Genomic DNA, 230686 nt, shown 5'->3' on the forward strand with positions numbered 1-230686 from the left:
CGCCGTCGCCACGATTCACCGCGTCTTTGACGGGCCCTTCACTTTCATCGATACCTCAAATGAGTACGGCGGGGGTGCCAGCGAAGAGCGGATTGGCCGGGCGATCGCCGAGCGGGGCGGCATCCCCGAGGGATACGTAGTCGCCACGAAGGTCGACCCCGTTCCCGGCAGCACTGACTTCTCCGGTGACCGCGTCCGCCGGTCCGTCGAGGAAAGCCTTGAGCGCCTGGGCCTCGATAAGCTCCAGCTCGTCTACCTGCACGACCCCGAAAAGATCTCGTTCGAGGAGGGTGTGGCCAAGGGAGGTCCCCTTGAAGCTCTAATAGATCTCCGGGATCAGGGCGTTATCCAGTGCCTGGGCGTCGCCGGAGGCCCGATTGACCTGGAGCTGCAGTACCTTGCGACGGATGCGTTCGACGCCGTCATCAGCCACAACCGCTACACCCTCGTCGAACAGACCGCCGAGCCGCTCCTGGAGGACGCAGCCCGCCGCGGAGTCGCCTTCGTCAATGCCGCCCCCTTCGGCGGCGGCATGCTCGTCAAGGGCCCGCGGGCCGTCCCGCGATACTGCTACGCCCCTGTCGACCAGGCGACGATCGACAGGGTCCTGCGCATGGAGGCGCTGTGCGGGCAGTACGGTGTCCCACTCGCAGCGGCTGCCCTGCAATTCTCCGTGCGCGACGAGCGCGTGGCATCCACCATCGTTGGAATGTCCCGCCCGAACCGCGTCGAGGAGACCCTCCACCTGCTTAACCACGACATCCCCCAGGAACTCTGGGACAAGCTCCTGCCTCTTGCAAGCGTGGGCCGCAACGGCATTGAAGCCGTGACGGTCTGAGCGCCAGTGCGCGAAGCAGGACTTTACGAAAGGAAACCAAAATAATGACCAGGAAGAAGCAGCCCGAGCCTGTCGACGTCGTCATCGTCGGCGCAGGCGCCGGCGGGGCCACAGCGGCAAAGGTGCTGTCCGAGGCTGGCCTGAAGGTGGTGGGCCTGGAGCGGGGGCCATGGCTGAAGCCTGAGCACGCTTCGGGAGACGAGCTGAAGTTCCTCAACCGGAATTTCATCTGGCAGGACCCGAAGGTGAAGCCGCGGACCTACCGCCCGAACGACAAGGTCGAGGCGGAAATCACCAACTTCTCGGCGACGCCGCAGGTTGTCGGCGGAGGTACCACCCACTGGGGTGGCATGGTGCCGCGCATGGCCGAGAGCGATTTCAAGCTGCGCAGCCTGCACGGCGACGTGCCGGGTGCGAGCCTGGTCGACTGGCCCATCTCGTATGACGAACTGGAGCCGTACTACACGCGCGTTGAGTGGGAGTTCGGCACGTCGGGCCTGGCGGGGGCGAACAAGTGGGAAGCGTGGCGCAGCCGGGGCTACCCGACCAAGCCATCACCGCTGAGCCAGATCGGGCGGACCTTCGCCACCGCGATGTCCAAGCTCGGCCACGGCACTTTCCCGATGCCGCAGGGCATGGTCACCGAACCTTACCGGGGGCGCCAACCCTTCAGCGAGAACGGCTTCTGGCAGCAATACCCCGATCCGGGCACCGGCAAGTCATCGACCCTGATCAGCTTTATCCCGGACGCGATAGCGACCGGCCGCTACGACCTCCGCCCAGACTCCTACGTCAGCGAGATACTCGTTGGCAAGGACGGTCGCGCCACCGGTGTCCGCTACCAGGACGAGGACGGCGACGAATTCGTCCAACACGCCAAAGCCGTCATCGTCTGTGGTGGCGGCATCGAAACCCCGCGGCTGCTGCTCATGTCCAAGTCGGGGCTCTTCCCGGACGGACTCGGCAACGGCAGCGGCATGGTTGGCAAGAACGCGACCTTCCACCAATACTCCTTCTCGGTTGGCTTGTTTGACCGTGAGGTGAGTGATCCGCTGTACGGGTGGGCGGGCCACTACATGAGCCTGTGTTCGTTCGACTTCTACGAAACGGACGAGAGCCGGGGCCATATTCTCGGGTCTCTGATCTTCCCCTCGATGATCGGGCACCCTGTGAACTGGAGCTTCCCCGGCAGGCCGACCTGGGGCCAGGCGGCGAAGGACGCGGACCGCGACTTTTTCAACCACAGCATGAAAATCGGGGTCCTGTTGCATGATTTGCCGGTTGAGGACAACCGCGTCGACCTTGACCCGAACGTCAAAGACGCCTGGGGGCTGCCGGTGGCGCGCATTACCCACACGCCCCACTCCAACGACTTCGCCCAGGAACGCTGGCAGGTCGCCAAGAACGGGGAAATCCTCGAGGCCGCAGGGGCGAAGAAGGTCATCCCGGTCAACATGGAGCGCATCACGGGCAATACCTCGCACGAACTGGGCACCGCCCGCATGGGCAACGACCCGGCGACGTCGGTCGTCGACCGCTGGTGCCGCTCGCACGAGGTACCAAACCTCTACGTTTTCGACGCGAGCTTCTTCCCGACCGCGACCGGCATCAACCCGGCCCCTGACGATCATGGCGAACGCTTGGCGGTGCTCGGACCGAATCCTCCAGGTCGACCGCCACGGCTGGTCCGAAAACTGATTTGCACCCCACACAGGATACGAAAGGACAGATCTCACATGGGACAGGCGGAATGGGCTACGGTACCGATCTCAACACGCGACGTCGAAGGGCCGGTCTTCTTCACCGAGCACGAGTGGAATACGATCGAGGCCGCAACGGCCCGGATCATCCCCACTGACCATCATCCGGGCGCGCGTGAGGCCAAGGTTGTGCGCTTCATTGACCGGATGCTGGCGGGAACGCAGTTCATCTTCCCGGCTGCTGACGGGAACGGGTTCCTCCGGATGGAGGGCCGCGACGAGGCCGCGTGGCAGGAGCGCATCAAGCAGCGCCGGGAGTTTTACCGCGAAGGCGTTGTGGAGCTGGACCGGCTGGCGAAGGAGCGTGCCGACGTCGGGTTCCTCGAACTTCCGGCGGAGGACCAGGACGCGGTGTTGGAGACGTTATCGGGCGCGGAGAAGCCGAACGCTTTCTCACTGGAGCACTCCGAGGCCGGTCTTGGGGGCGCGCCGGCAGGCAACCAACCGGTCAACGAGGACTTTCTGGAGTTCTTCCCTCTGCTGGTGCTCAACACCCGTCAGGGGTTTTACGGCGACCCGGTTTACGGAGGCAACGAGAATCGGGTCGGTTGGGGTGTCATCGGCTTCGACGGACCCCCGTCGCTGGCCTCAACCATGGACGGCAGCTACACAACCCGCAAGTACATGGTGGAGGGGGCCGAGTGGCCGTACGACCAGCATCCCGAAGTCCTGCGGTACAGGCGCCCGTGACAGCCGGCGCAACGCCCGGCGTCGCGTTCAGGGGTTCGTCGAGGGTGACCGGGGATAATGGAGTGGTGTCCACGACCCCTGCACCTTCAGAAGCCCGGAACTCCAACGGGCGCGGGGAGCGGCTGGCCTCCAGGTCAAAGGCCCCTCGCATGTCCGATGTTGCCCGGCTCGCCGGGGTCTCGCAGCAGACGGTGTCACGGGTTGTCAGGGGAGCGACCAACGTGGACCCGGACATCCGTCAACGCGTTGAGCATGCCATCGCACAGCTGCGGTACCGCCGCAATCCAGCGGCAGCGGCTCTCGCCAGCAACCGGACCATGACAATCGGCGTTGTCAGCTTCGAACTGTCGGTCCTCGGACCAACGGTGGCCTTGTACGGTATTTCCGAGGAAGCCCGGCAACATGGCTATGCGACGCGTTTAGTCACGTTGGCCAGCCTTCGCCGGGAAGATATTAGGGCTGCCTTCGAATCCATCAATTCGGACACAGTTGACGGCGTGATCGTGCTCGCGCCCCTGTTGGATGCGATCACGGTGCTTGAGGGCCTCGACGTCGGTGTTCCCGTAGTGACCTTCCAGCAAGGATCGCAGCCGAGCCCGACAAGCGTTTCTGTTGACGAAGTGCGTGGTGCGCGGATGGTGGTGCGCCACCTGCTGGACCTCGGACACGAAACCGTATGGCACGTCCAAGGCCCGCCGGGCTGGATGGCAACATCTGCCCGGGTCCAGGGATGGGCAGCGGAGCTCGGGGCTGCTGGACGAGTCGTTCCGACGCCGCTGCCAACTTCCGACTGGTCGGCCGCCGAGGGATACCGTGTCGGCCGTGAACTCGCCGCAAAGAAGGACGTCACGGCGGTCTTTGCCGCCAACGACCCCTTCGCGCTGGGAGTAATCAAGGCCATGGACGAGGCCGGGCGCGACGTTCCGGTCGATGTCAGCGTGGTGGGATTCGACGACGTCAAAGAAGCGCCGTTCTTCCGCCCGGCACTAACGACTGTAAAGCTGGATTTCGAAGCAATCGGTCATATCGCTGTAAGCCGTATCCTCGCCATGATCAAAGAGGAAGCCGAGGGAGACATCCCCCTGCTGGAGCCACGCCTCATACTCCGCGACACCACAGCACCGCCGCGAAGCAAGCGCTAACACAAAGCGCCGCCTGCCCCGCCATACCCGGGGTTCAACTCCCGACCAGGGCCATCAATGGTCTCTGGTCCACCCCTAAGAACCGGAGCACTCCCAGTTCTTGCAATCCCTAACTAAACCGGAATACCGTGAGTTAGCGCTAACTCAGGTACTCAAAGAAGAGAAAAGAGAAAGAAACAATGGTCGATCCATTTGTCGTCGTCGCAGTGTCGCCGCGGACCATCAACGTGAAAAATCCCGGCGACGGCGTAGCGAACGTCAAACGCATCAACGAATTCATCGACACGGCAGTCATGGTTGGGTCCTGGGAAGGCTCTCCGGTCAAGCTGGTCGTCCTGCCCGAAATGGCAATCCAGGGCATGATCGCCAACACGCCAGGGAACCGCGAAAAGGAACGCCACTTTGCCGTGACAATCCCCGGTCCGGAGACGGACGAACTCGCGAAAAAGGCCGTGGAACTCAACACCTACATCGCTGCTGAGTTGTACATGGTCAAGGACGAGGACTTCCCGGAGCGCCACTTCAATGTCGCCTTCATCATCGATCCGCAGGGCGACATCATCTACAAGCGCTACAAAGCCACCAGTGACGCCTACGAGGGCGGCATGCTTGGCAACATGAACCCGCACGACGTCTGGGACGAATGGATTGAAAAGAAGGGCGATGGCAATGCAATGGACGCCATTTTCCCTGTGGCCAGGACCGAGATCGGCAACATCGGGTACGCCATCTGCCACGAGGGTGTGTACCCCGAGGTGCCGCGTGGGCTCGCGATGAACGGTGCCGAGATCATTATCCGGGGCACCCTGATCGAGCCGGCCGTGCAGAACGGCATGTGGGAACTGCAGAACCGGGCCCACGCCATGTTCAACTCGGCGTACGTCGTCGCTCCGAACCTGGGGCCCGAAGTCCGTGACGACGGGTCAATGCAGGACCTGTTCGGCGGCCAGTCCATGATCGTCGGTCCACGCGGCCAGATCCTGACCAAGCAGCAGGGCTGGACCTCGGGCGACTCGTTCGTCTGCACCACGATCGACATCGAGGCGCTGCGGCGTGCCCGTCTCTCGAACGGCCTGTACAACCAGTTCAAGGACCTGCGCACGGAGCAGTACCGGGTCATTTACGACACCCCGATCTATCCGAAGAACCAGTACCTCGACGCGCCCCCGGCCGAGGGCTGGCTTGCCCGGGAAGACTCAACACGGGCCGCCAATATCGAGAAGCTCATCGAGCGCGGCGTTCTCACTCCGCCGACGGGTTACAAAGCCTAGACCGATGGTGTTGGCCGCGGGCGTGCTTCGCGCCCGCGGCCAACGCGCTTTGTTCCATCGGGCCTGACTTAGCCGAAGTCATGCCTCTTGGTAGCCACCTGCCTTCAGCAAGTGGTCGGGCAGCCGGTTTCCGGGGGCCCTGCCGCGGATCTCCAGCAATTCCCTGGCGTGCGCGTGCAGTTTCTTGTCTTCTTCGGACACCGGCACCCACGGCGGAATGGGTACGGCTGTTCCGGTTTCGTCACGGGCCACCATGACCGTCAGGCAATACGTGGTGAGGTTCATTTCGCGGGTTTTCGGATCGCCGGAGCGGACGTGCACGGCGATGTGCATTCCCTTTGCCCCGGTGTACACGAGCCGCGCTTCCACCTCCACTACGTGGCCGATCAGCAACGGCCGGTAGAAGCGCACGCCGCCCGAGAACACCGCCACAGTATCCCGGCCGCAGTACCTGGAGGCGCAAACGTAGGCGGCCTCATCGATCCATTTCATGACGATGCCACCGTGGACTTTGCCACCCCAGTTCACATCAGTGGGGGACGCCATGAAGCGCAACGTCACGCGTTCGGCGGTGCCGGCGTCGGTATATTCCTGGGCGTTCATCGCATTGACGATCTGCTCGCGGACTTCAATGCGGGCAAGCGCGTGATCACGTTGCTCAATCTCGTCCGGAGTGGAGGGCTCGAACTGTGGCACGGGAATCGGCTTGCCGTCAGGTCCGACGGCCACGAAAATCACCATGCACTGGCTGTGCATCGTCTCCGGTCCACCCTTGGGGTCGCGCGAGCTGACCACCGTGTGGATGTGCATGGAAGAACGGCCGGTGTAGACGATGGTGGACGTCACCTCCACCATGTCGCCGCTGTTCACCGGATCCGTGAAGTGGATGTTGCCCACGTATGCGGTGACGCAATATGACTTCGCCCAACCAACGGCCGCCGCGTACGCAGCCTTGTCCACCCACTCAAGGACGGTGCCGGCGTCGACGGATCCACTGTGGCCCACATCCATGGGGGCGGCGAGGAAGCGGAGGGTTACGGAGTTGCTGGGGGACTCGCTCATGCTCGAAGTTTACTGTTGGCGGGTTTCTGTTACGTGTCCACGTCGTGCGCTCGCCGTCCGGCTGGCCAGACCTTCTGCCCGGCCGATTCGATGGTTAGCTGCGCACAATGCCGGGCGAACCATCGAATGCGCAGCTAGCCAGCGAAACGGACGACCCAGGCGATTTGATACACAAATGAGAATCAATATCATTTAACCCATGACTCATCACCCGGCCCTTACTTCGCCACGCCCAACCACCCGAACAAGGCGCCGCAGAAGCGCCCGGCCGCTTGCCGCCGTCGGGCTTTCTGCGCTTCTCCTCACCGCATGCGCTGCCCCCGGGGCCAGCCCGGCTGAAGCGCCAACCGAATCCCATGCAGCAGCATCGAAGGAAAAGGAAGCGGGCGCTCCCTCGCCTCGTACGACGGCGGCATCGCCGTGGTAGACGCAAAGACGCTCGAACCCGTGGGCGGCGAAGCGGAGCTCGATGGATTCAACCGCCTCAACCCTGCAGGTGACGGCCGGCATGTCCTGGTGTCCACGGGCGACGCGTTCCGCGTTTTCGACGCCGGCGCCTGGACCGAGCCGCACGGCGACCACAGCCATCACTACGTTGCCGAACCCAAGCTGACCGATCTGTCGTTCGAGGCGAGCAAGGCAGGTCACGTCGTGCGGCACGCGGACAAGACTGTGCTGTTCAGTGACGGCTCCGGCAAGGTGGAAACCTTCGAATCCAGCGCCCTGGGCGACGCTGTCGAGGCTGGCAAGCTGCCCGCCACGGAGGTTTACACCACGGCCGAGGCTCATCACGGCGTCGCAGTGGAGTTGGAGGACGGCAAGCTGCTGGTCACCCTGGGCAACGACGAGGGCCCGCACCGGCATCGCTGTCCTGGCAGCCGGCAAGGGGCAGGACCGTAAAGAACTTGTGCGCAACGAAGACTGCCCTGGTGTGCACGGCGAGGCAGTTGCTGCAGAAGAAGCAGTGGTGGTGGGCTGCGAAAACGGCATGCTGATCTACAAAGACGGTGCCATTACCAAGGTTGCAAGCCCGGACGCATATGGGCGCATGGGCAACCAGGCGGGCTCGGAGAAGTCGCCGGTGATCCTGGGCGATTACAAGGTGGACAAGGCCGCTGAGCTGGAACGGCCCACGCGCATTTCCCTGGTCAACACTGAAACCGCAACCCTCCGGCTTGTGGATATTGGTACGAGCTACTCGTTCCGCTCGCTGGGCCGCGGACCTTCAGGTGAAGCTCTGGTCCTCGGAACTGACGGTTCCCTGCGCGTTATAGACCCGCTCTCGGGAGAAGTGACCTCGACGATCCCTGTAGTCGCCGCGTGGGAAGAATCCACCACGTGGCAGGACCCGCGCCCCACGCTTTTCGTCCAAGGTTCGACGGCGTTTGTCACCGAACCTGCGACGCAAACTATTCACGCGGTGGACTTGAAAACAGGCAAGGTGAAGAAGTCCGTGCAGCTTGAGCACGTCCCGAACGAGCTGACCGGCGTCGAAGGCTAGACGTTCTCTCACATCCTGACCCTTAAGCGCCGACGTTCTCTCACATCCTGACCCTTAAACGCCGACGTTCTCTCACATCGTGACCCCTTAACGCCGATGCTCGCTCACTTTCTTGACGAAAGTGAGCGAGCGTTCCGCAATTCAGGCTCGGATGTGAGAGAACATCGGGGGGTTGGGGGCAAATTACGCGAGGACGCGGAGCTTGCTGGCGGAGCGGCCGAAGAGGGCGTTGTCGGCGGAGATCTTGCCTGCTCCAGCCAGGGCGAGGGCCAAGGCTGCGCCGGCGAAGAGGAGGACCAGCTCGTATCCGCCGTTGGCGACGAAGACGCCGGCCGGAGCGTGAACCAGGAACAGTGCTCCCAGCATGTCGATGGCCAGGAGGGCCGCGAACACCCGGGTCAGGAGCCCGAGGATCAAGGCGATGCCGCCCACAAGCTCGAGGGTTGCAACAACCGGAGCTACCGCGGAAGCGCCCGGTACGCCCATCTGTGCAAAGGAGGCCTGGGTGCCGGCGATGGTGAATTCGTTGAACTTCTGCCAACCGTGCGCGGCGAAGAGAAAACCTGCAATAACGCGCAGGACGGTCAGGGCTGTAGTGCTCAAGGTGGACTTGTTCATGCCTTCAACCTTCCCGGAGATAAGTTGAAGAGTCAACTAATTAAGAAGTTCCGTGACTCATCCCACGTGGTTTTGCCTGCAGCCAAGGCTGGAGGAGGCGCGTCGTGATGGGCAGGAAGATGTACGTCATCAGCGGTGTCAGGATGACGATGTTGAGCAGCACCTGGAACACCAGCGGCCAGCCCAGCGTCAAGGGGTGCAGCAGGAAATTGGCCAACAGACTAAGAGGGAAGAAGGGTAGGAAGATGCTGATCGCCTGCTTCCAACGCGGTGGCACCACAGTTTCCGGAACAACCACGGAGGCATCGCCGGGCTGCGAAAACCAGCCCTCGATGCCTGTACGCCGCTCAACCCGCGTGGTCTCCATCATTTCCCGCGCGCTGTCGATCCACCAACGCCGCTCCTCGGACTGCTCCCATCCATGCAGCGTTTCAGCATCGGCGAACCGGTACAGCATGTGCCATTCGTTCGAGCCGGCCCCCACTCCGGACCCATCCCGAGCCCAGATATCCGGGCCACTCGCGCGCCAGTTCCTGGCCGGCGTGTGCCCAGGCATTTGCTTGCCGGGTGTACCCCGGGAGGATGGTGCGGGCGACGGAAACTGTAACGGGATGCTTGTGTGACACGGCCCCAAATTTACCCGTGCCCAAGCGGACTAGGCTTGTTTAGTGCCTCAAACCACAACCATCACCACTCGTTCCAATGCCCGCGAGATCCTGCGCCTGGCAGTACCCGCGTTCGGCGCGCTCATAGCCGAGCCGCTGTTCCTCCTCGCTGACTCCGCCATTGTGGGCCACCTGGGCGTGGATCAGCTCGCCGGCGTTGGGCTGGCATCCACGCTGATGCACACTGCTGTTGGACTTATGGTCTTCCTGGCATATTCGACGACGCCGGCAGTCGCCCGGGCGATTGGCGACGGCAAGCTCGGCAAGGCTTTGGCGGCAGGGCGCGACGGCGTGTGGCTGGCTCTGATCCTCGGTGCGGTTCTCGCCGTCGCCGGCTTTGTCGCTGCCGAACCGCTCGTGGGCCTGATGGGCGCCACGGGCGAGGTGCGCGCGTTCGCAGTGGATTACCTGCGCTGGTCGATGCCCGGGCTGGCCGCGATGTTGCTCATCTTCGCAGGCACGGGCGTGCTCCGCGGCCTTCAGGACACACGGACACCCTTGGTGGTTGCCACGGCAGGATTTGCGCTGAACATCGCGCTGAACTGGTTCCTCGTCTACGGATTGGATCTGTCCGTTACTGGTTCGGCCATCGGTACGAGCATTGCGCAATGGGCCATGGCGGCCGTGTATCTGGTGATGGTTGGCCGGAACGCACGGCAGCACGGCGTCTCCCTCAAACCCCACTGGCATGGCATTCGGGCCATGACAAAGGTTGGTTCGTGGCTGATGCTGCGTACCCTAAGCCTCCGCCTAGCCATCCTCTCCACAGTCCTGGTAGTCACTGCCCAAGGCGCCGTGAACCTCGCAGCCCATCAGCTGGCCATGACCATTTTCTCGTTCCTCGCCTTTGCCTTGGATGCGCTCGCCATCGCGGCGCAGGCCCTGATCGGCAAGGAACTGGGCGCCAGAAATGCTGTCCGCGTCCGGGAACTGACGCGAACCATGATCCGCTGGGGCCTGGGGTTCGGGGTGATAACCGGCGTGCTGCTCGCCGTGGCCGCGCCATGGGGCCGGCTATCTCTTCACGTCCGACGCCGGTGTGCGTGAGGCGCTGACCGTCGCCCTGTGGGTCCTTGCAGTAGGACAGCCTTTGGCCGGCTACGTCTTCGTCCTGGACGGCGTCCTCATCGGTGCCGGTGACGCGCGCTATCTGGCGGTTGCCGGCGTCGTAAATCTTGCGGTCTACTTGCCGCTCCTGGCGGCCGTCCACCTGACCAGGCCCGACGGCGCGGCGGGGCTGGTGTGGCTGTGGGTCGTCTTTGCGCTGGGCTACATGCTGGCGCGCGGGGTCACTTTGGGACTGCGCGCGCGCACGGACAAATGGGTAGTGCTTGGTTCGCACTAAACTGGATGCGTGACTCTCCCCACGACTCCTTCCCAGACACCTCCTGCGTCCGTGCCCGGGCTCTGGAAACCAGTGCTGACCCGGGCAGTGGTTGCGCTGGTGTTCGGCCTGGTCACCATCTTCTGGGGATCGCCTTCGGTGCAGGTGCTGGCTTGGGCCGTTGGCTTGTACCTGCTCGCAACAGCGGGTTCGTTGTGGGTCTCGCGCGTTCTGCCTGCGGCAGTCCCGGTGGTTGTCGCGATCGGCGGTGTGGGGGCGTTGGTCACTCAGTCAGATGCCGGCGTCGCGCTTTCTACCGCCGCCGCGTTGCTGGTACTTGGCGTTCTTGAACTGGTCCACGCACTGCGGAATCGCGACTCGTTGACCCGTGATTGGCTGGTATCCGGTGTTATCGCTGTGGGTACTGCTGTGGCGTTGCCGTTCTTCATATCGCTCGGCGCGCACGCACTTCTGGGTGTTGCCGGTGGCGGAGCGATCCTTTCCGGTGTGCTGTGGATTCTCTCCGGGCTGACGCTCCGGCACGATGCTCACACGGGCAACCAGGCCACTGCGCCGGGTGCTTCCCCGGAGGCCGTAAACTAGTAGCTGGACGTTCTACTCGTTGTAGAACTTTTGCAGACCGGCGGGGAGCCGAACAGGCCCGCCATCATTGGAGGAATGATCGTGGCAGACCAGACACCAGGAGAGCCGCGCAAGATGCGGACCTCGGTCAAGGGACCCCTCATGTTCTCCGCGTTCTTCGCAGTACTGGCATTCGTTGCCGTGCTCATTTTCGCGTCTGGCGGCAGCGCACGCGCTCCGCGGTTCGACCTCGCCTTCACCGGCGCTGGTATCGCGTTTATCGTGAGCCTCGTGGTGGCTGCGATGCTCTCCATGAGCCACAAGGAAAACGCCGAGCACCTGGGTAAGGGCTCGGGTGTCAACCTCAGTTCGAAGCGGCCCGGGCATGGTGGTCCCGCCGCTCCCGGCTCCGTTGCAGACGAGACTGAAACGCCCGACGGCGGCCACTAACCTTCCGGCGCTTCCTCACCACAGTGGGGGAGCGCTTTTTCGTGGGGTGGGGGCCGCAGTGGCGCCCTGCATTTCTGCGGGGAGGAGATCTACTCGCCCACGGCCGCTTTCCGCGCCCGATAGGCTGCTACGTGTGCGCGGTTGGCACAGTTGCCTGTGTCGCAATAGAGCTTGGAGCGGTTACGGCTGAGGTCCAGGACCACCGCATCGCAATCGTCTGCGGCGCAAATACGCATGCGATCCATTTCCTGGCTGCGGATGACGTCGATGATTGCCATGGCAGCTTCTGTGCCCATGCGGTCGGCCAAGGGTGCCTCGGGTGTAGTGGCGTGGAGATGCCAGTCCCAGTGATCGTGCTTGACGAGTTGCGGGAGTGCCTGCGCGTCTATGAGCAGTTTGTTCACGGTCTTTGCGGCGGTGTCCTCATCGGCGGCCCAGAGTGATGCCAGCTCGCTACGCAGCCGCTTGACGCTGCGCAATTCTGCTTCGTCATGGGTCCTCGAACCCGAGAATTCTTCGGCCTCCAAAAAGGCGTCGAGGTCCTCTACTGATGCCAGCGAATCCTCGCCGTTGGCTGCTGTGTTGACGAGATTAACGACGGTGCGTAGTGCAATCTCGGTGTCAGGCGCAAAATGCACTTTGACTCCTTACATGTTTCGGGAGTACTGTCATGACCATAAGCCCACTTTACTCCTGACAGGAGGCTGCTGTGTCAGCTACAAAGACGAAGGCTGATGCAAAAGGTTTCGTGGCCTCAGGACTCGGCATCGCTTTATTCTCCTCCGCGGTTTTCGGTACCTCCGGCTCGTTCGCCAAGTCCATGCTTGAAACCGGCTGGTCACCTGGCGCTGCTGTTGCCGTGCGACTCACCGGTGCAGCGCTGATCTTGGCGATTCCCGGCGTCGTGGTTCTTCGCGGCCGCTGGCACCAGCTCAAGGACAACTGGCTGACTATCCTGCTGTTTGGGCTCATCGGAGTCGCAGGTTGCCAGCTGTTCTACTTCAACGCAGTAGCCCGGTTGTCCGTGGGGGTTGCCCTGCTGCTCGAATACCTTGCTCCGGTCATGATCGTGCTGTGGCTGTGGATCGCCAGCCGTCGCCGCCCACGGGCCCTTACCGCCGCTGGCGCATTGCTTTCGTTGGGTGGACTAGTCCTTGTGCTCGACCTTACCGGCGCTGTGAAGGTGGACTTCATCGGCGTCCTCTGGGGCATGGCTGCCGCCGTGTGCCTGGTGATCTACTTCTTCATCACAGCCAAGGAAAACGACACCCTTCCTCCACTAGTGCTTGCCTCGGGCGGTCTCCTGGTGGGCGCGCTGGTCATGTGGCTGGTGGGTGCCGTGGGGTTGATCCCCATGACTTTCAGTACCGCTGATACGGCCCTCGGTCCCTGGACCATACCCTGGTGGGTGTCAGCTGTGGGGCTTGTTATTCTCGCGACCGTCCTCGCCTACGTCTCCGGCATCATGGCCGCACGCAGCCTGGGGTCCAAAGTGGCGTCTTTCGTGTCCCTGACGGAAGTGCTGTTCGCCGTGATCTGGGCTTGGCTGCTGTTGGGTGAATTGCCGAGCACCATCCAGTTGCTGGGTGGGCTTCTGATTGTGGGCGGTGTGGTCTTGGTCCGCGTGGACGAATTGCGAGGTGACCGTAAGGCCGCCCGGACCGCCGAGGAGGCTGCCCGGGCACGCGTCCTTGATCACGCGAACGACGTCGAACCCGTCCCGTCGGGGCGCGTCGCCAAGGTCCCGCGGGACTAAGGGCATCTTCGAGTTTGGATCTTAAGAAGCGAAAACCCCGGACGCCGTAGCGTCCGGGGTTTCCCAACGGTCCTAGTTGGAAGCCTGCTGCTGCTGCTCAGCGTTCTTCTGAGCGCGGTCGCCGGCTTCGCGAAGGGCGTCGGCAACCTTCTTCAGGTTGGAAGCGTGCTGGCTGTCCCACTCGCCGCGGAACTTGTCGGCGTCCGGGCCCTTCCAGTCGGTGCCGTCAAGGGCACCCTTCAGCTGTGAGCGCTGCTGCTCGATGTTCTCGGCACCAGCCTTCAGCTTGTTACCGAGCTGACGAAGCTGATCAACATCTGCACCCCAAATAGCCATGAGATTCTCCTTCATTTGTTCGGACCCGAGCTCTTCGGCATCCCCAGCGGCCTCCGGCTCATCCGGAAGATCCAATAGCTAAAACCTATCGTGGGAATCGAAAAGGCGTCGATGGGCACCCCTCCCCATGGAGCGCTGCCCATAGTTAGCATGGGGTTATGTGTCGGAATATCAGGACTCTTCATAACTTCGAACCACACGCTACGTCGGCAGAAGTGGAGGCCGCCGCGCTGCAATACGTACGCAAGATCAGCGGTTCCACCAAACCGTCCAAAGCCAACGAGGAAGCTTTCGCTGAGGCCGTCCACGAGATCGCCCACATCACGCAGCATTTGCTGGATTCGCTGGTGAGCCATGGCCCGGCGAAGAACCGTGACGAGGAAGCCGCCAAGGCAAAGGCCCGGGCTGCTGTCCGCTTCGGGACAGCCTAGCCCGGGCACAAGTCCTCAAACTGCACAGCAGCGCATGACGTTCTGAGAGCTCGGAGCGCCATGTGCTGCTACGCGGATGGGTTACTTCCCGAACGAGCGGAGCCGCAGGGAGTTCGCGACAACAAGCACGGAGCTCGCCGCCATTGCTGCGCCTGCGATCATCGGATTGAGCAGTCCGATGGCTGCCACTGGGATGCCGATCGCATTGTAGAAGAAGGCCCAGAACAGGTTGGTCTTGATGGTGGAGAGCGTCTTGCGGGAGAGCTCGATAGCCTGAACGAGCTGGCCCAGGTCGCTGCCCATCACAGTGAGGTCAGACGCTTCGATCGCAACGTCCGTGCCGGATCCCATCGCGATTCCCAGGTCCGACTGGGCCAAGGCAGCGGCGTCATTCACGCCATCGCCTGCCATTGCCACCGTTGCGCCGGAGGCCTGAAGCTTCCGGACTGCGTCGACTTTGCCTTCCGGCAGGACCCCAGCGAAGACGTCGTCAGCGGAAATCCCGACGGCGGCAGCTACTTGGGCGGCCACGGCGGCGTTATCACCTGTCAGGAGCATCGGACGGATACCGAGATCCTTCAGTCGCTGGATCGCAGCTGCGGAGCCGGGCTTGATGGTATCGCTCAGGCTGACGATTCCGGCAGCTTGACCGTCCACAGCCACCCAAATTGCAGTTGCGCCGCTATTCTCCTGAGCTGCGAGCTCGTCCCGCTGGCTGGCATCGAGGGCGATGCCGTTCTTCTCAAGCCAGCCCGAGCGCCCAACCACAACCGTTTTTTTAGTGCCGTCCAACGCCACGGTTCCGCGGACTCCGCCGCCAGGAGCGGAACTGAAGCCATCCACACCGGGGAGAGCGCCGGCGTCGGGCATTGCTTCCTTGGCTGCTGCCGCAATCGCATGGGCAATGGGGTGCTCCGAGGCTGACTCGACCGCACCGGCAAGCGTCAGGACTGCTGCCCGGGAGTGGCCATTGAGGGCGACCGTATGGTCCACGGCAAGCCTTCCGCTGGTCACGGTGCCGGTCTTGTCCAGCAGGATGGTGTCCACATGCCGGGTGTCCTCCAGCACCTGCGGACCCTTGATGAGAATGCCCAGCTGAGCGCCGCGGCCCGTTCCGGTCAACAGCCCGACGGGAGTTGCGAGGCCAAGGGCGCAGGGGCAAGCGATCACCAGGACGGCAACTGCAGCGGTGAACGCCGCGTTGAGGTCGCCCGAGAAGAACAGCCACAGAACGAACGTCACCAACGCAAGCACCAGCACGATCGGCACGAACACCGCGCTGATCCTGTCCGCGAGCCGCGCGATTGGCGCCTTTCCGGTCTGCGCCTGACTGACCAAACGGCCCATCTGGGCGAGGGTCGTGTCAGAACCTACCCTCGTGGCCCGGACCAAAAGGCGGCCTGAGGTGTTGATGGTAGCGCCGGTGACAGGGCTCCCCGGACCGACCTCGACCGGAACAGATTCGCCAGTCACGAGAGAGGCATCGACGGCGGACGCGCCGTCAATCACCACACCATCGGTCGCGATCTTCTCACCAGGGCGGACCACGATGACGTCATCTACCAGGAGTTCTTCAGCAGGTATTTTCTGTTCCCGGCCGTCCACCAAAATCGTGGCATCCTTGGCGCCCAGATTCAGCAGGGCTTTCAAAGCGTCGCCGGCCTTGGCCTTCGCATTTGCTTCCAGGTACCGTCCCAAAAGCAGAAATGTGGTGACAACGGCGGCGACTTCGAAATACAACCCACCACCGGACATGCTTTCCATGCCCGGGTGCTCCGTCATCCTGGGATCCGCGAACAACTGCCACGCGGAGTAGAGGTAGGCCGCGATCACCCCGATGGAAACGAGCGTGTCCATGGTGGATGCGAGATGCCGGGCATTGATAGCGGCGGCCCTATGGAACGGCCACGCAGCCCAGCTGACCACAGGCAGCGCCAATGCACCCACAATCCAGCCCCAGTTGGTGAACTGCAGGGCAGGAACCATGGAAATCGCGAAGACGGGCACGGTCAATACCGCCGCCGTGATCAGGCGTGGGCGGAGTGTTGACGCTGCCGGGCCGTGAGACATGTGATCCGTGTGCTCGGCATGATCGGCGTGGTTGCCTTGCGTGACGCCCCCGGCGCCATGCTCTGCATGCTCGGTCGTTCCTCCCTTGGACGCATGCTGCCGCATAGCGCCGGACGCATCACTGTGGTCGTGTCCGGTTCCGGTTTCCGTGGCTTGGGGCGGTTCGGCCTGCGCCGCGTGTCCATTGTTGGTGGACGTTTTTGCGTGGTCCTTGTGATCTGGGAGGTCACTCGTGACCTCGGTGACGGAGCTTGGTTGGTGACCCTGAACGCCACGATTGTGGTGTTCCCGCGTGTGGGGGGCTGGGGGTTGGCGGACTTTGGCTTTGTAGCCGGTTGCGTTGACTGTGTCCACGATTTGTTGGTCTGAGACAGTGGAGGGGACTGTGACGTGGGCTGATTCGAGGGGGAGATTGACGCTGGCTTCAACGCCTTCAAGCTTGCCGAGCTTCCGCTCAACTCGATTGACGCACGAGGCGCAGGTCATGCCCTCTATGTCCAGTTCGATGACCCGGGTTTCGGGCTGATTGAAGGTCTCCTGGTTAGTCAAGAGGACTCCTAGGCTTCGTTGGCTACCACCAAGTAGCCGGCTTCTGCCACGGCCTCGCCTATTTCGGACGGCGAGAGCTGGCTAGTGGATGTGATGGTTACGGTGGATAGCCCGCCGGGGTTGAGGTCCACGGAGACGTCCTCCACGCCGTTAAGTGCTTCGAGTTCCTCGCTCACGCTTGAAACACAGTGGCCGCAGGTCATGCCGGAAACGTTGACGTTTGTCTGGATGGTCTGGCTCATGATGCGCTCCTTGGTGGTGAGTTGAATGGTGTGATGTGTGTTGGCGGAATTACCGCAGCAGGCGCCCGATGGCATCGGTGGCCTCCTTTACTTTGGCATCGATCTGTTCGGCGCGGGCTTCAGGATTGGGCTCGGAGGCGGCGCCAACCACGCAGTGGCCAATGTGCTCTTCAACGAGTCCCAGGCTGACGGCGTGCAGGGCTTTGGTTGCAGCAGCCACCTGCGTGAGGATGTCGATGCAGTATTTGTCCTCTTCCACCATGCGCGCGATACCGCGGACCTGCCCCTCGATGCGTTTCAGGCGGCGCAGGTAGGCGTCCTTGTTGCTGGTGTACCCGTGTGGCGCGGCGTGCTCCAGGTCGGCTTCGATGGTGGGGAAGTCGCCGCCCGGTTGACTGATACTCAGGTCTGCATGGCTCATGCATTAAATGTATACCCCTTGGGGGTATCAAATCAAGTACCCCCTGGGGGTATCTTCTCGATGGAAGCTAAACCCACGAACTGGATGTTGCAGCCATTCTGTCTACAAAGTCCAGAACGGCGGGATGTGCTGGATTGATCAGATGGCCTCCCGATACCAGCACTGATTCTGTATAGGGGAGTGCACCGGACAACCGCGAGGTGATAAGTCGGAGCACATGCGGAGAGCCTTCGGCGGAGAGGATGAGACTTGGCCGTCGGATGTCCGCAAGATCGTCCTCATTCATCTCCAAAGGGGAATCACTGAGATCGAGTCCCCGGCCACGAATCTCGGCCAGGACTGCCGGGCTGGTGTGGGTGAGCATTTCATGGATGTCGCCAGGCAACGCATCCCAAGACTGAACGCCCAAGGCTTCGCGCATCACAACCTCCGCCACTCCGAACGGACGGTCGCGCGAGGCCCCCAGCACCCGCTGCCGCAGCCCGCGAGCCCAAGTGTCGGCGTCGGGATCTATTGTGAACAAAGCTGGCTCCAGCAGGACGAGCGCTTTCACCTTGTCCGGGAAATGCCGCGCCAACCCCAGGGCTATGAGCCCGCCAGTGCCCGGGCCGATGACCACGGCGGGCCCTGCGTGGAGTGCGGCGAGGAGGGCCGCGGCGTCGTCGACGTGCTGGATAAGGTCCAAGGTGGACGGAGGCGGGACGAGTGCGCTGCGGTGGAAACCGCGGCGGTCGAAAATGATGCACCGCCCGTGATTACTCAGCGCCACAGCGGCTCCGGCCCACAGAGCTGCCGAACCAGGCGTGCCATGTAAACCAAGAATAGGCACGCCCTCGCCGTGTTCCTCGTAGTAAAGCGCGACGCCGTTAACACTCACCTTCGGCATGTTTCCAGCCTAGGGCTGCCGGTGTCCGCCGTGAAGAACGCTGGCCTGTCGCGTCAAAGGATGGCGGTCATACTGTTCCAGCCCTGCCCAATTCGTACAGTGGGCAGCCACGCTCCGCCGCTCGCACTGGGATACAGGAAGAGTGTGCCGCTGCTGTCGCGGGCCATAATGTCCGGACGCCCGTCGCCGTTGAAGTCTCCCGGGGCGACGATCGCGGTCATCGGGTTCCATCCCTGTCCCACCTGCTTGCGGTTCCCCCACCAGCCTCCCATCCCATCGCCGCTATAGAGCCACAGGAGCCCGGAGCCGTCGCGGGCGAGGACATCGGACGTACCGTTGCTATCGAAATCACCAGGGCCAACGATCGCGGTCAGGGCGTTCCATCCCGCCCCCAGATTGGTTCGGGGAAGCCAATCCCCGCGGCCGTCACCCGGGTACAACCAGAGGATTCCCGACGTGTCCCGGGCCAAAATATCCGACGTGCCGTCCCCGTTGAAGTCGCCCGGTGTCACGATGGCGGATATGGCGTTCCAGCCTGAGCCGACGTGTACACGGGGCAACCAGCCGCCCGACCCGTTTCCGGGATACATCCACAAATGGCCAGCGCCGTCGCGGGCCAGGACGTCCGGTTTCGTGTCGCCGCTGAAATCGCCAGGACTTACGACGGCGGTCATGGAGTTCCAAGCCGACCCCACCTGTGTGCGGGGTTGCCATCCAGCCGCGCCGTTTCCGGGGTAGAGACATAGCAAACCTGACATGTCACGGGCAAGGAGGTCCGTTTTCCGATCTCCACTAAAGTCGTTCTTCAGCTGGGACGGAATGCTCCCGTCAATAACAGCCACGGTTCCGGCCCATTTGGCGACGTAGATTCTGTTGGTGGCATCGTTAACCGCAATAGCGGTTCCGGACTTCACAAATAGCGTCGACAAAGCAAAAGTTGTGCCATCGATGACTTTGACACCGAGGTAGTTTCCACCGAGGTACACCTTGTTGGTCTTTCCATTGACCGCGATTTTCTCTGGCGTTTCCCCTGTCCTGATATCGATGGGACCGCCACCCTCACCACCGAAAACGGACAGGACCCCAGTCAGCGATGACAGCGTTCCGTCCCCGAGCAAGATGCGGCCCAGGTAGACCCTGTTGTTCGTTTCATCGACAGTGAGTCCAGCCGGGCTTGAGTTCAGATCCGAGTAGATCGGCTGCACTTGGTTGGAAGTCCCGTCCAAGACTTCGAGTTCCATGTAATTGCGGACACGCGAAGCAATGTAGACCCTGTTGGTGACCTGGTTGACAGCCAAGTTGGTGGGCCAAGCAACGCTGGAGCCCATGTCGATCTGAGTCACGCTGTTAGTGGCACCATTAATCACTTTCACGCCGTTGGCCAAGACATAAACGCGGTTCGTAGCCTGGTTGATCGCTACTTGTGTTACCCAGTCAGTGTTGATGGTTGTGCTGGCGTTCGTTTTTCCATCGATCACAGACAGGCCCGCCCGGCCACCGACGTAGATTTTGTTCGTGGTTTGGTTGACGGCGATGGCATATGGATCGGGACCAACGGAGACTTGGGTCACGGCATGCGTACTGCCATCAATAACTGCAACCGTTCCGCTCGCTTCGCCGCCTTTGTTACTCACATAGATCTTGTTCGTGGCGATATTAAGGGCCAGATCCGCCGGGACCCCACCTGTTTTCACCTTGGCAGTGGCTTGCGTCCTCCCATTGATGATGGTTAGCCCGTCGTTCGTCGTGACGTACACGGTGTTGGTGACAGGGTTGACGACAATGTTGCTGGCTCCCTCGCCCACGCTAATGTTGTTCACCACGACGTCGGCCCGCGCCGGATTACCCGGCATCGCGCTAAGTACCAGGGACAGCAAGGCGGCGGCCGAAAGCACAGCGGCCAACCGCCGTCGTGGTTTCTCTGAAGTGCGATGAAAAAGCAGAGCTGAATTACCGGCAACAGTTCCCACTGAAATCCCCCAAAATGCCACAGACTTGCCCGCGTCGTGGGCTGGAGTCTACCCCGGCGGCATCGGGAGGGGGAGGCTCAGCGTAATGTTTGCTTTGGCGGAACGAGGATCTCCGCTGAATCCGCTCTTCATAAAGGAGGACACGTGAAAACCTCACCGGCCACCAAAGAACTCGATCCTGCTGCCTATTTTCGCGCCAAGTTGCAGTGTGAGATCGACGTCATGGAAGTGGCGGATTCGGAGCAGGGCTCCCTCGTTGTGGTGGACACGCGGCGGCAGTCCTCATGGGACCACGGGCATATTCCCGGTGCGGTACATATTCCGACCGCGCAGATTCCGGCGTTGGCTTCAAACCTGATCCCGGCGGCCTCAAAAGTGGTGGTCTATTCGTGGGGTCCGGGTTGCAACGGCAGCACCTTCGCGGCGCTCGCATTCGCCGAGCTGGGATATTCCGTGAAGGAAATGATAGGCGGAATCGAGTACTGGATCCGGAACGGCCTACCACTTGAGACTGCTTCCGGCGTCAGCTCGCAGAAGCCCGATCCGCTGGTAACAGCTCACGCGTGATGTCCCTGGAAAGCGGGGTGGGAATGTGGCCGTTTTCGTACTGATCCACGGTGGCGGTTCCTCGGCATGGGACTGGCATCTGGTCAGGCCACTGCTTGAGGCATCGGGGCACGGCGTCGTCGCGGTTGACTTGCCCATCGAGGACGAGACTGCAGGGCTTGGGGATTACAGCCAAGCAGTGACTGCAGCGGTGGGCGATGCTCAGAACACCATCGTGGTGGGCCACTCGCTGGGAGGCTTTACGGCACCCTTGGTTTGCGAGCAGCTCCACTCGGAAGGCCCTTGTGTATTTAGCAGGAATGATCCCACTGCCAGGCGAGACATTCGGCGACTGGTGGATCAACACCCGACACAACCGGGAGACCATTGACCCGGACCCTCAGGAAGCCTTCTTCAACGAGGTCCCTGAAGACCTCGCGGATCAGGCCCGCGACAGGGAGCGCGATCAGCGAGGTGCTTGGATGGCAGGGCCCTGGCCTGGTCGGCATCCAGCCGTCCCCACCATGGCAATACTGTGCCGTGACGACCGGTTCTTTCCGGCTTCATTCATGAGACGCCAAGTACATCAGCGGCTTGGAATCGAGCCGGTGGAAATCCCAGGGGGTCACTACGCAGCCTTAAGCCATCCGGAAGCTGTGGCTGCAGTATTGAACGATTTTGCCCAGAAAATCGCCCGAGAGTCGGGCCACTAATGCTCGGCTGTCAGGCCTTCTTCAATTCCTCGGCGAGCATGACGAGAATTCCGCTGGGGCCGCGAAGGTATGTGAGCTTGTAAACGTCGCCATAGGTCGCCACGCCGCGAAGGGGGTGGAATCCGTGCTTTGCAGCTACTTCAAGGGCCCTATCGATATCGTCAACCGAAAAGGCCACGCGGTGCATGCCAATGTCGTTGGGGCGAGTGGGGTCCGACTCGATCGCTTCCGGGTGGATGTATTCGAAGAGTTCAAGGCGACCCTGCCCGTCCGGAGTTTGTAGCATCGCGATCTTGGCATGGTTTCCATCAAGTCCTACGGCAATGTCCGCCCACTCGCCGCTGATCGTGTCACGGCCGATGACGGCAAGACCAAGATCGGTGAAAAAGGCGATTGCTTCTTCGATGTCGCGAACAGCGATACCCACATTCTCAAATTTGATGGCCATGCGTTGAAAGCTACCAAGGCGGAGCGTTGGGCTCCAGTTACTTTGACCACGGATATAGTCGTCCACATGTTCAAACTCGTTGCACCGGATGCTTCCTATTACCACTCGTTTGCCGAGTCGCACCGCGAGTGGGATGGGCCCATCAGGACGGTGCGGGGTTGTTGGCGGACGACGACATCGCAAGCCTGGAAGGCTTCGCGGCCTGGGCTCTGCAGGAAGTTTGCGCCCGTTTGGCTGCGGCGGGAGAGCCCGACCGCGTTCTTTTGACTTGTGATGATGCCAATGCGGCGTCCGCCAAGACCATTGAACGTTGTGGCGGCCAGCTTGAGGATCTGCGGGAGGCTGAGAGCGGGCGGTATTTTCGGCGTTACTGGATTGACGTTTCGGCCAAGCCACGTCTAATAAACCAGCCATAAACCCCCGACGCCGGCACTCAGGTTCCGATTGCAACCGTCATGGGTTTTGAAATCTGCGAACCGGCGCTTGCAGCGCCGTAGGAACTGTGAATAGAATCACTGGCACAGGGTAAGAATTGAGACTTCCTGTTGGAGGTCTCAATCTGCCCATTTTTTGTTTTACAGGCGACGACCTCTGACGAAACGGTTTCACGACAGAGAGGTCGAACGAATGTCTAGCTTGGTCCTTCGCGGTGTGCACGATGTCGTGTCCTACATCGACGCCCGCCCCAGAATTTCCGGTCGAGCAGGCCCTTATCTGGTGGCTGGCTTTGGGTGGCCTGTTCCTGGATGCCTTTTCCAACTCGGCATTGAGTGCCGGGCTCGGTCCGATGACCAGAGACCTGCACCTCAGCCCAACACAGATAGCGATCCTGACGTCCTTGGCCTCCTGGGTAGCCATTGCGTTCAATCCAATCGGCGGCTGGATGGCGGACAGGTGGGGGAGGATCCCACCGCTCATCTTTGCCAAGTTTCTTGCTTTCGCCGGCGCTGGCTTCGCGGCCTTCGCACCGACTTTTGAGCTTGTTCTGGTGGGCAGGTTCTTCGTAGGTGCTGCGTACGGCATTGATTTTGCGATTGCGATGGCCGTTTTGGCGGAATTCACGCCCGCACGCTTGAAGAGCCGCCTGAATACGTGGCAGGGAATCTGGTACACGGCTGTCAGCAGCAATCTGATTCTGGCGATTGCTTTCTACAATTTGGGAGTCGGCGACTCGATTTGGCGGTTTGCGGTTGGCTCTGCCGGGGTGGTGGCACTGGCGCTGTTCCTGGCACAGATCATCTTCATGGTTGAAAGCCCCACCTGGGCGGCCCGAAAAGGGCTCTTGGACCGCGCCGCTGCTTCCATGAGCAAAATCTACGGGCAGGACTTCACTCCCGCTCCGCTGGCGGACCGCACCCCGATCCTGAACATGGCTAACAGGGGCGCTGCCAATATCGCCCTCATCTTCCGGGGTACCTATCTGCCACGAACGATCCTGGCGGCCACCGTGCAGATTGGCCAGTCCATCCAGTACTTCGCGGTCGGCTGGTACTTACCCATCATCAGCCTCACCCTTTTCGGGTCAGACTTCGTAGTGGCAACCTTAGGTGCCTTGGTCTTCAACGTATTTGGCATTATCGGCGGCTTTATGTCGCCAAGGATCGGCAAGGTACTTGGCCTTCGTCGGGCCTCAGCAATCGGATTTGGGGCCGTGTTCGTGATGCTCCTGATCCTGGGCTTCTTCTACGAGACCCTGCCGATGTTCCTTGCCTTCCTGGTGCCCTCCTTGTTCATCCTGTTCCACTCCGGTGGTCCAGGCGCTAACGGCAAGAGCATCTCCACGCTCTCCTTCCGGAGCGAGCTCCGGGCGGGCGCCAACGGTGTGATCGGAGCATTGGGCAGTACCGGCGCGGCATTGGGATTGTTGATCTTCCCGCTTTTGAAAGCGGAACTGGGACTGGGGCCAACGTTCCTTATCCTGTCCGCGGTTCCCCTGGCTGCCTGCATCATTTGCTCAATCATCAAGTGGGATCCAACCCGCGCACCCGTCAGCCCCGACGAGGAGACCGACGCGCCTCAATTCAGGAACGACGCCGCCCAAGTCGCCGTCCCCACCCGCTGACACGGAAAAGAGGAAGCTTTATGGGAAATCCGGCCGTTCTGGCAATAGACGAAGGCACCACAGGGACACGTGCGGCGTGGGTTACCTCCGACGGCGGAGTCCATGGCTTGGAGTATCGACGTTTGTCTGTCTCAAGCCCCCGCCCTGGTGTGGTGGAGCAGGACGCCAACGAAATTCTGGACAAGACGCTGGACGCGTGCCGTGCAGTCCTCAACCGCGCCGCTGATGAAGGTGTCGACATTCAAGGGATCGCGCTTGCCACGCAACGCTCGACTGCCGTCCTCTGGGACACCGTTACAGGGCAGGCACTGGTGCCGGCCATGGTTTGGCAGGACAGCCGATACGCTACTGAACTTGCCATCTTGGGAGAGGAATGGAACGAACGGCTTGTCGCATCAGTTGGGCGCCCTGCGGGAGTACGTTCCCCCTATCTCTGGGCCGCCCATCATCTGAGGGAAACCCGCGAAGTGGAAGTCGCGTTTCGGGAACGCCGCTTAGGCTTTGGCACCGTTGAGACCTGGCTGTTGTGGAGCCTCACCGCCGAGCGCTCATACGTTGCTACAACCACGAATGCGACGTCGGCCGGCGGTTACATTCTGAGCGACCATGCTTATGAGCGGGACTGGATCGAGGCCATGGGTTTTCCCTCGGACTTACTGCCCGAGCTGCGTCAGGATGCCGATCACCTTGGTCACAGCGACAGTTCCAAATTGGGCATTTCAGTGCCAGTGCTGTCCGCCATGGGTGATCAGCATGCCGGTACGGTGGGTTTGGGATGCTTGCGTCCCGGACAAGCAATGTGCGTTCATGGCACGGGCAGCTTTGTCGATCTTGTGACGGGCAGCAACATGCCGGCGCGGGCCGGGGCTGTACGAAGGGACGTTAAGCCTGGCTGCATGGCGCCGGCACCACGAAACCACCTATGCGGTGGAAACATTTACCGCAACAACGGGTTCGGCGCTGGACTGGGTATGCAGCACTCTTGGCTGGTTCGACTCTCCGCAGAGAATCAGTGAACTGGCTGCCACGGTGGACGGCTCCAACGGCGTTATGTTCATTCCCGCTCTGACCGGTCTCCGCATGCCGGTTGTAGAGCCGAACGCCCGTGCATCGCTGACTGGATTCTCGATGTCCAGTACTTTGCCGGAAATCGCCTACGCAATCCTGGAAGGCATTGCCCATTCTGTGGCCAGCAGTGTGGAGGCCAACGAGGCAGTGTCCGGCATTTCCGTAACCGAGATCGCAGTGGGCGGCGGAATGTCGGCCAGTGATCCCCTGATCCAGATGCAGGCTGACCTGACAGGCATCCCCATGCGTCGCTTGAATTCCTGTGACACGGCAAGCCTGCGTGGCGCCGCATTCATGGGTGCCGCGGACGGTTTGCTCTGGAGTTCCCTTACCGAAGCCGTCGAATGCCTGGGTCCAGGAGACCTCTTCGAACCACGACTAACCGCCGCTGAACAACTCGGCCGCCGCGATGCATGGAATTCGCGTATCGCCAGTGAGTTGGCGCTTGTCCGTGACTCCTGACACCGACTACCAGCCACGACCCAAGACAATTGAGAGAGACATACCTTCATGATTTCCATGCCCTCACGCAAACCGAAAGCCGGGCGTGCCCGGATGGTTACGGACAGCCCCCTGAAATTGGACAGGGCTGAGCAGATCAACCGCCTGGATGGCGGAGAATTCGACATCATTATTGTCGGTGGCGGTGTCACAGGAGCCTATGCGGCCATGGACGCGGCACTACGCGGCTACCAGGTGGCATTGCTGGAAAAGGATGACTTCGCCTCGGGCACCTCCTCCAAATCGTCCAAGATGATCCATGGCGGGCTTCGGTATATCGAACAGGGCAACCTACCGCTGGTGCGACACTCGCTCCTGGAACGCCAGCGACTGCGTAAAAACGCTCAACACCTGGTCCAACGGTTGCCGTTCCTGTTTCCGGTGCTCTCGCATGCGGGTGTCTTTGACCGCCGCCTTGCAGCAGGATTTGAAAGTCTTCTCTGGACCTACGATCTGGCGGGCGGGTGGCGCGAGGGCATACTCCATCAGAAGTTGACCAAAAATGAAGTCCTTTCCCACTGCCCTACGTTCAAAGCTGAAAACCTTGAGAGCGGCTTCCTGTATTACGACGCACGCGCCGACGACGCGAGGCTGACGCTGACCTTGGCCCGCACCGCAGCATTCCACGGAGCAACCGTGCTTAACGGTGCAAAAGTCACTGAGGTGACCCGCCAGGGCGGCCAAGTAAACGGAGTAGTTATCGAAACCGGAACCCGGGAGCTTCGCGCCAGCGCCAGCGCTGTCATCATCGCCACTGGTGTTTGGCTTCGGGACTGGACCGGTGCCGGCAAAGAAGTTGACGCGCCCAATATCCGGCCAGCCAAGGGCGTTCACATTGCAGTCCCATGGACCAAAATCCGCAACGACTGCACGGTAACCATCCCGGTTCCAGGACGCAACCGGCGCGCCACTATCACCCGCTGGGGCAATACGTCCTACCTGGGCACCACTGACGAGGACTACAACGGCAACCTCGACGATGTGAACTGTACTCGCGAGGAGATGGACTTCCTCCTGGAAGGCGCCCGGTCCGCACTCAACATCGATGTAGAGCCGGAGGACGTGCTTGGCAGCATAGGCGGTTGCCGGCCCCTGGTTGCACCTCCGGGAGGGAAAACCCTGGAAGTTAAACGCAACCACGAGATCCGTACCGACCCGGATGGGCTGGTGACCGTCGTCGGAGGCAAGCTCACCACTTCCAGGCACATGGCCGAACAGACCATTGACGCAGCGCAGAAAGTGTTGGGAGAAAACCGCCGCTGCCGAACCAAGAACGCCTACCTGCTAGGTGCTGCTGGTTACGACGCTGAGGCGATTGTTGCCTCAGGTGGCCTTGCTTCGCATTTGGGGGAGCGGTACGGGACAGAAGCCCGATTCGTCACGGACATTCTGGCGGAGGACCCAGGGCTGAACAAGCCGATCATTGACGGCTTGCCCTACTTGGAAGCGGAGGTCATTTATTCCGCACGCCATGAGATGGCCCGCAATGTCGATGACATCATGTCCCGCCGGACCCGGGCCCGGCTTGTCGCCCGGGACGCCTCTGCGGAAGCTGCAGAGCGGGTGGGCCAGCTGCTCATGAAAGAACTAGACCTGCCCGCAACGGAAATTGATGCCCAGGTTGCCAGCTACAAGAACCAAACCGCGCATGAACGCGCCATCCTGATGGGAGAGAACTAGACAATGATCAGCAAGGAAGCAGTAAAACGCGGCTACAACCGAGGCAATTACACTGTAGGTGCGCCGACTCAGCCACACTTCGCCCAGACCTTGGGGTCCCTTGACGGTAAGGCTGCCTACTCCGCAAACCCAGCCGCGATCAACACGGACATTCTGGAGAAGTTGGCTTCAGTCGCGGACAGGATTGTCACTGAACCCCAAGAAGTGCTGGACGGTACCCGCGACTGGTGGGCCGGAACAATGATTGCAGAAACGGGCGGGCAGCCAGCGACTTCGGACGCCGTGATTGTCCACGTCTCCAGCGTTGAGCAGGTGCAGGACATCATGAGGATAGCCTCGGAATCGGGCATACCGGTAACGGTCTCGGCAGGACGCAGCAACGTCACCGGTGCGGCGCTGCCCATTGCCGGCGGCCTCGTGTTGGACGTCTGTGGCTTGGACAAAATCATCAGCTTCGATGAGGAGAGCCAGATCGTTGAAGTGGAGGCCGGCGTCTTTGGGGACATTTTCGAGCAGACAATCCAGGCCAACTACGGCATGACCATGGGCCATTGGCCCTCCTCTTATGCCATCAGCACAGTGGGTGGGTGGGTCGCCTGCCGCGGCGCCGGCCAACTTTCCACGCGTTACGGCAAGATCGAGGACATGGTCCACGGACTCGATGTGGTTCTGGCTAACGGGGAACTGATCAGTGTAGGCAATGGTGCCCGGGCCGCCGTCGGTCCCGATCTGCTCCAGCTCTTCATCGGGTCGGAAGGAACTTTGGGCATTATCACCAAAGTCCGTCTCAAACTGCATCGGCTGCCCGATTACGGCCGTGCGGTTGCCTATGGGTTCGCGACCTTCGCCGAAGGGCTGGAAGCATGTCGGCAAATAATGCAGCAGGGGGCAACGCCGGCCCGCGCTCCGCCTATACGACAACCTTGAAAGTGGCGTGCAATTCGACCTGCCGGATACCAACGTCCTGTTGGTGGCAGATGAGGGTACCCAGGAACTAGTGGATGCAGGGATGGTAATCAGTGAACGCGTCTGCGCCGCAACGGGTAGCAAGCTCAACGGAGAAATGATCTTCGAGCGATGGCTCGATACCAGGTACCTCACGGGCAAGAGTGCCGAGGGTTTCAAACGAGGACCCGGTTTTGTGGCCGACACCTTGGAGATGATCGGCAACTGGAAGGAATTGCCCGCCATCTATACCGAAGTCGTCGACGCACTCACCGCCATACCCGGTACTCTCGCAGGCTCCGCGCATCAATCGCACGCGTACATTGATGGAGCATGTTTGTACTTCTCCTTGCGCGGCGACGTTGAAGTGGATGAACGTGCCAAGTGGTACAGGTCCGCGTGGGACGCCGCCAACAAAGTCATCATCCGGCATGGGGCGACGCTAAGCCATCATCACGGCGTTGGCTTGTTGCGCGCACCCTACATGGAGGCGTCCTTGGGCGGAGGGCTCGAAGTACTCCGGGCGGTTAAAGGTGCGCTGGATCCCAAGAACCTTCTGAACCCGGGCAAACTGGGTCTTTAGCGTGCGCCTGTGCAGGTGACCCGCCTACAACGACGAGGATCCAAAGATGATTGAATTTCCACAGGAACTGGACCTTCGGCTCAGCCGCAATCCTGTGATCGGCTCCGTATTCGGCGTCGACGCGGTGCCAGGCTTTCTCAGCTCAGGATGTCAGGTGTGCATCCTTGCCCATGTGGCATTGCATGAGCTTGAAGGACTGCTTCACTCTCTGACGGCTGCCGGCAAGTTCACTTTTGTGAACATCGATGCCTGCTCCGGGCTGGGGCAGGACCGGGGCGCCGTGGAATATCTAAAGAAGATCGGCACTGAGGGATTGGTCAGCACCAAGACGGCTTTGATCCAGCGCGCCAACACCATGGAAATGGTGACAATGCAGAAGGTCTTCGTGACGGACCGGTCCAACCTGCCGCGCAGCACCGGGGCTGTTGAACAGAGCAAACCCCACTTGGTCCAGGTGATGCCGTGGCCCGTTATCGCCCACCTTTCACCGGCAGAACTCAGCAGCCTCACCCCCTTCGTTGCTGCCGGCTTCATCCGTACGGGCGGCGATGTGGCGAGGGCCCTGAGGGAAGGTGCCAAAGCGGTTTCCACCAGCGCTGCCGAGCTATGGGATCTGGCCGGACGAGACAGCGTCGAAACGTCAACAAACTGATACTCAACCCATAAGACAAGGAACGGAATGTCAGAGACGCACTTCCAAGTAATTGCCCATTATCACGCCATCACCCAAGAAGTAGAGGAAGTCGCCGGGTTGCTCGGCAAGCTGGCGGAAGCCAGCCGTCAGGAGGAGGCGAATCTGGCCTACGACTATTTTCAATCCGTGAACGATCCAGGGCACTTCGTGATCCTGGAGAAGTACACCGATGCAGCTGGTTTCGCCGCCCACCGAACGTACGAACACTTCAAGACCTTGGCCATTGGCGAGATCCTTCCGCGCCTGAATAGCCGAACCATTGAAACGTATGAAGGCCGTGGCGATGCGTAGCGCCGTGCTCCGCCGCGCTGGCGCCCCGTACCCATACGCGGACAGCAGTCCCCTCAAACTCGAAGAGCTTGAACGTCCAAAACCGCGCGCGGGGGAGGTACAGGTGAGAATCGAGCGTGCGAGCTTGTGCCACTCGGACCTTTCCGTTGTCAACGGAAGCCGACCCCGACCCCTTCCAATGGTTCTGGGCCATGAAGCTGCGGGTACGGTTACCGAAGTCGGCTCTGGCGTGATCGATCTTAAGCGCGGAGACCACGTCGTTATCGTTTTCGTGCCCAGCTGCGGTACCTGTTCGGTGTGCAGCGCTGGGCGCCCGGCGTTATGTCCACGGGGTGGCGACGCAAATACCAGAGGCGACCTGCTCCACGGTGATGCCCTGCTCATTGGCAGCTCAGGTGAACGCATTAACCATCACCTGGGTGTTTCTGCTTTCGCCGAGTATGCCGTCGTAGCCCGCGAATCCCTTGTGGTGATCGATGAGGACGTGCCCATGGATGTGGCCGCCATGTTTGGTTGCGCCGCGCTCACTGGTGTCGGCGCGGTAATTAACACCGCCCAAGTAAGGGAAGGCCAGTCAGTCATTGTGTTCGGTCTAGGGGCGGTCGGGCTAATGGCCGTGATGGCAGCAGCGCAAATACCCGGAACAACAGTCATTGCCATTGACCCCCTGACAGAAAAACAGCAACTCGCATTGCGCTGCGGCGCCGACTACGCGGCAGGGCCCGATGAGGCCGCCGACTTGGTCGCCGCCCACACGGACGAGGGCGTTGACGTATCAATCGAGGCAGTGGGGCACGCCAAAGTTATGGAAACCTGTCTCTCACTGCTGGCGCGCGGCGGAGCTCTCGTATCGGTGGGCCTACCTGACCCAAACCAAACCCTGACCGTCCAGGCCCTCCAGTTCGCCGGCATGGGCAAACGTCTGCTGGGGTCCTACATGGGAGATTCGGTGCCCACCAGGGACATTCCGCTTTACATCCAGATGTGGCGGGAAGGGCGACTGCCCGTGGAACTGCTGCATACCGACACCAAACCGTTGTCCGAGATCAATGAAGCCTTGGATGCGCTGGCAAATGGAAGCATCGTCCGGCGCCTGTTCACCACTGCCGAGCCGTAGCGCTGGCGAGGCGGCAGGAAACCTAACCCCGACGTCGGCACTTACGCGGGTGCCGACGTCGGGGTTCTATTCGGTCTCGGCTTCCTTCAGAACCAGCGCGGTCCCCTGGAACGCCCGCAGCTCAAGGAAGAAGCTGCCAAGGTCATCCACTTGCCCCACGTTTTCGCCGCTGAAGAGATCGTGGACGCTTGCGCCAGGGACAAGGTGCGAGGACTGGATGCTGCCTGCGATGTCCTGGTCGGAGAAGTTCAGAACCGTGACTTCAAGCTCGCCGCTGCCGAGTTGGTTGACCAGGACCAGCAGCCCGCGGTTGGAAACGTCGGGCACGTCCAGCAAGGTACTCGTTGCGATCCCTGATTCTTCCCTTACTTTTAGGATCTGCTGGAGGCGCCGGGCGTAGGAGGCTGGATCCTTGAGCTGTTCAGGCAGCGGACCGTAGAGGCTCCGGGCCCGCGCCATGCCGGCGAGGGAGGTCTTGGCGTCGGGGCTGGTGCCCATGAGGTCGTGGGCGCCGCGGTTAATCCAGCGGGTGTCGCCTTGCGAGGTGAGCTCCCGGACTGTTTCCCGATCCAAGGCGGTGATGCCGGTGAGGTCCCATCCGGAAAGCGCGAAGACCCCAGGCTGCAGCGCGTTGTACATGGACAGGAGTACGTGGGCATCCAGGACCTGGGCCTCTTGCTCCTGTGTTATCGAGTCCGGGTCTTTGATTCCCAGCGCAGCCATGAGGAAGCTGACCGTGGTGCAGGCGATGCCGTTGGTCGTGAAGACCGCGTTGTAGGGCCCGTTCTCACCGGTGAGGCGTTCCCGCAGGGTGCTCTGGACCTTCTCGGCAACCTCGGCGCCGGTCAGTTCTTCGCCCCCAAGCTCGAAGATGTCTTCCCTGTGTCCAGCGGCAAAGTGAAGCAGTTCGTAGGTCAGTTCGTCGTGGTTCTGCAGCGCATGCACCAGGGAGGGCCTGGTCCACACCGATCTCCATGGCCAATCGAAGGGTCAGCCGGAGAAACTCGGTGTCACCGGTGACCAGCGCATAGTGGTAGGCGGGCCTGGTGATGAAGTCGTAGGAAAGATCCGGGCCCGACTCGGACTGAGCCTTGATGTCATCAATGGTGAGGTTGAGTTCCTGGAAGGAGAACCCGCCCACTTTGCGGATCATGGAGCCAATGAGCTGGTTCGCTGCCTCGGACAGGGGGTGGCCTTCCGACCAGCCCGGCTGTTCCTCCGCGCTCTTCTCCACGCCGAGGAAGCCGTTGGCATCCAGCCGCAGGGCACCGGTGCCCAGGTCCAGGAGGGAGTGCAACGCATCGCCCACCACCAACCGCATCCCGGCGAAGGTAGGGTCCAGCCAGTTAATGGATGGCTGCCCGGCCTTGAAGTAATGGAGATACACCCAGCGACGGGTTTTGCCTGTGGTATCCACGATCGGCCTGGTGGCGCTCCAGTTGGTCTCCTTGACCCCGGGTTCGTAGAAGATCACGCGTTGGAGCCTGCCGATGATGTATCCCGCTTTTTGCAGGGCCTGCTCGGCGTCTGGACTGATATTCACTGAATCTTCGCCCTCGGGAACGTCGGGCAGCAGGTGCCAGTCTTCCTCGGGGATATCTACCATGTGATAGATGCCCGGGTAGTCCCGGAAGTTCATCTCGGCGAGACGGAAGTCGGCGCCTTTGCCTGTATGGCCGGGCACGATGTCGTCGATGACCGTCCCGTCATGATCTGCGGCGACTTCGCACATCCGGCGGAATTCTTCCTCCGTGCCGAACGCCGGATCGATCGCCATGCTGATGCGGTCAAAATGGCCATCCACGCTGGGCGTCTGGGACCACCCGCTGATGCCTCCGGCGAGCTTTACGGGGCCAGTGTGGAGTCCGCGGATGCCGATCTCCCGGAACGCCTTCCAGAGGCCCGGCTCTCCTAACGCGGACAGAAATGACTGACCCTCGCGGGTAATGAAGGAGAGAGGGTAGGCCGTGAACCACACAGGCGCACGCTCCACGGCCGCCCGCGGGTTTGGTCGGGCGTAGGCGTTCTGCCACATGCTGGCCTGGCCAGAGAGTTGCCGGGCCATGGTGTTGGCATCGCCGAGCATCGACTGGTTGCGAAGCCAGTCCACATACGTCGGATTGCGCCCATCGAATTCCAAGGAGGGCCTGGCTGCGAAGAATTGCCGGCGTCGGGCGATCGGCCGGAGGGCTTTCGGGCGGGCGGGATAGAACTGTTCGTCAAACGTGATCTCGGGTGACTCTGTGGCGGTTTCCTCGGGTTGCGTTTCCTGCGGATCCTCCGTTGTTTCCTCTGGATTCCCGTTGGTTTCTGACAGGCTCTCGCTGACTACAGGCTCCCGCACAGCTTTCTCCTTTACGTGGTCGCCGCGTCAACGCCGACCGTCCGAGGGGGTCGTTCAAGAGGTCACGTACCCGGGCTTGCCCGGAGTATTCATGCTAGTCACGAGGGCATGGGGTTTGTCGAGCTTGGGAGAAGTGAGTCGTCAGGTTGCTGGCCAATCGTGGTGTGATGTCTCCGCAGTCCCCGCTTAAGTGAGGCCGCCCACGCCGCGCCTGCACAGAGGAACTACTCTGGAACTCCAACCCAAGCACGCCCAAAAAGCGAAGGTTACCCATGAAAATAGTTGTCATCGGCGGCAGTGGCCACATTGGTTCGTTCCTCGTGCCCAGGCTCGTCAACGCCGGCCATGAAGTGACCAACATCAGCCGCGGAATCCGGCAGGCCCTACACCGATACACCCGAGTGGCAGCAGGTCCGCCAGGTCACAGCGGACCGGGAGCAGGAGGACCGGGACGGCATCTTTGGTGACCGGATCGTGGAACTGGGTGCCGACGTCGTGATTGACCTGGTCTGCTTTACGCTCGACTCCGCCACCGCGCTGGTGAACCGACTCCGCGGCGAGGTAGGCCACCTCCTGCATTGCGGTTCTATCTGGCGGTATGGCGCCAGCATGAAGCTGCCCATCGCGGAGGGCTCGGATTCTGCCGCTGCCCCAACCGATGAGTACGGCATCCAGAAGCTCGCTATAGCCCGCATGTTGAAGGAAGAGACGGCTTCCGGCGGACTGGCTACTACGTCGTTGCACCCCGGCCACATCGTCGGACCTGGTTGGCTGCCGATCGGACCGCTTGGAAACCTCGACGCATCCGTGTGGGAGACGATCGCCGCAGGCCGGCCGCTAAAGGTTCCCGGAAGTGGCACGGAGCTGATGCATCACGTGCACGCCGACGACGTCGCGCAAGCCTTCGAGAAGGCCATCCAGCGACGTGAAGCGGCCGCCGGGGAGGACTTCAACATTGTTGCTCCCACCGCACTGACAGTTCGCGGATACGTTGGGATCGCTGCGTCGTGGTTCGGGAAGGAACCTCGCTTCGAGCCAGTCAGTTGGGAGGAGTTCCGCAGGACCACCGCACTTGGGCACGCGGATACGAGCTGGAACCATCTCTCACGCAACCATTGCTTCAGCATTGAAAAAGCCAAGTCCCTGCTGGGTTACGCACCCCGGTATGAGCCGGAACAAGCGGTCCGCGAGTCCCTGGAGTGGCTCATCGACCACAAACAACTCAGCGTCGGCAACCTCGCCACAAGTTAAACCGCGACGTCGGCACTCACCTGAGTGCCGACGTCGAGCCCGAGCGGTTGCCTAAGTCAGCCCTGGTGCAGTGCTTCCTGCCGGCGCTGCTCCAACGCATTCCGGACACGCTCCACGTCCCGCGGGTAGCAGAAGTAGAGGGCGGTGAGGACTGCGGCGTTGACCAGCATGAGGATCACCAGGGTCCAGAGGAACACGGCCTGGATTCCGAGGCTTGAGGCCAGGGCGCCCGCTCCAAGGGAGAATACGGCCCACCCGATGGTCTCGAAAACGGTCAGGAAGATAGCGAAGGCCTGGCCACGAAGTTCCGGGAGGACGACGGCCGCGACGATCGGACGGTTGGCGGGCGGATTGGCTCCTTGGGCGAAGCCGATCAGGGCCCAGAACGCGCTGTAGATGCCGATGTTGTCGTAGTCGAATTGGGTTGCGAAGAATGCGACGGCGGCGAAGAGAACCTGGGCGCCCTGCAGGTAGGCAACCCGGCCCCTGTCGGGAAGGATCCGGTCCAGGAGCGCGACGAGCCAGCCGCCACCAGCGGTCCCGGCGAAGTAGCCGAGCCCAAAGGGCACCAGCACGATGGCCGCCACCGCGTTGGTGAAGCCCCGCTCCACCACGAGGAACTGGATACCGAAGATCGCGATGAGGAGATGCCCGGAGAGCAGGCGCGAGAGCATCATGATGGAGAAGCTGGGAATCCGGAACAGGGAGGCCACCGAGCGGACAGTGACTTTCGGGGTGAGGCGCTCGCGGCCGCTGAGGTCTGCGAGCTGCTTCTCGGACGCTCCCACTCCGGGGTCTTTCAGGAGCAGTGCCACCAGCAGGCCGGCAAGGATGCAAATGCCACCGATGGTCCACATGCCGAAGCGCCAGCCGTCAGTAATACCGGTGAACAATGCGATGAGCGGGGCAATGAAGGAACTGATGAGGCTCATGAACCCGTAGAAGTAGCCCGCAGCCTTGCCGCGCTGGCTGTCATCGAAGGAGTCCGCGATGATGGCGTTGGCGATCGGGCTTCCACCGATGATCGACGCCGACATCAGCGTGTTGAGTATCAACAGTTGAACGAAGTCCTGGGAGAAACCTGCCGCTATACCGAAGACGCCACCGGCCAGGGTGGTGGCGATCAGCGCTTTCCGTCGGCCGATCTTTCCGGCAAGCCAGGCCCACGCCGGACCGGCAGGGACAGCAATGATTTTGCCGAGTGCCGCCAGCAGGCCGAGGTGGCTGCTCTGCAGTTTCAGGGCCGCCGCAATGGTCGGGAACAGGGTGGCGCTGAGGCCGGCTTCCGTATTGTCCACGACCGTAACGCCGGTGAGGACAGCGAGGTTTCGCCAGCGGTGGGGAACTTTGCTGGCTTGGGCTGCTCCTTCTGCTGGAGCTTCCGTGGCGAGGGCAGGGCTGGGTTGGGTGGTCATGGGCTGTAGGTCCTGTCTACATTGTCAGGCTGGGTTGGGGATGTGTCACTGGCTTGGAGTTACGCCGTGGGGACGGCAGCCAGTTCCTCGGCAATGGACCCGAGGGCGCTCGAGGAAACCGGGATGACGGCTGCGAGCTGATAGAGGCTGAGCTGGGCGGGGATGTTAACCAGTTCAGTGCTGATGAGGTCGGGGAGGTGCTTCTCCACGGCTTCGCGGCCGCGGACGTCCTGGAGCAGTTCCAGAAGGGGCGGTGTCAGGGCAGCTCCGCCGTCGGCGAAGCTGTCGATCGGAGGCAGGGGTTCCAAAGCGAGCCGCGCCCTGTCCGCTTGCCGGGCGGCGAGCAGGTGCTGGGCTGTGGGCTCGGAATCGAAAGGAATTCCGAGCCGCTGGAACTGGCTTTCCGGTGCATCGTTGGCGTGCATAAGTTTGGCCAGTGTTTTCAGTAGGCGCAGTTCCAGCTCGTCGTCGATGATGGGGTTCGTTTGGTGCGGGTCTTTTTCCAGGTCAAACAGGAGGGTTCCGTGGACCCATGAGTTCATCATGGAGGTGGTCTGGAGTTGCATTGTCCGCAGTCCCTTGGTGAAGCTGAACGCTTCCGCAGGTTCCCATTGCGCGAGTTCGGCTGTGGAGAACCGCGACCGCATGTGGGTGGGCATCAGCGTGTAATCCTCCAGTGGTGCGTTGGAAGGATCGATGGCGGCACGCATGTAGACGTAGCGGCCGTCAGTGACGTTGACGTGGCCACCATGGATACCGAACAGGGCCGCTTCACGTACTTCGCTGTCGTCCTGCAGCACGGCGGCCAGGTCCTGGCCCTGCATATCCTTCGTAGGTTCGACGCCGAAGAAGCGCAGCATGGTGGGTGCGATGTCGATGGTCTGGGCGAGGGCTCCACGCCGGGTGTCCTTGCCGCCGGTGCGCGGGTCCCACAGGAACATGGGCAGGTGCACGAGTTCGTTGAACCATGGTTGCACGGATTTTGCCCACCAGCCGTGTTCGCCCAGCAGGAAGCCGTGGTCCGTGTTCACCAGGAGGAGAGTGTCTTCCCACATGTTGTACTGGTCCATGGCATCCAGGACCCGTCCGAGCGACTTGTCGCACATCGAGACCAAAGCGGCATATTCGTAGCGGGCGTGCTCCACCTGATCCTGAGGTTCGGTGACCTTCTGGTATCCCGGCCAGTCGAATTCGGGGCCGTCGTAATCATGCTCGTACAAAGCCTTGTATTTGCTGTGGGTGAAGAAGGGCTCGTGCGGATCGAAAAGCTCGATCTGGAGCATCCACTTGTCTGCTTCATGGTTCGTATCGATGAAGTGCAGGCCGGCGTCCACGGTCTTGGTCTGCGAGTGGTCTGCTTCGGTGGGCATATAGCTGCGGTTGATGAGGTCCTGTCGCTTCATCCCGGCACGCCAGTCCTGGCTTCCGCCGGAAGGATTTACTACACCCTTCCAGGGATCACCTTCCTGGCCACGGAAGAACTCCCAGGTGGTGTAGCGCGGGTGATAGGTGGCGCCTCCGTCCTCCCAATAGTGTGGGTGGTCTGATACGAGATGCGTGTGCACTCCTGCTTTTCCCAGCATCTCCGGCATGGAATCGTCGAAAGGTTCCAGCGGGCCCCAACTGCGGTGCAGGAAATTGTGGCGGCCGGTGTGCATCTCGCGGCGTGCCGGCATGCAGGGCATCGAACCGGCATAGAAGTTGTCGAACGTCGCCGTCTTTGCTGCCAGGCGGGCAAAGTTGGGGGCATCTACGAACGTGTCCGCCGCGTAAGGGGAGAGCATATGCCTGTTGAGGCTGTCGAACATGAGGATGATGGCCTTCATGGTTGCAGCTCCGCCGGTACTGCGGTGAGCGAACGGGACGAGAGCTGTCCATCCAGAAGCTCCTTGCGCAGGCTGATCAGTCCGGCAACGTGGGCGTCGATGGCGCTCGCACCCATGACGTGTAGGCGCTCTCCCACCGATTCGGCGAGCTCGGTGTCGAAGGCGATGGTGGGGGCCCACTGTTCCCTGCGGTCACGGTTGCGGTACCTGGCGATTTCGTCCTGGCGGGTGTGGATTTCGACGTCGAGAATCCGGAGGAGTTGCTCGGCGCTCATGAAGCCGGCAAAGGACAATCGGGCAGCGAGTTCGGGGTCCTGGAAACGGCTGGCCGGGTGGTACGGGCCGGTGAGCCAATCGAGGAACACGGTGGCTCCTTCGTCAGTGACGCGGTAGGTCTTTGCGTCCTGCGCGCCGGGACGGGGGTCCACGCTGTGGGTCACCCAACCTTGGCTCTCCATGCTCCCGAGCGAGCGGTAAACCTGGCTCATCTGCGTATTGGAACGCAGGAAGCGGCCATGGGTGTCCAGGTACTTCTTGATGTCGTAGCCCGTGCTCGGATGCTCCAGCAGGACTCCAAGAAGGATGTGTTCGAGCTTCATTGTTCTCTCCATTGGCAGGTCATTGCGTGATGCCGGTCACGCTTTCTAAGAAAAGAATGACACAAGTGGAATGGTGAGTCAATGACACAAGTGGAATGCTTTTAAGTTCGACGACGGCACCTGGCCAAGTTTCGGCGTCGAACCTTAATGCCCGGGACTGTGTACACGCTGAGGCCAGGAGGCGAAGCTTAAGGAGCACGTGCACCCAGGGGGAGTTCCGAATGTACAAAGCGCCGAACAAAGGAGTCACGGACAGCCGGCTCGACCACGCGTTCTTCGTCCTGGGTGGAGCAGCTGCGGTGTGGCTGGCATTCCTTTTGGTGGGGGAGAGCTTTCATCTGGGGTGGGGCCAGGTGTGGTTCTCCTTTGTGTTCTGGGCCTTCCTGGCCTACCTGCTGCTGCCTCGCCTCCACCGCATCCTGACCACCATTTACGTTCCCGGCTACTTCATCGGCAGGGCCCGGACCAGCGACGGACTGCTCGGTGACCCGGTGAACGTGGCACTCATGGGCACCGAGCCGCAGATCCACGCGATCATGCGTGCCGCAGGGTGGACCATCGCGGACGACGTTACCTTTGCCAGCAGCCGGCGCATCGTGAGCTCTACGCTTTTGAGGCAGAGTTACACCCAGGCCCCCGTGAGCCCCCTCTACCTCTTTGACCGCCAGCAGGACTTCGCCTACCAGCAGGAAGTGGACAGCAACCCCGGCAAGCGCCACCATGTCCGCTTTTGGCGCTGCCCCGAGGGCTGGATGCTGCCCGGCGGGCACAAGGTGGATTGGCTCGCCGCCGGCACCTACGACCGCAGCGTTGGCTTCTCCCTGTTCACCCTGCAGATCACGCACAAGATCGAGCAGAATACGGACGTGGAGCGGGACCACATCGTACGAACGGTGTCCGCTGCTGAACCTGCCGTGACAGTGCGCGTCATCAAGGACTTTTCCACCGGATACCACTCGCGCAATGGAGGAGGGGACTCCATCTCCACAGACGGCGACCTGCCCATCATCGACGCCCGCCGCGTGCCCGTCCCCGCCGACCAGCCAGCCAGTCGGACGGACAGCCGCGACCGCCGCCCCGCACCCACCATGACGGGCGCATTCCTCGTGGTCATCCGGGCCCTTGCTGCACTTGCTTTGGCCGTCACTTTGCTGGGCTCGGGTGGCAACATCACCGTCGAGGACGCCAACCTTGACCCACAGGCCACGACGGCGGCAATCGTCACCATAGCTATGATCGTCCTGGTTTTCGGGCTCGGCGAAGTGTTCCTTGCCTGGCGGATATTCCTGGGCAGCAACGGCGCGCGCGTGATTGCGATGGGACTCAGCTCCATCTCAATCGTGGTCCAGGCCATCGACGCCTCCACGGGGACCACCAATCTCACGCTTGAGGCAGGCCTGTCCGGCTTGGCCACGGACATCCTGGTGCTCCTGGCTCTATCCAGCCAACGAGCCAGGATCTATGCCAAGCGCCAGCGGGTTCCGGCCGTCCCGCCGTCGGTGAAGCAACGCATCCGATAGCCACCACCCAGGCTGACGACGCGCAAAATCACTGGGGACACAGAAACGGGCTGGCGACACCCGCATATAGGTGTCGCCAGCCCGAAACTGTGGCTCTAACGAAAGTGAGTGGCGCAGCCAGGCTTAGGCAGTGACAGCCAGGGCGTCGATCTCCACCAGCATGACCTCGTGGGGGAGGTCAACAAAGACAGTAGTGCGGCTCGGCAGCAGACCGCTGGGGACGTTCTCGCGGATGAACTCGCCGTAAACCTCGTTCATGGCGGCGAAGTCATCGCGGGTTGTGAGGTAGACGCGGAACATGAGGACGTCTTCAACGGAGGACCCGCCGGCTTCGAGGATGGCCTTGACGTTCTCCAGCGTGCGACGGGTCTGGACGCGGACGTCGCCCTCACCGATGTACTGGTTGGTGGCGGGATCCATGGGGCCCTGGCCGGAGACCTGGAACATGCCGCCCTTCTTGATGCCCTGGGAGAATACGTGCGCCGGGGCGGGGGCGTTTTCGGTCAGTACTACGGTCTTTTCACTCATGCTGAGTTCCTTTCGTGGCTGATCCAGCCGAGGTCATTCGAGATGGCCTCGGTGCTGGCTTTAAGGTCGGGCAGCAGCTCAAGCAAGCCTTCATAGCTGAGCATTACTACCGGTACCGAACAAGAGGCTGCGGCAACAACGGCGCCGCTGGCATCGCGGATGGGGGCCGCGATGCAGTGCACGAATGCTTCGTGCTCGGCGTTGTCGTGGGCCCAGCCCTGTTCCCTGACCTGCTCGAGTTCGGCCAGCAGGGCCTCCGGCGAGGTCAGGGTGTTCTCGGTAACTTTTACGTAGTCCAGCCCCGCGGCAATCTTTTCCTGCCGGCTGCGCGGCATATCGGCGAGGAGGACTTTGGACACAGCGGCCGAGTGCAGCGATGCAGTCAGGCCGATGCGTGAGTACATGCGGACGGGGTGGTGTGACTCGAACTTGTCGATGTACACCACCTCATTGCCTTCAAACGCGGCCAAGTGAACGGTGTGCCCGGTTCGCCCGTTCAGTTCGGCCAGGTGCGGGTGCGCTACCTTTCGGATGTCCCGCTGCTCCAGGGCCAGCGATGACAGTTCGAACAGTTTGGAACCCAGCATGAACCGCTGCTCTTCGTCCCGCACCACGAACCGTTTCTCCTCCATGGCGTGCAGGAGCCGCATCACGGTGGTCTTGTGCACGGATGCTTTGGACGAGAGCTCGTCAAGGGTGGCGGGCTTCGCTGCGAGTTCTGCGAGCAGGTCGATGGCCCGCATGAGGCTCTGGCTCAAGATGTCACGCTCCGGTTCTGGTGTTGAAATGTCCCTCTTCAACATGGATAGCAGCCCAGTCCTCATCCGAAGAATCGAGGATGGCCGCGAGCTCCCCGGCGTCGGGTAGGGGACCGCGGTCGCCATGAACAGTCAAGGTGCAGGCTGCTGCGACGTGCCCCCTGCGCAGGCTCGTTTTCTGGCCGAGCCCAAACAGCATGCCGCTGAGGTAACCGGCGGCGAACGAGTCGCCGGCGCCAACAGGCTCGACGACGGCGACGGACAGTGCGGGAACCTCTTCCCGCGTGCCACTCCGGTCGAGGGAGATTGCGCTGATCGCCTCATTCTTGATGACCAGCACTTGAGGGTCCGGCATCAAACGGCGGAGTTCGGCTTCATCTGTGGTGCCGAAGGCGTGCTCGGCTTCGTCTTTTCCAACAAGCACGACGTCGGCCCGGTTCGCCAGGCGCTGCAGGACGGACCGGTCTTGGCCTGCCCAAAGGGCGGCTCGCCAGTTCACGTCGAAGCTGACGATGCGCCCGTTCCGCGGTTCGGCCAGCAAGGCTTCCAAGAGAGACAGGCACTCCGCGGACAGGGCAGCGGTGATGCCACTCAGATGGATCAGCGCTGCGTTCTCCAGCAGTGAGGAAACGGCGGGATTGGAAAGTGTGCCGGGTCCCATGGCCGACGCCGCGGAACCTTGCCGGTAGTACAAAACTGAACTGCCGCCGTCGGGATCTGATTCCTGGGCGGGGACCTTCACGTAGAGGCCGGTTGGCCGGGATTCGTCCACCTCGACGCCGGTGACTCCCACCCCGTGCGCCCGGAGGTCGTCCAGAATGCGAGTGCCGAAGCCATCGTGGCCCACCCGGCTGACCCAGTGCGTGTCCAGGCCCATGGCTGCCAATCCCATGGCAACGTTCGACTCTGCACCGCCGATCCCGCAGTGGAGCTCCGTGGCTTGGTGCAGGGGAACGGCTTGGACTGGGGTAAGCATGGCCATCGTCTCGCCAACGCATACAGCTGACAGCATCGTTCTCCCACTAGTTGTGCGCTTCTCAGCGGTCTTGACTCTCCGTCCGCCACCATGTTAGACATATCACCAACAGGTTTGCAACCAGCGTTGCAAAATACGCAACGCAACTGAGAATCGCATACTGAACAGCCCCACACCGCAGCTTCAAAAACGCAGCCCCGCGAAGGGAATGAACCCGTGAACACTTCCGAAGCCATCTCGGCACACGCCGTGGCCGGCCTTGCAAACCGTCAGCTTGATTGGCGGCACAAGGCCGTTCCGGCAACCGCCAACGGGATTACGCACGCCGAATTCCTCGCCGCCAAGCACACCCTGGGCGATCTGCAGACGCCGCTGCTGACACTTGATAACACGGCGCTCCAGGCCAACGCCGATCGCCTGGCTGACTGGTGCAAGGAACACGGGGTGCTGCTTGCCCCGCACGGCAAGACCACCATGGCTCCGCAGCTCTGGACTGAACAGCTCAACCGCGGCGCCTGGGGCATCACCCTGGCCAACTTCGCGCAGCTTCGCGTAGCCCGCGAGTTCGGCGTCGCAAACCTTCAGCTCGCCAACAGCCTCACGGATCCGCACGCCATCGAGTGGGTCGCAGCCAACGCCACTGCCGAAGCGCCCATCCTGTCCTGGGTGGATTCCGTGGAAACGGTGGAAGGTCTTAACCGCGTGCTCACCGGGAGCGACGCCGTGCTGGATGTCCTCGTGGAGCTCGGGGCCCACGGCGGCAGGACAGGCGCCCGGGGCGTTGACGCTGCGATGCAGGTTGCCCGCGCGATCTCCGCCTCACCGAACCTGCGTTTGGTAGGCGTCAGTGGCTACGAAGGCTCGCTCGCGCACACCGCGGACGACGCCGGCCTGGGCGCCGTCCGCGGCTACCTCGCCCAGATGCGGCTGCTTCACGAGGAACTGCTCGCCGAAGGCCTCTATGGTTCCGGCTCGGTGATCATTACAGCCGGTGGCAGCGCCTACTTCGACGACGTCGTCACAGTCCTGTCTCCCTGCATCAGCACCGGCGCCGAAACTGGTGGCCCCAGTGTGGACCTCATGGTCCGCAGCGGCGCCTACATCATCCACGACGACGGCTTCTACCGCGGAATCTCGCCGTTTTCCCGGGAAGGCGATCAACCATTCCATGCCGCAATGCATGTCTGGGCACGCGTGGTTTCGCAGACAGAGCCGGGCCTTGCCATCCTCGACGCCGGCAAGCGGGACCTCCCGTTCGACGAAGGCCTGCCCGAGCCGCAGTTCATCGGACCGCTTCTCGGCGGAGCCATGGAGCCTTTGGTTGGGGCCGAAATCACCTCGGTCAACGATCAACACAGCTTCATGACCTTCGATGCCAAAACCACCACCGTTCGTCCGGGCGACGTCGTCCGGCTGGGCCTGTCCCACCCCTGCACAGCCTTCGACAAATGGACCGTCATTCCGGTACTCGCAGACACCAACGGTGACCAGACCGTCGTCGACCTCATCCATACCTTCTTCTAGGACGAACGCCATGAAGACCCTCATCAGCAACGCCACCTTGGTGGACGGAACCGGAGCGGACCGCCGCCCGGCGGACGTCCTGCTGGACGGCGCGGTGATTGCCGCCGTCGTCGACGCCGGAACCCTCACCGCAGGCGAAACCGGGGCCGATCGCACCATCGACGCCACGGGCCTGGTCCTGAGCCCTGGTTTCATCGACATGCACGCGCATTCTGATCTGCAACTGCTTGTTAATAGGCAGCATTACGCCAAGCTCAGCCAAGGCGTCACCACGGAACTGCTGGGTCAGGACGGCCTGTCCTACGCACCAGTGGACGATGCCACGCTTGCAGGTGTGCGGGAGAAGATCGCTGGTTGGAACGACAACCCGGCGGACTTCGACTGGAATTGGCGGACCGTGCGTGAGTACCTGGATCGGTTGGATGCCGAGGCCACCGACGACGATGGCACTACAGGACGGATCGCAACCAACGCCGCTTACCTCGTCCCGCAGGGAACCGTCCGGGCCATGGTGATGGGCTTCGCAGAAGGTGATCCCACCCCGCAGCAACAGCAGCAGATGCAAGACGTGATCCGCACGTCGATGCAGGAAGGCGCCGTGGGAATGTCCTCCGGCCTGACCTACACGCCGGGCATGTACGCGCAGACCGAAGAACTCGCCGGCCTCTGCAGGACTGTCGGCGAGCTGGGCGGCTTCTATGCACCGCACCACCGTTCCTACGGCAAGGGCGCACTGGATGCCTACGCCGAGATGATCGGCCTGAGCCGGGACACAGGCTGCGCCCTGCACCTCTCCCACGCAACCATGAATTTCGCGGAGAACAAGGGCCGGGCAGGCGAACTCCTGGAGCTGATCGATAGCGCGCTTGATGAGGGAGTGGACATCACCCTGGACACCTACCCCTACCTCCCCGGAGCCACGACGCTCTCCGCGCTCCTCCCCAGCTGGGCATCGTCCGGAGGTACGGAAGCGACGCTTGCCCGTCTCAACGACCCCGAAACCCACGCACGCATCCGGGAAGCCGTGGAGATCTACGGCTCGGACGGATGCCATGGCGTAGTTGCCGAGTGGGACACCCTGGAAATCAGCGGCGTCCAGAACCCGGCGCTCGCCGGCTATGTCGGGAAGACCATCAAGGAGATCGCCGCCGGGACCAACGAGGAACCGTTCGATGTCTTCGTGCGGATCCTCACCGAAGACCGCCTCGGCACCGGAATCCTGCAACACGTGGGTCACGAAGAAAACGTCCAGGCAATCATGAAGCACCGCACCCACACCGGCGGCAGCGACGGCCTCCTGGTCGGTGCCAAGCCACACCCCCGGGCATGGGGAACCTTCCCTCGCTACCTCGGCCACTACTCCCGCGATCTCGGATTGCTCAGCCTCGAGGAAACGGTCCACCACCTGACGGGCCGTCCCGCCGCACGACTCAAGCTCCACAACAGGGGCCTGGTCCGCGAAGGCTACGCGGCCGACGTCGTGCTCTTCGACCCGGAAACCATCCGCGACGAAGCCACTTTTGAGAATCCCCGCCAAGCCGCCAGCGGCATCCATTACGTCTTCGTCAACGGCGCAGCAGCGATCGACGGCGGCCGGCCCACCGGTGCCCGCGCCGGCCGTGCCCTGCGTCGAAGCAGTGACGGACTCACCCGAGAAGGAAGCAGTACCACCCAATGACTCCTGAAGAATTCATCCAGCAGCTCGAAGCCGACCGCACCCTCGCCGTGGTCCGCGCTCCGTCCATCACGGACGCCGCGGATCTCTGCCGGGCACTGGCCGACGGCGGCATCCGCAGCGTGGAACTGACGTTCACCACCCCGGATGCGCTCAAGCACGTCAAGCGCGCGGCAGAGACCGCGGCGGACCACGGTGCCGCCGTCGGAATCGGTACGGTCCTGACCGCAGACCAAGCCCGCGCAGCGATCGACGCTGGAGCCAGGTTCCTGGTAACACCAGGCATCCGGCCCGAGGTTGCAGCAGTCGCAGTGGCCGCCGGCATCCCGTTCAGCCTCGGAGCCATGACGCCCACCGAAGTGGCACAGGCACTTGACCTTGGGTCCGGCGTCGTCAAGATTTTCCCTGCCCGCCAGCTTGGGCCGGTGTACCTGAAGGACCTGCAGGGCCCCTACCCGGGCATCCGCTTCTTGCCTTCAGGAGGCATCGACGCTTCCAACGCCAAGAGCTACCTCGACGCCGGTGCTGCCGCAGTATGCTGCGGCACAAGCGTGGTCCCGCCCGCAGCAGTAGCTGCAGGCAACTGGGCAGACATCGCGGCCCGTGCCGCCGCGTTTACCGGCACCCTCAAGTAGGACTCACCCAGAAAGAAACCCCCATGAATGAATTCCTCGAATGGCTGCGGCACGACACCGCCGGCCTGCTCCTCCTGGCAGGCGCGGGCATTGCCCTCCTGCTGTTCCTGATCATCAAGGTCAAGCTCGAACCGTTCATCGCCTTGGTGGGAACCGGCGTGATCGTGGCGTTGGTGGGTGGGGTCTCAGTGGAAGCCTTGGTCGGCTCGGCCACCAAGAGCAGTGACGCCCTGATTGAGAAGGGCTTCGCTGGCATCCTCGGCCACATCACAGTGATCATCGGCCTCGGCACAGTGCTCGGCGCCATCCTAGAACGGTCTGGTGGCGCGGAAGTGCTGCTCGGCAGGCTCGTGAAGATCTTCGGCGAAAAGGGCACCCCGCTCGCGATGGGTATCACCGGCTTTGTGCTGGGTATCCCGGTGTTCTTCGATATTGGTATCTTCGTCCTGGCGCCGTTGGTTTACGTCGCTGCAATCCGCGGTGGCAAGTCGCTGGCACTGTACGCACTTCCTTTGCTGGCCGGCCTCTCCGTGACGCACGCCTTCCTGCCACCGCACCCCGGACCCGTCGCTGCCGCCGGCCTTTTCCATGTTGACCTTGGCTGGATCATCCTCATGGGCCTCATCTGCGGTATCCCGGCCTGGTTCGCTTCCGGTATTTTGTGGGGCACGTGGATCGGCAAGCGCGTCATGGTCAATGTTCCCGAGGACCGGATTGTCCCCGAGGCCGAGGAAGCCAAGGGCCACGAGCCGTCCATTGGACTGGTGCTGCTGGCCATCGGCCTGCCTATGATCCTCATCCTCGGCGGCACGTTCGGCAACATCTTCGCTCCTCCCGGTGTATTCCGGGACGTCCTGCAGTTCTTCGGCAACCCGGCCATCGCGCTGACCGTCGCAGTGCTGCTGGCCATGTGGCTCCTGGGCATCCGACGCGGCATGAGCTCCGCCGAACTCAGCGAAATCACCGGTTCATCGCTGCGTCCAGTGGGCATGATCCTGCTGGTTGTTGGCGCCGGTGCCTTCTTCGGCGCAGTTCTCTCGGCTACCGGTGTAGGAAAGGCTGTGGCCGACTCGCTCGCCCAGGCTGGCCTGCCCATCATCCTCTCCGCCTTCGTGATCAGCGCGGGCATGCGCATTGCGCAGGGCTCGGCAACCGTGGCGATCGTAACCACCGGTGGCATCCTGGCCCCAAGCCTTGCCTCCGGTTACTCCCAGCCGCAGCTCGCCCTGATCGTGGTGGCCATCTCCTCGGGCTCCATCATTGCCAGCCACGTCAATGACGGCGGCTTCTGGATCATCTCCAAGTACTTCAACATGTCCGTCAAGGACACCCTGAAGACCTGGACGGTTCTCGAAACGGTGTTGTCCATCGTGGGCTTCGCTATGGCGGCGCTGCTGTACACGTTCGTGAGGTAGCTGCTTCATGAGGTAGCTGCGGCCACCTCTGGGTGTTAAACAAAGAGCTCCGGAGTGCGTTATTGGGGGATACGCACTCCGGAGCGGTCTTTGAGCAGGTGCTTTCGCCGTCCTGCAGTAATCACTCTACGTTGGGCGCGACGGCATTGCCACCACCTCGAATAAGTACTTTCGCTTTAGTTTTTACGGCCAGCTTCCTGGGGCTTTCTCTGCGGCACAATCAGCACGGGCCGGCGTTGGTGGTGGCTCAGCCAGGCCGCCACCGAGCCGTTCAAAGCCTCGGAAATGCGGTGGCCCAGGCCAGGTTCCGGCGTTCCAACAATGATCATCGAGGCATGGATGTCCTCGGCGAGCCGGCCCAACGCGCGTGCGGGGTCTCCGGCGAGCAACCGCAAAGTCCAATCCGCTGAGCCGCCATCCATGGCCTCGCCGATGAGCTTGCCCAGGTCACTGCGAACAGCTGCGACGTCCTCGTCATCCTTCTCCGGATGAAGCGACATCCGGTGTGTCTCCCGCGCAGGGTCCCATTCCACGAGGTAGCTGGCCTCGTCCACGTACGCACAAACCAGCGGCACGCCGAGTTGTTCTGCCAGCGTCCGGGCCGTTTGCAGCACCTCCACATGCTGGTCGGGCAAGACGCCCACAACCAAAGGAATCCGTCCGCTGAAATTCTCCGCAGCCATACCTTATTGTTGCGCCGCGAGCAGTCCTTGAACAGGCTGTCTGCTCACCGGCCTAGTTGGTTTGGGGCGGTTTGTTCCACGTCAGCCGAACCTTGAAGTTAGAAGCAGTGCTGGCCGATGCAATGAACGCCCCGGCCTCGGCGTGGAGGTCTATGCCGAACTCCACGCTGACCTCGTCAGGCCGGTTCTCCAGGCTCAGAAGCTCATCAATCACGCCCTGTACGGCGGGTCGGACATGCTCCAGGGCCCGCTGGAACGTCTGCTGCGCCCTCGCGAATACGCCGGAATGATCCCCCGCATGATCGCCACCCCTGGTCACGATGCTCCCGGCTGTGCTCGCGACCTCCACAACTACCGTGCCGCCGTCGTCGGTGGTGAACTCAACCAGCCGGCTCACGGCGAAGTTCCCGTCTTGGCAGCTGGCCCCGCTTCAGGTCCCGCTGCGGGTCCTGCTGCAGGGACAGTGCGCAGCCGCCGTGCCATCACGACGAACACCACGCCCACCGCGCAAAGAAGCATCAGATGCAGCAGCAAGGGCAGCGCCTGCGACATGTACCAGCTCTCCATGAACACGCCTTTCCCTTGGATCCAGATGATCGGTTGCAACACAGTGGGCAGCAGGAGGAGCCACGCAAACGTCCGCCCGACCGGGTCCTTTAGGGCCAGGATGCCCGCCCAAAGTCCGAAGGCGGCAAGGATAAAACTGGCCACGACCGCGGTCACTTCCACCGTGTAGTTCAAGCCGGCGAGCCCAAAGATCGCGGCGGAAAGCACGACGCCGGTCATCGCAAGACGCGCTGGTACGGTCCGTCCAGGCAGCCCGGCGACCATGAGCAGCAGATAACCGAGTGGTGCCAGCAGGCCGTACAGGATCCGGAGCACGATGTCGCCGCCGTTGTCCTGCCAGTAAGCCTCGTCGAACCACATGAAGAACACCACGATGCACGTCCCCAAGCCACCAGCCACCGCCAAGGCGGCACCGGCCCACGCGAGCGGTGTCCAGGCGAGTGCTGGTTGCGGCGGTTTCGCGGATGGAATGCCCGACGCCGGGACCTGGGCGGGTGCCGGGACCCGTGCTGCGGGGGTCGCCGTTGGCCGCTGAGGTTCTGGCCGCCGGGGCTCTGGCCGCCGGGGTTCTGGAGGCAGGTCCGCGGCCGTATATGAACCTCGTTCCGGGGAAGGCTGCTTTGCAGGCTCCGGTTCTGGTGGCTTCGCCTTCTCGATCTCGGCCCTTGCAGCGCTCGCAAGTCCGTCGGGGTCGGCCGCGGCCGGATCGAGCGTCGCAAGTTCAGCTGATACATCCACCACGGCTCCCCACGAGCCCAAAGACGAGTGGTAGCGGAGTTCGCCCTGGAGGTCGGAGATACGCTGACGGCGCTCGCAGTCCTGACGGCGCCTTGCTGCTTCGGGGAATTCCGGATCGTCCTGCACCAGGGCAAAGCCGTCCGCCGCGGCCAGCCAATCGCCAGCCTCTTCAGCGGCGAGTGCCTCACGGTATGTGCGGGACATGTCCAGCCGGTGCTGTGCGCTCTCCCTTAGCGCCGTGGCGTCACGGTAGCCGGGTTCCAAGGTCAGAAGGTCATCGAACAATTCAACGGCTTGCTCGAAACGCCGTGCCCTTAACTCCGCGGAGGCCTGGACATAAAGGGCACGTAATTGGGCTCGCTTCATCGCCTGGTCGGCGTTGATTTGTGCCGCCTTCGCGGCAGCTCCGTCTCCCGCGCCCGGGCTTCCCGGGCCCTGCAGCGGGACTGACGCTTGCCCGCCCGAGGTGGGTGCCGGCGTCGGGACCCCAGCTTGGCCGGCCTGCCCGCCCAAGGCGGGTGCCGGCGTCGAACGTGCTTCCGAAACCGCTGAGCGTGGTGTGCCCCGCAGCGTAAAGAGTTGGGTGGAACCGCCCCGGACGTAGAGGGCAGGGGTGACCCATTCGAGTGTGCCGTCCGGGCTGGCCATGACCGAGATCCTGCCGACCCGTGCCGCCTCGTCCACCGTCCGGCCGTTGGCGATCGCAGCGTAGAAGCCATGGGCGAAGGCGATGGCCGCGGAGTCACTGATGGCGAATTGCATTGCCGCCACGGCGCCTATCCCGCTCCTGACCAACGAGGAAGCGGTGCCGGAAAAGAGGTCCGATTGGCCCATCTCGCCTGAGGAACAAGAGTTCAACACAACCAGCCGCGGACGTGGTGCCGCAACACTGAGCAAGGCCATGAGCCGCACGGCCCGGACCATCGCGGCCCTCCCATCCGGCCCCACCAAGGCGATCCTGCCTTCATCGGTCCGGGAATCGTAATCGCCGTGGCCCACAAAATGCACCACATGCCACGGGCCGGCAAGCAGCATGGACTGGACGTCGTCCCAGGTTCCGCTCCTGGACCACACCAGCTCCACCCGTCCCTCGGCTACAGGACCGGCCAACGCCCTGCTCAGGTGATCCTTCTCGGCATCGACATCGAGGGTAGGAAGGTCCCGGGGCGAAGCGACGATGCCAAGGATCCGCAGCGGGGGAGCCACGTCCAAGGGATTCTGGTTGTAGTCAGGGGCAGGGATGTGCCGCAACAGAGGTTCTGTTTGGCACAAGTACGTCTCGGTTTCGGGGTCGAAGAGGGTCTCCCACGGCATGGTAGCCAATTCCGGGGCGGCAAGCCGCAGGACCACTCTGAGTTGCTGGCCCGCATGTTGGGCCGCGCCCAGGCTGGCCCGGTACGTGCCGTAGACCTCGCGGGTGAACAACGCCTGGAACAACTGCTGGCCAACTTCGCGGACTGCCATCTCGGCCACGGGCATGGTGCGGCGCGCAGCCACCGCAGAGGCAAGAACGGTCGCTTCAAGTTGGGGCAGCCGGTCCAGGATTCCCTCAACGTCCAAGGTGAACATCCCCGAAGCGTGGCCTCCCGCCGGAGCACGGACCACGTGCACCGTGTATTCGCCGCGTGCAGAGCCGGTATCGATCTCCAGCTCGATGTCACAGTCCATCGCGGATCCCTTGTGCGAGCGGGCGTCGGCACGGATTCTTGAAACCTGTGCGCCAGCGTCCTAGGTACAGATTGGCCCTTCGCCGGGTTCCCCACAAGACCCTGAAAGCCCTGCACTTATGCAGCGACACCTGCAGACGGGCAGCCCTTGTAGACAACCCGGCCCCGGCCTACGGTTAATCCGAAGGAAGGTGGTCTGCGATGGAAATCTTCATGTGGTGGCTGGACCTGCACTTGGACAGCAAGGAGTGGCTACGCGAAAACCTGCGTGCCGAGGAACTTCCGTTGCAGGTCCTGCAGCATATTGCCGAGGCCGGCGGCCCTCATCCGGACAAAGTCAGTGGGGTGCTGACGGTGCAGGATTGGGACTTCATTGAGACGCAGTCGGAGTTCGTGGACTAAGGCCGGGCCAGCGTCGCCGAAAGCCGGTTTACGCCTGCCCCGCTTACTTCTGCTGTAGGGGCTCTTCGTGGAGGGCATTCTGGAATTGACTGACCATTTCCTGGCGGAAGGCATCGAAGTCTCCGGCCAGCGCCAGTTCAGCCAATTTCTCATGCTCAACAGCGATTTCGTGGAGGTCGCTGTACGTACGGTGATCGACCGCCAGGTACAGGCGCAGCTTGTTCTCCCACCCGTTCCACATGTTTTGCAGGGCGGTATTCCCCGAAAATTCGTAGAAGAGCCTGTGGAAACGAAGGTGGGCGTCAATGCTGCCGGGGATGTCATTGGTGTCGGTGGCCCGGTACAGTTCCTCGATGGTCTGCTTGAGCCGGAGCCGCTCGGGACCCCGCAGGGTGGGGGCTGATAGCTCGGCAGCATAGGGCTCTACGAGTACCCGGATCGACGCGATTTCTGCGACGTCACGAGCGCTGACTTCTACGACGAAGGACCCCCGGAAGGGGACCTTGACCACCAGCCCTTCTTCCTCGAGCTTTGTCAGCGCCTCACGGAGCGGGGATCGACTGATACCGAGGTCTGCGGCGATATGCGTCTCGCGCAGTTGTTCCCCGGGAGGCACAGTTCCGTTCAGGATGGCGGTGCGGAGAACGCGGTAGACACCGTCCGGCGTCGTCATCCGCTGTTCCTGCCACGTGAACTTGCGGTCCATGTTCCGCCTCCCTTGTCGATTGTCGATTATACCGGCTTAGCTCGTCCTGAACCGTTCCGGGCGAACGAATTCCAGGCCGTCGAGCGACTGTTTACCGAGCGCCTCGTACGCGGCGATGTGGCCGAAGCCGGTGGCATTCTTGAAGCCGCCTCCGGAGAAGCCTGTGGCGCAGTAGATTCTGCTTGACCCACCTAGCCAGCCCACCAGTGGATTGCGGTCTTCGCTGTAGAGGTCCGGGAAGGCATCGGAGCGGACGATGCTGGGAACCAGGCCGGGCAGGAACTCGGTGACGGTTTCCAACGTGTCGGCAATTTCGCCTGTTGACAGTTCCCTGGGGAAAGCATCGGGGTCCGTTGTCACCGTGCCCCGGCCGTCCAGGGTGGCTTTGACGGTAACGCCGTCAACGGCGGGTGCCCCGTACATGGAACGGTCCTCGTACATCCGGCTGAAGGTGGGGAACTTCTCCGGGGTGAACTGCGCTGCGTCGCGGGCAATGAACCAGCTCAGGAAAACCCTGCGGGTTTCGGTGTGCGCCTTCAGGTCATCAGGCATGAGCCGCCGGGACCAACCCCCGGAGGCGACGATGACGTTCTCGAAGGTCCAGGAGGTGTCCCCGGAGGTGACCACAACGCCGTCGTTCGTTTCCCGGATGCCGGTTACAGGAGTGTTGGCAAGGACCGTTGCCCCGTTGGCCTGTGCAGCTGCAATCGCTGCCGTTACCGCCCGGTCAGTCCGCAGGACGCCGGCGTTCGGGTCGAACACCGCGGAGTCGTCAGCACGGAGGTTGTGCTGGGGGTAGCGTTCGGCCATCTCCTCACGGTTCAGGATCCGGTGGGCAGCCCCATTGATCCGGGTAGTCTCCAGAACGCTGCGGAGGTATGGCCCATCGGTGGTGCCGATGGAGAGCCCGCCACAGCGGGTGAGGATGTCCTGTCCCGTTTCTGCCTCGAGTTCTGCCCAGAGGTCCCGTGAGCGCTCCAGGATGGGATAGAGCGCGGGGCTGCCGCGGTAGATCATGCGGAACAGGCGGGTATCCCCGCCTACGGCGCTGCGTCCATGGGCCGGGGTGTGTGTTTCGAAGCCGGCCACGGAATCGGAAAGGCGTGAAGCCTGCCAGAGTGCCATGCTTCCGATGCTGCCCAGGCCGATGACGGCGAGTTTTCCGTCCATGGCTCAGAGCACCTCGAAGTCTTCATGCATGAACAGCAGGGTGCCTGCTGTTTCCCGGGCTTCGTGGGTTTGACGGGTTGCGCGGGTTTCGCGGGTTTCGGGGGCAAAGCCCATGCTTCTGTGGCTAATGGTTTGCATGAGGGGAATACGTCTCCTAGTTGAGCTTGGCATCGGTGATAGCGCCGGATTCGAGGCCCCAATTCGAGAGAGACTTCTTGTATTCCGGGCTGTTCAGGACGGACTGGACGGCGGCCTGGAGGGCGGGGGTCAGGGGAGAGCCTTTCTTCAGGCCGATGGCCGTCAAGTCGCTGGAGCCGACGTTGACCTGGGGAGTCAGGATGGTGAACGACTTGGGCTGCTGCTTCTCGGCCCAGGCGAGGGAGGTTGTGTCGTAGAGGATGCCGTCGATCCGCTTGGACGCCAACTGTGTCAGGGCCTCCTGGACGTTGGGCAGGGTCACGGCGTTGATCGCGGGCTGCCCCTTGGAAGTGCAGGTCTGCTCCGAGAGGGCCGGGAGTCGCTTGAGTTGGCCTGTGGAGCCTGCTGTGACGGCAATGTTCTTCCCACACAGGGTTTCGTTGGTGAGCTTCAAAGGATTTCCCGCGGCCACGGCCACTGAGTTGCCGGCTTTGAAGTAGTCGATCATGTCCAGGACCTTCAGTCGCTCCGGCGTTGGTGCCATGGTGGTGACGGTGAAGTCGTACCGGCCACCGTCAATGCCAGGAATGATGGTGTCGAAGACGGTGTTCTCGAACTTCAGCTTCAGGCCGAGCTTCTTTGCTACCAGGCGGGCGATATCCGGGTTCAGGCCGATCGGCGTCGAGTTGTCTTCAGCGAGGAACGTCGTCGGCGGGTAGTGCAGGTCCATGGCGACCGTCAGTTCGCCCTTGTCCTTATAGGACGCCGGCAGGAGGCTTACGGCCTTTTCGTCGGGCTGGACGCCCACGGAGATATCGGCCGTTTTCGGATCTGTTGGGGACGTGCTTGTCGTCCCGCCACACCCGGTAAGGGCCAGCAGCAGTGCAAACCCTGCGGCTGCAGCCTGGATCTTGCTTGTGGTCTTCATGGTGTGCCTCCGGGGGCGTTTCTCTATTCGTGTAGTCCGGCGAGCCTGCTGCCGAATCTGGCCAGGAGGGACGTCTTGGTGGAATCCTTGCGCTCTTCCCACTGATCAGCAAGACCGAAAAGCCGGTACATGCCGTGAACACCCATCCAGCGAATGGGTTCCGGTTCCCATTTCCGTGCGCGGTACCCAACCCAGGGGAGCGTGGTCCGTTCCGTTTGCCGTTCGAACGCCAATTCCGCGAGTGTCCGCCCGCCCACATAGGCGGCTGTAACGCCGTGTCCGGCATAGCCCGTGGACGAGCCAATTCCGGATGCCTGGTCCCATTGCACGCCGCCGTTCCAGTCGCGGGTGACGCCCAGGACTCCGGACCAGGCGTGGTCCACTTCGAGGTGGATGCCCGGGAAGAAGGACCGAAGCTTCGTGGAGATCAAGTCAACAGTTGACTGGGCTGTGGCACCGGCGCCGCCCGTTCCGGAGCCGTAGCGGTAGGGCCTTCCCCGGCCGCCAATGGCGATGCGTCCGTCCGCTGTCCGCTGCGAATAGATGAACGTGTGTGCGGAATCGCTGAGGCACTGAAGCCCGTTCCAGCCGATCTGCTGCCAGGCCTCGTCGGAGAGTGGCTTGGTCACGATCATCGAGGAGTTGATCGGTATCAAGGACCTGCTGCCCAGCAACTGACCGGAGTACCCTTCCGTGCAGATGAACGTTTTGGCCGCCGCGACCCGTCCATTGGCCAAGGTCAGGGTTTTGCCGTCGATGCTGGTTATCCGGCTGTTTTCGTAGATCGCCACCCCCATGGACGTCAGGGTGTCCGCCAGGCCGTAGACAAGTTTTGCCGGATGAATGCGGGCGCAGGGCTTGTAGAAGAGCCCGCCGTGGACGGTGGAAATGTTGATCCTGCTTTGGAATTCGTCCCGGTCGAGCAAGTGGACTTCGTCTTCGGTCAAGCCGTACTTCCAGTCGGCGTCACGCCGGGCTACCAGCCGGCCCAGCCCCGCCTTGGTGTGGGCAGCGACGAGCGCCCCGCCCTTGTGCTGGTCCGCGTCGATTCCCTCGGCCTGAAGGATATTAAGGACGGAGTCGACGCCGGTCACGAACTCCTGCTGCAATGCCCGGCTTGCGTCCAGCCCTTGTCCGGATGCGCGGGCGAAGGTGGCCCGATTTCCTGGGGGCATCGCCGAAAGCCAGCCGCCGTTTCGCCCGGAGGCTCCGTAGCCGATCTGTTCCGCCTCAAAAACCGCCACCGAGAGTGAGGGCTCGAGCTTCTTGGCGAAGTATGCCGCCCATAGGCCTGTGTAGCCACCGCCTATGATTGCCAGATCCACGGAGCCTTCGCCTTCGAAACGCGGGTACGTTGGCCGGTTTTCTGCGAGTCCGGCCATCCAGAAGCCGAGGTCTCCGTTTCGGGGTGTTGCTGTGAGGGCTTTCATCTTGTCCTACTTTGTGGGGAGTTGGTGAGCCAGTGGAAGGCGGTGCGATGCTTAGAAAGCGGTGTAACCGCCGTCGACGGGCAGTACAGCGCCCGTGATGTAGGACGATTCCGGGGACGCCATGAAAAGTATGGCGTCGGCAATTTCTTCCGGAGTGGCCAGGCGCCGGAGCGGGATCTGCCCCTCGCGTTCTGCCCGGTAGGCCTCGGGATCGGGCCTGCGCTGGAACGAGGCCTCGATGACGGGGGTGACGGTCAGTCCCGGCGCGACGACGTTGACGCGGATGTTGCGTGAGGCCCACTCGATTGCGGCTCCCTTGGCGAGCATGATGAGGCCGCCTTTTGCCGCGGAGTAAAGGACTTCATCGGGCTTGCCAACCATGCCCAGCCGTGAACTGACCAGGACGAACGAGCCTCCCGTAGCAGGCATCAACGGTGCAAAGTGCTTCATCATCAGGAAGGCACTGAGGAGGTTGCTGTGGAGCACATTCCTCGCATCCTCATACGCCATCTCCGTCAGCGGGGCCGCTTACCTGCAGACCATGGTTAAGGACGACGACGTCCACGGTGCCGAACGCTTCGGCGGCCTGGCGGGCGAGGCTTTCGACGAATGCCTCGTCATTGAGATCTCCAGGGACGTACACGTCATCGGTTTGGGCGCTGTCGAGTTGCTCCCTGCGGCCGGTGAGCAGCAGCCGGGCGCCTTCGCGGCGGAAGTGGGAACCCACTGCTTCCCCGATTCCGCTGCTGGCGCCGGTTATGACGGCAGTGGTCTTATCAAGTCTCATGATGGTCGTTCCTTGGTCGGTAAGTTGCTTGGTTGCGGGCTGGGGCGGACGTACGGTTCCCACGAATCAGCTCAGGAATCCGCGGGCATCCACCCGCCACCGTTCCAGCCATGTTCCCGTGCTGTCAGTAACGATGTACTCCTCGAAATTGACCACGACGGGGCAAACATGGTTCGGGACGATCGGGAGAACCTTGCCGACGCCGGGATGGAAATCGTCGGCAGGCAGGGGGAGGAAGCCGTGGTATTCGTTGAGCTTGGAGAGAACGGCCGACGTCCCGGGGACAGCGCCATAGCCGATCTGGGGACTGCCTTCCCGGCCTAGTGCCTTGGTGCCTACATCGAGAATGATCTGATCGGGAACCCAGTCACTGACCACTGTGCCGGCGACAAACAGGGCGATCTGGTCTTCGGTGCAGGCCCCGAGCCGCATGTTGTTCAAGTCATTGAACACGTATTCGCCGGGCCTGATCTCGGTAATCACGTTGCTCGTGGCGTACTCGATGGTGGGTGTTGAGCCGGCGCTGACGACGTCTGCGCTGATGCCCACAGCGCTGAAGCTCCGCACCGCTGTGGTGAGCGCGGCTTCCTGGTCCACGGCGGCGCGCTGGCGGGCGTCCGGGCTGGCGCTTCCATGACCTGGATAGGTGAAGACGCCCACCGGCACCAGTCCCCGCCTCCGGGCGGCGGCGGCAAGTTCGCCGGCGAACTCGGGTGGTGCGCCGGAACGACGCGCACCGCAGTCCACCTCGATGACAACCTGCAGCCGTTCGGCCTCGGATCCCATCGCATCAGCAAGGGCATCGATCGCCGCGAAATTGTCGACGCCGACCCGCAGCCGGGTGGTTACCGCAAGTTTGCGGATGCGAAGGCCTTTCGTTCCCGAAGGCCAGATGGGGTAGGCGATAAAGATATTGTCGAAGCCGGCTGCGGCGAAGACTTCGGCCTCACCAACATTGCCTGCGGTGATTCCCACAGCTCCGGCCTTGACCTGGCGACGGCCGATTTCGACGCATTTGTGCGTTTTTACATGCGGTCTGACATCAAGGTCCTGCTGGGCAGCAAAGGCCTGCATGCGGTCGATATTGTCCTGCATAACGTCGACCAGCACGATCGGCGCCGGGGTGTCGACCCGTTCGACCAGAGCGTTGAGTGCTCCCTGGATACGGTTCACGCTGTTCTCCTCATGAATTTACCGCCAACATGTCCGTGCCTAAGCGGCTGTGCAGATCATCTGGATCTCTACAGGAGTGTTGGCCGGCAGCCCGGCGACGCCGATTGCTGTGCGGGCGTGCCGGCCGTTCTCTCCCAACACTTCGATGAGCAATTCGCTGGCCGCGTTGGCGACCCGCGATTGCAGGCCGAAGTCCGGCGTGCTGGCCACGAACACCAGCATCTGCACGATCCGGACCCGGTCCAGGTCTCCTACCGCCTGCACAGCCGCGGCAAGGCAATTGAGCGCGGCATGGCGGGCGAGCTCCCGCGCTGTCTCCAGCCCCACGTCCCGGCCGACGACGCCTTGGCCCAGCAGGACGCCGTCCTTGTATGGCAGTTGGCCAGCGATGTGGATGCTGGAACCCACCGCGCGGTGGTCCACGTAGTAAGGGCTATCAGCAAGGGTTGGAAGCTCCAGGCCCATGGCCCGGAGTCGATCCAAAGCCGAGCCCGCCGTAGTGACGCTCATCTGTAAACGAGTCCTTCTTAGGAAGCAGCAGGACGCGGAAGGCCGAAGAGGACGGGGAGCTCGGCAATGTCGGTGATCCGCTCGTAGCCGAGCCAGTGCTCGTCGTGTTCGAAGCCGCGATCTACATACACCTTGTTCTTGATGCCCAAGGTGGCTGCGGACCGCAGGTCGTACATCGGGCTCGCGGAGACGTGCACAATCTCGTCGGGCGTGACGCCAAGCTTGTCGAACATGTACTCAAACGCTCCGAGACGGGGTTTGTACATGCCCATCTGCTCGGCGCTGATGACGCTAGCGAACGGAGCTTGGAGGTTTTCCGAAAGCCGCTCAGCATGCGCGGTGTCGCTGTTGGTGATGATGACCAGGGGGACTGCCTCGGCCAGGCGGTTCAGGGCCTCGGTCACGCCCGGGTACGGGCCCCACGTGGGGACAATTTCGTAAACCGCCCTTGCGTCGGCCGCGCGGTATTCAAGGCCGAGCCTGCGTGAGGCGCGTTCCATGGAGTTGGCGATGATTTGGTGGAAGGGCTTGTAATCGCCCATGCACTCATCGATCCGATATGCCTTGGTGGCCTGCAGGTATTCATCGGCGAGCTCCGCCGGCAGGCGTTCGCCCAGGACCGCACGGGTCGCGTCGGCGATAGCGAACTTGATCAGTGTTCCGTTCATGTCGAACGTTGCGAACTTCGGCTTGATGTCGAATGCCATTTTTTCCTCCAGTTTGATTTTGTTTGGTCTCGTCGATTGTCGACGAGAGCACGTTGAGAAGTACCGTCGATTGTCGACAATACTCGGGTTGGTTGTAGATTGTCAACGGATTGGTCCCGAAAAGTGCTGGGCCTATTCAACTAGGATTTGCTGATGACCGGAGAAATCATTGATGAGCGCTTTAACGATTCAGCACTGAACCCTGCCCTTTGGGTTGAGCACTACCTTCCCCAATGGACCGAGCCGGACCGGTCCCGGGCCCGCTACGATTTCGACGTTGACGGATTGCGGTTGCGTATTGATGCCGACCAGCCTGCCTGGCGTGAAGCCGACGGTCCCTTTCGGGTCAGTAATCTCCAAACGGGAACCTTCTCCGGGGGCCTCGGGACCACGCGGGGAACACACCGCCACCGACTCGATGGACTGCAGGTGGTGACTCCCCAGCCGACACGCCGGTTATGGACCCCAGTCACGGGAGAGGTCCAGGTAAGGGTGAGCGCAAGCGCGGACCCGACCTGCATGCTCGCAATATGGTTGGTGGGATTTGAAGAGTCCAGTCCGGCCCGACTCCGGGGAGTTGTGCATCGCTGAACTTTTCGGTGACAAGATCGCGCCAGACAGCAGCACTGTTCGAGTCGGGATCAAGGCACACCACGATCCCCGGCTGACCACCGACGTCCGGGACATCCAGCTGCCCATTGATGCCACCACGCCGCACACATACGGTGTGCGCTGGTCCGGGACCGGGGCGGAGTTCTCCGTTGACGGGCACGTCATCATGTCCAGCCCACAGGGTCTCGCCTACGAGCAGCAATTGATGATTGATCTCTTTGAATTCCCCGCTACGGAGCATCGCGAAGCAGAAAACTATCCAAAGACCGCGCGGGTTCATTCCGTGGTTGCTACTGGGCTTCGAGCATAGATTCCCGGAGCCGGGACTGGACCAACGCCAGTCCCGCATAGGCCGCTCCCTGGGCCACCGAGAGTCCGACAACTTGCGGCACCACGGTGATCCCAGGGACTACCGGAAGGATTTGTGCCAGACGCCTGAGTGCCTCAGGACGGACTTCGTCCACGAGCGGACTCAGGCGGCCCACGAAATATACGGACTCCGGGTCAAGCGTCACGGCAACGGCACCGACGGCGGCGACCACCGCCGTCGTAAATGCCTCAAGCACCTCCGCGCGGGACGCCGCATCCTTCGGTTGGGACCAGAGCGCTTGGATTTCGTCCAGGTCCAGTCCCCGTCCACTGGCGAATTGGAGGAGTCCCTTTGTGCTTAACAGTCCCTCGAGTGTCTCGTTGCCAACACCGGCGAACAGAACCTCACCAAGGTGGCCGAAAGCCGAAGTCCGGCCCTGTGCGATTTCATGATCAGTGCAACTGGCGAAGCTCAGCTCCGTACTCAGCATGAAGAGAACAGCGTTTCCTATGGTCGCGTCACCCTTCAGGATCCCCCGGAGGGATGCGCTGGCATCGCTCTCAAGCACCACGGGAGCCTTCAATCGATCTTCAATCGTCTTTTGAAGAATTGCCGTACCCGTCCGAATACGGCCAGGCAGGGCGGCGACGATTTGGCGCAGTGGCCCCTCGGCGGAATCGCTGGTATCCACAATCAGGTCCAGCAACCACCCGGTAATGGCTTCTTCATCGCCGCCCTCCAAGCTGGGCACGATCACGTGCCTGACCTCGCGGCCCCGCAGGTCCGTCACCAGGACGCAAGTGGTCCGTGCTCCGAACGAAATGCCCACAACATGCCCCGCCGTGCCGGGCACATCCAGATAGGTGGAGGGCCGGCCACGACGCGCAACCGCATTGACTCCCTGTTCGACGACTAGACCGTCGTAACGAAGCTCATCCACCTTCCGGGATACCGTGGCCTGGCTTAATCGTGTCAGCTCGATGAGCCTGGTACGCGTCAAGGGCGCCTCTGAAAGGACAGCATCAAGAACCCAAGCCTTGGTGTGGTCCCTTGCGGTGGGATTGGTACGCATAGCACAACCTTAATGAGATATCAGAGCGAAGCCGGGACGTGAGGGGGCCGGTACTAGCGGATCTTGGCCTCAGTAATAGCCGATTCTCCCAGGCCCCAGTAGTCCAGGGACTTCTTGTATTCGGGGGATTCCAGAACGGATTGGATTGCTTTCTGGAGTGCCGGGGTCAGGGGGGACCCCTTCTTCACGCCCATGGCGACATTGGTGTCAGTGCGCGTATCCATGCGCGGCTGCAAGGTGGTGAAGTGGTTGGGCTGCTGATCGTTGGCCCACGCCAGGGCACTGGCATCGTAAAACACAGCGTCGATCCGCTTGGAGTCCAGTTGTGTCAGGGCTTCCTGGACGTTGGGCAGGGTGATGGCGTTGATGGCGGGCTTGCCCTGGGAGGTGCAGGTCCACTCAGAGACATTGGGCAGGTGCTTCAGTTGCTGTGTTGAGCCCTTGGTCACGCCAACGTTCTTGCCACAGAGCGTGTCATTGGTGAGGTTGAGCGGGTTGTCCTTCGCTACGGCTACGGCCGAGCCTCCCTTGAGATAGTTGATCATGTCCAGCACCTTCAGCCGCTCGGCTGTAGCGGACATGGTGGTGGCGGTGAAGTCGAAGCGGCCGCCGTCGATGCCGGGGATGATCGTGTCGAACGCCGTGTTCTCGAACTTCAGCTTCAGGCCCCAGCTTCTTTGCTACCAGGCGGGCAAGGTCCGGGTTCACGCCAATGGGGGTTTTGTTGTCCTCGGCGAGGAACGTCATCGGCGGTGAGCTTAGGTCCATCGCGACCGTCAGCTCGCCCTTGTCCTTGATTGCCTTCGGCAGCAACGCCACCGCGTCTGCGTCCGGCTGGACACCCTCTGAGATGTCACGGGTGTTCTGTGTCTTCGGAATCTCCGTCGCTTCAGTCCCTGTTGCGGCGCCACCGCATGCAGTCAGGGCCAACAGGACAGCGAGCCCCGCAGCAGCTGTTTGGATCTTGTGTGTCGTCTTCATGGTGCAACCTTTCAAGTGATTTCGGCTGGTGTAATACACAGAGTGCTTTCACGGTGGAAGGCACAATCCCCAAGCATTTGGTGGGAGCGCCAGGCTGGCCTGTTTGTTGCGCCCCTGTTTGTTGTTGCGACCTAGCGCAGAGCCTTGAAGGCACGGCCCATTCCTTCGAGCAGGCGATCGGCATCGTCACTGGAAAAGGGCATTGGCGGACGGATTTTCAGGACGTTGCCCTGGGCTCCGCAAGCCGAGATCAGGATCCGGTCCTGCCGGAGGGCATTGACTATGCCGGCGGCAGCCTCCCCATTGGGTGCGAGGGTGGATCGATCGGTCACGAGGTCGACGCCGATGAAGAAGCCGCTTCCACGTACCTCTGCCACCTGGTCCAGATTCCGGGTGAGGTCCTCCAGGCCAGTGAGGATCTTTCCGCCAACCTTCAAGGCGTTCTCCATGAGTGATTCGTCCCGGATGACGTCCAGGACGGCCTGGGCCGCCGCTATGGCTACTGAATTTCCGCCGAAGGTGTTGAAGTAGCGGATGTTCCTGCCGAACTCCTGCAGCAAGTCGGGCTTGAAGATTGCTGCCGCGACGGGAATGCCGTTACCCATGGGCTTGCCGATGGTCACGATGTCGGGGACGATTCCGTGGCGCTGGAAGCCCCACCATTCCTCACCGGTACGGCCGAATCCTGGCTGTACCTCGTCTGCAATGTACAGGCCGCCCACGGCATGGATCTCTTCGATGATGGGGCGGAGGAAGCCTGTCGGGCCAGCGAAGACGCCGTCGGAGGAGAAGATGCTGTCGGCGATGAAAGCAGCCACTCCGATGCCGTGCCGGTGAAGGTCTGCGATGGCTGCACGCACCTGGCTACGCAGGTGATCCTGCAGCGAGCCTTGATCGGATGAGTAGCGCAGGGCGTCGGGGGCGTCGATGACCCGCACGTTCGCACCCAGGGGCACACCCTTGCCCAATGAAGGTGAGAACGACGAGACCTCGGCAGTAAGGCCGTGGTATGCGCCGGCGGTGACGATGATGCCTTGCTGTCCGGTCACATATTTTGCGACGCGCATCGCGAGGTCGTTGGCTTCAGATCCAGTACAAGTGAACATGACATGGCCAAGCTCGGCGGGGAACGTTGAAAGCAGCTGTTCCGAGTAATCCAGGATGGATTCCTGGACGTAGCGGGTGTTGGTGTTCAGCGTCTGCATCTGCTGGTGGACAGCCTCAATGACACGCGGGTGGCCGTGACCTACAGAGGGAACGTTGTTGTAGACGTCGAGATATTCATTGCCGTCCCGGTCAAACAACGTGACACCCTTGCCCCGAACGATTTCCAGGGGCTCGTCGTAGAACAGTCTGTAGCCGGGCCCCAGACTCTTGTCCCGGCGTCGAATGCTCTTCTGTATCTGGTCCGGGAGCTCGTCCAGGCGGCTGGGATCGAAGCCATTGATCATGGCCCGGGAGGGCTTGCGGATTGGGGAAGTGCCCATGTTTTCTCCTGGAAGCTAAGGGGTCGGTTCAAGGTGTGAAGAAAGTTCTGGTGCCGGGGCCGCGGCGGTGGACGCGAGCCGGTCCCAGTCCGGCTTTGAGTGGGAGAGGAGATAGTCGCGCCTTTGCGGCAACTGGCTTGCGCGCCATTGGGTTATCAGGGCCCGCAGCAGCAGGCGCGCCTGGGCAGAGACGACCAGGGCTTCCAACTCCTGCCCCGGCAGGGGGCGGATGCTTCGATAACCGTTCATGACGTGGAGTGCTTGCTCCCAGGGGCTGGCCGGGTCGGCACCCAGGAGATTGGCCATGGTGACGCTGATGTCGAAGATGACAGGCGTTCGGACGACGTCCCCGAAGTCGATAATCCCGGTGACGTAATCAGGCCTGCCGGGATTGACGAGGACATTGAACGGACTGAAATCCCCGTGGACAACCTGGGACGCCAGCGTGCCGAGGAGCGGAACCACCTTTTCGTCGAACTGATCGAAAATGTCCTCCGCGAGAACGCGCTTTTCCTTCTCATCGACATAGTCAAGAAGGGGGCGCATCCGGTGGAAATGCTTAAGGTCCCAGAGCAGCAAACGGTCCGCGCGGGGATGTTCGAAATCCTGCAACGCAATCCCCAGGCGGGCCAGGCTTGAGCCCACCAATCGCAACTGGCCAGCGGACGCGTCCTGATTGGCCAGCAGGTCCCCGGGCAGGAACCGCATCACCCGCAATACCCGGTCGAAGGCTCCGGTAGGCGCCGAAATGAGGACCTGCGGCTCTCCGCCAAGGCTCCTGACAAGACGCTGGACTGGAAGTTCGGGGGCAGTCCGTTCCAAATGCTCCATGCAGGGCCGTTTGAAGGTGGACGATCACTGGGTCCTCATCCGAGGGAGAGATCTTCACCAGATACGTTTCGTCCCCGTCCCGGAGCCGGAAAGTCTCGTCCTTCTCGGTGGGAATCCTAACCAGCGTTCCCTTCAGGCCGTAGAACTGTTCAAGCAGCTCCAGGACGGCGGGGTCAGCGAGCTGCGGATGTTCCGCCAGGAGTCCACTCTCTGATGCCACTGCTTGGATAAAAGCAGAATCGCTCATTTCACCCTTTCATCGACGGAGAGCCGGCAAGCGGTTTAGAGGCCGAGGTGCTTGTTGATCTCGTCCAGGGACTTAACGCTCTTGTAGTCGTAGCCGCCGGTGATGGGGTCGTAGCCGCGGTCCAGAACCCAAAGGTTGCGGAAGCCCATGTCGTGCATCGGGTGCATGTCGTACCGCGTGTGCGAGGCGATGTGAAGGAAATCTTCCGGCTTGGCGTTCAGGGTATCGAGCATGTACTCAAAGGCTTGGTACCGCGGCTTGTAGGCCTGGGCCTGTTCGGCGGTCAGCACGGCATGGAAGTCAGCACCGAGCTTGGGGATGCTGATCTCCAGGAAGCTGTCGTCGGCGTTGGATAGGGCAACCAGCTTGTAGTTGTCGCCCATGAGCTTAAGCGGCGCCGGCACGTCGTCGTGGGCGTCAAAACCGCGTACAGCGTCAGCGAACTCTGCCCCTGCGCCCGGGGTTGGGCCTATGCCAAAAAACTTGCAGACCCGGTCGAAGGAATTCTGAAGGATCTGCTCGTACGGCTTGTAGTCGCCAAGAACCTCGTCGAAGCGGTATCCGCGGAAAACCTTCTTGAACGCAGGCCACTGCTCTTCAGGCAAACGGCCCGCGAGCAGGCGGCGGGTAGTGGAGTCGGTATCCCAGTTGATCAGTGTGCCGTAGATGTCAAAGGAGATGTACTTCGGGCGGGAGTCTGTAGTGGCCATGGTGGGTCCTTTCAGTGGAGGTCCAGCGGGAGGGGCCGCTCGCTCGCTTCGGGCAATGGGCCTTCTGATGCGAGCGAGTGGAGGTTTTTCATTCACTATGAATCTAAATCGGCCACTGTCAATTGTCAACAATTTCTTCGAGATTTGTTGAGCGTCTCAGCGCCAGAGCATCGCCACTGAACGTCACACAACCCGGCACATCCAAATCCAGCCAAGCAACGTCCTACCCTTGGATCGTGACTTTTTCCAAGATCCGCACGGCCGCCGCGAACTCCCTCGCCGCCGCTGGTCTCCTGATTACCCTCGCTGCCTGTTCCACGCCGGCCGCCACCCAGCCAAGCGCCTCCGCCCCCGCCTCTGAAGCAAGCGCTTCAGCTACTGCTGCCGGGCCCTGCAGCGGCGTGAAGGTCATTGTCGATTCCGGCGCCCTGAAGCAACCCGCCGCCGAGAAGACCGTTTGCGTGGCAGTGGATGCGCCGACGACCGCTGCCAAAGTGCTCGATGAGGCCAAGGTGAAGACCGAAGGCACCACCCAGTACCCCACCGAACTGGTGTGCCGGGTCAACGGCGTGCCGGCTGCCGACTTCGACATCACCCACAAGGGCGGCACATACCGCGAAGAATGCAGCAAGATGCCCGCGGCCTTTGCCTACTGGTCCATTTGGGTCAAGCCCGCCTCCGGTGACTGGGCCTACGCCCAGGAAGGCCTCGCCACCCAACAGGTGAAGCCAGGCGAGAGCCTCGAACTGCTGTACACCATCGACGGCGCACCGGCCGCACCCAAGGCATGACCTTTCGACCCGCGCCGTTACGCGCTGCCGCGGCGCTTGCCGTCGTGTTCATAGCGGCGCGGGTCATCTACCGCATCCTTTTCAACGGCGCGGGCACCGTTGGGCCCGTGCTGCTGGAGTTGCCGTCAGTGCGGCTGCCCGCCCCATACGCCCACGTGGTCTTCCTCGGCCCAGTAACATCGCCTGGTCTGTGGGAGGCGGTTGCTTCAGCCCTGCCGATTGCCGGGATCATCTTCGCCTTCGGACTGCTCAACTCCTTCGTGGACGTGGCAAGGGGCTTCATGCGGCTGGCCCGCGGCGGTCCATTCCAGGGCATAGCCCGCACACTCGTGGTGGCTTGGGCTGCGCTCCCCGCGCTCGCCGACGCCGTTGCCTCCGTCCGCTTGGCCTTCCGGCTGCGGGGTGAACGCCTGGGCCCGCGAGCCCTGGTTCCCGTACTTGAGCGAACTCTTGAGCACGCCAGCCGGGTGGCCGCAGCCTTGGAATTGCGCGGCTTCGGGAGCAAGGCGGCTCACCAACCCGCCAGCGATCCCGGGTTGCCCCTTGAGATCAGGAACGCCCAATTCCGCATCGGTGATACGCGGCTGCAGGTCGAAAACTTCAAGCCAGACCCCGGGACAGTAACGGTAATTACCGGACCCACCGGCTCCGGTAAGTCCACCATCCTGCGGGGTGTAGCGGGACTGCTTTCACACGTCGACGGCGGAGAACTCACTGGCACGGTCCGTGTCGCCGGAGTGGACCGTGCCGGAGCACCGCCGCGCGATACTGCCGGCGTCGTAGGCGTTGTCCTGCAAAACCCGCGCGCGGCCTTCGCCAGCACCCGCGTACGAGACGAAATCTCGCTTTCCCTTGAACTGCGCGGCGTTGCACCCGCCATCGCCAGGGCCCGCACGGTGGAGGTCGCGGAGTGGATTGGAGTGTCTGCGCTCCTGGACCGGAACCTCAACTCCCTCTCGGCCGGCGAAGCAACGCTTGTGGCAATCGCCGCCGCCGTGGTGGAGCGCCCGGCCCTGCTCCTGGTTGACGAGCCGCTTGCTGACCTCGACACCACGGCCCGCGCCCGCGTCATAGCCGTACTCGACACCCTCGCCCATGGATCCGGCATCTGCATCATTGTGGCTGAGCATCGGGCGGAGCCGCTGTTGCCTGTCGCCGATTCGTGGTGGAGGATTCACGACGGCGGCTTGGTAGCAGGCCCCGCGCCAGCACCTTCGCGCCCGGGTGGGATCCCCCCGGCGCCGGCGTCCGCACCGTTACCGGAACACCCGCCCGTGCTGACTGCGGCCAAGCTCGCGGTGCACCGTAACGGCAAGCCGCTCGTCCGCGAAGCTTCCCTGGCCCTCGGCCGTGGGGAAGTGGTTGCCTTGTTCGGACCCAACGGGGCCGGGAAGTCCTCGCTCCTGGTGGCCATCGCGCTCGGAGAAGGAACCAGCGGCACTGTCGACGGCGGCCGGGTCGCCTTGGTTCCGGACGCCTCTGACGACCTTTTCACGCGGGACACGGTGGCTGCCGAACTCCGGGCGGCAGATCGACGCGAAGCGCGCGCCCGGCGTAAATCAGGCGGGAATGGCTCGGACAGGACCGTGTCAGAACCGGCAGCGGCACGCCTGGCCCGATTGCGTGGTGACGTCCGGATTCCGATAGGAAACGAGCACCCGCGGGACCTGTCGGCCGGAGAGCGCCGTATCCTCGCCATCGCCCTGCAGACCGCCGATGATCCCCAGGTCCTCCTTATTGATGAGCCCACCCGTGGGCTCGATCCGGAGGCCCGCGCAGGAGTCTCGGCCGCCTTGCTCGCATTGGCGGACACCGGCGCGGCCGTCCTGATCGCCACGCATGACCTCGATTTCGCCCACCGCCTGGGCGCCCGGATCGTGCAGATGGACGACGGCGTGGCGCCGGCCCCCCAAACCGAAGCCGTACTCCCATCCGATAGCGACGCCGGCCCGGCGACCTCCACACCCACGGCAGCAGAGCAGCCCGGAGCCATCGGGAACGTTGAGGTCTCCCAGTTCATCGACGGGGCAAAAGACACCCGACCGGCAAATGCTGCTACCCCAAAGAGGGCTCACCACCTCCGTTTGCCACGGGCCCTTGGAGATCGCGATTCTCGCGGCTGCCAACGTTTTGGCCCTGGGCGCGTTCTGCTGGCCATTGCTAGCCGCCGCCCTGCCCGAGGATGCGGCTGCGGCCGTGCCTTTCGCCGCCCTGGCGATTGCACCCCTTGCCGTTGTCGGCATTATCGTGGCCCTGGACGGCTCGGTCCGTTCCGCACACACCGTTGCCCTGCTGGGCGTTCTGGCTGCCGTCGGTTCGGCAGTTCGCGTGGCGAGCACCGGCGTCGGGGGAGTCGAAGCAGTGTTCATCCTGCTGATCCTGGCCGGCCGCGCCTTCGGTGCCAGATTCGGAATGCTCCTTGGCGCGGCCACGATCGCGGTCTCCAGTGCACTGTGGAGCGGCCTAGGCCCTTGGTCGCCGTTCCAGATCTTCGCCTGCGCATGGGTGGCGGCGGGGGCGGGCCTGTTGCCGCGCAGGGTTCGCGGACGAGCTGAACTATGGATGCTTTGCGGCTATGGCGTCGTGGCGTCCTACGTTTTCGGTCTGCTCACCAACCTGTGGTTCTGGCCGTTCGCCGTCGGTGCCGGAACCGGCATTTCCTACGTGCCCGGCGCCCCACTGGCCACCAACCTCAGCAGCTTCCTGCTCTACTCCCTTTTGACCTCGACGGCGGGATGGGACACCCTGCGTGCCATCACTACCATCATCGGAATCTTTGCGGTGGGACGGGCCATCCTCGCCGCTTTCAGGCGGGCGAAGCCGGTCTCCGGCCCGGGCGTTCGAACTACCCGGGCTGAGGACGCGGGGTCCAGGAACACGGGCATGAAGAATGACCGTCCCCAACGTCCGCAACCCAAAGGCCCGCACCAACTCACACCTTGAAGTACTTGGCCTCCGGGTGGTGGAACACGAAAGCATCCGTTGACTGCTCCGGGTGGAGCATGAGTTCATCGCTGAGGATCACGCCCATCCGTTCGGGCTTCAGCAACTCCGTGACCTTGCGGCGGTCCTCCATGTCCGGGCAGGCCGGATATCCCAGGGAGAAGCGTGCACCGCGGTAGTCGAGCTTGAAGTAACCGGCTTTGTCCTTCGGCTCTTCGGCCGCGAAACCCAGCTCGGAACGGATCCGCGCGTGCCAGAATTCAGCCAGTGCCTCGGTGAGCTGCATGACCAGGCCATTGAGCTCGTAATAGTCGCGGTAGTGGTTTCCCGCGAACAGCTTGGAAGTCACTTCTTCGATCTTCGAGCCGGCGGTGACCAGCTGGATCGGCAGGACATCGATCTGGCCCGATTCCCGGGAGCGCACGAAGTCAGCAAGGCACAAGTGCCGGTCCCGCCGCTGGCGTGGGAAGTCGAAGCGCAGGCGCTCGGTGCCGATGGGTCCGGCTGAACCACCATCGGGGGCGAGCAGACCGGGGATGCCGAGGACGCCGTCGTGGTCCTCACCGTGGTGCAGCACCACCACCTGTTCGCCCTCGGACACAACGGGGAAATAGCCGTAGGCGACCGAAGCGTCGAGCATTCCCTCGGCGAGGATCCGGTCCAGCCAGTACCGCAGACGGGGCCGGCCTTCAAGTTCCACCAGTTCGTCGTAGGAGGCACCGTCGTCGCCGCGCCCAGGTTTGAGCCCCCACTGGCCCATGAAGGTTGCGCGCTCATCGAGCAAAGCAGCATAGTCGTGCAACGCGACGCCGCGCACAATCCGCGTGCCCCAGAATGGGGGAGCGGGGACAGGGTTTTCGGCGGTGACGTCGGACCGGCCGGGCATTGCCTCCGGTTCGGTCACCGTGAACTTCGGGCCACTCTTGTGGATCCGCTTCTTCAGTGGCGGAAGGCCCACCGCGTCAGGGTCAGCGCCGCGGGCCACCTGCACCAACGGTTCCATGAGGGAGAGGCCCTCAAAAGCGTCCTTGGCATACCTGACGGTGCCTTCGAACTGCTCTGCCAGGTCCTGCTCCACGTAGGCGCGCGTCAGTGCCGCACCGCCGAGGATGATCGGCCACTTTTTCGCCAGGCCCCGGGACTGGAGCTCGGCAAGGTTTTCCTTCATCACGACCGTGGACTTCACCAGCAGGCCAGACATCCCGATCACGTCGGCGTCATGCTCCTCCGCAGCGGCAATGATCTCGGCGATTCCCTGTTTGATGCCGATGTTGACCACTTTGTAGCCGTTGTTGGTGAGGATGATGTCCACGAGATTCTTGCCAATATCGTGCACGTCGCCGCGAACGGTGGCGATCACCATGGTGCCCTTGCCCGATGAATCCGACTTCTCCATGTGCGGCTCAAGCAGTGCGACCGCGTTCTTCATCACCTCAGCGGATTGCAGCACAAACGGAAGCTGCATCTCGCCGGCGCCGAAGCGCTCACCAACAACCTTCATGCCCTCCAGCAGTTGGTCGTTGATGATGCCCAGCGGGGTCATGCCTTCGCTGCGTGCGAGGTCGAGGTCCTCTTCGAGGCCCTTGCCTTCACCGTCGATGATGCGCCGCTGCAGGCGTTCGCCGGTGGGCAGTGCAGCGAGTTCCGCGGCGCGCTGGTCCTTGAGCGCGGCGCTGTCCACGCCCGCGAACAGGTCAAGCATGACGGCCAAGGGGTCATGGGTGACGTTGCCGTAGGCGTCGTACTCGCGGCGGTCCCACACGAGGTCCAGGGCCACCTTGCGCTGTTCGTCCGGCAGCGATGCAAGCGGGACGATCTTCGCGGCGTCGATGATGCCGCTGGACAGGCCCGCCTGGACGGCCTCGTGCAGGAATACCGAGTTCAGCACCATACGCGCGGCAGGGTTAAGGCCAAAGGACACGTTCGAGACGCCGAGGGTGGTCTGGATGCCGGGATACTTCGTGGTGATCTGGCGGATGGCCTCAATGGTTGCGATGGCGTCCCGACGGGTTTCTTCCTGGCCCGTGGCGATGGGGAACGTCAGGGCGTCCACGATGATGTCCTCGACGCGCATTCCCCATTCGCCCACCAACGCGTCTACGAGGCGGGAAGCGATGGCCACCTTGCCTTCGGTGGTGCGGGCCCTGGCCCTGTTCGTCGATTGTCAGGGCAATCACGGCCGTGCCGTGTTCCTTCACAAGCGGCATGATGCGCGCAAAGCGGCTGTCGGGGCCGTCGCCGTCTTCATAGTTGACGGAGTTGACCACGGGGCGGCCGCCGATGTGCTCAAGTCCGGCCTGCAGCACAGGCGGCTCTGTGGAGTCGATGACCAACGGGAGGGTAGAGGCCGACGCGAAACGCGAGACGATCTCCTTGATGTCCGCAACGCCGTCGCGCCCCACATAATCGATGCAAACATCGAGCAGGTGCGCGCCGACCCGGACCTGCTCGCGGGCAATATCCACGCAGTCGTCCCAGCGCTCTTCCAGCATTGCCTGGCGGAACGCCTTGGAACCGTTGGCGTTGGTGCGCTCACCAATGGCAAGGTAAGCGGACTCTTGGTCGAACGGAACGTGGTGGTAGAGGGACGCGACGCCGGCCTCCCGCTCGGTGGGGACCCGGCCGCCGGCGCTTTTCGTGCCGCCGGTGACGGTCCCGGCGTCGGGCGTGTTGACGTTGCTGCGGAAGGGCTCAAGACGTTCGACGACGGCGGCCATGTGCTCCGGCGTCGTACCGCAACAGCCGCCCACCAGGCCCAAGCCGAATTCACGCACGAACTGCTCGTGCGCAGTGGCGAGTTCCGCGGGGGAGAGCGGATAGTGCGCGCCGTTCGCGCCGAGGATCGGCAGCCCGGCGTTGGGCATGCAGGCGATCGCCACGGAGGACTGCTTGGAGAGGTGCCGCAGGTGCTCGCTCATCTCATCCGGACCCGTGGCACAGTTCAGGCCGATGGCATCGACGCCCAACGGCTCCAAGGCGGTGAGTGCAGCGCCGATTTCGGAACCCATCAACATGGTTCCCGTGGTCTCCACCGTCACCTCAACAAAGATAGGGAGGCGGACGCCGCGGGAAACGATCGCCTGCTTGCAACCGTTCACGGCGGCCTTCGTCTGCAGGAGGTCCTGGCTCGTTTCGATGAGGAATGCGTCGGCTCCGCCGTCGATGAGGCCCTCGGCCTGCAGGGCAAAGGTCTTCTTGAGGTAGTCGTAGCTTGTGTGGCCGAGGCTGGGGAGCTTGGTGCCCGGACCCATGGACCCCAGGACCCAGCGCTCGCGGCCGTCCGTCGCTTCAGCTGCCTCGGCGCGTTCGCGGGCGATTTTCGCTCCCTTGTACGCCAGCTCCGCGATGCGGTCATCGATGCCGTAGTCCGAGAGGTTGGACCAGTTCGCGCCGAAAGTATTGGTTTCCACGGCGTCGATGCCCACGGCAAAGTAGGCGTCGTGAATGTCGGCGACGACGTCCGGGCGGGTGTCGTTGAGGATTTCGTTGCAGCCTTCAAGATTTTGGAAGTCCGTGTCCAGGGACAGTTCCCGGTCTTGCAGCATGGTGCCCATCGCGCCATCGGCGATGACGACGCGCTGGTTCACCGCATCAAGAAGGGACTGGGAACGGCCAGGGCGGGGGACGGAATCAATGTCAAGGGCAAAACGGGCCATATAGACAGAGTACGGGTGGGGTGTGACACAGCACGGAGTGTTTCCGTGTACTACGACGGCGGGTGGTTGCCTTTCTCGGCGGGCCGGTGCCCGAGCCTGGCGTCCACGCTAGCCACCAATGAACCCGATGCGTCAGACGCCAACTGCAGACAACACGAAGCAGCCACCCTGCCGCCGAAGGGTGGCTGCCTACGTCAAACGGATTCGTCTATCTGTACCTATCCTACGGTGCGGCTTTGCCGACTGTGCGTTGACTGATGACAGTCGTGCCGTCTTCAGCGTAGAGCTTCAAGACGCGGCCAGCGCCGTCCTTCCGAGCATTCTGCATCTGAATGGCTTCTTCCGGCGACTTAGGTGTTCCCTGATCCAGATCAGCCTTCTTTAGATAGCCGATCTTTCCGTCGTCCCCGACGGATCTGATGAGATCTGGTTCGTCGGCCGGTGTCCGCGCCTCCATTGCGGACCCGTAGGTCTCACCTCGCGCGTTCTTGGGGAAGTCCACCTTGTCTCCTTGTTCAATTTGGACAGTCGGTGCCCCGGCATTTGCCGTGGTGATGGCAAACCCGACAACACCGCCGATTGCAATAGCGATGGTAGTGGCCGCGACGCCAAAGGCCTTGCGATGCTGAGTAAATGATTTCATGCCTAGAGTCCCCCGTAGGCTGCCGGTGTCCAGTGAGTGTAGTAGTAGTTGTAGCCGTTGCCGTTCCAGGCACCGACGACTCCATAGGACTGGTAGGCCCCATAGCCGCATGAAAGCCACACACCGTTATCAAGCTGGTGGGCGACTATGTCGTTGTAAACATCCCACCCCTCATCGCAGAAGTTTCCACCAATAAAGGCACGGCCGCGTGCATAAATCCAGCCGACGGGGACGTCACCTCCTTGGGCGTAAATAAAGGATGCCGCCTTCCCGCGACCGCCGTCCCACGTGGTATCAAGCGCGGCCAACGTTTGGTATGTCCTCCCACCGGTCGAGAACTGGCCGATTAGACTCTGCGTATTCGTGGCGTATGCGGCGCCCGCACCGAATCCGAGCGTGCCCCCCAGCAGGACAGCTATCACAGAAGCTTTTGTGAAAGCCTTCAATCCGCGTTTTGGGCGCTGACCTACACCTTGAGATTTTCGTGCTGAATCAATAGTCATGTGTTACCCGTTCCCCCCGAACAGTCGAACTAGGGATTGCGCAAATATACTCACGAACTCACCAACTGATGGTGTAGCCATAGTTCTTAATGGAAGTGGCCCTATCGCTCATGCTGTCTAGCCTTTTCATCTGTTTCCCCAATCTAAAGTGACCCAGTTCAGTGGCGCGCTTGCCAGCGAACAGAAGGGTTGCCCGGTTGAAACACAGCTTCACGAATATCTAGTGCGCGGAGCGCCGAAACGTGACGCGAGTCTCGTCTATGGTCGGCTTCAAACCAGGGCGGTTATCCACATGCTCCAAGGAACCCGTTGCCACCCATGCGCCCTGATGGTTCGATGGGGTTCATGGCTACCGCAGATACCGCAGAAAGTTATGTCCTGGCGATTGGGACCAAGAAGGGTTTGTGGCTGGCAACCAGCCCGGATCGCAAGGAGTGGTCCCTCTCCGGCCCGCACTTCCTGATGAGCGAGATCCCCAGCATCGGGATAGACACCAGGGACGGCAAGACCAGGATCATGGTGGGGGTGCGTTCGGAGCACTGGGGACCCACCGTCGCCCATTCCGATGACCTGGGCGCCACCTGGACCGAGCCCGAGCAGGGCGCCATCAAGTTCCCGGACGGTGCAGACGCTGCCTTGGAACGCATCTGGCAGATCTACCCGGACACCGAGTCCCGCCCTGGCGTGGTCTGGGCCGGGTGCGAACCGATTTCAGTGTGGAAATCAACCGACGGCGGCGAGCACTTTGAGTTGAACCGCGGGCTCTGGGACCACCCCCACCGCAGCGAGTGGGGTGCGGGGTACGGTGGCGCGGCGGCCCACTCGATCGTGGTGGATCCGTCCGGCGAGAAGGTCCATGTAGCTATGAGCACGGGCGGCGTTTACAGATCGCTCGACGGCGGGACCTCCTGGGAGCCCCGCAACAAGGGAATCTCGGCCTACTTCATGCCTGATCCCAATCCCGAGTTTGGCCAGTGCGTTCACAAGATTGCTGCGGATGCCGCCGTCGAGGGCCGTTTGTACGCGCAGAACCACCATGGCGTGTACCGCACGGACGATGACGGCGAGAACTGGAACTCCATCGCAGAGGGACTGCCCGCGGATTTTGGTTTCGTGATGCTGACCCATCCCCGGCGCGAGGGCACAGCCTGGGTCATCCCACTGAAGGCCGACGGCGAACGCATCCCACCGGACGGCAAGCTCAGCGTGCACCGCACCGAGGATGCCGGCGGAACGTGGAGAGAGCTTCACACCGGTCTGCCGGACCACGAATACAACGCTGTGCTTCGCGATGCCGCATCCGTGGACACTGCCGAACCGACTGGCGTGTACTTCGGAACCCGCGGCGGGGATGTCTACGCCAGCGCCGACGAGGGCGAGACCTTTACTGAAGTGGCCTCGCACTTGCCGGACGTACTGTGCGTGCGTGCCGCCGTCGTCGTGGTTGGAAGCCGCAGTGGCGGGGCGCGGGAAGAATCAGCCAGCGCTCCGGTGCCTGGTTAGGCCCGTTGTGGCTGACTTTACGGTGGTGTTGCCGGGTGTCCTGCAGCCACTCGTCGGCGGACAGTCCTATCTGACTGCGTCCGCCGACGGGGCTGTGACCGTTGGACAGTTGCTGGACTCGGTAACCGGAGAATATCCGGTTCTGGCCAGGCGTTTGCGTGATGAAACCGGTGCCCTCCGCCGTTTCGTGAATATTTACGTGAACGGCGATGAGGTCCGGCGTCTGAAAGGTCTTGATACGGAGGTTGCGGCCGGTCAGGAGGTCTTGATTATCCAGTCCGTGGCCGGCGGCTAAGCGGGTATTTGGGGTCAAGCCGGGGTTCAGGCGACGCGCCAAACACTGCATTCGTCGGTATTAATGGCTTTCCTCATCCCGGAGACGTGGTCCATGATCCAGACGACGCCGATTCCAGGCGCTGTTTCCTGGACCCGTCCGCGGCGGATGACCACGTCATCGTAAGCGGGACCAACGGACATGCGGGCCTCGATCTCGTCTCCGCGGTGGAGCTGGCTGATCGCGCGTATACGTTTTGTGTGAGTAGTGACTTCCTTCAGCATGGTGTCCTCCTGAACTGGAGCTGGTGCCTGCACTTGCCGGCTATTCCAGTGTGGCGGGGCATTGTTGCCGGAGTATTTCGGCGTGGTTAGGGTCCGGTTAGCATTCCGGGATGCTTGCGTTTCGGGTGACGTCCGACGGCGATAGGTGCAACCGGCGGCAGGACTCACCTTCGCTTTGTGGCTGCTTCCGCGGACCCGCGCGGGCGCGACGGTAACCTGAACACGGTTCTTGAGACTCACAGGAACCACAGACTCCGTCCCCGGGAGATTTGATGGGTTTTTTGCGACGTGCAATCGCGGTGTCCACAGGCTTGGTGGTTTTCGCCACCGGCCTGTTTTTCGTCCAGGCCCCTGCATCGGCAGTGCCGGAACCCACACCGGATAATCCGAACGTACGGTTCTTTGAGGGGACACCGCATTCGGAGCACGTCTTTGAGACGCCACCCGGACAGGCGCCATCCAGCAGTGGCGAGATCACCGACGTCGAATCCCTTCTCGGCGAGGGGGCAGCAGCAAGCGGCCCCAATGGCGATATCCGGGTTCGATTGGTCACGGCCAAACTTGCCGACAACACCAACCCGGTCTCCATGTCAGCGGCCGAGCAGACTGTTGGGGCCACCAGCAGCTACTGGAAAGCCATGACGGACAACAAGCTGTCCATGACAGTGGACAGCAAGGTCTCCGGGTTCCAATCCAAAGCCAAGTCGACCGACAGCTACAGCACCATCATGTCCACCATCACCAGTGAGTTGAAATGGACGGCAAGCCCCTACACGGCGCTGGTGATCTTTATTCCCACGTCCACGCTTTCCGGGAATGCCCTGGGCGTCGGCTACAGCAGCGGCAGCTACAGCGGGCGGGTGCTGATGCCGCAAATCAGCAAGTTCTCCAACAACGTAATGAGCCATGAATTCGGGCACGTGATCGGACTAATGCACGCCGATGCGTTGCAGTGCTACAGCGGCGCATCCGACGTCGGCGTGGACAGCACCGGGCGGTTCACGGACAGCTCCTGCTACATCCGTGAATACGGAGACACCACGGACCTCATGGGCGCGGCACAGTACGCCCAACCGGTGGTGAGCTCCAGCTTCTGGGACTACGCAGGGCTGGGCCGCGGCGACGAAATCCGCGATGTCGGGGTGGCCACTGGCGTCAAAAGCTACACGCTCAAGCCATGGGGTGGCACGGACGCGCAGCGCGCCATCAAGTTCACGGACCCGGTCAGTAAAGAGGTCTACTACCTGGAACTCAGGCAGCCGGTGGGGTACGACAGCTACCTTGGGGACGAGGGCAGGCCAGCCGGCAACAGGGGAGTCAAGATCGTCCAGCGCGGCGGCGCCACCATCGCGTCTTCGCTGATCCTCATGCCATCCACCATCCCGTTCCAGGAACAGTACTACGCCACGAAGCACGCGTGGCAAGCAGGCAGCACCTTCACCACATACACGGGCACCCAGGTCACCATCAACTCCGTCTCCACAACCTCGGCGACCGTAACCATCAACGCCGATCCCAAACTCAAGGCACGCATGCGCTTCTCTGCGGGCGACTTCGACGGCGACAAGCTGGCCGACGTCATCTCCCGCGAAGCCGACGGGTCCTTGCTCTTGTTCAGCGGCCTCCCTGGAAACCGGCTTGATGATTCCGTGCAGATCGGCTCGGGCTGGGGCATTTTCAACGCCGTGCTGGGGACCTCGGACTTCAACGGTGACGGCTTTGCGGACATCCTTGCCCGAACCAGCGACGGCGCATTGTGGCTTTATCCCGGCAACGGCAAGGGTGGATTCCTGTCCCGGAGCCAGATCGGATTTGGTTGGCAGGGCTTCACGCAGTTGGTCGCGGCGGGGGACTTCAACGCCGATGGCCGGAGCGACCTGATCGCCGCCGGTGCGGATGGGCGCCTCTGGTTGTATCCAGGCAATGGGACAGGTGGTTTCCTCGCCCAAACGCAGATCGGCCAGGGCTGGGATTCCTTCAACAGCCTGGCAGCGTCAGGTTCGTTCGGCGGCGGTGCCCCGGGTTTGTTGGCGCGGGCCAGCGACGGCACTCTCTACGTCTACCCCGGCGATGGTAGGGGCGGCTTCCTGCCGCGTGCCGCCGTCGGAACTGGCTGGAACGGGGTAGGTGACATCGTTGGCGGCCGGGACTTCACAGGTGACAAGCGTGTGGACGTCCTGACCGCTGCAGCGGGCGGGGGCATGACCCTCTATCCAGGTGACGGCATTGGCTTCGCGGATCGGCTTGCGATCGGGACCGGATGGAACCAGTTCCGTCAGGTTTGGGAAGCAGGCGATTTCGACGGCGATGCTGCCGCCGACATCCTGGCGCGCGGAACCGACGGCGCGTTGTGGCTTTACCCGGGCAACGGATCGGGCAGCTTCCTTCCGCGTGTTCAAGTCGGGTGGGGCTGGGGCCAGTTCACGTCCGTGCTGAGTGCGGGAGATTTCGACGGCGATTCGCACCCCGATCTTGTGGCCCGGGCTTCCGACGGGACACTGTGGCTTTACCCGACGGACGGCACGGGACAGTTCCTGGCACGTAAACAGATCGGCACCGGGTGGCAAGGCTTCGAGCAGTTGCTGGCCCCGGGCGATTTCACGGGCGACGGAAAGCCGGACATCGTTGGCCAATCCGGCGACGGCGTGTTGTGGGTCTACCCCGGCAATGGCGCCGGAGGGTTCCTTGCCCGCAAGCAGATCGGCACCGGGTGGGACATGTTCAACCTGGTCCTGCAGGCCGGTGACTTCAACGGCGACGGCAGGGAAGACCTCCTTGGCCGAACCGGTGACGGCGGGCTTTGGCTCTATCCGGGCAACGGCTCTGGCGGCTTCCTTGCGCGCTCCAACCTCGGTTCAGGGTGGAACATGTTCTCCAGCATCGCTGCCCTCGGCAACGGATTTACAGGTACTGGGGACCCCTCCGTGGTGGGAGTTGCCGGGGACGGCACGTTGCTGATGTACTCCGGAACGGGTGCCGGGAAGTTCATGCCAGTGGTGCTGAATCCGCGGTAGGTCCTGCCGGCGTCGGCGACACCAGTTCGCTGGAAATGCGCGAAAATCGCCGGGAAACTTCCAGCGGAACTGGAGGTTTTCCGGCGATTTCAGCGCGGGCGCCCCTTCCGCGAGGCGGGCCTTACTTGTGCAAGCCGAGTTCCGCCGTCGGGACCTTTGCTGACTCGCGGGCCGTCATGGCCGAGACCGCTGCGATCACGCAGATGACTGCCGTGAAGATGGAGATCTGGACCCAGCCACCAGGCTTGGTGCCGCCCAGGGCCGTGACGATGGTCGGAGCAAAGCCTGCCATGAGGAAGCCGAGCTGCGTGCCGATGGCCAGGCCGGAGAAGCGGACCTTGGTGCTGAACATTTCGCCGTAGAAGGACGGCCATACGGCGTTGGCGGCTGCGTAGCCGAAGGAGAAGAACACAACGGACACCAGGAACATCAGCGGGACGTTGCCGGATTCGAGGGTCAGCAGGAACACCGGAGTCATGATGGCGCTGGCCACAGCACCGTAGATGAAGACGGGCTTCCGGCCGATCTTGTCGGCGAGCATGCCGAAGAGCGGCTGGGTACCGAGGGCCACAATGTTGGCAACCACAACGAGCCACAAGGTGATGGTGCCGTTGACGTGGGCCACGTCCTGGGCGTACTTGATGGCCAGGGTTCCAAAGACCGTACTTACCGCGGCGATGAAGGCACAGCACACAACCCGGAGGACGTCGCGCCAGTGCAGCTTGAGGAGGTCGGCGATGGGCAGCTTGGCGATCTGGTTGTTCTTCTTGGCCTCTGCGAATGCCGGCGGCTCGTGCAGGGTGCGTCGGATGAAGTAGGCCACGATGACAACTACTGCACTGAGCCAGAACGGGATGCGCCAGCCGATGCCGTACTTGACCTCGTCCGGGAGCGCGAGAACTGGAATGAACACCAGGGCTGCAAGGATCTGGCCACCCTGGGTGCCGGTCAACGTCCACGAGGTGAAGAACGAACGGCGGTTGTCCGGAGCGTGCTCCAGCGTCATTGAGGAGGCACCGGCCTGCTCGCCGGCAGCCGAAAGACCCTGGGCGAGGCGGGCGAGTACCAGCAGGACGGGAGCCCACCAGCCAATGGTCTTGAAGTCCGGGAGGCAGCCGATCACGAAGGTGGCGGCGCCCATCAGGACCAGTGTGAACATGAGGACCTTCTGCCGGCCGATCCTGTCGCCGAAGTGCCCCAGGATGACGGCGCCTACAGGACGGGCAACATAGGCGAAGCCGAAGGTCGCGAAGGACATGATGGCTGCGTTGGTGTCCGCGTCCGGGAAGAACACGTGCGGAAAGATCAAGGCGGCGGCGGAGCCGAAGATGAAGAAGTCGTAGTACTCCACTGCGCTTCCAAGGAAGCTGGCGAGTGCCGCTTTCTTGGGGGTTCCTGCTGGCGTAACTGTGCCTGGCGTCGCTGACGGCATTGTGTGGCTCATGGTGTTCCTTCTGTGACGACGATGTCGCGGATCTAGCTTCTGCGGGAAGACCAGAGCGAGGTGAGGCCGGATCAATCCCAAAGTAACCACATGGTGAGAGCTACTTGTGCAATACAGCAATAGTGGCCGTGATTGGGGTCACTTGTCAAGACTTGTCCCCACTATCTAGAAATAGCTCTCACGATGTGAGAGCATCTAAGCATGAGTGTGAAAGAGGACACAAAGACCGACATGGTCGGCAAGGCCCTGGGCCTGTTGGTATTGCTGGGGAATGAGCCCAAGGGTGCGAGTGCCGCGGATCTGGCCAGGAGTGCGGGACTTCCGTTCAGTACGACGTACCGGCTGCTCGGTTCATTGACGCGCGACGGATTTGTGGATTACGAGCCCGACGGTCGTCGGTATCATCTGGGATTGCGGGTCTTCCAGTTGGGCCAGCGGGTTTCCAACCACCACGGCTTCGCGGCAACGGCCCTTCCCGTACTCCAGCGCGTCACGGAGCGGACCGAAGAAGCAACCATCCTCTCGGTGCGCGACGGAAACCATCATCTAACCGTCAATAAGGTGGACGGCCCCAAGACCTTCCGCGTCACCAGCGATCCTGGCCATCTTGGTGCGCTGCACACGACGTCCGTGGGTAAGGCGATAGTCGCTTTTGAGAACGACGCCGAACGCGAACGACTGCTCGAAGAGTTGCCTCTGGAGCCTCTCACTGAGCGCTCCATTACCGATCGGGCTGCATTCCGGGCGGAGATCGAGCAAGTGCGCCGTCAGGGCTATGCGGTCATGGACGAAGAAAACGAGATCGGCATGCGCGCGGTCGCAGTACCGGTCCTCAATTCCCAAGGCCACGCCTTTGCGTCCGTCGCCACGGCGGTTCCGGTATTTCGTCTCACCATGGATGAGCTCATTGCCCACGTCCCTACTTTGCAGGAAGCCGCTGCTGAGCTCGCGGCCCGCCTGCCCCAGCGTTAGCCCAACTGGGTCGCACTTAAGCGCGTTTTGAGGCCGCTAAACGCGCACAACTGCGACTCAGTTGGGTCAGCACATCGCGTTTGTTCGCGATAAGAACAAACGTGCGGAATATGAACACTTGTAGTAATCTGGAATACACCCGGGCAGTTGGCGCCCCAGAAAGTGCCAAAAGCAGGGGTGCTGAAGTCAAAGGAGCTTTAGGATGAGCAACCGAGCCGAGTCCGTTCTGGTGGGCCTGATTGGCGAAGGCGTCATGCCATCGCTGACTCCGCCCATGCACGAACGCGAAGCCGATGTGCAGGGCCTTCGCTTGCTGTACCGCCCCATCGACCTGCTGGACCTGGCTTTGCCGGCCACCTCCGTCGGGGATCTCCTCACCGCGGCCCAGCGCATGGGCTTCAACGGACTGAACATCACGCACCCGTGCAAGCAGCTGGTCCTTGAGCACCTTGACGAAATTTCCGACGACGCCCGTCGCCTGGGTGCCGTCAATACAGTCCTCATTCAGGACGGCCGGTTCATCGGCCACAACACCGACTTTTCAGGTTTCGGCTCGGCTCTCGCCGACGGACTCCCCGGTGCGAAGCTGGAGCGCGTGGTCCAGCTGGGTGCGGGCGGTGCGGGTTCCGCCGTCGCCTACGCCCTGCTCACCGCCGGGGTCGGCGCCCTGGACCTGGTGGACATGGACCCGGCGCGGGCCGCAGAGCGCGCCGCCGAACTTGGCGAACTCTTCCCGGCCGCCACGGTCACGCCTCGGAGCACGGAAGAGCTCCCGCAGATCATGTCCCTCGCCGACGGTTTGGTTCACTGCACCCCGATCGGCATGGCCGCCCACCCCGGGCTGCCGCTGGACATCGACCTCCTGGAACCGCGGCACTGGGTTGCGGACATCGTCTACCGCCCCATCGAGACGCAGCTGGTCCGCGAAGCGCGCGCCAAGGGCTGCAAGGTTCTCGACGGCGGACGCATGGCGGTTGGTCAGGCTGCCGACGCCTTCCGGCTCTTCACGGGCCACGACGCCGATCGCAACCGAATGCGGGCCCACTTCCTTGAGCTGATCGCCGTCGAGGATGCGCTCGCCGCCACCGACGCCCCGGCTCTGGCAAAGGCGGGTCACTGATGCGCACCGGAATCGCGACGGTCTGCCTGTCCGGCACGCTGAAAGAAAAGATGCAGGCCTGCGCCATCGCGGGCTTCGACGGCATCGAAATCTTTGAGCAGGACCTCGTCACTTCGCCCCTGAGTCCCGAGGAAGTGCGGAAAATGGCCGCGGATCTTGGCCTCGGCTTGGATCTGTACCAGCCCTTCCGCGATTTCGACGGCGTCACTCCGGACCTGCTGAAGGCCAACCTCAAGCGGGCCGAGGCCAAGTTCAACTTGATGGAACGCCTGGGTATGGACACCATCCTGGTCTGCTCAAACGTCGCCACTGCAACGATCGACGACGACGAACTCCGCGCCTCTCAGCTAGCGGAACTCGCGGAGCTGGCCGGGGATCACGGCGTCAAAGTTGCCTACGAAGCCTTGGCCTGGGGAAAGTACGTGAACGATTACGAGCACGCATATCGTCTGGTCGAGATGGTGGATCACCCCAACCTCGGAACCTGCCTGGACTCGTTCCACATCCTTTCCCGCGACTGGGACACTGCGCCGATCGAGCAGATCAACGCGGACAAGATTTTCTTCGTCCAGGTTGCCGACGCCCCCAAACTCTCCATGGACGTGCTCTCGTGGAGCCGCCATTACCGCGTGTTCCCGGGCGAGGGCCAGTTCGAGCTCGCCAAGTTCATGGGCCACGTGGTCCGCGCCGGCTACACAGGTCCGGTTTCTCTTGAAGTCTTCAACGACGTCTTCCGTCAGTCGGACACCGAGCGGACGGCCGTCGATGCCATGCGCTCCCTGATCTGGTTGGAGGAGCAGAGCGCCAAGTGGTTGGCGAGCACCTCCGCGGACGGCGAGCCGGTCAACGGTGGCGCCTCCCGCCGTCGTTATCCCATGGAATTGGCAACGCTGCCCAAGGTGAATGAGCCCGCCGGCTTCAACTTCGCCGAGGTCAAAGCCGACGACACCGCCCAGCTCGAGAAGCTGCTTGGCCAGCTCGGCTTCGAATTCGAAGGGCGCCACCGCACCAAAGACGTCCAGCTCTGGACCATGGGACAGGGCCCGCGTAATCATCAACGAGCAAGCGGCCTCGCATTCGGAACCGGCTATCGCCGCTTTAGGGTTCGACGTCGACTCTCCAGTGATTGCCTCCGCTCGCGCCCAGCAACTCAAGGCGCCGGTGGTTGCCCGCAAGGTCCAGGCCGATGAGGAAGTCTTCCAAGGCATCTCCGCGCCGGACTCCACCGAAATCTTCCTCTGCCAGGGCAGCCCGGATGGGACCGCTGCGTGGACGCATGAGTTCGGCGAGGGGCTGGAGCACTCCGCAGCGCCGCGGAACGCTGTGATTGATCACGTGAACCTCGCCCAGCCCTGGCAGCACTTCGACGAAGCCGTCCTTTTCTACACCAGCGCCCTGGCATTGGAGCCACAGCCCTTCGCCGAGGTCCCAAGCCCCAGCGGCCTGGTGCGTTCGCAGGTCATGGAAACCAGCAATGGCGCGGTAAGGCTGGTCCTGAATCTCGCACCGGCGCAGCAGGCCCAGAGTGCACGCAAGACCTACCAGGAACACATCGCCTTCGCCGTGGGAGACCTCGTGGCAACGGCCCGGTCCGCACGCGATCGTGGCCTCGAATTCCTGGAGATTCCGGCCAACTACTACGAGGACCTGGACGCCCGTTTCGACCTCGAACCCGGCTTCCTGGCAACCCTCAAGGAGCTCAACCTCCTTTACGACCGGGACGCCAACGGAGAATTCCTCCACTTCTACACCGCCACGGTTGGCAGTGTGTTCTTCGAAATGGTGGAACGCCGCGGCAACTACGACGGCTACGGAGCGCCCAATGCACCGGTTCGCCACGCCGTCCAATACGACTCGCTACACCGGTCATAAACCCTGAAGCAACAATCCAACCCATCGAAAGGAGCCGGCTGTGCCGCAAGAACAGACCGCGCAACAGCTCGAATCCGAGGAGCTCGTGCCTCCCGCTGAGGCACATGCAGCGCATGATTCCAGGAGAGTGGAAACCCAGGCGGATCTCAGCGCTGAGATGAAGGGCATCGGGGACCGCTATGCGGAGGCCCTGAAGAACGGAAAGGCGCCGGAGACCATGCCCCGGCTGGATTACGCGCCGTACCGCAGCAGCATCCTTCGGCACCCCACCAAGAGCCTGCACCACGCGGACCCGGAAACCATCGAGCTCTACTCGCCCGCGTTCGGCCACCAGGACGTGCACGCGCTGGAATCGGACCTGACTATCCAGCACAACGGTGAGCCGCAGGGTGAGCGCATCATCGTCGCTGGCCGCGTCCTGGACGGCGACGGCCGCCCGGTGGCCGGTCAGCTCGTGGAGATCTGGCAGGCCAACGCAGCCGGCCGCTATATCCACAAGCGCGATCAGCACCCGGCCCCGCTGGACCCCAACTTCACCGGCGTCGGCCGTTGCATCACTGGCGATGACGGCTCGTACAGCTTCACTACGATCAAACCCGGCGCGTACCCGTGGAAGAACCACCTGAACGCCTGGCGCCCGGCCCACATCCACTTCTCCATGTTCGGCTCGGAGTTCACGCAACGCATCGTCACCCAGATGTACTTCCCGGGCGATCAGCTCTTCCCGCTGGATCCCATCTACCAATCGATCGTGGACCAGGACGCCCGCGACCGCCTCGTGGCACAGTACGACCATGAGCTCACCAGTCCCGAATGGGCCCTCGGCTACAAGTGGGACATCATCCTGACCGGCTCCAAGCGGACCTGGACGGAAAACGAAGCATTCGGCGACGCCGGGGACGAGGAGTAAGCACATGAGCAAGCTGACACCCACACCGGGCCAGACGGTCGGACCCTTCTACGGTTACGCCCTTCCCTTTAACAAGGACAACGAACTCCTTGCTCCGGGCAGCCCCGGAAGCATCCGCTTGCAGGGAACCGTCTACGACGGCGCCGGCAGCACCATCCCGGACGCCATCCTTGAGATCTGGCAGCCGGACTCCGAGGGCAACATCGTCCAGCGCACGGGCTCCCTGGTCCGCGACGGCTACACGTTCACCGGATGGGGCCGCGGCTCGGTCGGTAACTCCGGCGTCTATACCTTCACAACGGTCAACCCCGGCCCCACGAAGCCGGGCGCTGCGCCGTTCATCTCCGTAGCCGTGTTCGCCCGCGGCCTCATGAACCGCCTCTTCACCCGCGTCTACCTGCCGGAAAACGAGGAAGCACTGGCCAACGATCCGCTGCTGAGCTCCCTGGACCCCGAGCGCCGCAAGACGCTGATCGCGCGCCGCGACCCCGATGGTGGGCTCACCTGGGACATCCGGCTGCAGGGCGGCGACGAGACGGTCTTCTTGGACTTCCAGCAGGACGGTTCACTCGACACCAGCGTCAACGCGGACTCACAGCCATGACCAACGGCGACTTCGGCCTCCTTAGCCCCGTCTCGGCGTCGCCCGCTGTCACGGCGCTGACGGGCGACCGTGCCGTGATCGCGGCGATCCTCGACGTCGAGGCCTCCTGGGCTGCCGTCCTTGAGGAAGCGGGGCTCGTCCCTGCAGGTTCCGCCGCAGTTGTGGCCGAAGCCGCTGATCCCGGTTCTTACGACGTCGCTTCGGTGGCGGAACGCGCCCAGGGCGGGGGCAACCCTGTGATTCCCTTGCTTGGTGACCTGCGCTCCAAGGTGAAATCCATGGATTCGAGCGCGGCAACCGCCGTGCACACCTCCCTCACCAGCCAGGACGTCCTGGACTCCGCCCTCATGCTGCTCGCCAGCCGCGCCGTTTCTGCATTGCTCGTTGACGTTAAGCGCACGACGACGGCGCTCGCCACCTTGGCGGAACAGCATGCGGAAACGCTGTGCGTCGGGAGGAGCCTGACGCAGCACGCGCTTCCGTACACGTTTGGGCTCAGGGCTGCGCAGTGGTTCCAAGGGGTTGCTGCGGCGGCTGCCCGGCTGGAGTCGCTTCAGTTGCCTGTTCAGTTCGGCGGTGCCGGAGGAACGCTGGCTTCGGGGACCAAGCTGACTGCTTCCTCGCAGACCACGCCTTTTGAATTGGCGGATTCTTTGGCCTCGAAGCTTGGCCTCGCAACGGCTCCAGCTCCCTGGCACACCAACCGCCTCGCCGTCACGGCCCTGGGCGACTCGCTCACGGCCCTCATCGATTCCTTCGGCAAGATCGCCGCGGACCTGCTGTTCCTGAGCAGGCCTGAAGTGGGCGAACTCGGCGAACCGCTCGCCGCGGGACGAGGGGTCTCCTCGGCCATGCCGCAGAAGCAGAACCCCGTATTGTCCGTACTCGTCCGCAGTGCGGCGCTGCAGGCACCAGGCCTCGCATCCCAGCTCCACCTCGCCGCGGCAACCTTCAACGATGAGCGCCCGGACGGTGCCTGGCACAGCGAATGGCCGGCCCTGCGTCAGCTGCTCGCATTGGCCTTGGGGGCCGCGGGTCACGTCAGCGAACTCACCGAAGGCCTCCGCGTTTTCCCCGAGGCCATGCGCCGCAACCTGGAAATCTCGGGACCGTTGCTGCTCAGCGAAGGTGTGGTGGCCGCCGTCGCGCCTCTCCTGGGTGCGGATGGAAAGCAGAAGCTGCAGGCCGTCGTCGACGAAACGCTCAAGGCTCCTGCCGCCGAGCAGTCCCGTATCTACACCAAGCTGCTGCGCGAAACCGTCCCCGCGGACAAGCTCTCCGACGCCGAACTCGAAGCGCTCCTGGACCCCGCGAGCTACCTCGGTGAAGCTGCCGAAATAAGCCGCCGGATTCTCGCCGCCTACCCGGACTTCACTGGATCTTCATCGAAAGGAGCCACCCGTGGCTAAGCCAACCGTCAAGGCCGTGCTGCTATCCCCGCAGCGCGAACTGGGAGCCAAGCCGCTCCTCGTGGTCGGTCCATCGCTGGGCACCTCCACCGTGCTCTGGACCGAAACGGCAGCGCTGCTTGGTGATGAGTACGACGTCATCGGCTGGGACCTCCCCGGCCATGGCATCTCGCCATCTGCCACGGAAGGTTTCGATGTCGCGGAACTGGCGGACGCCGTCGTCGATCTTGTTGACCTTGTGAGCCCGGGCGCGAAGTTCCACTACGCGGGCGTTTCGCTGGGCGGCACCGTCGGCCTGCAACTCGGCATCAAGCATGGCGACCGCCTCCGTAGCCTGTCTGTGCAGTGCAGCGGCGCCAAGATTGGCACGCCTGAGGGCTGGCTGGAGCGCGCTGAAACGGTGCGCCAACTGGGGACGCCTGTGATGATCCAGGGCTCGGCCGAGCGTTGGTTCGGTCCCGGTTTCATGGACCGCCAGCCGGAAATCAGCAGCCGCCTCCTGCACTCACTCCGCGATGCGGATCGCTTCAGCTACTCGTTCTGCTGCGAAGCCCTCGCCGGGTTCGACGTCCGCGAGCAACTCGGCAGCATCACCGTCCCCACCCAGGCGATTGCCGGCGTCGAGGACACTGTTGCTCCGCCGTCGTTCGCTGAAGCTGTCGTCGCCGGTATCACCGCTGCTGGCGGATTTGCTGTTGTTGAAACGCTCGACGGCGTCGGTCACCTCGCGCCAGCGGAGGCGCCTGCAGTTGTGGCCGGGCTGATGCGGACCTTCATGAAGGAGAACGGACGATGAGCTCTTCAACTGAGCAAAACGGTGCCGAACGGAACGGTGCCGTGCAGCCGCAAGCGACTGCGCAGGACATTTACGACGCCGGCATGGTGGTCCGCCGCGAAGTGCTGGGAAATGAGCACGTGGACAGGGCGAACGCCAACAAGGATTCCTTTACCGAGGACTACCAGGACATGATCACCAGGATCGCCTGGGGCGGCATCTGGACGCGGCCCGGTCTTAGCCGGCAAATGCGCTCCGCCGTCACCCTCACGGCATTGGTGGCCCATGGTCACTGGGAGGAGCTCGCGATGCACGTCCGGGCGGCCCTCAACAACGGTCTGAGCAGGGACGAGATCAAGGAAATCCTGCTGCAGACCGCAATCTATTGCAGTGTGCCCTCGGCCAACTCGGCCTTCAAGACGGCGCAGAAAGTATTCGCCGAGATCGACGCCAACGAACCCAACTAGGTCGCACTTGTGCGCGTTTAGACCCCCCAAAACGCGCACTATTGCGACCTAGTTGGGCAAGCAGAAAGAGAAACCTATGAACCAGGCTTTTGTGTACGACGCCGTACGCACACCCTTTGGCAAGTTCGGCTCAGGACTTGCTGCTGTCCGTCCCGATGACCTCGCTGCCCATGTGGTCCGCGAGTCTGTCCGCCGGGCTCCAGGGCTGGACGTTGAGCGGATCGACGAGGTGGTGTTCGGCAACGCCAACGGCGCCGGCGAAGAAAACCGCAACGTGGCCCGCATGGCTACCCTGCTGGCTGGGCTCCCTGTGTCCATCCCCGGGACCACGGTGAACCGTCTCTGTGGTTCGTCGTTGGACGCGGCAATCATTGCCTCCCGCCAGATCAATGCCGGCGATGCTGAGCTCATGCTGGTAGGCGGGGCAGAGTCCATGAGCCGTGCGCCGTGGGTGCTGCCGAAGACTTCCAAGCCGTACCCGGCCGGTGATATGACGTTGGCGTCCACCACGCTCGGTTGGCGCTTGGTGAACCCGGCCATGAACAAGGACTGGACCATCTCCCTGGGCGAGGCCACCGAACGGCTGCGCGAGAAGTACGGGATCACGCGTGAGCGTCAGGACCAGTTCGCTGCTGATTCGCACAACCTGGCCGATGCAGCGTGGAGTTCTGGATTCTATGACAACCTTGTGTCGCAGGTGCCGGGAACGGACCTGGTGCGCGATGAGGGCATCCGGGCTGGTTCTTCGGCCGAGAAGCTTGCCGGTTTGAAGACGGTATTCCGGCCTGAGTCTTCAGGGCCCGACGGCGGCACGGTCACCGCCGGTAACGCCTCGCCGCTGTCCGATGGTGCTTCGGCTGCGTGGATTGGTTCGGAGGCTGCTTCGTCGATCCTTGGCATGGATCCCTTGGCCCGCATCGCGGGCAGGGGTGCCCATGGCAACGATCCCCAGTTCTTCGGGTTCGCGCCGGTGGAGGCCGCGAACAAGGCCCTCGCAAAGGCGGGCATCGGCTGGGACCAGGTTGGCGCCGTCGAACTTAACGAAGCGTTCGCCGCGCAGTCGCTGGCATGCGTTGACGCGTGGGGGATCGACCCGTCCATCGTGAACCGCCACGGCGGCGCGATCGCGATGGGCCACCCGCTTGGGGGCCTCCGGCACCCGCATCCTGGGCACGCTGGCTCGGTCCCTGCAGACCTCCGGACAGCGCTGGGGTGTTGCGGCGATCTGCATCGGTGTTGGGCAGGGCCTGGCTGTGGTGCTGGAAAACGTTTCTGCGGGCGTATCGGAATAGGTGGATCATGCTGAAATTTATTGACACTGTTGGTGAAGCTGTCGCCGGCATCAAGGACGGTTCCACGGTGATGATCGGCGGCTTCGGCAACGCCGGCCAGCCGTTCGAACTGATCGACGCCCTGATGGACTGCGGCGCGAAGGACCTCACCGTGGTCAATAACAACGCCGGCCAGGGTGACCAAGGCCTGGCGTTGCTGATCAAGGAAGGCCGGGTCCGTAAGATGATCTGCTCCTTCCCGCGGCAGTCCGATTCCTGGCACTTCGATGCCAAGTTCCATGCCGGCGAGATTGAGCTGGAACTGGTCCCGCAGGGGAACCTGGCCGAGCGCATCCGTGCCGCGGGCGCTGGGATTGGCGGGTTCTTCACACCCACCGGCTACGGCACCACGTTGGCCGAGGGCAAGGAAACGCGACTGCTGAATGGAAAGTGGCAGGTGTTCGAAACGCCGATCCACGCCGACGTCGCACTGATCAAGGCACTCAAGGCGGACGGCAAGGGCAACCTCGTGTATCGCAAGACTGCCCGTAACTTCGGCCCCATCATGGCTGCCGCTGCCAAGCACACCATTGTGCAGGTCTCGGAGATTGTGCCGACCGGGTCTTTGGATCCGGAGAACGTGGTGACGCCGGGGATTTACGTCAACAGTGTGGTCCGCGTCGATTCTGCCGATTCAAACAAGAAGGTGGCCTGATCATGAGCACCCAAACAAGCATCCAGACGTCCGAGAAGCCGCTGGGACGTGACGAGCTCGCCCAGCTGGTGGCACGTGACATCGCGCCTGGTTCGTTCGTGAACCTTGGCATCGGCCAGCCGACGCTCGTGTCCAACTACCTCACCGAGGAACAGAACATCACGCTCCACACGGAGAACGGGATGCTCGGCATGGGTCCGGTCGCCGTTGGGGATGACGTCGATGGTGACTTGATCAACGCAGGCAAGATCCCCGTCACGGAGCTGCCCGGAGCCTCGTACTTCCATCACGCCGACTCGTTCGCGATCATGCGCGGCGGTCACTTGGACATCTGTGTCCTCGGCGCTTTCCAGGTATCCGCCACCGGCGACCTCGCCAACTGGCACACGGGCGCCCCGGACGCGATCCCCGCCGTGGGCGGGGCGATGGATCTGGCCACGGGCGCCAAGGACGTCTTCGTCATGATGACTTTGTTGACGCGCGAGGGCGTGTCCAAGCTCGTGGAACAGTGCACCTACCCGTTGACCGGCGTGGGCTGCGTGACCCGCGTGTACACCGACAAGGCCGTCTTCCTCACGGGGCCCGATGGTGTGACAGTCCGCGAGACGTTCGGGTGCACGTTCGAGGAAATCCAGGAATTGGTCCCGCTGCCCCTGAAGCCCGGCGCCTAAGACTCCCTCGGGTTGTGGGGCCCGCTCTGCTTGGTATTGCCCTGGCAGGGCCCACATCGCCCGGGTTCCTTGGCCGAGCTTGCGAGGTTAGGGAGGCGGTGGGGATGCAGAGTAGGCCCCACAACGCCCCCTAGGATTGGTAACCATGAGCGAATCGGCAGTAACCCCGCAGGCCAGCGACCAGTACGTTCAGTCGTTGGCCCGGGGTCTGTCCGTGATCCGGGCGTTCGATGCGAACAATCCGGTCATGACCCTCAGCGAAGTCGCAGCCCGGACCGACCTCACCAGGGCAACCGCGCGGCGCTTCCTGCACACCCTTGTGGAGCTCGGGTATGTCCGCACCGACGGCAAAACCTTCGCACTCACGGCCAAGGTGCTGCAGCTCGGCTATTCGTACCTTTCGGCGCTCTCTCTGCCCCAGTTGGCGCAGCCACACTTGGAGGAACTGTCCCTGAAGCTGGGGGAGTCCACCTCCGCGGCCCGTGCTGGACGGGCAGGACATCTTTTACGTGGCTCGCGTAGCCACAAAGCGCATCATGAACGTCGGCATCACCGTGGGCACACGTTTCCCGGCCTACGCAACTTCCATGGGCCGTGTGCTGCTCGCTGGTCTCCCACAGGCCAAGCTCGAGGCATACCTGGCCAGGGTCGAACTCAAGCCCATCACACCGCGAACCGTGGCCAATGCGACAGACTTGAGGGCCGCCGTCGAACAGGTCCGTGCGCAAGGCTGGTGCCTGTTGGACCAGGAACTGGAAATCGGCCTGATGTCCATCGCGGCGCCGGTGTGGAACCACAACAATGGCGACAATGTTGCCGCTATCAACGTGTCCCTCCAGGCCCAGGCTGTCGCGGCGGAGCCGGACCCGGACAAGTATCTTGAGTCGGTGCGGCAGGAAGTCGTCGCAACGGCCAACGCGATCTCACAGGACGTGTCCGCCAAACACTGATTCGCCGGACGGGCGCCTCTACTTCCTGATCGCAGCCAGCCGCGTCTCAAGAATCCGCCGAACCATGGAGTCGGGAACAGGGTTGTCCGCAGAGAACCGCAATGTCCCCGGCGACCACGAGTAGCCACCCAACTCCCCCGACATCTCCGGCAGGATCTGGCCGCTAAAAGGGTATAGGGCCAGATGGTTCTTGGTTTCGAGCACGCTCACGAAGCCCTTGCCGTCCACAAGCAATGCAGGCATGCCGTAGCTGGTGCCTTCCTCGGCGTCGGGCGCGAGTTCCCGGGCGATGTCAACGATCCGCTCCAGCATCTGCCGGTTGTCTTCGCTGACGCTGGCCAAGTATTCGGTGACGGTTCCCATGGTGACATCCTCCGGCACCGCATGCGGAAGAGCCAGAGATTTAGCCCTCAGGAATAACTGCGATGCCCTGGATTTCGATCAGGGCTTCTTTCTGCCACAGCCGGGTGACGCCGATGCCGGCCATCGCCGGGTACTGTGTGCCAGCCATTTCGCGCCAGATGCGTCCGATTTCGCGGCCGTTCGCGATGTAGTCGTCTACATCGGTCAGGTAGATCGTCACGTTGACCAGGTCCTCGGGCTGTCCGCCAGCCTCGCGCAGCGTGGTGAGGACGTTGGAGAACGCCTGCGTGAACTGCTCCACGATGCCGCCGGGGACGATGTTCATGTTCTTGTCCAAGGCCGTCTGTCCACCCAGGAACACCGTGTTGCCGGCAAGCATGCCGTGCGCAAAACCGGATGGCTTGGGGAGCGACTCAGGGTTGATCGTCTTGTGGCTCATGCTGTTCCTCCTTGTTGCGGCAATTGCAAAAACTTTTGAAATGCCTCTGTGCAGATCATTTCCGCCGTGCTACGTTGAGCATATGTGACGATCGTAAAAAAGTCGACACATTGAATCCCGAAGGAGCAGAACCATGAAACTTGCCACCTTGCGCACCTCCGGCGGAAGTACGACGGCGGCACTCGCCACGGGCGTCGACACGTACCTTGTGTTGCCGGCCACCGACGTCGGCGCGCTCCTGGCCCAGCCGGAATGGCGGTTGATCGCCGAGAAGGCAGCGGAAGCAGGGCAGCCCGTCATCGCAGCAACTGAAGCCGACTTTGCGCCGCTCCTGCCCCATGCCGGAAAAGTCATCTGTTGCGGGCTGAACTACGGGGACCACATCCAGGAAATGGGCCGCGAACTTCCTGAGTACCCCACCCTTTTCGCCAAGTACGCGGACACCCTGGTGGGCGCTACTGACGCCGTAGAAGTCCATGGCAGCGGACGCGTCGACTGGGAAGCCGAGCTCGCCGTCGTCGTGGGTTCTGGACTGTTCCGTGCTGACGAAGATCAGGCCCGGAAGGCGATTGCCGGTTACACGGTTGCCAACGACGTCTCCATGCGTGACTGGCAGAACCGCACGCTGCAGTGGTTCCAGGGCAAGGCCTTCGACGCAACCACACCAGTGGGCCCGGTGATGCTGACTGCGGACGAGGCCAGCGAAAGCTTCGAAGTCCGTGGCTACGTCAATGGTGAACTCGTACAGCGCGGCAACACGCGCACTCTGGTGTTCGGCCCCGCGCAACTCCTGTCCTACATTTCCCAGTTCACGGTCCTGCGCCCCGGCGATCTCGTACTCACGGGCACGCCCGGGGGAGTAGGCATGGGAATGACCCCGCCGCGTTTCCTGAACGACGGCGACGTCCTCGCAACCGAAATCGACGGCATCGGCCGCTTGGAAAACCAGTTCCGGATCCACGCACCGGCGCCAGTCCCCGCCAACGCCTAAGACCCACCGCCAAAAGGAGAACCCCATGAGCCAGACCACCACCGAATACCGCCTTGAAGGCGACAACTCCATCTATGCCGGCGCTAACGGCAAGGTCGTCCCCGTAGTGACCCGCGCGGGTGAAGAAGACACCAACACCGCCCAGTCCGGCGATTGCATCCGCGTATCCGGTGTAAGCATCCAACACACTCCGGCAACCAAGATCTGGTTCGGCCAGGTTTCCAACACCCCCGGGTACCGCTCCCTGCCCCACCACCACGGCGAAGCCGAAACCGGCGGCTACGTGCTCCGCGGCCACGGCCGTATCTACTTCGGCGAGAACTACTCAGAGTTCATCGACATGAAGGCCGGCGATTGGGTGTTCGTTCCGCCGTTCATGCCGCACGTCGAAGCAAACATGTCCGTCACCGAAGAACTCGTGTGGCTGACCGCCCGCACCCCGGAGAACCTCGTGGTCAACCTCGAGGACGTCCCGGACGAAACCCTCGCCGACTACCGCCGGGCATAACCACCATGATCACTGGAACCTTGACCTCGGAGACCTTCCTCAGGGCTGTGGACCTCACCCCAACAGAGGCCCAGGTTTTCGACGAAGCCTATGAAGCGACCACCCAATACGTGCCGTGGCCCAAAGCCTATGGCGGAGACATGGTGGCCCAGGCGGCAGCGGCCATGATGCTTTCCGTGGACGCCGACAGGCAGCTCCACTCGATGCACAGCTACTTCATGAGACCCGTGGACATCGGTGCGCATGTTCGTTATGAAGTGGAACGTTTGCGCGACGGTCGCGGCTACTCCACCCGTAATGTCCGTGGTTTCCAGAACGGCAAGCCTGTATATGCCGCGATGGGTTCGTTCCAGGTTCCCGAAGAGGGTCCGGACTTCCAGCCGGAGGCTCCTGCCGCCGTCGAGCCTGAATCGCTGCGCTCCGCAGCGGAAGCGCTGGACGGGACAGAAGGCCCAGCCGCAGACTATTGGTCTACAGGCCGTAGTTTCGACATGCGGCATATTCCGGGACCGGTATACATCGAGCTTGAGGGTGGATCCATGCCGCAGCAGGCGATTTGGGTCAAGGCTTTCGATAGCCTCCCTGACGACGCCAACCTGCACCGTACTGCCCTTGCCTACGTTTGCGACTACACGATCCTGGAGCCGCTACTCCGGATCAACGGACTTAACTGGTCCAGTCCCGGGCTCACCACCGCCAGCCTTGACCACTCCATGTGGTTCCACCGCGATGGCCGCGCCGACGACTGGGTCCTCTATGCACAAGAGGCCATATCAGGCCAAAGCAACAGGGGCCTGGCGATGGGCCGCTTCTTCGACCGGCAAGGAAGGCTCCTCGCCACAGTCGCCCAAGAAGGCATGATCCGCGCCTGAACAGTCTTACCCCCAACACCATCCCCAGCTTCACTGATGCACCACTGAAAGGAACGGCCATGAGCATGACGCCATCGGCCCACGTGGACACGTTCACCCGCGACCACCTGCCGCCCGCCGACACTTGGCCGGCGCTCGAATTTACCCTTCCCGAACTCCACTACCCGGAGCGGCTGAACGCAGCCGCCGTACTGATCGACAACGCCGTCGAGACGTACGGCCCGGACCGGCCAGCGCTCCGTACCCCGGATGGCACGGTTTGGACCTACGGCGAATTGCAAAAGCACTCCAACCAGGTTGCCCAGGTCCTTACCGAAGACCTCGGGGTGGAGCCCGGAAACCGTGTGCTGCTCCGCGGTCCGAATAATCCGTGGCTGGTTGCCGCCTGGCTGGGCGTGCTTAAGGCGGGCGCCGTGGTGGTCACCACGATGCCCATGCTGCGTTCCAGCGAAGTGGCCACGTTGATCCAGCTCACCAAGCCCGTGGTCGCGATTTCCGATCACCGCTTCGTGGATGAGCTCGCGACGGCGGCAGGCGAGGACGTCACCGTCCTCAGCTACGGAGGACCCGACGACGGCGACCTCACCGCGCGTTGCGAAGGCAAGAGCGGGGAGTTCGCGGCTGTGGACACGGCTGCGGACGACGTAGCCCTGCTGGGGCCGACGTCCGGGACGACGGGTGTGCCCAAGGTGACCATGCATTTCCATCGGGACGTCCTGGCGAATGCGGACACTTTTGCCCGCCACATCCTGCAGCCCACCGCTGATGATGTCTTCGCCGGTTCCCCGCCGCTTGCTTTCACGTTCGGGCTTGGCGGATTGGTGATCTTCCCGCTGCGGTTTGGCGCGTCGTCGCTTTTGACGGAGAAAGCCGGGCCTGTGGAACTGGCCGAGCATGCTTCGGCTACAGGGGCCACCATCCTTTTCACGGCTCCTACTGCCTACCGGGCGATTCTGAAGGAAAAGCGCGGAGACTTGCTCCGTGGCCTCCGCGTTGCCGTTTCGGCGGGCGAACACTTGTCCAAGGAGACCTGGCAAGCGGTCCGTGACGCGACCGGCCTGAAGCTGGTCAATGGAATCGGCGCCACAGAGTTGCTTCATGTGTTCATTTCCGCTGCCGGGGATGACATCCGTCCAGGTACTACAGGCAAGGCTGTGCCGGGGTTCCGCGCCACCATTCTTGATCAGGACGGCGAGGAGCTCGGCCCTGGCCAGTCCGGCCGGCTGGCCGTGATTGGGCCGACGGGTTGCCGCTACCTGGACGACGCACGGCAAGCGAATTACGTCGTGAATGGCTGGAATGTCACGGGCGACACGTTCTCGATGGATGAGGACGGGTACTTCACGTACCAGGCCCGCTCCGACAACATGATCGTTTCCTCCGGCTACAACATCGGCGCGCCTGAGGTGGAAACGGCCATCGACCAGCACCCGGACGTGGTGGAGAACGCGGTGATCGGCCGCCCTGATCCTGAGCGCGGGAGCATCGTGTGCGCGTTTATCGTCCTGCGCGAGGGCGTCATTGGCGACGCCGCGAAGCGTAAGGAAATCCAGGACTTCGTGAAGCAGACCATCGCCCCGTACAAGTACCCGCGCGATGTCCGCTTCGTCACCGAGCTGCCGAGGAATCCCAGCGGCAAACTCCAGCATTTCAAGCTCCGCGATGGCCTCCTCAACGAGAGCGCCACAGGCGAAGCACAAACCCAACAACTTACCCCCGCCGGCCAAAGCCAGGCTTGAGAAGGAGCATAAGCATGAAGATCGCAATTGTTGGAGGCGGCCCCGGGTGGGTTGTACTTCGCAGCACTGATGAAGCAGCTGGATGCCTCACACGAGATCACGTTGTGGGAGCGGAATGCTGCCAGCGACACGTTTGGATTCGGCGTCGTGTTTTCCGATGAAACCCTGGGCGGGATCGGGAACGCGGATCCAGTGGTGGCGGAGTACATGAGCCGCCGTTTTGCGCGGTGGTCCGATATTGACATCCATTTCCGTGGCGAGGTGGTCACGGTGGGCGGACAGGGCTTTGCAGCAATGAGCCGGAAGGAATTGCTGGAGTTGCTGCAGCGCCGCTGCATCGAACTGGGCGTCGATGTCCGGTTCTCCACGCTGGCCCCGGCCATCGAGGACCTGGAGGCGAACTATGACCTGGTGCTGGCCGCTGATGGTGTGAATTCCCAAATCCGCGCCCAGTATGCGGACGCGTTCGGCCCTGACCTGGACCCGCGGACCAACAAGTTCATGTGGCTGGGCACGGACCAGGTGTTCGAGGCGTTCAAGTTCTTCGTCAAGGAAACCGAGTTCGGTGTCATGCAGATCCATGGCTACCCGTACTCCGATGAGGGTTCGACGTTCATCGTGGAAATGCACCAGGACGTCTGGCACGCGGCGGGGTTCGACGAGACCGCCAACGAGGTCTTCCCTCCCGGAGTTTCGGATGAGAAGGCGATCGCGAAGATCCGCGGGATTTTCGCCGAGGAACTGGACGGCTACGAGGTCCTGTCGAACAACTCCAAGTGGATCAACTTCACCACCGTGCGGAACCAGAGCTGGCGCAAGGGCAACGTGGTCCTGCTCGGCGACGCCGCGCACACCGCGCACTTCTCCATCGGCTCGGGCACGAAACTGGCCATGGAAGATTCCCTCGCCCTGGCCGCGTGCCTGCACGAACACCCGGATGTGGATTCCGCCCTGGCGGCGTACGAGGCCGAGCGCCGTCCCGTGGTCGCCTCAACGCAGCGCGCCGCGCAGGCTTCGCTGGAGTGGTTCGAACGGATCGGCCAGTACAAGGACCAGGACCCCACCCGGTTCGCGTTCAACCTGCTCACGCGCAGCCGCCGCATCACCCAGGAAAACCTGCGCCTGCGCGACCCCGAATTCGCCGACGCCGTGGACCGCAACTTCGCTGAATCCCAGGGCCTGTCCCAGGTAGCGCCGGCGATGTTCCAGCCCTTCCGCATCGGAGAAATGGAACTGAAGAACCGCATCGTCGTTTCGCCCATGGACATGTACTCCGCCACCGACGGGATCCCGGGGGACTTCCACAAAGTCCACCTCGGCTCCAAAGCCCTCGGCGGTGCGGGCCTGGTCATGACCGAGATGGTCTGCGTGTCCGAAACCGGGCGGATCACCCCCGGCTGCAGCGGTCTCTACACCGATGAGCAACGCGACAGCTGGAAGGAAATCGTGGACTTCGTCCACACCCGTTCCACCGCCAAGATCGGCGCGCAGCTGGGCCACTCCGGCCGGAAGGGCTCCACCAAACTCATGTGGGAAGGCATCGACCAGCCCCTCGAGACCGGCAACTGGCAGGCCGTTGGTCCGTCCGCGCTGCCGTACGGCCCGGAAAACCAGACCCCGGCGGAGCTGGACCGCGCAGGCATGGACGCCATCCGGGATGAGTTCGTCGCCGCCACGATCCGCGCTGGTGAGGCAGGCTTCGACCTCCTGGAAATCCACGCCGCGCACGGCTACCTGCTCTCTTCCTTCCTCTCCCCGGTCTCGAACAAGCGCACCGACGAGTACGGTGGCAGCCTTCAGAACCGGCTGCGGTTCCCATTGGAAGTATTCGACGCCGTCCGTGCGGCCTGGCCCGCCCACAAGCCGGTCACGGTGCGGATCTCCGCGACGGACTGGATCGAAGGCGGCAACACCTCCGACGACTCGGTCGAGATCGCCAAGGCCTTTGTGGAGCACGGAGCGGCCGGGCTGGACGTTTCCACCGGCCAGGTAGCCAAGGAAGAGAAGCCCGCGTTCGGGCGAAGCTACCAGACCCCGTTCGCGGACCGCATCCGCCAGGAAGTCGCCGCCCCTGCCGGGGTGGCCGTGATCGCCGTCGGAGCGATTTCCAGCTACGACGACGTGAACTCCATCCTCCTGGCAGGACGCGCGGACCTCATCGCCTTGGGCCGAACCCACCTCTATGACCCCCAATGGACCCTGCACGCCGCCGCTGAACAGGAATACCATGGCCCCGGCGCCGCATGGATCCCGCAATTCCGCGCCGGCCGCCGCAAGCCCCCCAGCACACGCACCGACGCCGTCCGCCCCCGGCTGTCCCTGCTCCGCGAACCCGACGCCGATGAAACAACCAACCACCTCCGCTGGACACCCGCGTCCGCTACTGCGTCTGCGCTGGTGAAGTAGCCATGGCCGCCGCACCGGTCAATGACTGGAACGTGCCCAAGCGCACCACCGGCTTGGTGTTGATTTGTTGCTGGCTCGCCATCCTCGCGGAGGGCTATGACGTCGGCGTTCTGGGGGCAGTGCTTCCGGCGCTGGCCGAGTACAAGGAATGGAACCTCAGCCCGCTGGCCCTCGGCGGCCTCGGATCATATGCCTTGATCGGCATGCTTATCGGAGCCCTGTTCATCGGGACCCTGAGCGACCTCGTAGGCCGCAAGAAGATGCTGTTGGCGTCCATGGTGATCTTCACCCTCACGCAGGCAGGTGCGGCCTGGGCTCCGACGCCCGAGCTGTTTGGATTCTTCAGGCTCATCGGCGGACTCGGTATGGGCGGTGTCATCCCCGTGGCCGCAGCCCTGACCATCGAGTACTCAGCTCCCAACAGGCGTTCCTACAACTATGGCCTCATGTATTCCGGCTACTCGCTGGGCATCGTTGCGGCCGCGCTTGCTGCAATGTTCGTGCTGCCGGTTGGTGGCTGGCGGGCCGTGATTGCTATTGGTGCCGCGCCGGTTGTCCTGCTGCCGATCATTTGGAAGTTCCTCCCGGAGTCCTTGGAGTACCTCGAGTCCAAGGGACGCAAGAAGGAAGCGAAGACCTTGGCTGCCAAGCTGGAGATCGTCGACTACCGGCCGGTTGCAACTGTCGCGCAGCCCGCTTCACACACCGCCGATCCGTGGTGGAAGACCATCACCACCATGTTCTCCAGGAAATACCTGCGGTCCACGGTGTTCTTCTGGGTTTCCCTGTTCTGCGGCCTGGTACTCGTCTACGGGCTCAACACCTGGCTGCCGAGCATCATGAAGAAGGCCGGCTACGATTTGGGTTCATCCCTGACATTCCTGTTGGTCTTCAGCCTGGCCTCGGCCATCGGCGGCCTGCTCCTGGGCCGCGCGGCAGACAAATACGGCAAGAAGCTCATCCTGGTGGTGTTCTACATCCTGGGCGGCCTGGGCATCATGCTCCTGGTCTTCCCCAACACCATGGTGGTAAACCTGCTGTTCGTAGCATTTGCCGGCGTTGGCTCGATCTCCACGTCCCTGGTCCTGACCGGTTACATCGCCGACTACTACCCGGCCAAAGTTCGCGGTACGGCTACGGGTTGGGCCCTCAGCTTTGCCCGCCTCGGCGCAATCTCCGGACCCTTGATCGGCGGCTGGATCGCAGGTTCCAAGCTTCCCTTCGAAGCCAACTTCGCCATCTTCGCCGGTATCGCAGTGGTGGCCGCGGCCGCCGTCGCAATGATTCCGAAGCCACAACCCGAGGTGACCGTTGTTACGTCCAAGGCGGGAGCCGGCGTCGCGGATCCGGACGACGAGACCGCAGCAGTCAGCCCCCGCTAGGAGAACCATGGACGCGTTTCCTGAAGCGAGCGTTGAGCGGATGGTCGAGTGGGTGGACACCGACGCCTCCGGCCACCAACACAATTCGGCCATCCTCCGATGGGTGGAAGCTGCCGAGGCGGAGCTGTTCCGCTCCTTGGAACTGCCCGACTACTTTCCCAACGCTCCTCGCGTCCAGCAGGTGATCAACTACAAGGCCAAGCTCTGGTTCGGCCAGCGCGTCACCGCCACGGTGAAAATCCACGCGCTCGGCCGGGCCTCGCTCACCATGGCCTTCGAGGTCCGGGGCCACCCGCTTGAAGATACGGCCAGCGGAATGCCCGACGGCGGAACCCACCAAGGTGCGTCGTCTCAGGTTGGGTCGCCTCAAGGTGCGTCGTCGGAGGGCAGCGAGGTGGCAGCCTTCGGGACGGTAACCACGGTGCACGTCCCCAACGGCACAACGGCGTCCCAGCCTTGGCCGGAACATTTCGTGCGGGCTGTGCGGTCTGCCGCATAGCATCCCGCCGGATGACTTTGAGGCCCATGTTGAAGCTCAACATGGGCCTTAAAGTCATCTGTGTTATCTATGGCGCACCTATGATGAACATGACTGGCGCCTCACCATGGCGCGGAAATGAGGGTCCTTCAATGTTCGCCGTCCCGGCACCCCCGGTGCGCCATCAGCAACTCCTGGTCACCATCTTCGGTCTTTATGGCCGGAATGCTGGTGATGCGTTGCCGGTCTCCGCGCTGGTTTCGATGCTCGGTACGCTCGGCTATGACGCGCCGGGTGTGAGATCGTCCGTTTCCAGGCTCAAGGCAAAAGGTGTCCTGAAGAGCGTCCGGGAGGGCGGCATTGCCAAGTACAAGATCGCCGAATCGGTGAGCGATGTTTTCCGTGAAGGTGATCGGCGGATCTTCGCCCCGGAACAGCCAGCTCCCGTGGATACGTGGGTGCTCGCCGTGTTCTCTGTGCCCGAGTCGATGCGGAACCGCCGGCACCAGCTGAGGTCCGCTTTGTCCAGCCTGGGATTTGGGTCCGTGGCGTCCGGGGTATGGATCGCTCCGGCGCACAAGCTGGAGCAGGCCCGCGAACGCCTGACTGCCGGCGGGCTGATCGAATTCGTAGACCTCTTCCGCAGCGACTACGTTTTCGATGGCCCCATGCGGCCCAAGATCTCCGAATGGTGGGATCTCAAGGAACTCGATGAACAATTCACGGAGTTCCTTGAGATCTACCGGGGCGCGGAGCAGCAGTGGGTTGACCTGGTGGGCACCGACCCTGCGGCGGCCCTGGCTGATTCCACGGCCGAGGTGCGACGCGACGCTTTCCGTTACTACATCCCGATGCTCACCTTGTGGCGCAAGTTCCCTTACCGGGACCCCAACCTCCCGGCGGACTACCTCCCGCCCGAATGGCATGGGCCGGAAGTCCGCCGGACCTTCCAGGCGGTGCACCGTCTCGCGGCGCCGCTCGCAGCGGCACACGCCCAAGAGGTCATCAGCGAAGCTTTGGACGCTGTCCTGACGTAGCCGTTGGGTTGGGCATAGTCCTTACTCCGGGCCTAGTCCTTGGTCCGGGGTGCGTCGATGATGCCAAAGATTTCTCCCTGCGGTGCCTGCAGGATAGCCATCCGCCCCATGGGGCTGTTCGTGAGGGGCATCAACGCCGAAGCGCCGAGTTCCAAGGCTGTTGCGGCAGTTCGATCGACGTGGTCGCTGGCAAACCACGCCAACCAGTGGTTCGGGACGCCCTCGGCAATTTCGGTGTCGTGATGAATGCCGCCCACTTCGCGGCCATCGGATGGGCGTTTGACGGTTGCGTAAATGAATCCGTCCTGGTCGATGTCCTGGTAGGTGTAGCCAAAGACATCTGCATAGAAGGAGCGGGCCAGCGCGTAGTCGCGGGTGTGGAGTTCGTTCCAGCACAATGTGCCGTGCTCGTTGACCCGCTCTGCCCCGATATGGCTGCCTGCCTGCCAGATGCCAAAGGCCGCGCCGACACTGTCCGCAGCAATTGCCATGCGGCCGGAATCCATCACATCGAAGGGGGGAGCAATGAGTTGGCCGCCAGCCGCTCCTACCTCTTTAGCCGTGGTGTCTACGTTGTCCGATGCAAGATAGGTGGTCCAGACGGTCGGCATGTTGGAATCCTGTTTAGGGCCAAGTCCAGCAACTGCCTTTCCGTCGAGTTGGGCCAGCAGGTAGCCCCCTGCTTCCTCGTCGCCGGAGAGGTAATTCCAACCGAACAGTTCGGTATAGAAGGACGTCGCGGCAGGGAGATCGTCGACGCCCAGATCCACCCATGCGGGTGTTCCTGCAGGCCATTTCTCAGTTCGGGTAGACATAGCAACTCCTCAGGTTCGGGGCTTAATAGGCGCGACTGCCTCCCGGAATGCCCTATGCGCGGGGCCTCCTGGGAGGCAGCCACTCATCATGTGCGTCCAGCAGCCAATTCGTGATGCAAATCCCGGCCCAAATCCCGGCCTCAAATCGTGGCCGCCCTCATGGAGTGGCAGCACCCAGGCACCCCAGTACAAAGGAAGCGGCAGGCGTAAGCCGCCTGCCGCCGTCGTGCGTGTTCTGTTATCAGATGGTCCGCGCCTATCAGAGGGTGCGCGTTGCCTTGGCGAGGTTGTCACGAAGTTCGTCCGCGTTCTGACGGATGACGTAGGCGGGGCGGTCGCGCTCGACGCGCCAGCTGTCTTCGAGGGGCCCGATGTTGACGGTGTCGAAACCGAACTCGTCGTACAGCCTGGTCACGAGTTCGGCGGCTTCCGGGAAGTCACTGGCCGTGGCCAATGCCCGGCGGTTGGGAGTGCCGGCAGGGGTGCCGTCGGTGGTGATGTCTTTGGCGAAGATGTGGTTGAAACCCTTGGCTACCTTGGATGTGGGCAGGTGCTTCTGGAGCAGGCCTGACGTGGTGGCCTCGCCGTTATCGAGCGCGGGAATGCGACCATCGCGCTCCCAGTAATAGTTGTTGGTGTCGATGACGATTTTGCCTTCGAGCGGTTCTGCCGGGATGTCCTGATAGTTCTTCAAGGGAAAAGTCACGACGGCGAAATCACCCGCCGCTGCTGCCTCAGCTGCCGTCGCGGCCCGGGCGCGCGGCCCGAGTTCTGTGACCAGTTCCGCAAGGGTTTCCGGCCCCCGTGAATTGCTGATCACGACGTCGTAGCCAAGTTCCACTGCCTTGCGTGCCACCTGGCTGCCAATGTGTCCTGCACCGATGATTCCGATTGTTGTCATAATCAGGGCAACAAGATGTTGCAGACGCGTATTTCCGGCGTTACGCATTATGTCGAAGTCAGAGGTGAGTTTCCGTGGATGGTAGTCATAAGTAGACTTACTAAATGTCTACTCCAGCCAACTACAGTTCCAAGAAACGCGGTGTCCTCTTTGACGTCGATGGGACGTTGATCGACTCCAGCTACTTCCACGCGTTCGCCTGGTGGCAGGCGTTCAGGCGGGAAGGAATGGACATCCAGATCTCCAGCATTCATCGCTGCGTCGGAATGGGTGGCGACAAGCTGGTCCAGCACCTGGTTCCGGACTGTCCGGAAGATTTGCAAAAGGAACTCAAATCCGCGCACGGGGCTGTGTTTTCGACGTTCTGGCCTTCACTGCGGGCCTTCGATTCCGCACGCGACCTTCTTGCCGCTTGCTCCGACTCCGGGCTGGCGGTTGGGCTGGCATCGTCAGCCCAAGAGCGCGACCTTGATGTCAGCAGGCGGCTCCTCGACGCCGGCGGGTCGATCGACGCGTGGACCAGCTCCAATGACGCGGACGAAAGCAAGCCGGCCCCGGATATCCTCCTGGCGTGCTTGAAGAAGCTGGAACTCAAGCCAGCCGACGTCGTATTTGTTGGCGATGCAGTCTGGGATGTGAAGGCTGCGGCGGCAATTGGCGTTCCCGCTATTGCCCTTACCTGTGGTGGTATCAGCGAGGCGGAGCTCCGCGACGCAGGCGCCGCGGAGGTCTACGACAATCCGCGGCACCTGCTGGAGAATCTGGAAAGCAGCGCCATTGGCAGGCTAACGACGGAGACAGTCCGCGGTTAGGGGGCACCACGGCCGCCGCCGCGTTGAGTAGCATTGCCTCCAATTGACCAGCAACGGAAGGGAGCGGTGTCATGCAGCAGTATGTCGTCCTGCAAGTGATCCTCAAGGAGAAGCTGTGGGGAACCGGTTCGGGCAATCTGACCTCCTTGGAGAAGGCCATCAACGATCAGGCCGCGAAGGGCTACCGGCTGCACACGATTACCACGGCGAGCAGCGGGAGCAAGGGGATGATCGGCGGCGGGGACCGCATCCAGGCAACGATGGTGTTTGAGCGCGTGGGCTAGCCGACGGTATCACCAGCCTATGCTTTGAGCGCGCCCGGTATCCCGTTGAGGCGAAGGGTCGTCCCTGTGCGCAGATGAGGTAAGTCAGCGCTGCCGTCTCCGGTTCGCGTGAGGAACGTGACCTGCTCCGTCCAGGTCAGCCTGGTTGTGCCGATTTCCGCATCGGCCAGGGTCACCGTTACCAGTGATGCCCATCGGGTTACATCGTCCACGATGGCTTCGTAGACGAAAACAATTCGGCGATCGGGCGTGATGTCGAGGTAGCGCGATCGATTGCGCAGTTCCTGGTCCTTGCTGTCTGGCATTGCGAAGGTGCTGCTCGCCTCCTCACCGCCGCCAATGCGGAAGTCGTGATCGTAATTGGCTCCCGTTCCCGGCATCCGAAACCAGCGCCGGCGCAACCGATCGTCTGCGAACAGGGCGAAGACGTCCGCCCGGTCCGCCTCGAAATCCCGCGTGATGCTGAAGGTCTCGTGCCTGACATCGGAAGCCTTCCCACCACCCGTTTGGTGGGAAGGGTGCCCATCGTGCAGCTCCGTCATGTCGGCCTACTCTCTGTTCTTTCATCACGTATCTATAGGAACAGAGGCAGGCCGCAGTTGCTTCCCGCGCCCCACAGCGCCGGACGCTCGGTCCCGTCTTAGCTTCGCCTAGAGCTGCTCGTCCCTCACTTCCTCGTTCCGGCCGCGTCCTCGAACCGCCCAGATGATCAGCGCAATGACGATGATCGCAGCAACGGCGGCCAGGATCCACGGTGTCACGTCTGTGCGGGTTTGTTCCTGCGGGTCCGACTCGCCAGTCCCTGGGTTGGCAGGTCCGCTGGTTGCCGGGTTGGACGTGGTTTGCCCACCCGACGAAGGAGCCGGGTTTGTGGGTGTTGCCGTTGACGGGCCGGACGGGTTGCTCGGCGAGGCCGACGGTGTGGGGGTGGTGGCAGCCACGTGGCCTTGCAGAGCGGCTGCGTTTGCTGCGTTTGCTGCTGCCGCGACGGACAACAGGGACCCCGTGAAGAGGGTCAGTGCCAGGGTTGCCAGGGCTAATCTACGAAGCATCGTTTCTCCTATGGGAAAGGGCGTGTTCGCGAATCCTCGTACTAGTAAGCATACTGACCAATGGGGGACTAGCGCGTGAGCTTGGCCGAATCCGGTTCCTGATCGCCGATATGGCCCGGAGCGTTGGCTGCCAGTACACGCTGGACGAACGCGCTGTATTCCGCCATATAGTGGCGCAGCAACCCTGCCGTGCCCTCGTCCTTAACCGAGCCGTCGTCGTCGTACGCGTCCGCGACGAAGCGGATGTAAGCCTCGGGCGCATTCAGCTGGGGTGCGTCGAGGAAGCTGAGCACGCTGCGCATGGAGGACTGCATCACCGCGGTTCCGATGCCGCCCGGCGACGCTCCGATGATGCCGGTGGGCTTCCGGGCGAAGGAGTTGGTGCCCCACGGCCGGGATCCCCAGTCGATGGCGTTCTTCAAAGCGCCTGGAATGGAACGGTTGTACTCGGGGGAGACGAACAGGATGCCGTCCGACGCGGCGATCGCATCCTTCAATTCCCTGCCGGCAGGCGGAAAGTCGGAGTCATAGTCGGAGCTGTACAACGGGAGGTCCCGGATGGCGATCTCATGGAACTCCAGTTCCGGAGGCGCCACGCTGATGAGGGCTTTGGAGAGGACGCGGTTGATAGATGTACTGGAGAGGCTTCCGACGAAATAGCCGATTTTGAATGTGTCCATGGCGGCGTTCCTTCCCGACGGCACGGCCGGAACCGGCTCGTCGACGGTGTGGAGGCTGGGTGCCCCAGCTTCCACCGACCCTAATGGACTTGTCCACATAGCGCACCCCCCTACTCCCGTCCGGACCCTTGCGGCCATAGACTCGTGCCAACTGGTTCTGGAGAGTTCCCAAAGAGGGGTGGCGGGTGAAAGCAGGCATAGCGCGCGAGGCACTCGACGGTGAGCGCAGAGTGGCAGCCACGCCCGAAACGGTCAAGCAATTGACCGGGTTGGGCCTTGATGTTGAGATCGAGTCCGGGGCGGGGATCGCCTCCGGACATAGCGACGACGAATACCGGCAGGCCGGCGCTTCCGTTGTGCAGTCCTTGGATCTCGGATCCCTGGACGTTTACTGCCACGTGCGTCCCATGGAACCGTCGACGGCGGGAGCCCTCCGCCCTGGTTCGGTCACCGTCGGGTTGGGGTCGCCGTCGTCGGAGTTGCCAACGGTGCGGGCGCTCGCCGCAGGTGGCATCACATCCTTTGCGCTGGAACTGGTTCCCCGGATCTCGCGGGCACAGTCCATGGACGCCCTCACCTCACAGGCATTGGTGGCCGGATACCGCTGCGTCCTCGAGGCCGCGACGCGTCTGCCACGGTTCTTCCCCTTGTACATGACCGCGGCCGGGACCATTCCGCCGGCCCGTGTCCTGGTGCTGGGTGCAGGTGTGGCCGGGCTCCAAGCGATCGGCACCGCCAAGAGGCTGGGCGCGCGGGTTTCGGCCAATGACATCCGTCCGGCGTCGGCGGACGAAGTGGCTTCCATGGGCGGGACATTCATCAAGCTGGACCTTGAAACCGCTGAAGCTTCAGGAGGGTATGCGCGTGAACTCAGCGCAGACAGGGGTGCTTTGCAGCGTGCGCTCTTGACCCCGCACGTGGCGCAGGCAGATGTCCTCATCACAACGGCCGCCGTACCCGGTCGGCGCGCACCGCTGCTGGTGAGCCGTGAAATGGTCCAAGGGATGCGCCCTGGATCTGTCGTAGTAGATCTGGCGGCTGAGTCAGGCGGCAACGTGGAAGGCAGCATCCCCGGGCAGGACATCCACATCCCCACCGCTGATGGGCAAGGTGAAGTGACCTTGGTGGGGCTCAAGGACCCAGCATCTGCGATGCCCGCAGATGCCTCCCGTTTGTTCGCCAAGAACGTGGCCAACCTGATCGCCTTGATTACCAGGGAGGGAGTGGTGGCCCCCGACTTTGAGGACGAGGTTGTGGCGGGAACCTGCCTCACCCACGACGGCGAGGTGCGGCACGGGCCAACAGCTGAAGCACTCGCGGCGCTCGCGGGTGAGACCGGCCCCTTTGGAAGTGCCCACACAGCGGCCAACCCTGACAGTGAAGGAGTGCATTGATGGATGGCATGAGTCTGCTCACGATCACCGTACTGGCAGTTTTCGTGGGCTTCGAGGTCGTCTCCAAAGTCTCCAGTACCCTCCATACACCCCTGATGTCCGGGGCAAATGCGATCCACGGAATCATTCTGGTGGGTGCCATCATCGTCGCGGGCCAGGCCTCTGATCCGTGGGTACTGGCAGTCGCCCTGCTGGCTGTCGTCCTGGCCACGGCCAACCTTGTGGGCGGATTCGTGGTGACGGACCGCATGCTGGAGATGTTCCGTGGGAAGCAACGGCCGTCGTCGTCAGTTGTCTCCTCCGGGGAACATGCGGGCAAGGAGCGCGGCCGGTGACTCTTCTGGATCCCACGTGGACGGCTCTCCTTTACCTCGCAGCGGCTGCTTGTTTCATCCTTGCTTTGAAGGGACTCAATTCCCCGCGGACTGCACGGCGCGGAAACCTCATCGGGGCATTCGGTGCTTTGTTGGCCGTGGTTACTGTGTTCGTCTCGGTGAAACTGGACAACGTTCCGTGGATCGTTGGGGCAATAGCCGTGGGTTCGGTGGTGGCCGCACCTGTGGCGCGCCGCGTTCAGATGACACAGATGCCGCAACTCGTGGCCCTGTTCAACGGCGTGGGTGGCGGTGCGGCTGCGCTCGTGGCATTGCTGGAGCTCTCGCATACAGGTGATGCGTGGGTTCGCTTGGCCATTGTGTTCACGCTGCTGGTCGGGGCCGTTTCCTTTGCGGGTTCTGGCGTCACTTTTGCCAAACTGCAAGGGCTGATGACCACCCGGCCGGTGACGTTCCCGGGCCTGCCCGTCCTGATGGCCGTGGTGCTGCTGGCCGCAGTGGGCGCAGGGGTGGTGGTGATACTGGATGGTTCATTGCTGCTCGCGTTGGTGCTGCTGATCCTTGGTCTTGTTGCCGGTGTCCTGCTGGTGCTCCCGGTGGGCGGCGCCGATGTACCGATTGTCATCTCGCTGCTCAACGCTTTCACCGGATTGGCCGTTGCCGCGTCGGGATTGGTGCTGGGTAACGTACTCCTGGTGGTTGCCGGAACTCTGGTTGGAGCGTCAGGCACCATCCTCACCCGGGCCATGGCTGCCGCAATGGGCCGAAGCGTTGCGGGAATCATGTTCGGTGCCTTCAAGGGTGGCTCCACGGCTGGGTCCACTGCCGTGAGTGAGCGCCCGGTCAGATCCTCCAGCCCGGAAGATGTTGCGGTGCTGCTCGGCTACGCCCAGCGGGTGATCATCGTCCCCGGGTACGGCTTGGCTGTGGCGCAAGGCCAGCACACAGCCGCTGAATTGGCCCTGGCTTTGGAAGCACGCGGGACTGAGGTGGACTTCGCCATCCATCCCGTAGCAGGACGCATGCCCGGGCACATGAACGTCCTCCTGGCCGAGGCCAACGTGCCCTATGAATCGCTGAAGGAAATGAGCGACATCAACCCGGAGTTCAAGACCGCGGACGTTGCCCTTGTGGTGGGTGCCAATGACGTCGTGAACCCCGCAGCCAAGACCACCTCAGGTTCGCCGATCTACGGAATGCCCATCCTGGAAGTAGCTGAGGCCCGGCAGGTGGTATTCCTCAAACGTTCCATGCGTCCAGGATTCGCCGGCATCGAAAACGAACTTCTCTACGAACCTCAGACCACTTTGCTGTTCGGCGACGCGAAGGATTCGTTGACCAAGGTGTTGGGCGCTGTGAAGGCGCTCTAGCAGGGTTGGCCCCCTAAATTCGGCGCCGATATTCGCGTCATATACGGGTTTGCAGAGCCACATCTTTTGTACAGAAGTCTGCCCAGAAGGCGACTGCGGAAAGATGAATGGCTAGGAGTCAGCGATTTGCAAGACGACATGAAGGATTCGACGCCCGATTCGCGCTTCGACAAACCACAAAGCAAGAGGGTGACGGATTGGAGGCCACTCGTTGGCCAGGATGTGCAGATCTGGCGCGGCAACAAGATCGTGGACCAAGGCCGGGTGGAGGCCGTGACTGCCGACGGCAAAGTTCTGTGGCTCAAACAACTTGGAGCAATCGAACGTCGGTTGGTCATGAAGGAACCCGGAACAGGGCTCCGGGTACGGCTCATCCCTTGAACGCAATCCTTGGAGCGCGCGCGGCCCTGGCTCTTCCCGGCCATCCGCCGTCGTCCTAAGCTGAACCGTACGAGTTACCCAACCCATGCCGAACCGCCACATCGAAGCGAGGTTGCGCCATGACCGTGAAACTCAACAAGAAAGCCTTCGACAACGCGAAGCACCTGATCCGTGACGGCAAGATCGTCAAGGATGTCCGGGATGACTGGAGCGAGCACGCCCCGTCCACCAAGGACGAGAACGAGTTCCTGGAGAAGAACGGCCAAGCCGAGTATTCCAAGTGGTACCTCGGCGTGGACGACGATCATCCGGCTGACCAAAAGGGCCACTACAAATTTCCCTTCGGAGACTTCAAGAAGATCCACAGATGCGCGGTCATCTCTGCCGAAAGTCGGGCAGCCCAGAACGACTATGACGATATCCGGGATGCGCTCGGCAAGCTGCTCGAACGCATCGATGAGGAATGAGCCTTGACGGGCAAGCTCATCTACTCAGCCAGCAAGCGCCCCCATTTCGGGTCCAGCAACGGAGCTCCGGCAAGCTTGAGTGCATGCCAGAGGGTCACTGCCACAGAATCGAGCACCGGAACGCCGGTCCGGGCCTCCACCTCGGCCGTGATGTTGGCTCCGTAAAGATTCGTGCACAGGTAGACCAAGGCGTCCGGGTGGGCGGCTGCCAGCTCCAGGGAACCCGGCAGCATCTCCTCATCGGCGACCCGGCCAAAGGATTCGTTATCAGTCAGGTCGAGGTGCCGGTGATCGATCGTCTTGATGCCTTCCTTGGCATAGGACGCGATCACGGCCTCATTCACGTCTGCCGTATAGGGGGTGAACAATCCGATTCGCTCGGTGCCAAAAGTAGAAAACGCGTTCAAGTAGGCGAGCGTGGACGTGGTGGCCGGTATGCCTGTGGCGTCCGTGATCTCACTGACCAAGGCATGGTCGTGGGAAGCTCCAAGCCAGGATCCGGAGGTGCCGTTCCAAGCAATGACGTCCACATTCGCCGTGGCCAGCAACTCGGCGGCGGCACGCATTACAGAGGAATCGAATTGCTTGTCCGAGGAGTCGTCCAGGGCGATTCGCGTGACCGGTATGCGGGTTGAATGGATGGTTACATCCTGGCGATCGCCCAGGATCCGGTAGGTCTGTGGCTCAAGGCAGGTGTTGGAGGACGGCACGATCATGCCGATGCGGATGGGGCGGTTGTTTGAAGGCATGCTTGCTCCTAGGCGCTGAGGGATTCGGCAGAGGGAAGGACGGGAACGGAGAGGGCGTCGCGGTGTTCAGCGAACCCGTTCCGGGCGACGAAACGTCCGACGGCGCCAGGATCGTGGAAACCGTCCTCGTCGAGGACCACTCGCCCGGAAGAGACCACGACGGCGGGCCAACCGTTCAGCGTCTTCCCTTCAAAAGGCGAGAAATCAGTCCCCATGTGCAGCGCACCGCCGTCGACGGTTTGCTGGAAGGCGGGATCGAAGATTACGAGGTCGGCGTCGAAGCCTTCCACGATGGCGCCCTTCCGCGGTACGGCGTTGATCCGTGCGGGGCCGGCGGAGAAGACCTCAACGAACTCCTCCACAGAGCCGCCCGACTCAGTGACCAATGCCGTGAACGTCACGGGCATCCGCGTCTCGACGCCGGGGAGGCCGTGCGGCATGTAGCGGACGTCGTCCGTGCGCTCGCGTTTTTGCGAGAGGTCGTAGCAGGAGTGGTCCGAGGAAACAGTGTGGATTGCCCCGGCCGCGAGGCGTTCCTTGAGCGCGGCCACCGTTTCGGCACTCCGCATCGGCGGACAGCAGGCGTACCACTCGGGGAATTTTGAACCGTAGACGGTGTCATCCAGGGTCAAATAGTGCGGGCACGTCTCGGAGTACGCTTCCTGGCCGCGCTCGCGGGCTTCGGTGACCAGATCCACGGCGCCCGGAGTGGACTGATGGACGAAGTAGACGGGCGCTCCGGTGTACTCAGCCATCGCCAGGGTTTCCTTGACCGAGATCTCCTCGGCAAGCTCAGGCCGGGTACGGTGCAGGTGTTCGATGCCGATGCGGCCATCCGCGACGTGCTGGTCAGTGCAATCGGTGATGATGGGATCGTGCTCTGCATGGATGTACGTGAGGCCATCCAAGCGCACCATTTCGCGCATGACCTTCAGGATGGTGTCGCCGTCGGCCATGGTTGAACCGCGGTTGGTGGTGTACATCTTCACCGAGCGGACACCCTCGGCGGCTAGCTGTTCGAGCTGCCACGGGACCGTCTCATCCCAGGCGACAACCGAGCCGTGCAAGGCAACATCGCAGCGCGACTCGGCGGCCAGGCGCTTCTTGTTCAGCACAGCTTCCAGTGGTGTCTCCTGGGCATCGCGGGGGATGCCGAAGTCGATGATCGTGGTGGTGCCACCCCACAGCGCAGCCGTTGATGTGGTCCGGTAGTCATCCAGGGTGCGGAATCGGCCCGTCACTTGGGCAACATGGCAGTGGCCATCGATGCCACCGGGAATGACCAGCTGGCCGTGCGCTTCAATGGTGCGGGCAGCCGCGGGAATGGGTTCGGTGGCGTCAATGAGCTGGACGATGCGTCCGCTGTCCACCACCACGTGGGCCGCCTGCCGGCCGAAACTGTTGACCACGGTGCCGTTGGCAATGACGAGATCGGGGAAATGGGACATCGTTGTCCTCCTTGTTCTTGGGAAGCGTTAGAGAGTGGGGGACGAGGAAAGGTGCGCCGACTGTGCGACGGTCAGGGCGGCGTCGAGGTTTTCGGAGAGACCCTGACGGCGCTTGACCGGTGGCGCGGCGAACGAGCCGCCGCGATGTGCCCCCGACTTCAACGCGACCACGGCCTCCGTCATGCGGATGCCGGCCGAGATGCCGTCCACCACGGGCACTGGAATCTGGCCTTCGAGCTCGCGGGCAAGTCCTGCTAGCGGCGCACCTGCAAGGATCACGACGTCGGCACCGTCCTCTGCGACCGCCTGCCGGCTAAGTGCCAGGAGCGTTTCCTTGAAGTCGGCCTGTACGGATCCGATCGAATTGAGGCTCTGGTTGATGGATCGGATGGAGGCGAGACGGCCGCCAAAACCGAACCGCTCTACGCAGTCGAGGTACCAGGCCTGGATGCGGTCCGAGATGGCGATGATGGAGAAACGCTGGCCTTGGAGTGCTGCCGCGCAGAGTGCGGCTTCGGTGATCCCGATGACCGGTACGTCCACCAGTTCCTTCAGGGCAGGCATGCCGGGATCCCCGAAGGCAGCCACAACGACGCCGTCCACAGCGGCATCGCCGCGTTCACGCCCAAGGCTGGCTCCGCCGTCGTGCGCGTATTCGGCGATCAGCTCGGCAACAGCGCCAGCAGCGATCAGCGACTCGAAGCGGGTTTCGATATATTCGACGCCGTGTCCGGCGGTCCGCACGATCAGTTCGGTATCCGGTCCTGCCGAACGCAGGGCCTCGGCCTCGATCAGTGCCGTGACGTCGTCACTGATGTTGGGGTTGATGACCAGGAGTTTCATGATTTTTTCCGTTGCAGCTTGGGCTCAGTGTGGCTGGAATCCTCCGGGAACTGCTCGCGGTACTTGCCGATGTGCGACGCCGACTGGGTAGCGGCGCGGTCAGGATCGCCACTGGCGATCGCGGCGTAAAGGTCGCGGTGTTCCTGGATGAGTTCCGGGAGGTCGCTGACGTGGCGGAACAGCCAGTGCATGCGTCCCTGGAGTGGTTCCAGCGCGGAGCGGAGAAAGTCGTTGTTGGCGATGGCCGTGATGGCATCGTGGAAATCGCTGTTGGCGCGGTGGGCTTCCAGGATGGAGCCCTTGGCCAGGCAGCGGTCGGCCTCATCCAGCAGTCCGGCGAGGTGTTCAAGATTCGCGGCGGTAGCGCGCTTGGCTGCCAAGCGGCAGGCAAGGACTTCCAAGGATTGACGGACGTCGAAGAGGTCCTCCACATCCTTGGCGCTCAAGCCGCTGACCTCGGAACCGCGGCCGGCGCGGTCCCGGATCAGTCCTTCTTGCCTCAGCATGCGGAGTGCTTCGCGGATGGGCAGTCGGGAGACGTTGAATTCGGCGGCGAGGTCGCGCTCCACCAGCCTGGTGCCGGGCGCATAGTGCCCCTCAAAAATCCTGGAACGGAGCGTGTCACGCACTGACTCCCGGAGGGGGCGGTCAGTGATGTTCGTGTCTTCTGCGGCTAGCATTTCCAGCTCCATTTCGTGATGTGTGAGGCGGTGCGCCCGGCGACCAGGCGGGCTTCCGGCCATCCGGCGGTTCAGTACCGTCCGGCCGGCCCGGTCAGGCGAGTTAGACCGGGAGTCGCTTGTTGTAATCCAGGACGAGGACGGAGATGCCCATGATCACCGCGGATCCAACGAAGTACAGCAGCGCCCAGGTGTAGGAGCCGGTGGCCCCGACAATCAGGCCTACCACAATCGGCGTGACGAACCCGGCGATGTTGCCGCTGAAGTTCATTGCCCCGCCGAGCACACCGGCGTTGGTGCGGCCGCCCAGGATGGACGGGATGGACCAGAACAGGCCAACCCAGCGCAGGAAGAACAGGACTACAGAGAGAAGCACGACGGCGGTGATCGGGTCTGCGACGACCGTGACACCTACGAGGCCGCCCACCACTACGACGCTGGAGAATCCCAGCAGGGTACGCATGACGCGGTTGGCGGAGGCGCCGGATGCGCGCCACCTGTCGGCGATGATTCCGCCGAGGATTTCACCGACGAAGCCGGCACCGAAGATCACGAACGTGGACCAGCCGATGGTCTTCAGGTCGAAGCCCTTGGCTTGGGCCAGATACAGCGGGCCCCAGGTCAGCAGACCGTAGAAGACGCCGTTGAAGCCAAGCCAGCCGAAGCACATTGCCCAGAAGGACCGGAACTTCAGGTAGGGGAGAAGAGCTCGCTTGCCTTGTGCACCTTCCTTGGCTGCCTCGGCGTCGTCCTCGGCATGCGAGGCTTCGATGTACTCAGCTTCGGCATCGTTGACGCCCTTGTGCTGGCGGGGGTTGTCGCGGATGTACCACCAGACGGCCAAGCCCATGAGAATCGTGGCGGCACCGGCGATGATGAACGACATGCGCCAGCTGCCCGTGGAGGCGATCAGCCAGGTGATGAGGATGCCGCCCAGGCCAGCGCCCAGGGGAGCTCCGGCATCGAGGATGGTGGCGCCGCGGCCACGTTCCTTCTTGTGCATCCAGATGGCATTGAGCTTGCCACCGGCAGGCATGACGCCGGCCTCAGTGACGCCGATGCCAAGGCGTGCGATGAACATGCTCAGGAAGCCGCCTGCGAAGCCGGAAGCGGCAGTTGCTGCGCCCCAGCCGATGCAGGAGGCAGTGACCATCTTGCGGGGGCCGAACTTGTCGATCAGCCAGCCGACAGGGATTTGCATGAGCGCGTAGGTCCAGAAGAACGCCGACAACAGAAGCCCCACAAGCTCGGGCGGGAGGTTGAATTCCTTCTGGATGATGGGGAGCGCAACGGATATTGAACCGCGGTCGATGTAATTGACGGCGACCAGGACCAGGAGCAGGATGAACAGTTTCCAGCGGACGTTTGTGCGTCGCTGCACACCGTCCTTGGCGGTTTTGGGCTCGTTTTCCTGGTTTTCCTGGGTTGCCAGTTGGGTGTTTTGGGGAGACACAGCTTCTCCTTCAGAGGAGTCAACAGGGGTGGAATGTCTTTGGGGTATGTCTTTGGGGGATGAGCCGGGCGTGGATATCGCTGCAGCCGGACCCGTGCCGGCGGCAACTGTTGCGGTCCCTGCCCTTTTGGTGGCGGGGGCCGCAGCCGGTAGCGGGTCTGTTTGGGATCCCGTTTTGGGATCCCAAAATCCAAGTTAGATGTGACGGGCCGCACTGTCAAGGTTTTTGGTATACAAAGTCTGTTGGCGAAATGTGACCGAGTGGGATGCCTGCGCGCGGTCCTCCCCGGTTGCTCCTGCCCCTGGCGCACGAGAACCCGGCGTTTCCTGGGAAATGCCGGGCTTTCGGGGTAGTAAGTGGGAAGGAGCGCGGACTAGCGGTGGTATGCCGAGCTTGGGGACGCTTCCGGTCTGTATGCCAGAATCTCGGCGAGCTCAGCAAGCCGGTGCGCGCGTGCGGACTCGGCAGGCGTGAACGGCTCGCCTGGTCGGGAAAAGACCAGCGGTCCATGCCATGCGGTAGGAATCTTCAGGATGTCCGTTGAACGTTCGACGCCGGCACTCGCCTCGGGTGCCGGGTTCTCAGGGTCGTTGGGGACCACTTTGGCGGAAAGCAGCTCGGCAACCGCGTGCGGAAGCTCATTCGGGTTCCCGGCAATGCGGGTGGCCAGGCTCAGGGCCTTGGTTTGGCCATCAGCCATGGCAAGCGCTGTGGTTGGCCACACGTGTGACTCACGCCCGCCGCCGTCGTCGAGTGCTTTCAGCAGTTCATGTTCGGTGACCTCACCCGGGGCGGAGAGTACGAACTCGTCCAGCACTATTTGGGCGCCCTGTGTACCGTGGCGGCCCGGGGCATCCATCGGGTGAACGTGGATGCTGAGGATGTTCGTGTCCATGCGGGCCAGCGACTGGGTGATCTTCTGCAACGAGCCGGGCTGGTCCCGCAGCAGGGTCCGGGCCCGCCACAAAGCAGGTGCGGCGTGTAGCTTGTGCCGCTGGCGGAGGGCCGGCGCATGCAACCATCGCCGGAGGACCTTGGCGGCCGACGGCTCCGCAACCCAGATAACCAGCACGGTGGCCGTGACTGTGAGCAGCAGGACTTTGGCCAGGTAGGGGAGGTGGGTTTCCACAACCGCCGCGTGTACCAGCAGTTCAATGGGAAGCATCACCGCGATGTTGGCCAAGGTGAGCCGGGCCTTGGGCGGTTCGGGCAACTGTCCGCAGACATCGCACCGAAGATCCGCAGTAACGGGAGAGCTCATTTGGGGCTTCATGGTTTCATGCTGCCCCGCGCCTGTTTCAGGACGGTTGCCTCCGCGTCACGTTCTGGGGACACGCTGGTGGGTGCTGCGTTCCTGTCCACTTAGTGGCTTTGTGCCGAACGCCGGCAACGCAAAAGCCCGGCGTTCCCGCGGTGGGAACGCCGGGCTTTGCAAAGCAACCGGGAAGGAACGCTCGGGCTTGGTCGTTACTGCTCGGGATTAGCGGACGCTGTCCGGGTCGAGGTCCGAATCGCGGTCCGAGCCACGGTGGGCCGCTGCGTCCTTCAGGAGATCCCGGATCTCGGCCAGCAGTGCGGTATCCGCAGGCAGCGGTTCTTCCTCGGGTTCTTCGGTGGAGAGGCGGTCCTTAACCATGGAGTTGATCTTGTTCATGGGCGCCACGAAGATGAAGTAGACCACTGCCGCAGTGATCACGAAGGTCACCAGCGCAGTAAGCACCGCGCCGAAGTCGACGAACGTGGCCGGGTTGTTCTCCCAGATCTTGAAGCCAAGCCCTTCGGCATTCATGCCGCCGGCCGCAGCAATCACGGGGTTGATGATGTGGTTGGTGAAGGCTGCTACGAGAGCGGTGAAGGCACTGCCGATGACGACGGCAATGGCCAGTTCAATCACGTTGCCGCGAAGTATGAAGTCCTTGAAACCCTTAAGCATGGAATGTCCTCCGGATGGGTACGGGTGTGTGGCTTAGGCAGAGAACAAACTACCACTTGCAGGTTTCAAACGGGTGTCAAGGGGATGTGAGAGAGGGATGCCGCCTGGGGGTGTGGATGTGAGAGAGGGATGCCGCCTGGGGGTGTGGATGTGAGAGAGGGATGCCGCCTGGGGGTGTGGATGTGAGAGAGCGTCGGGTTCTTTAGTGGGATCAGCCTACGAGGGCCCGGGTGTGGTCGTTCAGGAAGATTCCGCGGGGATCGAATTCACGCCGGACCTGGATGAAGGTGTCCAGCTCGGGGTAGAGACGCTCAAGGCGGCCCCGTGTCATGAAGTGGATCTTCCCCCAGTGGGCCCTCGGCTCGAATTCCTGCAGGACGGCGTCGGCGTCCCGGAAGAACTGCCAGTAGTCGGTTCCGGGCTCGGTGGTCAGCGTGATGACGGTGCTGTCTCGCCCTTGGAACTGGGACATGTAGGCGTCGTCGGCCTTCACCCAGCGGACCTCGACGGGGTACTTCTGCTCGGGATACTTGCTGCGGATCAGCTCCTGGATGGCCTCGACGGCGGCAAAGCCGTCCTCGCTGCGGACGAAGTACTCAAGTTCGTGGAACTGGGTGGTGAAGCCGCCAGGATAGATCCGGTACGAGCGGTCAAGCCGGGCACCTTCCACGGTCGAAATCCCGCGCTCGTCCTCAATGGAAGCAACGTTATACCGCTTGGTGTAGCTCCGGTTGGCCATGCTCAGGCCGGGTGCGCCAGGAAGATCCAGGAGCTCGCAGGAATCGTTCTCCGGGCACCATAGGAACGAGTAGTGCCTGTTGTTGTCAAGATCGTCCTGCCACGTCGAGGCAGTTTCAGCCCAGGTGGGATAGGTGATCTGTTCCTGCAGGTAGTAGCTGTCCTCAACAGCCAGCTCCACCTCCAGGAAAACACCCAGCGTACCTAGAGCCACCTGGGCGGCCCGGAGTTCGCGGAGCTGACCTTCGCCGATTTCCACGATGTCGCCATAGCCGTTGATGAGCTTCACCCAGCGGAGGTTGGACGAGAAGCTGCCCAGGTGCTTCCCGGACCCGTGGGTGCTGGTGGCCAGTGCGCCGGCGATTTGCTGCTTGTCGATGTCGCCTTGGTTGCCCAGGGCCAGACCCTGCTCCCACAGCGGATCTCCAAAGGCATTGATCGTGGTTCCGGCAAGGGCCCGGGCGCGACGCCCGGCCTTGTCAGTTCCTGTAATCGCGGAGAGCCCGGACATGTCCATCAGGACGCCGCCAGTCTGAACAAGAGGTGAGGACGAGTGCCCTGAGCCGACCGCCCGCACAGGCAGGCCTTCCCGAATGGCGAAACGGACGGCGTCGAGCGCTTCTTGTTCGTTCCTTGGCCGGACGGTGAAGGCCGGCGTCGCGCTCTGGTTCCCGCCCCAGTTGGTCCAGGTGATGTCTGTTCCAAAAGGTGCCGTAGGAGTGGCGGCGCGGGAAAGGTCTTTGGTGGTCATTGCTAAGCTCCGTTGCTTGTTTGAAGGCTTACGCGCCGTGGTTGATCATGACGTGCTTGGTGCGCGAGTAATCATCCAGGGCGTAGAGCGAGAGGTCGCGCCCATACCCTGAGCCCTTGAATCCGCCCCACGGTACCTCACACGCAAGGACCAGGTGCGCATTCACCCAGACGGTGCCGAAGTCCAACTGCTTGGGAATGCGCAGGGAGAGGCTGGAGTCCTTGGTCCACACGGAGGCGGACAGTCCGTAGGGGCTTTCGTTTGCACGGGTGACGGCTTCTTCAGTGGAAGAGAAGGTTTCCACAGTGACCACGGGGCCGAAGATTTCGTGGGTTGCGATGTGCGCGCCGGCAGGGACGTTGGAGATGATCGTTGGCTCGATGAAGTAGCCGGGACCTTCCAGTGCCGAGCCGCCAATCGCGATATTCAGTCCCGCCTCGCGGGCTTCGGCCAAGGATTCCTTGACGCGTTCAAAGTGGGGCCGGGAGATCATGGGACCGATTTCGACGTCGTCCCCAGCCTCGGGTGCGCCGACCACCAGCGTGCTGACTTCGCGTACCAAGTGCTCGGTGAATTCCTCGGCCACGGACTCGTGGACCAGCACGCGGCAGGCAGCACCGCAGTCCTGGCCGGCATTCCAGAATCCTGCGTTGCGGACTCCAGCGGCGGCGGCGCGAAGATCGGCGTCGGGGAAGACAACAACCGGGGCTTTGCCGCCAAGTTCCAGGTGGACGCGCTTCACGGATTTTGCCGCAGTTTCCGCAACGGCCTGGCCACTAACGACGCTGCCCGTCAGGGCGACCAAAGCAATCGATGGGTGCTCCGAAAGCCGCTGTCCAACAGTGCGCCCCTGGCCAGTGACCACGTTGAGGATCCCGTCCGGGATCCGTCCGGCGAGCAGTTCGGCCAGCTTCAGCGTGGACAAGGGGGTCTGCTCGGAGGGCTTGAGGACGATGCTGTTGCCGGCGGCCAGAATCGGTGCGATCTTCCAGGCGGCCATCAGCAGCGGGTAGTTCCAGGGGGTAATGACGCCGACGACGCCCACGGGTTCGCGGAGGATCACGGAGGTGTGGTCAGTGGCGTAGTCGCCGCCGGCCATGGAAGTCAGCGTGCGGGAGGCGCCGGCCATGAAACGGAACGTATCGATGGTGCTGGTGACGTCGTCCTCGGCCACTGCCTGCGGCTTGCCGGTATTGGCGGACTCGATGAGCTCGAACGCTTGCCGGTTCTCCTCAATAATGTTGGCGATCAGGTTCAGGACGTCCGCGCGCTCCTTGGGGGTAGTAGCCCCCCAGGTCTTTTGGGCGACGACGGCGGCCTCTACAGCGGCGTCGACATCGTCCGCCGTGCCCGCCTGCACTGAGGCGATGACCTGCTCGGTGGTGGGATCCACGACGTCGATCAGCTGACCGGTGGAGCCCGGGACGAACGATCCGTTGATGAAGTGCCCTGCGGGAGGCAGGGGCAGCTGCGGAGGCAGGCTGCTGCCATGGTCAGAGGACGTGCGTCGAACGGTGAACTGGACGGTTTCGGGGTGTGCAGTGTCTGTGAGGGTCATGACAATTCGCTTTCAGATAGGTCAGTTTGCGAGTGCAGGGGATGGAAAGGGGGCGGCTTCCGTCTTTTTCCGGAACACGCGTGCCGCGAAGTAGTAGAGGGGAGCAACCACTACGAGGCCGACGAGCCAGGAGATGTCCACCCCTCCCAACGCGGCCGCGAGGGGGCCGGTGTAGATTGCGGTTGCCGAGAAGGGAACCTGGATCAGGGCGCCTGCCAGGTAGGAGCCGATGGCGACCCAATTGAACCGCCCGTACACACCGCCGTCGCGCTTGAAGAAGTCCTCAACCCGGTAGTCGCCGTGCCGCAGAAGGTAGTAGTCCACCAGGTTGATGGCAGTCCACGGGACCAGGACGTACATCAGGAAGGAGAGGAAGTTGGTGTAGAAGAGGATGAAGTTGTCGCGGGCGAACAAGGCGATGGAGACTGCGACGACGAAGAGGATGAGGGCCGCGATGCTGCGGGTCTTGGCGCGTGGCAACCAGGACGGCTTGAAGGTTTGGCCGATGGTCAGAGTGCACAGGACGCCGCAGTAGAGGTTCATGGCGTTGGACGCCGCGACACCCAGGCAGAAGATGCCCACGATGATCAGGGTCCACGGCTGCAGCAACGCACCCAGGCTGCCAACGATTTCGACGTTGTCGGCGCTCATGGTCATGGCGAGCGTGCCCACCAAGGCGCCGAGGATCATGGGGAACAACGTTCCCAGGACGCAGCCCGAGTAGGAAGCCCAAAATGCCGGTGCCGACCCCGTGCCCTGCGGCATGTAGCGGGAGTAATCGGAGACGTAGGGCGCGTAGGCCAGCTGCCACAGGGCCGAGACGGAGATGGTCCCCATGAAGCCAACCCAGTTGAAATTGCCCTCCGCAAGGAAGCTGGCGGGAAGGCCGTGGACAACGAGGATCCACACGAAGGCGAGCAACAGAGCCAGGCCCGCTGCAACGCTGAGGATCCTGGCATAGGCGTGGATGAGCCGGTAACCGAAAATCGTGGCGATGACGCTGACCACGCCGATGATGATGATGCCGGCATCCACGCTGATGCCGGGGCTGACCGCGGCCATTGCTTCTCCGCCAAAGACGAGGTTTGCGGCGAAGAACCCGACGTACATGATGACCACGATGACCACGATCAAGAGGGCGCCGAAGGAGCCGAACTGGCCGCGGGTCTGGATCATCTGCGCCACGCCCAGCTGGGGGCCTTGGGCCGAGTGCAGCGCCATGAAGATGCCGCCCACGACGTTGCCGATGATGATGCCCACCAGCGCCGGCACGAAACCGAGGCCGAATACCGTGGTGGCAAGTCCGCCGGTCACGATGGTCATGATCATGATGTTGGAACCGAACCAGATGGTGAAGAGATCGCGCGCCTTGCCGTGCCGCTCATTCAGCGGGATCGGCTGGATGGTTTTGTCCTCAAGCCGGGGAACTTCGTGGGTGGCCAAGGGCGCATTCATGATGCGCTCCGGGACGTCGAAGCCAGTTCACGGACTGTAGTGGCTTTGCTGCGGTTCACCATCAGGCCGAGAAGGTCGAAAACAAGGGTGGCCGCAGCGACGGTTGTGATGTCCGCATGGTCGTAGGCCGGAGCGACCTCCACGACGTCGGCGCCCACGATGTTGATGCCGTTCAGGCCGCGGAGCAGGGCCAGGAGTTCGCGGGAGTGGAGTCCGCCCATCTCCGGGGTGCCCGTACCGGGAGCGAATGCGGGGTCCAGGACGTCGATGTCGATGGAGACGTACACCGGGGTGTCGCCGAGCCTGTCCTTCACCTGCTGGATTGCCGCCGGGACACCGATGACATCCAGGTCCGAGCAGCGGATGATCTGGAACCCGAACTCGTGGTCCCTGAGGAAGTCATTGCGGTCATACACAGGGCCACGGATGCCGACGTGCATCGACTTGTCCTCCACAAGGAGGCCTTCCTCGAACGCCCGCCGGAAGATGGTTCCGTGCGTAATGGGCTGGTCAAAGTACGTGTCCCACGTATCCAGGTGTGCGTCAAAGTGCAGCAAAGCCACCGGACCATGGACCTTGTTCAGGGCCCTGAGCATCGGCAGGGCAATCGTGTGGTCGCCGCCGATCGAGATCAGCCGCTTGTCTTCGCTGATGAGGGGCAACGCCTGCTCCTCGATCTCACGAACAGCGCGGGTGATGTCGTAGGGCGTGCAGGCGATGTCGCCGGCGTCCACAACCTGGGCTTCGTAAACGGGTTCGACGTCGAGCTCCGGGTGGTAGCCCGGGCGCAGGAGACGCGAGGCCTCGCGAACCGCGGCAGGACCGAAACGGGCGCCGGGCCGGAAGGAGGTTCCGCCGTCGAACGGTACGCCGACAATCGCAATGTCATAGTCCGGGACGCGGTCAATTTGGGGGAGGCGGGCGAAGGTGCCGAGTCCGGCATACCGGGGGACTTTGGTTGCGTCGACAGGGCCGATGGGCTTGTGGATTGTCATTGCCGGTTCCTTGGTGTGAGGGGTGCTCGCCATTGAGCGGGAAGTAAGTAATTCCATTCTTGGTGACGCGGGTCACGGCGAATAGCGGTACATTGACTACAAATGGCCCAGACGCTTAGACGAATGTCTAAAAGGTTCGGAACGGGCCCCGGGAATCATAGAGTCAGGACCCCATCCGATGGCAATCACGGTCGCCGAACTCGTGGCTGAACCCCAACTCGGGCTCAGCCTTCTGGCCGGTGACGCGGGCCGCGACAACCGGATCACCTGGGCCCACACGTCCGATCTGCCCAGGCTCTGGGAGTGGGTCACAGGTGGAGAGCTGATGATGACCAATGGACTCTCGATTCCGGCCGACGCCGCGGGACAAGTGGCGCTCGCCGAGGCCCTTATGGACAGCGGGGCAAGCGCCTTGGCCATCGGCGAGAAGATGCACGCGCCTCCGCTGACCCAGGAGTTCCTGGCGGCCTGTGACCGGCTGCCGCTGCCGCTGATCAACATCCCCTACCCCCTGCCGTTCATCGCGATCGCCCGCTCGGTTGCCGAGTCCTCCCTGCTCGAAGAGTCCCGGCGCTTGCGGCAGACGGCCAGGGTTTACGACCTGCTCCGAACGGCCGGCGCCTCGGAGGACCATTGGCAGAGCCTGGTCCAACGGCTCGCCACCGAACTGGATGCGGAGCTGTTCGTGGTGGACCGCCGCTGCCTGCATCCCTGGCACCCGGAGGGACAGCCAGTCCCACGGTTCCTTGCCGATGAATGGGCTCCGCTTTCCGGGCAGGTGTCCTTGGCGGGAAAGAACTTCCAGTGGCACCGGATCCGGGGCCGGCACGTGCTGACCATGGACATCCCGACCCACGCCAACGCGCTCCTCGTGGTGCTGCCCAACAGCGAACCGCACCCGGACGCCGTCGTACTTCTGCACGCCGCAACCGTGCTGGGACTGCAGCTTTCGCGCATCGTCCTGTCGCTGGAAGGCCGCCATCGGCTGGCGGGTGAGTTCCTGCTGCAGGCCATGGATGGGAGATTGGGGGCGGCCGAGATGGAGAGCCGGCTGGCCGGTTTTGATGTTCCGCCCCAGGATTTCCTGCTCGCCTCGCTCTACGCGGACGCCGGCAATAAAGCAGCGGACGACGGCGACAGGCTGGCTAACGTGCACATCGAACTGTGGCGGCACGGGGTTGCGTCGGCTTCCCTGAAGCGGAACAACCGGCTCCACGTCGTGGTCCCTGCTGATGTGCCGGACGACATCCTGGTTCATTGTGCCGGGGCGGATGCCGCGATCGGGATCAGCGCTCCGGCGGGTGTGGCGGGCATTCAGCGCGCGCTGCAGGAGTCACTGTGGGCGCTCGGATCGGCCCGGGCGAACAAGCTTGGCCTGGCCCGCTACGCGCAGGGACCATCATGGCTGGGGCTGACGGGTTTCGAGGAAGGAACTGCCCTGGTCCGGCGTCTCCTCGGCCCGATTTTCGATTACGAGCAGAGCCAGGAAGGCGATCTCATCGTCACGCTGAGGACCTATCTGGACTCGCAGCGTTCCTGGCAAAAAACCGCCGCTGCCCTGTTCGCGCACCGGCAAACCATCATCTATCGGATACGGAAAATCGGCGAATTGACGGGGCTGGACATGGGTGAAACCTCCACTGTTGCCCAGTTGTGGTTCGCGCTCCAGATCCACGAGGCAATGCACCGGTAGGTATCCCTTGCTTGCGCTTTTTCCAGATAACCCGCTATGGTGTGAACCGTGTCACTGACGTGACGCAATGCTTTTGATCTGTGGCGGGAGAGTCCTGCCGGTACATCCAGTCAGGCGCCGTAGGAGCAAATCCTCCCCAGGAATCTCTCAGGCCCACGTACCGCCACGGCGAGGCAACTCTGGAAAGCAGTCCAGGTAACTGGGCTCACCGACGGTGCAAGCAGGCAACCATTCCTGCGGAATCTCTCAGGTCCAATACAGAGCGGGGAGGAACCCACATCATCGTGGCGCACATAGGGCGCCTGAATCATGGAGTTCCTCTTGACTGTTCAATCAACCCCCACCGCTTTCGCGGACCGGCACATCGGCGCCCGCCGTCAGGCCGACGTTGACACCATGCTCAAGGCAATCGGCTACGACTCCGTAGACGGCCTGGTAGATGTTGCGGTCCCCGATTCCATCCGGCAAGCCACGCCGCTGACGCTCCAGGCCGCCCTTAGCGAGACCCAGGTCCTCGCCGAGCTCCGCAAGCTTGCGTCCAAGAACAAGACCGCCATCCAGCTGATCGGCCAGGGCTACTACGACACCGTTACGCCGCCGGTTATCCGACGCAACATCCTGGAAGCTCCGGCCTGGTACACGGCGTACACGCCTTACCAGCCCGAGATTTCGCAGGGCCGTCTTGAAGCTCTCCTGAACTTCCAGACCATGGTCCAGGACCTCACCGGACTTCCCGTGGCCAACGCTTCGCTGCTGGATGAAGCCACCGCTGTGGCCGAGGCTTCGCTGCTGATGCGTCGTGCCAACAAGTCCAAGACCGCGAAGGACGGCAAGACTGTCCTGGACGCCGACCTCCTCCCGCAGACCATCGCCATCGTGAAGGGGCCGCGCCGAGGCGCTCGGCTTCGAGGTGGAGATTGCCGACCTCTCCGCAGGGCTTCCCGACGGCGATATCAACGGCATCGTCCTGCAGCAGCCCGGTGTTTCGGGCCGCGTTTTCGACCACTCCGGCGTCATCGCTGACGCCAAGGAGCGCGGGGCGCTGGTCACTGTCGCTGCCGACCTTTTGGCGCTCACCCTCATCACGCCCCCGGGCGAGCAGGGCGCCGATATCGCCGTCGGAACTGCGCAGCGCTTTGGTGTTCCGCTGTTCTTCGGCGGCCCCCACGCTGCGTACATGGCAGTCCGCGAAGGCATGGAGCGCACGCTCCCGGGCCGCATCGTCGGCGTCTCCAAGGACAACGCCGGAGTCCCGGCTTACCGTCTGGCCCTTCAGACCCGCGAGCAGCACATCCGCCGCGAAAAGGCGACGTCCAACATCTGCACCGCGCAGGCACTACTCGCGATCGTGGCTTCGATGTACGCGGTCTACCACGGTCCGGAAGGCCTGAAGGCGATCGCCGAAACCGTGCACGGCCACGCCCGCACGCTGGCCACTGCCCTCAAGACCGCCGGCCGTGAACTCGTGTCTGAATCCTTCTTCGACACCCTCACTGTCCGCGTACCCGGCAAGGCTGACAAAGTCATCGCGGCCGCCGAAGCCCGCGGTATCAACCTGCGTCGCATCGATGCTGACACGGTTGGCGTTTCCCTCGATGAAACCACGACGCCGGAGGTCCTCTCTGCGGTAGCCGTCGCCTTTGGTGCCGGTCCGGTGAAGGACGCTTCCGGGTTTGAGCTGCCCTCAGACGTGGTCCGAACCAGTGATTTCCTGCAGCACCCGGTGTTCAACACGCACCGTTCCGAGACCCAGCTGCTGCGCTACATCCGCAAGCTTTCGGACCGCGACCTCGCCTTGGACCGCACCATGATCCCGTTGGGTTCCTGCACCATGAAGCTGAACGCTACCGCCGAGATGGAAGCAATCTCCTGGCCGGAGTTCGCCTCCATCCACCCGTTCGCTCCGGATCACCAGACCGCTGGCTGGCGCGAGCTCATTGAAGGGCTGGAAGCGGACCTCACTGAGATCACCGGCTACGATCAGGTCTCCATCCAGCCGAACGCCGGTTCCCAGGGTGAGCTCGCGGGCCTCCTTGCGATCCGCGGCTACCACCTTTCCCGTGGCGACGAGCAGCGCAACGTGTGCCTTATTCCTGCCTCGGCGCACGGCACCAACGCGGCCTCGGCTGTGCTCGCTGGCATGAAGGTAGTAGTGGTGGCCACCGCCCCTGATGGCACCATCGACCACGAAGACCTGGCCGCCAAGATCGAGGCCAACAAGGACGTCCTGTCCTGCATCATGATCACCTACCCGTCTACGCACGGTGTTTACGACGCTGACGTCCGGGAGGTCTGCGACTCGATCCATGCTGCCGGAGGCCAGGTGTACGTTGACGGCGCAAACCTCAACGCACTCGTTGGGCTCGCCCAGCCGGGCAAGTTCGGCGGCGATGTATCCCACCTGAACCTGCACAAGACTTTCTGCATCCCGCACGGCGGCGGCGGACCCGGTGTTGGCCCGGTCGCTGCAAAGGCACACCTGGCACCATTCATGCCTGGCGACGCTGCTTCCTGGACCGAAGGCAACGACGTTCCGATTTCGGCATCCCGTTTCGGTTCGGCCGGTGTGCTCCCGATTTCCTGGGCTTACGTGAAGCTCATGGGTGGCCAAGGGCTCACCGAAGCCACCAAGTCCGCGCTGCTCGCTGCGAACTACATTGCCTCCCGCTTGGATGAGCACTTCCCGGTTCTTTACACCGGCGAAGGCGGTCTTGTTGCCCACGAGTGCATCCTGGATCTCCGCGAACTGACTGCCCGCACCGGCGTCACGGCAGAGGACGTGGCCAAGCGCCTCATCGACTTCGGTTTCCACGCACCCACGCTGGCGTTCCCGGTTGCCGGCACTTTGATGGTGGAGCCGACCGAGTCCGAGGACCTCGTGGAGATCGACCGCTTCATCGAGGCCATGATCACCATCCGTGCCGAAATCGAGCAGGTCGCCACCGGCGATTTCACTGTTGAGAACTCACCGCTGCGCAAGGCACCCCACACAGCTGCCGCCGTCGTAAGTTCTGACTGGGACCGCGCATACTCGCGTGAGCAGGCCGCGTTCCCCGTCCACCACCTGAAGCAGGACAAGTACTTCCCGCCGGTCGGACGCATTGACGGCGCTGCTGGCGACCGCAACCTGGTGTGCTCCTGCCCGCCCCTCGAAGCGTTCGAGGACAACACCGCAGACTTCGAGAACTAAAGGACTGGCTCAATGACTGAGAACTACACCGCTCTCTACGAGCAGCACAAAAAAGCCGGGGCCTCGTTCACGGACTTCGGCGGCTGGCAGATGCCGCTCAAGTACGAGTCCGAACTCGCCGAACACCACGCAGTCCGTAACGCAGCTGGCCTCTTCGACCTCTCGCACATGGGCGAAGTCTGGGTCAGTGGTCCGGACGCGGCGGCCTTCCTGGACTTCGCGCTCGTGGGCAAGTTGTCCGCGATCGCCGTGGGCAAGGCCAAGTACTCGCTGATCTGCAACGCCGACGGCGGCATCATCGACGACCTCATCACCTACCGCCGCCCTTCTCCCGAAGAAGGCGTGGATCAGTACCTCGTGGTCCCCAACGCAGGCAACGCCAAGGTAGTTGCGGCAGCATTGCTGGAGCGGGCGGCCGGCTTCGACGTCGTGGTTGAGGACGCCTCGGCTGAGACGTCGCTGATCGCAGTCCAGGGTCCGAACGCGGAAGCCATTCTGCTGACCTTGGTTCCGGCAGAGCAGCACGCCCTCGTGACCGAGCTGAAGTACTACGCGGCTGTTGAGGTTGAGATCAACGGGCAGGACTTGTTGCTTGCCCGCACCGGTTACACCGGCGAAGACGGCTTCGAGATCTACATCCCGAACGTTGACGCAGCCGGCCTTTGGGAAGCACTCCTCGAGGTCGGCGAAGGCCACGGCCTCATCCCCGCGGGCCTTGCAGCACGCGACTCCCTTCGCCTCGAAGCCGGCATGCCGCTCTACGGCAACGAGCTCTCCCGCTACGTCAACGCCTACGCCGCAGGACTTGGCCCGGTGGTTTCCCTGGCCAAGGAAAGCGACTTCATCGGCAAGGAAGCCCTGACTGCGATCAAGGCAGCCGGCGTCGGATCGACCATCGGACAGAAACTGGTCGGCCTGAAGGGAACCGGCCGACGTGCAGCCCGCGCCCACTATTCGGTCCTCAAGGACGGCTCGCTCATCGGCGAAGTCACCTCCGGCCAGCCGAGCCCGACGCTCGGTTACCCGATCGCCCTGGCGTATGTCGACGTCGAGCACTCCACACCGGACACGGTAGTCGAGGTGGACCTCCGCGGAAAAGCTGAGCAGTTCGAGATCGTTCAGCTGCCGTTCTACAAGCGCCAAAAATAGCCACGAGAGAAGGAACTGGAATGAGCAAAGTAGTTGCCGAGCTGAAGTACTCGGCTGAGCATGAATGGGTTGCTTCGGATGGAGCCGGGCCTGTGGGGATTGGGATCTCTGCGGTTGCTGCGGATGCCTTGGGCGACATTGTGTACGTTGACCTCCCTGAGGTCGGTTCTACTGTGACTGCAGGCGAGACCTGCGGCGAGGTCGAGTCCACCAAGTCGGTCTCGGACCTGTACTCGCCGGTGACAGGTGAGGTGACCGAGATCAATGACGCCGTTGTCAGCGATCCGGCCCTGATCAACACCGACCCTTACGGCGCTGGTTGGCTGTTCAAGGTGGCGGCCGCTGAAGAGGGCCCCCTGATGTCGGCTGAGGAATACGCTGCAGCGAACGGTGGCGAACTGTGAACCCGGCAGTCGTGACGGAATTCGAGCAGGTTGTTTCGGCGTCGTTGGACGCGAAGCTGTCCGAGCTGGACCCGGAGATCGCCGCGAAGATCGACGACGAACTGGGCCGCCAGCGCGACGGCCTGGAAATGATCGCCTCAGAGAACCACACAGCCGTTGCCGTGATGCAGGCCCAAGGCTCCGTGCTGACCAACAAGTACGCCGAAGGCTACCCGGGCAAGCGGTACTACGGTGGTTGCGAGCACGTCGACGTGATCGAGCAGCTCGCGATCGACCGCATCAAGTCCCTCTTCGGTGCGGAGTTCGCGAACGTCCAGCCACACTCCGGTGCGCAGGCGAACGCCTCAGTGATGCACGCGCTGATCAAGCCGGGCGACACCATTATGGGCCTCAACCTTGCCCACGGCGGCCACCTCACGCACGGCATGAGGATCAACTTCTCCGGCAAGCTCTACAACGTGGTCCCCTACGGCGTCCGCGAGGACACCCACACGGTGGACATGGCCGAAGTCGAACGCCTGGCGCAGGAGCACAAGCCGGCACTGATCGTTGCCGGCTGGTCCGCTTACGCGCGGCAGCTGGATTTCGCTGAGTTCCGTCGGATTGCCGACTCCGTGGGTGCCTACCTCATGGTGGACATGGCGCACTTCGCCGGCCCTGGTTGCCGCTGGCCTGCACCCGTCGCCGGTGCCGCACGCCCACGTCACGACGTCGACGACGCACAAGACCCTCGCCGGTCCGCGCGGCGGCATCATCCTCTCCAACGACGCCGACATCGCCAAGAAGATCAACTCGGCCGTGTTCCCGGGCCAGCAGGGTGGGCCGCTGGAGCACGTGATCGCGGGTAAGGCAGTTGCTTTCAAGATCGCAGCCTCGGCGGAGTTCCGGGAACGTCAGGAACGCGTCCTGGCCGGCGCCCGGATCCTGGCCGAACGCCTGGTCCAGCCCGACGTTGCCGAAAAGGGTATCTCCGTTGTCTCCGGCGGGACCGACGTGCACCTGGTCCTCGTCGACCTGCGCAACTGCGAACTCGACGGCCAGCAAGCCGAAGACCGCCTCGCCGCGATCGACATCACCGTCAACCGCAACGCCGTCCCGTTCGACCCACGCCCGCCCATGGTCACCTCCGGCCTGCGCATCGGCACCCCGGCCCTCGCCACGCGCGGATTCGGGGAAGCGGCCTTCCGCGAAGTTGCGGACATCATCGCCGAAGTGTTGATTGCCGACGCCGATGCGGACCTTTCCGGGTTGCGGCACCGGGTTGAGGTTCTTGCGAAAGCGCATCCGCTGTACCCGGGAGTTGCAAACCTCGCCTGAGCCTTGCGGGTTGGGTCGTCGACGCTGGCCGGTGTGTGGGCCCGTCGGGGCCGACATCCTCCGCGGGCTCGGTCGCATAGGCACCCGCTGAGCGGATGCGATGCTCCCTTGGACGCCCGCTTCCGGATGCCGGCCCCGAAGGGGCCGCCGGGGCGGGTCGCCTTCTTGGGACGGGCAGCTTCCGAGGGTGGGCCGCGAGGATGCTTTGGTCTTCCGTTTCGTGGGGTTGCTGCGGGGTGTGCCGTGCGCACGGCATGTTTGGCAGGGAGTCCACGAATCGGCGGGACTCGATTTGATCTCCCGGGTGTGGCATTTGCTGGGAACGAATGCCGCACACAAAACCGGGTTTGGAGGTTCGCACTGGGACCTCCAGGGGGCCGGGCCGCCTTGGCTCGGGATTTGGCCCGGCCCCCACATTTTTGTTGTGTTTGACTCCTCCCTGAAAGGGATCCAGCCATGGCTGTTGGTGTTTTCGATCTGTTCTCTGTGGGTATTGGCCCGTCGAGTTCTCATACTGTGGGGCCGATGCGTGCTGCTGCGGTGTTCGCTGGCGAGTTGCGCGAGTCCGGGGTGCTGGATTCGGTTGCGGGGTTGCGGGTTGATTTGTATGGGTCGTTGGCTGCGACTGGCCGTGGTCACGGGACGATGACTGCGACGCTGTTGGGTTTGGAGGGTTACCACCCGGAGTTGATCCTGCCTGATGAGGTGGAGGAGCGGTTGGCTGCGATCGCTGAGACGGGTGTGCTGAATCTTGCTGGTGCTGGCGTTGCTGGTGCGGGGGTGCAGTTGCGGTATGCGGTGGAGGATATGGTGTTGCATCCGTTGACGGTGTTGCCGCGGCATACGAACGGGATGAAGTTTGCTGTGGTTGATGCTGAGGGCGCTACGTTGCGGGAGGCGACGTTTTTCTCGGTTGGTGGCGGGTTCATTGTCCGGGAGGGTGAGGAGGACGCGGCGCGGGCGGAGTTGGAGGAGACGAAGGCGGAGTTGCCGTTGCCGTTCCGGACGGCTGCTGAGTTGCTGGGCCGGTGCTCCTCGAAGGGGCTGGGGATCAGCGACATCATGTTCATCAATGAGCGTGCCAGCAGGTCTGAGGAGGAGATCCGGGAGGGGTTGTTGCATATCTGGCATGTGATGGAGGCGTGTATTGAGACGTCCTTGAAGCGTGAGGGTGTGTTGCCCGGGGGGTTGAGGGTCCGTCGTCGTGCTCCTGACTGGCTGGAGCGGTTGTTGAAGGAGGACAAGGACCGCAACGATCCGAAGTATTGGCAGGAGTGGGTGAACCTGATCGCGTTGGCGGTCAATGAGGAGAACGCTTCCGGCGGGCGGGTGGTTACGGCGCCGACGAACGGTGCGGCGGGGATTATCCCGGCGGTGTTGTATTACGCGTTGCATTATGCGCCGGGCATGGACAAGGCCACCCAGGCCGATAAGGACGATGTGGTGGTGAAGTTCCTGCTGGCCGCGGGGGCGGTGGGGGTGTTGTACAAGGAGCAGGCGTCCATTTCGGGGGCTGAGGTGGGCTGTCAGGGCGAGGTCGGCTCGGCGTCGTCGATGGCTGCTGCGGGGTTGGCCGAGGTGATGGGTGGTACGCCGGGGCAGGTGGAGAACGCGGCGGAGATCGCGATGGAACACAACCTGGGGTTGACGTGTGATCCGATCGGGGGGTTGGTGCAGATTCCCTGTATTGAGCGGAACGCGATCGCGGCGGCGAAGGCGATCAACGCGGCGAAGATGGCGTTGTGGGGGGATGGGACGCACCGGGTGTCCCTGGATGAGGTGATCGTGACCATGCGCGAGACCGGCAAGGACATGTCCTCCAAGTACAAGGAAACCGCGATGGGCGGCCTGGCCGTCAACGTCGTCGAATGCTGACACGTACCTGCGTTGTGGCAACGGACAAAACGAGACAACCAACAAGGAAGTAAACCCATGACCCTGGCACCTGAAGGCCGTAAGTTGCTGCGCGTTGAGCAGCGCAATTCGGCTGTCCCGGTTGAACGCAAGCCTGAGTGGATCAAGGCCAAGGTTCAGATGGGGCCCGAGTTCGTCGGTCTGAAGAACCTGGTGAAGAAGGAAGGCCTGCACACCGTGTGTGAGGAGGCCGGCTGCCCGAACATTTTCGAGTGTTGGGAAGACAAGGAAGCGACGTTCCTGATCGGCGGGTCCGAATGCACCCGCCGCTGTGATTTCTGCCAGATCGACACCGGCAAACCCTCCCCGGTGGATATGTTCGAACCCACCAAGGTGGCCCGGTCCGTGCAGGCCATGCAGCTGCGCTACGCCACTGTCACCGGGGTGGCCCGTGACGACCTCGCCGATGAAGGTGTCTGGCTGTACGCCGAAACGGTCCGCAAGATCCACGAACTGAACCCCGGCACCGGGGTGGAGCTGCTCATCCCGGACTTCTCCGGCAAACCCGAACACATCGCCGCGATCTGCGATTCCAAGCCCGAGGTGTTCGCGCACAACGTCGAAACCGTGCCCCGGATCTTCAAGCGGATCCGCCCGGCGTTCCGGTACGAACGCTCCCTGGATGTCATCACCCAGGGCCGGGACCTTGGCATGGTGACCAAGTCCAACCTGATCCTGGGCATGGGCGAAACCCGCGAGGAAATCTCCGAAGCGCTCCGGGACTTGCACGCCGCCGGGTGTGACCTGATCACGATCACCCAGTACCTGCGCCCGTCCGAACGTCACCTGCCCGTGGACCGCTGGGTCAAACCGCAGGAGTTCGTGGACCTCCAGCACGAGGCCGAGGAAATCGGCTTCCTCGGTGTCATGTCCGGGCCCCTGGTCCGCTCCTCCTACCGGGCCGGGCGTTTGTGGGCCACCGCGATGCGCAAGAAAGGCTGGGAAATCCCCGCCGCCCTGGCCCACATCGAGTCCTCCGGCACCACCCGCCAGGAAGCCTCCACCATCCTCGCCGCCCACGCCTAAGCCACAGCAAAAGGACACCTCATGCTTCCCGTTCGTGTTGAGATCATCCCGTCCGAGGGAATCGTGGACGTCGTCAGCAAGGCCCTGCCTACGTCCACCGCAATCAGCATTACCTGCCTGCCGAAGCATGGTGTCGGTGCCACACTCCGTGCTGCAGTCCAGCTGAGGGAGCTCGGCTATACCGTGGTTCCCCATCTAGCTGCCAAGGCTCTTGAAACCCGCGCGGAGTTGTCAGCCATACTGGGTGACTGTTCGGCGTCGGGCATCACGGAAGTCTTCGCCATCGGGGGCGACGGGCAGCCATCGGGTTCGTATTCCACTGGCGGGGAATTGCTGCGCGACATCGCCCAGATCACGTCCGGCGAAATGGCCGTTGGAGTGGCCGGCTACCCGGAAGGGCATCCGGACATCACCAGCCTGCACTTGGTTGATGCCTTGCTGGAGAAGCAGGAGTTCGCCACGAAAATAGTCACGCAGATGTGTTTCTCGGCGGACAGGATCCAGGACTACGTGGCTATGCTCCGCCGTGAGGGCGTACTCCTTCCAGTTTGGGCAGGTGTGGCAGGGGCCGTGCCCAAGGTAAAGCTGGTCTCGCTTGCCACCAAGATCGGAGTGGGGTCCTCCTTGAAATTCCTCAGCCGCAAAGGCCCGCTGGCACGGAGGCTTCTGATCGGGGAACGGTACACGCCGGACGCGCTCATTGACGAGCTCTCTGTCCGACCAGGGATAGAGGGAATCCAGCTCTACAGCTTCAATTCCTTGGACGCACTTCCAACGCCCCAACCCGCCGTCGAAGGGGTTCGATAACCGCAGCTTTAGGCGCGAATTCCCCCGATTTTTCCCCGAAAAGTAGTAGCAGACTCCATGGTTGGCAAGGTGGGCCGGAGGCTGTACGTTTGCCGTAAGAAGGTTACTTAGCAACTGCATAGCAGCGCAGGATCAATGGGGGTAAATCGGCGCAGCGCGCTTGGACGCAAGAGGTGTAGGGCCGTGAGGGCAGGCGGAGAAGCTTTCGTTGATCCAGCAGGCGGCGGGGACATTCTCAACGGCCGCTACCGGATTCTGGAGCTACTCGGGCACGGGGCGATGTCCACTGTCTGCAAGGCCCGGGATGAGGTCCTGCAGCGTGAAGTTGCCCTGAAAATCTTTTCCCCTGGCTCAGGCGACGAGGGTTTCGAGGAGCGCCAGCAGGCAGAGATGCGGTTGCTGGCAGGATTCGATCACCCCGGTCTGGTGCATATTTACGACGCCGGTGTGGACGCCGGAACTTCCGGCCCGCCGCAGGCTTTCCTGGTCATGGAACTGGTTTCCGGAAATAATCTGCGTTCGGTGCTTGCTGCGGGCCCCGCTCAGCCTCGGGGAAACAACGCACATCGGCCACGCCCTTGCAGGTGCCCTCGTGCAAGTTCACGGGAGCGGAGTGATTCACCGCGACATAAAACCTGCCAACATCCTGGTTTCGGAAACTCCAGGCCCGGATCGCATAGTGAAACTTGCCGATTTTGGCGTGGCAAGAATATTGGAAGGTAGCCGCCTGACTGCCACCGGAATGACGGTGGGAACCGCCCAGTACCTCAGCCCGGAGCAGGCCCTCGGCCGTCCCTTGACTCCTGCCAGCGATATCTACTCCCTCGGCCTGGTGCTCTTGGAATGCCTTACTGGCAGGACCGAATATCCGGGGACGCCCATTGAGTCGGCTGCAGCGCGTCTTCACCGTGCCCCCGTCATCCCTGAGCAGATCCATCACCCCATAGCTGAACTGCTGAAGTCCATGACGGACCTCGAACCAGACAATAGGCCGACTGCCGCGGAGATCGAAGAATTCCTGGCTCGCCCTTGGCAAGAGGCGTATGCACACCCGGCAGCTACGGCGCTTTTGCCGCCTCTGCCTGCCCGGGCGCCCGCCATCGGGGCAACAACCGAAGTATCCCCCAAGCTTCACAGGAGTAGGGGAGGCGGCAGGCTCGGAGCCCTGTTGATGGTCCTTCTCGCGGCGGCGATAGCAGTCCCCCTCGCGGTGGTTTTATCTGGTCAGGAACCCTTGCCGGCAGACGTTACCTCGCCTTCGCCGGTAATGCAGGAATCCGGCCTTCCTTCCCCGGTTGGAACGCCCGCGCCAGTGGTAACAATTACCACCCCTGGGCCAGTGGAAACAGTTCTCATTCCTGGGCCGGTGCAAACCGTTCAGCTGCCGCCGTCCGACTCTGGCAGCGGGCAAGGAGACGTTCCATCGCCAGCGACCAGTCAGGAAAGCGTGCCAACTGAGGTTGCGCAGGAAACCGAATCACCGGCGGACGGGGTCCAAGGCGGCGGCCAATCCGACCAAAGAGGCCAGGGAAACGAAAGAAGCAAGGGCAGGGGCCCCAACTAGAACGACCCGCAATGAATGCAGTCAGCCCGAACATCTTCGAACGCCAGCGCAGTTTTTGCTCAAGATGGGCACAATGTTCGCTCAGTGACAGCTGAATTTCGGGAATGCCCCGCTTGCAGCGACTCCCGGGGGCAGGTACCGGGCCGTCCAAAAACTGAGTACTCCTGATCCAACCGCTGCCGGGATGCTCAGAATCGCCGCAGCCCAGCGTTGGTGTAGCAAAGCGGGCTATCAGATGGGCGCACAAGCCTATGCCGCGCTGGGATGACGCAAAGTGGGACCAAGTAGTCCCCGATACGAAAACTGAGTACTCGCCTGCCGGTTCAGCGTATTCCTGACCCCTTGGTCGGGCGGAAAAGAGGCGTACACCCAAGAGTAGCCACAGTGTCACTGCTGGCTGAACTATTGGGGACATCGCTTCATCCGCCGGAAACGGTCGGGTGCTGGGGGTTGCGATGCGGCTCCCCGGAAAAAGATCAACCAAGGAGTCATACCATGCGCAAGCTTTCCAAGAAGAGTCGGATCACCGCCACCGTCGCAGGCGTGGCATTGGTAGCCGTAGGTGGCGGAGCTGCCTACGCCTACTGGACCACCACGGGTTCAGGCACCGGCTCGGCCGCCAACTCAGACGGTGGCGGAACTGTCACACTGCACGCCACCTTCAATGCCGGCCTGGCGCCGGGCAACCAAACCAACGTGGCCTACACCGCGGACAACGCGACGACGTCCAGCACGGTAGTCGGAGCCCTGACGGCAAATGTCACCACCAGCGTCCCCGAATGCCTCCCGGCATGGTTCGAAGTCACCGCCGTGACCACCAACGCGACCGTCGCCGCCGGGGCCACGGGAATTTCCGTTGGCAGCGGTGTCTTGAAGTTCAACGACAGCACTGCCAACCAGGACGCCTGCAAGTCCGCGACCGTCACGGTCAACGTCTCCAGCCAGTAGCGCGTGAATGCCGGGGACCACCTTGCGAGTGGTGGTCTCCGGCTTCCGCATTCCTCCCGACTGAACGCTTCCGTCCGAAAAGAGCTGCCATGGACCACCGGCCAGAGCGCCCCGCGCCTATCCCTCGAGCTGCCGTACCACTCCGGACGCTGATACTTGCGCTCGTGGTGGCCCTTGTTCCGGTGGCGGTTGTCGCTGCAAGCAGTGGGCAGAGCGCAACGCAAGGCAGCCCGGTCAAGGTAGCCAAGGGGATTACGGTGGCGTTGTCGCCCTCGAACCGCAGCTTGGATCAGGGGCAGTCCACCACCTTCACAGTGTCAGCCACCTCCACGGGCGGTTTCACCGGACCAGTAGCGTTCACCGTTACGGGTCTTCCGGCTGGAGCGACAGCCGCATGGTCGCCGTCGTCGGTGGTTCTGGGATCCGGCAGCACAGCGCAGGTGGCTTTGACCGTCGCCACGTCCCCCACAACACCGGTCGGCAAGTCCGACTTCACTGTGAAGGGAGCCAGCGGCACGGGCCAAAACGCGGTCCAGTCGAACGCGGCGCCCGGGCAGTTGCAGGTCCAGGAAGTCAAACGGACCTTCGGTGTCACCGGCTCATTGAGTGGGCTCCTGGCGCCAGGGGTGTCCCGAGCAGTGGAGCTGCAGATTTCCAACCCCGGGAACAAGAGCATCGCCATCACGAACCTGACGGTTTCGATTGCGCAAGTGGTGCGCACGCCGGCAGCGGTGGCGGCCAACCTCCCCTGCAGCAGTGCCGACTACCAGGTCACCCAATACTCCGGGAGCTACCCGTTGGCAGCTCCTCCCGGGCCCAGCTCGCTGACCTCGCTGGGCGTGAATGACAGCAGCAAATGGCCCCAAGTGAGGATGCTGGACACCTTGCAGCTCCAGGACGGTTGCAAGGGTGCGACCCTCCAACTCACGTACTCCGGGACGGGACAGGCGAACTGACATGAAGACGCTCAACCGGAAGCCCCGTAGCGGACGGATCGCCCGCACCACTGCTGCCACCGTGGCCCTTTGTATCCTGGGCGGTGCAGGGACTGCCTACGCCTACTGGGCTACCACCGGAATCGGCAACGGTTCGGCGACCAACGGGACAATGCAAACCGTGACCGTGGATGCGCTCATCCCGGGCGACACCCTGCAGACCAGCCTCGTTCCAGGTGGATCAGCCGACGTGGTTCTCCGGGCAACCAACCCCAATAGCCATGCAGTTACCGTCTATGGAATCGCGGCTAACGGCGCCGTGACTGCAGACGCCGCGCATCCCGGCTGCACCACCACCGGCGTGACGTTCACGCCCCCGGCTGCACCATTGGCGCCAACAGTGACCATCCAGGCAAATACATCCATCCTGCTGACTCTTGAGGGTGCGGCCAGCATGAGCGCGGCCTCACTTTCCGCCTGCCAGGGCGCCCAATTCAACGTCCCCGTCACGCTGGAGGTACGGAAGTGAGCCCGCTTCGCCAGTCCGCTGCTTCATCATCCTCAACGCGGGTGACGATGGGCGCTTGGAACCGCGCCGTCGTGATCGTTCTCGGCATTCTCCTCGTCTCATGGGGCGGTCCCGCAGCCAGTGCTTTCTGGAGTTCCGTTAGCAGCAACTTCGGTGCGGCCCAGGCCCGACGCCGTCGCACAGGGCGCAAAGCCCACTACCGCCGTTTCCGGAAGTAGCGTGACGGTCACCTGGACAGCAAGCACGACGACGGCTGGCCGGTCCGTGACCGGGTACAGCATCGTCCGTTACGCCTCAGCCACCGGCGGCACGGCGGTTGCGGCAGCCGGAACCTGTGCAGGAACAGTGGCCGGGCTCAGCTGCGTGGACACGGGTGTCACCACGGGGAACTGGTACTACACGATTACGCCCAAACTCTCCCAGTGGCAGGGCGCTGAAAGCACACGAAGCGCAGTTACTGCCGTGGATGCCACCGCACCCCTTGCCCCGTCCGTGACGGCGCCACCATATGTCTACAGCGGAAACGTGACCGCTGTTCCAGTCAGCGGGACGGCAGAGGCCTTGTCCTCGGTCACTTTGACCGTAACGGGAACAGGAGCCCTGCCCGTGACCCAGACCATTAGCGTCAACAGCTCCGGGAACTGGGCAGCGACCCCCTTGAACCTGAGCGCTTTCAGCCCAGGGACCATTAACTACTCAGCACAGGCAACGGACGCCGCAGGTAACACTGGTCCTGCGGGAGTGGCTACATCCACCAAGGACGTGAGCTCGCCAGCGGTGGCGGGGGTCCAGCTGAACAACCGTTCGGGCGGCACCCTCGGCAAGGTGGAGAAGGGCGATTCGGTGACGATAACGTTCTCTGAACCCATCAACCCGAACACGATCTGCAGCGTCTGGGAGAACGACACCACCAACGTGCAGACCCAGGCCGGCAACAACGCGGATAACGTGATAGTCAACGTAAGCTCCAGCAACATACTGACTGTAACCGGGGCTGGGTGTACAACCCTCAGGGTCGGCAGTGTTGCACTGGGCGGCAACTACACAACCTCCGCACTCAGCTTTAGCGGTAATGGCACTAACAACGCCTCCAGCCTGAGCTGGAATCCGACGGCGCGAACACTCACCATCACCCTTGGAGCAGGGACCAGCGGAGGCTCGACGCTTACGTCGACCACGATCTTCCCGACTTACACCCCCGTCACTGGCCTGACGGACGTAGCAGGCAACCCACTCGGAACAGGGCCCTTCCAGGGAGCACCCTCCCGCTTCTAGCGACAAGTAGTGCGCAACTGATAGTGCCCCTTATTCCTCGTGATAAGGGGCACTATCTGTGCCCAAACCCGGAGTAGCCCAGCGCCCGGAGCGTAGCCTTGAAGCGGACGCCAGCGCCGCCGTCGTACGTTTGATCCTGCGACGAAAGGCGAGCCGCCCCTTGAAGGCTGTAGCGGAAATGTTCACGATGGGTCCGGGAAACAAGGACCATCACCCCGCTCTCCGCTGCGCTGTTGGTGTCTTTGTGCCGCTGATTACGCTGACCCTGATGGGGCGGTTGGACCTGGCCGTGTTTGCCTCGTTCGGTGCGTTTACCGGCATTTATGGCCGCAATGAACCGCATAGCGTGCGCTTCCGAAGCCAAGTGCGTGCCGGTGGTTTCATGCTGCTTATCATTTTGTTGGCCACCCTCATGGCTCGTGCAGCGCAAGCCATTGGCATCGAGGGCGCCGCGTATTCGTGGCTCTTGACTGCTGCAACCACTGTCGTGGCGGGCGCGTGCTCGGTGGTGGTCGCGGCCTGGAGGCTGAGGCCAGGCGGCTCCCTCTTTCACATCTTCGCCTTCGCTGCGATCGCATCCATCCCTGCTCAGCCGCCCTTGTGGGAGGCCATGCTGGTCGCGGTAGGGACCACGCTCTTCTGCCTGCTGATCGGCATGTCGTCACGGGTGCTCAAAACTCACAGAACCCCGTGGAAACGGCCGCCCCGCATCCGCCACACCACGTTGGAACGTCGTGCGATCTGGTTGGAAGGCGGCGGATATCTGATTGCCGCAGGCCTTGCGGGGACCATCGCGACTGTGGTTGGGGAGCGGCTCGGCTTCGGCCACACTTATTGGGCCATGGTTGCAGCGGTGGTTCCATTGGTGGGACATTCGACGCGCCACCGCGTCAGCCGTGGCATCCAAAGAATCGCCGGAACGGTGATCGGATTGGTGCTGCTTGCCGGCATCCTCTGGCTCAATCCCGCGCCCTGGGCCATGGTCCTGGTGATAGCAGCTTGCCAGTTCGGTGCTGAGATGTTTATCGCCCGCCAGTACCTTGTGGCACAGATCTTCGTGACTCCGCTTGCCCTGATCGCTACTTTGCTGGCAGCCCCGGTTGATCCCGGCCTCCTGTTGCGGGACCGCATCATCGAAACGGTGATCGGTGCCGCCGTCGGCGTTGCCGTGGTGGTGGCGCCCGCTCTTTGGCGGCGGGTGCGTGCAACCGTGCCGGCTGGTTGGACTTAAATCGTAAGTACACATATAACTAGATAGCCAAGATAGTTACTAGGGATGTGTGGGAGAAGACGATGACAGTCGCACTGCGTGAACCAAGCTCCACACCAGTCGCTGGGAATACCGTGGACCATGCTGCGGAAGGGGTGCTGCCGATGGGGCCCGTCCACTGCGGTTCGCACATGGCAATCTCCGCAGGACCCGGCCATGACTCCATGCAGTGGATCACAGTGGAGCCAATATGGCCGGAGTGGGCATGCGGTTGCGGTTTCAGAATGGACATCGACGCCTTGGACCCGGTCAGCGGTGTGTGGGTCGCAGCACTTCGCCGCCAAAGCCTTCAACATGAGTTGGCGATTTCCCAGAACACACTCGCCCTGGCCTTCAAGAAGGCCGTCGACGCCGGTGTCGAGCCCCGGGCTCTTGCTGAAGTAGCCGGACTGCCGGTTGGAGAGATTGAATCCTTCCTTCAGTAACAGGGGAGCCATAAAAACGTCTGCCCGCCCAGCTGTTGTCGGGATACGTCGCCGCACAAGCGGGCAGCTAGCAATCAGGCCGACCGCGGCACCAAGTATTGGTGCTTGACCGAGGCTTACGTACGAGAAAAGGGAAACAAATGGGAATCATTGGTTGGATTGTTTTGGGTTTGATCGCAGGAGCCATCGCCAAGGCCATCATGCCGGGCAGGCAGGGAGGCGGTTGGATCGCTACGCTCCTGCTGGGAATCGTGGGTGCCGTGTTGGGTGGCTGGATCGGTAGCGCCATCTTCAAGGTTGGCATCAACGAATTCTGGTCGATCTCCACGTGGTTGCTCGCAATCGGAGGTGCGCTGATCGTACTGGTCATCTGGGGACTGGTCACCCGCCGGAAGGCTTGATTCGCCGCGCTCCCGGAGGCCCTGACGCGAATGCGTTGGGGCCTCCGTCGTCGGCGCTGTCTACCCAAGGCGCCTAACAGGGAGGCGGTCGGGATTGGCGCAGAGCACCGCAAGGTTGCTGATTGCCCGTGCCCTATCGCCAGGGTCAAGGACCTTCCAGGATTCATGGTCTGGATCGCCGAGGACCCGGTTGAGCCCAAGAATCCGCGAGCGATCACTGCCTCCCATGTCGGCCACAAGTTCCAAGGGCCCGTTAATTGTTGCCAGGAGTGTTGCTGCGTCATCGAGGTGGCGGCCCCTTTCCCGCGAATCCTCCTGATACGCAACGCCTTTGAGGACCAGCGCGCCCAGTGCGTTCGGGATGCTTATGGACACCGGACCCCGATGGTCCACGAAGACCCGGCAGTCTACTGTTCGCCGGAGGGCTTGGGTCCCACCCGTCACCTGAAAGACTTTGCGGCCTCCTATACGGGGAACCAATCCGGGTACAAGATGGTCGGCAACCATGAGGTCGATCTGCTCATTACCGCGAAGGAAACGATGTGCGGGGCTATCGCCATTGATGGATTGCCTGGGCGAGTAGCCGAGTGAACGGAGCACTGACGCGACGCCGGGCATGGTTGCCGCGCCGGTTTCCATGTGAAGGATGATGTCGACGTCAGTGGTCGGCCGCGAAACGGTTAGACCCGCTACGGCGGAGTGCAGTTGGACCATAAGTCCCCCAACCAGCGTCCACTGATCAGAAGGCAACGCGCGGGCCAGTTCAGCGCATTGGGGCCACGGCCGGCCCCAGCCACCCGCGGGCGGCGAAGCCTCCCACTGCACTCGTTCCGTCACACGATGGTCATCGTCCACTAAAAAGCTCCTTCAGAACACGGAGTCCAGCGCTGCGCTCACGGGTGACCGAGGACTCCAACAGGTCCAAGGCAATGGCCGCCAGCGGGACTCGCCCTGTAAACGCCTGGCTGGTGGTGACTTCCCGCAGCACTACGTTGCCCTCCCGATCGTCGATTAGTCCGTACGCTTCCTTAAGTGCACCTGCATCGCCGGACATGACGTAACCATCCACAATTCCCCCACCACCAGTGAGACCAAAGCGTTGGCCAACGTTCTGGTCCGCCATGGCCGCGGCACCAGTGGGAAGGACATGGTCCCTTAGCCGTTGGACCACATCGGCCGTGGCTCTATATCGATGCACGCCCGCCCGCCTGCGCGCCAGAATGGGCAATTCGGCCGGTTCCATACGGCTCAGTTTGCGTCGCAGCCGAGAAAGTTGGGTGGAGTCAACCCACTCCACCCCGTTTTCCCCGGAAAGCAGGAGGAGCGCGGTCCAGGCATTCGCCTCAGTCCATGGCCGGCCATGGCGTGTGCCTTCGCGGGCCAATCGCTCCACAGAGGCGGCGTCCAGCAGGATGGCCCGGCCAACGACACCTGAGTTGATCAGTTGACCGGTGCCGATCAACTTACGGACAGCTACCTGCGTAATGCCCAATCGCGCCGCGGCCTGGGCAGTAGTTACGTGGCTCATACACTAACGTTCTCTCGAAGAAACGTTAGTGTCAACGGAAGCTCTTCTATCGGAATACTCCCGGTCACAAATCCCCCGCAACAACACGAATGGGCCGCTCTGGAAAGCTCGGATACGCTGCTTTCGAGTTACACCACATCGCACGCTAAGGGTTATCAACGATGCTCACCTCAGCTGTCGATGGCGCGCCCCGCCGTCGGCCGGATCCTGCCCCGAAGAAGACTGCAACTGAACTTGGCGCCCTCGGGACAGGATTGGGCGCGTTGGCTTCGGTCATCCTCGCGGGAGTGCTCGCACTTGTCCTCCACACGCTCGCGCAGCAATCGCCACGGCTCGGCCCTGCGTTCGAGGGCTGGGCTGCATCAGTCACCAACTCCCCTTTCGCAGCGGTCAGGTGGTTCCTTGGCGACATGACTGAGCCCCTGTTCTACAAATCAGAGCTGGCGGCATGCGGGTTGCTTGCCGGGGCTTTGTTGGCGTGGTGGGCTGGCCGGCGGGGCAAGACCTGGCCGGGTCAGCTGGCATATGGCACCGGACTGTGGCCGTGGGTGCTGGCCTCGGCGTCGCTTAGCCTGCTGTTGTCCAACGTAGTTTTCGGCCGGATGCTCGACGACGGATGGCAGCCCACGTTCGTGCCTTTCGTTTGCGTGGCCCCGGCAATGGTCCTGATGTATGGACCCGGTTGGCGGACCTGCGTGACCGGAGCTGTACTCGGCGCCTTCACCGTCACGCCGTTGGCGTTGTTGCTGATCCCAACGCTCATCGCGCCGCTGGGACTGCCGCCCGTGGTGGCGAACGTCCTTGCGATGTCTCTGGGATCAGTACTGGCTTTCCTCGTTGCCCGGAAATTGCCATGGCTTGAACTACGCAAGCCAGCTCCACAGGTACAACCCATCCAGCCGCCGTCGGGCGTTAACAGTGTTCTTACGGACGCAGCGTGGGTGGCGCGCCGGGTCCTCGCCGACTTCACCGAGACCCATTTCTTCGCCAACGCGCTCGCCAGTGCGGGCATGATCTTTGGCGTCGGGGTGGCATTCGTGCTGAATCCTGCGCACCCCGGGTACGGTTCCGACCTTGTTCCGCACATCCTGTTTGCGCAGGCCCTCACCTCGGCCATCGGCGTGGTTCTTTGGCGCGGCTGGTTCAGCAACGGTGGGTGGGCGGCCACCTACGCGTCACTCGTCTCAGTGGCCCCTGCCGCCGTGCTCGCCTACGACGGCTCGTGGTGGAGCATCATCGGCGGCGCATTGCTTGGAGCGGTGCTGGCCCCTCCCATTGCCAGGGCGATTTCGGCCCAGCTGCCGGAGGGCTTCCATCCGGTCATCGGCAACACCGCGGCCATGGCCATTTCGACGGCGGTCACCCTCCCGATCCTTGGGCTGCTACCCCACTGACCTTGTCTGCTGGTTAGTCCGCTACTGACTTAGTCTGCGACCAGAAGCGCCTGCGGCGCTGCCTGCTTCATCCGGGTTTGCAGCCAACTGAGCTGGACCTCCGTTTCCTTGTGGCATTGCTCGACGACGGCGAGCAGCCCGGCGTCGCGAAGTGCGGATCCGGCTTGATTCACCACAGTCCACGTGACGTCAACCAAGCTCGCCAGCAGATACAGGTCCTGCAGGTCGCGAAGGAGGCCGACAGGGCCGCTCCGGGTTTCTGACAAGCCGTCGGCGTGGAGCCGCTCGGGCTCGTGGTCGGATGTGTCCTTCCCGTATCGCTGCACGAGGGGGAGGAGGAGTTCCCCGTGCTTGTCGCATTGCTTGGCCAAAGTCTGGCAGAGGAAATGTATGTCAGGCTCCGAGCCGTGGCCATCAGAGACTTGCCGGAAAGACGTAGCCAGGGTCGCTTCACCCTGATGCAGTAAACCCAGGTAGATGTTGAGGTTCATTGTTGTTGTCCTGCCTGCCTTGAAGCGGTGGTGTTGGGCGCCGGAGCCGATCCATCACCGTCACGGATTTTCTCTACTTTCACCGCCGCATTCTTGAAAAGCGGTTGCTTTGACACCGGATCCCACTCGGTAATGGTGAGCTCGTTGGCTGCAGTCTTCTGCGAATCCTTGGGAGAATCATCCGGGCTGGAGGGTGCGGTCGAGTCCCAGTATCCATAGTGGAAAGGTGCGAAAACTGTGCCCGGCCGGACGCCACTGACTCGGGCCGGCGCCTCAATCAGACCTCGCCGCGACGATACGCGGACGATGTCACCCTCCTTGATCCCCAGCGCTGAAGCGTCTTCGACCGAGAGCTCCACCCACATCCGTGGCGCCGCCGCGTTCAGCGTCCTGGAACGTCCCGTCTTGGTCCGTGTGTGGAAGTGATACGCCGTCCGACCGGTTGTGTACCGGAGCGGGTAGTCGTCGTCCGGTTCTTCGTGCGGTGGATGGTACTTGGTTGTTTTGAGCCAGGCGCGGCCCTTGGGCATTTTGGCGCGGTACGGTTCCGGCTCCACTTCGGCCCCTGTCAAGAGGTCGTGACCGTAGTTCTCGCAGTAGTCAGGATCGCTGGGAAAAACCCCGTCCGTATAGAGGCGTGTGGTGCCATCCGGGTTTTGCGCATTGCAGGGCCAAGGGATCCCGCTGCCACCACGGAGTTTCGAGTAACTCAGTCCGGTGTAGTCGCAAGGACGCCCGCGCGAGCATTCTTTCCAAGCTTCGAAGGCGTCCTCCGGACCCCCCCACGTCAACAAGGGCGTGCCGTCCAAGGTGGTGAAGCCCATTCGGTTGGAGTAGTCCAGGAAAATATCCAGATCGCTGCGGGCGTCCCCGGGCGGGTCTACGGCTTTGTCAGAGATATGGACCACGCGCGAAGCGTTGGTGAATGTTCCTGTCTTTTCGCCCCAAGCGGCGGCGGGAAGGACGACGTCGGCCATGCTGGCGGTTTCGGTGAGGTACAAATCCTGCACCACCAGGAACAGTTCCGGCTTGGCCAGGATTGCCCGTATCCGGGGCAGCTCCGGCAGGGAGACCGCAGGGTTCGTAGCCGAGACCCAGAGGAAATTAATGGATCCTTGCTCGGCGTAGCGGAAGATTTGCATGGCATGGGTTGGCGGTGCCCAGTGGGGGATGGTCGCGGGATCCACGTTCCACAGGGAGGCCAGTTCTTCAACGTGTTTCGGGTTGTGCCAATTACGGAAGCCCGGGAGGTCGCCGTCGGCCCCGCATTCGCGGTTGTTTTGCGCCGTCGGCTGCCCGTTCATCTGTAGTAGGCCGGCTCCGGGTCGGCCGAGCATGCCGCGCAGCAGATGAAGATTATTGACCTGGCAGGAGGAAGCTGTGGCCTGTGACGATTGGTAGAACCCCTGTAAAACGGTGGACAGTACCCGATCCGAGGTGCCGAAGATGCGGGCGGCCCTTCCTGATGTCGTGGGCACCGACGCCGCATACCTCGGCAGCAGCCTCAGGCGTCCATTCCTCCACAATGGATTTCAGCTCGTCGTAGCCGAGTGTGTGTTCCTGGATGTAGGTGGGGTCCTCCCAGCCGTTGTGCAGGACCTCCCGGACCAGGGCGTGCATGAGCGCAAGATTGGTGCCGGGCCGCACCGCCAGGTGCACGTCGGCAAAGCGCGCGGCCTCCGTATTTCTGGGGTCGACGCACACCAGTTTGGGCGGTGTGGGTCCTGACAGGCGGTCCAGGATGCGAGCCCAGAGGACGGTCTGGGTTTCGGGCATGTTGTGGCCGTAAAGGAAAATTGCATCGCAATTGTCGATGTCCTCGTAGGCGCCTGGCTGTCCGTCTGCTCCGAAGGTTTCCTTGAGCGCGGACGCCGCTGTCGCGGTGCACAGGCGGGTGTTTCCATCCATGTGGGGTGTCCCGATACCAGCCTTCCCAATCACGCCCAGGGCGTAGTACTCCTCAAGGAACAGTTGGCCGCTGGTGTAGAAGCCATGGCTGAGGGGACCCTTCTCCTTCAAGAGTTGCTTGCTGCGTGCCACGATCTGCTTCATGGCCGTGTCCCAATCAGTTGGGACCAATTCGCCGGCTTCGCGGATCAATGGATGCGTGAGGCGGTCCATGTTCGAGACGCCTTGCCAGCTTGCGAAGAGTCCTTTCGGCCCAAGGCGTCCCTTGTTGATGCGGTCTTCCGCACGGCCACGAATGCCAACCATGACCCCGTCCTTGACGGCAATATCGCAGCCGCAGCCGTTGCTGCACAGCACGCAAGCGGATTGGACCCAATGGTCAACATCGCCCTCAGTGAGGCCTTCCTGGAGGGCGTAATCCACGCGGGAAGGCCACTCAGCTTCTCGCTCAAACGGAGTCCTTGTGCCCCATATATCAGTAATGCGATCCACCATGATCCCACCTCTGTGTTTAGCGTTGACCCTTCGTTACAGGATTATCAGGTTGCTTATTATCAGTCCAGAGTGCCTGCCAAGGGGTGGGAAACGGAACAAAGAGCCTTGACCTTTTCCTGAGCAAGTGTTGATGGATTGCAGGAGTGGTTCTTGATCCGGGCCCGGCACAGTGGTTCTTGTCAGCCACTCAGGGCCGGCACACGAAACGGCCGGCCGGCAGCGGTGGCCTCCCGAAAGGACACTGATTCCCATGGCCATCAGCCTCAAGACCACCTCCGGCAAGGTCCTCGCTTCCGTCGCACTGCTCGGCACCGCAGCCGCCGTCGCCGGCATGGGAACCTACGGCGCGTTCACCTCCTCCACCTCGGCCAGCCAGCAAGTCACCGCCGGCACCGTCACCATCGCCCTGGGCACCGGAGCGAACAACACCCTCAACGTCCCCGTCGCGGGCCTGCTGCCCGGAGACAAAGTCGAAAAGCTCGTCACCCTGGCCAACACCGGCAACTCGGACCTGAACAACGTCACCCTCACCACCTCCGCCGGCGCCACCGCCTCACTGCTCACCACCGACGTCACCAACGGACTGCAGCTGACCATCGAGAACTGCTCGGTCGCCTGGACCGGCGCCGCAGCCCCGTACACCTGCACCGGCACCAAAACCACCGTCATGGCCGCCGCCCCGGTGATCACCGCGAACAAGGTCCTGAACAACCTCACCGCCCTGGCCCCGGCCAAAACCGACTACCTCAAAGTCACCACCGCGTTCCCCACCACCGCGAACGACACCTTCCAAGGCACCACCAGCACCATCGCCTTCGCCTTCACCGGCACCCAACGCACCGAAACCACCAAGTAACACCAGCAGAACCACCCAGTTTCACCACAGAGCCCCGCCGGGCCTGGTCGGGCGCCCCCCTGCCCGATCAGGTCCGCCGGTATTTCCTGAGCCAGACTTGAGGATTTCCCGCAGGAAGCCTGAGCCGGATAGCCCAGACTTTCAATCAGAAGATAACCAACACCGGAAGGAACGCCAGGACCATGAGCGCACTGACCAGCATCAGCGGAACAGCACTCAAGGGCCGGCGTTCAGCCGCGGCACTGACGGCGACCGCCGTCGAGACCCCCGCGAAAGCCGCTGCGTTCCGACGTATCGCTGCTAAAACGATGAAATTCCTCGGTTTCGCGATGCTGGCTATGGCGGCCTTGGTTTTCCTCTTCCTGGCAATCGGGCCACGCATCCTGGGCTACCAAACCTCCACGATGCTGACAGGATCGATGGCACCGCTGATCAACCCGGGTGACGTCGTCGTCACCGTTCCAACGCCAATCACCGACGTCAAGGTGGGCGACATCATCACCTACCACATCCCCGTGGAAGACCAGCGGGTGGAGACGCACCGCATCACTGAGATCACTACTACGGCCGATGGTGGTGTGGCTGTCCAGACCAAGGGCGACGCGAATAATGGCATCGATCCGTGGATCGCCACCCTGCAGGGCAAAACCGTGGATAAGCAGATCGCGACCATCCCTTACGTCGGGAACGCCATCCGCGCCCTCCGCGAACCACTCGTCCTGAACATCCTGATGTACGGTGCGCCCGGCATCCTGGTCATCGGGATGCTCGCCTCCATCTGGAGCAGGGACCCCAACAAATCGACGCCGGAAGACGCCGCGCAGCCACAAGCGGCCAACCATGACTGACGAAGCAGACGGTCAGGTTCCGGCTCTGGAACCGTGCAGGTTGCAGGGCCCTTGGCCGATGAGATGGGAGACCCCACCCCGGCCTTGCGCTTCCTCTCCACTTACCTTTCGATGTTGCCGGGCAGGCTATTGAGAATCTCAAACGGCCTCTGCCAACACGACGCCGATGCCAGCATGGACGCCGTGCTGAGCCTCAAGATCTCCTCGGCAATGGTGGGTGCGCTTGAGACAGAGGACCAGTGCAAGGCCATCGAGTCGATGATCCGTGAGGAACACTTCGACTACGCCGTCCAGGCACTCCCGGCGCTCCGGCAATACACCGATCGATGCTACGCGGCCGGACCGCAGCTCTTGGGCAAGGCCCGCGAGTCGCTTCACGCACAGCCCGGAAAGTTGGACGGGCAGCGGAGCACCTAGCGTGGTGACGTGGTTACCGTTCTCCCGCGGGCACGGGCTCAGGACTTTTGATTTGATGGGGCACCAGGAACAGCGCTGCGACAGCCAAAAGTCCCGCTGCGGCGAATACGTAGAAGCCGGCAGGGTAGGCAATGTTTGCGGCCACCAGGGTTCCAGTCACGGCAGGACCAACGATCGCACCAAGGCGTCCGACGCCGGCAGCGAACCCGAGTGCCGTTCCCCGGAGCCGCGCCGGAAACAGCTGACTGACCCATGCGTAAACCAGAACCTGCGAGCTGAAGACGAAGACGCCGGTGACAAACACCGCGGCGTTGAGCAGGAACTCACTCTGGATCTTGACGCTGAGGATGGCCAGGAACACTGCGGAAAGCCCGAACCACAGCAGCACTATCTTCTTGGTTCCGTGCCGGTCGGCAAGAATTCCGGCCAAAACCAGGCCGGCCACGGCGCCGAGGTTGAGGACCAGCAGCAGCGTCAGGCCCGTGCTCACGGTGTAGCCGGCGGCTGCCATCAACTGCGGCAACCACGTGTTCAAGCCGTAAACCAGCAACAATCCCATGAACGACGCGATGCCAATGCCCACGGCCACCAGCGGATACGGCTTCTGCAGCAGGTCGCGGAACCCGGTCTTTTGCTTGCCGTCCGTGGAATGCACGACGCCGGTAGCCGCCTTTGTTGTTTCGTCCACCTTCGCGGGTGCTGCTTCAGGAAGTGACTCCGGCAATTTCGCCCACAGGAATGGCAGGAGTGCCAGCCCGGTAACGCCGCCAACGACAAACATGAGGCGCCAGTCAGGGACAACAAGGATGGCCAGGAACGCGGTGGCCACAGCGCCTACGTGGTAGCCGGTCATAGTCCGCGTGGTCGACTTTCCGGCTGAGCCCGCAGGTGCGTAATCGTTCATGTACGCAAGGGCGGCGGGGAGGCAGGCGCCCAGCCCGAGGCCTGCCAGCAGGCGCAGTATGGAGAAGACCGCCACGTTGGGAGCGAACGCGACTCCGATCGTGAAGAGCGAGAAGCCGGCCACGCAGGCGATCAAGAGCTTCCGCCGGCCGAACTTATCGGATAGCGGGGCGATAAAGAGTGCGCCGAGCCCCACGCCTACCAGGGAAATAGTTGCAGCGAAGGTGGCTCCAACGGCATCGAAGCCTATGTCGCCGGTCTTGATGAGCGTGGGGATGACAGACCCCAGGACCACCAGGTCGAAGCCGTCCAAGACCATGGCTAACCAACACAGCCATACTGGCCATTGTGAGCGGCGGGCAGATGGCATCGTTGGCATAGTGTCCTCGGGAGTTCTCTTTGGGAATGGATGTGGCCAGCAGAACGGCCGGTCGGTTATGAGAGTTGTATCACCGGCGGGAGTAATCTGAAGCACGTTCTACCATTGAATGGAAGTAGCCCCCGCGGGGTCGGGTAGGGGAGCGGCAGCAAAGGAGCGCATCGTGGCCAACTCAGCATCAGGTGACTCCGTGGTGGATCGCGTAGTCCGGGTCATTGAAGCCTTTCCTGAAGGTGCCACCTCCCTGCAACTGACCGAACTCGCCGATAGGTCCGGCCTCCCGTTGTCGTCCGCCCACCGGCTGGTCCGTCAACTCTCCGAGCATGGCCTGCTGGAACTGGGTGCTGGCGGGAACGTTCGGCTGGGCCTCCGATTGTGGGAACTCGTCAACAGAAATTCGCCCACCCTCGCACTCCGTCAAGCGGCCATGCCCTTCATGGAGGATATTCAGCAAGTCCTGAACCAGAACGTGAACCTGGCAGTCCTCGAGGGCTGGGAGGCGCTGTTTGTGGAGCGGCTTTCGCGCCGAGGATCGGTGGCCAACCGGGCACGCGTCGCGGGACGCATGCCGGTCCACATTTCCTCCGCCGGCCTGACGCTGATGGCACACCAGTCCCGGGAATTGCAGGCGCAGTACCTCGAACAGTTCCAGGACCCGGAAGGAAAGGTGACTTCCGACGTCGTGCGCCACCTGTTGGCTGAGGCCGCGCAACTGGGCTATGCGCAGCTGGCGGGAGTCGTTGATCCTGACACCTGGGGCATCGCCGTGCCCGTGATGAACGGCAAGAGGCGAGCGGTCGCGGCCCTTGGCGTGGTGGTGCCCTTGGCTGAGATGCGCCTGCAGGCGCTTGTTCCGGCTTTGCAAACCGCTGCCCGGGGGATAGGGCGGCAGCTCAGGGACTAATGTAGATCTTCCGTTCAACGGAATTCATGTAACACCCGTCACGCACTACCCGCCACACTGATTCCAGACTCATCCCGTTCCGGCGGGACCGCAACGAAGCGAGGAACACCATGGCACGTACAACCGTCACCACTCAAGTCGCCATTATGGGTGCAGGACCCGCAGGGCTCATGCTCTCCCACTTGCTGGCCAAGCAAGGCATCGAATCCGTGGTGATGGAGGTCCGCAGCCGGGAACAAATCCACCAAACTGTTCGCGCAGGCATCCTGGAACACGGCACCGTCAACCTGCTCGTGGACTCCGGCGTCTCAGACCGGGTGCTGCGCGAAGGTGACCGGCACGATGGCATCGAGTTGCGGTTCAACGGCGAAAGCCACCGAATCAACTTCAAGGAGCTGGTGGGTGAATCCGTGTGGCTGTACCCACAAACAGACGTTTTCGCCGACCTCGCTGCGCGACGCGAGGCGGACGACGGCGACGTTCGATACAGCGTCACGGACACCACTGTCCACGATCTCGAGGGCAAACCGAAAGTCTGGTTCACCGATTCCGACGGTCAGGAGTTCGAGATCCAGGCCGACTTCCTCGTTGGCGCTGACGGGTCCCGCAGCCACTGCCGCTTCCAGATCCCCGAAGCAAACCGAAAGTGGTTCTTCCACGAATACCCGTTCGCGTGGTTCGGCATCCTGGCCCAGGCTCCACGCAGCTCCGACGAGCTCATCTATGCCAACTCCGAGCATGGTTTCGCCTTGATCAGCCAGAGGACCGAGACAGTGCAGCGCATGTACTTCCAGTGCGATCCCAAGGAAAACGTCGCCGACTGGGACGACGAACGCATCTGGTCCGAGTTCCGCAAACGCGTAAACGGTAATGGCTTTGAGCTCAACGAAGGCCCTGTCCTGGAAAAGATGGTCCTACCGTTCCGGAGCTTCGTCCACACTCCTATGCGCCACGGCAATCTTTTCCTTGCCGGCGATGCAGCACACACCGTCCCGCCCACCGGCGCCAAGGGCCTAAACCTCGCGATACACGACGTGAAGGTCTTGTTCGAAGGCTTCGACTCCTTCTATTCCAACGGTTCCATCACACTGCTGAATTCCTACAGCGACCGCGCCCTGGACCGAGTTTGGAAGGCACAGCATTTCTCATACTGGATGACCTCCATGCTGCATACCGTTCCCGGCGCCGACGACTTTGACCGCGCCCGCCAGCTGGGCGAGCTGCACTCCGTGGTCTCGTCCGAGCACGCCAAGGCGTACCTGGCTGAGTCGTACACGGGCTGGCCGACGTCGCGGTAAGGCTTCGTCGCGACTGGGTTTAGGGTCGCGGGCCCCGGCTTATGTCGCAGGCTCAGCTTAGGGTCGAGGCGTAGTTTAGGAGCGCTCGACGGCGGGCGGTCACCCTGTGGCGAGACAGTCACCCTTGTGGCGAGGCCGGTCACCCTTGTGGCGAGGCAGCAGAGCGCAATTGGACGCGGCGGACTCTTATGTTCTGAGGGGTGTGTGGTGGTGGTTGCGTCGGGGTGTTTGTTTGGGGTCGATGTGGGGTGGCGGGATGAACCACGGAACCCCTGTTGTGATGTCGATGCGCCAGTCTTCTTTGTGGATGAGGTGGTGGTGGTGGCTGCAGAGCAGGGTGCCGTTGTTGGTTGACGTGGTGCCGCCGTGTGACCAGTAGGTGATGTGGTGGGCTTCGCACCAGGGGGCGGGCATGGTGCAGTCGGGGAACGCGCAGCCTTGGTCCCGGGCGGTGATGGCTTTGCGGATGTGGGGCGGGAAGATCCGAGTGGTGCGCCCGATGTCCAGGACGCGGGATTCGCTGCCGAGCAGGACGGGGAGGATGTCGGCGTCGCAGGCGATTTTGCGGATGGTGTTGGGGTGCATCGGGCCGGCGAAGGTGGCGGAGCCGGAGCTGAGCCGGGGGTGTTGCGGTCCAGGCCCAGGCCGTGTGGTCTGGGTGGCGGCTGCGCCGGGTGGGGAGGCGGCTGCGCCGTGTGGTGTTGCGGTTGCACCGGGCGGTGTGGCTGCGCCGGGACGGGGGTCTTCCGTTCCAGGCCCAGGTCGTGTGGTCTGGGTGGCGGCTGCGCCGTGTGGTGTGGGGGCTGCGCCGGGCGGGGCGGTGCGGGTGAGTTGTTGGAAGAGGTCGTGGTGGTTGATGGTGACGGTGACTTGGGGGCGGAGTCCGCCGTTGGCTGGCAGTTTCCCGGTGGTCAGTGCCACGCCGCAGGCTCCGACGAGGCCGTCGAGGAGCTTCTGGGCCCGGGAACGCCGGTCCAGGTCCGGCCCGGCTGGTTCGCTCCCGCGGTCACTGCCGTGGACGGTTCCGGGTGCCTGACCGTCGACGTTCCCGTCGACGCTCTCGTTGGTTTCCCCGGTGACGTTGCCTTCGCCGGTGGCTGTGTTGGTTGCGGTGGTGAGTCGGGGGTTGGTGGCGGTGTTCATGGCGGTGGTGAGTGTTTCGTATTGTTCGGTGGTGGCGAAGATTTCCAGGTGGTGCAGTCCGTGGCGGGGTTTGCGGATGAAGGTGCCTTGGAGCTGGCGGAGGATTTCTTCGCTGGGTTCCGGGCCGTCCTGGTCGATCAGGTCGTTCCAGCGTTTGGTCATTTTCAGGACGAAGTCGGGGTCGGACCCGGCGGCGGTGCGGGTGAGGGCGTGTTCCATCCGGGTGAGGGTTTCTTCGTCGGTGAGGAGCCGTACTTTGTCCAGGGCGGCGGTGATGATGCTCGCGGACCGGGTGGGTATTTGCGTGGATTCGAGGGCTTGGGCCAGGATTTCGCGGCGGGCCGGGATGTGTTGCCCGGCGATTCCGGTCCCGGGGAGGACCTGGGAGGCCAGGGCGAGCCGGCGCCGGGCTTCGCTGATGCCGATCCTCAGGCGGGCCCGCAGGAATTCCGCGGCGTTGCGGTAGCCATCATCGGCCACCGCAGCAGCGTCCGCCGCAGCAACAGCACCGAACCCAGCAGCAGCATTGAAGCCAGCAGGGGTGGCGGATCCAGCAGAAGTATTGAAGCCAGCAGCAGCATCGGACCTTGCAGCTGTGGCTGTGGCTATGGCGGGGTTTGGTCCTGTGGGTGTGGGGTTGGTCCAGCCTGTTTGCCATCCCGTGCCCGCCGCGGAGGAGGGCCGTGCCTGCTGGGCTTGGGTGCGGGTCCGTTCCACGGCGTGGGCTGCGATGACCTGTAGGTATTCCACGGTGCGGGCGATCTCCTCCACCCGCCCGGCGAACCCTGCGGCTTCGGCAAACCCGAACCCCGGGGCACCGGCCACGGTGACGGAACGCAGACTTTCCAAGGCCCCAACGCTGTCCGCCAGCGCATCCTCAAGTCCGAGCGCATCCCCAAGTTCCGGCGCATCCCCAAGGCCGAGCGCACCCTCAAGTCCCAAGGAACCGCCCAGTCCTGGGGAAACAGGGCTGACTTCAGAATCGACCCTAATTCCTGGATCGACTTCAACTTCAGGATCGACCTCAAGGCCGGCGAAGGGCAGTGGTTCCAGGCCGTGAACAGGCTCGACTTCACGGCCCATTTCACTAAGGGTGGCGAAGGATTTCGGTTCAATGCCGCGAAGCAGCGCCATGGCCCTGAGCTTCTCCGAATCGCCGCCTGCCGCAGCCGCCGCCGTCGGGCTTTCACAGCCGGCCTGGCCGCTGGCAGGACCGGTGTGGATTCCTCGGGGAAGGCCCCGGGGGCGCATCGCGACGCCAGGCATCGCTGCCCGACGCGCCATGATTTCCCCAATGCTTCCCATGAATAAACCCTCTCACCAGGGTCTGACATTTTTAGGAAGCAGTGCCGCTGCCCTTGGGTGCCACAAGCTTCCCAACCGTTTCCAGGCATCAACCATGTGTTCAGAATCAGAGATCTAGGGCCCACAGATCGCGCGGGGCGTGGATTGCCAGGAGAACAGACTGACCCGCTTGGAAATGTGTCGGTCAGCACTGAACCGGGCTTCTTCTGAAGTCGAATTGGGGGACCCAGATCCAGACCGCTACAGCGCCAAAAAAAGCACCATTGTCCTACTAGCCCCGTTTCAGTCCCCAAGAGCCAGCGAAGGCCAGCCCAACCGTCATCCGTACAACGCCGCCTCAAGCAGCCGGTCAAAGCTCGCAGTTCCACTGCTCACCGGGGCAACGGTGATGATCGCGAGGAGTCTCTCGGAGCCATCTTCCTTGGCACTTGCAACCCTTTTCACGTGCAGCCGCAAACCTGGAACCCCATTGATCAGCAGTGGAAGCTGCTCGCCGCTCTTGATCAATTTCCGTAGCTGCTTCGTGGAGATCTTGTCGTCGGGGCTGCCTGTCAGCTCCGTGAGGGTGTCGTTGATCCGTTTTGCCAAGCCACGCACCAGGTTCCTCTGGGCGACGACGGTGGGAATAGTAAGTATCGCGGCGAACACGGCAATGAAGATCGACGCCGGGACAGCGTTTCTCAGGGCAGGCATGAAGATCATCAGGATCAGCCACAGGATCACGGCAAGGATGCTGAAAGTGACGAATTTGATAATGGGTTTGTCGCCGGGTTTCCTCATCCAGCGCACGATTTCAACAGCATCCGGCGCGTTTTCCATGGTCAGGATCCCTTCACTTCGAGGAGTGCTTCGGCCAGAATTACTGCCTCGCGTGCTTCCCTAAGGTCGTTCCGCAATCCCACATCGGGGATCTTCGCGGCGCCACTGCCGGTACCCGCAAGCTCGTAGAGGGCCCTGCCCAGGTTTTCGCGGTCCCGTGACAACCTCCGGGACGTTTCCAGTTTGGCCCTGATGACTTCAAGTTCGAGGAGCGAGCGGCCTACGGCGTCTCGTTGTCCTTGCTTGAGCGACAGTTTCTCCGTGAGCCGCAGGACCTGTGCACTGTGCATTGACCTCATCTGAACGGCAGTTCGTTGGAGCTCATGAAGGGCAGCCGACGTCTGGGGCTCGCCGGAGTGCCGGTCTAGTTCCTCATCGACGCGGCCCAGTCTCCGTTCCCAGCCTCGAAGGGCCCGTTGATACCGTCCCAAGAGCAGCGAGATCGCCGACAATGCCTTGTCAAGGGCCCTCGCCCGGCTGGTCAGGCTTGTGGTTGCCGCGTCCAACCTTGCGAGGAATGCGGCGTAATTGTCCGGCGAAGGAACCTTGTCTTGGGGATCCACGCGTCACCCGCGCCCGATGCTCTTGCAACCGGGTTTGGTGCGGTACAACGCTCCCCAAACGCCCATGTCAAGAGAATAGAGGGTCCCGGCGCGTTTGGGATAGGGCATGTAGTCAGAGCCAACGGTCAGTATTGACCCTTGATCACGAAGTACGATCCCCGGATTACCCCTGCCAGCTTGGACTTCTGACGGGCGAATTTGAAGCGCGGTTCCAGTTCTTCGGGAACATCCATGCCCTCGGCGAGCTTGAAACCGACCGCCCGCTTCCCGCCTTCCTCGATGCTGTACATGACGTTGATGGAAAGCCCGGACTCGTAGAACACGTAATCCATCCGTAGGCCGTCCACTTCGAAGGCCGTCGCCTCAAGGGGGCGGGACTCGATGACGATGTCGCGCTCTTCCTTCAGGATCCGGCTCACCCGATCCACGACTTCCGGCACCTCACTTGCGGGACTCACGGTGAAGTCATGGTCGTATTTGTTCTTGTAATAGCGGGCCTCGTTCGCGCGCAGTCCTGCGAGGGCCGCGGCAACCGGAGAAGACTCCAGGCCCTCGGTAGAAACGTTCTTGAAGTCAACGATGTACGGCAATTGCTCTCCTCGTCAGATGTCTTGGACCAACCCTAACGTTCCACACTGACACGGCCATGTTGGGCGCGGAATTGGGTGTGGAAAACGCACGACGGCGGGAGGTCGCCGTCGTGCGGTAAGCGAAGCAGGTATCGGGAGGGACTCCCTCCCGATGCCTGCTTGGCCTAGCGTTGAGGCTATGGATAATCGAGCCGAGGTCCGCGAATTCCTGATCTCACGCCGTGCCCATGTTGCCCCTGAGCGGGTTGGCTTGCCCGCCGGGACCAATCGGCGGGTGAAAGGCCTGCGGCGTAGTGAAGTGGCCACGCTTGCCGGGTTGAGCGTGGAGTATTACACGCGCCTTGAGCGTGGCGCGATCAGCGGAGCCTCCCCTCAAGTTCTTGAGAGCATCGCCAGGGCGTTGTGTTTGGACGACGCCGAGCGCGCCCATCTGTTCGACCTCGCCCACGCGGCCAGTCCGGTGGCCCGTCCGCCCAGGCGGCGCAACTCCAAGTCCTACGTTCCGCATCAAAGCCTGCAATGGGCGCTGGATGCTGTCACTGCCGGCCCGGCGTTCGTTCGCAACGGCCGGATGGATCTGTTGGCGGTTAATCCCTTGGCGCGGGCGTTCTACAAGGATTGCTACGACATGCCCGGCCAGCCGCCGAACATAGCGCGCTACACGTTTTTGGATGAACGCGCCCATGATTTTTATCCGGATTGGAATGCGTTCGCCGAGGTGACTGTGTCCATCCTGCGGACCGAAGCCGGTCGCGATCCGCACAACAAGGAACTTCATGACCTCATTGGTGAGTTGGGTACCCGCAGTGATGAGTTCCGGAAACGCTGGGGTGCTCATAACGTCCGCCACCACGGGACGGGTTTCAAGACGTTTAATCACCCAGTTGTGGGTGAGTTGACGCTCGCTTACGAGGGTTTGGAAATGGCCGCTGAGCCGGGCTTGACCCTGACGATCTACAGTGCGGAACCGGGGTCGCCTTCGGCGGAGCGCCTGCAGCTCCTCGCCTCGTGGGCTGCCAGCGAATATGGCACGGCAGCTCAGGCTGAGCCGGAGAGGGCTGCCTCGGACGGCTGAGGTGACCGTTCTTTCCGCCACAAGATGGTGAGCGGGAGAAAATACAGTGCCGCGATGCAGGTACCCACCAGCACGGGGCCAGTGGCCCCGAGAGCTGACTCGAGTGCGAAGCCTGCGATCCACGAACCCACTGCTGTGCCGAGGTTGAACGAAGACGTGCTGAGGGCCGAGGCGAGCGTGGGTGCATGGTGGGCATATCCGACTGCTTTGCCTATGAGGATGGGGTTGGTTGCCATGCCGAACAGGCCCAGCAAGAAGATGAGGATCACGGTCAGCACGGCGTTGCGTGAGAGCAGGCAGAGAGCCCCGAGCACCAGGAACGTCATTGCTGCCGAGACGAAAAGTGCCGTGAAGGGACGGTGTGCGCCAAAATGGCCACCGAGGTTGGAACCGATGAACGCTCCAACGCCATAGCCCACCAACACCAGCGGAATTGCCGCTGCCCCCATCCCTGTGTTCTGTGTGAGGAGCGGTGAGATGAAGCTGTAGGCCGCCAGGGATGATCCACACACGATTGCGCAACCCAAAAGAACAAGCCACACCCGGGCGTCACGCATGCTGGCGATCTCGGCCCGAACTGAGGGGACGCGGCCCGAGGCAGGTTCGACGCCGACCAAACGGTAAACGACCAACGCCGCCATGAGTGCCAGGGCACTGAGGATCCAGAACGGGCCTCGCCAACCGATCGACTGGCCGGCAAACGCCCCCAACGGAACACCGATCACGTTGGCCAGCATGCCGCCGCCCAAAACCACGCCTAAAGCACGGGAGGCTGAAGCGGCGCCGGCCGCCTTCGCCCCCACGACGGCGGCGACGGCCCAGAAGGCTCCAGTGGCCAGAGCGGTCAGGAACCGGGCTCCGAGTATCAGCGCGAAGTCGGTGGTGAGGGCGACGATGACGTGGCCAACGGCGAAAACCACCAACGCGAGGCTGAGGGTGAGGCGTCGCGGCATCCTGAGGGTGAGAATCGACATCGTGGGCGTTCCAACGATCATGCCGACCGCGAAGACGGTAATCATCAACGCGGCATTTCCTACCGTGATACCCAGGTCCTGGGCGATCTCCGGGAGGATCCCGGCCACCACGAATTCTGTGGTGCCCATAAGGAACACGCCCGCGGCGAGCACATAGGTAACAAGCGGCAGGCGACGGGCTGTTGGTGCCCGCAAAGTATCAGTGGTCATGGTTCCAGACCATCATGGGCATTCAGCCTGAGGGAGTCCCGGTTGATGGGGGTTCCCGGAGGGACTCTCTTCGGCAACCGGAAAAGTCCTCGCTCAAGGGCTTCGAATCTTCGATTAGGTCTTGCCAAGAAAATAGTAAGCATGCTTATGTATTTCTGTTCCGTGAAGTCAGCGGGTTGAATCAATTCCCCGTCCTGATTCCGGAATCTACGCCTGGTGATGCAGGCCGCCGGGCACTAAAGGCAAGACAATCACATTCCAAGGAGACATCATGCTCGCCAGGGAGAACATTGACCGTCTGATGGGCCTCAACGGAAACGTTCGGACCACGGAGGGGGACAAGGTTGGGTCAATCGGAACGTTCTACACCGATGACGACACGGGGGAGCCAACATGGGTAACAGTCAAAACCGGTCTTTTCGGTACTTCTGAATCATTCATTCCCTTGGAGGGGGCCACCCTTGAGGGCGACGACGTCGTTGTTCCCTACAGCAAGGATCACATCAAGGACGCTCCCCGCGTGGCCGAAGATGGGCACCTCGATCCCAGTGAAGAAGAGCGGCTCTACAACCACTACAGCATCCAGGACCGGGGTGCCTTCGAGGGTCGGCGTGACTACCCGGACCCCAGCGCCGGAATGGAAACAGACGCCGGAATGGAAACAGGCGCCGGAATGGGCACAAGGGCCGGGGTGGACGCCGTCGGCGGCATGGACGTCGACACGACTGGCACGGGACGCGCGGGCGAGGATGCCATGACCCGTTCTGAAGAGCGGCTCAACGTCGGGACTGAAAGGGCAGCGACCGGACGGGCGCGCCTTCGCAAGTACATCACCACCGAAAACGTGACTACCGTGCCGGTCGAGCGTGAGGAAGTCCGCAAGGAGAACATCGAAACTGAAGGCACGCGCGATACCCGCCGCTGAAGCCTGCCAGCTGCCGCGCAACTAAGTGGTGAAAACGCCCGACGGCGGGAGGCCGCCGTCGGGCCCTGTACGGCCGGCCGGTCCTTTGTCCGGCCAGCCGGGCCCTTCTCCAGACAGCCGGTCCTACCGCAGAAGCCCAGGCGATGGGACGATTTCCTTATGGGCGATGAAGAGAAGAAGGGCCCGGGCGTGCCCTCAGGCACTGGGTCAGAGGAACGCGATCAGTGGCAGGATACCGATGCGGGATCTCCGACCACACAGCAGATGAGGACTATCGGCCAGCGTCGGCGGGAGGCCGAGCGCAAGCTCGATCAACACCTGGAGGAAGCGAAGCACAAGGCTGAAGCCCCGGATCCGGACGATCAAAAAACGGAATCGTAACTGCAGCGCTTTTCAGCGGCTGGTTTCGGGGCGCTTTTTTGGTGCCTGACGGTCGGTGCCCGGGCCGCTTTCGGAGATGGCCTGTTGCGGGAGCTGGTCGGTACCTTGCTCCGGGTGTTTCGGCCTACGCAGCGGCGTGTCACTGCCGTGGGCTTCGCCGTGATGGAGTTGCAAGGCGCAGTGGATCAGTGGAAAGTGGCTGAACGCTTGTGGCGTGTTTCCGAGTTGCCGCTCGGTTCTGGGATCCCATTCCTCGCTCAGCAGCCCAACATCGTTTCGGAGCGTCAACAGCCTCTCGAACAATGCGGTTGCCTGGCCGGCATGGCCAAGGCCCAGTAGCGCATCCACCAGCCAGAACGAGCATGCAAGGAACACTCCCTCGTCGCCGGGAAGGCCGTCGTGGCCGGACTCGGTTCGGTAGCGCAGCACCAGTCCATCTTCGGTGAGGCCTTCCTGAATGGCTTTCACCGTTCCCGCAACGCGGGGGTGGCGGTGCCCCAGGAAGCCAAGGCGGGGGATCAAGAGCAGGCTGGCGTCCAGTTCCTTACTTCCGTAGGACTGCACAAAGCTGTTGAGCCCTTCATCGAATCCTTTCGTCATTACCTCTGAATGGATATGCGTGCGCAGCGCCGCCCAACGGTCTCCGGGGCCGGGTAATCCTGAGGTTTTTACGGCCTTGACCATGCGATCAGCAGCTACCCATGCCATGACTTTGGAATGGGTGAAATGCCTGCGGGGGCCGCGCATCTCCCACAGCCCGTTGTCCGGTTGGTCCCAAGCCCCTTCCAGGTACTCCATCAACGCCACTTGAATGTCCCACGACGTGTCCACGGTGCCCGGCGGGGAAGCTGCCCTGGTCAGCGAGAGCCCATCCAAGACCTCGCCCCAAACGTCCAATTGCAGCTGGGGGGCCGCGGCGTTCCCGGTTCGGACTGGCTGGGAATTTTCGTAGCCCGAAAGCCACGGGATCTCAGCCTCCGGCAGTCTGCGGGCGCCGTCCAGGCCGTAGACGATCTGCAGCTCTGACGGATCACCCGCGACAGCGCGGAGCAGCCATTCCCGCCAGGCTGCTGCTTCTTCCGTATATCCGGCGGCAAGCAACGACTGCAGGGTCAGTGTTGCATCGCGCAGCCAGCAGTAGCGGTAGTCCCAATTGCGGGAACCGCCCAGCTGCTCGGGAAGGGACGTTGTGGCAGCCGCAACGATGCCTCCCGTTGGGGCATACGTCAGGGCTTTGAGGGTGATGAGGGATCGCTCCACCGGTTCCTTGTACTTGCCCTCCATCTCGCTTTGGTCAATCCACTCGCGCCAGAAGGATTCCGTGGCGTGAAATGCTTTGGCCGCATCGATTCGCCGGGGCTCCGGTTCATGGCTTGGTGCCCAGCGAAGCACGAAGGGGATACGTTCCCCGGCGCGGACTGTGAACTCACTGATCGTGCGCCTGTCCACGCCCTTGAGTGGAGCGGGCGTCGTGAGGTAGGCGGAATCGGGCCCCGCCACGGCGCTGATTCCGTGCTTGTTGTGGCGCACCCACGGCACCACGCGACCGTAGTCGAAACGGAGAATCAGCTCCCCACGCATGGCTACTTCGCCGGACAGGCCTTCCACGATCCGCACGAGGTCTACAGCGTCATCGCGGACGGGCATGAAGTCGGTGACACGGACCGCACCGCCGTCCACTTCCCATTCCGTTTCCAGGATCAGGGTGTCCGGACGGTAGCGCCGCCGCGTACAGTTTCCGTCGTTCCGCGCCCCTGCCTCTGTGGGCGCGAGGATCCATCGGCCAGCTTCAGGGGTATGCAGTAAGGCGGCGAAGCAGGCGGGGGAGTCGAAACGGGGCAGGCACATCCAGTCGATGGATCCGTCGCGTGCCACCAGGGCGGCTGTATTCAAGTCCCCGATGATCGCATAGTCCTCAATTCTGGCCATGGCATCAGATCCTTAAAATCAGACGGCGTCGAGTATGCCCTGACCGTACCCTTTTGCCTCACGCACCTCAACGGATGCGGCGGTTATTCGGCTGCTGCGCCGGCATCGTCCATCAGGCGGTCCAGGCCGTCAAGAATCAGGTTCAGTCCGAAGTCGAATTCGTCGCCGAAGTCGTAGCCGGGTTTGAGGACATGCTCGACGGCGATCTCCACCATGCGCGGATACTCCCCGGTAGAGAACCGCTCCATGATGGGCGTGGTGATTTCGGCTGCGGTATCCCGTCCTTCAAAGGGCAATGCTGCCTCCTGGAGGGCGAAACCGTAGATGTAACTGTCCAGCGCCGCGTATGCGTGGGCCGTCAGTTGGACCGAAAATCCTGCTCCCCGCAAGGTGGCCAGCGTCGCCTCATGGTGTCGGAGCGTTGCGGGCCCAGGGGCGGAGCGGCTTTCCAGCAATCCAACCGCCCATGGATGCCGGGTGAGGGCTGCGCGCATCGCGTGTGCCCGATCGTTCATTTCCTCCCGCCAGTTACCGGAAGGCAAGGGCAACGGAACTTCACTGAACACCATGTCCACGATGCCGTCCAGGATTTCGTCCTTGTTGGCCACGTAGTAGTAGAGGGACATCGGCTTGGTGCCCATGCTTTGCGCCAGGGAGCGGATGGTCAGCGACGATATGCCCGACTCGTCCGCGAGTTCCACAGCGCATGTGAGGACCCTTTCGCGGCTAAGGGGAAGGCGCTCAGGCCGTGCGGCGGACACTGGATCTCCTTTGGGTGTTCCGTTTTAGTACATTGTACGGTAGCGTCTTTAGTACAGCGTACGAAAAGTAGCTGAACTCCTGAAAGGAACGGCCATGACCACTGGTCAGCAAGCCAAGGAATCGTCTGCGTCCGATGTGGCGCCCACCCCGGAAGTCACCATGCGGGCGGTCGTCCAGGATGCCTACGGCTCCGCCGACGTCCTTCGCTTGGCCCGGATCCCCAAGCCGGAGATAGCGGACGATGAGGTGCTGGTCCGGGTCCACACTGCAGGGCTGGACCGCGGGACCTGGCACATCATGACAGGGAAGCCTTACGTCCTGCGCCTGGCCTTTGGGTTCCGGCGCCCCAAGAATCCCGTGCCCGGGCTCGACCTCGCCGGGATCATTGAAGCCGTGGGGCCTGGGGTAACCCGTTTCGCGGTCGGGGATCACGTTTTCGGCGTGGGGAAGGGCTCCTTCGCTGAGTATGCCGTCGCGGGGGAGGGTCACCTCGCCCTCAAGCCGGCAAACATCAGCTTCGAGCAAGCCGCAGTGGTTCCCGTTTCAGCCTGCACCGCGCTTCAGGCTCTACGTGCAGGTGGGATGGAAGTCGGGACGCCGGCAGGGCAAACCTCGAAGGGGCTCAAAGTGCTGATCACTGGCGCCTCTGGCGGGGTTGGCGGCTACGCAGTGCAACTTGCCAAAGCCGCAGGAGCCGAAGTTACCGCGGTCTGCAGCGGCGGCAAAGCGGACCACGTGTTGTCCCTCGGCGCCGACCACGTCATCGATTACATCAAACAGGATTTCGCGGACGGCTCTGCGCACTATGACGTCATCATCGATCTCGCGGGAAACCCCAGCTTGAAGCGTCTTCGCCGAGCGCTCGCCCACAGCGGAACTGCGGTCCTTACTGGAGGTGAAGAAGGTGGGCCGCTAACGGGTGGCATGGACAGGCAGTTCCGCGCACTGGCACTGTCCCCTTTCATTAGCCAAAAGCTGACCATGATCGTTGGTACTGAGCGTTCGGAAGACCTTGAGCACCTCGCCGGTCTCCTCCAAGCCGGAACCATCGTCCCGGCTATCGACCTGAGCTATCCCCTTGACCACGTTCCGGAAGCCATGCGTTACTTCGACGCCGGCAAAACGCGCGGGAAGATCGCCATCACCATCTGACCGGATGGTCACCAAAGGGCTTGACCGGGGAGGGGTCAAACGCACGACGGCGGCAGGTCGCCGTCGTGCGTTTGCGTGAAGTCTGGAATCAGCGCCGCGAGGCATGCTACGACTGTTCCTGGGAGCGAAACCCGGCGAGTCCAAGGAGCAAATCATGGCTGAAGAAAAGCCTGTCCTCGTGGTCGGTGCCACCGGCTACCTTGGCAGTCAGGTAGTTGATGCACTTCTCAAGCGCGGCAAGAGCGTCAGGGCGCTGGTCCGGGCAAAATCAGACGCCGGCAAGCTCGAAGCCAAAGGTGTCGAGGTAGTCCGTGGCGACATGCTTGACGTGGCGTCGTTGATCCATGCAATGACTGGTGTGGCCGGAGTTATTTCCACTGCTGCCGGGTATACGCGGAACGACAAGAACGCAAATGCGATCGACACCTTTGGCCAGAGCAACCTGGCGGTGGCGGCCAAACAAACTGGTGTCCCGAGGTTTGTCCTCATCAGCATCCTCACCTGTGATCTGACACCCCAGGTGCCGCATTTTTGGCACAAGAAACAAGCCGAGGATACGTTCGAACAGCTGGGCGTGCCGTTCGTTGCGCTTCGTCCGGGTGCGTTCTTTGACCAGACCGCCGGGATGGGCGGCGACCCTCTGGCGAAAGGCCGTGTCATGTGGATCGGTTCCAAGGACACCCCACTGACCTTCGTCCTCACCAGCGACCTCGCGGGATACCTTGCCGATGCCGTGGATGCGGAGATAACCGATGGCGAACGCATCGACATCGGCTGGACTCGGCCCGTCAGCATGTCCGAGGCGGTGGATCTCCTGTCCAGGCACGGCGGGCCCGACGGCAAGGACATCAAAATCATGGCGGTTCCAACGCCTGTGCTTAAGGGCCTGGGCAAAGTCACTGAACGCTTTGTTCCGCTGATAAGCGACATGGCCAGCATGTCCGCCTGGTTCGAGACGGGCCGATATGTGGCCAACACGAGCCGGCAAGCCGAAGTTTTTGGTCCGCCGCCCACTCCGGAGGACGCCGTGGCCCGGTTTGCTGCAGGTTTCGGGCACTGATCCGCAGCCCACGCCGGGGCGGCCGGAGGGGAACAATGGCGGGCACAATCTATCGCGCGCCGCAAATTGGGAAGTATGCTTACGATATCGACGCAGTTCCGTGATCACCCGTTTGCGGGCCGGTCGGAAGTGAGAGGAGCACGACATGAGAATAGGTTCTTCCATAGCACTGATCGCCATTGGAGCGATTCTGGCCTTTGCGCTTGCCCCCGGACTCATCCCCTTCGTGGACCAGGTCCTGATCGGCTACATCCTGATGGCTGTAGGTGTATTGGGCCTGATCATTTCCATCATCATGGCAAGCCGCACCCGGCGTACGGACCATATCGTGGAGCGTCGCGATGCTCCCGAAACCATCATCGACAGGCGTCCGCGACCCGAGGTTTAGCTCCTTCCAAGGCAGGCAAAACGCACGACGGCGGTGGTCGCCGTCGTGCGTTTTCTTGCCTGCAATCCGGGCGAAAAGCTCGTACTCCTCAGCCCAGCGGTGATTTCCAGGTGAAGCCGTCCGGGTCGGTGAAGGTGCCTGCATCGCCGCTGATGAGGAGGCGATGTGACCCGGTGCCGTCAGGTGATACCCCGGCGGTCTTAGCCAGCGCGCTGCGTTTATTGAGCGTCAGCTTGATGGTGCCGGTATCAAACTCGACGTACCGGTTTCCGAAACTCTTGGCCAAGGTGAGGCCCCGCTCGAGATAGAACTGCTTGCTGGCAGCCACATCCGCGACTCCGAGTTGGAGCACCATCGCATCAACGTGCATATTGGCCGGACCGCTGTCCTTCTTGGACGAGGAGGCGACTGTCCAGATGGTGCCGTCCGGAGCCTGGAGGACTCCGCCGTACCCCCACAGCGATTTGGCGGCCGGCTTGATGACCATCGCGCCGGCGTCGCGGGCGTTGTCCATAAGGCTGTTTACGCTGGCTGGCTGGGAGAGCACAAGCGACATCGTAAATCCACGAAAGCCCGTGGTCGGCGCCTCGGATGGACGCACATGAACCCTGCCGCCCATGCTGAAAACGTCAGCGTAGAAGGCCTCCACCTGCTGTGTGGTGGGAGCGACCTCGATAATTACAGATTCGATGGCTGCCATGCAGTCATCCTAGTGAACAACCAGCGATCACGGCTGAACACCACGTAGGCTGCTGGCATGGAGAAGTCATTCGATGTGGAACTCGTAAATCAGGATGAATACTTGGTGCGCTGGGAATCCGAAGGGCAGGCCGGGGAGTCCGTCTTCCGGATCACCCCTGAGTTCCTGGCCGAGGCAGGGCTGGACGGCCAGGATGGGCAGATCATCACTGAAGAGACGGCCAACTTTCTGGCCGGGCACCAACCCGTGATCGACTTTCCCCAAACGGTGGATCTGGAAGAGATTGCCGCGGCCCTACCCCGACTTCGTACAGCAACTGCGAAGCCGGCTTGAGGCCCGTTGACCCAACCCGGCGCCGGCTTGCTCAGCATTGGAACTGGACGTCGAACTCTTCCGGCTTCCGCCCGCTCGAGGCGGTTGCGGCGTCGAGGACAGCTTGTGCCGCCTCTTCCAGCCGGGAAACGTGGAGCACCAGCCCCGGTATTTGAATGACGCGAAGTTCAAACCAGCCGTCGGTGGCGAGAGTTACCCTTGCCGTCAGCGTGATTGCGTTGGCCCGGCAGGCTTCAGTGGTCACGAGTCGGGAGCCAACAAGTGTGAGAGCCAAGCTGACCTCCAGGGAAACCGGAGCGAATGGCGCCAACTGCTTGACCCTCTTGAGCATACAGAAACTGGCATGCGCAATGTCAATAAGATTCGCTGAATTTCGCGGTTGTGTCAGCTGTCCACGTCAGCCGTCAGCAACTCGCCGTTGAAGTACTCCAGCTTCCAGCCATCCGAGACATGGTGATGGGCGAGGTTCAGCACGGCATTGTGGACGCTCTCAAGCGTGCGTCCAATCGCCCGGCTGAGCGTCAGCCGGATCAGGGTGCCGTGGGTTACCACCAGGACGCGCTGTCCTGAGAATTCCTGTGCCAGCTGTTCCAGGGCGTCAATGCCACGGCTGGCCGCATCGTCATCACTCTCGCCGCCGCGGAAACCACCCGGGATGCGGAGTGCTTCGAGCTCCGGGCCGGCTTGCAGGCCTTCGGCCGGTCCAAAGCTTCGCTCAATAAGCTCCGGAACCCGCCGGGCGACAGTAAGGCCCAGGCCCTCGGCGATCAGATCAGCGGTTTCTGCGGCACGGCTCAAGGGCGAGGAAACAATCGCGTCCCACTGGTAATTGGACAAAGTGGCAACGGCTTCACGTGCCTGTTCGCGGCCGACGTCGTTCAGTGGAATGTCGGTGGCCCCCTGCAACCGGCGCTCCGCGTTCCAGTCGGTCTGGCCATGGCGGACGAGGGCGAAGGTAGTAAGGGTCATGCCTTCCATTGTGCCTTCCGGCCGTCCGGGCCGCAGCTCCGTGCGTCACGTAAGGAAAACGTCCGACGAGAGGTCGCGTTTCCCTTCCGGGTCAATACTAAGTATCCTGATGACTTATCTGGTGAATTCCGGATGATGCTGTTTGACGCAGGACTGCTCAAGCCGTAGCGGTTTCGCCGAACAGGGCGGCCGCGCGGCTCTCGTGAAAGTTTGATCGGCGGCGTTGCCTGGTAGCAGCGGACACTGTTAGGGTCCGATGCACGCAGGTGGGCCTGAAGGGCGTGACAATTCGTGGGCAACAAAGACGAGGCCGTGGAGTTCCACGTGACCGATTCCAGTGCGACTGCTATTGATGGCCGCTATCTGCTGGGACCTGTTTTGGGCCGGGGAGCCATGTCCACGGTGTACCGGGCCACGGATTTGCTCCTTGGCCGGGACGTGGCAATCAAGATCTTCCTTCCTGGCTCCGGCGACGACTCGTTCAGGGCCCGCCAGGAAACCGAGATGCGGCTGCTCGCCGCCTTTGACCATCCAGGCTTGGTGGCAGCCTTCGATGCGGGCGTGGATACCCGGAACGAGGAAGAACGCGCCTACCTTGTCATGGAACTCGCAGAGGGTCGTGACCTGAAAGCCGTATTGTCCGATGGGCCTCTGACGCATGCCGAAACCACCCGCATCGGCGTGCGACTGGCTGGCGCCCTTGCCCAGGTGCATGCCCAGGGCGTCATTCACCGCGACATCAAGCCGGCGAATATCGTCGTCTCCGAGGGGACAGATGGAGCCGAATCTGTGAAGCTGGCAGATTTCGGAGTCGCCCTGGTCATGGACCATAACCGTCTCACCGCAACGGGCTTCACCGTCGGCACAGCCCAATACCTCAGCCCGGAGCAGGCACAAGGGCTGCACCTGACGCCCGCCAGCGACATCTACTCTTTGGGTTTGGTCCTCCTGGAGTGCCTCACTGGCAAGCCCGAATACCCTGGAACGCCGGTAGAGACGGCCTCGGCACGCCTTCACCGGGCACCTGAGATCCCGGAAGACCTACCCAACGGACTGCGCGGACTCCTTCAGGCAATGACCGACATGGATCCAGGGCAACGCCCGACGGCGGGCGACGTTGAAGACGTCCTGGCCGGCCGACGTCGAAAGCTGCCGCCTGTGGCAACGGCAACCCTGCCGGTAGTTCCAGCGGCGCCTGCCATCCCAGCGAAGCCGGCTTTGCCGTCGCGGCCGCCACAGGTGGTTACCTCAAGCCCCGGGCCCGCTGCTTCAGCCGCGGGAAGGCGTGTTTCCGCTACGGGTCCAAGGGCTTTTGGCAAGAAGGCCAAGGTGCTCGCCGGGCTGGTTGCGGCTGCCCTCGCCGTTCCGGTCGCTGTGGCGTTGCTCTTCAATGGCGTCTTTTCGTCGGCACCTTCAGCCGAACCGACGCGGCAGACCGATCCCGGTGTATCCGTCATTGAGTCCCAACCCAGCGGGCCGAGGACTCCCCTGGAAACGGCGCCAGCGGTGGCGCCTGCAGTCGAGGTGGTGGATGTGCAGGATCAGCAGCCCGTTCCGGCGCCCGCCGTTCAAGCCACCGTGCCTGCCGAAGATGGTGCAGCCACCGATCCCCAGGATCTCGCGGACGCCAAGAGCGGCGGAAAGAGCGAGACCAAGCCTGAAAAAGGTAAGGGGAACGGCCGCGGCTAACGCCTGTGGCCGGAAACGCACGACGGCGGCAGGTCGACGTCGAGCGTTTTCTTGCCTTGCGTGCCGCTATGGTCAGGCCGGAAAGCTCACTGCCACCGTGGTTCCGCCGCCGGCAGTTTCCGAGAGGGTGAGTTCACCGCCATGGGCCTTGGCGATGCTGCTGCAGGTGGCCAGTCCCAGGCCGGAGCCAGGCCCGTCGCCTTGGCGGCGCAGGCGCACCAACGGTTCCAGGACTTTGGCCCGATCCTCCGCGTGGATGCCCTTACCGTTATCGGCCACGAAAATGGTGGCGCCGTGGTAATTGGAGACTCCGCTGATCCGGACACGCAGGTCCCTTTCGGGGCTGCGGTAGTTCATGGCGTTGGACAGCAGGTTCTGCAGCAAAGTGCGCAGTTGGCCCTTGTCTGCCTGGAGGTTCAGGTCCTGCACTTCAAGGATGTCGTCCTCGATGCCGAGGTCCCTGGCCACCTCGCCCGCTGCCTCTTTAAGTGAGACCTGTTGCGGCTGGATGCCGCCGCCCACCCTGGAGTAGCTCAGGACGTCTTCCAGCATCCCCAGCATCCGGCGGCCACTTGCCCCGATGCGGCTCAGGTATTTGGCTGCCGCGCTGTCCGTTTGGACGTCCGGATCGTCCTCCACCAACTCCACGTAACCCAGGATTGTGGTGAGCGGAATCCGGAGGTCGTGGCTGACGCGGTCCGCGAAACCAGCCAGCTTTGCGTTGCTCTCCCTCAACTCTGCATACGTGCGGTCCAGTTGGATTGTGCGGTGCTGCAGCTCCAACAGCTCCACCACTTGCTTGGCCAGGACTTCCAGCATGCCGACTTGCTCAGGGCCCGGATCTCTTTGGGCTTGTCAGAAAAGACGCACAAGGTGCCTGGAACGAATCCTGACTCGGTTTGCAACGGAACCGAAGCGTAGAACCGCACCCGGCCCAATTCACCGGTCACGAACGGGTTGTCAGCGGACCGCGGATCCAGCGAAGCGTCAGGGATAACGGTGATCTCGCGGGAGAGGAACACCTTGGCACACATGGAATCTTCGCGAGAGCACATCCCCGGTTCCACACCCCAGGCGCCAACTTGGTATTGGTATTCGGCGCTAATGATGTTGACTACCCCGAAAGGGGCGCCGCAAAGCTCAGTGGCAAGGCGCACGAGGTTCTGGAGGGCACTCATCACGGCGGCGTTGGGAAGCAGGGTGGAATCTTCTCCGGGGTCCAGTCCGTACTCCCGCAACTCCAGATCCCGGCTAACGTCGTCGGTGAAGGCGAGCTGGCCTTTTGCACCTTTCATCAAGAATTTCCCCCAGGCTTCTTTAGGATTCCCTGCCGATCCTACCCGGAGGTTGGCCGGGTTGGATTGTCACAAGGTTTGCGTTGGCGCCAGCCCTTATCTGCGGCAATTGCTGTCAGTACACTGGAACGCATGACCGAGCAGGAACCGGCTGGGGTTACTGAAGTTATCGACCTCTCCCTGCGCACTCCGGCACAGCGATCCCGGACCTTCATGGGGATCCTGGTGAACACCGCCCTGGCAAATATCACCACAAGCTATCTCTGGTTCGCCCTGACATTCTGGGTTTATCTCGAAACCCGCAACGTGATTGCGACGGGGGTCGTCGGGGGTGCCTACATGCTGCTGATTGCACTCTCCAGCATCAGCTTCGGCACGTTCGTGGACAGGTATCGGAAGCTTGCCGTGATGCGCTTCGCTGCCGGGTTCACCTTGGTGATGTTCGTGCTGTCAGGAGTGCTGTTTCTCCTCACCCCTACAAGCCTTCTGCTGGACCTGGCACAGCCATGGTTCTGGATTTTCACCCTGATCATCCTCGTGGGTGCCGTCGTTGAGAACTTGCGCAACATTGCCCTCTCCACCACCGTCACCATCCTCATTGAGCCTGATCGCCGGGCCAATGCAAATGGAATGGTGGGGATGGTGCAGGGTCTCATGTTCATTGTCACCTCGGTCCTCTCCGGACTATCGGTGGGCCTGCTGGGCATGGGTTGGACCATTGTGGCCTCCCTGGTTTTTACCGCGCTGGCGTTCGCGCACCTGCTCACGTTGCGAATGCCCGAAGAGGTGCAAGCGGCAGCCACTGACGCACATGGCGGTTTCGACTTCCGCGGCTCGCTTGCCGCTGTGCTGGCTATCTCCGGGTTGTTCGCACTGATCGTGTTCTCCACGTTCAACAACTTCGTGGGCGGCGTTTACATGGCGTTGATGGATCCGTACGGATTGGAAATGTTCTCCGTTGAGATGTGGGGAACGTTCTTCGCCGTGGGTTCCACCGGCTTCCTCGTGGGTGGCGCGCTGGTAGGAAAGTTTGGGCTCGGCTCCAACCCCTTGCGAACCATGCTGATCGTTGTCGCCGTCATGGGATTCCTTGGTGCAGTGTTCACCCTGCGTGAATGGGCATGGCTGTACGTGGCTGGCATCTGGCTGTATTTGACCTTGGTTCCCATCGTGGAAGCCGCCGAGCAGACGGTTATCCAGCAGGTGGTTCCCCTGAACCGGCAAGGCAGGGTATTCGGATTCGCCATGGCGTTCGAGTCCGCCGCAGCGCCCATCACCGCTTTCCTCATTGCCCCGCTTGCCCAGTTCTGGATCATTCCGTACGCCCGCTCCGCAGAGGGTGCCGCCCAACTTGAACCACTATTGGGTCAGGGCACGTCCCGCGGGATCGCCCTCGTGTTCCTGATTGCCGGATTCATTCTCATTGCGGCGGCACTGATCGCCTTCCTGACGCCCGTTTACCGGAGGGTTTCGGCGTCCTATATGGAGAAGGCAGCGGCCGGGGGAGCTGACACAACTCCTTCCGGGTGAGTGACGTGGTCATCTGTCGGCAAACCCGGGGACCGCATGCCAGTCGATGTGATGGCCGTACAGCCACTCGAAGTTGTCCGCCGCCTTCCGGGCAAGTCCCCGGAAGATGGCACGCATGGGCCAGGTCCTGGAGTACGCGGGTGAACTGGTTCCTGACCTTGGGTTCGGAATTCCGGCGGCCCCAGGCAACCACCGTCTCCGCCCGGGGGCGGCGCTCCGCCTCGTAGGCCGCAAACCGGGCAGTGAGGCTGGCTTCTTTGTCGTCGCCCGTGGCCCCCCGAAGGGCGCGTCCCAGCGTGACGGCGTCCTCGATTGCCATCGATGCGCCCTGCCCGGAGGAAGGGGACGCAGCATGGGCGGCATCGCCCACCAGGACCATCCTGCCGCGGTGCCAGCGGGGGACGCTGGGAAAATCGAACGTGGAATACGGCTTGATGATGTCTTCCGTGGCACGAATCAGGGCGGCCATCGGTGTCCGGTCTGCCTTTACCAAGCTTGTTAACCAAGCTCTGAGATCCTCCTGGCCGAGCAAAGACGGATCAGCACTGGAGCGCTGCAAGGGATTTGCGAACCACCAGATCCTGCCGTCGGGGCTGGGCATGAAGCAGTAGAAGCAGCGCTTGCCGAACACCATCTTCATGCGCCCCGGGGACACGCCCAGGTCCTCCTCCTTGAGCGCCAAAGTGGCGGTGTCGGCAGGAACGATGCCGCCCGTGTTGAGCAGCGGGATGGTGCGCGGTGCGGGCGAGGCGGGGTCGATCAGCGGCCGCACCGCCGAGCGCAGCCCGTCGGCCCCAACCAGCAGGTCGCCGCTGGCGGAGGTGCCGTCGTCGAAAACGGCCGTGACGCCGTCGGGCCGTTCCTTGACAGTTGTCAGACGCCTGCCGTGCTCGATCCGGATCCCACGGCGGAGTGCTTCCTCCCGCAAGAGCGTGTACAGCTCCGAGCGGGTCATGGTCCGGGCCGTGGTGCCATCCGGGAGCGTGCCGCCGAAATCGAAATCGATCAGGTGGCGACCCGTGCTGCCCAGGTACATGGACATAAGGGGAGTGCTGAAGCCCAGTTGCGCGGCGTGCTCCTTGAGTCCCAGAGTGTCCAGGGCGTCGAAACCGTTGACGGCGAGGGTGAAGAAGGCGCCTACTCCGTCAGAAGGTCCATTGTGCGCTTCAAAAACGGTGGCGGAGTGGCCGGCTTTCTGGAGTGAGAGGGCCGTTGAAAGACCGGCTACGCCCGATCCGATGACAACACAGTTCAGCACGGGAGCTCCTTCTTGAATTTATTTCGTTCGGTTAAAAGAAATATAATCGGCTGGCCCTGCCCGGTCAATCGTTTCGGACAAGCGAAAGACTTTGCTAGCCTCGGAGCATGACGAATCAGGGGCAACGCGAAGCTCTGTTGGAAGCTGTTTATGAGTCGGGCCGGGAGCTGTCCACTGCCGCGATCATGTTCCACACCGCGCTGTCTGAACTGCGCGGCCTTTCGGCGACGGAGGGCAAGGCCATCGATATCCTGCTGCGCCACGGTCCTATGACGGCGGGTGAATTCGGGGAACATTCAGGCCTGGCGCCCGCGTCGGTCACCGGACTCATGCAACGCCTCGAAAGCAAAGGCGTGGCCCGGCGGGTCAAACACGGCGAGGACAAGCGGAAAGTCGTGATCGAGCTCGTCGGTGACCAGGTTGCTGCCGCGTCGCCCTATTTCACCGATTTCATGGCCGGGATGGCCGCGCTGCTGGAAGACTACAGCGACGACGAACTCCGGATCATCGCCGACTACTCAAGCAAGGCTGCCCGCGTCCAGCAGGAGGCGGCCGTTCGGCTGAGCCAGTGAGTTGGCTGAGGCGGCCGTTACCCCCGCCAAGGCGTCAGCCGCGGCCACCACCCCGGAACGTTGCGCCGGTACTCGAGGTACTGCTCACCGTACGTGTCAGTGAGGGTCGGTTCCTCGTAACCCTTCACGAAAGTGACGACGGCGATGAGGGCTATCGCAGCATAGATCACGAGCCACCAACTGCCGAAGAGCAGCGCCTGGCCGAGGATGATTGTGAGCACCGCAAGGTACATGGGATTGCGCACGAATCGATAAACCCCGGTGACAACCAGCCTTCGGGTGGGCGCAACCGGCGCGGGCGTTCCCTGGTGAAGGGCGAACAGCGCGAAGGCGTGAAGCAGGAAAGCTACCCCCAGGGTGATCGCGATCCAGGCGACCGGCACCACCAGCCACGTGCCGCCGTCCCAGTCGTAAAGCCGCCATCCGGAGATGAGCCAGGGGATGAGACCCGCCACGATGCCAGGCGCGAGGAACAGGAAGACGATGGTCCCGATCCATGCGCGCGCTGACTGAGCCATGTCAGTCAGGTTAGTCCTCGGCTTGAGGGCTGACGTAGCTCACGCCGCCAGCCCGGCCCCCGCCAACGCCGGAACAGCATCAACCCGAACAGGCAACTCGTGAAGCATCGCGTAACCCTGCAGTTGTTCAAGCGCATCCGGTTCGATCAAGGCACCAGTAAGGTCCATCTCGACGTCCCTGCCGTCGGCCAGGCTGTTGGTGCGTTGAACGATTGGATACAGCGCGTGGAGATTGGAGGTGGTCACATGACCTGTTGCTGCGATCTGGATCTGTGCTCCGTCAAGGTCGACTCGAACAACTACAGAGAGCTTCTCGCTGGTCAATATGCTGCCTTTCATCCGTTCGCTGCCACGCTGCAGCCACCCCAGCGTAGGCAGCAAATGTGATCTGCGCAACATTACGGTCCGTCGGCGCGGCACCATGAGAGCCCGCCGGGAATGCGCTACGCCATGAACGCCAGGTCTTCCGCCGCCACTGGAAATTGCAGCGCTTCCCCCCTGGACAACCGCAAAGCTTCGCCTACTGCGCTCGCCGCCATCCGCTCCAGCTCGTTACCCAGCGACCCCGCCAGGTGGGGTGTCAGCAACACGTTGGGATGCGTGTAGAACCGGGAATCGGAAGGCAGCACCCACGGCGTCGTCACGTCCAGCACAGCATATAGATCGCCGCGCTCCAGCCGGGCCAAGAGGGAGTCCTGGTCCACTAACTCGCCGCGCGAGGTGTTGATAAAAGTAGCCCCCGGACGCATCCGATCGATGCGACCGGCGTCGATGAGGTTCTTTGTGGACGGTAACGACGGCGCGTGGAGGCTGACGATGTCGCAGTCCGCCACCAGTTCGTCCAGGCTTACAAGCTCGACGCCGAGAGCGCCCGCCTCAGCGGCCGAGAGGTACGGGTCGGCCACCACGATGTCCAGCTCGTAAGCGGTAAGCAGCCGGATGACGTGACGGCCGATCTTTGACGCCCCGATAATTCCGACGCGCTTGCGGTAGTTGCCCATGTCGGGGAAGAGCTGTTCAGGGAGGACCTCCATCCGGGTGCTGTGCAGGGCGCGGGCTATCTGCAGGACCCGTTTGTTGGCCAGGACGATCATGGCCACGGTGTATTCGGCCACGGGAATGGCGTTGGCGTCCGCGGCGGAACTCACCAACAGGCCCCGCTCCCAGCACGGGCCACTGATGTGGTGCTTGACGCTTCCGGCGGCGTGCAGGACGTAACGCAACCGTGGGGCAGCGTCCAGCACGTCGTCGTCGATCATTGGACAACCCCAACCAGTGATGAGGATGTCCGCTTCAGCCAGGAGTGCCCGGCCGGATACTGAACCAAAGTCCTCGATCGGATCCCGGCTGAGGAGGTTCAAAGCAGGCTCCAGCGGATCCAGGCTTCGGGGCGGGAACACGGCCCGGGCAGTGTGGACAGGCATGGCCAAGGCAACGTTCAGGCTCATTTAACGCTCCCTGCCGTGAGACCGGATTTCCAGAAGCGCTGGAGCATGATGAACGCGAGCAGCAACGGAATGATGGACAAAAGTGATCCTGTGATGACCATCGGCGTGAACTCGGGCTGGGGGAGTGAGTATCCCTGCCAGATCGAAATTCCGACGCTGACAGGCAGCAGCTGCTGGTCCTGGAGCATCACCAGCGGGAGCATGAAGTTGTTCCACACGCCAACAAACTGGAACAACGCGATGGTGATGTAACCCGGCATCATCATGGGCAACCCCAGGGAAAAGAAGGAGCGGATCGGTCCGGCTCCGTCCACGCGCGCTGCCTCCAACGTTTCGCCCGGAACGTACGCCGCCGAATACACGCGGGCCAAGTACACGCCGAACGGGTTGCAGAGCACGGGGATGAGGATGGCCCAGATGGTGTTGGTGATGCCAAATACGGAGGCCAGCAGATACATCGGAAGGACTGTGGCTGTGTTGGGAATCAGCACGCCCACAAGGACCAGGCCGAAGAATGAGTCCTTGCCGCGGAACTGGAATTTATCGAAGGCGTAGCCAGCCATAACAGAGACCAGTCCACCAAAGATGGCCCCGAACGCGGCATAGAACATGGAGTTGGCCATCCAGCGGAGGAACACACCACCATCCTGCCCAAGAACCGCGCCAACGTTCTCCGCAAAGGAAGGTTGCCCGAAAGCATAAGCACCGGTGGAATAGAGGTCGGCGGCGTTCTTGGTGGAGGCAAAGAACAACCACAGGACAGGCAGCACCATGTAGGCGCAACCCAGTATCAGCAGCGCGTTCACGGTGAACGCACTTGCCAGGGGCCGCCGCGGGCGCCACGACTCCGGCGGCGTTTCCTCGACGGCGCAACCGGACCGGTAACCCCTGGAAGGGACAACGTTGAGGTGCTCATGCTTTGTTCATCCTTGAGCTGAAGCGGGTGACGGCCCAGGACAGCACCGCGGCCATGAGCGCGATGATGATGGAGGCCGCGGCGGCGTGGTTGAGGTTGTGCCGGTTGAAGGCGGCATCGTAGGCCCACATATTTGGAACCCAGGTGCTGGTTACGGAGGCCGTTGCTTTGGAAATGATGGACGGCTCCGTGAACAACTGCAAGGTTCCGATCACTGTAAAGAGCATGATGACGCCAAGTGCAGGCAGGATCAGCGGCAGCTTGATGCTGATGGCAGCACGGATTTCGCCTGCGCCGTCCACCCGGGCGGCTTCCAGGGTTTCCCGTGGAACCGCCTGAAGCGCGGTGAACAGCACAATGACGTTGTACCCCGTCCACTCCCACACCGCGATGTTCACGATGGACGGCAGGATCATGTGGTTGTCCAGGAAGTCCAGGGAAATGCCGCCGGTTTCCAGGACCGAAACGATCGGGCTGACACCGGGGGTGTAGAGGTAGGCCCAGATCAATGCAGCGATGACGCCCGGCACCGCGTGGGGGAGGAAGACGAGGAGCTGGAACAGCTTCCGGGCACGCGCTGCGGCAGCATCAAGCAGCAGTGCGAACGCCAAGGCGCCGCCCACCATGCACGGGATGTACAGCAGGCAGTACATGATGAGGCGACCTATGCCGCCCACAAAACTTTCCGATTGCAGGACCTGCAGATAGTTCTCAAGTCCCACGAACGAGGTCTTGGCCTGGCCGAAGCCGAGTCCGGACTTCTGCTGGGCGAAGAAGCTGAGCACGATCGAGTAGATGACGGGTGCCACCATCGCCAGGGTAAACACCGCGAAGAACGGGGTCAGGAAGAGCGCGGCTGTGCGGCCGCCGGTTCCGGACATCGTGCGGGGTTTTCTCCGGGAGGTAGCAGGTGCCTGGTTGGCCATGATGATTCTCCTCGCTGGTGGGGCGCCCCTATGAAGGGACCGCCCCACCGTGCGGGCCTACTCCTTGACGGAGAGGCCGTTCTGCTTGAGTCCGGCTACGGTTGCGGTCTGGGCGGTATCAACGGCGTCCGCGACCTTGCCGCCGGTGGTCAACTTTCCGTAGGCGTCCTTGAGAGCCGTGTTGGTGACGTCCCAATTGGGACCCCATTGCCACCCCGGGGTAATGGTGGAGTACGCGTTGTCGAAGACCTCGTAGATGTCGTTGCCGAAGTAGCTGGCATCGAAAGCCTGCTGCGCAACCGGTGTCAGCCCCGGGAAGGCGAGGAAAGCCGAACCGGTGTTGCCGCGCGCTTTGATGGCGTCCGGGTTGGTTGCGAGGAACTCGATGAACTTGGCCGCAGCGGCCGGGTTCTTGCTGCTCTTGGTGATGTTGAAGCTCGAGCCGCCATAGAACGCATCTGCCGGAGTTCCCCAGTTGGGCACCTCCGCTGCGATCCACTGTCCTTTCTGGCCGCTTGCTTCGGTACGCTTCTGGATGCCGGTGGCACTCCAATTGGCGCCCAGAACACCGACGACGGCGCCGCTCGCCAAATCTGCCGACCATTCGTCGCTGAAGGACTGTTGGACCTTGACGATCTTTTGGTCGATCAGCTTCTGCCAGAACGCGGCGACTTTTTGGGTGGGCTCATCGTTCACGCCAACCTTCCAGCTGTCGCCTTCGGTACCGAACCATTTGGCTCCGGCCTGCCACGACAAGGCGGCAGTAAGTGCGGCTTCGTTGGGGTTGAAGCTGGCCAGGTGTGCTTCCGGGGCTACTGCCTTCAGCTTCCTGCCGGCCTCTTCGAATTCGTCCCAGGTTTTGGGGACGCCGACGCCGGCCTTGTCCAGCATGTCCTTGCGGTACCACATGATCATCGGCGCGGCGTCGTAGGGGAGTGCGTACGTCTCTTCGCCGAATTGAACCAATGCTTTGGTCCCGTCCGTTAGCTTGTCCACTGTTTCGGCCTTGTTGATCAGCCCGTCCAGTGGCTGGAGCTGGCCGTTGCTCACAAACTGGGGAAGCTGCGGGTATTCGATGGTGGCAACGTCCGGGCCGTTGCCGGCGGTGATTGCTGTGGACAACTTGGCGTAGCCGCCGCTCGCTCCGTTGGGGACGGTTTCGAAGTTGACCTTGATTTTGCCCTGGCTCGCGTTAAAGGCTGCGGCCACCTTGTCCATCCCGGCCATCGGCGACCAGAAAGTGATGGTCCCGGACGGGTCTTCAGCGGGCGTTGGCGTGGCTGCCGGGGTGCTGCCACAGCCGGTGATGAGGGCAGCACTTGCCATGATGCTGGCTGCTCCTAGCAGAAGCTGGCGACGCTTCATTCTGTTCTCCTTTGAAGTTCACGATGCGAAGTCGTGGTGTGCGCGGGGGGCACCTTGGACTAGGCACAATGAAAGCCACAAAAGTGAACACAGACAACGAAGTGAACAGAAGTAAACAAAAGATGAGGCGGGCTCTACACCTGCGTTGAGTCCCGGACCACCAACTCCGGCGAGAGGTTCACGCGCTGCAGCGCGGACGTGCTTCCACGACGTGCGCCGATCCGGTTCAGGCACATCACCAAGGCTTGATGCCCGACGTCGTACTTCGGTGGTGCCACCGCGGTCAGGGGAACGGCCCCCAGGGCGGCGATTTCGTCGTCGTACGCAATGATCGCAAAGTCCTCCGGAATGCGAAGCTGCCGTTCCTGGCACGCGCTGGCGAACTGGAGTGCGTCCTCATCAGTGTGGACAATCGCGGCTGTGACGTCGGTTTTTGTACACCAATCGAGGATGCCGCCCACCACCAGTCGATGGGCCTCGGGATCATTCAGGGCCCGGGACATCGAACGAACCATCGAATCAACGTCGCGATGTCCGGCACGCTGCATGGCCAGGTGGTAGCCATCGATAAGCTGCGGCGCGGTCGGGCTGTTCTCGCGAAGGCACATGGCGATCTTGCGGTGGCCAAGGCCCAGAAGATGGTTGACGGCGATTTCCGCGCCCCGCACGTGATCACTTCGCACGGCTTCGAGGCGGCCGTGGTCCAGTGCGTTGTCAATGGAACGCTCGACGACGACTACAGGCACCACAGCTTCAGCTAACAGGTCCATCGTTTCGGTGCCAGCCAAGGATTGCTCGCTCGGCGTGATCAGGATCCCGTCCACGCCGTGTTCATACAGGCGGCGGAGCTGGCGGCGTTCCTCCTCGCTTGAGTAGTTGGTCACGCCCAGCACCAACCGCACACCCGCTTCCTGGGCAGCCGCCTCGGCGCCGCGGATCACCCCCGGGAAGTAGTACGACGCCGAGGGAACGATCATGCCGATCGTCGCCAAGGGTCGCCTCCCGCCCGGTCGCCAGGACGTTGATTGCTGTGGTGTCGCACTACTTCCGGAAGCACGGCCGCCGATGGGAACAGCTCCACCATGGACCCGCTCGAGCAACCCCTGCCCGGCAAGTAGCGCGAGGTCCCGGCGCACTGTCATGCCGGACGTTCCAAGCTTGGCCGCGAACTCGGCAGCGTTCAGGGATCCGTGAAGGGCCAATTCCCTCAGGATGAGCTGTTGACGATCCTCGGACAGCATGCAGGTTCCCGCCTTCAAGTTCACTTGTGTTCAGTTTGTTCATTATGAACTATCACGCAGCATTCGGTCGGGGACGAGAGGTGCACGTTCAGTTTTGTTCAACTCGCGCCATGAGGCGGATGAGGAGCCTAAGATTAGGGCTCACCGTGTCCGCACCCCCGCAGGAGACCCATGGCCACCGGCTTCACCATGCCAGCACCGGATTACGAGCTCAGCCCCATCACTGGATGGACGCGGGAGCACTGGGTCGCTTTCGCGGATCAGCAACTCCTCGCGGTGCGCCCCTGCTTCTCCGCGCAGAAGGCATTGATCCGGCTGAGCGGCCGACCGTCGTCGTCGGGTGTTTTGTCCGACGGCATGGAGGGGTTCGCGCGCACCTTTATGCTGGCCGCCTTCCGGGTGGCGGGAGAGCAGGGCAACGACCCGCACGGCCATCTTGACCTGTACAGGACGGGCCTCCTTGAGGGTACGCGGCCAGGTGGTCCTGAAGCGTGGCTGCCCATTTGTGACCGCTCGCAGCCGATGGTGGAAGCCGCCTCCATTGCACTGAGCCTGCAACTGACCAAACCCTGGCTATGGGACACACTGTCCGGGGACGAGCGGGCCCAGGTGGCCGAGTGGCTGCAGGGTTCCTCGCGGAGTACCTGCGTGGACAACAACTGGGTGCTCTTCCAGGTCCTGATCGCCGAGTTCCTGGCTGGCGCCGGATTCGAGCACAACGCGGCCCAGATCGAACATGGACTGAAGCGGCTCGAAGACTGGTACGTCGGCGGCGGCTGGTACCGGGACGGGGATAACGACGGCACGGGCGATTTCTTCGACTACTACTGCGGCTGGGCCCTTCATCTGTATCCGGTGTTGTGGGCCGGGTTCGCGGCCAACCGGCACCCGGAAGCCCAAGCAAGGTCCGAAATCTACAGGTCCCGGCTCGTCAGGTTCCTGGCCGATCACGTGAGCTTTTTCGGCGGGAACGGCGCCCCGGTTTTCCAGGGCCGCTCACTGATCTACCGCTATGCCGCCGTGGCTCCCTTGTTCCTCGGGGAGGCCATCGGCGCGACACCCCTCAACCCCGGACAGACCCGCCGCATCGCCAGCGGCGCCGCAAAATACTTCCTCGATGGCGGCGCTTACGACGACCGGCTGCCGTCGCTCGGTTGGCTCGGCGCCTTTGACCCGATGACCCAGGAATACTCCGGTCCAGCGTCGCCGTACTGGACCTCCAAGGCGTTCGTGGGACTTCTCCTCCCCGCCGACCATCCAGTGTGGACCGCCGTCGAACAGCCCTCGCCCCTGGAGGGCATTGACGCCGTTCAGCATGTAGAAGGCCCTAATTACCTGCTCCACTCCACTGCCGTGGACGGTATCGCCCGCGTGCTCAACCACGGCAGCGACAAGTACTACGCCCCCGGACCGGACGACCCCAACTACCGCCGCCTCGCATATTCGAGCCACACCGCACCGCTCTTCACCAAGGACCCCGTGGACAACCACTTCGCCGTCCTCGATGCCACCGGAACACCCAGCCGTCGCGCGAGGATTCACCGGCTCAAAGCCGGGCATCTTCAAGCCGGGCATCACCAGGCCGCAAGCTGGCATGCGCCAGTCTGGAGCGACGAGGAGGATCCCGCCAATTCCCGCTGGCGGGTGGCAACAGCGACAACTGCTGCCAGCGGATATGAGCTCAGGGTCCACGTGGTTGAGGCGCCCAACGTGGACGTGACCAACCCAGGGCCGGCGCCGTCCGGGCTGCGCGTGCGCGACGCCGGATATGCGCTCGCAGATACCAGGGCCCGCCTGAGCTGGATGACCACGTTCTTGGAGTCGGCGGACTTCACACAGGCATATGGCCGTTGCACGGATTCTTCTACAACGGCACCTTCCGGGCCGAGGGCGTCTCGCCGTTGGGTGGGCACGCTGCGTGCGGATACCTGGAAGGCCGTTTGGCAGGCGGCCGCAGCATCTTCGCCTCACTGGTGTACTTGGGAGGCGAGGCACCCGCAGCGGTTCCTGCCGACGTCGTGATTAACGACGACGGCACGCATATAAGGGGGCACGTTACCCTGTCGACGGGGCAACAACTGGAGGTCCTTTTCGCCTTCTGAACCTGCCTTCAAGCACGGCGGATTCTTGAGGGAATCTTGAGATGACCCGGCGTCCTTCTTGAGGGCCCCGTCCCATGGTTGAACTATCAGCCAATGGAGTTGATGGGAACTCTCAGGAAGGACCACCGAAATGCCTGACCAGATCGCAGCCACGTCCCTGAATACCGGAGCTGCCCACGTGAAGTCCGACCCCCTCGCGGGTACCGGGGAAGCTGACGGACGTGGAGGCGAAGTCCCAGGCCAGGCCCGTGCCGTCACCAGCGTCCGCGAGCAGTTCAACCCTTTGGGTGTGGGACTTCGGAGCATCTGGCCGCAGTCGGTGTGTGGCTTCTAGCAAGCCACCTGCGCCCCGTGGTCTTGTGCTCGTTCGAGTGGCACCATGGTGACAAGTCACAAAATAATAAGGAGGCTTGTCATCAAAGAGGAGATGAAGAAGGCCGCTGATGTGGCCGAGGAAGCCTCAAACTCACGTGCCCTGGTTGTTGTAGCGAGGGCTGGATACGCCGTCAGCGGACTCCTGCACTTACTCATCGGGGTTATTGCGTTTCAGCTCGCCTTTGGGCGCAGTGGTGAAGCCGACGTCAGTGGCGCTGTTGCCGAACTGGCCGCCCAACCGGTGGGTCCCATCCTGCTCTGGGCGTGCTTCGGCGCCTGCGCTGCCTTGGCCCTGTGGCAATTGGGCAACGCAACCCTCGGCTACCGCAGGGCATCGGACAACAAACCATCCAAGCGGCTTTCCGCTGTGGCCCAGGCAATCGTGTTTGCAGGCTTGGCGGCCACCATCCTGTCTTTCACTATGGGGCAGGGAAAAAACAGTCGGGAGTCTGCCAGCGATGTAACAGTGACGCTCATGAAGGCGCCGTTCGGGATAGTCCTGCTTGTCGCAATTGGCGCCGGCATCATGATCACCGGCGTTGTGTTCGCGGTGCGTGGCTTTATGAGGACCTTTGAAAAGGACCTCGCGCTCTCCCTTAAGGAGCCGACCCGCAAGTTCCAATCGGGTGTTGGAGTGGTGGGCTACATCGCCAAAGGCATTGCCCTGTTGCTCGTTGGCCTGCTGGTGGTCATTGCCGCGGTCCGCGTTCAGCCAGAACAATCCACAGGACTTGATGGAAGCCTGCGGGCTTTGAGGGAGCAACCGTATGGTCCGTACCTTCTGGCCGCCGTTGCCGTGGGCCTGATCGCCTACGGAATATTCCTCATGGTGAAGGCCAAAACGCTGCGGACCTAGCCCTTTGCGTGCGTTTAGAGTCCAATGTGCCTGGGTACAGCCAACGGTAGCCTCGCAAGCCGGGAATCAGACATCTGAGAAAGGCCAGAACCATGACTCAAGCCGACCCAAGCCACAGTGGACAGCAAGGAAGCGGGGATCATCGCCTCACCTCGGCCCCGAAGGATCCCCGCAGCGGATATCACTCCGACGAATTTCCCCAACAGGAGCAAGAACAGCCCGGCCTGACCAAGCCCTTGAACCCCCAGCCCGATCATGGGGAGTCCAGCTATGTGGGGCACGGCCGCCTGCAGGGCAAGAAAGCCCTGATCACCGGCGGTGATTCAGGCATCGGAGCCGCAGTAGCGATCGCGTATGCCCGTGAAGGTGCGGATGTGGCCATCAGCTACCTTCCGGAGGAGGAAGAAGACGCGAAGTCGACGGCGGAATGGATCCGTGAGTGCGGGGCGCAGGCACTGTTGCTGCCCGGCGACGCGCGCGACGAAAAGTTTGCGGCTGAGATTGTGGAGCGAACAGTGCAGGAGCTCGGCGGCCTCAACGTTGTGGTCCTGAACGCCGCGTACCAAAAGAACCGCGAGGGTTTGGAGACCATTCCTACCGAGGAATTCGATCGGGTCTTCAAAACCAACCTGTACTCCTTGATCTGGACAGCACAGGCTGCGATTCCGCACCTGCGCCCGGGGGCGTCGATCATCGTCACGGCGTCTATCCAGGCCTTTAATCCTTCCGCCCAACTAGTGGACTATGCCATGACCAAGGCCGCCCAGGTGGCATTCACCAAAGCCATGGCAGAGGAACTCGGGCCTAAGGGAATCCGTGTCAACGCCGTGGCCCCGGGCCCGATCTGGACGCCGTTGATCCCCGCCACCGAGTGGCCGGACAAGCTTCCCACCTTCGGCCAGGACACGCCGCTGGGCCGTGCCGGACAACCTGCTGAGCTGGCACCGGCCTATGTGCTCCTCGCATCCGACGAAGGGTCCTACATCTCAGGCGCTGTGCTTCCGGTGACAGGCGGCAAGGGTCTCTGACCCAGGATTGGAAAGGGTATGCCCGCATGATTGCTGTGCTGGTAATCGATATGCAGAACGCCTTTTTTGAGGAACCGGCCCTGAAGCGGCGTCAGGAAGAAGTTGTTGCTGCGTGCAACTCATTGACCAGTGCAGCGCGCGCTGCAGGGGCAAACGTGCTCCTGGTTGCTACCCAGCACGAGCGGGACAAGTCCACGTGGAGCCTGAACATGCTGGACGATAACCAAGGCTTCATCTTCAGGGGAAGCGAGCAGGCCAATTTCGTTCCAGGCCTGGTGACGGCCGACTTCCCGCAGATGGTCAAAACCCGCGACAGCGCGTTCTTCGGTACGGACTTGGGGATGCGCCTCAGGAACTGGGGTGTCGAAACTGTGGTTCTGGCCGGCGTCTCGGCCCACAACTGCATTGCCCAGACTGCTGCTGACGCTTTCGCCCATAACATTCGGGTGATCTATGCGGCCGAAGCCGTGGCAACAGAGAACCCGGAGGCTGCCGAAGCAGTCCTCCGGGTTCTTACCCGTGAATATCGTCAGAGGGTCTTGCCGCTTGACGAGGTGCTGAAACTCTTGAAGGCGCCCTAAGGGTGGCCCGAGCCGGAAGCTTCGTCATCCGGCTCGGACGAGAACGGCCTGTCCTCGGGCGTGTCCTCCGTATTGTGCTCGTCGAGCTCCGCATCCGCAGACGGGACCGTTTTCTCGGCGTAGTCACCTGCGGTGTAGTCCCCGCCGGCGTCCTCTTTCAGGGCTTCAGGCGATGCTCCGGCAGCGCCGTAATCACCTTCTGCGTATTGACCCTCAAGGTCGTCCTGGTTGGTGTTGGGCGTGGTTTCGTCAGCCATGGTGGGCCCGGCGTCCTCCTGTGGCCAGCCCGTAGATCAGCAGAACGATGATGGATCCGCCGATGGCCAGGAGCCACGTTCGAATGGCGAAGAATTCTGTCAGGCCCTCGCCGAAGATCAGGCCGCCGATCCAGCCGCCCAACAGGGCGCCGACGACGCCCAGCAGCAAGGTGACCAACCAGCCGCCTCCCTGGCGTCCCGGAAGAATAAGCTTTGCGATAGCCCCAGCCAAAAGGCCGAGCAAAAGAAAACCAAAGAAACCCATTTTTGCTCCTACTTTCTTGTTGATGGAAATTCCATGAACTCGGTGAAGCGGTTCCGTTCATCGGTTGTCAGTTCCAGCGGCTAAGCGCTGTAACAGGGCCACAAGAGGCCCAGTGGAATATGGGGCGGGACATTATTTTGCAAACGTCGATGAATTATTAAATGCAGCCAAAAGCACTCCTGTCCAAGGGGTCGGACCGTAGTACTACAACAGCAACGCTAGCTGGTCCCGGGAACAACAGCAAGTAACCTTGCTATTTTTGCCGGTCGGGCCCCTTGCCCCCTGGACGGGGTTGTATGGCCGTGAAATCCGGCTACTTATCGCCGAAGGCGTCCTTCGCGGCGTCCTTGACCTTCTCGCCAGCCTGCTTCACATTGGCCGACGCCTGGTCGCCCATGCCCTCGGCCTGGAGGTCCCGGTCGCCAGTGGCTTCGCCGGTCTTTTCCTTGACCTTGCCCGTTGCTTCTTCCGTGGCATTCTTGATCTTGTCATCCAGTCCCATGGTTTTCACTCCTCGGGTTGCCATGTGGTTGTAGCCTGCGGGATTTCCGCTGGTTGGCATTAAAGTTTAGTCCTCTTTCTCAATTCAGCAAATGTCCATTAACCGTCCGCCCTTGAAAGCACACGTGACAGTGGGTGAAGGCCGGACTAGTGTCGTAGGAATAGCACCTCGAAAGGAGTGGGTCCTGTGAAAGGGAAAGCATTGTTCGCCGCTGGCATCGCTGTTGGCTATGTGTGGGGGTCCAAGTCTTGGCCGGAGGTGTATCGGCGCGTTCGCGGAGGCGCCCAAAAGGTCTGGAAGAACCCGGAGGTTCAAGAGAACGTCCATCACGCCACGGAAACCGTCCAGGAATCAGTCCCGGACATCCTGGACAATCTGTACGCCGCGGGCAAGAAGCTCCTGGAGAAGGCGGAGACCATGTTTCCGGGCATCCTGGAGACAAAGTCCGGGCAACAAGGCAACTCCAGCACGGGTTCTTCTGCTTCTGCTTCCGCTCCGGCTTCCACCTCAACGCCACCGGTCAGGTCGGACGTAGTATCCGATCCTGCACTCGACGATCAGACGGGAAGCGATTGGACGGACGAAGGCGGTGCAGCGCCCGAAGGGCCCGCGACCAACACGCCCGCCAAGCCCTGACGCATTACGGGCACGCCTCAGAATCTCGGCGTTTCAGGGGTGGCTCTGCCCCGAAAGGCTTATCCCGGCGTCGAGCGCTATTTCTTGCGCTCGACGGCCGCCAGGATGGCTTCGCCCAGTTCGCGTGGCTTGGTGAACTGTGGCCAGTGTCCGGTGGGTAGGTCGATGAAGTCAACGTCCCGGATCCGCGCGAGTTCCTCCGTGAACGGGTGCCCGGCATCCATCCACTCCTGAAGCAGTGATGATGGGAACTGGCAGGCGATGATGGTGGCCGGGACGTCATAGCGCCGGACATCGTGAAGGTGTTGTTGGTCGAAGGCAACGCCCTTCGGTTCGGGGATGGCCCGTGCACGGAAACCTTCCTTGAGGTCGTCAGTCAGGTCGATGAGATCCGCATCTTCAAAACCTTCCCAGGGCGGGAGGGGGATTTCATCGCCGTCGTCGGGCAGTTCGTCGTTGATCACGCCGCCCTCACCCAGTGGCCCGCTGTCCACATAGATGGCCCGATCCACGCGATCCGGACGGGCGTCGACAACGCCGTGGATGATTACGCCCCCGCCGGAATGGCCCACCAGGACCACATCGCCGCCGATGGAATCCACCTTGTCCACCACGGCGTCGATATGTGTGCGAAGGCCAATCCCGGCGCGTGGCGCGTCAACGGACTCCAGACCGGGAAGTGTGATGGGGTGAACCGAGTGCCCGGCTGCGACAAGGGGCGGCGTCACCTCCGCCCATGATGACGCGTCCAACCAGAAACCGGGTACCAGGATGATGTCCATGCGGGTACCCTACGGGAGTCCATGCAGGGGATGCACGCATTTCTTGATGGATGATTTGGCAGGGCCGCGTCGTCATGTGCGCGCCGATCCAGCAGAAATTACGCTTCCCCCACCAGCTTCCCAAGGGAACGTGCCATTGCCTTGGCTCGTGAGTCCGCCGTGCGGGCCTTGAGCAACTGCAGGATGATGAGGTAACGCTGCGTCTTCCCGAGGCTTTCGAATGCTTCGCGGGCTGCTGGGTTGCTGGCCAAGGCGGCCTCGAGGTCTTCCGGAACCTCCGCGTTGGCCTGGGAAACGTAGGCAGCTTCCCAGCGGCCATCAGCCTTTGCGGCGTCGATTTCAGCCAATCCCGCAGGATGCATGCGACCGGATTCGATCAACGCCTCCGCCTTGCCGACGTTCACTTGTGACCATGAGCTTCGCGGCCGGCGCCGGGAGTATCGCTGCAGGAAAGTCGAGTCGTCATTGCCTTGGCGCTGCCCGTCGATCCAGCCGAAACACAGGGCGCCGTCCAGGGCCTCCCCAATGCTGAGTAGTTGGGCACCAGCGTTCTTCTTGCCGATCACGAGCCAGGCTTCGGCCCTTTGTTCGTAGTTCGCCGCGAGCCATGACTCCCATTCGGAACCGTTGGCAAACCTGAGCAACTGGAGGTCGTTCTTTTCCGGCACGTACTTCCTTCCACTGCTCTGGGGCTCAAAACAACCACTATGGCCGGATGAATGCGTTTGGGAAAGGGGGTTGACGACTTGCGCTTCTAAGGCAATAGTTATCGTATACGATTTCGTACTTGATGGATGTTCGATCAGATATTTACAAGAGGAGGCGCCGTGACACTGGAGTTTCGGACCGGGGAAGTCAACCAGGACATGCTGGCCCGTACGCGCAAAGTCATTGCCGTCCACATCAACTACCCCAGCCGTGCAGCGCAGCGCGGGCGTACTCCCGGGCAGCCGTCGTACTTCCTGAAGCCGTCTACTTCCCTGGCGCTCGGCTCCGCTGATGCTCCCGGCACTGTTGAACGTCCGGTCGGCTGTGAACTGCTGGGCTACGAGGGCGAGATTGCGTTGGTCATCGGCAAGTCTGCACGCCGCGTTGGCCTCGAGGACGCCTGGAGCCACGTCGAGTGGGTGACCGCTTCCAACGATCTGGGTGTCTACGACCTCCGTTATGCGGACAAGGGCTCCAACGTCCGGTCAAAGGGAGGCGACGGGTTCACGCCCGTGGGTCCCGCGCTGATCCCGGCCGACGCGGTCGATCCCGCGGCCCTGCGGATCCGCACCTGGCACAACGGCGACCTCGTCCAGGACGACACCACCGAAGACTTGCTCTTCCCCTTCGCCCAACTCGTCGCGGACCTCTCCCAGCTGCTCACGCTCGAAGAGGGCGACATCATCCTCACCGGAACCCCGGCCGGGGCTTCGGTGGCCAAGCCGGGTGACGTCGTCGAGGTTGAGGTCAGTGGCGGTAGCTTCACCAGCGGCCGCCTGACCACCAAAGTAACGGAAGGTACGACGCCGTTCGGGGACTTTGGTGCCAAGCCCAAGACTGATGACACCCAGCGGGAAGAGGCATACGGATCCCGTGAAGCTGCGGGGCTCCCTGCTGACGTCTCCGTCCTGACGCCCGAGCTGAAGGCGAAGCTGGAAAGCGTCGCAACGGCCACGCTTTCTTCGCAGCTCCGCAAGCGCGGACTGAACAACGTAAGCATCGACGGCCTGCAGGCTACACGCCCGGACCGCAAAGTGGTGGGCCTCGCCCGGACCCTCCGCTATGTGCCCAACCGCGAGGATCTGTTCAAGACCCACGGCGGCGGATTCAATGCACAGAAACGCGCGATTGATTCCGTGAACGAAGGCGAAATCCTCGTGATGGAGGCCCGCGGGGAGAAGGGCACCGGCACGGTTGGCGACATCCTGGCGCTGCGTGCCCAGGTGCGGGGGGCCGCTGCGATCATCACCGACGGTGGGGTCCGCGACTACTCAGCAGTGGCCGAGCTGGAGATGCCAACGTATTTCGCGAACCCGCATCCGGCAGTCCTGGGTCGCCGGCACATTCCCTGGGATACGGACATCACCATTGCCTGCGGCGGAGCCACGGTGCAGCCCGGCGACATCATCGTTGCCGATTCGGACGGCATCCTGGTGATCCCGCCAGCCATCGCCGAGGAACTGGTGGATGACTGCATCAGACAAGAGCAGGAAGAGGCTTTCATCTTCCAGATGGTCAAGGAAGGGAACAGCGTGGATGGGCTTTACCCGATGAACAAGGAATGGCAGGCACGCTACGAGAAATGGGTTGACTGGCAGAGCCGACAAGTCCCGGAAGGAGCCCAAGGTGACTGAAACCGCCGTCGAAAGCGCCGCTGCCCAAAGCAAGTCGCAACAGGCGTATGACGCCGTCAAGGCCAGGATCGTGGAAGGCGTCTACACGCCGGGTTACCGGCTGGTGCTCGCGAAGATTGCCGAGGACCTGGGCTTCAGCGTGGTCCCCGTGCGGGAAGCGATCCGCCGTTTGGAAGCCGAAGGCCTGGTGAAGTTCGAGCGGAACGTTGGCGCCACCGTCTCCGGAATTGATCCCACCGAGTACCTGTACACCATGCAGACCCTAAGCATCGTGGAGGGTGCGGCTACCGCGTTGTCCGCACCGTTGATTGATTCCGTTGCGATCGCCCGGGGCCCCGCGCCGTGAACGAGGAAATGCGGGAATGTCTGGAGCACTTCGATCCGGTTCGTTTCACTGCTTTGAACCAGGACTTCCACAGTGTCTTGTTTGAGCATTGCCCCAATCCGCACATCCTGGACCTGGTACATCGTGGATGGAACCGGCTGGCCTCCCTGAGGTCCTCCACGTTCCGCTTCGTTCCCGGCCGCGCCCAGGAATCGGTGCGCGAACACGAGGCGCTGCTCCAGCTCATCGAAACAGGAGCGGACGCAGACACGATCGAAAAAGCAGCCCGACGACACCGCGCCGCCACCCTCGACGCATACCTGGCCACCACCAACTAAAAGCAACCCGGGGTCACTTACGGCCCATAAACGCACCGCACATGGGCCATAAGTGACCCCGCGTTGGATGAAAGAGGAAGACAACGATGACGACCCCTGTAGAAACAACAGCAAAGCATTACGTACCCGAGAACCTGCCCACGCACATCCAGCACTTCATCAACGGTGAGTTCGTTGACTCGGTGTCGGGCAAGACCTTCGATGTCCTGGACCCGGTGTCCAACCAGAACTACGCCACTGCTGCGGCTGGTCAGAAGGAAGACATCGACCTTGCCGTCGCCGCCGCGCGCGAAGCGTTCGTCAACGGTCCGTGGCCGAGGATGAAGCCGCGCGAACGTGCCCGTGTGCTGAACAGGATCGCCGACGCCGTGGAGGCCCAGGAAGAGCGCCTCGCGGAGCTGGAGACGTTTGATACGGGCCTGCCGATCACGCAGGCGAAGGGCCAGGCGTTGCGTTCAGCCGAGAACTTCCGCTTCTTCGCGGACCTGATCGTGGCACAGTTCGACGACGCCATGAAGGTCCCCGGCTCGCAGATCAACTATGTGAACCGCAAGCCGATCGGCGTCGCCGGCCTGATCACCCCGTGGAACACTCCGTTCATGCTCGAGTCCTGGAAACTCGCCCCGGCCCTGGCCACCGGCAACACCGTTGTGTTGAAGCCTGCCGAGTTCACGCCTTTGTCCGCGTCTCTGTGGGCCACCATTTTCAAGGACGCGGGCCTGCCCGATGGCGTGTTCAACCTGGTCAACGGCCTGGGCGAAGAAGCCGGTGACGCCCTGGTGAAGCACCCGGACGTACCGCTGATCTCCTTCACGGGCGAGACCACCACGGGACAGACGATCTTCCGCAACGCCGCAGCAAACCTCAAGGGCCTGTCCATGGAGCTCGGGGGTAAGTCCCCGTGCGTCGTCTTTGCTGACGCCGACCTGGACGCTGCCATCGACTCCGCCTTGTTCGGTGTGTTCTCCCTCAACGGCGAACGCTGCACGGCCGGCTCCCGCATCCTCGTCGAACGGGCCATCTACGACGAATTCTGCGAAAAGTACGCCGCCCGTGCCAAGAACATCGTGGTGGGTGACCCGCACGATCCCAAGACCCAGGTCGGCGCGCTGGTCCACCCGGAGCACTACGAAAAGGTGGCCTCGTACGTGGAGATCGGCAAGTCCGAAGGTCGGCTCCTGGCCGGCGGCGGACGACCCGACCACCTGCCCGAAGGCAACTACATCGCACCCACGGTGTTTGCCGACGTCGCGCCTGATGCGCGGATCTTCCAGGAGGAGATCTTCGGTCCCGTCGTGGCCATCACGCCGTTCGAGAACGACGACGAAGCCCTCGCCTTGGCGAACAACACGAAGTACGGCCTGGCGGCCTACATCTGGACGCAGAACCTGACCCGGGCCCACAACTTCTCGCAGAACGTGGAAGCCGGCATGGTGTGGCTGAACAGCCACAACGTCCGCGACCTCCGTACCCCGTTCGGTGGCGTCAAAGCTTCGGGACTGGGCCACGAGGGCGGCTACCGCTCGATCGATTTCTATACCGACCAGCAGGCTGTGCACATCACGCTCGGCTCCGTTCATACGCCCAAGTTCGGCGCCTAGTACCCAACTAGGTCGCAATAGTGCGCGTTTTGAACGCTCAAAACGTGCATCTACTGCGACTCAGTTGGGTCCCCACAACCACCCCTTTCAACGAAGAGAGACCATCATGAGCAACCCCTTCACCGGCCCCATCCCCACACCGTCAGTCCCGGCTCCGGACATCGTCCGCTGCGCCTACCTCGAACTCGTGGTCACGGACCTCGCCAAGTCCCGCGCGTTCTACGTCGACCTGCTCGGCCTGCACGTCACCGAGGAAGACGAGAACGCCATCTACCTGCGCTCCTTCGAGGAGTTCATCCACCACAACCTGGTCCTCCGCAAGGGCCCGGTTGCCGCTGCTGCTGCCTTCGCGTACCGCGTGAAGTCCCCGGCCGAGGTGGACGCCGCCGAAGCGTACTACCGCGAACTCGGTTGCCGGGTGGAGCGCCGCAAGGAAGGCTTCACCAAAGGCGTTGGCGACTCCGTCCGCGTGGAGGACCCGCTGGGCTTCCCGTACGAGTTCTTCTACGACGTTGAGCACGTGGAGCGCCTCACCCAGCGCTACGACCTCTACTCCGCCGGCGAACTGGTCCGCCTGGACCACTTCAACCAGGTCACCCCGGACGTCCCGCGCGGCCGCAAGTACCTCGAAGACCTCGGCTTCCGTGTCTCGGAAGACATCAAGGACTCCGACGGCGTCACTTACGCCGCGTGGATGCACCGGAAGCAGACCGTGCACGACACTGCGTTGACGGGCGGCAACGGCCCCCGCCTGCACCACATCGCGTTCTCCACGCACGAGAAGCACAACATCATCCAGATCTGCGACAAGATGGGCGCCCTGCGCATCTCCGACCGCATCGAACGTGGACCCGGACGCCACGGCGTGTCCAACGCGTTCTACCTCTACATCCTGGACCCGGACGGTCACCGTGTGGAGATCTACACCCAGGACTACTACACCGGTGATCCGGACAACCCCACCGTCACCTGGGACGTCCATGACAACCAGCGCCGCGACTGGTGGGGCAACCCCGTCGTCCCGTCCTGGTACACCGAAGCCTCCCTGGTCCTGGACCTGGACGGCAAACCCCAGCCCGTCATCGAACGCGAAGAGAAATCCGAAATGGCTGTCACGGTCGGCGCCGACGGCTTCTCCTACACCCGGCCGGAAGGCGCGGCCGGTGAGGGCCGCTGAAGGCTTCAAGCTGGGGGCGCAGGTCTAAACCATGATGGACGCGAAGACGATCGAAGCAATTGCCGACGAACTGCTCGAAGCCGGCCGGAACCGCAAGCCGGTTGCGCGCCTCACCGCCCGCTACCCTGACATGACGGTCGAGGATTCCTACGCCGTTCAACAGCTGTGGCGTCGACGGAACGAGGAAGCCGGTCGCACGTTGGTGGGGCGGAAGATCGGCCTCACGTCCAAAGCCATGCAGGCAGCCACAGGCATCACCGAACCGGATTACGGGGCGATCTTCGATGACATGGTGCTGGAAACCGGCTGCTCCGTGCAATGGGACCAGTACACGCACCCCCGGGTGGAGGTGGAGCTCGCCTTCGTGCTGAAGGACGGGCTCAAAGGGCCTGGTTGCACGATTTTCGATGTCCTCAATGCCACCGACTACGTGGTTCCGGCCCTCGAAATCCTGGACTCCAGGATCGAAATGGAGGGCCGGACCATCGTGGACACCATCTCGGACAATGCAGCTATGGGGGCCATGGTGATAGGTGGCCGACCAGTGCGTCCCGACGCCGTCGATCTCCGCTGGGTCTCTGCGATTCTCTACAAAAACCAGACCGTGGAAGAGACCGGAGTAGCCGCCGGAGTGCTGGATCATCCCGCCAACGGGGTGCACTGGCTGGCCAACAAAATCGCCGCGCACGGGGACTCAATGAAGGCCGGAGATATTATTCTTGCGGGCTCGTTTACCCGGCCCTTGTGGGTGTACAAAGGTGATACCGTGCACGCGGACTACGGACCGTTGGGAGTCGTGACATGCAATTTCGACTGAGCCCCACCTTCTATTCGGCCCTCTCAGAGGCTGGCCGTCCGTTGGCTGGCATGTGGGTTTGTTCCGGTAGCCCATTGGTGGCTGAGGTGTGTGCGGGATCCGGGCTGGACTGGCTGTTGATCGACGCCGAGCACAGTCCCAATGGCCTCGAATCGATTCTTGCGCAACTCCATGCCGTGAGTGGCTACCCCGTGCAGGCCATGGTCCGGCCGCCGGTCAACGACACCGTGGTCATCAAGCAATACCTTGACCTCGGAGTGCAGAATCTCCTGATTCCCATGGTGAATTCTGCGTTCGAAGCCGCTTCCGCAGTGGCAGCCGTCCGCTATCCGCCGCTGGGTGTACGTGGTGTGGGTTCTGCTTTGGCCAGGGCGTCACGCTGGAACCGTGTTCCCGACTACCTTGCTGCTGCTTCAGAATCGATCAGCCTCACAGTTCAGATTGAATCCGAGGCAGCGGCTTCGGCTGTGGAGGAAATCCTGTCTGTCGACGGCGTGGACGGCATCTTCCTTGGCCCCTCGGACCTCGCGGCCTCCATGGGTTTGCTGGGACAGCAGGAAAATCCCTTGGTGAGGGGCCGTCGTCGAGCATTGCCTCGAAGCCGCCAAAGCGGCCGGCAAACCAGCCGGCGTCAATGCCTTCAATGAGTCCACCGCCCGCGCCTATCTCGACGCCGGTGCCTCCTTTGTGCTGGTGGGCGCCGATGTTGCTGTTCTGGCCCGCGCCTCGGAAGGGTTCGCCTCGACGTTCATTCCTGTGTCCGAAACGGCGGAGCGCGACAGCTACTGAGCCACTTCCCCGGTTGTACTGTCGGGCTCGGTGTCCGGCGTTGATTCCTTCCTGGCCATGTACCACTCGGTGAATTCGCGCGCACGACCATCCTGGGCAAAGCGGATGACCCAAAGGTTGTCGTAGGTAGGCTCGCCGTTGAGGTAGGTGGTCACGGCCTGGACGAAAGCCGTGTCACCATCCTGGCCAAGGAGCGTCCACTCGAAGGTCCAATCATCGGGCGTGTCGCCGGCGTCCAACCATGCTTTCACGATTTCTTCATGGCCGTTCCACGGTGATTCAGTGTTCGGCTTGTCGTAGTAGATGGCGTCCTCAGTGAACAATGCCCGGATGTCATCGGGCTCATTCGAGGTCCACGCGCGGATATATTGGCTCATCCAGGAGTTCACGTCGGTCATGCCTCCGTTCTACCCTCCACGACTCGTGGGTTCAACGATGGGCGCTTAGGTTCCGTCCCAGTTAGCCGGGCCGGCAGTGGGACTCCGACGGAGCGTCGCGCTACGCCGACCGCGCAAGGCCCCGGGATGCCCGTCGGATGTGGTCAGGAGTGAGCGCGGTCAACGAGGCGAGTTCGAGGTCATCGAAAACCTGGGTGCGGAGAGCCATGACGATCAGGGCCTCGCGTGCCTCCGTGATCCCGTCACGATGTAGTCCAGCTGCTTTCAACTCGTCACTCTTGGCCTTCAACCTGGCCACGTGCGCATCGCGGGGGACTCCGCTCGCGTGGAGGTCGTCATAAGCCAAACCGATGGTCCGGACAGTCCGCAGGTTCTCCCCGGTGACTGCGGCAACTGTGGTCAAGGTCAGCCCGTCTTCCAAGGCTTGGGCGATCATGTCGTTCCGCGCCGCGGTCAGGGTCCTGATGGCGCTGGAAGCATGGGACAGGAGCTGGCGATGCGCTGCAAGTGCATGGGCGAGCCTGGCGCGCTCACCTTTGGCCGCTGCATGAGACGGGGCTTCTGACCGTGACGCCTTGGCCCGGTAGGTGTAGCGGCCGGTAGCTGACCGGGCTTGAACGGAAACGGTTGCGGCTCGCATGGGCTCCTTTCCGACGAGTGGCGAACACTTCTGAGCTATGAATCTAGGCATCCTTCAGCCGCGGGAGGAAATACCAATACCGCGTGAACCCATAAGCAAAGTGCATGGAAGCGCGTCATAAGAGTCCCTTATTGATCCACGCACATTAGGTCTTATCCACAGCGCCCGCGGATCCCTAGTCTCGAAAAAGGGGATGCGCGAATCCGCGCGTCCTGAGTTCCACATTCCTGGAGGAGACATGTCCGACTACGTGCCGGCGTCGAGGGTCACCCGCATCAAGACCTCAGCGAGCGTCGCCGCCGCCGCCCGGGTCCGCGAACTGAAAGCTGAAGGCATCCCGATCATCGACCTGACCGTCGGCGAACCGGACTTCGATACCCCGGAGCACATCAAGGCTGCCGCCATCGAAGCGATCAACGCCGGCGAGACCAAGTACACCTCGGTGACCGGTACGCCCGAGCTGCAGACCGCGATCCTCCGCAAGATCGAGAACTACACCGGGCATCACTATGAGCCCAATCAGCTGACCATCGGCGGCGGTGCCAAGCAGGTTCTCTACGTTGCCCTGATGGCCTCGCTCAACGAAGGCGACGAAGTGATCGTCCCCGCGCCGTACTGGGTTTCCTACCCTGATATGGTCCTCGCCAACGACGGCACGCCTGTGATCGTCCCTTGCGGCGAAGACAAAGACTTCAAGCTGACACCGGCTGCCCTGGAACAGGCCATCACCCCCAAGACCAAATGGCTCATCCTCAACGCGCCATCCAACCCGACCGGCGCCGTTTACTCACGCGAGGAACTGCGGGCACTGGGGGCGGTCCTTGAGGAGCACCCGCACGTCTTCATTCTCACCGACGAGATCTACGACGAAATCCACTTCGGCGATGGCCGCGTCACCAGCCTGGTCACCGCCGCACCGGCGCTCAAGGACCGCATCCTGCTGGTCAATGGAGTCTCCAAGGCGTATGCCATGACTGGCTGGCGACTCGGCTACGGTGTGGGTCCGGCGCCCTTGATCGCGGCAATGAACAAGCTGCAATCGCAGACATCCTCGTGCCCCTCGTCCATCAGCCAGGCTGCCGCAGCAGCGGCGCTGAACGGCGACCAGTCCTTCGTCCGCGACAGCGTGGAGGTGTATCGCAAGCGCCGGGACGCCGCCGTCGAAGGTCTCAACGCCATCAACGGACTGTCCGTCGCTCCAGCGGAAGGCGCCTTCTACGCGTACGTGAACTGCAGCGGCGTTATCGGCAAAACCGCACCCGATGGCAAGGTCATCGAGAACGACCAGGACTTCACGCTCTACCTGCTGGACGCGGCCCGCGTGGCCGTCATCCAGGGCTCGGCCTACGGCTTGGGCCCTTACTTCCGGATCTCCTTCGCCACCTCGCTGGAGACCATCAACGCCGGCGTGGACTCAATCCGCGACGCCGTCAACGCCCTGTCCCAGGCCCCACAGAAAGATCCCTCAAATGATCCACGTTAAGACCAAGTTCGAGCGCCCTGATGCCGACGTCGTCAGCCGCCTCGCTGCCTTTTCCTCAGCGACCATCCATGAAGCACAGGGCCGCCGCGGCGCGTTGAGTTCCAGGATCAAACCGATCGACCGTTCCATGTCTTTCTGCGGCCCGGCCGTTACTGTCGCTTGTGCGCCGCAGGACAACCTCATGCTTCAGGTCGCCATCCACTACGCCCAGGCAGGCGACGTCGTCCTGGTGGGGGCGCAGGAAATGACCGAGGCCGGCACGTTCGGCGACGTCCTGGGCAACGCCATGAAGGCCAAGGGCATCGCCGCGATGGTCACCGATTCCGGCGTGCGCGACACCCAGGACCTGATCGAACTCGGCCTGCCCGTGTTCTCCGGCAGCGTCAGCATCAAGGGCACAGTCAAGGAAACCCTCGGCCCGATCAACCACCCCATCGTCTTCGGCGACGAAATCATCTACCCCGGCGACATCCTCCGCGGTGACGCCGACGGCGTGGTGGTTATCCGTCGTGAGGAGGCCGAGGAAGTCATTGCACTGTCCCAGGGCCCCGCGACGACCACGAGCGCGAACTCATCAAGCTGTACCACGACGGCGGCAACACCATCGAGCTCTGCGGCCTGGCGGAGAAGCTCAAGGAGAAGGGCCTCCTGGTCGAAGACTAACCGTCCGCACAGGGCCGGTCGCGCGTCTTGGAAGGCGTTGCGGCCGGCCCTTTGGCGTGCCTTTTTGGGTGGTTTTTTGGGCATGGTAGAGGCGCCTTGCCAGTGGCAGGGCGCCTTAAGGTGCTACGGCTTTTGTTGATGTACGACGGCGGCTGGCCGGGTTTCGCGGGAGGCTTGGGACCGGTGGGTCAGTCAAGTCCGGAGTGTCCGGGGCGGGTGTCCACGAGGTGCCATTCGATGCTGTTGCCGGCGTGGGCGGGCATCAGGCTTCCTTCGAAGACGAACAATGGTTCACCAATGCCACCGATCGGACGCCAAAAACCATTCCGTGGGCAGTGAAATCCGGTTCGTGCGCTCATCGTTCCGCGGGTTGGATTGGAAACCCATCCGGCCGTGCTGATCTTTTTCACCGTTTATTCCTTTGAACTTGCCCGCGGAATCCGTGAGCTGCTTTCGAATTTCTTGCTAATTCGATAGTAGGAAATTAAAACGGCATTGAATAAGACCAAAGCTGACTGTCCGGATAAGGCTTTGTTATGGATGGGCCGGTAGCTGCACGGGGTCGGTTCCATACTTGTTGATCAGTTGTTGGTGCAGCATCTCCTTGACCACCAGGAGCACGGCCGAGGCAGCTTCGGAGAGCGGCTCGTGGTCCGGTGTGCAGAGGGCAATCTTGCTCTGCAGGCCGGGTTCCACGATCCGCAGCACCTTGAAGTCCTGGTCCGGGAAGAGGGCATCGGCAGCGGATTTGGGTAGGACAGTGCCGCCCAGGTTCGCTCGGATAAGCCGGATCAGCGAAGGGACAGACTCCACTTCCCCCACCAGGCGGAGCGGCAGGTCCTGGTCGGCCAGGCCCTTCTCAATGAGCTGCCGAAGGGTGTGGTTCTTCTCCGGAAGGAAGAGTCCCACCGTGCTCGCTTCTGCGAGCGTGATGGTGTCCTTGCCGTCTTTGCCGAGGGCGAGGTCCACGTCCGGGTGCACCACCAGATGCAGGTCCTCAATAATCATGGTGGTGAACTGAACCCCTCGGATCTTCCCGGGCTCGTAGATGAGGGCCATGTCGAGGCGGCCGTTCTTGATGGCTTCGCTCAACACGCCGCCAAAAATCTCTGTCAGGTGGACCACGATATCCGGGTAACGCCGTCCTACTTCCCTGATGATCTGGGGCGTCAGGCTGGAAGCCATGCTGTAGGGCGCGATCGCGATGGAGACCCTGCCGGAGGGTGCAGCTCCGGAGGTGGCAACGTCCTGCCGGGCCCTGCTCAACCAGGCGCAGGATCGACTGGGCATGGCGGTATAGCGTATGCCCGGCTGCGGTCGGCTCAACACCTTGCTTGCTCCGGATCAGGAGCCGCTGCTTGAGGTCGTTCTCCAGTGCGGATACTTGCTGGCTGAGAGCAGGCTGGGCAACGTGCAGGGCGGCGGCGGCCTTGGTAATGCTTCCCGAATCAACGATCTGCACGAAGTATGAAAGCTTTCGTGTGTCCATGATCTGCCTTCCTAGAGAGCCACGTCCCCGGGTGGCATGCCATAAGGAAATTCTATCCGGGGCAGCACTGGGACCCCTGCCACAGTACAGGGTGGTGCAGGTCATAACGGAGAGCTATCACGGGATAGCTATTAGGTCTTTGTGCAACGTGGTTGACCGGTGCGAGACTTTTGGAAAGAACTTCAGGCAACGCTTTGGAATCCATAAGCGTCAGACATTTACCGGGAATTCAACTAATCCTCGAGCGGATTATTTATGCCCTTCCTGGACTTGAATGCAAAACCACGGAAAGAGAACCACGTGAACCCGACAATTGATCTTGTAGCGGATCTTGGAGAGGGATTCGGCGCCTACACCATTGGCGACGATTCCGAGCTCCTGGAGATCGTTACAAGCGCCAATATCGCATGCGGGTTCCACGCCGGTGATCCCGACATCATGGCCTCCACTGTTGCTGAATGCGTTCGCCGCGGCGTAGGCATCGGCGCCCACCCGAGCTTCCCGGACCTGCGTGGCTTTGGTCGCCGTGACATGGGCCCTGAGTGCTCAGGAAGTACAGAACGATGTGCTCTACCAGCTCGGCGCCCTGAATGGCTTTGCCGCCTTCCAAGGCACCAAGGTCACCCACATTGCTCCTCACGGCCGGCTGGGCAACCTCGTGGCCGTCCGCGCCGACTATGCACAGGCCGTGGCGGAAGCCGCTGCCTCTGTGGACAACGAGCTCATCGTGGTGGCGCAAGAAGGCGAACTGGCCAGGGCAGCGCGCAACGCGGGACTGGACGTGGCAATCGTTGGCATCGTGGACCGTGGCTATCAGGAAGACGGCACGTTGGTTCCCCGGAGCCAGCCGGGCGCCGTCTTGCACGAACCGGCAGAGATCGTGGAGCGGACCCTGCGCATGGTTGTCGAAGGCAAGATCCGCTGCGCCAACGGCGTGGACATGGATATCGATGTCGACACCGTCCTCCTCCACGGGGATAACCCCGGTGCGGTGGAACTTGCCCGTCTGATCCGCTCGGAGCTCGTCTCCGCCGGTGTGCGCGTCGCCCCGCTGGCCGAGGTCATGGACGCCAAGAGGAAGGCGGCCTGACATGTCCGTGCTCTCAACGGCTCCGACCGAGATCTACGAGTCAGGAGACTCAGCGCTGCGCGTCGTGGCGATCTCGGAGGCCAGCGAAGACAACTGGCTGACCGTCCACAGCTTGGCCGACTGGCTGGAAAGCTGCGGCGCCGAGGGCCTTCACGGTGCGGTTCCTACGTACGACTCCGTGCTGGTTGAGTTCGATCCCATCCTGGTTTCCGCCCGCCAGGTTCGCGCCTTCGTCAAGCTCGGGCTCCTGGAGATCGCCCACGCGGGCGGGTCGCAGGGGGCGCCCCGGGAGTTCGATGTCCCCGTGGTTTACGGCGGCGAATACGGCCCGGATTTGGTGCGTGTTGCTGAGCACCAGGGCATCCCAGTGGACGAGGTCATCCGCCTCCACACCGAAAAGACCTACACAGTCCGCTGCCTGGGTGCGCCTGCGGGCTCGCCCATGATGGACGGGCCCATGTTCCCCAAGCCCGTCCCGCGTTTGAAGGATCCCCGGCTCAGCGTGCCTGCGGGCGCCGTGGCGGTGGCCGGGCGCCAGGCAGTTATCGCGCCTGCTGTTGCCCCGGGCGGCTGGTGCGTCATCGGCCAGACCCCGTTGTCCGTACTGAATATCCGGCGCGAACCGCTGGTCCCGTACAAGCCAGGCGACATCCTCAGGTTCCGCCAGATCCGCGCGGAGGACTTCCACACCTTCACTGGTGTGGAATTGGAGCCACTGGAGTTGGAGGTGCAGCCATGAGCGGGGCAATCCTGATCCAGCAGCCGGGCAACTCCGTGGTCACCGACCTCGGCAGGACCCGCGGACCGCGTTTCGGGCTTCCGGTCAACGGCGCCCTGGACCAGTACTCGGCCCGGGCCGCCAATATCCTGGCCGGCAATCCGGACAATGATCCCCTGGTGGAGATCACGGCCCTTGATTTTCGGATGAAGGCCGACGCCGACATCCTGATCGCCGTCACCGGTGCCCCGCTCACGCTCACGGTCGGTGGACGACCGTGCAGTCAGTGGGAACCGGTGTCCGTCCGGGCAGGGGAAACGGTGTCCATCCGCGGAATCCACCGCGGGCTCCGCGCCTACCTGGCTATCCACGGCTCGCTGGAAGCCGAAACTCTGCTAGGCAGCTGCGCACCGGACACCGTGGTGGGATTCGGACTTCAGCTTCGGGAAGGAACCACGCTCCCCACCCGTAGGAGCGTTGGCCCGGTACGCCAGCCGTACTTTGACCTTCCACTCTTCAGGCTGGGGCCCTTGAACGGCCAAGCATGGGAACAGATCTGTTGGTCGATGTGACCGATGGGCCGGATGTCGCCGAATTTGGCGAATCCGGTGAACTGCTCTTCACCTCGGAATACGCCGTCAGTGGCCGCAGCAACCACATCGGCCTGCGGCTCGGCGGAGAACTTCCCGAAAGAACTTCCAGCGGTGAGGTGCTGTCCCGCGGAGTGCCAGTGGGCGCCGTCGAGGTTCCCTCACGGGAAGAGTTGCTGGTACTGCACCGGGGACGAGGCGTCACCGCCGGGTATCCCGTATTTGCAGTAGTAACCAGCACCGGACTGGATGTCCTGGCCCAAGCAAGGCCAGGGGACAAAGTCCGTTTTCGGAAAACCACAGTGGCAGAAGCAACTGCCGCCCACAGGCGCTCGCGGGCCCAACTGGAAACCCTCCGCGAATCCGTCAACACCGTCTTCGGACTTCTCGGTATCGGATGCCGACCCCAGTGGCAGGACCTACCAGTTGCGGCATGCAGCTAAAAACCCTGTCGTCATACCAGTAGGCGTTGCTACGCTCATCTCAGTAAGGAAAAGTCATGACCGCAAGCACCAACGCTGCGCCAGCGCAGCATGAGCGGCTCACGGGCCGCCAAACCCGCAAGGTTGTCACCGCAGGTTGTGTTGGCATCTTCGTGGAACTCTACGACAACGGCATTTTCGCCTTCATGGCGGGAACGCTGGCCCTGGTCTTCCTGGCCCCCGGCAACCCGGACAATGCACTGCTCTTCGTGTTTGCCGGTTACGCGGTCTCGTTCTTCGTTCGACCCCTCGGCGCTGTTGTTTGTGGCTACCTCGGAGACCGGATCGGCAGGCAAAAGCTACTGGTCTTTGTGATTCTCCTGATCAGTGTTGCCACGGCAGGCATCGGGCTCTTGCCGCCATATGCGGCCATTGGCATTGCCGCGCCGATCCTGCTGGTGCTCCTGCGCATGCTGCAGGGCTTCTCCGTTGGTGGCGAAGCTGCCGGCGCCATGACCTTCCTTGCCGAGCACGCCCCTGAAGGCAAGCGCGGTGTCATCACGTCATACGCCCAGATCGCCTCCTTCGCAGCGCTGCTTACCGGTACCCTTGTGGCGTTCTCCATGTCGCCGTGGCTCACCCAGGCAGCGATCGACGGCGGCGGCTTCGGTTCCTTCGCATGGCGCATCCCCTTCCTCGTTGCCATCCCCATGGGCATCATCGGCTGGTACATCCGCAAGGCCATCGCCGATACCCCCAACTTCGTAAAGCTCAAGGAAGAGGGCGGACTCTCCAAGAACCCGCTGAAGGAAGCCTTCAAATCCGCCGAGCACCGCCGTGCCATGCTCCTGGCCCTCTTCATCCCGCTCATGAACGGCTCCGGCTACTACGTCCTCTTCTCCTACATGCCCACGTTCCTCAAAGGCAAGCAGCTGAACTTCACTATCGGCCAAGCCCTTCTGGTCACTGCCTGCAGCCTGGTGGTCATCTGTATCGCCATCCCCTTCATGGGTGCCCTCTCGGACCGTGTTGGACGCAAGAAGGTCATCGCCGGGTCCGCAATCGCCATGGCTGTCCTCGGCATCCCCTCCTACGCCCTCATTGCAACCGGTGAAATGGGCCTCGCAATCCTCGGCGCCTGCATCATGGCAGTCGTTTTCGCCGGCCACACCGCCGTCATCCACATCCTCATCGTTGAACTGTTCCCCACCCGGGTCCGCTACTCCGCTTACGGCCTTGGCTACAACATCTCCTCTGCGCTGTTCGGCGGCACGGCTCCGTTGCTCATGACCTGGCTGATTTCATCCACGGGGAACATCTACATGCCGGCCTTCTACGCAGTGATCACGGCCTTGGGCACGCTGATCGCCGTCAGCACCGTCAAGGACCGCGCCCATGAACCGCTGCGCGACGCCTAGCCATCACTGACCTCCGGCTCTTACGTCCGGCCACGTGGCTGGACGTAAGAGCCCCTACCAATCCCCACCTTTTGGAGGACCAATGTCTTTTTCCGACTACACCACCGCCCTCGTCACCGGAGCTTCGACCGGTATGGGTGCAGCCATCGCTGAACGCCTCGCCAAGCGCGGCCTGACCGTCCACGCCGTGGCCCGCAACGAGGAACGCCTTGCGGAACTGGCCGACCGCACCGGAGCAGTCCCGCATGTGGTGGACCTGACCGACACCACCGCGCTGGCCGCCGTCGTAAGCGGACTCAAGGTGGACGTCCTGGTGAACTGCGCCGGAGTGTCCCGGCCGGGCAACATCCTGGACTCGTCCGAAGAGGACATCGACGAGCTCGTGGACGTGAACCTCCGCGGCCTGCTGCAGCTCACGCGCCTTGTCCTGCCCGGTATGGTGGAGCGCGATCTCGGCCACGTCATCAACATCAGCTCGATTGCCGGCGTCTACAACTTCTACGGCCACACCGTCTATCACGCCACGAAGGCGGCCGTGCACCAAATCTCCCGCCAACTCCGAAACGACACCGTGGGTAAGCGGATCCGCGTTACCGAGATCTGCCCGGGACGGGTGGAAACCGAGATCTTCGGGCGCAACATGGGCGGTACGCCCGAGGCAATGGAAGAAGCCTGGAAGACCTACTACGAGGGCTATGAGTCGCTGACCACCGACGACATCGTCAATGCCCTGGATTACGCGATCGAAACGCCGCGCCACGTCAACGTGGGCATGCTTGAGCTCATGCCGACGTTCCAGGTGCCCGGCGGGCTGACGTTCGACCGGCGCTGATTTTCTGAATCAGGCGCCCCATAGGTTCCGGTGACACTCACTCCCGTCACCGGAAAACATAGGCTGGCGGCCGCGTTCACGCGGCCGCCAGCACCCGTTAATGCGGAAGATCCGACGTTCCTGCCCACTTACTGCGTACTCCATCCCGCAAACCTAACGGGGTTCCGCGGGATTCCAGGGCGAACTTGGGCCTGGACACGGTGCCGGGGGAGGTAACTGGGCGGGAGCCCTGGGCGGGTGAACGCACGACGCCGGGTGGTTCAGTCCTCGTGCAGGGTCTCCGTGAGGTGGTGCGTGGGGATGCGGTCGCGATCGTACGTGATTTCCGTGTAGCCGTGCGGCTGCGGGCGGCCATCAGCGCCCATGTTCACGAACACGATCTCCTCGATGGTCAGGATGCTCTGCCGGGTGATCATATTCCGGACCTCGGCGCGCATGGTCAAGGACGTGCGCCCGAAGCGTTTGGCCGTCAGTCCCATTTCGATGAGGTCGCCCTGAACGGCTGAGCTCACGAAGTTGATTTCGGAGATGTACTTGGTGACCGCGCGGCCATTGCCCAACTGGAGGATGGCGTAGATCGCTGCCTCTTCATCGATCCACTTCAGCAGGCTTCCACCGAAGAGTGTGCCGTTGGCATTGAGGTCCTCGGGCCGCACCCATTTACGCGTGCGGAAGGTGATGTCTGCTTTTTCCATTTTCCGAGATTATCCGACTACCGCAGCGTGTGCTTGATGTTGCGCGACGCTTGGTTGCTGCCGGGGCTCAGGTGTTTACGCCATCGCCGTGTGGGAGGCGCTATGGGAGTTGATCCGCTTGGAGTAGCAGTAAGACCCATTTACGCCGATATACGGTCCAAAATTGGGAACTTCAGCGAATCCGGCGCTTACATAGAAGCTTCGTCCATCAGACTGCGCTGATCCCGCCTCAGCTGCGATGACGCTGAATCCGTGTGAGTGGGCCTGTGCTTCGAGTGCGGCGAGGATGGAGCTTGCAACTCCTGATCCGCGTGCGTAGGGAACCACGTACAGTCGCTTGATTTCAGCTGTCTTCTCGTCCAACATCCTCAGGCCGCCGCATCCGAGCGGCTGTCCGGAGCATTTCTCGTAAGCCACAACAAAAACGGCCGTGTCAGCTTCCGAGGGCGGGGGACCGGGCTCGTGATCCGTGGTTCCGAACCGGGCGTCCAGTTCGGCCTGTTGCGCGGCGCGGAGGTCAGCGCCTACCGGGTTCGCCCAGGTGACCTGCCGGATATTGAGCCGGGGGTTGGTCTGCATCGATGCCTCATTTCGCTTGGTTTCGCTGAGGTGTTTATGCGTCTTAAGCCTAGGAAGCTGTGGTTACCGCCGTGTTTCCTGCGCGTAAGCTTCGGGAGAATTGCTGAATTTCCTGAGTTGCGGGGCCCGCTCTGCGCCTTCCCGTGGGAATTTGGCTCGCAGAACAGGCCTCACAACATGCTTAGAGCGCCTCGCCTGTTGGGTCCTCGGCCGTCTGGTCTGCCAATGCCAGGCCACCCACTGGAATCTGGTCCCAATGCAGGACCCGCCACCCTGATTCCGGATCACCTTCGAGTGCCACGATTCCGGTATTGGGCAATTGATGGGTCTCAGCGAAGTGCATGTCGATATCCTCTGCCCTGCGGCCGGCCCAACAGCGGATGGCGGCGCCGTGGCTGACGATGGCGGCGGTCGAATGTCCTGCGGCCGCAACCTTTTCCACGGAGGCATCGAAGCGGGCAAAGAAGTCATGGCCGTTGAAAGCGCCCGGCATGCGAACGTCGAGGTCGCCGTCAGACCAAGCGAACACCGTGCTCATGTACCGCATATGCGATTCATGATCCGTCTTCTTCTCCAAGGCTCCTGCCTCAATCTCATGGACGCCGTCCAGGATTTCCGGTTCCAGTCCCGTGGCGGCGGCAAGTGGTATCACCGTCCGCTGGGTCCGGAGCAGGGTGGAAGTGTAGAGGGGCCTGAATGGACTCGTCCGCCAGAGCCTCCGGGAGCGCGGCCGCTTGCCGCTCGCCGAGTTCCGTCAATCCCGGGCCGGGAAAGGCAGTATCCAGTTGGCCCGCCACGTTGCCGGGGGTCTGTCCGTGCCTGATCAGTAGGAGCTTCATGGGTGCTCCGCTCCTTACGTCGTTGCTGTCTTGGCCATGCGTTCCTGCCCGGTGCGTTCCTGCTCGGTGCGTTCCTGCCCAGTTGCTTCCAGCCAATCAGCGGCTAACGCAAGCGAACGCCCCGACACGCCGTTTCTCCGCACATGGAAGGGCATGCCCCGGTGACAAAGCGGGCGGGAACGCGCCGGGTGCCCACTAGTTTAAACGCCGACGGCGGGCCTGGTTAAACGCCGACGGCGGGCCTGGGCATCCAGCCCCGGCCCGCCGTCGTACAGCGTTTGTTGCTACTTCAGCCTTTGTTGCTACTTCAGGTGGTCCACCAATTTGTCAGCGATGCCGGTGTACTTGCCCGGGGTGAGGGCGAGCAGGCGGGCTTCGGCGTCGGCGGACAGGCCGAGCCCCTGCACGAACTCCTGCATCCTGGCGCCGTCCACGCGCTGCCCCCGGGTGAGATCCTTCAGGCGCTCGTAGGGGTTTTCCATGCCTTCCACACCGGCAATGGCCTCTGCACGCATGACCATTTGGATGGCTTCGCCCAGGACCTCCCAGTTGGTGTCGAGGTCACCCGCAAGGACTTCCTCGGCCACGTCCAGGGCCTTGAGGCCCTTGGCGACATTGGAGATTGCCAGCAGGGAGTGACCAAAGGCGACGCCGATGTTGCGTTGTGAGGAGGAGTCCGTGAGGTCGCGCTGCCAGCGTGAAGTAACCAGCGTTGCGCCCAGAGTGTCCAGCAGGCCGTTGGAGATCTCCAGGTTGGCCTCGGCGTTTTCGAAGCGGATCGGATTGACCTTGTGCGGCATCGTGGAGGACCCGGTGGCACCAGCAACAGGAATCTGCCGGAAGTATCCGATGGAGATGTAGCTCCAGATGTCCGTGCAGACATTGTGCAGGATGCGGTTGAAGCGGGCAATATCGGCGTAGAGCTCCGCCTGCCAATCGTGACTTTCGATCTGCGTGGTGAGCGGGTTCCAGGTGAGGCCCAGTCCTTCGACGAAGGTCTTGGCAACAGCTTCCCAGTCGGCACTCGGGACGGAAGCAACGTGTGCGGCGTATGTGCCGGTGGCACCGTTGATCTTGCCGAGGTATTCGGTCTTGGCGATCCGTGCCAGCTGGCGGTTCAGGCGGTGCGCGATGACCGCCAGTTCCTTGCCGAGTGTGGTGGGCGTGGCGGGCTGGCCATGCGTGCGGGACAGCATGGGCACGGAGCGGTTGGCTTCGGCCATGGCCTCGATCTGCTGGACCAGTGCGGTGGCGTTGGGGAGCCAGACATTCTCTACGGCGCCCTTGATACCAACGGCGTAAGAGAGGTTGTTGATGTCCTCCGAAGTGCAGCCGAAGTGGACCATGGCTGTCAGGTTTTCGATGCCAATCGCAGGCAGCCGGCGGCCGATGTAGTACTCCACTGCCTTGACGTCGTGGACGGTGACGGCCTCGATCTCGGCGAGTTCGTCGACCGATGCGGCGTTGAATTCGGTGACGATGGCACGGAGCTGCGAAACCTGCTCGTCCGTCAGGGGACCCGCGCCAGGCAGCACAGACTGGCTGGTCAGGTGGATCAGCCACTCAACCTCAACGTGAACGCGATCGCGGTTCAATGCGGCCTCGGACAAGTAGTCAACGAGGGGCGCGACGGCGGCACGGTACCGGCCATCGAGGGCGCCAAGAGCGAGGGGTTCGGAAGCGAGGGACACGCGAGGGGATTCAGCCATGGTGCCTATTCTTTCATGTTCCGTGGAGGCGCCCGAGTTGATGACTGCGCTATGTGGACAGCCGTGCGCGTTATCCACATAGCCGACGGCGGCACTTCCGCCCGGTTTCCGGGCTCCGTAGCGTCATACCTACCGATCAGCAGAACAATCAATGGAGTACACGGACATGAGCGTCGGCCTGATGCCTGCAGCCACCCCACCCACCTTCGATCCCCTGGAGTGTGCCTCGCGCAGCCACGAGGTCCAGAGGCTCGCTTGGCGTATTAAGTCGTGCGTGGACCAGACGGATGCCGTGCTGGCATCCTTGCGGCGGACCCAGTTGGAGGAGTGGCAGTCTCCCGCCGGAAGTGCATACAGGACAACTATTGCCCTTCACGCGTCGGCGTTAATGCGTGCACGGGAATCATTGGAAGTCGCTGCTGCCTCCGTTCTCCGTCATTCCCAGAACGTAGCTGTCTCCGGTGGGAGGGGCAACTGATGGCTGATGTTGCTCCTGTTGGTGCGGGTTCAGCCCCCCAACCTACGGCGCCCGCCCCCGATGGGATCCTTGGCATTCGTGGCGGAGTGGGCGGAATATCCTGCCAGTTGGAAGAGCTCCTGCGTGGAGCGGCACTGCTTGACGAGTTGGTCCAACAGTTGGTTGGTGTGGAAGCGGAAGCCCGCCGGGTGAAGGCAGATTTGGGGTCCTACCTCTTCGACTCGTACGCCTCGGGGTGCGCCGCGATCGATGCGGTGGCCATAAGTGGTCAAGAGGTAGGCAGGGTACGGCAGGAATTGGTTGGTGTCAGCTCGAGTGTGCGGTCCAGCCATCACGATTACGTGCAAACAGAGGTCAAGAATCTGTTCCCGCGGATGTTGAGGCTTGATGAGATGAAGATGTCAGGTGCTCCCTGGGTACCTGGCCCGGACATCACGCAAAACGTGGTCACAAGCATCATTCCACCGGGCATGGATGCGGGGGACATCATGCGTGGGCTTCTGCAGTCACCCGTCGTCCCCGGACTGAGGCCGCGCCCGGTGAGCATCGAGAAGATCGACGAGTCGATCGAGCAAGTGGATCCATCCATGGCGCAAAGCATCCGGCGACTCGAGCAACTCCATGCCCGGGGCGATGGAGAGATTGAGATCATCCAGCTCGACCACGATGGCTCGTCCTCGTGGATGGTGTTGATTCCGGGAACACAACCCGAAGCACCAGATACCAATCCTTTCGATATTCCCGGCGTTGGTGAAGCCCTCGGTTATGACTCGGAAGAAGTGGTGCCTGCTATTGGTCAGGCGTTGAGGGAAGCCGGAGCTGAAGCCGGCGAGCAGGTGGTAGCAGTCGGGCATAGCCAAGGAGGGGCACACGCCATGAACCTCAGCCGGAACAAGGCGTTCCTCAGCGAATTCGACCTCAGGTATGTCCTCACAGCTGGAGCCCCTGCTGGCGGCATTAGCTCGGAACCGGGAATTGCTGCGTTGCACCTGGAGCACGTCCAGGACTGGGTCCCGGGTTCGGACGGCCGCGTAAACCCGGATACCAAGGACAGGGTTACGGTCACGCTGAACAATGACGTCAAAACACCCGAGGGGGAGGACCCAGGCCTGGGGCCCGGTCACCGACTGGAGAACTACGCAGCAGGCGCCGAATTGGTCACGGAGAGTCGGGATGCCTCGCTTGCAGCTTCGACAGCGGCGTTCGCTGGTGTTGTTGGTGTGGGCGGTGCGGCGAAGGTAACGCACTTCAAACTGGAACGGGCACCCTTGCCGGACAAGAGGCCGGGGCCTTCGTAACCGCAATCTTCCAGAGACACGATCCGTGGCCGGGGCGCGGTAAGTCCAGCGCGATGGTGGGTGCAGCCCAAACGGTGCCGGGAGCGCGAGCGACGGGAACTGCTTCTAGCGTTTGCGGGCGCCTGGGATGAGTCCGGCAACCAGGCTGATGATGCTGATGATGATTGAGGCAAGGATGGCTGTCCAGAAGAACGAGTCAATGGTGAGGTGCACAGGCGTAAAGCTGCTCAGCCACGCTGTCAGGTACAGCATTGCCGCATTGATGATGATCGTAAACAGGCCCAGGGTCAGGATCGTCACAGGGAGGGACAGAATCTTCACCAGCGGGCGCACGAACGCGTTGACCACTCCAAAAATCAGGCCGATAAAGAGGTAAGCCAAGACGATGCCTGCTGCATCCGCGCCTTCAGTGATCCCCGCGTTGGCTGCCGCCTTTTCAGTGGCGGAGGAGGATATCTCCAGTCCCTCCAACAGCCAGCTGGCGACCCACAGGGCCAGGCCATTGATCAGGACGCGAACTATGAATGAACCCATGCGCCCATGCTTTCACACTCGTCTGTGGCTCGGCTGGGACATCACTAGGAGAGGGAACTTGAGAAGGACGAAGGTTGGCGGGAGAACACCCAAACGCCGCAGGGGTACAAGTAGGCTTGAATCCATGACTACTACTGACAACGCACCGGAGGGCGTACTCCCTCGACCGGTCGTGGACAGGCTCCCCAAGTACGCGGCTGGTAAACCCCCCGCCGCGATTGAGGGCCTCACCAGCTACAAATTGTCGTCCAATGAAAACCCGCTGCCTCCGATCCCTGCAGTGTTGCAGGCCATCGCAGACCAGACTGACATCAACCGATACCCAGACCCCCTGGCAACCAAATTGCGCAATGCTTTGGCTGGTTTCCTGGACGTCCCCGCTGACGACGTCGTCACCGGTGCAGGAAGCCTCGGCGCACTCAACCAGATTCTTGCCACTTTTGCGGGCCAGAATGATGACGGCAAGTCGGACGAGGTGATCTACGCCTGGCGCTCCTTCGAGGCTTACCCCATTTGTGTGGGCCTTGCCGGGGCGGCCAGCGTGCAGATCCCGTTGCTTCCGGATGGCCGTCACGATCTCGAAACCATGGCCTCAGCGGTGACGGTGCGTACCAAGGTGATCTTGCTCTGCACCCCGAACAATCCCACGGGACCCATCCTCACGGCTGAGGAAACGGAGCGTTTCATCCAGTCGGTGCCACCCAACGTGGTGGTGGTCATCGATGAGGCGTACCAGGAATTCGTCCGCGACCAGGCTGCTGTAGACGGGATCAAGCTCTACCGGAAATACCCCAATGTCGTAGTGCTGAGGACTTTCTCCAAAGCCCACGGGCTGGCGGGTCTGCGCGTGGGCTACAGCGTTTCCGGCCCGCAGCTCACCCAGCACCTTCGCGTCACGGCTACACCTTTCGCCGTTTCGCAAATTGCAGAGCGCGCCGCGATTACATCCCTTGACAATTTCGACCAGGTTGTCGAAAGGGTACAAAGCCTGGTGGACGAGAGAGACCGCGTCACTTCGGGTCTTCGCGATCTCGGATGGTTCGTGCCGGAAGCCCAAGGGAACTTCGTTTGGTTGAACCTGGGTGCGAACAGTGGCGAGTTTGCGGCGTTGGCAGCCGAGCAGGCCTTGTCTGTCCGGGCCTTCGGAAATGAGGGAGTGCGGGTCAGTATCGGCGAAGTGGAAGCCAATACGCGGTTCCTGAAACTCTGTGCAGGTTATACAAAGGCTCCGCACAGTTCCTAGCGGTTAACAAATGCGCCTACGCTACTTACTGCCGATAAAGTAAGGACGAAAGCCAAAATATATGCCCATTCCGGAATGCATTCCGGAATGGGCATATATCCCAGCGACAGACATTGCCCGGCACTAGCTGCGGCAAGCAAGGAGACGGAATGGGCTCGACACAACTGCCCCCCGGGACCGATGAAACTCTGGCGGCAACCTCAGCGGCTGTAGCTGCCTCGGGTGAACCCGTAGAGATGGTCCAGTTGCTCGGCCCTGACGGAAAGCTAGGCACCGATCCCGTCTTCTCTGACTATGCCAAGCGGATAGACCCCGAAAAGCTCCGCGTCTTTTATGCCGACATGGCCAGAATCCGCCGGTTTGACCAGGAAGCCACTGCTCTGCAGCGCCAAGGCGAACTCGCACTGTGGGTGCCCCTGACCGGTCAGGAGGCCGCCCAGATAGGCTCGGCCCACGCCAGCCAGCCGCAGGACTACATTTTCCCCACTTATCGTGAACACGGTGTCGCACTGGTGCGAAACGTGGACCTGGCTGAATTGTTGAAGCAATTCCGCGGAGTCTCCAACGGAGGCTGGGACCCGCGGGGGAACAACTTCCACCTCTACACCCTGGTCCTGGCCGCCCAAACGCTTCACGCCGTGGGCTACGCCATGGGCATCCAGCGGGACCAGAAGCTCGCGGTTGCCGGTGATTCCAATGATCCCAAGGCTGCGGTGATTGCCTACTTCGGTGACGGCGCCAGCTCCGAAGGCGACGTCCACGAATCGATGGTTTTCGCAGCCTCCTACGATGCCCCGGTTGTCTTCTTCTGCCAGAACAATCACTGGGCCATCTCCGTGCCTACCGAAGTCCAGACCAAGGTCCCGTTGGCCAACCGCGCCAAGGGCTACGGTTTCCCGGGAATCCGTGTGGACGGAAACGACGTCATTGCCGTCCACGCCGTCACTGAATGGGCCCTTGAGCATGCCCGTGAAGGCAGGGGCCCGGTGCTCATCGAGGCTTACACCTACCGGGTTGGCGCACACACCACAGCGGACGACCCCACCAAGTACCGCGAACTGGCCGAAGAAGCCGCGTGGCGTGAGAAGGATCCGCTGGAGCGTTTGGAGAAATACCTGCGGACTGAGGGGCTCGCCGATGAGGCCTTCTTCGAACAGGTGCAGGCCGACGGCGATGAGCTGGCCAAGTATGTCCGCAGCACTACGCATGGCCTTGAGGTGCCGGACATCCGGGATTCCTTCGCCAACGTCTACGCCGAAGCACACCCGCTGATTGCGGAGGAACAGGCGTGGTTCGAAGAATATTCGGCAGGCTTCGAAGCCGACCAGGAGGCAGCTAACTGATGGCAACAATGACCATTGCAAAGGCCATCAACGAAGGTCTCCGCGCATCGCTGAAGAGCAACCCCAAGTCCCTCTTGATGGGCGAGGACATCGGGCACCTTGGTGGTGTTTACCGGGTGACCGACGGCCTGATCAAGGAATTCGGGGCGGACCGGGTCGTCGATAGCCCGCTGGCTGAGTCCGGCATTGTTGGTACCGCTATTGGGCTCGCTTTGCGTGGCTACCTTCCGGTGTGCGAGATCCAGTTTGATGGCTTCGTCTATCCGGCTTTCAACCAGATCACCACGCAGTTGGCCAAGATCCATGCCCGCAGCCATGGCCGCCTGACTGTTCCTGTGGTTATTCGGATCCCGTACGGTGGCGGCATCGGTTCCATCGAGCATCACTCCGAATCCCCGGAAGCGTTGTTCGCCCACACCGCTGGCCTCCGTATCATTTCGCCGTCCAACGCGCACGATGCTTATTGGATGATCCAGAAGGCCATTGAGTGCCAGGACCCCGTGATCTTCTTCGAGCCTAAGCGCCGCTACTGGCTCAAGGGCGAGGTGGATGTTGAGAATGCCGGTCTCTCAGAAGACCCGTTCAAAGCGCACGTGGTCCGCGAAGGGACGGACGCCACGATTGTGGCTTACGGGCCGTTGGTTCCGGTTGCCCTCGCTGCAGCAAACGCCGCAATTGAGGATGGACGCAGCATCGAGGTCATCGACCTCCGTTCCATCTCGCCTGTGGATTTCGACACCGTTGAGGCGTCGGTCAAGAAGACCGGCCGGCTGATCGTCGCCCACGAAGCACCCACGTTCGGTGGCATCGGCGGAGAAATCGCCGCCCGGATCAGCGAACGGGCGTTCCTGCACCTTGAAGCCCCTGTGATCCGCGTTGGCGGTTTCCACATGCCGTATCCCGTGGCCAAGGTTGAAGAGGACTACTTGCCGGATATCGACAAGATCCTCGAAGCGCTCGACCGCTCCCTGGCTTACTAAACCGCCCTGATCCAGTCCGGCTCCACAGCCGGGCAGACGGAAATCGAGGACCACCGTGACTGTAAAGAAATTCAACCTGCCGGACGTCGGCGAAGGCCTGACCGAGGCCGAGGTAGTGGCTTGGAAAGTCAAGCCCGGCGACACCGTTGCAATCAACGACGTCCTGTGCGAGATCGAGACAGCGAAATCGCTCGTTGAGCTCCCTTCGCCCTTCGCCGGAACGGTCACCGAGCTGTTGGTCGAGGAAGGCATCACAGTGGAGGTCGGCACGGCAATCATCGCCGTTTCGGACAACCAGCCCGGGGACGCAGGACCGGTGACCCAGGCTCCGGCGTCGGCTCCCGCGGCCGATACCCCTCTCTACGGCAAGCTTCCCGCTGATACCGACAACGGCGAAAACGGCCCGGCAGGCGGACCGCTGGTGGGTTCCGGCCCCAAGGCCGACGCCGTGAAGCGCCGTGCGCGCAAGCGGCCAGCCGGTGCTGGCGAGGCAACTACGGTCGCCGAAAACGCCGAAGGTACAGTCCAGGACCACCAAGCGGTTCTGGCTGCCCAAGCAGCCCAGGCGCCGGTGCCTCATCGCCCGACGTCGGCACGTGCCGCCGTCGCGCCGGTCACCCAACCGCAGGTCACCCAAGCGCCCGCTACCCAAGCGCCTGCCACCCAAGCGCCGGAAGTCACGACGTCGGAAGGCACGGCGCCGGGAGCGTCAACGGCCCAGACCGCCGCATCACGCGGTGCCGCCATCAGCGGCACCATCAGCGGGCTCGTCAACAAAGTCCTGGCGAAGCCGCCGGTGCGCAAGTTCGCCCGTGATCTCGGCATTGACCTTGCCGACGTCGTAGCCACGGGACAGCGCGGCGAGGTGACCCGCGAGGACCTGGTCAGCTATCAGGCGCAGCGTGACGCTGAGCTGGATCAGGCGGAGTCTTTCTGGGGTGCTTCCAAGAAGCCGCAGGACCAGAGGATCGAGCGCGTACCCGTTAAGGGTGTGCGTAAGGCGACCGCCAAGGCCATGGTGGAGTCCGCGTTCACGGCACCGCACGTCAGCATCTTTGTTGACGTCGATGCGAGCCGGACCATGGAGTTCGTCAAACGGCTCAAGGTTTCGCGGGACTTCGAGGGAATCAAGGTATCCCCGCTGCTTATTTTGGCCAAGGCAGTCATTTGGGCGGCCGCGCGGAACCCCAGTGTCAACGCCACGTGGGTGGAGAACGCTGATGGCAACGGCGGTGCGGAGATCCAGATCAAGCACTTCATGAACCTGGGCATTGCAGCTGCAACACCGCGTGGCTTGATGGTGCCCAATATCAAAGACGCACAGGACCTCTCCCTCAAGGAGCTGGCCCTCGCCCTGAACGATCTCGCCACCAAGGCCCGGGCGGGCAAGACGCAGCCCGCCGAGATGCAGGGCGGCAGCCTGACCATCACCAACATCGGTGCGCTTGGCATTGATACGGGTACGCCCATCATCAACCCGGGCGAGGTTGCCATCATTGCGTTTGGAACCATCAAGCAGAAGCCGTGGGTTTTGGACGGGGAAGTGATTCCGCGGTGGATCACCACGCTGGGTGGCTCCTTTGACCACCGGGTGGTGGACGGCGACCTCTCGGCCCGCTTCATGGCCGATGTGGCTGCCATCCTTGAAGAACCGGCCCTATTGCTTGACTGATCGGGGTTGCTTGACTGATCGGGGTTGCTTGACTGATCGGGGTTGCTTTGACTGATCGCCCGGCCGCAAACACGGCGGCTTCAGGGTCGAACACCGCTGTGGCTTCTGGCAACTCTGGTCATGTGCCTGTCCGGTTGCTGTCAGGACCCTGGCGCGTTGTTGCCCGGGTCCTGACGGAAGCCTTCCAGCCGCCCATCGTAGTGACGGCTCTCCTGTTGATCAGTCCGGCTATCGAACCCGGCTTTCCCGAGACCATGGGTTTTGGGCTGCTGGGAGCTCTCTTCGTCTGTGTCCTGCCGTTGGCGTACGTGCTGGTGATGGTCAGGCTGGGCAGAATCACCGATCATCATGTCAGCGACCGCCGGCAGCGGCCCCCGTTGCTGTTGCTTGCCTTGATTTCGGTGCTGGTGGGCGTGGGGGTGCTCCAGCTGATCGGGGGTCCGACGAGCGTTTCAGTGATGATCATTGCGCTGCTCGGAGGCATTGCCGTTCTGGCGGTGGTGAGTGCTTTTTGGAAGATGAGTGGACACGCTTCGGCCATCGCAGCCGCTGCCGTCATTACCGTTTTGATGTTTGGGCCTGCTTGGCTGCCCGTGTTGGTGATTGTTCCGGCCGTGGGGTGGTCGCGGGTGGTGCTTCGCGCCCATACGCTCGGTCAAGTCGTCGCCGGGTCTTTGTTCGGCGGTACCGTCATCGCGGGTTTGTGGTGGCTCCTGCGGGAGTGGATGCTCTGAGGCCAGGCCAGCACCTGCTGTAAGGGCGGCCCCGCTTTAGAACGCGGGGTAGTTGACCAGCAATGCCTGAAGTTCCGTGGTGGACATGTGGTTTGCCATCTCCACGCTGATGCCCATAGCCATGGCTGCGAAGGTGATCATTGCGACGCAGGCAAGGGAGAGGAACCGCCAGTCCTTGCGCATGATGCTGGTGAGAGTTTCCGGCATGTTCAGGCTGGGGGAAATCATGTTGGGGGCGCTGTCCCAGGAGCCGTCGTCGAGCATCGCGATGATGCGGTCATTCGCGCGGTCAAAACGCATCGTGCTGATGCTGTTGCCGTGGCGGGCAAGCAGGATGTCGTGTCCAACGCGCTGGCGCGGCTGCAAAGTAAGCAAGTGAAGTCCCCTGAAGTCAGTTGATGGAGGATGGCTCACGCCATTGGGGGCATCTCAATTTTATAACGATGACTTCGGGGGACAGGCCAAAATCACGCCAAAAGCCGGGTGAGGCTCCCCACCCGGCGGCGTGATTCAGGTCGCTTACGGTTGGCCGGTCTTGGCGATGTAGACATCGCAGGGGGCATTGTGGGCCACCGTGTTGGCTACGCTGCCAAGGACACGACCAAGGCCTTGCATGCGCCGGTTGCCCACCACGATCAACCGCGCTTCGAGCATTTCTGCTTCTTTGACCAAGGCTTCGCCGGGCTTGCCGCGGGCAGCCGAGTACGTTACCTCGAGGCGCTCATCAGCCAGGCGCTCCGCCACTGTGCGGGCGACGGCTTCGGCTTCCGCAGCGTCTGACACGATCCATTTATCGGTCCCGATCTCAACTACCTCGGTCTTGTTGCTATCAAATGCGCTCACCACGCGAAGACTGGCGCCAATCCCGATGGCCAGTTGCTGGGCAGCCTTGGCCGCCCTCATCGCCGTCTCGCTACCGTCTACTCCTACAATGACAACCCCGGTCATAGTGCTGCTCCTTCAGTGGTGGCTTTGATGGCCTCTGCGAGAACAGGGGCCAGACGACGTACGCCTTCGGCAATCGTATCCGGCGGTACAGCACTGAACGCCAGACGAAGCTTGTTGGACGGGCCATCTGCCGGCGAGAACGCTGCGCCGGGTATGAAGACAACCCCCGCATCGATGGCCTTCTTCAACAAAGGGTAGGTGTCCACGTTTTGGGGCAACGTGACCCAGACGAAGAATCCACCATCGGGACGTGTCCACGAGAGCCCCGCTGGCATGTATTCGTCCAGGGCGCTGAGAAGGGCTTTGCAGCGTTCCGCATACAGGCCGCGGTAGGTTTCGATTTGCCCCCGCCAGTCGTAGTCACGCAAATATGCGGAGACAAGCATTTGGTTCAGGGGCGGCGGGCAAAGCGTGACTGCTTCGGAGGCCAGGTAGAACCGACGCTGCAGGTGTGCGGGCACCAAGGCCCAGCCAATGCGGAGACCCGGCGCGAAGATCTTGGAGAAGGACCCCAGATAGATGACGTCATCGGGATTTGCAGCCCGCATCGGTGCGATCGGGTGGCCGTCAAACCGCAGCAGGCCGTAGGGGTTGTCCTCCAGCACGATGATATTCGCCTTGCGGCATATATCTACGATCCTCTGCCTGCGCGACTCTGCCAGGGTGATGCCCGAGGGATTGTTGAAGTTGGGGATCGTATAGAGGAACTTGATGCTCTTGCCTTCTGCCTGGAGCGCGGCGATCCTGGCCTCAAGCAACTCAGGTACCAACCCGTCGTCGTCCATTTCGACTGGCTCCACCTGCACCTGGTAGGCCTCGAACGTATTCAGGGCCCCGACGTAAGTGGGGTTTTCGACGAGGACCACGTCGCCGGGATTGCAGAAGACCTTGGTCGCCACATCCTGCGCTGACTGGGAACCTGCTGTAATCACGATGTTTTCAGGCTGGGCGTCCATGATGCCTTCTGCGGCCATGATCGCGCAGACTTGCTGGCGCAGTTCAGCTGTCCCTTGGCCACCGCCGTATTGCAGGGCGGTCATCCCGTCTTCGGCGATGATCCTGGCGGCGGTCTGGCCAAGCTTTTCCAGCGGCAGCGACTGCAGGTATGGGTTGCCGCCTGCGAGCGAGACAAGGCCGGGCCGCATGGAGATATCGAAGACGTCGCGGACAGCGGACTGCTTGATGTTGGCGGCCCGCGCGGAGAACAGTTCCTCGTGCGGGTGGGCGGCGGCCGTGGCGGCCCCGCTCAATGGCGTCGATGGCTTCAGCGGGCAGCTTGGTGCCGGCATCCAATGTTTCGTGGGTCACAGTGACAGGATACTCCTGAAGGTTGCTAATGAGGCAACATATGTTTTCAAGAACGCGCCGGTTTGCCTGGTTTCCTTTACGCCGGGAACGGTAGGGGCTGGAATGTAGCTATGACACTGCACCGGGGATCCGTGACCAAAGCCGAACTCTTCCACAAGCTTCACGACGCCGGACCCATGCCGCTGGTCCTGGTGAACGTTTGGGACGCGGCTTCCGCCCGCGTGGTGCAGGAGGCTGGTGCGACGGCGATAGCTACCTCAAGCTCGGCAGTTTCCTGGAGCCTGGGCTTCCGGGACGGGGACCACGTGCCTTGGGGACTGGCGATGGCGGCGCTTGGGCGGGTGGTAGGGGCAACCAAACTGCCGGTAACTGCCGACATCGAAACTGGATACGGGCGCACGGACGATGAACTTCGGGCCACCGTGCACGGAGTGCTGGATGCCGGTGCGATCGGCATCAACATCGAGGACTCGGCTGCGGAGCCACTGACGGACATCAAAGAACAATCGCGGCGTATCGCCTTGATCCGTGCCGTGGCGGACGAGCGTGGAATCCCGTTGTTCATCAATGCCCGAACCGACACATACCTCTCCGGACAATATTCGGACAACGCTTACGACGAGACCTTGCGCCGTGCTGAGTCCTACCTCACGGCGGGTGCGGACGGCATCTTCGTTCCCGGGGTCGTGGACCTTCACGTCCTGCACGAACTCTCCAGCAAGATCCCCGCGCCCCTTAATGCCCTTGCGGGAGTAGGTGCGCCTTCGCCACTCGAACTTCACGACGCCGGCATACGGCGCGTCAGCATCGGCGGCAATACGGCTAAAGCTGCCTACGCAAAAGTCGCACGGGTGGCGAAGGAAATTCTGGGCGACGGTAACTGGGCAGGATTGGCAGGCACCCGCAGCCACGACGAGATGGATGCGCTCTTCGCCCAAGGGCCCAAATACAGGCCGTAAGCAGCGCGGTTTGGGCAGATGAAAGCGCACGACGTCGGAACCCGGCTTTAATGTCTGACCCCGCCATTAGCTTGGAATCAGTAGCAAAGACCGCAGGCAGGGGAGGGCGGATGGCAAGACGCAGTGTGCAGTTCTGGCGCATTGACCAACTGAATGGCGAGGATCTGCGCGCTCCGTTTCCGGCGCGCCGCGTTGCGGAGGTACTCAAGAAGGCCCAGGAAGCTGGGACGGACCGGCATTTCATCGGCATGGACGGCACGGTGTTGGTTGCCCAGACCGCATCTTTCTCACCGCATCCGGTAATCCTCCTGGATCGGGTCCGCGATACGAACCTGCCCAGCGTTGGGGATGCGCTTGGACGCCGCAAGCCCCTCCCCTTGGAGCCGGGTGACCATCTTCTGGAAACCACCTACTTTGCCTTCCTGAAGCGGAACGTCATCGCCGTGTTGACCAGTGGCAACGGCCCCCGGGCTTCCAGGATGGGGGAGTACCTCGAAGGCATGCTGGGGCTTGAACCCGGACTGGTCCCGGTGGTCCGTGAGGATATTGAGGAGATCCTTACCAGGCTTGAGGTGAGTCGCTTCGAGTTCGCGCTTCCTGCTGAACGCCTCTCCGGAAAGTTGATGGAGGGTGAATGGGCTGACGTTCTGGAGAGTGCCTCGCGCCTGATGACTGAGGGAACCTTCCGGATTTCCCTCACTGTGGGCCGTTCGGGAGGGGCCGGGGACAAGCAACGGATCCGGGAACGCATCCAGCAGCTCATTGACCTCTTCCGCAGGGCGGGATCCGTAGAGCACTTCGACTACGTCGTGGCCGAGGGCAAGGACTCCCTGACCGGTGACCGCGAGGTGGTTGACCTGCTGAAAGAGCGTTTCATCTCCCACGTCGAAGTGGACCCCGATGTGTTCAACGATCCCCGGAAGTCCGCTGCCGAGGCAGTCGCAATCCTGAACAAACAGGCCAGGGATAACGAAGCATTCTTCGCCCTCACGCTGCCGGAAATCAGAGGCTCAGCAGACTCGGTCCCTGTGCCGGACATCGTCGCAGGTGGAATGGCGGCAGTGCGGGAAGCTCTGGCAGCGTCCACAAAGGAGGAAGCCGCCAAGGCAAAGCCCGGGGATGTTAAACCAGCGGGGGGATCAGAAGGCAGCGCGGATCATGAGCTTGTACGAGGTTGACGTAGAGCACGCCGGGCGCCGCCGGACGGTGTGGAGGTGGTTTCTGCTCCATCCGCCGGCAGACTATGCGTGGGCGGTAGTGGCTGTGCTGATGGGGCTTGGCTTGGCCCGGCTTTTGGAGCAGCCCTTGATGCTGGAGGGCGTCGATCCAGGTGCCCGTCGAACCCTGTTCCAAACCCTCGCTACGTTGGCTGGTGCTACCGCTGGCCTCACGCTCACCAGCGTCTCCATGCTGATCAACGTGCTCGGCAAAAAGGCGGCGCCCGGGCAGCGTGAGCTTCCCCTGGAGAAGCTCACCGCCTTGCATCGTCGCCAAATCGGAGAAGTGTTCCTGTTCGCCATCCCGGGGCTTGGCCTGCTGGTGGTGGCTGCCCTCGTCACCGTGGTGCTGGAGGGCGATGGGCCCAGGGGCCTCTGGATCCCGGAGGCGGTTGTCTTCGTTCTCGCCTTCGCGTCCGTGCTTGCGCTGCTCCGCGTGGCGTGGGCGCTCCGGCGGGTGCTGGCCATCGCAACGGCTTGAGAGGCTGCGGCCCCAGGCCTTAACAAATCCGGACGGTCCGCGCGCACAAAGCGCACTAACCCCACTGACTGCAGTAACCGCACTAACGCAGGCTCAGCGCCTCAGCCAAAGTCTTGCCATTGATGTAGATTTCGGCCCGGGATGCTCCGCTGGCGGAGACGATGGTGTGGGTCAACTGGGCTTCAATGCGCGGGATGTCGCAGACTCCTCCGGGGCGCAACGTTCCACTCAAATTCACCACCACGGTTGCTCCGCTGACGTATCCCGACGCGAAGTGCAAGGAGGAATTAGCCAGCGAATCGTAGAGGCCCGCCCCAGTGTCCAGGGGCATGCCGGCTTCCAGCAGGCGGCTCAGGGCCAGCGTCAAAGGGTCGCCGGGCGCCAGGGCGCCCCGGACAGGCACCAGACTGTCGTTGCATCCGAAGCGGACACCTCTTGAGCCCCCGTCGTCAACGGCAACGTAGTAGACAGCCGGCCCCAAATTCAGGTCCTGGGGTACGGTCGCAGCCCGGGCGACGGGAGCAACAGCCGTCGGTGAAGGGCTCGGCGTAGCGACGGGTACAGGCTCGACGGCGTCACCTTGCTTGGGCGTTTCGGTCGCCCCAATGCCAGGGGTACCCGTGCCGGAATTGCCGGAACTGCCGGAACTGCCCCCGCCCCCAGGGCCCGAAGTGCTGGAAGGTTCGGCTGTCGAATCACGGTCCGCAGTGCCCCCGGTCGTCGTGGACGGCAGAGACGGAGCGCCGGAGGCCCCATCCGCGGCAGCATTGCCATCACGCGCCGGACTCGAGGGGCCCGCCACGGGAACAGGCGAACCAGCCTCGGGCGATGGCAAACGACCCGGGTCCGAAGTGCAGCCGGCCAGCAGCAGACCCAGCACGAGGCAGGCAGCCGGGATCGCCGTCGTACTTGTTGGCCTCCGCCCGGCACGCATGACAGCCCCACGCTCCTGTCCGTCCACCTGTAGTTCAACGTTAGGCCCGTGTGACTTGGAGCAAAATGCCGCTACGGTGACGGTTCGGACAAGAGTTGATCACGCTGCGTCCCGTAGACACGGAAAACGCAAATGCCCCCGCTCCGTCCTGCAAATTCGCAGGCACGGAGCGGGGGCAAGGAAAGCGGTAAGGCTAGGCTGCGGCTTCTTCTTCCTGAACGGCAGTCAGGGGCTCGAAGATAGCCTTGATCTGCTCGACAACCTCGGCGTCGTCCTTCGGGTGGAGTTCAGCGAAGCGGATCATGGAACCCGGGACGGCCAGCTTGACGTCGTCAAGGACCTTGGCGCCGGCGATCCCGACAGCCTTGCGGGCCTCGTCCTGTGCCCAGACTCCGCCGAACTGGCCGAAAGCGGTTCCGACGACGGCGGTCGGCTTGCCGCTGAGTGCGCCGGCGCCGTAGGGGCGGGACAGCCAGTCAATGGCGTTCTTCAGCGATGCGGGCATGGTGCCGTTGTGCTCGGGGGTGACGAGGAGAAGGGTGTCGGCGTTTGCTGCAGCGGCGCGCAGGGCCGCAGCTTCGGCGGGAACCTGGCCTTCGACGTCGATGTCCTCGTTGTAGAACGGGATGGTGCCCAGGGAATCGTGGATCTGGACTTCGACGTTCTCCGGTGCGTTCAGCTGGATGGCTTCGGCGAGCTTCTTGTTGTGGGAATCAGCGCGGAGGCTGCCGACGAGGGTAAGAACGGTGCTCTTTGACATGGTGTCTCCTTTGTAAGTGTTGGGACCTTCACTGATACTAAACGGACTGCGGTCCGGTTTCTATTCCCGGGTCTAGAATGTTTCTTGTGAGCTCGATCCCAATCCAGCCGGACGTGCCCCTTGGTCCGCCGCATGAGCGCAGCGATGCCGCCCGGAATCGCGAGCGGTTGCTCTGCGCTGCCCGCGAGCTGGTTGACGAGTTCGGAGTAGAAGCGCTCACCATGGACGCGCTCGCCTGCAAGGCCAAAGTAGGCAAGGGGACCGTGTTCCGCCGCTTTGGTAGCCGGGCCGGCCTGATGATGACCCTTCTGAGTGACTCTGAATCTGAATTCCAGCGCGGCTTCATGTTTGGTCCGCCACCACTGGGCCCGGGCGCGACGCCGAGCGAGCGCCTGGTGGCCTTCGGTGAGGGCCGTATCTACTTCGTCCTGGAAAACGGGGAGCTCCTCAAAGCGGCCGCAACCAATGCCCGCAATCGCTTTGACGTGCCGGCCACCGTCCTTGCCCACCGACATGTAGAGGTCCTGCTGCGGGAGGCCGGCATCACGGATCCGTGGGTCATGGCAATGTCGCTGCTTTCCGCGCTGGATCCGGAACGAATCGTCAACGACGTGAGGGTTCACGGCATCTCGCCGAAGAGGCTCACGGACTCCTGGCGCGAACTCGTCACGCGCCTCATGCGATCTTCCTAGCCCACCTACGAGAGTAGGCCGTAAGCGCCACAGTGCCGCGGACGTTGGGATCGTGACGCGAATACAGATAACAATCTGGCTGCAGGCTTGAAACGGGGCCTCTTTGAGCGAAACGTGAAGCAGTTATTGTGGTAGTTTCCTCTTGAATGTGACCCATGCCATAAAAGGGCGGTGTTCACGTGGAGGGGTCTGGGGGGCCATCACCCTTCATGCCAATTCGTAGCTGACGCCGGCCACAGCCGGGAACCGCGGAAGGACGAGCATTGAGCTTTGCCACGATCCAGGGCAGCCGCCCGACATGCTGAAATATCTGACGAAGCGGTCGGGCATCTACCTGATCATGATCTTCCTGACCACGAGCGCGGGCTATTTCCTGGCAGTATCAACGCTCAAACCGGCGGTCCTGGAACAGGAGAAGATCCCGCGGCCAACCCCGGAACAGGTGGCAGCCTCCTTCCGTGGCCTTGGACTGGACCCTGACGCCAGTCCCTGGGAACGCTATATTGGCTGGCTCGGCGGCATCATTACCCGCTGGGACTGGGGCCGCAGCCCAAACGGGGCATTCGTCAACGCCGAATTCGCTGACCGGGTACTTGTTTCCACAAGGCTGTTTATCGCCTCCATCATCCTGACGCTGATCATCGGCGTCGCGCTCGGCGTTTATTCAGCAGCGCGGCAGTACAAGTACCAGGACCGCGTCATCACGTCCTACAGCTACCTGGTGCACATCCTTCCCGCGCCGATCGCCTACTTCCTGGTGCAGTTGGGGGCCATCAGCGTCAACGAAACCGTAGGCCAGCGCATCTTTTTCGTCACCGGCATTTCGACGCCGGGGATCGAGCCGGGTTGGCCGGCTTTCGTTGACCTCGTGGCCCACTACGCCGTGCCCACCTTTGCGATGACCATCTTCGGCTGGGCCGGTTACCAGATAGCCCAGCGGCAGTATCTCCTGGACAACGTGAATGCCGACTTTGTCCGCACGGCCAGGGCAAAAGGCCTCACCCGCAACCAGGCCATCAGACGGCATGCCCTGCGGGTCTCCTTCATTCCCGTGGCGCAAAGCATCGCCTTCACCATCCCCGCGATCTTTACCGGTGGCTTCTTTGCCGAGGCGATCTTCGCCTGGCCAGGCATCGGCCTGTGGAGTATCCAGGCAATCGGGCTTCAGGACGTCAACGTCGCCACGGCTACGCTGGCCTACGGCTCAGTGATCTTCGCAATCGGTGCCATCCTTGCCGATTTCGCGACGACGCTGGTCGACCCACGAGTGAGGGTCCAGTAATGACGAACATCATTGACCCCATCGCGGAAATCGACGAATCCAGGGTTGCCGACCAGGACGTCGTTATCGGCAAGACCCGCATTATCTTCCGTCGCTTCATGCGCAACCGTACCGCCGTCGCCGGTTTGTTCATCTTCCTGGCGCTGTTCCTCTTCTCCTTGTTCGGCGGGTTCCTGACGCCCTGGAATAAGGAGACGATTGATCCCCTCAACATCGGAATGGGACCATCACCGGATCACTTCCTGGGCACGTCCCAAGCAGGGATCGACCTCATGGCGCTCATCGTTGAAGGCACTCGGATCTCGATCTTCATCGGCCTGATCGTGGGAGGCGTATCTGTCCTGATTTCCGCCGTCTATGGCTGCACCATGGCGTTCTTCGGCGGCAAAGTGGACGCCGTGATGTTGTTCATCCTTGAAGCCCTCATCATGATGCCGGCCATCCTTGTGGTCGCCGTGGCCACCAGTGGAGGCGGCGGACTCAAGGACCTTCCCAGCTGGCTCCTGCTGATCATCGTGCTGCTGTTCTTCAGTTGGATGGGCACGGCCCCGCCTGGTGCGCTCATTGTCGATGTCCCTCATGCAGCGGGACTACGTCAAAGCCGCCAAGTACATGGGTGTCCCGTCCCGCAAGATCGTGTGGCGCCACCTCGTCCCGAACATCGGCTCGCTGTTGGTCCTCGATTTCACCCGCGGTATCACCGGTGCCGTGCTGGCCGAAGTGGCGTTCTCCTTCATCGGCATCGGCATCAAACTCCCCGATGTCAGCCTGGGTGTCCTCATCGGCCAGGCCACCGGCCAGGTGTCCTCGTTCCCGTGGATGTTCTGGGTTCCGCTGACCGTCATGTTCCTCCTGACCGGTTCGCTCGCGATGATGAACGATGGCCTCCGCGACGCCTTCGACCCCAGCTCCAGTTCGATCGGCCGCGCGAAGCGGACCACAGCACGAACAGTAAAGAAGACCCGCAAATGAGCACCAACATCTCCCACACGCCCGCAGAGCGGCTTCGCGACGCTGGACTCTACGCTCCCGGCGACGCCGTCCTGAGCGTCCGGGACCTCAACGTCCGCTTCAATTCCGAGAACGGCGTGGTCCACGCAGTGCGCGGCGTGGACTTCGACCTCATGCCCGGCAAGACCCTGGGCATCGTGGGCGAATCGGGGTCGGGAAAGTCCGTGACCTCCATGGCCATCATGGGACTCCTCCCCGAGACTGCGGACATCTCCGGTTCGGTGCGCTACAAGGGCAAGGAACTCCTGGGCCTCAGCGACAAAGCCATGTGCAAGCACCGCGGCAGCGACATCGCCATGGTGTTCCAGGACCCGCTATCGTCGCTGACCCCCGTTTACACCGTCGGGAACCAGATCATCGAGGCCCTGACCGTCCACAACCCCACCATGAGCAAGCAGGCCAAAGAAGCCCGCGCCGTCGAACTTTTGCGGATGGTTGGCATCCCCAGTCCCAAGGACCGGCTGAAAGCCTTCCCGCACGAATTCTCAGGGGGGATGCGCCAGCGCGTGATGATCGCCATAGCGATCGCCAACGATCCACGTGTGCTCATCGCCGATGAACCGACGACGGCGTTGGACGTCACCATCCAGGCGCAGGTGCTGGAAGTCCTGCACACCGCGCAAGAGGAGACCGGCGCCGCCGTCGTCATGATCACGCACGACCTCGGCGTTGTGGCGGGCATGGCCGACGACATCATGGTGATGTACGCAGGGAAGCCGGTGGAAACCGGGACTGTGGAGGACATCTACTACAACCCTCGGATGCCGTACACCATGGGTCTCCTCGGCGCCGTTCCCCGCGTTGACACCGCCAACAAACAGTCACTGGTTCCGATCGAAGGCACGCCGCCCAACCTGACGCTTCCCGTAACCGGCTGCTCGTTCGCGCCGCGTTGCCCGCTGGCCAGCGATGCCTGCCTGCACGGCGAGCCCGAACTCTTTTCGGTGCCGGGTTCCGAAGGCCACAGGGCAGCCTGCATCAAAACGGACCAGCTATCGGGCGACGCGGACGTCCACGAGATTTTCCAGGCGCCGCCCAAGCCCGTTTCAAAGTTCGACGGCGTGGCTCGCCTTGAGCGGGACAAGGTCCTTGAGCTGAAGGACGTGAAGAAACACTTCCCACTCCTCAAGGGCGCGCTGATCAAGCGCAGGATCGGCACGGTCAAGGCCGTTGACGGGCTGAGTTTCGACATCCGCGAAGGCGAATGCCTCTCGATCGTCGGCGAATCCGGCTGCGGCAAGACCACCACGCTCCTGGAAATCATGGAATTCCACCCGGACCAAGTGGGCGAAGTGGTCATCGGCGGCGTCAGCAATAAGGTTGCCACCGACGCCAGGACGAAGATGGCCATGCGCAAGGAAATGCAGATGGTGTTCCAGGACCCCACGGGTGCACTGGATCCACGCTTCACGGTGTACGAAGTCCTGGCCGAACCGCTGGAAAACCTGGGCATGCCCAAGGCCGCCGTCCGGAAGCGCATTATGGAACTCATGCGGCTCGTGGGCCTGCAGGCGGACCACGTCAACCGTTTCCCCAACCAGTTCTCCGGAGGCCAGCGCCAGCGCATCGGCATTGCGCGGGCGCTGGCAGTGAATCCGAAACTTGTGGTGCTGGACGAACCGGTCTCTGCGTTGGATGTCTCCGTCCAGGCCGGCGTTATCAATCTCCTGGACCAGCTACGTGCCGAACTGGGCCTGAGCTACCTGATGGTTGCCCACGATCTCTCCGTGGTCCGCCATATCTCGGATCGCGTGGCCGTGATGTACCTGGGCAAGATCGTGGAAACCGGCGACGTGGACGAAGTGTTCGACAATCCGCGGCATCCCTACACGAGAGCCCTGCTCTCTGCGATCCCGGTACCCGATCCCAATCTGGAACGCACGCGTGAACGCATCATCCTGCAGGGCGACCTTCCCAGCCCGCTTGATGCGCCAAAGGGTTGCAATTTCGCAACGCGTTGCCCGGTATTCGCCGCACTACCTGCCGCCAAGCAGGAGAAGTGCCTTACTCTGGAGCCGCCACTTGCTTCAGAAGGTCAACAGGAGTTTGCATGCTTCTTCCCGGACGGGGAAATAGATGCCGACATGCTGGTGGTGCATGCCTGACGACAAATGACTCATTGATTGAACCCTGTATTCAATTCGTAAAGATTTCCAGTCGTAAACATGAAGGGCAAACCATGAAGAAGTACACGACGATCGGCGGCGTAGCAGTTGCAGCTGCACTGATGCTGACCGCTTGCGGCGGGGGAACGCCGTCGGGTCCGGCCTCCCAGAAGGCCGAAGAAGCTGGCGGTGACATCAGCAAGCTCATTAGCGTTAATGCCAAGGAAGCCAAGGACCTGGAGCAGGGCGGCACTGTCACCCTTGCCATAGGCAGCATTGGCCCTGACTTTAACGGCTTCTCCAATGTGGGCAACAGCGCAGACAACTCTGCGCTGATGACTCCGGTTAATACGGCCTCCATCAACAGCGGCGGCATCGGTGGCTGCTGGAAGCTGGACTTCGACGGCAAAGCAGAGCCCAACAAGGACTT

198 protein-coding genes, 33 pseudogenes and 1 riboswitch (2 of these 232 only partly in view) are annotated in these 230686 nt (G+C 62.5%); of the genes and pseudogenes, 130 read left to right on the forward strand and 101 right to left on the reverse strand.

All coding sequences use genetic code 11. The features are described 5' to 3' along the window. The 5 genes and pseudogenes from LDP01_RS12740 to LDP01_RS12755 form a co-directional block, all read left to right on the forward strand. Positions 1–838, forward strand: the 3' portion of a protein-coding gene (locus LDP01_RS12740; RefSeq protein ID WP_224092728.1) for an aldo/keto reductase. 113 nt of this gene lie to the left of the window's left edge; only the last 838 of its 951 coding nucleotides appear in the window; its start codon lies beyond the left edge, outside the window; it ends in the stop codon at positions 836–838. Between the two features lie 44 nt (positions 839–882). After that, a pseudogene (locus LDP01_RS12745) lies at positions 883–2536 on the forward strand (GMC family oxidoreductase). Between the two features lie 119 nt (positions 2537–2655). After that, positions 2656–3288, forward strand: a pseudogene (locus LDP01_RS23745) (gluconate 2-dehydrogenase subunit 3 family protein); the annotation flags it as partial. Positions 3289–3437: 149 nt separating this feature from the next. Next, entirely contained in the window at positions 3438–4430 is a 993-nt protein-coding gene (locus LDP01_RS12750; protein WP_224093942.1) for a LacI family DNA-binding transcriptional regulator, read from the forward strand. A 179-nt stretch (positions 4431–4609) separates the two neighbouring features. Continuing rightward, the gene (locus LDP01_RS12755; protein WP_224092741.1) at positions 4610–5701 is read left to right on the forward strand and encodes a nitrilase-related carbon-nitrogen hydrolase; all 1092 of its coding nucleotides are present in this window, start codon (positions 4610–4612) and stop codon (positions 5699–5701) included. A 78-nt stretch (positions 5702–5779) separates the two neighbouring features. Here the strand turns inward: LDP01_RS12755 and LDP01_RS12760 are convergent, their stop codons facing one another. Next, a complete protein-coding gene (locus tag LDP01_RS12760; protein ID WP_224092743.1) occupies positions 5780–6763 on the reverse strand; it encodes an acyl-CoA thioesterase in 984 nt (327 codons plus the stop codon). Positions 6764–6962: 199 nt separating this feature from the next. Between LDP01_RS12760 and aztD the strand changes: the two are divergent. Next, a pseudogene (gene aztD, locus LDP01_RS12765) lies at positions 6963–8264 on the forward strand (zinc metallochaperone AztD). A 183-nt stretch (positions 8265–8447) separates the two neighbouring features. On the opposite strand, the gene LDP01_RS12770 reads toward aztD, so the two are convergent. Together LDP01_RS12770 and LDP01_RS12775 are read right to left on the reverse strand one after the other, a co-directional pair. Beyond that, complete coding sequence (locus LDP01_RS12770) at positions 8448–8882, reverse strand: DoxX family protein (protein ID WP_224092745.1); 435 nt, start codon at positions 8880–8882, stop codon at positions 8448–8450. A 40-nt stretch (positions 8883–8922) separates the two neighbouring features. Further along, positions 8923–9508: pseudogene (locus LDP01_RS12775) on the reverse strand (antibiotic biosynthesis monooxygenase). A 42-nt stretch (positions 9509–9550) separates the two neighbouring features. Here LDP01_RS12775 and LDP01_RS12780 point away from each other — a divergent pair. The 3 genes and pseudogenes from LDP01_RS12780 to LDP01_RS12790 all read left to right on the forward strand — a co-directional run bounded on the left by LDP01_RS12780 (position 9551) and on the right by LDP01_RS12790 (position 11903). Further along, positions 9551–10892, forward strand: a pseudogene (locus LDP01_RS12780) (MATE family efflux transporter). A 9-nt stretch (positions 10893–10901) separates the two neighbouring features. Further along, a complete protein-coding gene (locus tag LDP01_RS12785) occupies positions 10902–11474 on the forward strand; it encodes a DUF308 domain-containing protein (RefSeq protein WP_224092746.1) in 573 nt (190 codons plus the stop codon). Between the two features lie 75 nt (positions 11475–11549). Further along, positions 11550–11903, forward strand: coding sequence for a hypothetical protein (locus LDP01_RS12790; RefSeq protein ID WP_224092748.1), 354 nt, complete (start codon positions 11550–11552; stop codon positions 11901–11903). 89 nt (positions 11904–11992) lie between these two features. Here the strand turns inward: LDP01_RS12790 and LDP01_RS12795 are convergent, their stop codons facing one another. After that, a complete protein-coding gene (locus tag LDP01_RS12795) occupies positions 11993–12541 on the reverse strand; it encodes a CGNR zinc finger domain-containing protein (protein WP_224092762.1) in 549 nt (182 codons plus the stop codon). 71 nt (positions 12542–12612) lie between these two features. Here LDP01_RS12795 and LDP01_RS12800 point away from each other — a divergent pair, with 71 nt between their 5' ends. Continuing rightward, positions 12613–13659: an EamA family transporter gene (locus tag LDP01_RS12800; RefSeq protein WP_224092764.1), complete on the forward strand. Its 1047-nt coding sequence runs from the start codon at positions 12613–12615 to the stop codon at positions 13657–13659. Between the two features lie 72 nt (positions 13660–13731). Here LDP01_RS12800 and LDP01_RS12805 read toward each other — a convergent pair whose 3' ends face one another. Beyond that, entirely contained in the window at positions 13732–13995 is a 264-nt protein-coding gene (locus tag LDP01_RS12805) for a WXG100 family type VII secretion target (protein ID WP_011776688.1), read from the reverse strand. A gap of 158 nt (positions 13996–14153) precedes the next feature. Here LDP01_RS12805 and LDP01_RS12810 point away from each other — a divergent pair, with 158 nt between their 5' ends. After that, entirely contained in the window at positions 14154–14426 is a 273-nt protein-coding gene (locus LDP01_RS12810; protein ID WP_011776687.1) for a DUF2277 domain-containing protein, read from the forward strand. Between the two features lie 81 nt (positions 14427–14507). Here the strand turns inward: LDP01_RS12810 and LDP01_RS12815 are convergent, their stop codons facing one another. The 5 genes from LDP01_RS12815 to LDP01_RS12835 all read right to left on the reverse strand — a co-directional run bounded on the left by LDP01_RS12815 (position 14508) and on the right by LDP01_RS12835 (position 20489). Continuing rightward, on the reverse strand, positions 14508–17045 hold the full coding sequence (locus LDP01_RS12815) for a heavy metal translocating P-type ATPase (RefSeq protein ID WP_224092766.1): 2538 nt from the start codon (positions 17043–17045) through the stop codon (positions 14508–14510). An 8-nt stretch (positions 17046–17053) separates the two neighbouring features. After that, positions 17054–17287 (reverse strand): heavy-metal-associated domain-containing protein, encoded by a 234-nt coding sequence (locus LDP01_RS12820; RefSeq protein ID WP_224092768.1) that lies wholly within the window; start codon positions 17285–17287, stop codon positions 17054–17056. Between the two features lie 49 nt (positions 17288–17336). Further along, entirely contained in the window at positions 17337–17708 is a 372-nt protein-coding gene (locus LDP01_RS12825; protein ID WP_216924540.1) for a metal-sensitive transcriptional regulator, read from the reverse strand. Between the two features lie 67 nt (positions 17709–17775). Then, on the reverse strand, positions 17776–18594 hold the full coding sequence (locus tag LDP01_RS12830; RefSeq protein WP_224092770.1) for an alpha/beta fold hydrolase: 819 nt from the start codon (positions 18592–18594) through the stop codon (positions 17776–17778). Between the two features lie 53 nt (positions 18595–18647). Next, entirely contained in the window at positions 18648–20489 is a 1842-nt protein-coding gene (locus tag LDP01_RS12835) for an FG-GAP-like repeat-containing protein (RefSeq protein WP_224092772.1), read from the reverse strand. Positions 20490–20786: 297 nt separating this feature from the next. On the opposite strand from LDP01_RS12835, the gene LDP01_RS12840 reads away from it, so the two are divergent. Beyond that, the gene (locus LDP01_RS12840; protein ID WP_224093951.1) at positions 20787–21131 is read left to right on the forward strand and encodes a rhodanese-like domain-containing protein; all 345 of its coding nucleotides are present in this window, start codon (positions 20787–20789) and stop codon (positions 21129–21131) included. Positions 21132–21156: 25 nt separating this feature from the next. Further along, complete coding sequence (locus LDP01_RS23965; protein WP_527249077.1) at positions 21157–21501, forward strand: esterase/lipase family protein; 345 nt, start codon at positions 21157–21159, stop codon at positions 21499–21501. 332 nt (positions 21502–21833) lie between these two features. Here LDP01_RS23965 and LDP01_RS12850 read toward each other — a convergent pair whose 3' ends face one another. Then, the gene (locus tag LDP01_RS12850; protein WP_224092774.1) at positions 21834–22271 is read right to left on the reverse strand and encodes a VOC family protein; all 438 of its coding nucleotides are present in this window, start codon (positions 22269–22271) and stop codon (positions 21834–21836) included. A gap of 161 nt (positions 22272–22432) precedes the next feature. Between LDP01_RS12850 and LDP01_RS12855 the strand changes: the two genes are divergently transcribed. From LDP01_RS12855 to LDP01_RS12890, 8 genes and pseudogenes are all read left to right on the forward strand, one after another. Further along, positions 22433–22687, forward strand: a complete 255-nt coding sequence (locus LDP01_RS12855; protein ID WP_224092776.1) for a GNAT family N-acetyltransferase — start codon at positions 22433–22435, stop codon at positions 22685–22687. A gap of 211 nt (positions 22688–22898) precedes the next feature. Beyond that, positions 22899–24333, forward strand: a pseudogene (locus tag LDP01_RS12860) (MFS transporter). A 20-nt stretch (positions 24334–24353) separates the two neighbouring features. Then, positions 24354–25863 (forward strand): annotated as a pseudogene (locus LDP01_RS12865) (FGGY family carbohydrate kinase). Between the two features lie 48 nt (positions 25864–25911). Next, a complete protein-coding gene (locus LDP01_RS12870; RefSeq protein WP_216924552.1) occupies positions 25912–27582 on the forward strand; it encodes a glycerol-3-phosphate dehydrogenase/oxidase in 1671 nt (556 codons plus the stop codon). A gap of 3 nt (positions 27583–27585) precedes the next feature. Then, positions 27586–29110 (forward strand): annotated as a pseudogene (locus LDP01_RS12875) (FAD-binding oxidoreductase). 46 nt (positions 29111–29156) lie between these two features. Next, positions 29157–29762, forward strand: a complete 606-nt coding sequence (locus tag LDP01_RS12880) for a glycerol-3-phosphate responsive antiterminator (protein WP_216924556.1) — start codon at positions 29157–29159, stop codon at positions 29760–29762. 27 nt (positions 29763–29789) lie between these two features. Then, positions 29790–30095 (forward strand): putative quinol monooxygenase, encoded by a 306-nt coding sequence (locus LDP01_RS12885; protein ID WP_216924558.1) that lies wholly within the window; start codon positions 29790–29792, stop codon positions 30093–30095. After that, a complete protein-coding gene (locus LDP01_RS12890; protein WP_224092778.1) occupies positions 30088–31212 on the forward strand; it encodes an alcohol dehydrogenase catalytic domain-containing protein in 1125 nt (374 codons plus the stop codon). The genes LDP01_RS12885 and LDP01_RS12890 overlap by 8 nt, the downstream gene beginning before the upstream one ends. Positions 31213–31278: 66 nt before the next feature. On the opposite strand, the pseudogene treS reads toward LDP01_RS12890, so the two are convergent. Continuing rightward, a pseudogene (treS, locus tag LDP01_RS12895) lies at positions 31279–33442 on the reverse strand (maltose alpha-D-glucosyltransferase). Positions 33443–33828: 386 nt separating this feature from the next. On the opposite strand from treS, the pseudogene LDP01_RS12900 reads away from it, so the two are divergent. Beyond that, positions 33829–34807 (forward strand): annotated as a pseudogene (locus LDP01_RS12900) (NAD-dependent epimerase/dehydratase family protein). A gap of 56 nt (positions 34808–34863) precedes the next feature. Here LDP01_RS12900 and LDP01_RS12905 read toward each other — a convergent pair. Genes LDP01_RS12905 through LDP01_RS12915 form a run of 3 tightly spaced genes read right to left on the reverse strand, consistent with a single transcriptional unit; the run spans position 34864 to position 38647 of the window. Continuing rightward, positions 34864–36222 (reverse strand): MFS transporter, encoded by a 1359-nt coding sequence (locus LDP01_RS12905; protein ID WP_224092779.1) that lies wholly within the window; start codon positions 36220–36222, stop codon positions 34864–34866. A 59-nt stretch (positions 36223–36281) separates the two neighbouring features. Then, positions 36282–38048 (reverse strand): sulfatase family protein, encoded by a 1767-nt coding sequence (locus LDP01_RS12910; RefSeq protein WP_224092781.1) that lies wholly within the window; start codon positions 38046–38048, stop codon positions 36282–36284. After that, positions 38045–38647: a PadR family transcriptional regulator gene (locus tag LDP01_RS12915; protein ID WP_224092783.1), complete on the reverse strand. Its 603-nt coding sequence runs from the start codon at positions 38645–38647 to the stop codon at positions 38045–38047. Before LDP01_RS12915 ends, LDP01_RS12910 begins: the two co-directional genes overlap by 4 nt. Positions 38648–38868: 221 nt before the next feature. Between LDP01_RS12915 and LDP01_RS12920 the strand changes: the two genes are divergently transcribed. Then, positions 38869–40167 (forward strand): LssY C-terminal domain-containing protein, encoded by a 1299-nt coding sequence (locus LDP01_RS12920; RefSeq protein ID WP_224092788.1) that lies wholly within the window; start codon positions 38869–38871, stop codon positions 40165–40167. Positions 40168–40290: 123 nt separating this feature from the next. Here LDP01_RS12920 and LDP01_RS12925 read toward each other — a convergent pair whose 3' ends face one another. From LDP01_RS12925 to LDP01_RS12935, 3 genes are read right to left on the reverse strand one after another with little or no spacing between them, the layout of a single operon-like run. After that, on the reverse strand, positions 40291–40695 hold the full coding sequence (locus tag LDP01_RS12925; RefSeq protein ID WP_024818727.1) for a RidA family protein: 405 nt from the start codon (positions 40693–40695) through the stop codon (positions 40291–40293). Further along, on the reverse strand, positions 40692–41498 hold the full coding sequence (locus LDP01_RS12930) for an IclR family transcriptional regulator (protein ID WP_224092790.1): 807 nt from the start codon (positions 41496–41498) through the stop codon (positions 40692–40694). Before LDP01_RS12930 ends, LDP01_RS12925 begins: the two co-directional genes overlap by 4 nt. Then, positions 41458–42465, reverse strand: coding sequence for a sugar kinase (locus LDP01_RS12935; RefSeq protein WP_224092791.1), 1008 nt, complete (start codon positions 42463–42465; stop codon positions 41458–41460). Before LDP01_RS12935 ends, LDP01_RS12930 begins: the two co-directional genes overlap by 41 nt. Positions 42466–42645: 180 nt before the next feature. Between LDP01_RS12935 and LDP01_RS12940 the strand changes: the two genes are divergently transcribed. From LDP01_RS12940 to LDP01_RS12955, 4 genes are read left to right on the forward strand one after another with little or no spacing between them, the layout of a single operon-like run. Beyond that, the gene (locus LDP01_RS12940) at positions 42646–43953 is read left to right on the forward strand and encodes an alanine racemase (RefSeq protein ID WP_224092793.1); all 1308 of its coding nucleotides are present in this window, start codon (positions 42646–42648) and stop codon (positions 43951–43953) included. Between the two features lie 10 nt (positions 43954–43963). Then, entirely contained in the window at positions 43964–45631 is a 1668-nt protein-coding gene (locus LDP01_RS12945) for an N-acyl-D-amino-acid deacylase family protein (RefSeq protein ID WP_224092794.1), read from the forward strand. Next, positions 45628–46263: a bifunctional 4-hydroxy-2-oxoglutarate aldolase/2-dehydro-3-deoxy-phosphogluconate aldolase gene (locus LDP01_RS12950; RefSeq protein WP_224092796.1), complete on the forward strand. Its 636-nt coding sequence runs from the start codon at positions 45628–45630 to the stop codon at positions 46261–46263. Before LDP01_RS12945 ends, LDP01_RS12950 begins: the two co-directional genes overlap by 4 nt. 23 nt (positions 46264–46286) lie before the next feature. Continuing rightward, a complete protein-coding gene (locus LDP01_RS12955) occupies positions 46287–47678 on the forward strand; it encodes a GntP family permease (RefSeq protein ID WP_224092802.1) in 1392 nt (463 codons plus the stop codon). A 176-nt stretch (positions 47679–47854) separates the two neighbouring features. Here the strand turns inward: LDP01_RS12955 and LDP01_RS12960 are convergent, their stop codons facing one another. The 3 genes from LDP01_RS12960 to LDP01_RS12970 are packed head-to-tail and all read right to left on the reverse strand — an operon-like array spanning position 47855 to position 51334. After that, positions 47855–48361 (reverse strand): universal stress protein, encoded by a 507-nt coding sequence (locus tag LDP01_RS12960; protein ID WP_224092804.1) that lies wholly within the window; start codon positions 48359–48361, stop codon positions 47855–47857. Between the two features lie 52 nt (positions 48362–48413). Then, positions 48414–48758, reverse strand: coding sequence for a CU044_2847 family protein (locus LDP01_RS12965; RefSeq protein ID WP_224092806.1), 345 nt, complete (start codon positions 48756–48758; stop codon positions 48414–48416). After that, the gene (locus LDP01_RS12970; protein WP_224092808.1) at positions 48755–51334 is read right to left on the reverse strand and encodes a CHAT domain-containing protein; all 2580 of its coding nucleotides are present in this window, start codon (positions 51332–51334) and stop codon (positions 48755–48757) included. Before LDP01_RS12970 ends, LDP01_RS12965 begins: the two co-directional genes overlap by 4 nt. A gap of 200 nt (positions 51335–51534) precedes the next feature. On the opposite strand from LDP01_RS12970, the gene LDP01_RS12975 reads away from it, so the two are divergent. Then, positions 51535–51735, forward strand: coding sequence for a hypothetical protein (locus tag LDP01_RS12975; RefSeq protein WP_224092810.1), 201 nt, complete (start codon positions 51535–51537; stop codon positions 51733–51735). Positions 51736–51778: 43 nt separating this feature from the next. Here the strand turns inward: LDP01_RS12975 and LDP01_RS12980 are convergent, their stop codons facing one another. The 9 genes and pseudogenes from LDP01_RS12980 to LDP01_RS13015 form a co-directional block, all read right to left on the reverse strand. After that, positions 51779–52441: a GntR family transcriptional regulator gene (locus tag LDP01_RS12980; protein WP_224092819.1), complete on the reverse strand. Its 663-nt coding sequence runs from the start codon at positions 52439–52441 to the stop codon at positions 51779–51781. Positions 52442–52477: 36 nt separating this feature from the next. Further along, positions 52478–53611, reverse strand: a complete 1134-nt coding sequence (locus LDP01_RS12985) for an FAD-dependent oxidoreductase (RefSeq protein ID WP_224092821.1) — start codon at positions 53609–53611, stop codon at positions 52478–52480. A gap of 3 nt (positions 53612–53614) precedes the next feature. After that, on the reverse strand, positions 53615–53749 hold the full coding sequence (locus LDP01_RS23445) for a hypothetical protein (protein WP_263433783.1): 135 nt from the start codon (positions 53747–53749) through the stop codon (positions 53615–53617). 16 nt (positions 53750–53765) lie between these two features. After that, entirely contained in the window at positions 53766–54677 is a 912-nt protein-coding gene (locus LDP01_RS12990) for an ABC transporter substrate-binding protein (RefSeq protein WP_224092824.1), read from the reverse strand. Between the two features lie 23 nt (positions 54678–54700). Further along, complete coding sequence (locus tag LDP01_RS12995) at positions 54701–56107, reverse strand: NAD(P)/FAD-dependent oxidoreductase (RefSeq protein ID WP_224092826.1); 1407 nt, start codon at positions 56105–56107, stop codon at positions 54701–54703. 51 nt (positions 56108–56158) lie between these two features. Beyond that, positions 56159–56894 (reverse strand): annotated as a pseudogene (locus LDP01_RS23750) (SDR family NAD(P)-dependent oxidoreductase). Between the two features lie 66 nt (positions 56895–56960). Further along, positions 56961–58067, reverse strand: coding sequence for an alanine racemase (locus LDP01_RS13005; RefSeq protein WP_224092828.1), 1107 nt, complete (start codon positions 58065–58067; stop codon positions 56961–56963). 39 nt (positions 58068–58106) lie between these two features. Next, complete coding sequence (locus tag LDP01_RS13010) at positions 58107–58577, reverse strand: RidA family protein (protein ID WP_224092830.1); 471 nt, start codon at positions 58575–58577, stop codon at positions 58107–58109. Positions 58578–58594: 17 nt separating this feature from the next. Beyond that, positions 58595–59284 carry a haloacid dehalogenase type II gene (locus tag LDP01_RS13015; RefSeq protein WP_224092841.1) on the reverse strand — a complete coding sequence of 230 codons (690 nt, stop codon included), beginning with the start codon at positions 59282–59284 and terminating at the stop codon, positions 58595–58597. 153 nt (positions 59285–59437) lie between these two features. Here LDP01_RS13015 and LDP01_RS13020 point away from each other — a divergent pair, with 153 nt between their 5' ends. Beyond that, positions 59438–59875, forward strand: a complete 438-nt coding sequence (locus LDP01_RS13020; protein WP_224092843.1) for a hypothetical protein — start codon at positions 59438–59440, stop codon at positions 59873–59875. Next, a complete protein-coding gene (locus LDP01_RS13025) occupies positions 59862–60206 on the forward strand; it encodes a hypothetical protein (protein ID WP_224092845.1) in 345 nt (114 codons plus the stop codon). The genes LDP01_RS13020 and LDP01_RS13025 overlap by 14 nt, the downstream gene beginning before the upstream one ends. On the opposite strand, the gene LDP01_RS13030 is transcribed toward LDP01_RS13025, so the two are convergent. The 5 genes and pseudogenes from LDP01_RS13030 to LDP01_RS13050 all read right to left on the reverse strand — a co-directional run bounded on the left by LDP01_RS13030 (position 60187) and on the right by LDP01_RS13050 (position 65534). Next, a complete protein-coding gene (locus LDP01_RS13030; protein ID WP_224092847.1) occupies positions 60187–61278 on the reverse strand; it encodes an ROK family transcriptional regulator in 1092 nt (363 codons plus the stop codon). The two genes, LDP01_RS13025 and LDP01_RS13030, sit on opposite strands and share 20 nt — an antisense overlap. 53 nt (positions 61279–61331) lie before the next feature. Beyond that, a pseudogene (locus LDP01_RS13035) lies at positions 61332–62259 on the reverse strand (ABC transporter substrate-binding protein). Positions 62260–62390: 131 nt separating this feature from the next. After that, positions 62391–63746, reverse strand: coding sequence for an aspartate aminotransferase family protein (locus tag LDP01_RS13040; RefSeq protein WP_224092855.1), 1356 nt, complete (start codon positions 63744–63746; stop codon positions 62391–62393). Between the two features lie 15 nt (positions 63747–63761). Further along, positions 63762–64577 (reverse strand): phosphotransferase, encoded by an 816-nt coding sequence (locus LDP01_RS13045; RefSeq protein ID WP_224092870.1) that lies wholly within the window; start codon positions 64575–64577, stop codon positions 63762–63764. A 282-nt stretch (positions 64578–64859) separates the two neighbouring features. Then, entirely contained in the window at positions 64860–65534 is a 675-nt protein-coding gene (locus LDP01_RS13050) for a haloacid dehalogenase type II (RefSeq protein ID WP_224092889.1), read from the reverse strand. A gap of 236 nt (positions 65535–65770) precedes the next feature. On the opposite strand from LDP01_RS13050, the gene LDP01_RS13055 reads away from it, so the two are divergent. The 3 genes from LDP01_RS13055 to LDP01_RS23970 are packed head-to-tail and all read left to right on the forward strand — an operon-like array spanning position 65771 to position 69268. Next, positions 65771–66325 carry a hypothetical protein gene (locus LDP01_RS13055; protein ID WP_224092891.1) on the forward strand — a complete coding sequence of 185 codons (555 nt, stop codon included), beginning with the start codon at positions 65771–65773 and terminating at the stop codon, positions 66323–66325. After that, positions 66322–68880, forward strand: coding sequence for an ATP-binding cassette domain-containing protein (locus tag LDP01_RS13060; RefSeq protein ID WP_527249078.1), 2559 nt, complete (start codon positions 66322–66324; stop codon positions 68878–68880). The genes LDP01_RS13055 and LDP01_RS13060 overlap by 4 nt, the downstream gene beginning before the upstream one ends. Before the next feature lie 28 nt (positions 68881–68908). After that, positions 68909–69268 (forward strand): hypothetical protein, encoded by a 360-nt coding sequence (locus LDP01_RS23970; protein ID WP_527249079.1) that lies wholly within the window; start codon positions 68909–68911, stop codon positions 69266–69268. On the opposite strand, the pseudogene metH reads toward LDP01_RS23970, so the two are convergent. The 3 genes and pseudogenes from metH to LDP01_RS13075 all read right to left on the reverse strand — a co-directional run bounded on the left by metH (position 69258) and on the right by LDP01_RS13075 (position 73875). After that, positions 69258–72924 (reverse strand): annotated as a pseudogene (gene metH / locus LDP01_RS13065) (methionine synthase). The gene LDP01_RS23970 and the pseudogene metH sit on opposite strands and share 11 nt — an antisense overlap. A gap of 223 nt (positions 72925–73147) precedes the next feature. Further along, the gene (locus tag LDP01_RS13070) at positions 73148–73567 is read right to left on the reverse strand and encodes a hypothetical protein (protein WP_224092893.1); all 420 of its coding nucleotides are present in this window, start codon (positions 73565–73567) and stop codon (positions 73148–73150) included. 2 nt (positions 73568–73569) lie between these two features. Continuing rightward, positions 73570–73875, reverse strand: coding sequence for a hypothetical protein (locus tag LDP01_RS13075; RefSeq protein ID WP_224092895.1), 306 nt, complete (start codon positions 73873–73875; stop codon positions 73570–73572). 531 nt (positions 73876–74406) lie between these two features. On the opposite strand from LDP01_RS13075, the gene LDP01_RS13080 reads away from it, so the two are divergent. After that, a complete protein-coding gene (locus LDP01_RS13080) occupies positions 74407–75573 on the forward strand; it encodes a WD40/YVTN/BNR-like repeat-containing protein (RefSeq protein ID WP_224093953.1) in 1167 nt (388 codons plus the stop codon). A 7-nt stretch (positions 75574–75580) separates the two neighbouring features. Beyond that, positions 75581–75868, forward strand: a complete 288-nt coding sequence (locus tag LDP01_RS13085) for a MoaD/ThiS family protein (RefSeq protein WP_216924633.1) — start codon at positions 75581–75583, stop codon at positions 75866–75868. 26 nt (positions 75869–75894) lie between these two features. On the opposite strand, the gene LDP01_RS13090 is transcribed toward LDP01_RS13085, so the two are convergent. Then, positions 75895–76131, reverse strand: coding sequence for a hypothetical protein (locus tag LDP01_RS13090; RefSeq protein ID WP_224092898.1), 237 nt, complete (start codon positions 76129–76131; stop codon positions 75895–75897). Between the two features lie 272 nt (positions 76132–76403). On the opposite strand from LDP01_RS13090, the gene LDP01_RS13095 reads away from it, so the two are divergent. Beyond that, the gene (locus LDP01_RS13095; RefSeq protein WP_224092900.1) at positions 76404–79145 is read left to right on the forward strand and encodes an FG-GAP repeat domain-containing protein; all 2742 of its coding nucleotides are present in this window, start codon (positions 76404–76406) and stop codon (positions 79143–79145) included. 121 nt (positions 79146–79266) lie between these two features. On the opposite strand, the gene LDP01_RS13100 is transcribed toward LDP01_RS13095, so the two are convergent. Continuing rightward, positions 79267–80589, reverse strand: a complete 1323-nt coding sequence (locus tag LDP01_RS13100) for an MFS transporter (RefSeq protein ID WP_224092902.1) — start codon at positions 80587–80589, stop codon at positions 79267–79269. Between the two features lie 201 nt (positions 80590–80790). Between LDP01_RS13100 and LDP01_RS13105 the strand changes: the two genes are divergently transcribed. The 12 genes and pseudogenes from LDP01_RS13105 to LDP01_RS13160 all read left to right on the forward strand — a co-directional run bounded on the left by LDP01_RS13105 (position 80791) and on the right by LDP01_RS13160 (position 92325). Then, positions 80791–81561 (forward strand): IclR family transcriptional regulator, encoded by a 771-nt coding sequence (locus tag LDP01_RS13105; RefSeq protein ID WP_223947342.1) that lies wholly within the window; start codon positions 80791–80793, stop codon positions 81559–81561. A gap of 202 nt (positions 81562–81763) precedes the next feature. Continuing rightward, positions 81764–82681 (forward strand): shikimate dehydrogenase, encoded by a 918-nt coding sequence (locus tag LDP01_RS13110; RefSeq protein ID WP_224092904.1) that lies wholly within the window; start codon positions 81764–81766, stop codon positions 82679–82681. Continuing rightward, a pseudogene (locus tag LDP01_RS13115) lies at positions 82681–84553 on the forward strand (bifunctional sugar phosphate isomerase/epimerase/4-hydroxyphenylpyruvate dioxygenase family protein). The gene LDP01_RS13110 and the pseudogene LDP01_RS13115 overlap by 1 nt, the downstream one beginning before the upstream one ends. Positions 84554–84593: 40 nt before the next feature. Then, positions 84594–85463 carry a protocatechuate 3,4-dioxygenase subunit beta gene (gene pcaH / locus LDP01_RS13120; RefSeq protein WP_224092906.1) on the forward strand — a complete coding sequence of 290 codons (870 nt, stop codon included), beginning with the start codon at positions 84594–84596 and terminating at the stop codon, positions 85461–85463. 4 nt (positions 85464–85467) lie between these two features. Beyond that, positions 85468–86067: a protocatechuate 3,4-dioxygenase subunit alpha gene (gene pcaG / locus LDP01_RS13125; RefSeq protein WP_224092908.1), complete on the forward strand. Its 600-nt coding sequence runs from the start codon at positions 85468–85470 to the stop codon at positions 86065–86067. Next, the gene (locus LDP01_RS13130) at positions 86064–87476 is read left to right on the forward strand and encodes a class-II fumarase/aspartase family protein (RefSeq protein ID WP_224092910.1); all 1413 of its coding nucleotides are present in this window, start codon (positions 86064–86066) and stop codon (positions 87474–87476) included. Before pcaG ends, LDP01_RS13130 begins: the two co-directional genes overlap by 4 nt. Then, positions 87469–88272, forward strand: a complete 804-nt coding sequence (locus LDP01_RS13135) for an alpha/beta fold hydrolase (RefSeq protein WP_224092912.1) — start codon at positions 87469–87471, stop codon at positions 88270–88272. Before LDP01_RS13130 ends, LDP01_RS13135 begins: the two co-directional genes overlap by 8 nt. Next, positions 88269–88718: a 4-carboxymuconolactone decarboxylase gene (pcaC, locus tag LDP01_RS13140; protein ID WP_224092914.1), complete on the forward strand. Its 450-nt coding sequence runs from the start codon at positions 88269–88271 to the stop codon at positions 88716–88718. Before LDP01_RS13135 ends, pcaC begins: the two co-directional genes overlap by 4 nt. A gap of 76 nt (positions 88719–88794) precedes the next feature. Beyond that, positions 88795–90010 (forward strand): annotated as a pseudogene (locus tag LDP01_RS13145) (thiolase family protein). A gap of 7 nt (positions 90011–90017) precedes the next feature. After that, a complete protein-coding gene (locus tag LDP01_RS13150) occupies positions 90018–90704 on the forward strand; it encodes a 3-oxoacid CoA-transferase subunit A (RefSeq protein ID WP_224092916.1) in 687 nt (228 codons plus the stop codon). A 2-nt stretch (positions 90705–90706) separates the two neighbouring features. Further along, the gene (locus tag LDP01_RS13155; protein WP_224092918.1) at positions 90707–91375 is read left to right on the forward strand and encodes a 3-oxoacid CoA-transferase subunit B; all 669 of its coding nucleotides are present in this window, start codon (positions 90707–90709) and stop codon (positions 91373–91375) included. A gap of 145 nt (positions 91376–91520) precedes the next feature. Further along, positions 91521–92325 (forward strand): annotated as a pseudogene (locus LDP01_RS13160) (IclR family transcriptional regulator domain-containing protein). A gap of 18 nt (positions 92326–92343) precedes the next feature. Here the strand turns inward: LDP01_RS13160 and LDP01_RS13165 are convergent. Further along, positions 92344–92688, reverse strand: a complete 345-nt coding sequence (locus tag LDP01_RS13165) for an iron chaperone (RefSeq protein WP_224092920.1) — start codon at positions 92686–92688, stop codon at positions 92344–92346. 40 nt (positions 92689–92728) lie between these two features. Next, positions 92729–93127, reverse strand: coding sequence for a RidA family protein (locus LDP01_RS13170; protein ID WP_224092921.1), 399 nt, complete (start codon positions 93125–93127; stop codon positions 92729–92731). 133 nt (positions 93128–93260) lie between these two features. Between LDP01_RS13170 and LDP01_RS13175 the strand changes: the two genes are divergently transcribed. The 8 genes and pseudogenes from LDP01_RS13175 (at position 93261) to LDP01_RS13210 (ending at position 102540) form a co-directional block, all read left to right on the forward strand. Continuing rightward, positions 93261–94118 (forward strand): fumarylacetoacetate hydrolase family protein, encoded by an 858-nt coding sequence (locus tag LDP01_RS13175; protein ID WP_224092923.1) that lies wholly within the window; start codon positions 93261–93263, stop codon positions 94116–94118. A gap of 25 nt (positions 94119–94143) precedes the next feature. Then, positions 94144–94626 carry a cupin domain-containing protein gene (locus tag LDP01_RS13180; protein WP_224092924.1) on the forward strand — a complete coding sequence of 161 codons (483 nt, stop codon included), beginning with the start codon at positions 94144–94146 and terminating at the stop codon, positions 94624–94626. A gap of 5 nt (positions 94627–94631) precedes the next feature. Further along, on the forward strand, positions 94632–95498 hold the full coding sequence (locus LDP01_RS13185; protein WP_224092933.1) for an acyl-CoA thioesterase: 867 nt from the start codon (positions 94632–94634) through the stop codon (positions 95496–95498). Between the two features lie 59 nt (positions 95499–95557). Continuing rightward, positions 95558–97237 (forward strand): AMP-binding protein, encoded by a 1680-nt coding sequence (locus LDP01_RS13190; protein WP_224092935.1) that lies wholly within the window; start codon positions 95558–95560, stop codon positions 97235–97237. Positions 97238–97251: 14 nt separating this feature from the next. Beyond that, positions 97252–99643 (forward strand): annotated as a pseudogene (locus LDP01_RS13195) (bifunctional salicylyl-CoA 5-hydroxylase/oxidoreductase). Between the two features lie 2 nt (positions 99644–99645). After that, complete coding sequence (locus LDP01_RS13200; RefSeq protein ID WP_224092937.1) at positions 99646–101025, forward strand: MFS transporter; 1380 nt, start codon at positions 99646–99648, stop codon at positions 101023–101025. Between the two features lie 7 nt (positions 101026–101032). Next, positions 101033–101524, forward strand: a complete 492-nt coding sequence (locus tag LDP01_RS13205) for an acyl-CoA thioesterase (protein WP_224092939.1) — start codon at positions 101033–101035, stop codon at positions 101522–101524. A gap of 26 nt (positions 101525–101550) precedes the next feature. Beyond that, on the forward strand, positions 101551–102540 hold the full coding sequence (locus LDP01_RS13210; protein WP_224092941.1) for a PaaX family transcriptional regulator: 990 nt from the start codon (positions 101551–101553) through the stop codon (positions 102538–102540). Positions 102541–102572: 32 nt separating this feature from the next. On the opposite strand, the gene LDP01_RS13215 is transcribed toward LDP01_RS13210, so the two are convergent. Together LDP01_RS13215 and LDP01_RS13220 are read right to left on the reverse strand one after the other, a co-directional pair. After that, positions 102573–103355, reverse strand: coding sequence for a VOC family protein (locus tag LDP01_RS13215; RefSeq protein ID WP_224092944.1), 783 nt, complete (start codon positions 103353–103355; stop codon positions 102573–102575). A 259-nt stretch (positions 103356–103614) separates the two neighbouring features. Next, positions 103615–104256 carry an NADPH-dependent F420 reductase gene (locus LDP01_RS13220; RefSeq protein ID WP_224092953.1) on the reverse strand — a complete coding sequence of 214 codons (642 nt, stop codon included), beginning with the start codon at positions 104254–104256 and terminating at the stop codon, positions 103615–103617. A gap of 104 nt (positions 104257–104360) precedes the next feature. On the opposite strand from LDP01_RS13220, the gene LDP01_RS13225 reads away from it, so the two are divergent. Both LDP01_RS13225 and LDP01_RS13230 read left to right on the forward strand, forming a co-directional pair. Further along, positions 104361–105068, forward strand: a complete 708-nt coding sequence (locus tag LDP01_RS13225; RefSeq protein ID WP_224092956.1) for an HAD family hydrolase — start codon at positions 104361–104363, stop codon at positions 105066–105068. A 71-nt stretch (positions 105069–105139) separates the two neighbouring features. Next, the gene (locus LDP01_RS13230; protein ID WP_224092958.1) at positions 105140–105352 is read left to right on the forward strand and encodes a DUF4177 domain-containing protein; all 213 of its coding nucleotides are present in this window, start codon (positions 105140–105142) and stop codon (positions 105350–105352) included. A 17-nt stretch (positions 105353–105369) separates the two neighbouring features. Here LDP01_RS13230 and LDP01_RS13235 read toward each other — a convergent pair whose 3' ends face one another. From LDP01_RS13235 to LDP01_RS13245, 3 genes are all read right to left on the reverse strand, one after another. Continuing rightward, the gene (locus LDP01_RS13235) at positions 105370–105894 is read right to left on the reverse strand and encodes an SRPBCC domain-containing protein (RefSeq protein WP_224092960.1); all 525 of its coding nucleotides are present in this window, start codon (positions 105892–105894) and stop codon (positions 105370–105372) included. Positions 105895–106002: 108 nt separating this feature from the next. Next, positions 106003–106404 (reverse strand): membrane protein FAM174 family protein, encoded by a 402-nt coding sequence (locus LDP01_RS13240; RefSeq protein ID WP_224092961.1) that lies wholly within the window; start codon positions 106402–106404, stop codon positions 106003–106005. A gap of 68 nt (positions 106405–106472) precedes the next feature. Then, positions 106473–107084, reverse strand: a complete 612-nt coding sequence (locus LDP01_RS13245; protein ID WP_216927281.1) for an NADPH-dependent FMN reductase — start codon at positions 107082–107084, stop codon at positions 106473–106475. A gap of 185 nt (positions 107085–107269) precedes the next feature. Here LDP01_RS13245 and LDP01_RS13250 point away from each other — a divergent pair, with 185 nt between their 5' ends. The 5 genes from LDP01_RS13250 (at position 107270) to LDP01_RS13270 (ending at position 111031) form a co-directional block, all read left to right on the forward strand. Next, entirely contained in the window at positions 107270–108478 is a 1209-nt protein-coding gene (locus LDP01_RS13250; protein WP_224092963.1) for a Re/Si-specific NAD(P)(+) transhydrogenase subunit alpha, read from the forward strand. Then, on the forward strand, positions 108478–108813 hold the full coding sequence (locus tag LDP01_RS13255) for an NAD(P) transhydrogenase subunit alpha part 2 (RefSeq protein WP_224092964.1): 336 nt from the start codon (positions 108478–108480) through the stop codon (positions 108811–108813). Before LDP01_RS13250 ends, LDP01_RS13255 begins: the two co-directional genes overlap by 1 nt. Beyond that, complete coding sequence (locus LDP01_RS13260) at positions 108810–110183, forward strand: NAD(P)(+) transhydrogenase (Re/Si-specific) subunit beta (protein ID WP_224092968.1); 1374 nt, start codon at positions 108810–108812, stop codon at positions 110181–110183. The genes LDP01_RS13255 and LDP01_RS13260 overlap by 4 nt, the downstream gene beginning before the upstream one ends. Before the next feature lie 126 nt (positions 110184–110309). Continuing rightward, on the forward strand, positions 110310–110564 hold the full coding sequence (locus LDP01_RS13265; RefSeq protein WP_224092970.1) for a hypothetical protein: 255 nt from the start codon (positions 110310–110312) through the stop codon (positions 110562–110564). A gap of 119 nt (positions 110565–110683) precedes the next feature. Beyond that, entirely contained in the window at positions 110684–111031 is a 348-nt protein-coding gene (locus LDP01_RS13270; protein WP_224092974.1) for a hypothetical protein, read from the forward strand. Between the two features lie 20 nt (positions 111032–111051). Here LDP01_RS13270 and LDP01_RS13275 read toward each other — a convergent pair whose 3' ends face one another. The 11 genes from LDP01_RS13275 to speB all read right to left on the reverse strand — a co-directional run bounded on the left by LDP01_RS13275 (position 111052) and on the right by speB (position 123635). Then, entirely contained in the window at positions 111052–111780 is a 729-nt protein-coding gene (locus tag LDP01_RS13275; RefSeq protein ID WP_224092976.1) for a maleate cis-trans isomerase family protein, read from the reverse strand. An 8-nt stretch (positions 111781–111788) separates the two neighbouring features. Then, positions 111789–113228 carry an amidohydrolase family protein gene (locus tag LDP01_RS13280; RefSeq protein ID WP_224092978.1) on the reverse strand — a complete coding sequence of 480 codons (1440 nt, stop codon included), beginning with the start codon at positions 113226–113228 and terminating at the stop codon, positions 111789–111791. A gap of 27 nt (positions 113229–113255) precedes the next feature. Beyond that, the gene (locus LDP01_RS13285; protein ID WP_224092980.1) at positions 113256–114071 is read right to left on the reverse strand and encodes an aspartate/glutamate racemase family protein; all 816 of its coding nucleotides are present in this window, start codon (positions 114069–114071) and stop codon (positions 113256–113258) included. Further along, on the reverse strand, positions 114068–114751 hold the full coding sequence (locus LDP01_RS13290; protein ID WP_224092982.1) for a GntR family transcriptional regulator: 684 nt from the start codon (positions 114749–114751) through the stop codon (positions 114068–114070). The genes LDP01_RS13285 and LDP01_RS13290 overlap by 4 nt, the downstream gene beginning before the upstream one ends. Before the next feature lie 103 nt (positions 114752–114854). Beyond that, on the reverse strand, positions 114855–116183 hold the full coding sequence (locus LDP01_RS13295; RefSeq protein ID WP_527249094.1) for an MFS transporter: 1329 nt from the start codon (positions 116181–116183) through the stop codon (positions 114855–114857). A gap of 395 nt (positions 116184–116578) precedes the next feature. Beyond that, the gene (locus tag LDP01_RS13300; protein WP_224092984.1) at positions 116579–117478 is read right to left on the reverse strand and encodes an amino acid-binding protein; all 900 of its coding nucleotides are present in this window, start codon (positions 117476–117478) and stop codon (positions 116579–116581) included. 207 nt (positions 117479–117685) lie between these two features. Next, a complete protein-coding gene (gene mscL, locus LDP01_RS13305; protein WP_224092986.1) occupies positions 117686–118138 on the reverse strand; it encodes a large conductance mechanosensitive channel protein MscL in 453 nt (150 codons plus the stop codon). A 211-nt stretch (positions 118139–118349) separates the two neighbouring features. Continuing rightward, positions 118350–119627: a D-arabinono-1,4-lactone oxidase gene (locus LDP01_RS13310; RefSeq protein ID WP_224092989.1), complete on the reverse strand. Its 1278-nt coding sequence runs from the start codon at positions 119625–119627 to the stop codon at positions 118350–118352. Between the two features lie 28 nt (positions 119628–119655). Continuing rightward, positions 119656–121185 carry an aminobutyraldehyde dehydrogenase gene (locus LDP01_RS13315; RefSeq protein ID WP_224092992.1) on the reverse strand — a complete coding sequence of 510 codons (1530 nt, stop codon included), beginning with the start codon at positions 121183–121185 and terminating at the stop codon, positions 119656–119658. 21 nt (positions 121186–121206) lie between these two features. Next, positions 121207–122640, reverse strand: coding sequence for a purine-cytosine permease family protein (locus LDP01_RS13320; RefSeq protein ID WP_224165785.1), 1434 nt, complete (start codon positions 122638–122640; stop codon positions 121207–121209). Next, positions 122637–123635, reverse strand: coding sequence for an agmatinase (gene speB / locus LDP01_RS13325; protein WP_224092994.1), 999 nt, complete (start codon positions 123633–123635; stop codon positions 122637–122639). The genes LDP01_RS13320 and speB overlap by 4 nt, the downstream gene beginning before the upstream one ends. Positions 123636–123813: 178 nt before the next feature. On the opposite strand from speB, the gene LDP01_RS13330 reads away from it, so the two are divergent. The 17 genes and pseudogenes from LDP01_RS13330 (at position 123814) to LDP01_RS13410 (ending at position 142482) form a co-directional block, all read left to right on the forward strand. Further along, on the forward strand, positions 123814–125328 hold the full coding sequence (locus LDP01_RS13330) for a PucR family transcriptional regulator (protein WP_224092996.1): 1515 nt from the start codon (positions 123814–123816) through the stop codon (positions 125326–125328). A 74-nt stretch (positions 125329–125402) separates the two neighbouring features. Further along, positions 125403–125501: riboswitch (glycine riboswitch) on the forward strand. A gap of 136 nt (positions 125502–125637) precedes the next feature. Further along, positions 125638–128518, forward strand: a pseudogene (gene gcvP / locus LDP01_RS13335) (aminomethyl-transferring glycine dehydrogenase). 12 nt (positions 128519–128530) lie between these two features. After that, positions 128531–129667, forward strand: a complete 1137-nt coding sequence (gene gcvT / locus LDP01_RS13340) for a glycine cleavage system aminomethyltransferase GcvT (protein WP_224092998.1) — start codon at positions 128531–128533, stop codon at positions 129665–129667. A gap of 20 nt (positions 129668–129687) precedes the next feature. After that, entirely contained in the window at positions 129688–130071 is a 384-nt protein-coding gene (gene gcvH, locus LDP01_RS13345; RefSeq protein ID WP_224093000.1) for a glycine cleavage system protein GcvH, read from the forward strand. Beyond that, positions 130068–131388 (forward strand): annotated as a pseudogene (gene glyA, locus LDP01_RS13350) (serine hydroxymethyltransferase). The gene gcvH and the pseudogene glyA overlap by 4 nt, the downstream one beginning before the upstream one ends. 456 nt (positions 131389–131844) lie before the next feature. Continuing rightward, the gene (locus LDP01_RS13355) at positions 131845–133263 is read left to right on the forward strand and encodes an L-serine ammonia-lyase (RefSeq protein ID WP_224093002.1); all 1419 of its coding nucleotides are present in this window, start codon (positions 131845–131847) and stop codon (positions 133261–133263) included. Positions 133264–133320: 57 nt separating this feature from the next. Continuing rightward, positions 133321–134328 (forward strand): lipoyl synthase, encoded by a 1008-nt coding sequence (gene lipA / locus LDP01_RS13360; protein ID WP_224093011.1) that lies wholly within the window; start codon positions 133321–133323, stop codon positions 134326–134328. 21 nt (positions 134329–134349) lie between these two features. Then, entirely contained in the window at positions 134350–135135 is a 786-nt protein-coding gene (locus LDP01_RS13365) for a methylenetetrahydrofolate reductase (RefSeq protein ID WP_224093013.1), read from the forward strand. 279 nt (positions 135136–135414) lie between these two features. Next, positions 135415–136699, forward strand: a pseudogene (locus LDP01_RS13370) (serine/threonine-protein kinase). Between the two features lie 495 nt (positions 136700–137194). Then, positions 137195–137647 (forward strand): hypothetical protein, encoded by a 453-nt coding sequence (locus tag LDP01_RS13375; RefSeq protein ID WP_224093015.1) that lies wholly within the window; start codon positions 137195–137197, stop codon positions 137645–137647. Between the two features lie 164 nt (positions 137648–137811). Next, positions 137812–138603 carry a COG1470 family protein gene (locus tag LDP01_RS13380; RefSeq protein ID WP_224093017.1) on the forward strand — a complete coding sequence of 264 codons (792 nt, stop codon included), beginning with the start codon at positions 137812–137814 and terminating at the stop codon, positions 138601–138603. 1 nt (position 138604) lies between these two features. Beyond that, complete coding sequence (locus LDP01_RS13385) at positions 138605–139111, forward strand: hypothetical protein (protein ID WP_224093018.1); 507 nt, start codon at positions 138605–138607, stop codon at positions 139109–139111. Beyond that, the gene (locus LDP01_RS13390) at positions 139108–139329 is read left to right on the forward strand and encodes a hypothetical protein (RefSeq protein WP_224093020.1); all 222 of its coding nucleotides are present in this window, start codon (positions 139108–139110) and stop codon (positions 139327–139329) included. Before LDP01_RS13385 ends, LDP01_RS13390 begins: the two co-directional genes overlap by 4 nt. 1 nt (position 139330) lies before the next feature. Further along, positions 139331–140386, forward strand: coding sequence for a hypothetical protein (locus LDP01_RS13395; RefSeq protein ID WP_224093022.1), 1056 nt, complete (start codon positions 139331–139333; stop codon positions 140384–140386). A gap of 160 nt (positions 140387–140546) precedes the next feature. Further along, positions 140547–141617: an FUSC family protein gene (locus LDP01_RS13400; RefSeq protein ID WP_224093810.1), complete on the forward strand. Its 1071-nt coding sequence runs from the start codon at positions 140547–140549 to the stop codon at positions 141615–141617. 62 nt (positions 141618–141679) lie between these two features. Then, positions 141680–142081 (forward strand): hypothetical protein, encoded by a 402-nt coding sequence (locus tag LDP01_RS13405; RefSeq protein WP_224093024.1) that lies wholly within the window; start codon positions 141680–141682, stop codon positions 142079–142081. A gap of 140 nt (positions 142082–142221) precedes the next feature. Beyond that, a complete protein-coding gene (locus LDP01_RS13410) occupies positions 142222–142482 on the forward strand; it encodes a GlsB/YeaQ/YmgE family stress response membrane protein (protein ID WP_224093026.1) in 261 nt (86 codons plus the stop codon). Between the two features lie 60 nt (positions 142483–142542). Here the strand turns inward: LDP01_RS13410 and LDP01_RS13415 are convergent, their stop codons facing one another. Continuing rightward, positions 142543–143337, reverse strand: a complete 795-nt coding sequence (locus LDP01_RS13415; RefSeq protein WP_224093027.1) for a hypothetical protein — start codon at positions 143335–143337, stop codon at positions 142543–142545. Further along, on the reverse strand, positions 143327–144010 hold the full coding sequence (locus LDP01_RS13420) for a DNA-binding protein (protein ID WP_224093029.1): 684 nt from the start codon (positions 144008–144010) through the stop codon (positions 143327–143329). Before LDP01_RS13420 ends, LDP01_RS13415 begins: the two co-directional genes overlap by 11 nt. Before the next feature lie 161 nt (positions 144011–144171). Here LDP01_RS13420 and LDP01_RS13425 point away from each other — a divergent pair, with 161 nt between their 5' ends. Next, complete coding sequence (locus LDP01_RS13425; protein ID WP_224093031.1) at positions 144172–145404, forward strand: hypothetical protein; 1233 nt, start codon at positions 144172–144174, stop codon at positions 145402–145404. A 29-nt stretch (positions 145405–145433) separates the two neighbouring features. Here LDP01_RS13425 and LDP01_RS13430 read toward each other — a convergent pair whose 3' ends face one another. Both LDP01_RS13430 and LDP01_RS13435 read right to left on the reverse strand, forming a co-directional pair. Next, a complete protein-coding gene (locus LDP01_RS13430) occupies positions 145434–145895 on the reverse strand; it encodes a hypothetical protein (RefSeq protein ID WP_224093032.1) in 462 nt (153 codons plus the stop codon). Beyond that, positions 145892–148298, reverse strand: a pseudogene (locus tag LDP01_RS13435) (nitrate reductase). The gene LDP01_RS13430 and the pseudogene LDP01_RS13435 overlap by 4 nt, the downstream one beginning before the upstream one ends. Before the next feature lie 250 nt (positions 148299–148548). Between LDP01_RS13435 and LDP01_RS13440 the strand changes: the two are divergent. The 3 genes from LDP01_RS13440 (at position 148549) to LDP01_RS13450 (ending at position 150419) form a co-directional block, all read left to right on the forward strand. Further along, positions 148549–149154, forward strand: coding sequence for a TasA family protein (locus LDP01_RS13440; protein ID WP_224093034.1), 606 nt, complete (start codon positions 148549–148551; stop codon positions 149152–149154). Between the two features lie 182 nt (positions 149155–149336). Next, a complete protein-coding gene (locus LDP01_RS13445; protein ID WP_224093036.1) occupies positions 149337–150002 on the forward strand; it encodes a signal peptidase I in 666 nt (221 codons plus the stop codon). A 33-nt stretch (positions 150003–150035) separates the two neighbouring features. Then, on the forward strand, positions 150036–150419 hold the full coding sequence (locus LDP01_RS13450) for an Hpt domain-containing protein (RefSeq protein ID WP_224093045.1): 384 nt from the start codon (positions 150036–150038) through the stop codon (positions 150417–150419). 13 nt (positions 150420–150432) lie between these two features. On the opposite strand, the gene LDP01_RS13455 is transcribed toward LDP01_RS13450, so the two are convergent. Beyond that, positions 150433–151701 carry an MFS transporter gene (locus LDP01_RS13455; protein ID WP_224093048.1) on the reverse strand — a complete coding sequence of 423 codons (1269 nt, stop codon included), beginning with the start codon at positions 151699–151701 and terminating at the stop codon, positions 150433–150435. Positions 151702–151864: 163 nt separating this feature from the next. On the opposite strand from LDP01_RS13455, the gene LDP01_RS13460 reads away from it, so the two are divergent. Together LDP01_RS13460 and LDP01_RS13465 are read left to right on the forward strand one after the other, a co-directional pair. Beyond that, complete coding sequence (locus LDP01_RS13460) at positions 151865–152605, forward strand: IclR family transcriptional regulator (protein ID WP_224093050.1); 741 nt, start codon at positions 151865–151867, stop codon at positions 152603–152605. Between the two features lie 110 nt (positions 152606–152715). Then, entirely contained in the window at positions 152716–153903 is a 1188-nt protein-coding gene (locus LDP01_RS13465) for a 4-hydroxybenzoate 3-monooxygenase (RefSeq protein ID WP_224093052.1), read from the forward strand. A gap of 186 nt (positions 153904–154089) precedes the next feature. On the opposite strand, the gene LDP01_RS13470 is transcribed toward LDP01_RS13465, so the two are convergent. The 4 genes from LDP01_RS13470 to LDP01_RS13485 all read right to left on the reverse strand — a co-directional run bounded on the left by LDP01_RS13470 (position 154090) and on the right by LDP01_RS13485 (position 158323). After that, positions 154090–156351, reverse strand: coding sequence for an HNH endonuclease signature motif containing protein (locus LDP01_RS13470; protein WP_224093054.1), 2262 nt, complete (start codon positions 156349–156351; stop codon positions 154090–154092). Positions 156352–156669: 318 nt separating this feature from the next. Beyond that, positions 156670–157170 (reverse strand): hypothetical protein, encoded by a 501-nt coding sequence (locus LDP01_RS13475; protein ID WP_224093062.1) that lies wholly within the window; start codon positions 157168–157170, stop codon positions 156670–156672. A gap of 2 nt (positions 157171–157172) precedes the next feature. Further along, on the reverse strand, positions 157173–157733 hold the full coding sequence (locus LDP01_RS13480) for a hypothetical protein (protein WP_224093063.1): 561 nt from the start codon (positions 157731–157733) through the stop codon (positions 157173–157175). 125 nt (positions 157734–157858) lie between these two features. Then, positions 157859–158323 (reverse strand): DUF8821 family protein, encoded by a 465-nt coding sequence (locus LDP01_RS13485; RefSeq protein WP_224093064.1) that lies wholly within the window; start codon positions 158321–158323, stop codon positions 157859–157861. A 178-nt stretch (positions 158324–158501) separates the two neighbouring features. Here LDP01_RS13485 and LDP01_RS13490 point away from each other — a divergent pair, with 178 nt between their 5' ends. After that, positions 158502–159398, forward strand: coding sequence for a helix-turn-helix transcriptional regulator (locus LDP01_RS13490; protein WP_224093065.1), 897 nt, complete (start codon positions 158502–158504; stop codon positions 159396–159398). Here the strand turns inward: LDP01_RS13490 and LDP01_RS13495 are convergent. Beyond that, positions 159362–160582, reverse strand: a complete 1221-nt coding sequence (locus LDP01_RS13495) for an MFS transporter (RefSeq protein ID WP_224093066.1) — start codon at positions 160580–160582, stop codon at positions 159362–159364. The genes LDP01_RS13490 and LDP01_RS13495 overlap by 37 nt on opposite strands. Positions 160583–160853: 271 nt before the next feature. On the opposite strand from LDP01_RS13495, the pseudogene LDP01_RS13500 reads away from it, so the two are divergent. Together LDP01_RS13500 and LDP01_RS13505 are read left to right on the forward strand one after the other, a co-directional pair. Beyond that, positions 160854–161468, forward strand: a pseudogene (locus LDP01_RS13500) (DUF2382 domain-containing protein); the annotation flags it as partial. A 198-nt stretch (positions 161469–161666) separates the two neighbouring features. Beyond that, complete coding sequence (locus LDP01_RS13505) at positions 161667–161888, forward strand: hypothetical protein (protein ID WP_224093068.1); 222 nt, start codon at positions 161667–161669, stop codon at positions 161886–161888. 12 nt (positions 161889–161900) lie between these two features. On the opposite strand, the gene LDP01_RS13510 is transcribed toward LDP01_RS13505, so the two are convergent. Then, positions 161901–163817 (reverse strand): glycoside hydrolase family 15 protein, encoded by a 1917-nt coding sequence (locus LDP01_RS13510; RefSeq protein WP_224093070.1) that lies wholly within the window; start codon positions 163815–163817, stop codon positions 161901–161903. 83 nt (positions 163818–163900) lie between these two features. Next, positions 163901–164578 carry a TetR/AcrR family transcriptional regulator C-terminal domain-containing protein gene (locus tag LDP01_RS13515; protein WP_224093072.1) on the reverse strand — a complete coding sequence of 226 codons (678 nt, stop codon included), beginning with the start codon at positions 164576–164578 and terminating at the stop codon, positions 163901–163903. A 160-nt stretch (positions 164579–164738) separates the two neighbouring features. Here LDP01_RS13515 and LDP01_RS13520 point away from each other — a divergent pair, with 160 nt between their 5' ends. The 3 genes from LDP01_RS13520 (at position 164739) to LDP01_RS13530 (ending at position 167179) form a co-directional block, all read left to right on the forward strand. After that, a complete protein-coding gene (locus tag LDP01_RS13520) occupies positions 164739–165731 on the forward strand; it encodes an NAD(P)-dependent alcohol dehydrogenase (protein ID WP_224093813.1) in 993 nt (330 codons plus the stop codon). A gap of 154 nt (positions 165732–165885) precedes the next feature. Then, positions 165886–166791, forward strand: coding sequence for an SDR family oxidoreductase (locus tag LDP01_RS13525; RefSeq protein WP_224093074.1), 906 nt, complete (start codon positions 165886–165888; stop codon positions 166789–166791). A 145-nt stretch (positions 166792–166936) separates the two neighbouring features. Then, positions 166937–167179: a DUF6458 family protein gene (locus tag LDP01_RS13530; RefSeq protein WP_224093076.1), complete on the forward strand. Its 243-nt coding sequence runs from the start codon at positions 166937–166939 to the stop codon at positions 167177–167179. A gap of 88 nt (positions 167180–167267) precedes the next feature. On the opposite strand, the gene LDP01_RS13535 is transcribed toward LDP01_RS13530, so the two are convergent. Beyond that, positions 167268–167879, reverse strand: a complete 612-nt coding sequence (locus LDP01_RS13535; RefSeq protein WP_224093078.1) for a VOC family protein — start codon at positions 167877–167879, stop codon at positions 167268–167270. Between the two features lie 57 nt (positions 167880–167936). Here LDP01_RS13535 and LDP01_RS13540 point away from each other — a divergent pair, with 57 nt between their 5' ends. Then, positions 167937–168212, forward strand: a complete 276-nt coding sequence (locus LDP01_RS13540; protein WP_224093080.1) for a hypothetical protein — start codon at positions 167937–167939, stop codon at positions 168210–168212. Positions 168213–168243: 31 nt separating this feature from the next. Here the strand turns inward: LDP01_RS13540 and LDP01_RS13545 are convergent, their stop codons facing one another. Together LDP01_RS13545 and LDP01_RS13550 are read right to left on the reverse strand one after the other, a co-directional pair. Further along, a complete protein-coding gene (locus tag LDP01_RS13545) occupies positions 168244–168486 on the reverse strand; it encodes a hypothetical protein (RefSeq protein WP_224093082.1) in 243 nt (80 codons plus the stop codon). Positions 168487–168596: 110 nt separating this feature from the next. Beyond that, positions 168597–169190 (reverse strand): histidine phosphatase family protein, encoded by a 594-nt coding sequence (locus tag LDP01_RS13550; RefSeq protein WP_224093083.1) that lies wholly within the window; start codon positions 169188–169190, stop codon positions 168597–168599. 282 nt (positions 169191–169472) lie between these two features. Here LDP01_RS13550 and LDP01_RS13555 point away from each other — a divergent pair, with 282 nt between their 5' ends. Next, entirely contained in the window at positions 169473–170870 is a 1398-nt protein-coding gene (locus tag LDP01_RS13555) for a serine/threonine-protein kinase (RefSeq protein ID WP_224093085.1), read from the forward strand. 72 nt (positions 170871–170942) lie between these two features. Here LDP01_RS13555 and LDP01_RS13560 read toward each other — a convergent pair. Next, positions 170943–172165 (reverse strand): annotated as a pseudogene (locus tag LDP01_RS13560) (ATP-binding protein). Between the two features lie 132 nt (positions 172166–172297). Between LDP01_RS13560 and LDP01_RS13565 the strand changes: the two are divergent. Further along, positions 172298–173695 carry an MFS transporter gene (locus LDP01_RS13565; protein WP_224093087.1) on the forward strand — a complete coding sequence of 466 codons (1398 nt, stop codon included), beginning with the start codon at positions 172298–172300 and terminating at the stop codon, positions 173693–173695. On the opposite strand, the gene LDP01_RS13570 is transcribed toward LDP01_RS13565, so the two are convergent. After that, the gene (locus tag LDP01_RS13570) at positions 173586–174953 is read right to left on the reverse strand and encodes an FAD-dependent oxidoreductase (RefSeq protein WP_224093095.1); all 1368 of its coding nucleotides are present in this window, start codon (positions 174951–174953) and stop codon (positions 173586–173588) included. The two genes, LDP01_RS13565 and LDP01_RS13570, sit on opposite strands and share 110 nt — an antisense overlap. A gap of 107 nt (positions 174954–175060) precedes the next feature. Between LDP01_RS13570 and LDP01_RS13575 the strand changes: the two genes are divergently transcribed. After that, on the forward strand, positions 175061–175525 hold the full coding sequence (locus LDP01_RS13575; protein WP_224093096.1) for a MarR family transcriptional regulator: 465 nt from the start codon (positions 175061–175063) through the stop codon (positions 175523–175525). Positions 175526–175542: 17 nt separating this feature from the next. Here LDP01_RS13575 and LDP01_RS13580 read toward each other — a convergent pair whose 3' ends face one another. The 7 genes from LDP01_RS13580 to LDP01_RS13610 form a co-directional block, all read right to left on the reverse strand. Beyond that, on the reverse strand, positions 175543–176043 hold the full coding sequence (locus tag LDP01_RS13580; protein WP_224093098.1) for a methyltransferase family protein: 501 nt from the start codon (positions 176041–176043) through the stop codon (positions 175543–175545). Positions 176044–176082: 39 nt separating this feature from the next. After that, on the reverse strand, positions 176083–176367 hold the full coding sequence (locus tag LDP01_RS13585; protein ID WP_224093099.1) for a hypothetical protein: 285 nt from the start codon (positions 176365–176367) through the stop codon (positions 176083–176085). Between the two features lie 119 nt (positions 176368–176486). Next, the gene (locus LDP01_RS13590; protein WP_224093105.1) at positions 176487–177491 is read right to left on the reverse strand and encodes a hydroxyacid dehydrogenase; all 1005 of its coding nucleotides are present in this window, start codon (positions 177489–177491) and stop codon (positions 176487–176489) included. Further along, on the reverse strand, positions 177488–178297 hold the full coding sequence (locus LDP01_RS13595; protein ID WP_224093106.1) for a carbohydrate ABC transporter permease: 810 nt from the start codon (positions 178295–178297) through the stop codon (positions 177488–177490). Before LDP01_RS13595 ends, LDP01_RS13590 begins: the two co-directional genes overlap by 4 nt. Positions 178298–178403: 106 nt before the next feature. Continuing rightward, positions 178404–179333: a carbohydrate ABC transporter permease gene (locus tag LDP01_RS13600; RefSeq protein WP_224093108.1), complete on the reverse strand. Its 930-nt coding sequence runs from the start codon at positions 179331–179333 to the stop codon at positions 178404–178406. Positions 179334–179390: 57 nt separating this feature from the next. Continuing rightward, positions 179391–180698, reverse strand: a complete 1308-nt coding sequence (locus tag LDP01_RS13605; RefSeq protein WP_224093110.1) for an ABC transporter substrate-binding protein — start codon at positions 180696–180698, stop codon at positions 179391–179393. A 134-nt stretch (positions 180699–180832) separates the two neighbouring features. Then, the gene (locus tag LDP01_RS13610) at positions 180833–181939 is read right to left on the reverse strand and encodes a substrate-binding domain-containing protein (protein ID WP_224093112.1); all 1107 of its coding nucleotides are present in this window, start codon (positions 181937–181939) and stop codon (positions 180833–180835) included. A 171-nt stretch (positions 181940–182110) separates the two neighbouring features. Between LDP01_RS13610 and LDP01_RS13615 the strand changes: the two genes are divergently transcribed. The 5 genes from LDP01_RS13615 (at position 182111) to LDP01_RS13635 (ending at position 186881) form a co-directional block, all read left to right on the forward strand. Continuing rightward, a complete protein-coding gene (locus LDP01_RS13615; RefSeq protein ID WP_224093113.1) occupies positions 182111–183961 on the forward strand; it encodes a DUF2264 domain-containing protein in 1851 nt (616 codons plus the stop codon). Positions 183962–184171: 210 nt separating this feature from the next. Then, positions 184172–184375 (forward strand): hypothetical protein, encoded by a 204-nt coding sequence (locus tag LDP01_RS13620; protein ID WP_224093121.1) that lies wholly within the window; start codon positions 184172–184174, stop codon positions 184373–184375. A 93-nt stretch (positions 184376–184468) separates the two neighbouring features. Then, on the forward strand, positions 184469–185272 hold the full coding sequence (locus LDP01_RS13625) for a DUF1206 domain-containing protein (protein WP_224093126.1): 804 nt from the start codon (positions 184469–184471) through the stop codon (positions 185270–185272). Positions 185273–185364: 92 nt separating this feature from the next. Then, positions 185365–186300 (forward strand): SDR family oxidoreductase, encoded by a 936-nt coding sequence (locus LDP01_RS13630; RefSeq protein WP_224093127.1) that lies wholly within the window; start codon positions 185365–185367, stop codon positions 186298–186300. Between the two features lie 26 nt (positions 186301–186326). Next, positions 186327–186881, forward strand: coding sequence for a cysteine hydrolase family protein (locus LDP01_RS13635; RefSeq protein ID WP_224093129.1), 555 nt, complete (start codon positions 186327–186329; stop codon positions 186879–186881). Here the strand turns inward: LDP01_RS13635 and LDP01_RS13640 are convergent. The 3 genes from LDP01_RS13640 to LDP01_RS13650 form a co-directional block, all read right to left on the reverse strand. Further along, entirely contained in the window at positions 186878–187138 is a 261-nt protein-coding gene (locus LDP01_RS13640; RefSeq protein ID WP_224093138.1) for a hypothetical protein, read from the reverse strand. The genes LDP01_RS13635 and LDP01_RS13640 overlap by 4 nt on opposite strands. Continuing rightward, complete coding sequence (locus LDP01_RS13645; protein ID WP_224093148.1) at positions 187131–187403, reverse strand: GlsB/YeaQ/YmgE family stress response membrane protein; 273 nt, start codon at positions 187401–187403, stop codon at positions 187131–187133. The genes LDP01_RS13640 and LDP01_RS13645 overlap by 8 nt, the downstream gene beginning before the upstream one ends. Positions 187404–187716: 313 nt before the next feature. Continuing rightward, complete coding sequence (locus LDP01_RS13650) at positions 187717–187905, reverse strand: CsbD family protein (RefSeq protein WP_224093815.1); 189 nt, start codon at positions 187903–187905, stop codon at positions 187717–187719. A 186-nt stretch (positions 187906–188091) separates the two neighbouring features. Between LDP01_RS13650 and LDP01_RS13655 the strand changes: the two genes are divergently transcribed. Further along, positions 188092–188541, forward strand: coding sequence for a hypothetical protein (locus tag LDP01_RS13655; protein ID WP_224093150.1), 450 nt, complete (start codon positions 188092–188094; stop codon positions 188539–188541). Positions 188542–188618: 77 nt separating this feature from the next. Here the strand turns inward: LDP01_RS13655 and LDP01_RS13660 are convergent, their stop codons facing one another. Together LDP01_RS13660 and LDP01_RS13665 are read right to left on the reverse strand one after the other, a co-directional pair. Continuing rightward, on the reverse strand, positions 188619–189323 hold the full coding sequence (locus tag LDP01_RS13660) for an alpha/beta fold hydrolase (protein WP_224093152.1): 705 nt from the start codon (positions 189321–189323) through the stop codon (positions 188619–188621). Positions 189324–189421: 98 nt separating this feature from the next. After that, positions 189422–189991, reverse strand: coding sequence for a YdeI/OmpD-associated family protein (locus tag LDP01_RS13665; protein ID WP_224093154.1), 570 nt, complete (start codon positions 189989–189991; stop codon positions 189422–189424). A gap of 159 nt (positions 189992–190150) precedes the next feature. Between LDP01_RS13665 and LDP01_RS13670 the strand changes: the two genes are divergently transcribed. The 6 genes and pseudogenes from LDP01_RS13670 to LDP01_RS13695 all read left to right on the forward strand — a co-directional run bounded on the left by LDP01_RS13670 (position 190151) and on the right by LDP01_RS13695 (position 196712). Further along, the gene (locus LDP01_RS13670; protein ID WP_263433787.1) at positions 190151–191665 is read left to right on the forward strand and encodes a fumarylacetoacetate hydrolase family protein; all 1515 of its coding nucleotides are present in this window, start codon (positions 190151–190153) and stop codon (positions 191663–191665) included. Then, positions 191658–192328 (forward strand): annotated as a pseudogene (locus LDP01_RS13675) (GntR family transcriptional regulator). The gene LDP01_RS13670 and the pseudogene LDP01_RS13675 overlap by 8 nt, the downstream one beginning before the upstream one ends. 86 nt (positions 192329–192414) lie before the next feature. After that, positions 192415–193929, forward strand: a complete 1515-nt coding sequence (gene hpaE, locus LDP01_RS13680) for a 5-carboxymethyl-2-hydroxymuconate semialdehyde dehydrogenase (RefSeq protein ID WP_224093157.1) — start codon at positions 192415–192417, stop codon at positions 193927–193929. Between the two features lie 106 nt (positions 193930–194035). After that, positions 194036–195134: pseudogene (gene hpaD / locus LDP01_RS13685) on the forward strand (3,4-dihydroxyphenylacetate 2,3-dioxygenase). Positions 195135–195137: 3 nt separating this feature from the next. Then, positions 195138–195923: a 2-oxo-hept-4-ene-1,7-dioate hydratase gene (gene hpaH / locus LDP01_RS13690; RefSeq protein WP_224093159.1), complete on the forward strand. Its 786-nt coding sequence runs from the start codon at positions 195138–195140 to the stop codon at positions 195921–195923. Next, positions 195908–196712, forward strand: a pseudogene (locus LDP01_RS13695) (aldolase/citrate lyase family protein). The gene hpaH and the pseudogene LDP01_RS13695 overlap by 16 nt, the downstream one beginning before the upstream one ends. Here LDP01_RS13695 and LDP01_RS13700 read toward each other — a convergent pair. Beyond that, complete coding sequence (locus LDP01_RS13700; RefSeq protein ID WP_224093161.1) at positions 196706–197110, reverse strand: nuclear transport factor 2 family protein; 405 nt, start codon at positions 197108–197110, stop codon at positions 196706–196708. The pseudogene LDP01_RS13695 and the gene LDP01_RS13700 sit on opposite strands and share 7 nt — an antisense overlap. 100 nt (positions 197111–197210) lie before the next feature. Then, complete coding sequence (locus LDP01_RS13705; protein WP_224093163.1) at positions 197211–197750, reverse strand: hypothetical protein; 540 nt, start codon at positions 197748–197750, stop codon at positions 197211–197213. Positions 197751–197988: 238 nt separating this feature from the next. Here LDP01_RS13705 and LDP01_RS13710 point away from each other — a divergent pair, with 238 nt between their 5' ends. Together LDP01_RS13710 and LDP01_RS13715 are read left to right on the forward strand one after the other, a co-directional pair. After that, on the forward strand, positions 197989–199233 hold the full coding sequence (locus LDP01_RS13710) for an aspartate transaminase (protein WP_224093165.1): 1245 nt from the start codon (positions 197989–197991) through the stop codon (positions 199231–199233). Beyond that, positions 199220–199896 (forward strand): annotated as a pseudogene (locus tag LDP01_RS13715) (4-carboxy-4-hydroxy-2-oxoadipate aldolase/oxaloacetate decarboxylase). Before LDP01_RS13710 ends, LDP01_RS13715 begins: the two are co-directional and overlap by 14 nt. A gap of 188 nt (positions 199897–200084) precedes the next feature. Here the strand turns inward: LDP01_RS13715 and LDP01_RS13720 are convergent. Continuing rightward, positions 200085–200306 (reverse strand): hypothetical protein, encoded by a 222-nt coding sequence (locus LDP01_RS13720; RefSeq protein ID WP_224093167.1) that lies wholly within the window; start codon positions 200304–200306, stop codon positions 200085–200087. Between the two features lie 124 nt (positions 200307–200430). Beyond that, a pseudogene (locus LDP01_RS13725) lies at positions 200431–201385 on the reverse strand (LysR substrate-binding domain-containing protein). 300 nt (positions 201386–201685) lie between these two features. Here LDP01_RS13725 and LDP01_RS13730 point away from each other — a divergent pair. From LDP01_RS13730 to LDP01_RS13750, 5 genes and pseudogenes are all read left to right on the forward strand, one after another. After that, a pseudogene (locus tag LDP01_RS13730) lies at positions 201686–202475 on the forward strand (LamB/YcsF family protein). Between the two features lies 1 nt (position 202476). After that, positions 202477–203214 (forward strand): 5-oxoprolinase subunit B family protein, encoded by a 738-nt coding sequence (locus tag LDP01_RS13735; RefSeq protein ID WP_224093170.1) that lies wholly within the window; start codon positions 202477–202479, stop codon positions 203212–203214. Continuing rightward, positions 203211–204226: pseudogene (locus tag LDP01_RS13740) on the forward strand (5-oxoprolinase subunit C family protein). The gene LDP01_RS13735 and the pseudogene LDP01_RS13740 overlap by 4 nt, the downstream one beginning before the upstream one ends. A 56-nt stretch (positions 204227–204282) precedes the next feature. Continuing rightward, complete coding sequence (locus tag LDP01_RS13745; RefSeq protein WP_223934937.1) at positions 204283–205623, forward strand: MFS transporter; 1341 nt, start codon at positions 204283–204285, stop codon at positions 205621–205623. A gap of 82 nt (positions 205624–205705) precedes the next feature. Next, positions 205706–206455: an SDR family oxidoreductase gene (locus LDP01_RS13750; protein ID WP_224093172.1), complete on the forward strand. Its 750-nt coding sequence runs from the start codon at positions 205706–205708 to the stop codon at positions 206453–206455. A gap of 260 nt (positions 206456–206715) precedes the next feature. On the opposite strand, the gene LDP01_RS13755 is transcribed toward LDP01_RS13750, so the two are convergent. From LDP01_RS13755 to purB, 4 genes and pseudogenes are all read right to left on the reverse strand, one after another. Beyond that, positions 206716–207150: an acyl-CoA thioesterase gene (locus tag LDP01_RS13755; protein WP_224093181.1), complete on the reverse strand. Its 435-nt coding sequence runs from the start codon at positions 207148–207150 to the stop codon at positions 206716–206718. 75 nt (positions 207151–207225) lie between these two features. Continuing rightward, on the reverse strand, positions 207226–207729 hold the full coding sequence (locus LDP01_RS13760; protein WP_224093183.1) for a GNAT family N-acetyltransferase: 504 nt from the start codon (positions 207727–207729) through the stop codon (positions 207226–207228). A gap of 181 nt (positions 207730–207910) precedes the next feature. Beyond that, a pseudogene (locus LDP01_RS13765) lies at positions 207911–208568 on the reverse strand (histidine phosphatase family protein). A 302-nt stretch (positions 208569–208870) separates the two neighbouring features. Beyond that, the gene (gene purB / locus LDP01_RS13770) at positions 208871–210277 is read right to left on the reverse strand and encodes an adenylosuccinate lyase (RefSeq protein WP_224093186.1); all 1407 of its coding nucleotides are present in this window, start codon (positions 210275–210277) and stop codon (positions 208871–208873) included. Positions 210278–210443: 166 nt separating this feature from the next. On the opposite strand from purB, the gene LDP01_RS13775 reads away from it, so the two are divergent. After that, complete coding sequence (locus LDP01_RS13775; protein ID WP_224093189.1) at positions 210444–210755, forward strand: hypothetical protein; 312 nt, start codon at positions 210444–210446, stop codon at positions 210753–210755. Then, positions 210755–212053: an alpha/beta hydrolase family protein gene (locus tag LDP01_RS13780; protein ID WP_224093191.1), complete on the forward strand. Its 1299-nt coding sequence runs from the start codon at positions 210755–210757 to the stop codon at positions 212051–212053. Before LDP01_RS13775 ends, LDP01_RS13780 begins: the two co-directional genes overlap by 1 nt. Positions 212054–212158: 105 nt before the next feature. Here LDP01_RS13780 and LDP01_RS13785 read toward each other — a convergent pair whose 3' ends face one another. Next, positions 212159–212587 (reverse strand): phage holin family protein, encoded by a 429-nt coding sequence (locus LDP01_RS13785; protein WP_224093193.1) that lies wholly within the window; start codon positions 212585–212587, stop codon positions 212159–212161. A gap of 124 nt (positions 212588–212711) precedes the next feature. Between LDP01_RS13785 and LDP01_RS13790 the strand changes: the two genes are divergently transcribed. From LDP01_RS13790 to LDP01_RS13810, 5 genes are all read left to right on the forward strand, one after another. After that, positions 212712–213830 carry a histidinol-phosphate transaminase gene (locus LDP01_RS13790; RefSeq protein WP_224093201.1) on the forward strand — a complete coding sequence of 373 codons (1119 nt, stop codon included), beginning with the start codon at positions 212712–212714 and terminating at the stop codon, positions 213828–213830. A gap of 149 nt (positions 213831–213979) precedes the next feature. Continuing rightward, positions 213980–215173 (forward strand): pyruvate dehydrogenase (acetyl-transferring) E1 component subunit alpha, encoded by a 1194-nt coding sequence (gene pdhA / locus LDP01_RS13795; RefSeq protein WP_224093203.1) that lies wholly within the window; start codon positions 213980–213982, stop codon positions 215171–215173. After that, positions 215173–216153, forward strand: a complete 981-nt coding sequence (locus LDP01_RS13800; protein ID WP_224093205.1) for an alpha-ketoacid dehydrogenase subunit beta — start codon at positions 215173–215175, stop codon at positions 216151–216153. Before pdhA ends, LDP01_RS13800 begins: the two co-directional genes overlap by 1 nt. 55 nt (positions 216154–216208) lie before the next feature. After that, complete coding sequence (locus LDP01_RS13805) at positions 216209–217825, forward strand: dihydrolipoamide acetyltransferase family protein (RefSeq protein WP_224093206.1); 1617 nt, start codon at positions 216209–216211, stop codon at positions 217823–217825. Positions 217826–217962: 137 nt separating this feature from the next. Further along, positions 217963–218559 carry a phosphatase PAP2 family protein gene (locus tag LDP01_RS13810; RefSeq protein WP_224093836.1) on the forward strand — a complete coding sequence of 199 codons (597 nt, stop codon included), beginning with the start codon at positions 217963–217965 and terminating at the stop codon, positions 218557–218559. Between the two features lie 36 nt (positions 218560–218595). Here LDP01_RS13810 and LDP01_RS13815 read toward each other — a convergent pair whose 3' ends face one another. The 3 genes and pseudogenes from LDP01_RS13815 to LDP01_RS13825 all read right to left on the reverse strand — a co-directional run bounded on the left by LDP01_RS13815 (position 218596) and on the right by LDP01_RS13825 (position 220815). After that, positions 218596–218934 (reverse strand): hypothetical protein, encoded by a 339-nt coding sequence (locus LDP01_RS13815; protein ID WP_224093208.1) that lies wholly within the window; start codon positions 218932–218934, stop codon positions 218596–218598. 144 nt (positions 218935–219078) lie between these two features. Further along, positions 219079–219507, reverse strand: a complete 429-nt coding sequence (locus tag LDP01_RS13820) for a universal stress protein (protein ID WP_224093230.1) — start codon at positions 219505–219507, stop codon at positions 219079–219081. Next, positions 219504–220815, reverse strand: a pseudogene (locus LDP01_RS13825) (aminotransferase-like domain-containing protein). Before LDP01_RS13825 ends, LDP01_RS13820 begins: the two are co-directional and overlap by 4 nt. A gap of 110 nt (positions 220816–220925) precedes the next feature. Between LDP01_RS13825 and LDP01_RS13830 the strand changes: the two are divergent. The 3 genes from LDP01_RS13830 to LDP01_RS13840 all read left to right on the forward strand — a co-directional run bounded on the left by LDP01_RS13830 (position 220926) and on the right by LDP01_RS13840 (position 223472). Further along, positions 220926–221774, forward strand: coding sequence for an isocitrate lyase/PEP mutase family protein (locus LDP01_RS13830; protein ID WP_224093232.1), 849 nt, complete (start codon positions 220926–220928; stop codon positions 221772–221774). A gap of 110 nt (positions 221775–221884) precedes the next feature. Beyond that, a complete protein-coding gene (locus tag LDP01_RS13835; RefSeq protein WP_224093234.1) occupies positions 221885–222952 on the forward strand; it encodes a hypothetical protein in 1068 nt (355 codons plus the stop codon). Further along, a complete protein-coding gene (locus LDP01_RS13840) occupies positions 222933–223472 on the forward strand; it encodes a hypothetical protein (protein ID WP_224093236.1) in 540 nt (179 codons plus the stop codon). The genes LDP01_RS13835 and LDP01_RS13840 overlap by 20 nt, the downstream gene beginning before the upstream one ends. An 82-nt stretch (positions 223473–223554) precedes the next feature. Here the strand turns inward: LDP01_RS13840 and LDP01_RS13845 are convergent, their stop codons facing one another. Then, the gene (locus tag LDP01_RS13845; protein ID WP_224093238.1) at positions 223555–224406 is read right to left on the reverse strand and encodes a GerMN domain-containing protein; all 852 of its coding nucleotides are present in this window, start codon (positions 224404–224406) and stop codon (positions 223555–223557) included. A 193-nt stretch (positions 224407–224599) separates the two neighbouring features. Further along, the gene (locus tag LDP01_RS13850) at positions 224600–225166 is read right to left on the reverse strand and encodes an NAD(P)H-dependent oxidoreductase (protein ID WP_224093246.1); all 567 of its coding nucleotides are present in this window, start codon (positions 225164–225166) and stop codon (positions 224600–224602) included. 86 nt (positions 225167–225252) lie between these two features. On the opposite strand from LDP01_RS13850, the gene LDP01_RS13855 reads away from it, so the two are divergent. The 5 genes and pseudogenes from LDP01_RS13855 to LDP01_RS13875 all read left to right on the forward strand — a co-directional run. After that, the gene (locus tag LDP01_RS13855) at positions 225253–225858 is read left to right on the forward strand and encodes a TetR/AcrR family transcriptional regulator (RefSeq protein ID WP_224093248.1); all 606 of its coding nucleotides are present in this window, start codon (positions 225253–225255) and stop codon (positions 225856–225858) included. A gap of 298 nt (positions 225859–226156) precedes the next feature. Then, entirely contained in the window at positions 226157–227140 is a 984-nt protein-coding gene (locus LDP01_RS13860; protein ID WP_224093251.1) for an ABC transporter permease, read from the forward strand. Next, a pseudogene (locus tag LDP01_RS13865) lies at positions 227140–228112 on the forward strand (ABC transporter permease). The gene LDP01_RS13860 and the pseudogene LDP01_RS13865 overlap by 1 nt, the downstream one beginning before the upstream one ends. Next, on the forward strand, positions 228109–230256 hold the full coding sequence (locus LDP01_RS13870) for a dipeptide ABC transporter ATP-binding protein (RefSeq protein WP_224093253.1): 2148 nt from the start codon (positions 228109–228111) through the stop codon (positions 230254–230256). The pseudogene LDP01_RS13865 and the gene LDP01_RS13870 overlap by 4 nt, the downstream one beginning before the upstream one ends. 74 nt (positions 230257–230330) lie before the next feature. Next, positions 230331–230686, forward strand: the start of a protein-coding gene (locus LDP01_RS13875; protein WP_224093255.1) for an ABC transporter family substrate-binding protein. Its footprint extends 1372 nt past the window's final position; 356 of the gene's 1728 nt are visible here — the first part of the coding sequence; the start codon lies at positions 230331–230333; its stop codon lies off the right edge, out of view.

This window comes from Arthrobacter sp. StoSoilB13, assembly GCF_019977255.1.
Taxonomy (GTDB): domain Bacteria; phylum Actinomycetota; class Actinomycetes; order Actinomycetales; family Micrococcaceae; genus Arthrobacter.

Excerpts from the sequence above, each read along its gene's own strand:
- LDP01_RS13610 (WP_224093112.1), bottom strand. The coding sequence starts at position 181,939 with ATGCTGTCCGAGGATCGTCAACAGCTCATCCTGAGGGAATTGGCCCTT.
- LDP01_RS13760 (WP_224093183.1), bottom strand. The coding sequence starts at position 207,729 with ATGCAGACCAACCCCCGGCTCAATATCCGGCAGGTCACCTGGGCGAAC.
- hpaE (WP_224093157.1), top strand. The coding sequence starts at position 192,415 with ATGACGACCCCTGTAGAAACAACAGCAAAGCATTACGTACCCGAGAAC.
- LDP01_RS12910 (WP_224092781.1), bottom strand. The coding sequence starts at position 38,048 with ATGAAGGCCATCATCCTCATGTTCGACAGCCTCAACAGGCATATGCTC.
- LDP01_RS12885 (WP_216924558.1), top strand. The coding sequence starts at position 29,790 with ATGTCAGAGACGCACTTCCAAGTAATTGCCCATTATCACGCCATCACC.
- LDP01_RS13820 (WP_224093230.1), bottom strand. The coding sequence starts at position 219,507 with ATGACCGGGGTTGTCATTGTAGGAGTAGACGGTAGCGAGACGGCGATG.
- LDP01_RS13840 (WP_224093236.1), top strand. The coding sequence starts at position 222,933 with ATGAGCTTGTACGAGGTTGACGTAGAGCACGCCGGGCGCCGCCGGACG.
- LDP01_RS13375 (WP_224093015.1), top strand. The coding sequence starts at position 137,195 with ATGCGCAAGCTTTCCAAGAAGAGTCGGATCACCGCCACCGTCGCAGGC.
- speB (WP_224092994.1), bottom strand. The coding sequence starts at position 123,635 with ATGACAATCCACAAGCCCATCGGCCCTGTCGACGCAACCAAAGTCCCC.
- LDP01_RS13290 (WP_224092982.1), bottom strand. The coding sequence starts at position 114,751 with ATGCTAGCCGCAGAAGACACGAACATCACTGACCGCCCCCTCCGGGAG.
- LDP01_RS12750 (WP_224093942.1), top strand. The coding sequence starts at position 3,438 with ATGTCCGATGTTGCCCGGCTCGCCGGGGTCTCGCAGCAGACGGTGTCA.
- LDP01_RS13580 (WP_224093098.1), bottom strand. The coding sequence starts at position 176,043 with ATGGCTCAGTCAGCGCGCGCATGGATCGGGACCATCGTCTTCCTGTTC.
- LDP01_RS13030 (WP_224092847.1), bottom strand. The coding sequence starts at position 61,278 with ATGCGTACCAATCCCACCGCAAGGGACCACACCAAGGCTTGGGTTCTT.
- LDP01_RS13150 (WP_224092916.1), top strand. The coding sequence starts at position 90,018 with ATGCTGAAATTTATTGACACTGTTGGTGAAGCTGTCGCCGGCATCAAG.
- LDP01_RS13780 (WP_224093191.1), top strand. The coding sequence starts at position 210,755 with ATGGCTGATGTTGCTCCTGTTGGTGCGGGTTCAGCCCCCCAACCTACG.
- LDP01_RS12920 (WP_224092788.1), top strand. The coding sequence starts at position 38,869 with ATGTACAAAGCGCCGAACAAAGGAGTCACGGACAGCCGGCTCGACCAC.
- LDP01_RS13015 (WP_224092841.1), bottom strand. The coding sequence starts at position 59,284 with ATGGCATTCGACATCAAGCCGAAGTTCGCAACGTTCGACATGAACGGA.
- LDP01_RS13410 (WP_224093026.1), top strand. The coding sequence starts at position 142,222 with ATGGGAATCATTGGTTGGATTGTTTTGGGTTTGATCGCAGGAGCCATC.
- LDP01_RS12820 (WP_224092768.1), bottom strand. The coding sequence starts at position 17,287 with ATGAGCCAGACCATCCAGACAAACGTCAACGTTTCCGGCATGACCTGC.
- LDP01_RS13835 (WP_224093234.1), top strand. The coding sequence starts at position 221,885 with ATGGCAAGACGCAGTGTGCAGTTCTGGCGCATTGACCAACTGAATGGC.
- LDP01_RS13235 (WP_224092960.1), bottom strand. The coding sequence starts at position 105,894 with ATGACGGAGCTGCACGATGGGCACCCTTCCCACCAAACGGGTGGTGGG.
- LDP01_RS12905 (WP_224092779.1), bottom strand. The coding sequence starts at position 36,222 with ATGACCACCCAACCCAGCCCTGCCCTCGCCACGGAAGCTCCAGCAGAA.
- LDP01_RS13455 (WP_224093048.1), bottom strand. The coding sequence starts at position 151,701 with ATGCCAACGATGCCATCTGCCCGCCGCTCACAATGGCCAGTATGGCTG.
- purB (WP_224093186.1), bottom strand. The coding sequence starts at position 210,277 with ATGGCTGAATCCCCTCGCGTGTCCCTCGCTTCCGAACCCCTCGCTCTT.
- LDP01_RS13405 (WP_224093024.1), top strand. The coding sequence starts at position 141,680 with ATGACAGTCGCACTGCGTGAACCAAGCTCCACACCAGTCGCTGGGAAT.
- LDP01_RS13830 (WP_224093232.1), top strand. The coding sequence starts at position 220,926 with ATGACACTGCACCGGGGATCCGTGACCAAAGCCGAACTCTTCCACAAG.
- LDP01_RS13130 (WP_224092910.1), top strand. The coding sequence starts at position 86,064 with ATGACCAACGGCGACTTCGGCCTCCTTAGCCCCGTCTCGGCGTCGCCC.
- LDP01_RS13045 (WP_224092870.1), bottom strand. The coding sequence starts at position 64,577 with ATGGAGCATTTGGAACGGACTGCCCCCGAACTTCCAGTCCAGCGTCTT.
- LDP01_RS13615 (WP_224093113.1), top strand. The coding sequence starts at position 182,111 with ATGGCCACCGGCTTCACCATGCCAGCACCGGATTACGAGCTCAGCCCC.
- LDP01_RS13300 (WP_224092984.1), bottom strand. The coding sequence starts at position 117,478 with ATGAAGCCCCAAATGAGCTCTCCCGTTACTGCGGATCTTCGGTGCGAT.
- LDP01_RS13775 (WP_224093189.1), top strand. The coding sequence starts at position 210,444 with ATGAGCGTCGGCCTGATGCCTGCAGCCACCCCACCCACCTTCGATCCC.
- LDP01_RS13230 (WP_224092958.1), top strand. The coding sequence starts at position 105,140 with ATGCAGCAGTATGTCGTCCTGCAAGTGATCCTCAAGGAGAAGCTGTGG.
- LDP01_RS13310 (WP_224092989.1), bottom strand. The coding sequence starts at position 119,627 with ATGACCACCAAAGACCTTTCCCGCGCCGCCACTCCTACGGCACCTTTT.
- LDP01_RS13215 (WP_224092944.1), bottom strand. The coding sequence starts at position 103,355 with ATGTCTACCCGAACTGAGAAATGGCCTGCAGGAACACCCGCATGGGTG.
- LDP01_RS12925 (WP_024818727.1), bottom strand. The coding sequence starts at position 40,695 with ATGAGTGAAAAGACCGTAGTACTGACCGAAAACGCCCCCGCCCCGGCG.
- LDP01_RS13620 (WP_224093121.1), top strand. The coding sequence starts at position 184,172 with ATGCCTGACCAGATCGCAGCCACGTCCCTGAATACCGGAGCTGCCCAC.
- LDP01_RS12985 (WP_224092821.1), bottom strand. The coding sequence starts at position 53,611 with ATGGACGGAAAACTCGCCGTCATCGGCCTGGGCAGCATCGGAAGCATG.
- LDP01_RS13110 (WP_224092904.1), top strand. The coding sequence starts at position 81,764 with ATGAGCAACCGAGCCGAGTCCGTTCTGGTGGGCCTGATTGGCGAAGGC.
- LDP01_RS13600 (WP_224093108.1), bottom strand. The coding sequence starts at position 179,333 with ATGGCCAACCAGGCACCTGCTACCTCCCGGAGAAAACCCCGCACGATG.
- LDP01_RS12935 (WP_224092791.1), bottom strand. The coding sequence starts at position 42,465 with ATGCTGTCAGCTGTATGCGTTGGCGAGACGATGGCCATGCTTACCCCA.
- LDP01_RS13200 (WP_224092937.1), top strand. The coding sequence starts at position 99,646 with ATGGCCGCCGCACCGGTCAATGACTGGAACGTGCCCAAGCGCACCACC.
- lipA (WP_224093011.1), top strand. The coding sequence starts at position 133,321 with ATGACCCTGGCACCTGAAGGCCGTAAGTTGCTGCGCGTTGAGCAGCGC.
- LDP01_RS13505 (WP_224093068.1), top strand. The coding sequence starts at position 161,667 with ATGGGCGATGAAGAGAAGAAGGGCCCGGGCGTGCCCTCAGGCACTGGG.
- LDP01_RS13605 (WP_224093110.1), bottom strand. The coding sequence starts at position 180,698 with ATGAAGCGTCGCCAGCTTCTGCTAGGAGCAGCCAGCATCATGGCAAGT.
- LDP01_RS12930 (WP_224092790.1), bottom strand. The coding sequence starts at position 41,498 with ATGTTGAAGAGGGACATTTCAACACCAGAACCGGAGCGTGACATCTTG.
- LDP01_RS12975 (WP_224092810.1), top strand. The coding sequence starts at position 51,535 with ATGGAAATCTTCATGTGGTGGCTGGACCTGCACTTGGACAGCAAGGAG.
- LDP01_RS13245 (WP_216927281.1), bottom strand. The coding sequence starts at position 107,084 with ATGGACACATTCAAAATCGGCTATTTCGTCGGAAGCCTCTCCAGTACA.
- LDP01_RS13180 (WP_224092924.1), top strand. The coding sequence starts at position 94,144 with ATGAGCCAGACCACCACCGAATACCGCCTTGAAGGCGACAACTCCATC.
- LDP01_RS13490 (WP_224093065.1), top strand. The coding sequence starts at position 158,502 with ATGGATAATCGAGCCGAGGTCCGCGAATTCCTGATCTCACGCCGTGCC.
- LDP01_RS13850 (WP_224093246.1), bottom strand. The coding sequence starts at position 225,166 with ATGTCAAAGAGCACCGTTCTTACCCTCGTCGGCAGCCTCCGCGCTGAT.
- LDP01_RS13440 (WP_224093034.1), top strand. The coding sequence starts at position 148,549 with ATGGCCATCAGCCTCAAGACCACCTCCGGCAAGGTCCTCGCTTCCGTC.
- LDP01_RS13520 (WP_224093813.1), top strand. The coding sequence starts at position 164,739 with ATGCGGGCGGTCGTCCAGGATGCCTACGGCTCCGCCGACGTCCTTCGC.
- LDP01_RS13270 (WP_224092974.1), top strand. The coding sequence starts at position 110,684 with ATGACCGTGAAACTCAACAAGAAAGCCTTCGACAACGCGAAGCACCTG.
- LDP01_RS13285 (WP_224092980.1), bottom strand. The coding sequence starts at position 114,071 with ATGAAACTCCTGGTCATCAACCCCAACATCAGTGACGACGTCACGGCA.
- LDP01_RS13550 (WP_224093083.1), bottom strand. The coding sequence starts at position 169,190 with ATGGAAGGCATGACCCTTACTACCTTCGCCCTCGTCCGCCATGGCCAG.
- LDP01_RS13860 (WP_224093251.1), top strand. The coding sequence starts at position 226,157 with ATGCTGAAATATCTGACGAAGCGGTCGGGCATCTACCTGATCATGATC.
- LDP01_RS13540 (WP_224093080.1), top strand. The coding sequence starts at position 167,937 with ATGGAGAAGTCATTCGATGTGGAACTCGTAAATCAGGATGAATACTTG.
- LDP01_RS13170 (WP_224092921.1), bottom strand. The coding sequence starts at position 93,127 with ATGAGCCACAAGACGATCAACCCTGAGTCGCTCCCCAAGCCATCCGGT.
- LDP01_RS13705 (WP_224093163.1), bottom strand. The coding sequence starts at position 197,750 with ATGCGAGCCGCAACCGTTTCCGTTCAAGCCCGGTCAGCTACCGGCCGC.
- LDP01_RS13710 (WP_224093165.1), top strand. The coding sequence starts at position 197,989 with ATGTCCGACTACGTGCCGGCGTCGAGGGTCACCCGCATCAAGACCTCA.
- LDP01_RS13735 (WP_224093170.1), top strand. The coding sequence starts at position 202,477 with ATGTCCGTGCTCTCAACGGCTCCGACCGAGATCTACGAGTCAGGAGAC.
- LDP01_RS13745 (WP_223934937.1), top strand. The coding sequence starts at position 204,283 with ATGACCGCAAGCACCAACGCTGCGCCAGCGCAGCATGAGCGGCTCACG.
- pcaC (WP_224092914.1), top strand. The coding sequence starts at position 88,269 with ATGAGCTCTTCAACTGAGCAAAACGGTGCCGAACGGAACGGTGCCGTG.
- LDP01_RS12755 (WP_224092741.1), top strand. The coding sequence starts at position 4,610 with ATGGTCGATCCATTTGTCGTCGTCGCAGTGTCGCCGCGGACCATCAAC.
- LDP01_RS13165 (WP_224092920.1), bottom strand. The coding sequence starts at position 92,688 with ATGGGAACCGTCACCGAATACTTGGCCAGCGTCAGCGAAGACAACCGG.
- LDP01_RS12870 (WP_216924552.1), top strand. The coding sequence starts at position 25,912 with ATGATTTCCATGCCCTCACGCAAACCGAAAGCCGGGCGTGCCCGGATG.
- LDP01_RS23445 (WP_263433783.1), bottom strand. The coding sequence starts at position 53,749 with ATGCAAACCATTAGCCACAGAAGCATGGGCTTTGCCCCCGAAACCCGC.
- LDP01_RS13800 (WP_224093205.1), top strand. The coding sequence starts at position 215,173 with ATGGCAACAATGACCATTGCAAAGGCCATCAACGAAGGTCTCCGCGCA.
- LDP01_RS12955 (WP_224092802.1), top strand. The coding sequence starts at position 46,287 with ATGAATGAATTCCTCGAATGGCTGCGGCACGACACCGCCGGCCTGCTC.
- LDP01_RS13040 (WP_224092855.1), bottom strand. The coding sequence starts at position 63,746 with ATGGGCACTTCCCCAATCCGCAAGCCCTCCCGGGCCATGATCAATGGC.
- mscL (WP_224092986.1), bottom strand. The coding sequence starts at position 118,138 with ATGCTTAAGGGTTTCAAGGACTTCATACTTCGCGGCAACGTGATTGAA.
- LDP01_RS13525 (WP_224093074.1), top strand. The coding sequence starts at position 165,886 with ATGGCTGAAGAAAAGCCTGTCCTCGTGGTCGGTGCCACCGGCTACCTT.
- LDP01_RS13590 (WP_224093105.1), bottom strand. The coding sequence starts at position 177,491 with ATGAGCCTGAACGTTGCCTTGGCCATGCCTGTCCACACTGCCCGGGCC.
- gcvH (WP_224093000.1), top strand. The coding sequence starts at position 129,688 with ATGAGCAAAGTAGTTGCCGAGCTGAAGTACTCGGCTGAGCATGAATGG.
- LDP01_RS13785 (WP_224093193.1), bottom strand. The coding sequence starts at position 212,587 with ATGGGTTCATTCATAGTTCGCGTCCTGATCAATGGCCTGGCCCTGTGG.
- LDP01_RS13280 (WP_224092978.1), bottom strand. The coding sequence starts at position 113,228 with ATGTCCCATTTCCCCGATCTCGTCATTGCCAACGGCACCGTGGTCAAC.
- LDP01_RS13420 (WP_224093029.1), bottom strand. The coding sequence starts at position 144,010 with ATGAGCCACGTAACTACTGCCCAGGCCGCGGCGCGATTGGGCATTACG.
- LDP01_RS13630 (WP_224093127.1), top strand. The coding sequence starts at position 185,365 with ATGACTCAAGCCGACCCAAGCCACAGTGGACAGCAAGGAAGCGGGGAT.
- LDP01_RS13870 (WP_224093253.1), top strand. The coding sequence starts at position 228,109 with ATGAGCACCAACATCTCCCACACGCCCGCAGAGCGGCTTCGCGACGCT.
- LDP01_RS13845 (WP_224093238.1), bottom strand. The coding sequence starts at position 224,406 with ATGCGTGCCGGGCGGAGGCCAACAAGTACGACGGCGATCCCGGCTGCC.
- LDP01_RS13700 (WP_224093161.1), bottom strand. The coding sequence starts at position 197,110 with ATGACCGACGTGAACTCCTGGATGAGCCAATATATCCGCGCGTGGACC.
- LDP01_RS13210 (WP_224092941.1), top strand. The coding sequence starts at position 101,551 with ATGTTGAAGCTCAACATGGGCCTTAAAGTCATCTGTGTTATCTATGGC.
- LDP01_RS12850 (WP_224092774.1), bottom strand. The coding sequence starts at position 22,271 with ATGGCCATCAAATTTGAGAATGTGGGTATCGCTGTTCGCGACATCGAA.
- LDP01_RS13155 (WP_224092918.1), top strand. The coding sequence starts at position 90,707 with ATGAGCACCCAAACAAGCATCCAGACGTCCGAGAAGCCGCTGGGACGT.
- LDP01_RS13080 (WP_224093953.1), top strand. The coding sequence starts at position 74,407 with ATGGGGTTCATGGCTACCGCAGATACCGCAGAAAGTTATGTCCTGGCG.
- LDP01_RS13530 (WP_224093076.1), top strand. The coding sequence starts at position 166,937 with ATGAGAATAGGTTCTTCCATAGCACTGATCGCCATTGGAGCGATTCTG.
- LDP01_RS12915 (WP_224092783.1), bottom strand. The coding sequence starts at position 38,647 with ATGAAGCTCGAACACATCCTTCTTGGAGTCCTGCTGGAGCATCCGAGC.
- LDP01_RS13385 (WP_224093018.1), top strand. The coding sequence starts at position 138,605 with ATGAAGACGCTCAACCGGAAGCCCCGTAGCGGACGGATCGCCCGCACC.
- LDP01_RS12840 (WP_224093951.1), top strand. The coding sequence starts at position 20,787 with ATGGAAGTGGCGGATTCGGAGCAGGGCTCCCTCGTTGTGGTGGACACG.
- LDP01_RS13495 (WP_224093066.1), bottom strand. The coding sequence starts at position 160,582 with ATGACCACTGATACTTTGCGGGCACCAACAGCCCGTCGCCTGCCGCTT.
- LDP01_RS12945 (WP_224092794.1), top strand. The coding sequence starts at position 43,964 with ATGAAGACCCTCATCAGCAACGCCACCTTGGTGGACGGAACCGGAGCG.
- LDP01_RS13355 (WP_224093002.1), top strand. The coding sequence starts at position 131,845 with ATGGCTGTTGGTGTTTTCGATCTGTTCTCTGTGGGTATTGGCCCGTCG.
- LDP01_RS13510 (WP_224093070.1), bottom strand. The coding sequence starts at position 163,817 with ATGGCCAGAATTGAGGACTATGCGATCATCGGGGACTTGAATACAGCC.
- LDP01_RS13445 (WP_224093036.1), top strand. The coding sequence starts at position 149,337 with ATGAGCGCACTGACCAGCATCAGCGGAACAGCACTCAAGGGCCGGCGT.
- LDP01_RS13790 (WP_224093201.1), top strand. The coding sequence starts at position 212,712 with ATGACTACTACTGACAACGCACCGGAGGGCGTACTCCCTCGACCGGTC.
- pcaG (WP_224092908.1), top strand. The coding sequence starts at position 85,468 with ATGAGCAAGCTGACACCCACACCGGGCCAGACGGTCGGACCCTTCTAC.
- LDP01_RS13175 (WP_224092923.1), top strand. The coding sequence starts at position 93,261 with ATGAAACTTGCCACCTTGCGCACCTCCGGCGGAAGTACGACGGCGGCA.
- LDP01_RS13220 (WP_224092953.1), bottom strand. The coding sequence starts at position 104,256 with ATGACAACAATCGGAATCATCGGTGCAGGACACATTGGCAGCCAGGTG.
- LDP01_RS13650 (WP_224093815.1), bottom strand. The coding sequence starts at position 187,905 with ATGGGACTGGATGACAAGATCAAGAATGCCACGGAAGAAGCAACGGGC.
- LDP01_RS12950 (WP_224092796.1), top strand. The coding sequence starts at position 45,628 with ATGACTCCTGAAGAATTCATCCAGCAGCTCGAAGCCGACCGCACCCTC.
- LDP01_RS13425 (WP_224093031.1), top strand. The coding sequence starts at position 144,172 with ATGCTCACCTCAGCTGTCGATGGCGCGCCCCGCCGTCGGCCGGATCCT.
- LDP01_RS12890 (WP_224092778.1), top strand. The coding sequence starts at position 30,088 with ATGCGTAGCGCCGTGCTCCGCCGCGCTGGCGCCCCGTACCCATACGCG.
- LDP01_RS12825 (WP_216924540.1), bottom strand. The coding sequence starts at position 17,708 with ATGAGCCATGCAGACCTGAGTATCAGTCAACCGGGCGGCGACTTCCCC.
- LDP01_RS12830 (WP_224092770.1), bottom strand. The coding sequence starts at position 18,594 with ATGCCGAAGGTGAGTGTTAACGGCGTCGCGCTTTACTACGAGGAACAC.
- LDP01_RS13100 (WP_224092902.1), bottom strand. The coding sequence starts at position 80,589 with ATGAGCCACACAATGCCGTCAGCGACGCCAGGCACAGTTACGCCAGCA.
- LDP01_RS13365 (WP_224093013.1), top strand. The coding sequence starts at position 134,350 with ATGCTTCCCGTTCGTGTTGAGATCATCCCGTCCGAGGGAATCGTGGAC.
- LDP01_RS13535 (WP_224093078.1), bottom strand. The coding sequence starts at position 167,879 with ATGGCAGCCATCGAATCTGTAATTATCGAGGTCGCTCCCACCACACAG.
- LDP01_RS12960 (WP_224092804.1), bottom strand. The coding sequence starts at position 48,361 with ATGGCTGCGGAGAATTTCAGCGGACGGATTCCTTTGGTTGTGGGCGTC.
- LDP01_RS13470 (WP_224093054.1), bottom strand. The coding sequence starts at position 156,351 with ATGGGAAGCATTGGGGAAATCATGGCGCGTCGGGCAGCGATGCCTGGC.
- LDP01_RS13060 (WP_527249078.1), top strand. The coding sequence starts at position 66,322 with ATGACCTTTCGACCCGCGCCGTTACGCGCTGCCGCGGCGCTTGCCGTC.
- LDP01_RS13565 (WP_224093087.1), top strand. The coding sequence starts at position 172,298 with ATGACCGAGCAGGAACCGGCTGGGGTTACTGAAGTTATCGACCTCTCC.
- LDP01_RS13640 (WP_224093138.1), bottom strand. The coding sequence starts at position 187,138 with ATGGCTGACGAAACCACGCCCAACACCAACCAGGACGACCTTGAGGGT.
- LDP01_RS13095 (WP_224092900.1), top strand. The coding sequence starts at position 76,404 with ATGGGTTTTTTGCGACGTGCAATCGCGGTGTCCACAGGCTTGGTGGTT.
- LDP01_RS13240 (WP_224092961.1), bottom strand. The coding sequence starts at position 106,404 with ATGCTTCGTAGATTAGCCCTGGCAACCCTGGCACTGACCCTCTTCACG.
- LDP01_RS12880 (WP_216924556.1), top strand. The coding sequence starts at position 29,157 with ATGATTGAATTTCCACAGGAACTGGACCTTCGGCTCAGCCGCAATCCT.
- LDP01_RS13105 (WP_223947342.1), top strand. The coding sequence starts at position 80,791 with ATGAGTGTGAAAGAGGACACAAAGACCGACATGGTCGGCAAGGCCCTG.
- LDP01_RS13645 (WP_224093148.1), bottom strand. The coding sequence starts at position 187,403 with ATGGGTTTCTTTGGTTTTCTTTTGCTCGGCCTTTTGGCTGGGGCTATC.
- LDP01_RS13275 (WP_224092976.1), bottom strand. The coding sequence starts at position 111,780 with ATGCCTTCAAACAACCGCCCCATCCGCATCGGCATGATCGTGCCGTCC.
- LDP01_RS13090 (WP_224092898.1), bottom strand. The coding sequence starts at position 76,131 with ATGCTGAAGGAAGTCACTACTCACACAAAACGTATACGCGCGATCAGC.
- LDP01_RS12805 (WP_011776688.1), bottom strand. The coding sequence starts at position 13,995 with ATGGCTATTTGGGGTGCAGATGTTGATCAGCTTCGTCAGCTCGGTAAC.
- hpaH (WP_224093159.1), top strand. The coding sequence starts at position 195,138 with ATGATGGACGCGAAGACGATCGAAGCAATTGCCGACGAACTGCTCGAA.
- LDP01_RS12995 (WP_224092826.1), bottom strand. The coding sequence starts at position 56,107 with ATGAAAGCCCTCACAGCAACACCCCGAAACGGAGACCTCGGCTTCTGG.
- LDP01_RS13660 (WP_224093152.1), bottom strand. The coding sequence starts at position 189,323 with ATGGACATCATCCTGGTACCCGGTTTCTGGTTGGACGCGTCATCATGG.
- LDP01_RS12760 (WP_224092743.1), bottom strand. The coding sequence starts at position 6,763 with ATGAGCGAGTCCCCCAGCAACTCCGTAACCCTCCGCTTCCTCGCCGCC.
- LDP01_RS13330 (WP_224092996.1), top strand. The coding sequence starts at position 123,814 with ATGGCAATCACGGTCGCCGAACTCGTGGCTGAACCCCAACTCGGGCTC.
- LDP01_RS13020 (WP_224092843.1), top strand. The coding sequence starts at position 59,438 with ATGACCGGAGAAATCATTGATGAGCGCTTTAACGATTCAGCACTGAAC.
- gcvT (WP_224092998.1), top strand. The coding sequence starts at position 128,531 with ATGACTGAGAACTACACCGCTCTCTACGAGCAGCACAAAAAAGCCGGG.
- LDP01_RS13320 (WP_224165785.1), bottom strand. The coding sequence starts at position 122,640 with ATGAATGCGCCCTTGGCCACCCACGAAGTTCCCCGGCTTGAGGACAAA.
- LDP01_RS12990 (WP_224092824.1), bottom strand. The coding sequence starts at position 54,677 with ATGAAGACCACAAGCAAGATCCAGGCTGCAGCCGCAGGGTTTGCACTG.
- LDP01_RS13635 (WP_224093129.1), top strand. The coding sequence starts at position 186,327 with ATGATTGCTGTGCTGGTAATCGATATGCAGAACGCCTTTTTTGAGGAA.
- pdhA (WP_224093203.1), top strand. The coding sequence starts at position 213,980 with ATGGGCTCGACACAACTGCCCCCCGGGACCGATGAAACTCTGGCGGCA.
- LDP01_RS13575 (WP_224093096.1), top strand. The coding sequence starts at position 175,061 with ATGACGAATCAGGGGCAACGCGAAGCTCTGTTGGAAGCTGTTTATGAG.
- LDP01_RS13225 (WP_224092956.1), top strand. The coding sequence starts at position 104,361 with ATGTCTACTCCAGCCAACTACAGTTCCAAGAAACGCGGTGTCCTCTTT.
- LDP01_RS13185 (WP_224092933.1), top strand. The coding sequence starts at position 94,632 with ATGATCACTGGAACCTTGACCTCGGAGACCTTCCTCAGGGCTGTGGAC.
- LDP01_RS13070 (WP_224092893.1), bottom strand. The coding sequence starts at position 73,567 with ATGAAATCATTTACTCAGCATCGCAAGGCCTTTGGCGTCGCGGCCACT.
- LDP01_RS13050 (WP_224092889.1), bottom strand. The coding sequence starts at position 65,534 with ATGGCCACTACAGACTCCCGCCCGAAGTACATCTCCTTTGACATCTAC.
- LDP01_RS12770 (WP_224092745.1), bottom strand. The coding sequence starts at position 8,882 with ATGAACAAGTCCACCTTGAGCACTACAGCCCTGACCGTCCTGCGCGTT.
- LDP01_RS13190 (WP_224092935.1), top strand. The coding sequence starts at position 95,558 with ATGAGCATGACGCCATCGGCCCACGTGGACACGTTCACCCGCGACCAC.
- LDP01_RS13205 (WP_224092939.1), top strand. The coding sequence starts at position 101,033 with ATGGACGCGTTTCCTGAAGCGAGCGTTGAGCGGATGGTCGAGTGGGTG.
- LDP01_RS13750 (WP_224093172.1), top strand. The coding sequence starts at position 205,706 with ATGTCTTTTTCCGACTACACCACCGCCCTCGTCACCGGAGCTTCGACC.
- LDP01_RS12980 (WP_224092819.1), bottom strand. The coding sequence starts at position 52,441 with ATGGACCGCAAGTTCACGTGGCAGGAACAGCGGATGACGACGCCGGAC.
- LDP01_RS12790 (WP_224092748.1), top strand. The coding sequence starts at position 11,550 with ATGATCGTGGCAGACCAGACACCAGGAGAGCCGCGCAAGATGCGGACC.
- LDP01_RS13430 (WP_224093032.1), bottom strand. The coding sequence starts at position 145,895 with ATGAACCTCAACATCTACCTGGGTTTACTGCATCAGGGTGAAGCGACC.
- LDP01_RS12810 (WP_011776687.1), top strand. The coding sequence starts at position 14,154 with ATGTGTCGGAATATCAGGACTCTTCATAACTTCGAACCACACGCTACG.
- LDP01_RS13625 (WP_224093126.1), top strand. The coding sequence starts at position 184,469 with ATGAAGAAGGCCGCTGATGTGGCCGAGGAAGCCTCAAACTCACGTGCC.
- LDP01_RS13010 (WP_224092830.1), bottom strand. The coding sequence starts at position 58,577 with ATGAGCGTCACTACGGCGGGCTCGGCTTTGGATCGACTCCGGGCCATG.
- LDP01_RS13755 (WP_224093181.1), bottom strand. The coding sequence starts at position 207,150 with ATGGAAAAAGCAGACATCACCTTCCGCACGCGTAAATGGGTGCGGCCC.
- LDP01_RS13475 (WP_224093062.1), bottom strand. The coding sequence starts at position 157,170 with ATGGAAAACGCGCCGGATGCTGTTGAAATCGTGCGCTGGATGAGGAAA.
- LDP01_RS13315 (WP_224092992.1), bottom strand. The coding sequence starts at position 121,185 with ATGACCCTCACAGACACTGCACACCCCGAAACCGTCCAGTTCACCGTT.
- LDP01_RS13255 (WP_224092964.1), top strand. The coding sequence starts at position 108,478 with ATGGATGGCATGAGTCTGCTCACGATCACCGTACTGGCAGTTTTCGTG.
- LDP01_RS13465 (WP_224093052.1), top strand. The coding sequence starts at position 152,716 with ATGGCACGTACAACCGTCACCACTCAAGTCGCCATTATGGGTGCAGGA.
- LDP01_RS12970 (WP_224092808.1), bottom strand. The coding sequence starts at position 51,334 with ATGGACTGTGACATCGAGCTGGAGATCGATACCGGCTCTGCACGCGGC.